Genomic DNA, 169433 nt, shown 5'->3' with positions numbered 1-169433 from the left:
ACGATATCGTAGAATCTTACATGAAATTATTAGAACTGTCAAATTGGTTTTCCTGACAAAAAAAGAAAATATTGGCTAAAAAAGAAGCCAATATCTTCATCAAGGAGTGAAAACTGTCAAACTTAGGATAGAGAACCATGTCAAAAAAAAAGGAGTAGTAGAGGATAAGATATTTTAAAAATAATCAATTTCTGAAATATAAGAATACAGATCAAACGACACAAAAACAGGTCTTTATCGGACAGCGTATCAAAAAGTAAAGGTTTAGTTTAAGACATTCTGGAGAAATGCTCTACTGCCTTAGCAAACTCAGCTATAGTCTTATCCGCGTCTCCGTGCTCTATCCCTTCGCGGACACAATGATTCAGGTGGCCTTCAAGAACTATTTGGCCTACTTTGTGCAATGCACTTTTTGCTGCATTTATTTGAATTAAAATATCTTCACAGGGGACATCTTCATCCAAAACCTTATCTATCGCGTTTAGCTGCCCGATTATTTTTTTTATTCGAATATGCAAGCTAGTATCATCCATACATTTGCGCACGGTTTAATCACTTCTCCTTTGAATTCTATTTTACATATGAGGATATAAGTATAGAATTGTTATCCTAAATATGATGCAACTATGAAACTATTGTATACACTTTCAGTCCATTGCTAGAAATATCAATAATGGAGAGAATAACTAAAGGTAATTCGAGGTTACTAATGAAAGAAGGAGTTCTCAAAGGCAATACATGCAAAATCTGTAGAAGGACATAACAGCAGATAGAGAGACTTTCGGGCAAGATTAAGAAGAAGGTCAAGTGTTATACTAAGAGTATTAAAATGCTGAAGTACTTTGTTCTTCTTTTAATGAAATACAGAAATACATGGCTTTATCTTCAGAAAATCCATTTCACTATCGCAAAACAAGGACCTGTAACCATTGATGAGGGCAAGTTTAGACTTGATACGTTTGTCATGTTTGTTGAAGAATGGCTTAGAAGAAAGTTAAGGCTTAAGTTAGTTATACAATGTTTGAGGTAATTCAATGGTAGTAAGAACAAAACTGAGGAAAATTTAGCTAAGTACTGAAATTGGTAGTTGCAATGGACATCACAGATGATACGTCTCTTATCTCTCCCTGCGGAATGAATTGCAGCATTTGTCTGGCATACCTGCGGAAAAAGAACAGATGCCCGGGTTGCAGAGGATCGGACACCGACAAACCAGTTACCCGCTGGAAGTGCAAGATCAAGAACTGTCCGACCTTTCAAAGAGAGATCCCGCAATTTTGTTTTTATTGCAGGGACTTTCCTTGTGATAAGATAAAGCATCTAGATAAGAGATACCGGACAAAATACAACATGAGCATGATCGAGAATCTGGAGTTCATCTGGAAGTCTGGTATCACAGAATTCTTAGCAAACGAAAGGACAAGGTGGACTTGTTTCAGGTGTGGTGGCACTATTTGCGTCCATAAAGGATATTGTTATACCTGCGGTGAAAGAAATATAAATATGTGATCTAAACCCAATTGTAACAGTTCATGGAGTTAATCTGATCCATAGAACATCCTGGGATTGAACATTAAAAAACGATCGAAAAAGGTATTATAACAGCCCTGCTATTTTCATTATGAGTGACATTGAGATTTTAGACCTGACCCCAGAGAACATCGCTGAATATGGAGTATGCGGATATAAAGACGCAAAGAAGCATGTTGAGTTGAGGAGAAAGATAGACTGGTTCAAAGAGTACTATCCTAAAGGTCTTAGGATAAAAGCCATTATTTCGGAAAAAGGCGGTTATCAGGGTATGCTGGAGTACATTCCGGGCAAATATGCCCACAGACCTGTGGAAGCTGAACGATACATGTTCATCCACTGTATTTTTGTCGGGCTCAAAAAAGAATTCAAAGGAAAAGGTTACGGTTCCTCTTTGATAGATGAATGTATCAAAGAAGCACAATCCAAGAACATGGAAGGAGTTGCCGTGGTGACAAGAAAAGGGTCATTTATGGCAGGCAGGGATATTTTTGTCAAGAAAGGTTTTGTCCAGGTTGATAGGGCAAAGCCTGATTTCGAATTGCTGGTCCTTAAATTCGATCCGGGTGCAGCAAGCCCGAAATTCAAAGATATGGAACGCAGCCTTGAGAACTATAAACAAGGTCTGTTCGTCATGCGCTCGGTCCAGTGTCCATATACGGAAAAGAATGTGAACGCTATTATTGGATCTGCAAAGGAGGAATTCGGGCTGGATGCCGTTTTGATCGATCTTGAAGATTCGGATGCTGTTCAGAATTCCCCCTGTGCTTTCGGTACTTTTTGCATCATTTATGATGGTGAGATCATAAGCCATCATCCGGTAAGCGACACCAGATTCCTCAATATCATGAATAAAAGATCTCTCCAAAAAAAGTGATAATCCTTTAACTTCTAATTATTGACTAATATTGCCTTATTTAATAATAGCCCACTCAACACTACTGTTAGTGCAATGGATTCAATGATTACAAATACAGTACTTCGCTAAGTGCGAGTTATATTGTTCAATCACATTCCCTATTCTGCCATCGCCTCACAATTTAATCCTCAGTATCCAATGATATTAAATTATAATCTCCGCCCAGCTACCCTTTTCTTCAATAACCGCTGCGGGTAGATCAATAATCTTCTCAACTGCATCGATGATCACTCCGTCTGCAGTTGCGATCACATATTCAGAACCTGCGTTCTTAAGGTCAAAGTCTGCATGTGCAGAAGTTGACACTTCACCTTGCAAAGATGCCATAGCCATCTCCTGTCGTATTATAGCAGCAAGTTCTCCGCTCTGGCTCATCTGTGAATCCAACAGCACCTTCACATATGGAACACTGCATTTTGAAAGTGTGGAACACATATGTTTCACAGCTTCTACTGTAATATCTGTGTTATTATGGGATCTGAAAACTCCTCTTGTATCACGGACAAAACCATCATCACATAACCATAACGTATGACATTCCAGCATGCTCTCTATTGCTATCAGCACATTATATCCATCAACAAGGATTTTCTTCCCTGTCACTTCTTTGCAGGTAAGCCTTTTTTTATTACGTGCAATAGCTGTGCTTGGTGGTATTATCACTCTGGTAAGAACATTTCTTTCATCTTTTTCAAGGCGATAGTGATCACCGACAAATCTTATTGCTGATGATTTAGGGTATCCCCTCTCCAGCAGATACCTGATATCTCTGGCAGGAAAGGATAATTTAATGATCAGAGGGTTTGTGTTTTCTGTTAAACCTGTTTGCATAACAGGTTTTTAGGATCAGTTATTATAAGAATCTGGCCAGGTGAGAATACACAAATAAATATAAATAGCTTAAAATATAAATTAGTCTGACGCATAATTTCATTTTTGAAAACCTTCAAAAGATATAGATTATATACTAAAAATTACACAGATGTAGTTGAATTGAATACTAACAAAAATACATGATCATCTGGTGCTTGACAAGGGATATAATGGAAAGCAAAAACAAAGATACGATCCTCATCGTGGATGATGAGGAAATGAACATAAATCTGCTTGAAGCATATCTGATAAATGATTATCAGATCATTCCGGCATACACAGGTACCCAAGCTCTGGAAATAGTTAAAGAAAAAAAGCCAGATCTGGTTCTCCTTGATGTTATGATGCCGGATATGAACGGATATGCCATATGTGAAAAACTAAAAAGTTCACCTGAAACACAATTCATCCCGATTGTTATGGTAACTTCTTTATCTGGCAGAGAAGACCGTATTCAGGGTATCAGTGCAGGAGCAGATGATTTTCTTACAAAACCACTTGACAGGCTAGAACTAAAGACCCGTGTGAGTTCACTTTTGAGAATAAAACATCTTCATGATAGCCTTCTAGAAGAAAAAAAGCAGTTAAGAAAGGCAAATGAATATCTGGATAATCTTATGAGAGCTTCTCCTATAGCTACTCTTACAATAGATTCAAAGCAGAACATACTAACTTTGAACCTGAGTGCTATCCAGCTTTTGGGATATGAAGTGGATGAACTTGTCGGACTGCCCATTACAAGCATCACGGGTGGTAAGTGGCTTGAGTTTGCAGATAAAAAGGACTATGAGACCTTCTTCATCAAAAAGAATAAAGAATATACTCCAATGAACGTGTCAACTTCAGTTGTCGAAGGGAATGAAAAGAAGATAATGATCATAAGCCTGCAGGACCGTTCGGAACTTAGAGGACTTTTCATAACTCCTGTTAAAGAAGAGGTTTCTGAAAAGCAAGACTTTGATGGAATCTCTCTGGAAAGAGGTTCTATTTACCTTGTGCCAAACCACGACTCTGCAGAAGGATACAAAATATTCGCAAAACTTGTAAAAAGTGGTACTCAGGGATTATGTATTACCCGTCAAAATCCTGAGAAGATCAGAACCAAATATAATCTGACAAAAACACCTATGATCTGGCTGACAAAGAACAGAATTCAAGGTCAGCAAGTAATAGATCCATCGGAGTTATTTAAGATATTCCCAACAGTCTTTGATTTTATAAACAAGGCTCAGGATGGTATTGTCCTTTTAGATGGACTAGAATTTTTATCTTTGTTCAACGACGTACGTTCTGTAGTAAAACTCATGGAACAAACCAATGATACTATTATGGCATCTTCGTCCAGAATGATACTACAGCTTGATCCGGAGGTTTTTGACAAAAAGGAATATCATTTGCTTAAAAGATGGATGAAACTGGTTTCTTCTGATAATGAAGAGACTGAACAGACAGCATGAAATATATAAAACATAGCGTGTATTATATAGAATAGTTTATTCCGATCACAATGCTCTGGGTTTGATGCTAATATGAGGTTCATAGACACCATAGATGGTCTTAATGAAGTATTTGAAACCGATATACCAAAGGATTTTGTGATCCTTGTAAAGGGAGCAGCAGGCACTCTTAAATCAGGTTTCACTTTTCAGATGCTCACAAAATATCTAGACAGCGCAGACGAATATGGCCTCTACATTACGCTTGAGCAAAGCAGAGATAACCACATTAAGAACATGGAAAGTATGGGAATTCCTGTATCCAAGCGATTGCACATAAGCGATTTTAGTGATTACAGGGTCCAATATGATGATTTTTCAGAGGATCTTATTAATCTTCTGCAGGATAACATCATTGAATTCAAAAGGAAACTGGGAGACAAATGTACCTGCGTAGCTATTGACTCCCTTGGTGCCTTGTATTCTTTGCTCAATATAGAGCAAAAAGACCTGAGAAAACGCCTGTACAGGTTCCTTGAGATCCTGCGCAGAGAAAATATGAATATCTTTCTAATTCTTGAGACTGAAACTGATTATAATATGGAACAATCCGTAACAGGTACCGAAGGTTTTCTTGCAGATGGAATCATTGAACTTGGCCTGCATTTTCAGGGCAATACCGCCAACCGTTATCTGCGTGTGAGAAAAATGAGGGCAACTGCCCATAGTATGGAACCTTGGATCCTTATTGTGTCTGATACTGGTTTAAAAGTCTACAAAGGCACTTTCAGCATGCCGCTAAACTTGACTTGAAAGTGTTAAGAAAGTTTATATTCCTGTAATAGTAAAAGACTTTATACAGGAGTGGCTTAATAGTGGATGTTAACGGGATTTTTAGAAATATTGGACTGCAGTTATTGATTCTGCTATTGCTTGCATTATCTTCATACATGGCTCACTCAAAAAAAGTGAAGCCCCATTGCAGTTTGATGGGTGTAGCTCTTTTTCTGCAGCTCCTAACCATTGTTTTCGTAATGTCCCCTTCTTTATCATCCGTTTCTGGGATACAGATTAGTGACCAATTACTCCTCGAATTGTGGGTACATCACATAGCAGGGCTTTTGGTGATGCTGTTAGTAATGTACATAAATCTCGCGGTAAAAAGTTCTATACGTTTTCTTGGAGATCCATACAGACTTATGAGACCTGCAGCATTGCTATGGTTCGTAGTTTTTCTTGGCGGGATGCATATTTATTTAAGCCTGTACTCACCTCTGTAAGAGGTTCCGGTATTCTAATTATAAGACAATAGGAACCAATAGCTATTCCATCAAGAGTATATCTTATCTACGATCTACCAGCCGTTTTGGTCTGCCTTTTATCTGATATAGTTCCAACCCGCCAGGAGCTGTATAGTTGAATATGACCTTAAAAGTGCCATCATGATAAGCGTTCTCAAGTCTTTTCTTGTATCTAAGGAAAGCACGCAGGAAATTTTCTTCCACAAACCGTTTATCACATGCTGAAGGGTCAAGGCATTCCAGACTTACTCTCATGACAGTTTCACCCTCATCATCTCCACCATAGAGGAAAGCCTCGTATTCTCCGGTAAGATATTCCATGTTCTCCCGCTGGAAAACACCCTTTTCCACATCCACGCGGTTAAAGGGTGTTTCTGCAACCCAGAATGTTTCAGCTTCACGCTGTGGGTTCATAATTTTCATGTGCGTCCTTCCACAGGCACATTGCTTACGGGTCAGAACGACAGTAGTATCTTCAGTGTCATAGTTAAGAAGAAGTGTACCGCATTTGGCACCCACTGGAAGCAGGGTAGTGAGCACTATCCTGCCACATTCGCCATCCTTGACGAATTTATCCATACCCGGATCATATACATCCAGATGCACCATGTCCTCTGATACATGCAGGCCACTGAACTCTGCACATTCTCCACACATAGTGCCTTCCGTACTGCCATAGTTGTTGTACACATCACAATCCCATAATTCAGAAAGGTAGCTACGTGCTTCTTCAGCAAAGCTTTCCCCTCCTACCACCAGACGCTCAATGCTTGATTCAGAAGGTTCCAGTCCTTGTTCTTTCATGTTATTGCCAAGCCTTAACAGCTTGAAAACACTGCCTACAATGCCAGTGGGTTTGTAGGAGGTAACGATCCTTGTGGGAAAAGTGCATTTACCTGTAGGAATAATGGTCATTCCGATATGATGAGCTGCAAGTGTCATAGTGTTAGCACCTACATTCATGCCATAGGAAGCGCATATCACCACTTTATCTCCTGGTCCGAATCCCTGTGATACAAAATAGCGGGCATATTTCTCTGCATAACGCTCCCAGTCTTCCCATGTGAGAAAGAACGCTTTTGGGGTACCGCTGGTTCCGCTTGTTTCATGGATGGTAAAGATATCGTTCCATTCTCCAGTCTTGAACTCAAAATCCTTTGTGACGGGAGACTGATGTTCTCTTATTGTACTGCCGTTGATAATGGGTAGTTCCAGCAGATCTTCATGACACTGGATATTGGAAGGTGATATCCCATGTTCTTTGAACCATTTTCTGTAAAATGAAGAGTTATCAGCAGCGTATTTGACGGTGTAGCGAATACGCTCATCTATCAGAGCATCCAGTTCTCCCCTATCCATAGTCTCTATGGATGGATTATGATAAGGTCCTGGTGACATGTATTTATCTCCCCACTATAATATGACAAAACATTAATTTTATAGACTACTCTCTGTTTTCACGGACTTTAAGCATTTTCATCATCTTGCTAATGTCTGTTGTAGGTATATTACAACTGAAACCTTGGCAAACATAGGCTGTGGCTAGTCCATCTGTTGTTACCATGTCTTTAGTATATGGAGCAAGTTTTTCTATGCTGTAATCTTCTTTCAATAAAAATACCATGTTGGGAAGGAATGATCTGCCAATAATTGATAACATCTCTTTGGTATCCTGATCTTCCTTATTCCCTGCAATGACCACTTCGAAAGTGGGTCCCAAGGCAAAGTCAAGAGCTTGCAGGAACTGGCAATATGCCATAGGCATTGCATCTATCTGACCGGAGAATGCTTTCATTGAGGTATAGGCTTTTTCTTCAAGGGCTGTACTGCCCGTTATCCGGGAGAGTCTTAGAAGGTTCATCACACTAACAGAGTTACCTGAAGGAATTGCCCCGTCATATACTTCTTTGCTGCGGAACAACAGAGTTTCAGAGTCTTTTGAGGTATGGAAAAATCCTCCGTTATCATCCATAAAATCCTGCATCTGCAGGAAATTAAGCCTCAATGCTTGTTCAAGATGCACTTTATCCATAGTAGCCTGATATAATTCAATGAGGCCCCATACCATAAATGCATAATCTTCCAGAAAACCAGCGATAGAAACTTCACCTTTCCGGTAACGATGTAGCAGCTTACCATCTGTGGATGACATCTCTCTAAAGATGAAGTTTGCAGCCCTGGATGCAGTTTGTACATATTCCGGTCTGTCAAAGGCCCGGGAAGCTTTGCTAAGAGCAGCTATCATCAGACCATTCCAGTCCGTAAGAACTTTGTCATCCTTGGAAGGATGAACTCTTTTTTCCCGGCTGGAAAAGAGCACCTGCCTTGATTTCTCAAGCTTTGCCTTTAATTCGCTTAACGGAAGTCCAAGTTCATATGCTACTTCTTCCAGTGGTCTTACCATATGCAGGATATTCTGCTTAGTGGCAATGCCTGATATTTCCTCTTTGTAATTCCCCTCGTATGACACACCATATACTTTACATATCAGATCTGCTTCTTCTGCGGGAAGGAGCTCATAAATTTCTTCCTGTTTCCAGAGATAGAACTTACCTTCCACCCCTTCGCTATCTGCATCCTCTGCACAGTAGAAGGCTCCTTCTGCAGAGCAAAGGTCGCGAAGTAGATAATCTATTATTTCTTCTGTTGCCTCTCTATAATCCTCAATGCCTGTCACCTGGAAAGCTTCTGTGTAAGCTATGATGAGCATTGCCTGATCGTAGAGCATTTTCTCAAAATGGGGCACCAGCCAATTACGATCCGTGGAATAGCGGTGAAATCCAAACCCTATATGATCATATAGACCTCCCATGTGCATGGAATTCAGGGTTTTTGTCACCATCGTCAATGCATCAATGTTTCCAGTACGATACCAGTATCTAAGAAGAAAAGTCAGGTTATGTGGAGAAGGAAACTTAGGAGCCTTCCCAAAACCTCCCGCTTCATGGTCGAAAGAGGAAAATAACCGTGCATAGCCTTTGTGCAGGGTTTTTTCGTTCAATTCAGTGCCACGACTCTTGGTAAGACTTTGTGACACATCAGAAGAAACTGCAGCTTTCAGTTCCCTGGCGCTCTGCAAGATCTCTCCTTGTTGCTGTGACCATAGGTTCGCTATGTGAGGAATAATGTCAAGCATTCCCACACTACCAAACCTGCTTTTCTTTGGAATATAGGTTGCTGCAAAGAATGGCTCTTTTGAGGGTGTCATGAATATTGTAAGTGGCCAGCCTCCTCTTCCTGTAATAGCCTGACAGACAGCCATGTAGACGCTATCTATATCCGGTCTTTCTTCGCGATCGACTTTTATGCAGATGAAGGCCTCATTCATGAGCTTGGCCACATCAGGATCTTCAAAGGATTCTTTCTCCATTACATGGCACCAGTGACAGGTAGAATATCCAATGGAAAGAAATATCGGCTTATTCTCTGCTTTTGCCCTTTCAAAAGCTGTTTCATCCCAGGGATACCACCGCACAGGATTGTATGCATGCTGAAGCAGGTAAGGACTTTTTTCACTTATCAGAAAATTAGGTGTCTTGTGCCCTTTTTCAGGATCGCGGTCCCAGTTATTATTATGGCTTATATTGCTCATTTATTTTCCTTCCCCCCATCTTTAAAAATAAGAATGAACATTTCTGATAATTATTCTATTTCTTGCTTATCATTTATTTCTGTTTACAATTCATACCTCATCATTATGTTAAGCATCATATAGAACACTGTAGATATATTAATATACTTGAATCTGAAACTTCAGTATTGTCCTTTGCGAAAAAGACATAGAAAAACGAAACCGGTCTTATCAACCATGCAAAGGAGGTAAATATATGGAATTTGTAGCTGTAACCTGTCAAAAGTGTGGTAAAAAGATGTATGTTAGACGTAATTGTGTCCGAAATGTTATGTACTGTACTATCCACTGCCTTGAATCAGGCATTCCATCAAAGAATTGAGTGCTTCGCTCTGAACACTCACACCTCACTAGAAAAAACTTATATTTCACTTTTTGTTTTTGAGCTTTTCAATCAAAGAGGATATTCTTTCTTTAGTCTGTTCTGCTTCCTGAACGTCTTTTGTAATGTTGATATTCAGAATATCTCCTTCCTTACTCCCTTCAGGCAATAAAGAAACTGGGATATTGATCTTAGTAGTTTCTTCTGGCCTGACGAGTAATACAGCTATCGTATTTTCAATCCTGTCAAGTGTGGTTTTGATGGTCAAGTTTATCCCCTCAATGAATCTATAAGATTTCCTCCACTGTCGTAGAGGAAGGCAGTATCTCCATCATTGTTCCAGAAAGGACTGCCACTTCCCCAATATAACTCAGTTCCACTATCTGATCCTTCACCAGTGTAGAGAGTAACTGTTGAACCTGCTTCCAGCTGGAATGAAGGGAAATTATATGTGTGTTTATTTTCCTCGTCTTTGACCTCCCAACCTGTGAGGTCCACCGAAGACGAACCTGAATTCTTGATCATTACATACTCTTCCTTAAGGTTTAGATATGTAATAGACACGCCTTCATCTGAGGTGCTTGATTGAGTTGGTGCAACTACCGTGTTGTCTGGACTGGAAGTAGCTAGCGTTTTTTCAGATGCAGTTGCTGTATCCTTGGTGGTTAACGAACTTGTAGTGCTGGTTTTGATTGGAGCTACCTTTTTAGTTTTCACTGTGTAAGTAGAACCATCTGTTGTAATGGTTATTGTACCATCGTAATCTGTTCTATAAACCGTAGATATACTTTGCAGCCTTTGCAGAATCTCATCATGGGGATGTCCATAGTCATTATCGGCACCGACTTCGATAATACTGACCTCTGGACTAACATCTGAAATGAAGTTTTGTCCTGAACCGGAAGTACTTGCATGATGCCCTACTTTAAGGATATCTGCATCCACGTCGTAGCCAGCAGCCATGATACTTGCTTCTGCTTCAAGTCCAGCATCACCCATGAGTAGGAATGATACGTCTTTATCTAAGATTTTAAGAACCACAGAATTCTCATTGAGATCTTCAGATTGTTCTTTTCCTGGGTTAAGAACCTGAATCTTTATTCCTGGAGCAAGATCAATGGTTTCACCTCTTTGTGCTACATGGAAAGGAATGTTCTTTGTGTCGATTGCTGTCAACATGTTCTCGTATGTTTGCGATGTATGTGCATATCCAGAGTCAATGAACTGACCTACAGGATATTTACTTAGTATTTTCAGAATTCCTCCTATGTGGTCCGCATGTGGATGGGTTGCAACCACATAATCAAGAGATGATACCCCCTGTTCCTTGAGAAATGCTGAGACTATAGAACCCATGTTAGCCTCACCAGCATCGATAAGCATGGTTTTTCCTGCATATTCGATGAAAATGGAGTCACCTTGACCTACATCTATGAAATGAACAGTCAAGTTACCGTTTTGAGCAGGTGCCGAGGATGTTTGTTCAGGTAAAGCATATTGTTTATCAGTTGTATCTTCATTTATAGAATTGCTTTCTGATGCCTCTTTCACAGGCTCAGAAGTTTGTTGCACGGTAGTATTTACATTCTCTTGCTGTTGTGGATCTGCAGGCTTAGTTTGTTGATCGGAGGGTTGTCCAAATATTCCGAGAAACACAAACACAGCAAAAATAATCAGTATCCATTTTATCATTTTGTTCATATTTTTCCATCCAACAGAGGTATCAATAAAAGTGAATGTACATTTAACATATACTTTTTGAAATGCTTCTTGTATAATTAAAAAGGTGCATTTCCGGTGGAGTATTTGAGTTTGGAAAAACGAGGTAAAATCAATTTCATCTTAATCATTCACTTTCAATGGGACAGATAATTTTATTCGATCTATCTAATCTTCTTCTCTTATGACGTATAAAATAAGTTATAACTCATAATATTAGTCATGACTAATTATTATAGCAGAGACAAGCTTATATACTTACAATTCCTAGATAGAAGTGTCAAATCAAATTAGGCATACCTAATAGATTGGGCAGCACATGCATTTGGACCTTTAAGGCTCCAACGTGCGCTGAGCAAGAACCGCAGTTGACAAAAAAACTAACAAATTGTCGAAGAGGTATGAATTATGGCCCCACCAATTCCCCTTGCAATGGTTTCCGAAGGTACTGAAACCAAAGTTGCAGGGATCAACGCAAGTAAATCTCTTGCAGAGCGCCTGAAAGCTATGGGTTTCATAGAGAACTGCCCTCTGAAAGTAACCAGAGATAACATGGGTTCTCTTATTGTAGAAGTAAGCGGTTGTAAATATGCTCTTGGAAAAGGTATGGCTTCAAAGATACTGGTAAGACCTGAATAAATCCATCTGCTTTTCTTTTTTTCATTAATTCTTAAGGGGTTTAATGACTCCTGTCGATTTTTTCTTCATCAGGTCATTTAAGTGTCATATCATCCGAATATAATCGACAGGCACATAAGGTATAAAGTACAGGCTTATATCCATAAATATGTAGGAAGATCAGGCGTGATTCAATCTATACTGGACAATGACCTGTACAAGCTGAGCATGCAGATGGCTGTACTGGAGCTGTTCCCTGAAGCAAATGTCGAATATCGTTTTATCAACAGGGGTGGGCAGCGTTTTAATGATGATTTTATAAAAGAGCTTCGCAACATACTTGATGTGCACTTTCCTAAGATCACACTGACCGAAGAGGAGCATAAATGGTTGAAATCTGCCTGCCCTTTCTTTAAACCCATGTATCTGGAATATCTGAAAAACTATCGTTTTGATCCATCTGAGGTAATTGTGGGGCTTACCGGGAATAATAACCTTGACATGAGGATAAAGGGACCCTGGCATAGTGCCATTCTCTGGGAAGTGGTACTCATGGCTACGGTCTCCGAACTTTTTTTCAGCACAATGGAAAAAAGCTGGAAAGATATGTCATTTTCAGAAGGTTCCGGAGAGGAGATACTTCTTAAGAAGTATGCAGAGAAAATAAGATCCATTGGAAAACAATTGGATGGCTGTGGTTGTCTTTTCACCGAATTTGGTACACGCAGAAGAAGAAGCTTTAGAGTGCAGGATAAAGCCGTAGAAGTTTTGTGTGGTCTGCCCCGTTTTACAGGGACAAGCAATGTCCATCTTGCTCGAAAATATGGAATAAAACCTGTGGGTACCATAGGACATGAATGGATCATGGGCAATTCTGCCCTTATGAGTCTGCGAAGGGCTAACTTTTTTGCATTTGATAACTGGACAAAAGTATATTCTGGCGACCTTGGAATAGCTCTTTCGGATACATTTGGCACTGATGCTTTTTTTGCAGATTTTGATCTCAGGCTGTCGAAACTGTATGATGGTGTAAGGCATGACAGTGGGGATCCATTCGGTTTTACCGATAAAGTCATCGAGCATTATAAATTAAAAGGCATAGATCCTATGAAAAAACTACTGGTTTTCAGTGATTCCCTACATGCTGCAGATGCCATAAGGCTTAAAGAGCACTGCGCTGGCAGGATTAACTGCAGTTTTGGTATTGGTACAAGCCTTACAAATAATCAGGAATTCTTCAGGGAAAGCCCCCCTCTAAATATCGTGATCAAAATGCATAGCATTAATGGCATACCTGTAGTAAAATTAAGCGATTCATGTGAGAAGGAAACGGGAGACAGGGATGCTCTAAGAGTGGCTAATTACGTATTTGGCAGAAAAGGGCTTGATGAATGAAAGCCCCCTTTTTAGCCACACTATATTGTGCAATTTGCAGCCGGTCCCTTCAACGCTCAGGGAGAGAATATTGATGTGGAACAGAAAAGAATATCATAGAAGTGGTTCTATAACTCATCTCTCACATCAACTGAATTAAAAATGCAATACTAAAATTAAAATAATTTGAGTGCTTTTTTAAAAAGGGATAGGTGAATTAAATGGGTTCAGACGATCAGGATAATCAAGATCATATATTCAAAAGTCAAAGGTTGGCCGTATTCGCAGATGTGCAGAATATGTTCTACTCGGCCAGAAATTATTATGAAAAAAAATTGGATTTCGGAAAATTATTAAGTGCTGTAGTGAGGGAAAGGCAGCTTATCCGTGCAGTGGCTTATGTTGTGGAAACAAAGGAAATAGATCAGTCTGGTTTTAAGTCAGTAATAGAACACATTGGGTGGGAAGTAAAGACAAAACAATTAAAATCAAGACCTGACGGCTCAACTAAAGGGGACTGGGATATGGGAATAGCCATTGATGCCATATCCATATCTACTAAAGTTGATACCGTTGTGCTGGTCACAGGTGATGGGGATTTTACTGCTCTTGTAAATCACCTCAAGGCTGCAGGTGTGAGAGTAGAAGTGCATGCTTTCCCTAAAAACACTGCTGTAGAACTAATTGATGCAGCTACGGCCTATTATCCAATCGATGAACGGCTATTGCTCAAGAAATAATAGAGTGAAGGGCTGGATTTGTTAGAGAACCAGCCCGTATTAATGAGATTAATTCTGTTATCTAACATTATTTTGAGGTTTTACTTGATTAAATTTTTGACCTTTACTATCGAAAATCAAAAAATTAGATTCCCTCTGTGTTTCACTTATAACAAGATCTGTTTGTCCTGCACAACAACACTCACTACTATCCATATCCTTGCCCAGAGGACAACGCCTATCATAGCCCATGAACAACCGACACAATATTCATGCAGTTGGCTTCACTAGTTAAGTAATTTGATGTCACTTTTGTTTATCTTCCATTCTTAGCATTACATCTTTGAAACAATCATACCGAAGATTTGTGATACTTCTTTTGAATGTAATCTCCATTTTATACTGGGCAAAATTAAAATACAATTAATATATTTATACGTGCGCTAATTATTTGAGGTGTATCAAAATGAAAAACATTTGTACAGAATGCAGCACTGAGATCACAGAAGCAGAATACAACTATTCTCTTAACAGGTTTGAGCGTCCTCTTTGCAGAGAACACCAGAGACTTCAGGACAACTTGGATAATGATGTTTCTGAGAACACCTGTTCAAATCATGAAAATGATGTCAATAAAAGTACCATTTCTGAGAAAGAAAGTATCTTCATTGAAAATATGATCAAAGGAAGGATTGCCGAAACTCTCGTTGACGAACTGTTCACGTACTTAGGATACAGTGTCTTCAGATACAATATGATGAACACTGTTCCTGGAGCGATGCAACTTCTAAAAGGTGTCCGTGGTGATGTTGCAGCAAATATCAAAAAGATGCCTGATCTCGTGATACAGGACCAAAACAGTGGGAAAGTTTATTTTACTGATGTCAAATTCAGGAAAAATGAGAGTTTTAAACTCGATGACGTTGGTTCGGATTATCCGTATGAGAACTGCTACTTTATTGTGATATCGAAGAAACATATTAAATGCATAACTTACCAGGAACTGAAAGAGGGTAAGGAGATCACTCCATCTTCCCGTAACTATCTTGGTAACAGGAAGGAGTTTGAGCTGGACAAAGATGTTATCATCAAGTTCTGTGACTTTGCAGTCAAGTTCTTTGATGCAGTATAATTTTCCGGCTTAAATAAGTTAAATAAAAATAGGATAGGCTGCCATCGCTGTAAAACTGAGATGCAGTTCGTTTTCACTTATAGACCGACGGGAATTCTAAATGCAACCTATCCTTCATACCTTTCTTTTTTCTATCTATTAATCCTCATAAAGAACTTGAGAGTATCCACTTGGAAACTGCCCGACTTATATGATAGTATATCCAATATACTAGTATCAAAAGGATACCAAATAAGGCAAGGTGAAAATATGTTTTGTTACCAGTGCGAAGAAACTCTTAATGGAACAGGCTGTACTAAGAACGGCGTCTGTGGAAAGAAAGAAGATGTTGCTGATCTTCAGGATGACTTGATGTACGTTCTGAAGAGCATCGCATTCTATAACTCAAAAGCCAGGGCAAATAAACTCAATGATGAGAAGACCGATGAGTTCATGCTTGACGCACTTTTTGCAACTGTTACAAATACCAACTTCTGTAAGGCTGACATTGAATCCTTCATCAATGAAGGCTTTGAAATAAAGGATGGAATAAAAAAGAAACTCCTTAGTGCAAAGGTCATTGACGAGAAATCTGGTTCATCCTTCCCAAGATGGATTAAAGAGAAGTTACTGGGTGCCAGTCCGAAAGCCGGAGAGCCATTGCCCCTTGTGGCAAAAGTCACTGCTGACAGCCTGGTCAATATAAATACAGGCATACTTGCAACAGAGAATGAGGACATACGCTCCCTCAGGGAATTGCTAATCTATGGTCTTAAAGGCATGGCAGCCTATGCCCACCATGCAAACGTTCTCGGATATAAAGATGATAATATATCCGCATTTATAGAGAAGGCCCTGCTGGCAACAATGGACGATAACATGGGTGTAGCGGAACTTGTTCCTCTGGTGCTGGAATGTGGATCAATGGGTGTTACTACCCTTGCTTTGCTTGACAAAGCAAACACAACCACCTATGGAAACCCTGAGCCAACAGCTGTGAACATAGGAGTGCATGATAAGCCGGGAATACTTATCAGTGGGCATGATCTACGTGACCTGGAGCAGCTCCTCAAACAAACCCAGGGTACTGGTGTAGATGTATATACTCATGGAGAGATGCTGCCTGCAAACTCATATCCGGCTTTCAAGAAATATGACAACTTTGTTGGAAATTATGGCGGTTCCTGGTGGAAACAGAAAGAAGAGTTCGAGAAATTCAATGGTCCTATACTCATGACCACGAACTGTATCGTGCCTCCAAAGGAGTCTTACCTTGATCGCATCTACACAACAGGTATTGTAGGATTCGATGGTGTCAAACATATAACTGCAAATAAAGATGGAACAAAGGATTTCTCTGTGATCATTGAACAGGCAAAGCAGTGTAAATCGCCCACACAGCTTGAAGAAGGCACTATCATGGGAGGATTTGCACATGTATCAGCCCTCTCAGTTGCTGATAAGATTATAGAGGCAGTGAAAGCAGGACAGATCAAGAAGTTCGTCGTAATGGCCGGATGTGATGGCAGGCATAAGGAAAGGGACTACTACACCGAATTTGCAACGGCTCTGCCAAAGGATACTGTGATCCTGACAGCGGGTTGTGCAAAGTACCGCTACAACAAACTGGATCTGGGAGATATAGGCGGTATCCCACGAGTAATTGATGCCGGACAATGTAACGATTGCTACTCACTGGTTGTCATTGCCCAGAAACTTGCGGAGGCGTTTGGACTGAAGGACATAAACGACCTGCCAGTAGCTTACAATATCGCATGGTATGAACAGAAAGCTGTGCTTGTACTGCTTGCACTGCTAAGCCTGGGAGTAAAGAACATTATGCTTGGACCAAAGCTGCCGGCATTTGTATCACCAAATGTGCTTAATGTACTGGTGCAAAACTTTAACATCATGCCAAACACAACTGTTGGAGAGGACATGAAAGTCCTTCTCTAAACCTTTTAGGGTGATAGATCATGAAAATAATTGACGTAAAGAAGGCCAGCAAACATGAGAATCCTCATGGTGTTTCTGTGAACAAATTATACGATACGGAACACGCCCAGATAATGCACATGGAGCTTAAACCGGGAGAAAGCCTGAAGAAGCACTCCACACCAACAGATGTATGTTTTTACATCCTTGAAGGAGAAGGTATCGTGGAGATTGGAGAGGAGCAGGAAAAAGTGTCAAAGGACATGCTTATCGAAAGTCCTGCAAAGATACCACACAGGCTGATGAACGAAGGTACAGATAACTTCCGTTTCCTTGTGATCAAGGCTCCACGCCAGACAGAGACTACAAAGATGGTGTGAATAATTTCCATTGTACCTAATTTTAATTTTGGAATTTTTTGTTCCTATTTTCTTTTTGCTTTTCTTTATTTTCATGTTGCTGTTCGAAGATATTTAGAGCAAAACGAGTTGGTGTTACTTTTACATAGTATTGTAACATAATTAGTGATAATGCATATATACTGAAACGGACATATAGTAACATCAAGTATTACATGCATTAACTTGAACTAAGTATTTTCACAGAGGCGGTTGAATGAACATATTGACAGAGCCGGAGGTATTGCTTTCCGACATGAATTTCATACTAATTCTCTCAGCTTTTTTGCTGGGAGCATTGCACGCACTTGAACCTGGTCATGGCAAGTCTGTAATGGCAGTATTCGTAATGGGTACAGATGCAAACCTGAAGGATGCTTTAACACTGGGACTTACGGTAGTGTTCTCTCATGTGATCGTAGTAATAGCCTTAGGAGTAGCATCTATTTACCTTGTAAATACACTGAATGTGGATATCACTCATGATATTATGAGCCTTATTGGAGGAGCCATACTTATTGCTGTAGGAGCCTGGATATTGCGCAGGTACTATCACCATCATGACCATAGTCACTCACACAACATTGATACCAGAAAAGGCGTGATTGCCATTGGCCTCTCCACTGGTCTTATTCCCTGCCCTGCAGCCTTGGCTATGCTCCTATTGGGTATTACCACTAACCAAGTGTACAATAGTTTGATCTACGTACTGATATTCAGCATTGGACTGGCTCTATCAATAGTATGTCTATCAGTGCTGTTCGTAAAAGGTCGTGGATTCCTGCAGAGCTATGTAGGCAGTAGCAAACTGGAGAAACTGCCTCTTGCAAGTGGCTCAATAATCATTATTGTTGGCCTTTTTACTCTACTACATCCCCTGATAGAACACTTTGGAGTATGATCTGATCGTGACCTCAGTATTCAGTAAGCATACATGAGGTCACAGAGGTTACATTAAACCCTTCTGTAACAGTTTCTATTTCTAAGATGTCTGTTTTTGTAAGGTTAGTATTATTGATATCTGCTGCGCCGTATATCTCTATGGCAGATCCTGGCTGAAGTATCTTATTAACAGGGATTTTTAAGTCATCACTAGTTAATATCTGCCCTATATCCTCATTAAAAATGGGTTCAACATTAACTATATGCATTTCCTGGGTTCCACTGTTGTACAAAAATAGTTTATATGTGATATTTTCACCGATACTTTCTGTCATGTGAGGAATGGATAAGGCAGGTTCTTGAGGTGTATTTGTAGGATCATGCCATGTAATGAGCATACCACTTGCTATCCCTGCTAAGAACAGCAACATACCGTAGATATGTGTTTTATTCATAATTGTCCCCTTTTTGAGAATTAGGTTAAAGAAATATTATCTATTGAATCAACTCGTTTATCTGAATAAATGCGCAATGTTATATTAATGCGTCGAAGTATAAATTTTATCAGACACAATAGATGTTGATTCTTATAACTGCTTCTAAAAATACTGAAACCTGAAAACTTCTAATAAAAGAGGCTACCAAAAGATACATATTCTGGATTCACTCCCATCAAGCTATGAATGGAAAAAACACCATCCTTTTCAGAGAAGAGCAGCGTTTCAACCAATGGTGGCTCTGGTTACTGATCCTTGTGCCTACAAGCATGATGTGGTATGGTGCCATACAGCAGTTGATATTTGACAAGCCATATGGAACTAATCCCACTTCTGATACAGGGATATCCATACTACTCGTTCTTTTTGGCATATTACTACCTCTTTTCATGTATTCACTCAGACTCATCACTGAAGTAAGGCAGGATGCATTATATGTCCGCTTCTATCCTTTTCACCTTTCATTCAGGCACTACCCATACGAAAGTATAAGCATTTATCAAGTGCGGGAATACTCTCCGCTGAAAGAATATGGAGGATGGGGGATACGCTATGGTAAGAAAGGTATGGCATACAATGTAAGTGGTAACCGTGGTGTACAACTGGAATTCAAAAATGGAAAAAGATTACTGATCGGCTCACTGCGACCAGAGGAACTTGTAAGCCAGATGCAGATTGCCATAAATAGATATCAATAAATAACAGAAATTGTAATTTTGATATATATTTAAAAAATATTATCAGTATTAAATCAGATGAGTATTAATGTAGTCGACTACAAGATATAGAAACATATATTTATAGTTCATATGAACAAAATACTTTTATATTTATATAGCAGCTTATAATGTAGACTGTTAGATAAGAAATTACAAAAATTATCTTTTGTATTTTAAAAATTCTCAAAAACTATAAATGAGGAAATGCATGAAAGATATCAGAGAGGATACTACAAAAATAAGCAATATCACACATGCAAGCTTTCCCATTCGTAAGTTTGTAGCTCCAGAGATTATATTAGGTGATGGTTCCAGGAACCTCATCAACCAGTACGTTCTCAGCCTCTCTGGTCAAAATATATTTTTGGTCACTGATCCCGGTGTAATTAAAGCTGGCTGGGCTGGAGAGATAACAGATAATCTCACATCTGCAGGTTTAGATGTGATTATATATGACAAGGTTTCTCCGAACCCTCGGTCAGAAGAAGTAATGCAAGGAGCGCAGCTTTATGTTGAAAGCGACTGCGATCTGGTAGTGGCCGTAGGTGGTGGCAGTCCAATGGACTGCGGGAAAGCGATTGGCGCAGTGGTATCAAACCATTGCAGCGTTCTGGAACTAGAAGGAGTGGACGAAGTAGCTATGCCTGCTCCACCTATAATATGTGTCCCTACAACAGCTGGTTCCTCTGCTGACGTATCTCAATTCTCTATAATTAATGATGAACAGAAGAAAAGCAAATTTTCCATAATTAGCAAGACAATGTTACCGGACCTTGCAATTATTGATCCTGAGACAATCATTACAATGAGCCCAAAACTGACTGCTGCGACGGGAATAGATGCTCTTTGTCACGCTTTTGAATCATACGTTTCTAATGCTTCCTCTGTTATAACTGATATGTATGCTCTAGAGGCTACCAGATTATTAGCCGAGTATCTGCCAAAAGCATATGCAGATCCTGATAACATCATGTATAGGGATAAAGTCATGCTGGGGAGCATGTACGCAGGTTTGGCATTTTCTAACGCCAGCTTAGGCTTAGTGCATTCTATGGCTCACAGCCTTGGAGGTTATCTGGACTATCCACACGGAGAATGCAACGCTCAGCTCCTGGAACATGTTGTCGCCTTTAATTATCCCAATGCAGCTCAAAAATATAAGGAGCTTGAAGCTGCTATGTCTGGAAAAAAGACATCAAATGAAGGCGATCCTGCGGGCCTTATACACGAACTGCGCAGTATCACCAACCAGTTAGGAATAAAGATCGGGTTATCAAGTATGGGACTAAAAGAGGATGACATAAAATTCCTCAGTGAAAATGCATTCGTAGACCCTTGTTTAGCCACCAATCCCCGCCCTGCGACCAGAGAAGATATCGAGAGACTTTATTATGGCGCACTCTGAAGAAGACAGCAGGCTTGATGATCTGCGGAAAAGGATCATCGGATTGGGTGATACATCCCATCGGAAGAGTTATTACCCTCAGCTAAAAGAGCAAATCAACGAGTTAAGCCAAGCTATGCGTGCATTGCAGGAAAGTGAAGAAAAGTACAGAACATACGTAAACATATCTCCCTCTCCTATTTTTGTAATGGATTTCGGTGGGAATTTTGTTGATGTAAACCCTGCAGCATGCAAAATTACTGGCTATTCCAGAAAGGAAATGCTCAAAATGAACTATTCTGATATAGTGGATTCATTAAATAGAGAGTACTATGATGAAATATTCAAGGTGTTGCAAGACGAAGGAAAAATATCAGGAGAGTTTCCTTGTATAAATAAGGAAGGAAAGGAGTTCTACCTGGAAGTTAATGCCGTAATGACCCCTAGCAACAGGTTCCTTGTAATAGGTATGGATATTACTGAGAAGAAAAAAACCGAAGATGAGATGTTAAGGGCAAAAGCAGCTGCAGAAAATGCAAACCGTATCAAAAGCGAGTTCCTTGCAAATATGAGCCATGAGCTGCGAACTCCTTTGAACTCAATAATAGGATTTTCTGATATGCTACTTGATGAAATCCCTGGAGAAATTAACGATAAGCAATCCCAATACATATATAACATATCTCAGAGCGGAAAACATTTACTTAATATTATTAACGAGATATTGGATATTTCCAAAATCGAGTCTGGAAAAATGAAGTTGTATAAAGAAAAAGTGGCTCTTGATGAAGTATATAAGGAGCTCTACTCTACTATAAAACACCTTGCAGATAAAAAGGAGATACATATCAAAATATCTCTAGATTCTGAAGAAAACTACGTGTTTGCTGATAGAGCAAAGCTAAAACAAATTCTGTTCAATCTTACAAGCAATGCCATCAAATTTACAGAAAAAGATGGAAATGTAATAATTAACACAAGTACCAATGAGAAATTTGTCCATATCTCCGTAATTGATACAGGCATTGGTATTCCCAAGGAAGGATTAAAAAGACTTTTCACACCGTTCATGCAGCTGGATTCTTCAGAAGCAAGAAAATACGAAGGCACCGGTCTTGGGCTTGCTCTTTCAAAAGAGCTTGTTGAACTTCATGGTGGAAGTATATGGGCCGAAAGCGAACCCGGAAAAGGGAGTAATTTTACTTTTACCCTGCCTTTGTACAAATAGATTCATCTTCAAATGATAATGTCAAATACATTATTACTATTGTATATTTTTTCTGTTACTTTGCAATAAAGTGAATGACTTAAATTGTTACTTATTGAATCTATAAAATGTTGTGCAACATAATACTTTTATATTAATATAGCTGAATATAAAAAGGGGATATAAAGTAATGCACAGGGGATGCATCGTGCATTGAAAAACATATATAGATACTCATAGGGAGAGGTATCAAAATGACCACAGGGGATAATAAAGCAATAAGCAATATCTTATATGAGGGACTCCCCATCCGTAAGTTCGTAGCACCGGAGATTATATTGGGTGATGGTTCCAGAAGCCTCATAAACCAACACATTCTCAGTTTATCTGGTCAAAATATATTTTTGGTCACTGATCCCGGTGTAATTAAAGCTGGCTGGGCAGGAGAAATAATTGATAACCTAATGGCTGCAGGTTTAGAAGTAGTGATCTATGACAAAGTTTCCCAAAACCCGCGATCACAAGAGGTCATGCAAGGGGCAGAGTTTTATGTAGAGAACAAATGTGACCTCATAGTAGCTGTAGGGGGTGGCAGCCCGATGGACTGTGGCAAAGCAATTGGTGCAGTAGTATCAAACCGCTGCAACGTTCTGGAACTGGAAGGAGTGGACGAGGTAGTTGTTCCAGGGCCACCGCTTATATGTATACCAACAACAGCAGGGTCTTCTGCTGATGTATCTCAGTTTGCCATAATAACTGATGAAAGAAAAAGGCGCAAGTTTGCCATCATCAGCAAGACTATGGTACCAGACTTAGCGTTAATTGATCCGGAAGTTACACTTTCGATGAGTCCAGAATTGACAGCAGCTACGGGTATGGATGCTCTATGCCACGCTTTTGAATCATATGTTTCAAATGCCTCTTCTGTCATGACCGATATGTATGCTTTAGAGGCTACCAGACTATTAGCCGAATATCTGCCAAAAGCATATGCAGATCCGGATAACATCATGTACAGGGATAAAGTCATGCTGGGAAGTATGTATGCAGGTCTGGCATTTTCTAACGCCAGCCTGGGTTTAGTGCATGCAATGGCTCATAGTCTCGGAGGGTATCTTGACTCTCCACACGGCGAATGCAATGCTCAGCTTCTGGAACATGTTGCTGCCTTTAATTATTCCTCGGCGGCTGACAAATATAGGGATCTTGAGGCTGCTATGTCTGGAAAGGAGATACCTGAGAACAAAGGAATTGAGGGCCTTATACGCGAACTGCGTAGTATGACCAGCCAGCTGGGAATAGAACCAGGTTTGTCAAACATGGGAGTAAAAGAGGAGGAGATTAAATATCTCAGCGAGAATGCATTCCTGGACCCCTGTTTAGCCACAAATCCCCGTCCTGCGACCAGAGAAGATATTGAGAGACTTTATTATGGAGCACTCTGAAGAAGACCACAGGCTGGACAGTCTGCGAAAAAAGATCATTGGGCTGGGAGAGACTTCTCATAGGAAAAGCTATTACCCTCAGCTACAGGAACAGCTCGGGCAGTTAAGCTTAGCTATGCATGCATTGCAGGAAAGTGAGGAAAAGTACCGCACACTGATTGAGAATGTCAATATTGGCATTCTCAGGAGTGAACCATGGGAAGGCGGCCATTTTATTCAGACGAACCCGGCATTATGCAGGATGCTGGGATTCGATGATGAAAAAGAACTTATGGAAATACCTGTGGAACAAGTCTATCTTCATCCTGAGGAACGTTCTGAGCTACTGAGAGAGCTGAAACAATCAGGCAAAATTAAGGACCGCAAGGTAATGTTCAAGCGCAGGGATGGATCACCAGTGCTGTGTTCGATTACTTTTTCAGCACAGTATGATTCTAATGGTAACGTAATTTACTTAGACGGCGTGGCTGAGGATATAACAGAAAAGGAGAAGAAGGAAGCTGCTTTAAGAGAGAGCGAGGAAAAGTATCGCACACTGGTTGAAAATGTCAATATCGGTATTGTCAGAAGTGAACCCTGGAAAGGAGGCCATATAATTCAGGCGAACCCCACAGCATACAAGATGCTGGGATTCAATGATGAAAAAGAGTTACTGGACAGACCTGTGGAAGAAATCTATCGTTATCCTGAGGAACGCTCTGAGCTATTGAGAGAGCTGAAGCAGACAGGTAAGATAAAGGACCGAAAGATAATTTTCAAGCGCAGGGATGGAATCAATATCATGGCTTCTGTTTCATTTTCAGCAAACTATGATTCTAGTGGTAACTTGAGTTATTTGGATGGTGTAATTGAAGATATAACCGAGAAAGAGAAGATGTACGAAGCTCTAAGACAGATCAACAGCAAGCTTAACCTCCTAAGTTCCATCACACGCCACGATATAATTAATCAGGTAATGATCATGGAAGGATACCTATACCTGGTGATGGAACGAATAGATAACCCTGAAGTACTCAGGATGTTGGAGAGGATGAAGGCGAGTGTGAGGTCTATTGATAGGCATATTATGTTCACCAAAGATTATGAGGATGTTGGAATTCATGCTCCTCAGTGGGTCAATCTCCGAGAAGTTGTTATCAGTGCTATGGTTCCAGTGGACAAGGCATTGATAAATATGCATATGGACGTAAAAGATTATTTGATCTTCACGGACCCGATGATAAAGAAAGTGTTCTATAATCTGGCCAACAATGTAATAAAACACAGCAAGGCCAGTAATCTCACAATCACCACTGTGGAGGAAAAAGATAAATTATTGGTAGTATTCCAAGACGATGGCATTGGTATCAAGGACAAAAGTAAATTGTTCAAGAAAGGGAATTCTACTTCTGGATACGGACTTTTTTTATCAAAAGAGATACTGTCTATAACCGGCATCGGAATAAGAGAAACGGGCTTACCGGGAGAAGGAGCACGATTTGAGCTTATATTCTCCCCTGGTCAATACAAAGCTTCCTCAGATAAAACAGCACAATAAAAGAATAGCTAAAGGTTCAATATGAGACTACACAGATCTGTTATTACCTTAACTAGAGCCTAATTTTTTAATGTATGCTGACATATACAGTATGGAGATATTCAATGACCGATAATACACAGATTGTCCTTGAAGCGATGAAGAACGCTGGCAAGCCACTAAGACCTGGAGATGTTGCAAAGATGACAGGGATTGACAGCAAAGAAGTGAGCAAGATAATCAGCTCTTTGAAAGAAGAAGGAAAAGTCATCTCACCAAAGAGATGTTATTATTCTGCTGAATAAGCAGTAAACTTTTTTTTACTTTTACGTTTATTTGATCATTGCGCAACCTGGGTGTGCTTACTACTGTAATTCTATGTATACACTTAGGCATCGTATTGTTGCACATAATAGCAACTTCCCATTTATAGCCACTAGAGTGATTCAGAGGTTACAACGAGATTACCCCACGAGAATCCCCCGTACCTTGGGACTGATTTACAGAGTTATTGATACTATAAGCTTTTATTTAATGAATGCAAGGTAAATAGTAAATATGAGTAATAATCTTAATAAAAAGTTATCAATTCCGAATAAATATTTAATTTTAATTGCAGGCATCGTTTGGATATTTGCTGGATTAATGGTAATAAAAATAGGATTCCCATATTTTGTGATCAAAGGTCAGTTTACTTTTAAAATACTGCTAGCTGCTTCAGTATTTTTAGTTTTTTATGTGTCTATCTTTTCTAGATTAGTTGACAAGCACACTAATAGAATAAATAGCGATAGTAGAACAAGAATGTTTTTTTTGGAATTCTTTGATAAAAAATCATACCTAATTATGTTGATAATGATATTAGGTGGTATTACTATCCGGAAACTTAGTCTTTTGCCGGGTTATTTTATAGGATTCTTTTATGTTGGGATTGGTTTAGCACTGTTCTCCTGTGGAGTGAAGTTCGTATATAATTTTATGACTTTACCCATATAATAACATGACCTTATCGTACAATTTACAGTAAATTGAGATGAAGTTATAAAATGGTTAATGTCCTTCCAAATCCTGCCCTTTCAACATCCTACCTTAGGAAATTACCCTACATTTTTAACTAATGTAATGTGCACCTTTCTCTGACGCGGTCCATCAAGTTCAACGAAGAATATTCTTTGCCATGTGCCCAATACGAGTTTTCCGTCTACTATAGGTACTGTTTCACTGGACCCTAAAAGCATGGCTCGAAGGTGAGAATCAGCATTATTGTCTATAGGATCATGATTGTATCCTGCACCGGGGGGTACTAGCTTGTTGAGCAGATTGAACATGTCGGAAAGCAAACCTGGCTCATTCTCATTGATTATTATAGCTGTGGTTGTGTGGGTTGTGCTTACTAAGCATATTCCATTCTGTATTGAGCTTTTATATACTTCTGCTAAAACATCATCTGTAATATCTATAAGCTCGACTGCACGATTAGTATCGATCCTCATCTGACCACTCTTCTGTTAGGTATCTATATCAGTTTATGAATATACTCTTATTTACAGAGTCTCAAAGGCGAAACATGTTTATTGTAGTGGGGTATGTATTATTATAGGGGTGTACAGCACTTACACTTGTAAAGGCACGTCTGAAAGTATACCTTTATATATGACTTGTTCGTATAGCACAGAACGAATGGGGAAAGTGGGCAAAAAGCTGATTTGCTAAGAGCCTACATAGGAGAAATTATATGGACGACAAGAAAAAGCATTCTTTCGATGAGGATTTTGATAAAAGCCCGATAATGGACATCGAACAGCTTATTCAGCACCTGCTGTCCATGTTCTCTAAAGATGCTGATGAACTTGGTGAGTCCTTTATTTATGGATATACCATATTCCAAAAGGTCGGCGAGAAGCCAGATATACAGGGTTTTAAGATAGCTCATTCCTCTTTCACTGATGAAGATGAGGAAGAAGAAGGAGATATATATATCAACAGTGCAGAGCCTGTGGTAGAAGTATTTGAAACCGATGATGCTGTATATGTTACCGCAGAACTGTCTGTGGATGAAGAATATGTCGAATTCTCTCCATCAAAAGATGAATTGGAACTGGTTGTCATAGCTCCAAACTTTGGATTTTCAAAACTTGTAGAACTACCCGTGCCAGTTGATCCTGACACTGCAGTATCCACTTGCAAAAACGGTGTTTTTGAGATCTGCCTCAAAAAGACAGTAGTGGAAGAAGATCACTAATAATATTCTTTAGCATCTTATAGATGCAAATTTTCTATTTTTCATTTGAATATTTATCTCCTTACTTGCAGTTGGCCTTCTAATTATAACCTGAGTATTGCAAAGTTGAAAGACTACATCTGATGGTTATAAGTAAATATTATTTTGTGGCAAAATAGTATATAGACATCCTCTATAGTCTATAGACAAACTCTATTTTTGACTCCGCGTTGATATTATATTGTGCAGATAAAATGACATATCAAAAATTATAAATAGAATAACATAGGAATACGGCTACACACTGTAGATTACAGTAAAAAACAGACACATTGAAAGGAGAACGGATATGGAATCGATAACTTTGAAAAAAACAATGCTATTCAGCCACCAAATACAGAGGTGCAACTAGAATGCCAATAGACGCAGGGGACACGGCTTTTATAATTATTTGTACAGCCATGGTAATGTTAATGACACCTGGAGTTGGGCTATTCTATGGCGGAATGGTTAGAAAAAAGAACTTAATTTCAATGATGGCATTGTCTTTCATTGCATTCGCTATTGTAACTATTCAATGGGTAGTGGTTGGTTATTCACTTGCCTTCGGGTCCGATATTTCAGGATTTATAGGAAGCCTTCAATATATAGGACTAAATGGTGTAGGCCTGGATGCAACAGGCACAGTAAATATACCTGACATACTATTCATGGCATTTCAGTTGGTTTTCGCTGCAGTGACTCTCGCTATTCTGACATCACCCACTGCTGAAAGAATTAAGTTCAGCTCATTTATAGTACTGGGAATTTTGTGGACTACCCTTGTATACGACCCACTTGCTCACTGGGCATGGGGTGGAGGCTGGGCTCATAAGCTTGGTGCTCTTGACTTTGCAGGAGGTACTGTAGTACACATAAGTTCAGGATTTGGAGCCCTTGCACTGGCCATGGTAATTGGTAAGAGATCAGGGTTTGGGAAGTTCAGCATGGAAGCAGAGAATATCACGCTCACTTTGATTGGTGCAGCTCTGCTGTGGTTCGGATGGTTCGCTTTCAACGGCGGTAGTGCTCTTGCAGCAAACGGCATTGCAGCAAATGCTTTTGTAGTAACCAACATTTCTGCAGCCTCTGGTGCTATAACATGGATGCTTGCCTCCTGGGCAAAGGGAAAGCCAAGTTCTCTGGGAATTGTAAGTGGTGCCGTAGCAGGACTCGTGGCAATAACTCCAGCATCCGGATTTGTCGGACCAATGTCAGCTATAGCAATTGGTGGTATCGCAGGAGTACTCTGTTACAAGATGTTACTGTTCCGTGTAAAGAAGGGATTGGATGAAAGCCTTGATGCCTGGGCTGTCCACGGCATGGGCGGTTTATGGGGTGCCCTCGCTACAGGAATATTTGCAAGTGCTTCCGTAGGAGGTGTTGACGGTCTGATATATGGTAATGTACATCAATTCCTTATCCAGGCCCTGGATGCAGGTGTGGCCATAACGTATGCATTCGTAGTAACTTATATCCTTGCACAGATAGTAGACAAAACTATGGGACTGCGCGTTACCGAAGCAGAAGAATATGTGGGATTAGACATCTCACAGCATGGCGAGTCCGTGAATGCATAAGGTGATTTAAATGAAGAAGATCAATGCAATCATACGCCCCGAAATGCTTAACGATGTCAAGGCTGCCCTTGCAGAGAAGGGGTATTTTGCCATGACTGTATACGAAGTAAAGGGTAGAGGTGCTCAGAAGGGCATTTGTCTGCAATACAGAGGTAAGAAGATAGAAGTGGATATGATACCCAAGATAGAGATCGATATGGTGGTGAAGGATGCAGATGTCCGACCCATTATAGATATCATCCGTAAGTCAGCCCGCACCGGCAAGTTCGGTGATGGTCGAATCTTCGTCTCACCTGTGGAGCTGGTCGCAGCCATTAGGACAGACGATGAGATAACTGAAGACTAATTAATGACCGGATAATTCCGGTCACCATCTGTTTTAACTGAAATGTTACTACTACTCACATCATTTCCTTTTCCAAATACTTGAAGACTTCTTCAAGGTCTGAATATCTCAGATAAGCATACTCATCAAGAGGCGTAGGCATATTATTGATTATGACCAGCCTGCCACCATGTTTTGCGGTGTTCAAAGGCAGAGACGCTGCCGGATGCACAACAAGAGATGAACCGATGACTACCATAAGGTCAGCTTTCGAGCTTTCGGAAAATGCCTGCAGAAGCGCGTTCTGATCCAGCATTTCACCGAAAAAGATAATATCTGGTTTTACCAGGCCGCCACAGCCACTGCATTTTGGAACAACCTGCTGTCCGTGTACAATTGGAGAAATAAGCTCATAGGGGAATTTCCTGCCACAATGCAGGCAGGTGTGCTGTGCAGGTGAACCATGGATCTCTATGACTCGCTTTGAACCTGCCTTCTGATGCAGCATATCTATGTTCTGAGTGATGATGGACTTTACAACACCTTCCTCTTCCAGCTTTGCCAGAACCTTGTGAATTAGATTCGGCTCCTTATTTTCCAGGTTATAAATGAATTCCCGCCCGTGAGTATAGAAATATGCAGGGTCTTTGCGGAAGTAATCAATATCAAAAATCTTGTCCGCATCGAACTCCTTGTATATGCCCTTACTTCCTCGAAAGTCCGGTATACCTGATAGTGTAGAAATGCCTGCACCACTGAGGAAAATACAGTGAGTGGAGTTGCGCAGTAGGTCGAGAAGTTGATACATAAAGAGAAATTGTTGCTGAGAAGTATATATTTGTTTGTCAGGAGTCACTTCTGATACATTTGTAATGTAAGTTGGATAACAAGAAGTACTTTTAACTACAGTGAATTGCAATAATGGATTCTCTGGTAGTAAGTATAGGTATAGAAAACAGCCATTTCAGGGAATATATGATGCCTTTCACTGAAAATTATCCAGCACAATATGAAAGCAACCTTACCCTTAAAGACAGAAGTGTGGTCATCCTTAGGCCTATAAAAGTGACCGATGGAGATCTGATCATTGATTTAATAGAGAAACTATCCTCAAATTCTAAATACTTACGTTTTTTAAGATCCCTTGATTCCTTGCCCGAAAAACTACTTTACCAACTTACACACGTTAATTACATCAGTGGATTTGCATTGGTTGCAACAATCAATGAAGATGGTAACGAAAAGATTATCGCAGTAGCTCGTTACGCATATTCAGCTGAAGACAACAATACAGAACTTGCCGTTATTGTCCGTGATGACTGGCAGCATCGCGGACTTGGTAAATCGTTATTGGAAAAAATAGTTGATATCGGCAAAGAGCACGGCATTTCTCGATATATTGCCCTAATAGCCCCACAGAATAAGATTATAATAAATACGCTAATAAATCTCGGCTATAAGGTGAATTGCTCTATGAAAAGTGGAATATTTCATGTGGAAATCCTTGTTTGACTATGAATTTCCACATTAAATATGAAGACTTCTGAAAAATACCGCATCCATAATATAGTACGGTATTTTCATTCCTGATCGTATTATACGTCCAATTCGTTCTTCACAACATTCTTGAATAACACTCTGAGGTCCCACAGAAGCTTCTTATTGGCTTTGAAAAGAGCATACAACAAGTCAATAAGGCTCATCTTGTTGAAGTTTACGCCTTTGAGGGAATGAGCCAGAGAATTCAGCTCTTCATCAGTGACTTTAACAAACGTATCTTTGACAATAAGACTATTGTCTATTGCCTTTCCGATAGTTTCTCTCCATCTATCCTCATATTCCTGAAGCTTTTTCACGGAAACATCGCCTGAACTTATTGCGTTATAAGCCACTTCTCCTGCAATTTCACCTGCGTCCATTGCATTGATGATTCCTCCACCGGTTAAAGGATCAGATTGCCTTGCTGCATCACCAACCAGCATGAACCCATTAGCAATAGTCCTTTCAATGGACCCTCTCACAGGTACACCGCCATAATCAATTTCTATGATAGAAGCATTTGGAAGCTTATTTTTCACAAAATTATTAAGGTAATCAACGGCTCTCTTTTGACCGGATTCGCTGCCAAGTATGCCGATGCCGACATTAGCCATATTCCCACCTTTGGGGAATATCCAGATGTATCCACAAGGTGCTATCTCTTTACCTACATAGAACTGACAGTATTCCTGATCGATATTAACACCGCTCATAAGATACTGCACACATGTTTCCATATCTGAAGGCTTTAAAGAAGTATCAATCCCTGCCCATCTGCCCACCTTAGACTCCATGCCATCTGCACCAATCACGATCTTTGATCTGATATAATATTCTTGTCCAAGATGCATGGCCTTTATACCGCACACATACCCATTTTCAATTATGAGTTCTGTAGCTCTGGTCTTGACCATAACCTCAGCCCCTGCCTTGGCACTTTCATAGGCAAGCACCCTGTCAAATACCTTCCTTTCCAGAACATACCCTACCTCTCCTCCGGAGATCTCTTCAGACATCTGAATACTAGTACCGTCGGGAGAGAATATCCTGGATCCCTTCATGTCAGAACATATCCATCGAGGATCAGGTTCAATGTGCTTTTTCAGAGCTAGTTTGCTCACTCCCTCTGCACATCTTACTGGATCACCAATCTCTTGACGTTTTTCTATTAATAATACACTAAGCCCTTTCGTAGCTGCAACCTTTGCTGCTATGGACCCACCCGGTCCGGCACCGACGACGATTACATCATAATAATCTTTCATCTTACCACCCTGATAGCTCCCACGGGGCAAATCTTAGCGCATATACCACAACTGGAACAGTTCTTATCTACTTCTATCCATGTCTCCACAAGCTCCAGGGCCCCTGCCGGACACACACCCACACATGCACCACAATATCCACATTTATACCTGTTCACTTCAATGGACACAATTATCACCTGTAAATTTGAGATAGCATAACTTAACGTATCCTAATAGTGTATTCAGTTTTATATTTATCGCATATAGCTGAAGCTACTTCATGTTCATTGAATACTGGCAAGCTTTACACGTGCTCTGCCACTTTCCAACTCGAACTTCTCTTTTGCATATTCAAGAGAAAGTCCATGTCCGTGAAGAAGAATCTCAACAATATCATGTGGCTCATCGATATCTGTGCTCAGCAGGAAGGAATCGTATATCTTCAACGACTGATGCATATCTTTAGCTATTGCACAATGATTACAGAAACTCATGCCATAATAGCGGACATGGAACTTGGAGGGGTTCTTCACGAAAAGCACATTGGTACCCCCGCCTTTTCCAGGTACGATTACCACATCTTCTTTGGAAGAGATTATACTTTTAACTTGCTCCGGTCTGGCAAGAGGAAGATCTGCCATTATTATAAGCACTGGCTGATCTATTTTTTCAAGATATTTATTTATCGATTCGTTCAGATCATTTGAATCGATCACAAAATTAACATTAAGGCCAGCAAGTGAGCCATATTCAGATGTTGTAAGGATATCTATATCATTCAAACCGGCCTCTCGCAGGGAACATACTACATCCCTTAACATCAACTCTACAAATTGCTCCCTTTCCATCCGGGTAAGAATAGGAGAAAGCCGGGATTTTGCATTCTCTTTTTTGTACGGAATAAGAGCACGCATTTATACTCCTTCATAAAGTGCATTTCTCTGTTGAGGAATTCTGCCGGAAGATCTTATGATCCATTCGATCTCTGCAGGTGGAACATATTCCCCGTTAGTGCTTCCGGAAGCAGTGGAGATCTTATCTTCCATAAGTGTGCCGCCAAGATCATTGGCACCGCAATGCAAAGCTACCTGACAAAGCTTCTTTCCGAGCTTGACCCAGCTTGCCTGAATATTATTGATATGACCATTGAGGATTATCCGTGCCATGGCGTAAAAACGCATGTCTTCAATACCCATTGTCATGAACTTGCCTTTTGATAGCATATCCTCACCAACAGGATTGTTATAAGGCATAAAAGACATTGGTACCAATTCAGTGAAACCTTTGGTTTTTTGCTGGATGGAACGAAGAATAAAAAGATGGTTCATCCGTTCCTCAAATGTTTCCACATGACCATACATGATAGTTGAATTTGTCCTCAGTCCCACCTGATGAGCAGCCATTATGGTATTTATCCATTGATCTGTGCTCAGTTTTCCAGGGCAAATTATCTTACGCACTCTGTCAGACAGTATCTCTGCAGAGGTTCCTGTAAGGGTATCAAGACCGGCTGCTTTAAGCCTTACAAATGCTTCTTCAACTGGAATTCCTGTAGTTTGACATGCATAGAAGATCTCCATGGGGGAAAAACCGTGTATACTCATCTTTGGGAATGCTTCTTTGATGTCCTCTACAACAGAAACATAGTAATCAACATCAAGCTGTGGGAGAAAACCTCCCTGGATGCACACTTCCACTGCACCGGCATCACTTGCCTCTGCTACTTGTTCAAGGATTTCGTTCATATCAAGGATGAATCCTTTTTCAGAACGATAAGCGCAAAATCCGCAATCTCCTTTGCACATGTTAGTGATATAGATGTTCCGGTTCACTACATAGGTTACAACATCGCCTACTGTGTTTGAACGAAGCTCATCTGCAAAATTAAAAAGTGCCATAGGAGACACTTCCATAAGTTCCAGGGCATCCTCTGGAGTAATTTCTCCCTGATAAGCCCTTTCCTTAATATCTTCAGGAATAAATGACAGCATCGCCAGCCTCACGGGGACCATTGCCAAATGACTCTTTTTTAATATTATCTATCTCGTAGAGAGTGGTTCTCTGTTTTGGAATTCTGCTTGCCCCTTTGATCATCCATTCAAGTTCCTGTGGGGAAATGGAAGAACCATTATTTGCACCTGCTGCAGTAGAGATACTTTCTTCCATGAGTGTACCTCCCAGGTCATTTGCACCGCAATACAAAGCTACTTGAGCCAATTTTTTCCCTAGTTTGACCCAGCTTGCCTGAATATTATTAATGTGTTTATTGAAGATTATGCGGGATAATGCATACACTTTGAGATCATCGATACCTGTAGTGGCATAACGACCTTGTTCGATCATCTTTTTTCCGATAGGGTTATTATAAGGCATGAAAGGCAGAGGTACAAATTCAGTGATACCCTTTGTTTCTTTCTGTACATCTCTCACAACCATCATATGTTCGATTCTATCCTGCCAGGATTCGATATGTCCGTACATCATAGTAGCGGTTGTACGGATGCCTGTTTTATGAGCAGATGTAACCACATCCACCCATTCTGCAGTTAAAAGTTTACCCGGACAAAGTTCTTTTCTCACGTGGTCACAAAGAATCTCAGCGGCAGTACCGGGCATGGTTCCAAGACCTGATTTTTTTAGTTCACGCAATACATGCTTGACACTCAGGTCACTGGTCCTTGCGGCATGATAAACTTCCATGGGGGAAAATGCATGGATATGAATAGATGGATATTCTTCTTTAACTGCTTCTAAGATGCCGGTGTATAAGTCAAGACCAGCTTTTGGCAAAAGACCACCCTGGATACAGACCTCAGTTGCACCAGCCTTGTAGGCTTCTTCCACTTTGGCAAGTATTTCTTCTGTTTTCAGGATATATCCTTCGTCCTGTTTGAATGCACAAAAACCACATCTGCCTATGCAACGATTAGTAAAGTTAATGTTCCGGTTCACTACATAGGTAGTGATATCACCAACCGCTTCGTAGCGCAAATTGTCAGCGAACCTGAAAAGTTCAAAAGGTTCAGCATCCAGAAGCAAGAGCGCATCTTCGCTGCTGGTTTTTCCGTTGTACGCTCTTTCCACCAGCTCTTCATCAATTTTTGACATCATAATATGACCAAACTAGTCTGTTGGAATAGTATGCTCAATTAGTTCAAAATATAAAGCATTATCTAAATCAGGTACGTTAGACCTTACAGTCTTCTGTAACCTTCATTATCAATCATTGATTTTATAAGTGACTTTAAGTTCCGACTATACCAGCCTTTTTTAATATAAGCTGGATAAATAGGCAACCGCTCTCTCAAAGATATATCTTTGAGCATCTCTTGCAACTTTTCCACTGAAGGCCACTCTGTTTCAGGGTTGATCCAATCAATGGTTGTGGGAGAGATGCCACCTAGATCTGTAGCGCCGTATTTGACAAGTATATATGGATCTATTAAGTTAGGTGCAACCTGTATAGCTACATCAGCAGGTAATATTTCCCTTGCAATAGAAACTATCTGCATCATATCTTCTATGGAAGGAGATGAATTATTTTCCATGAAGGTTCCAGGTTTTGGAACGAAGTTCTGGATAATGACTTCCTGGATATGACCATATTTGTTATGCAGATTAGAAATGCATTGTAATGAGTCTATCCGATCGTCTAAAGTCTCACCAATGCCAACAAGAATACCAGTTGTGAAAGGTATTTGCAGTTCCCCCGCATATTTAATGGTCTTGGTCCTGACATCAGGATGTTTCCCAGGACAATTAAGGTGAGCTGCTACATTGCCCGTGGTTTCCAGCATAAGTCCCATGCTGACATTCCAGGGCTTTAAGGCTTCAAGTTCCGTGTAATTAAGGACACCAGCATTCGTGTGAGGCAAAAGGCCGATATTTATTGCCATTTTGCAGAGGTGTATCACATATTCGACGTTGGAAGAAAAACCTAGCTCTTCAAGCCATTTCTTATATTCAGGTACTTCATCGGCATATTCGCCAAATGTAAAAAGCACTTCAGTACAACCTGCTTTTTTCCCTTCTTTGAGTATAGGGATTACATCCTCCGGCGACATGAAGCATGACCCTGGCTCATCCGGCTCGCGTCTGAATGTGCAATACCCACACCTGTTTCTGCAGGCGTTGGTCACAGGTACAAATACATTACGGGAAAAGGTAACAAAATCTATCATGTGTTTTCACTTAACTATATAGAATATAATAAATTTAATCTATCGATTACGTACTGGAATTTAGGATGTCTGTTATGGCATTTCTAACACCCAATGCAATACCATCAACTTCTATGCCACCTTTGCCTTTTGCGCCGTCTCCCACTATATAGAGACCTTTGATGGGAGTCTTATTGTTAAGATCAGTACCAGAAGATGAACGATTCACAGGCCATTCTCCGGAATATGACTGTATGAGAAGTACTTCATACTCCTTACCTGCAAATATCTCAGAAAGATCGCGCAGACCAAGATCGATTTCTTCCTCAAGCCTGCCAATATTTTCCCATTGTACACACTGATGAGCCATAATAAGATGTTTACCGGCAGGGGCCAGGGAAGGATCAACATTTGTTACCTCATCAATACCATTTATCCTCCGGGCGTACGGCGTGAGAAGCACACCTGTATGTTCTATAAGAGGTTCTTTCGATGCAAGGCATATCTTGACACCTGCAGAGGGTCTGAGTTTTCGAATGGCTGCAAGATAGTTCGCTGCACTTGCATCCAGAGCAATGGTATCGTATAGCCTGCTTGTTTCCATGTGACCTATATCACTTATCACAAGATCGGCTCGATGCTCCTTTCCATCCGCCACCACTCCCACAGCCTTGTTATTCTCCACAAGAATCTGTGTGACCTCACTGGAAGTATGTATCTTGCCCCCATGAGAGCTGATTATATTAATAAGGGAGTCTGTTACTGCCTTACATCCTCCGACGGGGATCCCAGGACCACTATACCTATACATATTTTCGATTATTTCAAAGACTTCTGTAGCTGGCACATTTTCAGCTTTGAGGCTTAGTGCCCAGCCACAAAAAGAATCAGCTAGCTTTAGAGCCCAGTCTTGATTTAGGTTCTTTGAGCACCATTGGGCCATAGAACCACTTTTTGGAGGGAACGTACGTGTGGTGGTTATAAGAATTGCAAGTTTAATTCTGTTAAACAGAGAAAAGCGTTTTCTGAAATCATGGAACTCTATGTCCTGAAAACCATGTGTGTAATCCGTAGCATCTTTTTCTGTTGGAATACGAATAGTGGTCATGGGACGGGACCTTACTATCCTGACATCGGCTTCAAGATCCTTTAGCAGGGTGCCCAGTGGTCCGGTCGGACCATGAGGGATCATATGTAAAGCGCCGGTAGATAGCTGAAATCCTTTGTAATCTATATTGGTGAATCTTCCGCCTATAATGGGAAGCCTCTCTAAAACATCAACTTCATGACCTTCCCGTGAGAGCCAGGCAGCACTGAGAAGGCCACCAAGTCCTGAACCAATCACTAAAACTTTCATGCACTTTCCTCGATAGCTTTCATCGGACAGTAGGCCATACATATTTTGCACTGGATACAATCATCAGTTATCCGTGCAATCCCTTTCACAATTATAGCATTTTTTGGACAAAAGGCAGTACATTGGCCACATCCAACACATTTTTTATCAATTATCATTGGCTATCCACCGTTTATGCACTATAAAAGCATTCAATAAACAAAAACATTATTGTCTTTATTAGTATTCTCATCATCTAATTTTTTCACATATTTTTACTAATAATATCAAATTGACCATAATTAGTAAAATGAAAGAAAAATATCATATACTATGAATATATAAATATAATAATATGGATGATATAGACTTTGCTATCTTAGAACACCTCACCCAAAATTCCAGGATACATAGCACTGAGATCGCAAATGATCTTGGGCTTGCTACATCTACTGTTCATAAAAGGATTGAAAAGCTTCAGAGTAACGGGATCGTCAAGCAATTCACTGTTTTAGTAGACCCTGTTAGCGTTGGGTTGAATATAACTACCTATATAGGCCTTCGCATAGAGCAGAATAAAAGAATAAACGTGATCAATAAGCTGAAGAATATAAATGATGTGTTGGAGATATACGAACTTCTGGAACCTTATGATCTTCTGTTAAAAGTGAGAACCTATGATATACATTCATTGAAAGAGAATGTCCTTCATGTACTCAATAATATAGATGGGGTAGTTGAATCTAACAGTCTGCTGACCACTAAATGCCATAAAGAGAAAACATGTTTCCTGGTAAGGAAATGAGAATTTCGGCTCTGTAGAAAACCTGCACATTAAGTTTGAACCACTGAGTTCACAGAGAACACAGAGACTTAAAATAGCAATCCTTCTCCGTGAACTCTGTGTCCTCTGTGGTTGTATCTGCCCACAGTCGAGATTGTAGCATGATGATTTCTACAGAGCCAGAATTTCTATTAATCATCCACAACCAGCCCACATTTGATAAAATATGATTATCAGCCAAATAATTGCCTTTCCGCAGATGTCTAGAAAAACAAAGATCTTTTTCTTCCTACATTCGGTATACGTGGACAAAATATAAATCATACTAAATAATATTACTTAGTTAAATTATGCTATTATTGATTGAAAAATAGCTGCAACCAGGTAATTCATAAATTTTAGGACATCTGCAGAAGGTCGATTATATGATTTTATATTTTTATCGAATAATACTATTCTATTATATTATGTAATCCATATATGTATATTCTAAATTTAACACTAACACCAAATAAAATATATACTTTTATTACTATAATAACTATCTATAAACAATTGGAGGCTTGTACGTGAACTACAAAAAAAATTACAAATTAATGTTGTTCATTCTTGCAATAATTACTATTTTAGGAGTGGCAACTGTTTATGGACTTTCTGAATCTAGAAAAACAGTAGTAATCGATCCCCGATCAGAATATGGAAAAGAACTAACTGATATTTCAGAGAAAGCTATTAGGGAAGCAGAGATTGACAGTAGTTATATTTCTCTTCAAAGCATTGTCCAAGACTCTCCAGATTCTATTATGCTAACTTTCCATAGTACAAATAGTTTTAAAAATGGAATAATTTATTCTAACGACAATCTTAATGAAGGAATACCAATCTCATTTTTTGCTGCTGATCTCGATCGTTATGATGTAAATACTTATCTAACTGACAAAGGTATCCAAGATAAAAATGCAGTATGCTTAGATGAAATATTTGGGTATGGTCAAAATTGCCTATATTCAACTAATGGTAATTCAGTCGAATTGATTGATCCTGAGACTAACAAAACGGTGTTTACCTTATTGGATTATACAATGATTAAAGATTCTAAGAAAACAAATGCATTAGCTGATGAAATCAATTCAAAATATGATATGGTAAAGCAACCACTTCCGATTGACAAAGATAAATCTTACATTATAATAGATGTAAAGGGTGGAGATGTAGGTACCGAATCATTGATTAATGTCGCTTTCTATAAAGGGCAGCTTTTCTCAATGCACATAGAAGAGACTACCAAAGAAGATTCTAAAACGACAATAACTCATAGTGTAAAGTACTATAATGATAGTAGATAAAGTAAGATGGGAAATGCTCCCATCTTATACAAAAGATAAAGTTCCGTATTGGACGCCACCAGTACCTGTCATGTCCCACACTGTATAGTATGTTTTGGAAGATGATAAACTATTAATTGCTGCATTGTAATCAGAACGTGTAGTCCAAGTTCTTATCACTTTATCTGGAGCAAGTGGAACATCTTCATATACAGTTGTAATCATTTGATGGTTGCTAACTAAACCAGAAGCTCCATCAACATCCATAATTACGCTATATGATGTTTTACCTGTAAGATGAGCACTTGTTACGTAAGTATTGTCATTGAACACTACATATGTCGACCATGCACTAACTAGTGTAGCTGATATAACCACTGTTATAAAAAATGCCAGCATTACTTTTTTATTTAAGATTCTATTGCAATTCATTCTTCACTCACCATTTTTACTTTAGAGCTTTTTAAAATTACATGTTAGTAAAGACTAGTTCGATATAAATGACTATTTGGAGCCATTAAACATGGGCCATGTTTCATAGCTTTCGATAAATACAAATATAATAGCTAACTTAACCAAATTATCAACAGCATAAAAAACATTTGAGGCACTACTTTTTAGTCATAAACCATTTATAAAAAATAGCAAAAGCCATTAAATCTAAATATCAGTAGATGCTATGAAAAATATTGTAATGTATGTTGGGTAATCATTAAAAATGGTTTGCTGATATTATGTGGTTGATTTAAAGAAAAATAGAAAAACTATTGATTTATTTGATAGCGAATATATTCCCGATAAATGCCCACATCGAGATGAAGTTATTAAAAATTTGTTGACGAAGTTTACGTTAAACACTGAAAAAATGCCTGGCAAATTATTTTTAGTTGGGCCAGAAGGATCAGGCAAGACCATGGTTGCTCGTAAAATTTGTTCAATTTTGCGAAATGAGAATAAAAACAATAACTATTCCATATACGTAAATTGTTCTATATATCGAACTGAACACATGGTGCTTGAACAGATCATTCGTTCAATAAAGACGAGTTATCGATGTAAAGGCATGTCATCTCAAAGTATTATAAAATCACTTATTAATCTTCTATTTGAGAATAATATTCATTTGACTATAGTACTTGATGATGTACATGAATTTCCTGATGTAAAGAATTTATTAGGAGATTTATGTCAAATAAATGATTTCGGGATTAAAAATGCTTCTTCAAAGATTTCATTTATCGCTACATCATTAAACATAAATATTCTTTCAAAATTAAATTCTAAATCAAAAAGAATTTTGGAATTATGTACTTACAACTTAGAAGCTTATTCTACAAATGAGATTTATGATATATTGTACGAAACTGTAAAGAGTAATTTGTCTGATGATTACACGATTTCTAATGATGTATTATATCTAATTGCTGAAACAGCCGGAGAAAGAAATGATGTAAAATATGCAATTGATTTATTAAAAGAATCAATATTGTGTACACAATTTGCCCAATCTGATAATACTATATTACAGCATATATTAAATAAAAAAATCGAAATACATAATAAAACTCGAGATGAAAAAATAGAAACCTTGTCAAAACATGAACTACTATGCCTTCTAGGTATATGTAAAGAAATTAAAGAAAACAATTTTACACATACTGGAAGTTCATATAAAAGTTACATTGAATTGTGTAAGGAACATGGTGAAACAATGAGATCAAGATGTCAGTTCTGGAGATATCTTGATATGTTATCAAAGCACCAGATTGTTTCAACTGTCCCTACTAAAGGAGGAGATAAATATGGGAATACAACTTTAATAAAACTAAAAGACAACAACGTTAACTTTGTCGAAGGTAAAGTAGAAAGTCTCATATTTAAATAAATATGTTGTTTAATTAATTTTAAAGATGAATCTGATAAATTTCTTCTAATTAGCTTGTCCTCAAGCAATATAACGATTATTAATGATGTTTTCCTCGAAACCTATGTGTACTAGTATAGACCAACTATTTGTGGTGATGAAATGAAGCAGGAAATAGTTCAGGTCGTTTCCCGAGAAAACGGTGACCTTAAATGTAAGACAATAAAAGCTGCGACATATGAATTCACGATTGCCACGCGGGCAAAATGGGAAATGGTAATAGCTGCCGAAGATATGGAAATGCGGGCAGGTGAATTCAAGAAGTTGCGTGTGAAAGAAATCAACATAGAGCCGGATACAATTGCTATTCCTTGCACCTTCACACATCATGCAATAGTTTCCCTGATCAAAGTAGGTACTGAGGGCGGTACTAAACCTGTAGATAACGAACGTATCATCACACATGCCTATGTACTAGGGCAAGAATCCGGAAAAGTACATAGCGGAGATCTCATTGCAGTGCTGAACATATTTCCCATAATGTTCACGCGGGAAGCTATGAAACCTATATCAATCGATTGAACAATTTGAGATAAGGGGATGAAATATTGGACACATGCGACATCTGCGGTGGAGAGCAGGATTCCCGTTATTTCAAGGACTATAATATCTGCACTTCGTGCGCAGATATAATGGAAGATGTGATGGGAGAATACTTCATACGCACTATCTGGAAAAGAGAACCTAAGGCGCACAAAGCTTATCTGCAATACATTGACCATACGATAAAATATATATCTGACTACAAAAAACTCACAGATAAATCCGAAAGCCACATTAAGAAAGTAGCAAACCGCGTCCAAGACGCACTTGAGACAAATTCATCTCCCCTGAAGCAAAAATACTTTGAGCATATGCAGATGGTACTTAAATGGCTTGAAACAACGCCCCATTTTTACCATTACTACTTTAAAGATTACTATGTTTGTCCTCATTGCGGGGCTTCTATATTCGATAAATATGTTCGGACAGATCTGGGCGACTGGATGGTTGTCTCTTGCTCCGAATGTAATACTGTCATTAAGAAGTATTATTCGCCCCAATTACAATGAGATAAATTCTCCTTTTTTACAAGGATTTTTGTGCGTCAAAAAGCCTAATCTGTAATTATTAAACGATATCAATAGACGTTATTTATCATTATTAAACAATATAATATTATCAAATTTCTTTAATATAATTATATGGTGGCTCTGCGGAAGCTATCCACAACAAAAAATTAATAACCCATCACGTATTCTGGAATTACATTCTTTAAAACTGGGTTACAGTATACTAGTAATCATTAAAAGTAATGTATACAAGTAATCTTTATGGTCAAATTCTTCAGGTGAATCACTATGTCAGGAATAATCGATACTAGCAACATAATATACAGTTATATTCCGGTTGCGATAATTCTTGTAGTGGCGCTTTTGATGCCTCCCACGACTATGCTTCTTGTAAAGCAGTTAAGTCCAAGGAGTAAATCGCTTGCTAAATATGAGACATATGAAGCGGGTTCTGTTCCTACAGGAAATGCAAGGATCCAGTTCAATGTCGAGTATTATTTATATGCCATTGCATTTGTCTTGTTTGATATTGAGGTTCTTTTCTTATACCCTTGGGCTACCATTTTCAGAGAACCCAGTATAACAACCATAGCAACCATTGAGATGTTGATTTTCATTTTTGTAGTGCTTTTCGGATACCTATATCTCATTAAAAAGGAGGCTCTCAAATGGCAGAAATAAAAGCAACTGTTTCTGATAATACAGAAAATCTGCCTGAAGAGATCCCTGGTGTAATGACAACAAGCAGTAGTGCTATCAGCGATTTTTTAAAGAAGACAAAAGCTCAGGACTTAATTAACTGGGGACGTAAGAACTCGCTATGGTTCACAGTAAACGCCATGGGATGTTGTGGTGTGGAATTGCTTTCAACGGGTATGGCACACTACGACACAGACCGTTTTGGAATAATTCCAAGAAACTCTCCAAGGCATGCTGATGTTCTTATAATCAGCGGATATGTGACAAAAAAATATCTGCCTGCACTACAGAGGATATGGGACCAAATGCCAGCCCCAAAATGGGTTATTTGTTTTGGCGATTGTGCCATTAGTGGCGGCCCGTTCTATGAATCTTACAGCACAGCTCAGAACATAGATGAGATATTTCCGGTAGATGTTTATGTTCCTGGATGTCCACCAAGATGTGAGGGCCTGATCCAGGCATTTGTTGAGTTGCAACAGAAGATAGCTGCAAAGAAGGACAAAGGTACTGAATATTGAGGTGACGCTATGGATGCTAAAACTATGATAGATTCACTTTCCAGTCAGTTCACAGGCACTATCTATGATGCAAGTGTTGAATCTGATATAAGGATCATTGCTAAAGTGAAGCAGGAAAATGTAAAGGATATATGCAGATATCTTAAGGACAAACTTTCTTTTGGACACCTCTGTTGTGAATTCGGTGTTGATTACCCTAACAGGAATGAGATCGAAGTCGTCTATGTGATTGGTTCTTACGAACATCCTGTAGTCCTTACACTGAAAGCAATATTACCAAGGGACAATCCTGAAATTGAGTCTGTTGTCCCTGTATACTGGAATGCTAACTGGTACGAAAGAGAAACATATGAGCTGTTTGGTGTTAAGTACCTTAATCACCCAGATCTGAAGCCTCTTGTGCTTCCTCAGGAATTGCTTGGCGAATGGCCACTTAGAAAAGATTACAAAGGCTTCCCCAACAAAACAGCCAAAAATCTGGTATGAGGTTTTACTATGGATAATACAGTTGGACCTTCTGAAATGATAGTTCACCTTGGGCCACAACATCCTATGATGCCAGGTCCCTTCAGACTCAATGCAAAATTGAGAGGAGAGACCGTAGTGGATTCCGAGGTAGAGATGGGATTTATCCACAAAGGGATAGAAAAAATACTTGAAAGCAAGACATACCTTCAAGGAATAACTATTGTCGACAGGATATGCTACCTTGCAGCGCTGACCAATGAAGAAGCATATGTTGGCTGCGTGGAAAAGCTTGGAGGCATAGAAGTGCCAGAGAGAGCACAGTACATTCGTGTGATAATGGAAGAACTTTCCAGGATACAGAGCCATTTGCTGGGTATGGGAGAATATGCCTCCTTTGTTGGCTTTGTGAGCATGTTCATGTACACCATCAAGGAAAGAGAAGATGTGATGAGCCTTATGGACTCTGTTACCGGAGCACGCATCACACACAGTTTCCTGCGCTTTGGAGGTGTGAAGGACGATCTTCCTGAAGGATTCAAAGAAGATGCAAAGTATGTCTTTGGAAATCTGAGAAAGGCTATTGCCACTTACGAGAATCTGTTCAGCACAGATTCCATTTACAAAGGAAGGACTGTAGGCATTGGTGTGCTTACAGCTGAAGTTGCAAAAGATATCGGTGTATCCGGTCCGCCGCTTCGTGCAACAGGAGTTGCTTTTGACATCCGTAAGGCTGAACCTTATCTCGCCTATAAGGATCTCGACTTCAAAGTATGTACTCAGACCGCAGGTGACGTGTTTGCAAGAGTTCAGGTGCGTCTTGATGAGATGCGTGAAAGCATGTATATAATAGAGCAATGTCTTGATCAGATACCCAGCGGCCCCCTGTTCCCAGAAAATACTGCCTATGGCCGCAGGTCACCTGTTATGAGAATACCAGCCGGAGAAGTATTCCACCGTGTGGAAGACCCAAGAGGTGAAATGGGATTCTACATGGTCTCTGACGGTTCCGATAAACCATACCGTGTAAAGATAAGAGGACCAGTATATCCCACATTGCAGACTTTACCTCCGCTTCTTAAAGGAGTCAATGTTGCAGATATTGTGGCAATAGCCGGAAGCATGGACACATGTACAAGTGAGGTTGACAGGTGATCATGATGGAACTAACAGATATTCTTTTCAACCCCTGGCTACGTGGTATTCTGGGACTTTGCCTTATGGGTGCCATATTCATGGGTGCAATGTTGGTTGTCTGGTTTGAGCGTAAACTCGCAGCTGACGTCCAGCAGCGTCATGGTCCTAACAGAGTTGGTCCTCATGGAATATTCCAGCTGGTCGCAGACGCGATAAAACTCTTCACAAAAGAAGACATCATACCTGCCAACGCTGACAAATTGCTGTTTGTCTTTGGACCTATAGTCCTTATGGGATCTATTTTTCTGATGCTTGTCGCCATTCCTTTTGGTGCAATAATCATAAATGGCAGCATATATCCAATAGCTGCAACCGACATGGATATAAGTATTCTTTATATTGAAGCGGTCTCAGCTGTTTCTGTCATTGGTATTTTCATGATAGCCTATAGTTCTAACAACAAGTATTCCCTGCTAGGAGCATTCAGGAACTTCGCACGTATGATCGGGTATGAAGTTCCTCTGGGCATCTGTGTTGTAAGTGTGGCTATAATGGCAGGATCTTTGAATATAATAGATATTGCTCATGCTCAGAACCCTCTATGGTTCATTATCAAGCAGCCCATAGGATTTGTAGTGTTCTTTATAGCCCTGATGGCTGATATGGGACGTCTTCCTTTTGACCAGAACGAATCTGAGGAAGAACTCATTGCAGGATGGATCACAGAGTATACTGGTATGAGATTTGGTCTCGGTTTCTTTGCTGAATATATTCACATGATGCTCGGGTCCATGCTTGTGGTCTTGCTGTTCCTGGGAGGATGGAACCTACCTACAATGCTCACTTCTAACATGCTGCTTGGAATAGTTCTCCCCACTGCTTTCTTCCTTGGAAAGGTAACGCTTGTGATATTGACTATAATAATGATCCGCTGGGCTGTTCCAAGGTTCAGGATCGACCAGGTCGTAGACCTAAGCTGGAAGAAACTACTACCCCTATCTTTGCTGAATCTGGGATGGGTTATTGCACTAGCTCTGATGGGAGTGTGATAAATATGGTTCTAAAAAATATCAAAAAGGCATTAAAGCACATCTATTTCGCACCTCCTGTAACCAGAATGTGTCCGGAAGAACCCACCAAACTATCGGATAGGTTCAGAGGGTTACAGAAACTGGATAAAAGCAAGTGCATAGGTTGTGGGATATGTGCCAATACCTGTCCCAACAATGCAATAAAGATAGTTAAGGCCCGGACCGGTCCAAAGAGCGACAAGAAAAGATGGTTCCCCTCAATTGACGTGGGTCACTGCCTTTTCTGTGGGCTGTGCATAGACCAGTGTCCTAAGGGAGCTCTCTCAAGTTCTAAAGTGTACCTGACAGGTGTCATTAGATGGGAACACAATGACCTACTCTTCACGCCGGACATGCTGGCAAGAGAGGTTGAAATAAATGCTGAAAAAGAAGCTGGTAAGGAGGTAAGCAGATGGACACCTCAATAATTGCAGATGTTCTGGAAATACTGGTCTTTGCTGTTATGGCTCTACTTTCCATATCCTGCGCTTTGTTCGTAGTAACAGCGAAGGATATCGTCAGATCTGCATTATCATTAATAGTGGTAATGTTCGTTGTGGCAGGTTTGTATATTATGTTGAATGCCCAGTTCCTTGGAGTAATTCAGGTACTGGTGTACGTTGGAGCTATCGGCGTATTGATAATGTTCGCGGTCATGCTCACGAAGAAGGATTTCGGAAGTGATAAAGATGCTGAATAAGAATTTTACCATAATGCAGATCTTGACTTCTGTATATGATTTCTTCAGGCCACGTATAGCAGGCATGATAATTGCCTTCCTGTTCCTTGCAATAGTAATAATATCCACAGGTTTTACCCAATGGACCACTGTGGAACAGATCCCACAGAACATGATGGACCAAAGTAATATTCAGGGAATAGGCAAACTGATCTTCACGGATTTCGTAGTGCCTTTTGAAATACTGTCTATTGTTTTGCTGGCATCTCTTATGGGGGCTATCTATATGGCAAAAGGAGATGGTACTGAATGATACCATTATTCTATTACCTTGCACTCTCAGCCATCATATTCTCAATAGGCCTTTTTGGATTCATGACCCAGAAAAGCGGAATCAGAATGCTCATGTGCGTGGAACTTATGCTTAACGCTGCAAATATCAACCTTGTGGCTTTCTCAAGCTATAACGGGGACCTTACAGGGCAAGTATTTGCTTTGTATTCCATTGCTCTTGCAGCAGCTGAGGCAGCCATTGGTTTTGCTATCCTGATGTCCATCTACAGGGTCAGGGACATGATCAACCTTGACAAACTCAACATATTGAGGTGGTAAAAATGGCAATAGAAAACATGGCATTTTTAATACCTGTACTGCCTGCACTTGCTTTTGTGCTGACGTTCTTCCTGGGTAAGAAGTTACCAAATGGCGGAGCCATCATCCCCATAATTGCTATCTTTACCTCTTTCGTCATCTCATTGATGATCACGCTGAACCTGTTGCAGAACCCTGAGGAAGTCATTTCCCAGTCCTACAGCTGGTTTGCAATACTGAATGTAGGTATTCTCATAGACCCTCTGGCTGCAGTTATGCTGTCAATGGTAACATTCGTGAGCCTTCTTATCCACATATACGCTGTTGGCTACATGTCCCATGATAAAGGACAGCCCAGATACTTCGCAGAAACCGCACTCTTTACAGCTGCAATGCTCGGTGTGATCTTATCTGATAACATTCTTCAGTTCTTCATTTGCTGGGAACTTGTGGGACTGTGTTCTTACCTGCTCATTGGCTTCTGGTTCCAGAAACCATCTGCAGCTTCCGCAGCAAAGAAGGCTTTCCTGACTACTCGTGTTGGTGACGTGATGTTCCTTGCAGGTATCATCCTGCTCTTCTCAGATATATTCAGAATATTCAACGGCGCCATCCCTGAAGGCGTATATGTCCTCAGGTTTGACGAGATCTTCAGCTACATACCACAAATTGCTGCTCTCAATACACAGATATTCGGATATGAGGTCAGCCATCTGACTATTATCACACTGCTCTTCTTTGGTGGTGCAGTTGGTAAATCCGGTCAGTTCCCTCTGCATGTGTGGCTTCCTGATGCAATGGAAGGTCCAACTACCGTTTCTGCACTCATACATGCAGCAACGATGGTTACAGCCGGTGTATACCTGGTAGCAAGGACATTCCCCATGTTCATCGCAGCTCCTTACTCTTTGATCATAGTTGCATACCTTGGAGCCTTTACAGCACTCTTCGCTGCAACCATGGGACTTGTAATGAACGATATAAAACGTGTTCTGGCATTTTCCACTATCAGTCAGCTTGGATACATGATGCTGGGACTTGGAATGGGTGCAGTCATCGGAGTAACAGCAGTAGGTGACTCATTATTCCACCTCATTAACCACGCATTCTTCAAGGCACTCCTCTTCCTGTGTGCCGGAAGTGTGATCCATGCAGTCGGAACCCAGGATATCAGGCAGATGGGCGGTGTAAGAAAGGTTATGCCTATAACGTTTGCAACAATGCTCATCGCTTCCCTTGCTCTGGCAGGTTTCGGTATACCTGGAACTCCCATAGGTACCAGCGGTTTCTTCAGTAAGGACCCAATAATTGAAGCTGCCTATCTTTTCGGCGAGTCTACACAGAACTGGATTCCATATGCTTTTGCAATAGTAGCTGCCTTGCTAACATCCATCTATATATTTAGATTGATCTTCATGACCTTCACAGGTAAGCCAAGGACCGACTATGGAGGGCACGAATCTCCATCTGTGATGACCATCCCTCTAATGATATTGGGTATTCTGGCACTCATATTTGGTGCGATAACAAAGACAGGCTTCGGAACATTCCTGGAAGAAACTTTCAGTAACAGTTTCGTCAATCTTGATATCCATGCTCTTGCAGAGATCGGAAAATATCACTTGGCTGCACACGGTGGCGAAGGTGAACCATTGTTGATACTATGGATGCCTGTGATCGTGGCTATTGCAGGTCTGCTGATATCATACCTTATCTATGGCATGCGTGTGATCGACATGTCAAGAATTGTTTCCAGAAAGAATCCCATATACAAACTGCTTTACAACAGGTACTACCAGAATGCGATCTATACGCAGTTCCTGGCAGTAAAGGTTGTATATGAAGGTCTTGCACTCGCTGGAAGAGCTGTCGACAGAGGCTTTGATTGGTTGATCAATTTGATCGGCAATATATTCACTGATGCCTCAGATGGACTAAGACAACTTCAGACCGGCGTGGTACAGAACTATGCCACTTCGGTAGTAACTGGTGTCAGTTTGCTGATCATTCTTGTCAAGCTGATCCTGGAGGTATTCTAAATGGCAATACCCATTCTATCTTCAATAGTACTGATCCCGCTTTTATTCGCAGTACTCACTATATTCACAAAGACAAGAGAACAAGCAAGGGCTTCTGCCCTGTTATCTTCCGTGCTGGTACTGGTGCTGACCCTGTTCATGTACTTCAACTTTGATAGTACTGCAACTGAGATGCAGTTCCAGGAATTAGCCAATTGGGTCCCAAGCCTGGGAATACATTATCAGCTGGGTATAGATGGCATATCCATGCCACTGGTCCTGCTGAACGCCATAGTGATCCCATTCCTGATACTCTTCACATGGAATGATAACAAGCAACAGGCCAACAAATTCTATGCGCTGATCCTTGCAACCCAGGGAGCCGTCATAGGTGTTTTCTTAGCACTTGATTTCTTCCTGTTCTACGTGTTCTGGGAACTTACTCTTGTGCCACTCTTCTTCATGGTAAGTATGTGGGGAGGGCCTGAAAAGCACAAGGCATCCATCAAGTTCTTCATTTACACGCACGTAGGTTCACTTGTAATGTTGCTGGGCATTTTTGCTCTCTACTTCGCAGCATGGAAACAGACTGGTACTCCCAACATGGGCATCGAGCATCTGCTCTCGCAGTTCCAGTTCATAGGTGATAGTCTCTCCCGTGATCTCATATTCGCGGCGCTGTTGTTCGGGTTCCTTGTCAAGATCCCCTCATTCCCATTCCATTCCTGGCTACCGGATGCATACGTTGAAGCACCAACTGCAGGCAGTGTGCTCTTTGTTCTGCTTAAGATCGGTGGTTATGGATTGTTCAGAGTTACGCTACCCTTACTGCCCTTCACGCCATCTATGAATCTTATGATCACTATCATGGCACTGCTGGGTTCAGTAAGCGTTCTGTACGGTGCTTTCCTTGCACTGGCCCAGAAGGATCTGAAGCGTATGGTAGCATACTCTAGTGTGAGCCACATGGGTTATGTGACATTGGGAGCTGCAGGCCTTGTATCCCTTTCCGTATCCGGAGCTATGTTCCAGCAGTTCTCACATGGACTTATCATGAGCATTATGTTCATGGCATGCGGAGTTATCAACAATGCCACAGGCACAAGGATCATCAATGAACTTGGAGGACTTGCCAGAAAGATGCCAAAGCTTACTGTTATCATGATGGTGGCTTTCATGGCCTCACTGGGTCTCCCAGGACTAACAGGATTCATAGCTGAGTTCCTGGTGCTGACATTCACCTACATCAACCAGCCCACTTATGTGGTTATAGCCATACTGGCAATAATCATCACGGCAGCATATCATCTGTGGGCAATGCAGAGGGCGATGTTCGGTGTATACAATGAGAAGTTCGGTGCTTTGAAAGATATTTCTGCATCCAAGACATTCTCAATGGCTGTCCTCGCAATACTCATAATTTACTTTGGACTGAATCCCAGTCCGGTGCTGGATATGATGATAGCTAACTCAGAAAAACTGGTCAGCCTCATGGCTGTTGCGGGGGTGTGATAAATGGCAGATATGACCTTACTCACACCTGAACTTACTCTGGTGGGAACGGGACTTGCAGTCCTGCTCATCGGATTATTCCTTAGTGTGAAAACAAAAAAGATACTGGGTTACCTTGCGTCTCTGGGAATACTTGCATCCCTTGTGCTTGTAGTGACAAGTCTCGGGACAGAAGGCATGCTTTTCAATGATACTCTTTCCTTTGATGCATTATCCCAGTTCTTCAAGATAGTGTTCCTTTCAGTTGCTTTACTGGTATCTATTGCATCTATAAAGTACACTGAAGGCAATACACACACAGAGGAGTTCTACTCCCTGATGATCTTTGCAACAGCAGGTATGATGTTCGTAGCATCGGCCAATGACCTTATGGTTTTGTTCGTTGCTTTTGAGCTGGCAAGTCTTGCAACATATGCTTTGGCAGGTTTCGAGAAGAAGAATCCAGTTTCATTGGAAGCTTCAATGAAGTACTTCATGATAGGATCATTATCTGCAGCTTTGATGCTCTTTGGTATATCATTCATATATGGTGCGACAGGTACTACCAGCATCCCGGGTATTGCAGAAAACATAAGTTTACTACTCGGAAGCCCAATGGGTTTACTGGCTGTAGTTTTGATGATAGCAGGCCTTGGATTTAAGATCGCTCTCGTACCATTCCATATGTGGGCACCAGACACTTACCAGGGTTCTCCTTCGGTCGTGTCCTCACTGCTTGCAGCAGGCTCCAAGAAAATGGGCTTTGTAGCAGCTTTCAAGGTCTTCATGATAGCTCTGGTTGCTTTGCAGGCCGAGTGGACTACTGCATTTGCCATACTTGCAGTCATTACGATGACATTGGGTAATGTCGTGGCACTCTCACAGACCAGTGTCAAGAGAATGCTTGCATACTCATCCGTTGCCCAGGCAGGCTATATTACCATGGCCTTTGTAGTTATGACCAAGACAGCTCTTGCAGGCGCAATATTATATGCTCTGTCTCATGGTTTCATGAAAGCAGGTGCATTTATTGCAACTGCAGCGGTCACATACATGGTACTTTCCGAGAAAAAGGATGCAGAAGTGCCTGACCACATCGATAACTTCCGGGGCCTTGGCAAACGTATGCCGGTCACTGCTCTCTGTATGACCATTTTCCTCTTTGCTCTTGCAGGTATACCCCTTACAGCCGGTTATATGAGTAAGTTCGTGCTGTTCGCATCAACCATAGAAGCCGGACTTGTGTGGTTGGCAGTTATCGCGATCCTCAACAGTGCAATCTCACTGTTCTATTATGCCAGAGTTGTGAAATACATGTATTTCCTGCCTTCTGATGGAGTAAAGATCGCAGAGCCAAAGTCATACACATTTGCAATGGTTATTGCAGCAATATTTGTATTGGCAATTGGTTTCTGGTCAGAACCATTCATCTACTGGGCAATGGAAGCCGCAAAGGTGTTAATCTAAGGAGGTAAAGAAAATGGCAGATTGCGATCTATGTGGCGTTTCAATACCCACTGTTGTTCCTGTAAGGGCTTTTGCTCCTCGCTTTGAGCATTCATATCCGGAGGGCATCTGGAAAGGACTATGTGAACAATGTCTTAAGGCGGCAAAAGAGACCGCTGACATGACAGCAACATCCAGTTCATGCGGAACTGCCGGAAAGTGCGACCTGTGTGGAGCTATTGCACAATTGCAGCCTGTACAGATATCCAGGCCTTCTTTTTCAAAAGGTGAAGAAGAGGATACTGTGATGCTCTGCAAAAAGTGTCTTGCTTCTGTGCAGGAAGCAGATAAAAACTGGCAAAAGCAGAAAGCAGAAGAACACCATGACCACCACTAAGACCGGATAATTATCCTGGTCTTTTCTTTTTTCTTTTTTGCCCGTTTATCTTGGTATTTTTAAAATGCTATTATGTATCCGCACCCAAGGAGCAGCAAGCCTGTAAACCCCATCAGGATGCCGCCGAAGGTATATTCTCTAAGGGCTTCTTTGGTTTCCATTTCTGACAGATCTCTAAAAATCCAGAAGAATGGATCGTTTACGTGAGAGAAGAGAAAAGTACCACATGCCATTGATAATAGACTTATCTCCGCTGGAAGTCCAAGCTGGGGGAGGATGGGCATTATTAGGGAGGGTACTACCAGCATCGTGACAACACGCGAACCTTGCACCGTCTGCACTGCCACAGCTACCAGGAAAGGTATCAACAAAGCAGGAAGAGCCAAATTTATGAATAAATTGCCCAATGCTTCACCTGCTCCTGTCATTGCGAATGTGGCTCCGAGTGCTCCACCCCCACACAGGTCCAACAGCACTATACCACTGCGTCTGATGGCCTTCTCTACCCATTCATGCAGTTCTTTACCATATGATCGTGACCACCCCAGGCAGAGCATCACACCAATTAGTAATGCCACATCAGGCTCTCCTATGAACCTGATCACGGGATTAGATGCAAAAACACCCGCAAGTATCAGCAGAATGGGTAGGCAGATAGGCAAGTATGCTGAAGCTCTACTGACCTGTTTTTCCTCAAAGGAAATTGCCTTTATGAGATCGAGATATGCATTGATCTTTACTGATCGGGATGCATACAAGTATCCTACAAATGTCATCGGTAGGGATATCATTAATCCCATAAAGAATATTTTAGCAACATCAACGTTCAGTTCACTTGCAGCACTGAGTATGACAGGTGAAGGGTATACCATATCAAAGGAGGCCAGTGTTCCAAGTACAAGTGAAGTTGCAGCTACTCCGGTTGGAATATTTAATTTCCGGCTCACATCTTTTGCCAGAGGAGAAAATACTACATAAGCAAGGATAGAACACATAAAAGGCACAGCAAACAGAAAACCCAGAATATTTAAGGCCAGCAGAGGCTTTCTGGATAGCCGGATAAGATCATTGGCAATGACATCCATACGTCCTGTTCTTTCCAGAACCAGCCCAATGATGCTACCGGCAGTGATAATTATAGCAAACTGTGAGAACACCTTGCCCATGCCTGAAGATATGGTAGTTAGTGCATCTTCAGGTCTGCCAGCCATTATTCCTACAAATAGTGAGGTTATCACAAGACTGAGGAACGGATGTAGGCGCACATAGGTCGTCAGTATAAGCACAACAACCAGAGAAAGTAAAAAGATCAGCAAAGGCCCCATGAAGAAAATACTTCTATTCAGACCTATTAAACATTTATGTTCGAATAAAAAACAGAAAGGAAAACAGGTCAGTAATCGACCTGTTCCGTCTCTTTGATCTTTTCCTTGAACAGGGTATATACCCACAGCTGGTAGATGATGACTATGGGTACGAACACCAGTGCTCCTCCAAGCATGATACTCAAGGTCATCTGGCTCGATGCAGCCTCAAAGACATCTATTCCGTATTCAAGAGCAACAGATGACTTCAGCATGTATGGATATATGCTTGCAAGTCCGCTCTCGACAATGAACAATATCGTTCCAAGGTTACAGCAAAAAGCCAAGAATGCCTTTTCCTGCTTTGCAAAAACCACAGCAAGTATTGCAGCTATAACTGCGAGAGCTGGCAGTGCATACAGAGCAGGTGTGGCCGAATAGTTTGCTGTAAAGCCTTCGATGCCTGCAAAGGAATATGCAAGGTAGACCAAAGAAAGCACCAGCACAACAATACTGGTCTTCTTTGCAATGTCTCCTGCTTTTGTAGCCAGGGCACCTTCTGTCTTGACCTTGATCCACAGAGCACCTGAAGTAACACTGATAAGCACGAACAAGACACCGCCTATCAATGCATATGGACCGAACAGTCCAAGAAGGGTGCCTTCATAAACTCCTCCGGCAGCTATTTCAAGACCCTTGAAGAAGTTTGCAAATGCAACCCCCAGAACCAAAGAGACCAGAAGGCTTCCAACGAACCATCCCCACATGAGCACATTCTGTATCTTGGAACTGTCATCCTTGTGAAGATATTCCACTGAAATGCCCCTTGCTATCAGACCGATGAGCAGTAACATCATCGGGAGGTACAGGAATGTAAACATCTTGGAGAATACCAGCGGAAATGCAGCGAAAGTTCCTCCGGCAGCCAGGATGAGCCAGACCTCATTCCCACCCCAGAAAGGACCCACAGATCTCTGGACCTGTATCCTCTGCACCTTATCTTTGGCAATAAAGGGCGTTAAAAGACCTGCACCCAGGGAAAATGAGTCTACAATGAAGTAGACTCCCCATATTACACACCACAGGAAAAACCAGATTACTGCAAGAATGTCGCGAGTTAGGAAATCCAACATATTCACTCAACTCCTATGGCATTAACCACGGTTTTCTTTATAAGGTATATTTCAAAGACTATCAATGCAAGATAAAATCCACTGATCAGAAGAATACTTAACAATACATCTGATAGCGGAACTGAGGATATACCATTAGCTGTCTTCAATAGCCCGTATACTATCCAGGGCTGCCTTCCTACTTCAGCTACGATCCAGCCAGCAGTTATGGCAATATATGGAAGAGGAATCGACCACATCAGCAGCTTCAGATATTTATCTGACATGTACAGTTTTCCTGACTTTTGCAGATATAAGCCTGCAAGAGCCTCTGCAATGAAAATAAAGCCTAGTATTGTCATCAACTTGAAACTCCAGAATACCATTCCAACAGGCGGCAATTCGTCCTGAGGTAGCTGGTTAAGTCCTGTAATTGTTCCACTGAAACTTCCAGTATACAGGAAGCTTGCAAAACCCGGAATTCCCAGTAATTCGATACTGTTAGAACCAGTACTTGCATCCGGTACCTGTATCAGATACATGGGTACTGAGGATCCTGTTTCCCATACTGCATCCATTGCTGCCCCCTTTGCAGGCTGGACCTCAACAACGTATTGTGCATAACCATGACCAAGAACCGGAAGCAAGACTGCAGTAACTAGTGCTACGATAACCGCTATGCTGAAAGACTTCCTGAATACGTCATTGTTGTTCTTTTTAAGGAAATGGTATGCACAGATCCCCATTATCAGGAACGCAGTCAGCAGATATGCTGAAAGCAAAGTATGCACCAGCATGTACCATACATAACTGTTTGTAAGGAGAGCAATGAAATCTGTCATTATAACCTTGCTTCCATCAGCTGCCATCTCATAGCCTACGGGATTTTGCATAAACCCATTTGCTGTGATGATCCACAATGCAGATATGTTAGTACCCAGAGCGACCATCCACATGGAAAAGGCCTTTAGTTTCTGACGGTTGCGGTCAAGGAATATCCATGCACCAAAGAAAGTGCCTTCAAGGAAGAAAGCCAATAATGCTTCCACTGCCAAAGGTGGTCCAAAGACATCACCCATGAACTCAGAATAAGCACCCCAGTTCGTTCCAAACTGGAAAGTCATTGCAAGTCCTGTAACAAGACCTATTGCAAAGTTAATCTTGAATATCCGGCCCCAGAAATCGGCCATCTTCCGCCAGGTTTCATCTTTATTCTTGTAGTATACCGTCTCCATGGTGGCTACTAACAATGCAAGTCCCAGTGTTAATGGAACGAACAGGAAATGAAATGCAACTGTTAGAGCGAACTGAAGCCGGCTTAATAAAAGCAACTCAACCAATCTTATCCCTCATTTGTTAATTAATTTGTCAATAATCACAATCCAGATAACCAGATTGTAACTCCACATCTATTCCACCCAAATTATATTGTGTCATATTGTAATTTTTAAACCATGTTTTCAACTAGAGTGACATAAAGCTTATAACAACAATAAAGGAAAGGTTCTGACCTTTAATGGTCAGGAGCCTTTATACTATCAATCTCTGCGCTGCAATAGCTCGATATCTTCCATCACTGCCTGCAGGTCATCCTCATGCTCAATCTCATCTGTAAGGATCTGGAGCACTATGTTGTAGGTCACAGGATCTTTATCCTTGACCATCTGAAGGATGCCATTGTATACCTGGATAGCGCACTGCTCACCCTTGATGTTCTGTTCAAGTATCTTTTTCACAAAGGGGTCTTTGGGAGCGTCATAACCACAGTGTGAAAGCTTGTCCCAGTCTGCAGGGGACAGCACTGGTGTTCCACCAAGCTGAATGATCCTGGTGGCAAGCATGTCGGCATGCCTTAGCTCATCAGCTGCGTGCTGGATAAGTTCCGCAGCTGCTTCCTCCTTCATGGGGCCTTTGATTACTTTTGCCCCTACCCAGTACTGATAGTAGGCATACCATTCATCAGCTAATGCCCTGTTCAGTTTAGCTACAAGTTCATCAACATTTATCCCAAGGATCTCTATTCCTTTAGTTCCCATTTTTTATCAACTCCACTTTACAAAGGAAACATTCACTTAGATTCTTTCTTAAAGCAGATGAACCAATCCAGGCAATACTTACCTTCTTCCTTCTTCTCAACACGCTCTTTTGCAACGCCGCATGACCCCGGTGGCGGGATTATGACATCTTCTCCAGGCTGCCAGTTTGCAGGAGTTGCAATTCCTTCAGCATCTGATTTCTGCATAGCCAGGAGCAATCTCTTGATCTCGGCCATGTTCCTGCCGTTAGACAGTGGATAGTAAAGAACGGCTCTTACCTTTGCTTTTGGGTCAATGATGAAAACTGCTCTTACTGCCTGTGTGTTAGAAGCATTTGGTTGCACCATTCCGAATTTCTTGGCAACGTCCATCCTCAGGTCTTCGATAACCGGGAAAGTGACCTCTACATTCTTCATGCCCCTGAACTCGATCTTCTCTTTGATGGTACGGAGCCATGCAATGTGCGCATATACACTGTCGATGGAAAGACCAATAAGCTCTGTGTTGAGTTTCTTGAATTCATCCTGCATAGAAGCAAAGGTCATGAATTCAGTAGTACAAACCGGTGTGAAATCAGCAGGGTGACTGAACAGGATTACCCATTTGCCTTTGTAATCTTCCGGGAACTTGATCTCGCCCATTGTGGTCTTTGCTGTGAACTTCGGTGCATCGTCGCCTATTAAAGGCATAGTTACTCTTTCTTCATCCATTTCTATTCTCCTCCTTGCATTGTTTACATGTCCCATAGAAATTAGTACTCATTGAATCAATACTGAATCCTTCTATATCCTCGGCTATTTTCATTGAATAGTCGAACAATTTTTCTGACTGAAAGTCATCCATCTTTCCACACTTTCTGCAGATCAGATGATGATGTGGTACAAAATTTGCTTCAAACCTTGTGACCCCTTTTACATTCACCTCCTCAAGTAACCCTTTCTGAGAAAGGAACTTCAGGTTTTTATAAACCGTAGCCTTGCTGATGCGAGTCAGTTTTTTCCTGACACCATCATAAACTTCATCAACAGTAGGATGACCTTTGTGTTCACGCAGGAAAGCGATTATCTCCACACGCTGGTTAGTGTATTTCATATCTGCTTCCCCTATGGTATCCATTACAATTACACCTGTACCTGCCTTGAAGGCATTTTTGTCTGGATATAGATGATATCCAATTCTAAATGATATTCATTATTATTTAAGAATTTCGTTCAATTGATAGTTCGTATTAGATAAAACTGATTTTCACTTCAAACATTGAACTTTAGGTCGTAAGTACTTGACCTTGACAGCAAATATCTTCTTACATTACCTATGAAATTTAGCAGATCATGAATAAAACATTTTTACTTAGCTCTCTGGAATAGTAATAACAAAAATTGCTTTCAAAGGTTCAGTTTATATATCCACCTGTACAATGGAACCTGGATAAAAGATGAGCCGCATCAAGATACTTTCATGGAATGTCAATGGCCTTCGTGCTGCGTACAAAAAGGGATTTATGGACATTTTCACAACACATCAACCAGATATCCTCTGTCTCCAGGAAACAAAAGCACAGGAAGACCAGTTACCTTCAAACCTAAGACATGTGGATGGATATAAAGCGTATTTCTCTTCTGCAGAAAAGAAAGGATATAGCGGAGTGGGCCTCTACACCAGACAAGAGCCAAAAGAGATCAGCCATGAAGTAGGAATTGAAAAGTTTGATACAGAAGGGAGAATCTTAACCTCGGATTATGGGGAGTTCATGCTTTTTAATGTGTACTTCCCTAATGGTAAAGCCTCCAGGGAGAGGCTTGATTTTAAAATGGAATTTTATGACATGTTCCTGGAACGTCTGGATGCTCTTAAAGCACAGGGCAAGAAGCTCATAATTTGTGGAGATGTGAATACAGCACATAAAGAAATAGACCTGGCACGCCCCAAGGAGAATGAGAAAGTTTCCGGATTCCTGCCTCAGGAAAGAGCCTGGATAGATAAATTGATAGATCATGGCTACCTGGACACTTTGCGCATGTTCAACGACCAGTCCGGCAAGTATACCTGGTGGGATATGAAAACAAAGGCCAGAGAAAGAAATGTTGGCTGGAGAATAGATTACTTCTTTGCCAGTGATAACTTGAAGGATAACATAAAGTCTTCTTTTATCCTGTCGGAAATCATGGGTTCAGATCATTGCCCTATTGGGATAGAACTTGAAATATGAATTGGATAGCAGAAAAATGGTTAAGAACTGCTTTTTTTTATGGAATTGCATTCAATGCAAAATCTACAGCCTCTTGGGGATCAGTGGCCTTGATGGTTCCCTCAATACCCCATTTGCTTTCAATAACAACAACCGTCTTTCCCATTTTAAGGGCTATGGCAATTTCTGAAAGAGTACCGTACTCACCACCAACAGCGATCAAAACATCAGAAGATGCAGCAATAATGGCATTGCGTGCATGCCCCATATTAGTGACTATTTGGAAGTCAATGTACCTGTTGGCGTCTTCTCGGCTATTACCTGGGAGGATGCCTATGGTAGTTCCCCCTTGACGTTTTGCCCCACGAGCAGAGGCCTCCATGACACCGCCCAATCCTCCGCATATCAGAGTCACACCACGCAAAGCCAGTTCACGGCCTATTTCTTCAGCTATCATCTCTGTTTTATTGTCACAGACCCCGCCGCCTATTACTCCTACCTGCATTTTTACCATATGTTACCCTCCCCCCAGTAGTGATTACTTTTATATATATTCGGACTGGATGTTAAGTATTTCCATACTGTCTTTGGCCATGGAGTATTCTTCCAGAGGTTCGTGGTTAAGCTCCAGAAACGTATGTCCCCAGTTGAACTTGGAAAGTATAGAAGCAGCTTGCTCTTTATATCCAAGTATGTATAAAGAAGCGGCAAAAGCTTCCACGGATGTAAGTTTGAAAGGGCGGCCAAAGTTAACCGGATTACCCGCAACAAGATATGGTAAAGCACGGTGCTGCAGGTCAAGCATGAGTAACTGGGGAAAAACAGATTCCACATGTTCCCAGGAACAGTCAAGTACAGTAAGCCCTTTTTTGACGTTATCAGCCGGAGAGAGAGCTTTTTCAGCCATCGGATCAAGAAGGATAGAACCTCTGGGAATAGCATTTACTTTCTCAACCAAGCGAGCGAGATTGAAGCGTACCATTTTCCTACCAGTGCATTTTTTGGGATCACACTGTCCTGCATGATAAAGATATAAACGAACCTCTCTTGACTTGCTTTGTTCCATACGTTGTTGATGGAATTTCCTATATATAGCTTGAGCGTAATTCAATAGCCTTTATTTTATAGTTATCTTTTTATATTTATATTGCCTAATTCTTTGTATAAAGTTTGAACTGAAAGTAAGAATAGATGATCAAAGTTGTGAATAAGATGGCTGCCAAAATATACACAATAACTTCCGGAAAAGGAGGAACTGGTAAAAGCATGTTTGCTGTCAATCTGGCAGCAGCACTTGCCGGTCTTGCAAAAAAGACTCTTTTGATTGATGCTGACCTTGGCATGGCAAATATAGGTCTTATGCTGGGATTGGAGAATAATAAGATCACACTACATGAAGTATTGGCTGATGAAGCCAATGTCACCGATACACTGTGCGACGGACCTAACGGCCTTAAAATCCTTCCCTGTGGCATATCCTTGCAGGGATTCAAAAAGGCAGATCCATCCAAGCTCAAAGATGTTATATCTGAAATGGCACCAAATTTTGAATTTATTATTATTGACACTCCTACGGGAATGAACCACATAACTGCCACTTGCATAGAACTATGTAATGAAGTTCTACTGGTACTTACACCTGAAATGACCGCCATTGCAGATGGCTCTAAGATGAAAACAATTGCAGCATTACTAGGAAAAGAAGTCACGGGTATGGTACTTAACAGAACTGTGCCAGTACACGATGAACAATACAGAGAAAAGCTGGCAAAATCACTTGATATGAAAATACTTGAAGTGCTGCCTGAGGATGTTAGTGTACCCAATAGTATAACAGGCAAAAGTCCGGTGGTTACAAAATATCCATACTCAGAGATCTCTATAGCAATGAACAGGCTTGGAGCCGCACTCTGTGGGATAAAAATACCTGAACTTGAAGAGGGAAAAGGCCAAAAAAAGCAAAAAACTGAAAAAGCACGTCTTTCAGGTGCTAAGTTGCCTTTCTCCCAGTCTAAAAAATAAGAGGTCATAGCATGGATCTTGCCGATGGAGTCCAACATGGTGGGAATGCAGAAGAAGTACCACTTCCTGCAATTCCAGGAACCAATAAACATAATAAGAATTCAAAATCTGAAGAGGCTATTGATCTACTCCTTTCAGATATAGATAATTATTCTGATTCTTATGAGACTGCAGATGATCTGAAATCTCATCTGGCAGAGGATCATAACAAATTGATTACAAACCACAGTATTGATTTTGACAAGAGCTCCGAATGGGAGCAGAAAGTAAAAAGCGTTATTAATAGCAAGGAATTTGCTGTTGAGTATGGGGGAAAGACAGAAGAGGAAAAAGAAGTTCCTCTACACCAGCGATTGATAGATATTATTTCTAATAAACAGGAACTTGAAGAGGCATACAACATTGCAATACATGGTCCTATCGTTGACTTTGCTGTTCCTGAAGGAAGCAATTTCAAAGAAATAGAGATGTATCCGGTTAATGCTCCATATGCCTACATTAGAATTGCATATAATCCTGTCACGCATGAATATCAATATCAGGTTCTTGAACCCCTGCTTTCCGAAGAGGAAAAGAAACTGCTGGAAAATATGAAACAGCAGTTGATAGAGACGCTTGAGCTCAACTTAAAGGAAACCGATCACAAGAGTGCTGAAAAATATCTAAGGGAATATAGTACCAAATATTTAAGAGAATATAAGATAGATATTTCAGTCCGTAAAAGGGAAAGAGTGATGTATCACTTGATCAGGGACTTCCTCGGTTTTGGAAGAATAGATCCACTCATGCGCGATATGAGACTTGAGGATGTATCATGTGATGGGCCCAACACTCCTATCTATGTATTCCACAAATCCTATAACTCAGTGCCCACGAATGTGATCTTCTCTGATGATGATGAGCTCGATGCTTTCGCCATAAGGATTGCTCAGTTATGCGGAAGACACATATCCATAGCAAACCCGCTTCTCGATGCGACAATGCCAGATGGGTCACGTATCCAGCTTACTCTTGGAAGAGAGGTTACCACCCGTGGAAGCACGTTTACCATAAGACGGTTCAACGAGAATCCCATAACACCGGCAAATCTCGTCAATTACCATACATTCTCCACAGCCATGATGGCATACCTGTGGATGGCCGTGGATTCGAGTAAAAGCATAGTATTCGTTGGAGGTACAGCATCAGGTAAAACAACTGCAATGAATGCAGTATCTCTTTTCATCCAGCCTGAGATGAAGATAGTATCCATTGAAGATACAAGGGAACTAAACCTTTCACATCCCAACTGGATACCAGGTGTCACCAGGGAATCCTTTGCAGGTGAAGAGAGAGGTTCTATTCAGATGTATGAGCTTTTAAGAGCAGCTCTTAGACAAAGGCCTGAATACATTCTTGTGGGTGAAGTGCGTGGAGCAGAAGCGTATGTACTTTTCCAGGCAATGTCAACAGGTCATACTACATTCTCTACTATGCATGCAGATTCGGTACAATCTGTTGTACACAGACTTGAGAACCCGCCTATCAACGTTCCAAGGATAATGATCCAGGCTCTTGACATTGTTTCTATTCAGGCACAAGTAAAAGTGAATGAAGAGAGAGTAAGGAGATGCAAATCCCTTACGGAAATTGTAGGTGTTGATCCAAGAACTGGAGAATTGCTCACGAATGAGGTTTTCATCTGGGATGCAGCAAAGGATGCTTTCCAATATTCAGGTCGTTCATACGTTCTGGAAAACATTATGGAGAGCAGAGGATGGACTGAAGAAAAACTCAAAGATGAACTTAAGAAAAGACAAGATATTCTTGAATGGGCGCGTCTGAAAAAGATCAGTCACTTCAAAGACTTTGCTAAACTTGTTGTGACTTACGGCAGGGAACCTGAGACTATAATGAAGCAGGTAAGGCAGGATATGAATGACTAACATATTTTTTAGTCTGGCCCATGAGATATTCGGAAAATATTATGATAACCGAAGGCATGAGTATTACAGTCTTCGACTGAACATGCTCAGGAACAGAATGAGCATAGGCTATGACATGTACATGTCCGGTGCTTTGCTCACTTCGTTTTTATGTGCGGTCTTTGCTCTCATTGCCGTCAATCTGCTTTTCTATTTAGTAGGAGTTCCTGATTTTACAGGATCAAGAATAACTGCTCCCCAATGGATGCTTCAGTTCAGCCATTACAAAGAAATCGCTGAATGGTTAGTTCTGAACATAATTACCGGGATCTTTGTATTCAGTGCTGTATACAAAACATTCGTGTTATATCCAGCTGTCATGGCCGGAGAAAGGAAGCGAGGAATAGAGCGTATGCTTCCTTATGCAATTAACTATATGTCCTCCATGGCAGGAGCAGGAGTACTTCCATTAGAACTTTTTCGTTCTCTTGCATCTAATGACATATATAAAGATGTGGCAGTTGAAGCCAGATATCTCGTAAGGGATATCGAAGTACTGGGACTTAACCTTGTCTCAGGCATGAGGAATCTGGCTCTTACGACTCCTTCGCCCTCATTGCAGGATTTTCTGCAAGGGGCGATCACAGTCATAACATCCGGAGGAGAACTGGAGCCTTATTTTAAGATAAAGACAGAGCAATATCTGATAGAGAACAGACAAAAGCAAAAAGAATTCCTGGAAACTCTGGGCCTTCTAGGTGAAACCTATGTTACAGCTTTTGTTGCAGGACCTTTGTTCATGATAGTTGTCATATCGATCATGGCAATAATGGGAGGAGCTGAAATGGTCTTCCTGTATCTGATAATTTATGCAATCATACCCTTTGGAAGCGCAATGTTCATTCTACTAATCAGCAGCATGACACCGGAGGCCTAAGAATGGAATGGAAAAAACTCTTTAGGAATGAGTTTCCTCTGGACCCAAACCTTGATGAGGAAACGCTTTGTCAGATCGAAGAAACTACGGTACGTGTTGGATTGGAGAATTCCCGTAAGAACGTGATCTTAAAGCAGTTCATAAAAAATCCCTACGCAACACTGTGCATCTATCCGGATTACACCTTCATTTTGAGTGCACCTCTGGCAATTATATTCCTTATATCCGGCCTTATACGCAATTGGCCTAATCCGATAGTAGATGATGTGATTTTCTTTAGTGTTCTGATAGCAATAGCCCCTGCTTCCCTTATGTACCAGAAGAAAATGAAGCATGTTAGCAAAATAGAGGAATATTTGCCTACTTTTCTTAGGGACATTTCTGAGATGAGCCGTGCAGGACTTACTCTTCCAAGAGCGGTGGCAACAGTGGCAAAAGGAGAATACGGAGAGCTTTCTAATGAGATAAAGAAGATGAACACTCGTATGTCCTGGGGAGTTTCCTTCGAAGAGGCACTGCTTACTTTTGCCAGAAAGATGAACACAGCTCTTATAGGCAGATCTGTTGCTCTGATCACTCAGGCAAGCAAAGCCGGAGGAAAAGTCTCACAGGTATTGGAAGCTGCAGCAAGGGATGCTACAGAAGTAAAACAGCTTGAAAGGGAGCGAAAAGGTAACATGATGGTATATCTGGTGATCATCTACATGTCGTTCTTCGTGTTCCTTTTTGTCATAGCTATGCTTGCAACGACCTTCGTGCCTACCATGGCAACAGCAGGCCAGGCTGCCACAGATGCAGGTGCAGGAAGTCAGTTCATGGGTGCATTCAACCCGGACCTTTTTATAAGAATAATGTTCCACGCATCTCTTATACAGGGATTTTTCAGCGGGCTTGTAGCCGGACAGATGGGAGAAGGCGCAGCAACCGCTGGCCTGAAACATTCCATTATTCTGTCAATGATAGCGTGGATTACATTCACCTTCCTTATCTGAGCTGACAGAAAGCCGTGAGGGCTTTTTCCCTCACTTTTTCAAAAAGATCGTTACCATGAGCATCTATACCAACTATAAGGGGACCAAAGCGTTCGACTTCAAGTTCCCATACAGCTTCAGGCATTCCTAATTGCAGCCAATGTACCGATCTGACCTTTTTTATTGAACCTGCTGCTAGGGCGGCGCATCCTCCCGTATAGGCTAGATACACACACCTATCCTTAAGTGTCTCAGTCACCCCTTGCATGCCTCCTTTACCAATAAGCGCACGCACATTGTGTTTTTCAAGCAGTTTTGGCGTCATCTTAGCCATTCTGGCACTTGTAGTAGGACCGGAAGCAACTGCTTTCCACTGATCGTTTTCCTGGACCATCAGGGGGCCACAATGATAAATTACAGCACCTTCAAGGTCAATGGGCAGTTTTTCACCTGCTTCATCCAATTCCAGTATGTGAGCATGTGCTTCATCTCTTGCAGTGTACACAATGCCACTAATGTATACGACATCACCCACTGAGAGTTGTGTTATATCTTCAGCTTTAAGAGGCGTAACTAGCTCGTAGGTGCTCATTGTTCACCTCCCAGGACCACAGTAGCATGTCTGTTTGCCCAGCACTGGATATTGACTGCCACTGGCAATGATGCAGTATGACAGTGTGCCTGTTTAACATGCACAGCAAGAGCAGTGATGTTACCCCCCATTCCCATGGTACCTATCCCCAACTTATTGATGTCATTGAGCAGCTCAAGTTCAAAAGCATCCATGTCGCCCATGTTCATTAGAAGAGCTTGCTTTGCAAGCCTTGCTGATTTATCAAAAGAACCTCCGATGCCAACACCCACAACAATAGGAGGGCATGGCATGCCACCGGCTTTGAGCACTGTCTCCAGCACGAATTCTCTTATCTTTGAGGTTTCTGTAGGATTTAGCATGCGTAAGGCGCTCATGTTCTCAGAGCCTGCACCTTTTGGAGCTACCGTGATGCTAAGCTTGTTGCCTTCTACAAAACTGTAGTTAATGTCCGGCAGGCCTGCGCCTGTATTGTCCCCGCTGTTTTTTCTGGAAAGAGGGGATACGGCATTGGGCCTAAGTGGCACTTGTACTGTTGCACGGCGCACACCTTCAATAATAGCACCTTCAAGATCAAAATCAATTATCAAAGAGCGGCCAATTTCTACAAAGAATACCATGATACCCGTGTCCTGGCACATGGGTATTAACTGCTTTTTGGATAGTTCAATGTTCTTCAGGATGGCTGCAAGCTGTGCTTTTGCAATTTCAGATCCTTCTTTATTATATGCATTTTCAATCGCACAGACTACATCATAAGAAAGGGAAGTCTCAGCTTCCCTTATAATGTCTACTGTTGCTATAGCTACGTCCTCATAAGTTATCTTCCCTGTCAAAGAAACACCCCAAAAAGTGAATTGAATACCAACACATTACTATTTGTTATTGAATTGAGCATAGATTACTGCCGCAACAATTATGCAGCAACATAGCCCGAGTTTAATTGTTTTTCTTATCGTTATACCACCCACACAATAAAGTTTATTTTGATAGATCTCCATTGCAACAAGTACCGTTTATTTGCAACGGGAACCATTATTTACCCTTACAGCTGGGCCTTCTCTTTGAGGCTTAACTATATAAATATTCCCAGACCACAATAAGAACAAATTAGCGCAACAAATGCACTGTAAAGATAGAAGAGATTACAAAATAAAGACGAAAGAAGTATCACAAACAAAACAAGAAATAAGAAATATGAGTGCGGGAGAAGGGATTCGAACCCCCGAACGCCTGCGCGAGTAGATCTTGAGTCTACCACCGTTGGCCGCTTGGTTACTCCCGCATTCAGGATTAAGATAGCAGTAATAACGGTATCAATTATAAATCTAACTGTCCACAAAGTATCTAGCAGAACATATTCAACGGAAGATTCATATCTTACAGATACTAAGTTCATCATTATTTTGTATTACAATAGCAAGAGGAAAATAGATGAAAACAAGTGCAAATGGGCTTTTTTTCTTATGCATATACGTAATGCATTTTGTATCTCTTGCAAGTGCTGCTCAAGATGTCAGTTATTATGAGTTGGACATCTGGCATTATGATTGGTTGATTCTTTTTTTCTTATTTTTGTCTTTAGTTTTGATTAGTACTTATAAAAAGGGATTCATACGCGCTTTAGCTAACATGCTATATGGGAAGAAATATTCATTTCATGAATTGAAAAGCGCTCTTGAAGATATTGATATGGGGATTTGGGAACTGGATATGAACAAAGGCACTCTTAACGTTAACAAACGTTGGGCATGTATGCTTGGATACGATCCTGAAGAAATAAAGCCTCATATATCGTTCTGGAATAAATTGACTCACCCAGACGATTGGAAAAATCTTTTTTTTAATAATTCTCATGAAAATCAAGGCATACATAATAATTTCAGAAATGAGATCCGTATGCTGGCTAAGCATGGGGTCTGGAAATGGATTGTTGTAAATGGCACTGTTGTTAGCCGTGATGCGCGAGGAAGCCCTGTTAAGATAATTGGTACTCAGGTTGATATAGATCATATAAAGAAAGCTGAAAAAGAAATTGCACATTCTGAACATAAATTCAGAACTTTATTCCATAGCGCCAACGATTCTATTTTTATCCAGGATATGCACATGAACATACTGGATCTGAACGATGCTGCCTGCAAATGCCTGGGATACAGTAGAGAGAAACTGCTTGGAAAAAAGCTACTTGAAATCACGTCTCAAGAATTCCTTTTAAAAGAGCAGGAAATGCAAAGCAAATTGTTAAAGAACAGGTATTCATTCTACGAAACATGCTATATCTGCAATGATGGGGCTATACTTCCTGTTGAAGTTAGCAGTCGTATTATATATTATGAGAACTCCCAGGCGATCTTAAGCATTGCAAAGGACATAAGCCGCCGCAAAAGAGTTGAATCTGCACTGAATGAATCCGAAAACAAATTCAGGTACATTTTCGATAATGTAAATGATGAGATTTTCATGCAGGATATGAAATATAACTTTCTTGAAGTCAATAGTGTCGCCTGTCAAAGACTCGGATACACAAAAGAAGAACTATTGAAACTTAGACCTGAGGATATTGAAACCCCTGACAATTCTCCTCTGATAAAATCCAGGATGACAGCAATAAACCATTTCAAACACGGAATATTCGAATCAGAGCACCTGCGAAGAGATGGCACCACATATCCAGTAGAACTTAGCATAAGTATTGTAAAACTTGACGGAAAGAAACGGATACTAACAATTGCAAGAGATATCACTGAAAGGAAAGAAGCAGAGGCAGCTGTTCGCAAACATGAGATCGAAAAAGAGATGATACTCGATGGAATGGAAGAACACGTCGTGTACCATGACACTGATATGAAGATATTATGGGCAAACCAGGCAGCATGCTCTTTCTTCAGTAAAGACCGCAGTACAGTAATAGGTAATCAGTGCCATGAGATATGGACCCTTGGAATCGATAGCAATGGAAAAGATTCCATCATGCAGGCTAACATCCACGGCATTTCCAGAGAAATAGAAAGGACTACTCCGGATGGAAGGATATGGAGTGTGAAAGGTTATCCTTTGAAAGGACCGCGTGGAGATATCAATGGTGGAATCATAGTCACTCTTGATATCACTGAAAGGAAAAAAGCCCAGGAGCAAATACAGAAATTCAACCGGGAGCTACTGAAGATCAATGAGGAACTCCAATCTGTGGACAGAATAAAAAATGAATTCCTGGCAAATCTTGGACACGAACTTAGAACTCCACTTAGCTCTATAATAGGATACAGTGAACTTCTGGATTCATTGACACTTGGAGAACTCAATGAGGTACAGAAAAAGGCTTCTGAATCTATATACAGGAATGCAGAGAGATTACGCAGTTTGATAGACTCCTTACTTTACCTAAGTTATGTTAATTCAGGAAAGATAGAATATAATTTTGAGCTTATGCACATTGGCAGTGCCATTGATGAAGCTATTGCCAGAGTTGCAGGAGAACTGGAAGATAAAGGTATAACAGTGGATAAAAAGATTTCACACGAGATATCCTTCATGAAAGCTGAACCTGCAAAGATCCAGGAATTGCTGCATAATATACTGGACAATGCCATAAAGTTCTCAAACAAAAATGGAAAAATCGAGATCGATGCCCACTTAGAAGAAGAAGAAAATACGCTAAAAATAGAAATATCTGATTATGGAATTGGCATACCCTATGACAAAGTGAACAATCTTTTTACGCTTTTCCATCAAGTAGATGGTTCCATGAGCCGCAGACACGGCGGAACTGGAGTCGGACTATATATATGTAAAAATATAGTTGCGGCGCATAATGGTTCAATATGGATTGTAAGCAAAGAAGGCAAAGGCACTACAGTACACGTGTCCCTTCCTTTGAAGTGGAAAGCCGCAGACAGAAAAGAGTATATAGACCTCACTGACAATTAAACTGACAATTAGAAGAACATAGTGCTATGCTTTTTTGCAGCATTATGATCCATAAAATAGGTTATAAAGAAAAAGGCAATGATGTTATAATATCAGTGCCTAATTGGAGAGTTTATTTGAACTGGACGACCGTTGGAATTGCATTATTTCTCCTGTACTGGATGTTAATATCTCATCTTAACAGGAAGGGTATCCTTGAAAGACACAACATCACAAGCTATGGCCCTTTGTTAATGATCAGGACTACTAAGGGACTGAAACTACTTGACAAACTGGCAGTACCCAAAAAGGCCTGGAGATTATTTGCTGATGTCGGCATAAGGATGATGTTTATAGGCATGTTCGCAATGCTACTTGTTGTGATAGCTTCAGATATTGGCATGTTGGCATCTGTAGCCAACAATACAATGCCTGAACCCAGTAAGTTTAATGAAGCACGTAACATATTCCTTATTCCGGGTGTTAATGAGTTCATACCCTTTACATGGGGATTAATAGCACTTGTTGTAACTCTTGTAGTGCATGAGTTCTCCCATGCAATCCTGTGCAGGGTGGAAAATATACGTGTCAAGTCCATGGGTATATTGTTAGCACTTATACCGGTCGGAGGATTTGCTGAACCAGACGAAAAAGAACTCTTTGGCACAGAAGATTCAAGCAAAATTGATGAAAATACTGAAGTAACAAATCCTAAAACAGCCACAAGACAGCAAAGAGCACGTATTCTTGCAGCCGGCGTCATGGCAAATTTTGTCGTTGCACTTATTGCTTTATCTCTGCTCTTTGGGCCAGTGCTCGGTGCTATTGTACCCATTGGAAATGTAATGATAACCGATGTGCAAGGGGAGGCTGCGAGTGCGGGACTCGAGTCGCAGATGATCATCACTCAAATAAATGACAAGCCGGTTGACAACGTATTGGGGATGCTTGAATATCTTGATACAATACCAGCCGGAGAAACGGTCAGAGTACAGGCTTCAAAGGAGATGGTTAGCTCCACCTATGAGATCAAAGCAGGATCTGCTGAAGAAACTGTTAATGGCGTTCTTATACAGGGCATAGTGTCTGATTCTCCGGCAGAGGCAGCAGGCTTACAGAAAGGCATGAGAATCATGCAAATGGACGATGTTCCTATGAGAACTGTCTATGACTTCAGGTCATTTATGAATACCACATCTACTGACCAATCTGTAAAACTCTTGCTTGCTGATAATACATCAAAAACATTTGAGGCAACAGTTCAGCTTGCATCTCATCCGGATGAAGGTGGACAGAAAGGGTTCTTGGGAGTGTATACTGGCCAGGATGAAGATGTGATGACAAGCCTTGGGATCACAGTGGGAGAATTCCCTGCTACATCATACCTTTCTTTGCTTAAGGGTATCCCGGAAATGCTCAAGGGAACAGTTGGATGGATAATCCTGCTTGGATTGCCGATTGTAGGATTTGCAGGAGAGGGGTTCCCAGGATTTAGCGGGATGCTTGCTAATTTCTATGCACCTGCCGGATGGGCAGAACCGCTGGGAATAGGACTATTCTGGATCGCTAATTCCCTGCTATGGATTGGATGGCTCAATTTCTATGTGGGGTTATTCAATTGCCTGCCCGCAGTACCTCTTGATGGAGGGCATATATTCAAAGATTACACAAAGGCCTTTATTTACTGGCTGACAAAGAACGAAGAACAGTCGCTTCGTTTGTCTTCAGCCGTAACTGCAACATTTGCAATACTGATATTCATGTCCTTTGCGTTCATGGTATTCGGACCTTATATAGTACATGGATTCTGAAAAAGGCATCAGGATGTGGTGACACATGAAACATACGTATTTCTGGCGCATGACTATAGCGAAATACGTTGTTTCTTTAGTCGTTGTATTCACCGCATACATTTTTACCTTTATATGGATAATGCGTACTGAAGGACAGCTGGCGTTTGCAAATATACCTAATGCTATATATTGGACAGCTGCCACTGTCACTACAGTTGGATATGGAGATATTGTATTCAAATCTACTATAGGAAAACTATTTTCAGTATTTGTGCAATTCTCAGGAATCCCACTTGTTTTTGGTTTGTTATTTACGTGGCTGCTTATTCCCTGGATGGAAAAAACAGTAAGACCAGCTATTCCGTTAAAAGTTTCCGAAAAATTGAACGATCATATAATAATATGTGGCTATAATAAAATTGTTGAAACACTCATAGAAGAGCTACAAGAAAAAAATATCCCATATATCATCATAGAGGATGATGATAAACTTGTAAGGACACTTATAAAGAGGAACATAGCCTGCATTTTTGGCAGTTCATCTGATGAAACTACGCTTAAAAATGCCCATATAGATACCGCACGTTTTTTCATTGCCAATAAATCAGATGAAATGAATGCTACTATTGTCCTCACTGCAAGAGCGATATGTGATGTAAATATCATAGCCATCGTAGAGAATGTGTCAAATGCCAAATACCTGAAATATGCAGGAGCTACTCGCGTACTGTCACCTAAACAGCTTTTTGGAGATTTTATTGGCAGAAAGGCAGCTGATCCGTTTGTAGGAAAACTGACTGGTACAACAGAATTCTTTGAAGGCGTAAGCATAGTAGAGTTCCCGATATATCCTAAAAGCCTACTGATGGGTAAAACACTTCGCAGTGCTTCAATCAGGGAAAGAACTGGTGCCAATGTGGTAGGTATATGGAGTGGGGGCAAGCTTACATACGACATATCCCCAAATGAAAGGATAAGAGAGAATTCGGTATTACTTGCCATTGGCACTATGGAACAGCTCGCCAAACTTAAAAAACTGACCCAGGGTAATCAGGAAAACAATCACGGTGAATCAATATGAACAACGATAAAGGTCATCTTATCGTGCTGGGATATGGTGATGTAGGGAAAAGAGTTACTGAGATATTAAAGCGGAATAATTTGAATTTCCTTGTGGTCGATGCTCACCCAGAGGTATTTGAAAAAGCTGATTTTGATTTTGTAGTGGGGAATGCTACTTCAGAAGATACACTTAAAGAGGCAAATGTTGAAAATGCTTCTACGATAATAATTTCTCTTAACGATGACAACGATGTTATATTCGCAACGCTCATAGCCAGGAACCTAAATCCTTCAGTGACAATAATGGCAAGGTCTAATTCCTACAAATCTATTGATAAAATATACAAAGCAGGTGCAGATTATGTTCCATCTATCTCCATAGTCGCCGGGCAAATGCTTGCAAGAATGACATCTGAATGCTCTAAAGATGCATGTTCCCTTATAGATGAGGATATCAGGCTATACGAAGGAATAGATATTGAAAAACATCGTGTAAGAGATGGCGACCCACTTGCTGGGAAGTCTATAAAGGAGTTGGATATTCGGGCAAAGATAGGATGTACAATAATAGGAATAGAAAGGAATAACAATGTTATCACAGATATCACGCCGTCACTTGTAATTCAATTAGGAGACGTGGTAGCTGTTGTCGGCGGTAAGACAGAGATAGCTATGTTCAAGAAAAAGTACCTGAAGAATTAGGTCAATGATATCATGGATCCGCTGGTATTTGCAGTACTGGTATTCTTCTTGTCTGCCCTGTTCTCCATGATCGGCCTGGGAGGTGCGATAGTATATGTTCCTCTTTTTTATTGGTCAGGAATAGACTTGCTTAGTGCTATACCTATGGGCTTGTTGCTGAATACTGCCACATCTGCATCTGCTGCCTTTACATATTTACGTAAAGGACTTGTAGAACTTAGGGTAGCTACCCCATTCCTTATTATATCTATGATAGCTGCACCCATAGGTGCCTATTGTACAAACATAGTTCCCACCGATATACTGCTAGCGATATTCAGTATCATTATGGTAGTTGTAGGAATAGAGATGTTGAAACCTCAAAAAGAGATTTTGATAGGCAGCCATGACCATCCTTTTTCTCTTCCCCTTATTTTGACCAGTGGGTTTATAGTGGGTTTTATCGGAGGGCTGCTGGGAATAGGCGGTGGTTCTCTGATAATGCCACTGCTTTTGTATTTCGGATACGCAGTAAAGAAATCTGCTGCTACCTCCGGAATTATTGTATTGTTCACTTCGCTTTCAGGGCTTATAGCGCACCTGAGTTCATGGAAACCTGATATTCAGCTTCTAATCTATATCACAATTGCAGCTATTCTGGGAGCACAGGTAGGCTCTTATCTTATGCATGCAAGAATGAAGTCCGAAACTCTCAGGAAAATGGTTGGGTTAGTACTATGGGGAATGGCTCTCAAAATATTCTCTGGGCTTATCTGAGATCATCCGGATGGAAACCTTTAAGAATTTTATCGTTATCAGATGTTCCATAAACAAGAAGTGGGCTCGTAGGGTAGCCAGGATATCCTAATGGGCTTCGAAACAATCGTGAAGATACCCATTGACTCGCGTTCGAATCGCGGCGGGCCCGCCTAACTTTTCCTTAACTTGCTGCAAAGAGGCAATTTTCTGCAAAAGAATACCTGGCCGTAGTCGTCCTTTTTCTCAAACGTAAAAACCAGAGGATGTATCTGTACTCCTTCTTCGATGGCATGGAGAAAAGCAGCGGCAAAATCCGGATCTATTTTCTCATGAGCCCAAAAACACTTTGCTTCCTGGCGGAAGATCAATACCATCATTATAGCATTATCCCCTGCCTGTAAGGCTTTTATAAGTTCTTCAACGTGCCTTTTTCCACGGGCAGTGGGAGCATCGGGAAACATAGCTTTGCCATCTTCAGCAAGCGTACAACCTTTGACCTCAACCCATGTCCTACGCCCTGCTCCTTCAAGCAGGTAATCCAGCCTGCTTTCGCCAAATACTTGCTCCGGAGTGATATGTTCAATATCTCCCAGGCCTGATATTATTTGGTTCTCCAGAACCCAGTTGGAAATTTGCCTATGATATCCCGAATGAGTAAGAACAAAATTGTCTCCTACCTTTCCTCCAATAAGATCCCAAAGCGTTTTTCTGCCTTTCCCATCAGCCTTTTTCAGAATCACACGGTTTCCTGGATAGAGTATGTCCTCAAGCCTTCCAGGATCATGGATATGCACTTTTTCAGCTTTTGATCCCTGGGGAGTTATAATATCCACTATTCCCAGAAAACGGTTTGGTCTGCAAACCAAAATCCCTTCTGCGTCAAGAGGGATATCAAGCACATGCCTTTTATCGCTTATCGCGTTCATTTTGATATAAAAATAGAGAAAAGGTGGTTATGAGTTCAAATATACCCTTTGCCTATGAGCTGAATGCATCTTTTACTTTTTCAAATATGCCTGAATGCTTACTATTTTTGGCGCTCTTTCTGTCAAGCTCATCGAACTTCCGGAGTAATTCTTTCTGCTCTGAATTAAGGTTCTTCGGTGTTTGCACGATGACTCTGACAAGCTGATCGCCTTCACCACTTCCATGCAGATGTGGCATTCCCTTGCCTTTGAGCCTTAGAACGGAATGCGTCTGTGTCCCTGGTTTAATGTTCATTTTTACATTTCCATAAAGAGTCGGCACAAGCACCTCATCACCTAAAGTCGCCTGCACAAATGAAATCGGCAATTCGTATAGTATATCGTCGCCCACGCGCTCGAAGGTCTTGTGAGGCTGTACATGCACCATAACATAAAGGTCACCTGCCGGAGCACCTGGACTTCCTGCTTCACCTTCTCCCCGGATCTTCAAACGCAGGCCATTATCAGCTCCCTTTGGTAACTTTACAGAAAGTTTCTTTACTTTCTTGATCTTACCCGTACCTTTACATGCAGGACAGGGATCCTCTATTATCTGACCGTTCCCATGACATGTGTTACAGACAGTTGTACTCATAAAGCGGCCAAATGGTGTATTGCGTGCACTGGTTATCTGTCCACTGCCATGACATGTGGGACAGGTTTTAGGAGTCGTACCTGCTTTTGCACCGGTACCTCCACAAGTCTCACAATTTTCCGCCCGTGGGACATTGATAGTAGTTTCCACACCTGTAGCTGCTTCTTCAAGAGATATGGACAGATCATAACGCAGGTCAGAACCCCTCATTGGGGCATTGCGTCTTCCTCTTCCACCACCGAAGATATCACCGGCAAATCCTCCAAAACCGCCTCCGAAGATTCCGGAAAGTATATCTCCCAGATCTTCAAAGCCTCTGAAGTCAGCACCACGGAAAATATCTTCCTGAGAATAGCGCCCATCTATACCAGCGTGACCGAACTTATCATACTGGGCTCTTTTTTCCTCATCAGAGAGCACGGCATAAGCTTCAGAGATCTCCTTGAATTTTTCCTCGGCATCCGGAGCCTTATTTTTATCCGGATGGTATTGCATTGCAAGCTTCCTGTAGGCCTTTTTAATCTCGGCTTCAGTAGATTCCTTGGAAACCCCAAGGATCTCATAATAATCACGTGTAGTGGACATGAAAAACCCTGCGTGTCAGTATAAAATAAATAAAGTACGTTCAGATAGAACGTACCTTTGTACCTGAAACTGTTTAATTCTTGCCGTCATCAACGATTTCATAGTCAGCATCTACTACTTCATCACCAGAATCTGATTTTGCAGATGCACCTGCAGAAGCTCCTGATCCTGAAGCAGCTTCTTGTTGTGCTTTCTGGTACATAGCAGCTGAAACATCGTAGATTGCAGTCTGAAGAGCTTCTGTCTTGGACTTGATTTCCTCAACATCATCCTTCTGAAGAGCATCTTTCAGAGCAGAGATAGCACTTTCCACTTTTGACTTCTGGTCTGCAGTTACAGAATCACCTGCTTCCTTGAGGGTCTTCTCTGCTGCGTTGACAAGAGATTCACCGGTGTTCTTTACCTCAACCTGCTCCTTACGCTTGTGATCCTCATCAGCATGGAGTTCTGCATCCTTTACCATCTTGTCGATCTCTTCATCAGAAAGACCGCCTGGTTTCTGGATGGATATGGACTGTTCCTTACCAGTACCCAGATCCTTTGCCCTCACGTGGAGGATACCATTTGCATCTATGTCAAATGTAACCTCTATCTGTGGAATTCCTCTTGGAGCAGGTGGAATCCCATCGAGGATGAAACGTCCCAGTGTCTTGTTAGCAGAAGCTATACCCCTTTCACCCTGCAAGACATGGATCTCCACAGATGGCTGGCTGTCAGCAGCCGTGGAGAATACCTGGCTCTTCCTTACAGGTATGGTGGTGTTACGCTCGATGAGCGGAGTTGCTACACCACCCAAAGTTTCAATACCAAGTGTAAGAGGTGTTACATCCAGGAGCAATACATCATGGACCTCTCCTCCAAGGACACCACCCTGAATTGCTGCACCTACTGCAACGGCTTCATCTGGATTGATGTTCTTATACGGGTCCTTACCAGTCACCTTTTTGATAAGCTCAGTGACTGCAGGCATCCTTGTAGAACCTCCTACAAGAAGTACCCTGTCGATGTCCTTTGCTGTGAGCTTTGCATCTTTCATTGCCTGATTGACAGACACCAGAGTCTTATCTACCAGGTCAGCAGTCATCTTCTCGAACTGCGCCCTTGTAAGGTCGATATCAATGTGCTTTGGCTGCCCGTTGGCATCTGCGGTGATGAACGGAAGGTTGATGTTGGTGGAAGGTATACCAGAAAGCTCAATCTTTGCTTTCTCAGCTGCATCCCTCAGACGCTGCAATGCTGCCCTATCCTTTGAGAGATCGATACCTTCGTTTTTCTTGAACTGTTCAACAAGATAATCTACTATCCTCTGGTCGAAGTCATCTCCACCAAGATGAGTGTCTCCACTGGTTGAAAGTACCTCGAATACTCCTCCTCCAAGCTCTAGGATGGATACATCAAAGGTACCACCTCCAAGGTCGTAGATAAGGATCTTGTGATCTTCAGCCTCTTTATCAAGACCATAGGCAAGAGCTGCTGCAGTAGGCTCATTGATAATCCTCATTACTTCCAAACCTGCAATAGCACCTGCATCTTTGGTAGCCTGCCTCTGTGCATCATTGAAATAAGCGGGAACTGTAATGACAGCCTGTGTAATAGTTTCTCCAAGGTATGCTTCAGCATCTTCCTTCATTTTACGCAGGATCATGGCAGATATTTCCTGCGGAGTGTAGTCCTTTGCGCTGAGGGTTACCTTATATGATGCCTCTCCCATGTGCCTTTTGATAGAGTACACAGTATTATCTGCATTTGTGATCATCTGCCTCTTGGCAACCTGACCAACAAGTTTCTCACCCTTCTTGGAAAAACCTACGACAGAAGGTGTTGTTCTGCCCCCTTCTGCATTAGGGATGACAGTTGGCTCTCCACCTTCGATAACAGCCATACAGGAATTTGTGGTTCCAAGGTCAATACCCAATATCTTTGCCATAATATTACCTCTCAGATCATTATAAGATCATTATGTTGGAATTAAATATTTATGAGTTTGTTTATATAGTCGTCACGCAACACGGTGCAGCTTTACCTGCAACCCTTAATCTTTACCTGATGCTTCTGGAAGCCTTGACACAGTCACAGCGGCGGGCCTGAGAACCTTGGAGTGTAAATAAAATCCAGGTTTGCATACTCCAATAATGGTATTCTCTTCGTGGTCGGGATGCTCAACATGCAGCATCGCCTCATGCTCATGGGGATTAAATTCTGCACCCATACATTCCATTTTCTGAAGACCTTCTTTTTCCAAAATGGAAACAAACTGCTTGAAAACCATCTCAACACCCTTTACCACGGAACCAACATCTTCTGTATTTTTAGCAGATTCCATAGCACGTTCAAAGTTATCATAAACTTCTATGAGTTCAAGCAGAAGGTTCTCTGATGCGAACTTACGAAACTCTTCCTTTTCCCTGACGGTACGCTTCCTGAAGTTATCAAACTCTGCGGTCAGACGTAAGAGCCTGTCCTTTAATTGTCCTATCTCTTCGTCTTTCATGCAAAGCTGCTCCTCCAGAGATGGCGCGCCATTTGTGACTGACACATCATCCTTCACATCATTCTCAGTTTTGGGTTTCATTTTATCAATATTTCCCAATCCTTCATCCATCTATACATTCCTCTTGTCTGTGTTCGGTTGTGTGTCTTCAAACCTCATGATTGTTTGAGGTTCTATAAATACATTTTGGTCAAGAAGATACAACCTAAAAAAGGTGTTTAGAAGTGCTGTACATGCATCTTATGCTGCACAGCCTTTATAATGAGCATGCTTGAGATCATGCAGATAGCAAGGGCTGATATCATCGTATCCCACCCAATATCACCGACTCCCTTGAAACCAAGATTCATAATAATATAAGAAACGCCGGTGAAAAAAGCAGTTACTGCAAAGGTCACAGCGAATGCAGCTATACTTCCACCTACAAGCGAACCCATATGATCAGCACCCCTGTTTTCAAAGAATACAGAAGCTGCAATGAATATAACAGCAAAGATCAGCAACATCACCGCAAAAGGAAGAGGAGTGTTTTTTGTACCGAGTATTGTCATGATGCCCATAGCAATGCCTATCATGAACAGTGCCATGGAGGTAGATATTGCTATAGCCTGCGCAAATGGATTTTCAGATAATATTCCCATATTCGTCCCTTGGATAGCCAAGATGTGAATGATAGTATTTATTGATTATCGAATAATTATACTATTGTTCTTTCCTGCTCGTTAGTAATAAATCTAATAAAACGATTTTCATCCTTCATGAAGATACTACTTGCAGAATATGCAATGGGTACAGGTATGGGTGGCACTTTCCTGCTTGAAGGCAAATCCATGCTCAAGACCCTTGTCAGCAGTTTCGCAAGACTTGGTCATGAAGTCACTTATTTGACTTCGGGTACTTTGTTGCCTGCAGGAAATGCAAAAATCTCAACAGAAGAAGATTTCAGAAACATCCTTGAAGAAGAAGCAAAAAAAAGTGATGCTGGGCTTGTAATAGGCCCCGATGAAATCTTATCTGAACTTACCTCATTCATTGAAGACAATACACTTAATCTGGGTTCCACGCCTGAAGCAGTTGCTTTGTGTGCAGATAAGGTAAAGTGTACTGAAGTGCTTCTGCGGCACAATATAGCTGCTCCTCGCATCTTAAATGATACGAAAAGCATAAAATGCGTGGTAAAACCCAGATTCGGATGTGCTTCTGAAGATACATACCTCACCATAAACACTGAAGTGCCTTCCGGATCCATTGCAACAGAGTTCATAAATGGAGAACATCTGAGCGTGAGCCTCATAGCAGGAGAAAAAACGTTGCCATTATGTGTTAATAAACAGCAGATCGAATTTATGGATGTAAAGGACCCTTCCGGGCTTCACGTCGAATATAAAGGTAACACAGTATCTTTTTCACCATCTTATAAAGAAGAACTGTTCCAGGCAGCCATGGAAGCTGCAAGAGTTCTTGGATGCAGAGGCTATACTGGTGTGGATATAGTGTATAACGGGACACCTTACATCGTAGATGTAAACCCCAGGCCAACAACTTCGATATATGGGATAGCTAAAGTAATGGATGTCGAGATAGCGGACCTGCTGCTTAAGAACCTATTGGGAGGATTACCGCAATCTGTTAGTATGAATGCAGAGTGCACCTTTACAAAGGAGGATTTCAAATGAGATTCCTTGGTATTGACATCGGAGGAGCAAATACAAAAATAGCTACTTCTGATAGGGCTATCGTAGAGCTTCACTATCTGCCGCTATGGAAAGATACCACTTTGCCGCAGACACTTAAAGACATAGCCAAGCGGCTCAATCCTGACATGGTCGCAGTGGTCATTACAGGAGAACTTGCCGACTGCTTTGAAGATAAGATGCATGGGCTAAAGTTCATAATGCAGGCAGTAGAGAATGCATTTGGATGTGAGGTGCGTTACATCGGAACCAACGGAGAAGTGCATGAACATGGTGAAGAACTGCGAAATCTCGCTGCAGCAAATTGGGCAGCTTCTTCAAGATTGATCGGTGAAGAAATAGGCGATTGCATCTTTGTGGATGTAGGAAGCACTACTACTGACATAATACCTATAGTAGATGCAAAACATGTAGCATCAACTACCGACTTTAAGAGGTTGCTTGCAAGCGAACTTGTGTATATGGGCACATTGCGTACCAATGTTGCTACCCTGCTGGACAAAGTTGAACTGGAACAGGGAACATGCAGGGTTTCCTCGGAGCTTTTTACAACAACAGGTGATGTTTACCTGTTGCTTGAAGATATCAGGCCGGAAACTTACACCTGTACTACTGCCGATGGAGCGGGCAAAAGCAGGATTGAAGCCATGAGAAGACTTGCAAGGCTTGTGTGCGCGGACCTGGAAGAAATATCAGAAGATGATGTAATGGATATTGCAAAGCAGGTCAGGGAAAAACAGATAAGTCTGTTGACTGAGGCAATTACCACAGTATCCCAAAAATACGGTACAAGCAGAATTGTTGCTGCAGGTATCGGGGAATTTATGATAATCGAAGCAGCAGAGAGACTGGGCATGGAGTACATTTCTGTGGCTGAGAAGTGGGGAAAAGAGATATCCGATGTTTTTCCTGCCTACGCTGCAGCCTGGCTGATAGAGAAAGCTGAGAATCGCCAATAATGTGAGAACAATATATGAGCATTGTAAAAAATCACGTTGTTCTTAAACTTGGAGGGAGCCTTATGGAAAATGCTCCCCAACTTCTCATTTATTTGAAGGATAATCTAAATTTGATTTCTTATACTGCCCCTGCAGTGCTGATAGTACCTGGTGGCGGTGTTTTTGCAGATAGCATAAGAGAAGTTCACCGAAAAGAAGGCATCGGCGATTATGCAGCCCATTGGATGGCAATCCTGGGGATGGAACAATATGCATATTACCTTGCCGACAAGAGCGGGATCAGAACAACGGATGATTTAGACAAGATCGTTCCGGGAATTACTATTCTAATGCCTTATAGACTGCTGTATAGCATGGATCCCTTGCCTCATTCTTGGGATGTGACATCTGACTGCATTGCTGCATGGGTGGCATCAATGTTGAGTGCCAGGCTGGTAAAGGCTACTGATGTGGACGGAGTACTGGTCTATGGAAAGACTGTTGCAACCATAGATGCAGTAAAACTTAATGAGATGGGTGAAAGCTGCGTGGATAGAATGCTGCCGGAACTATTGATGAAAGATGGTAGAGATTGCATGATAGTCAATGGAAATTACCCTGAAAGAGTGCTGGCCGCTCTTGAGGAGAAAGCTGTAATAGGCACTCTTATCAAGGGGAATATTTAAATCGTATACTGATTATGTACACAAATCATCTTATGCTGATGAACATAGTATTTATTTCTATTATAACTAATGAAGGAGAATTTGAATGGTAAACAAGGTCACAAACTGTACTTCATGCGGTATTAACTTAGAGGAACGTGGTTTTGCCCGGTTCCCATGCCCAGTATGTGGTTCAGATATAGGAAGATGCGTGAGCTGCAGACAGCAGAGCAACCCTTACACCTGCCCAAAATGCGGTTTTGTAGGTCCATGAGGTGTAATAATGGGTGATGTAGCAGCAACAATGAAGATAATGCCAGAAAGTGTGGAAACCGATCTGGAAGACCTCAAAAGTAAACTTGAAGCCGTAATCCCTGAGGGAGCAAGCTTATTTGGTTCAAAGATCGAACCTGTTGCTTTTGGTCTTAAGGCACTTGTCATGGTTATAATGGTAGGCGACATCGAAGGGGGCACAGAGCAGGTAGAAGCTGCCTTTGCTGCTGTTCCTGGTGTCGAAAGCGTACAGGTCACAGAAGTGGGCAGACCACTCTAAGACCCTTCTTTTTTATCTTCTTTTTTCGGGCTTGTAGATCAGGGGTAGATCGTTACGTTCGCAACGTAGAGGCCGCGGGTTCAAATCCCGCCGAGTCCATAAAAGAAGTTTAGACAGTTCTGTGCTGTTACTGCTTTTTAGGCTCTGTAGAAATAATCTATTTTAGAGGAGCTAATCAAGTTGACATTTTTACGAAATGTGTCTGTATATATCGTTCCATAACAGACATTTCAGGCGAATGATATTGATTTTAACAGGGTTTCTACAGAGCCCAAATGAGCATTTCTACAAAGCCTATATTCGATAGATGTTTTATGCCGTTGGTATTCATTCTCCCTTAGCAGTTGTTCGAGGTATTCAATGTATTCATCTTTACTCAATCCCTGAATACGTGCTTCGTAAAGGGAACGTTTGGTTTGAATATACTTAGATCCGTTGTTTTCACTTCTATCTTTATAGTATTCCTCGAGATCGTCTATCGCATGGATTACAGCGTATCTTGCTAACTCCCTTGGTGACATATTCTCGAGATCTTTTGATTTCTTCTTCAAGACAATAACCCACATGATGCAATGAACTGGGGATTAGTAAATCTATTCCTTTAGAGTGTATCAGAAAAATGTAGATGTAAACGTATGGTTTAATAATATACGATTGCGCAAAACAAAATCAAAAAGTATATATCCAACATTCCTACTATTTTTACGGGATAGAAATGAACATAATCCTCAAATTAGGTATTGGAGCACTTTGTGTGCTCGGATTACTTGTGGTGGTTACAGCATTGTTTGCCCCTAACGACAATGTTTCTACTGCAGTCACCACAGAAAAAACGAATTTGCCTTCAGAAGATGTTGCAACTGAACAGACAACACAGGCAAACACAACCGAAACAGCCGCGGAAACACAGCCAGAATCATCTAATACAGCCACACCTACTACTTACAAAGTGGGAGATGTTGTTACAGATGGTAAAACCAACTTCGTTGTGAATGGTATGAAGACTGCTTCAAAGATTGATGAAAAGAATAATGAGTTTTCAGTTGCAGAGGCACAACCTGGTTATGAATACATGATTCTGGATGTGACTATTGAGAACATAGGATCTGAAACAGTTTCATATTCGCCTACCATTAACTTCAAAGTATTGGATTCATCTGGATACTCTTATACCGAAGATTTCACTGCAGAAACCGCACTTGCCAAGCCACTGGATGGTAACAATGTAGTTCCAGGCGGTAAATGTAGAGGAGAAGTGCCTTACTTGGTTCCGGGTGATGCACAGGGATTACAACTGCAGTTCTCTTTCGAGGCATTTGGTAACAACGTAGCGACTATAAATCTTGAATGATTTGTGTGGATAACTTTTCTCCATACGTCCTTATTTTTTCGTAAAAACCCTGTTTTGAAGATCGAGATAAGTCTGTATAGAGTGTGAGTAATATGATTAAGAGAATAAGAAGGGAGTACTAAAGTTGGATTCAAATATCCTAGTAACAACTGTTGATACCATGGTTATAGTATGTGTCACCGGATTTTGGGTATACAGTCTTCACAAAAAGATGGACAAGATCATTGGATTGTTGGAGAAAAAATAAATCCAGAATGATGGTGTGGTTAACTTCTCCCACACCCCATTATCCGCTAATTTTTGTTATAGCATTTATGTACAATGCTCACATGAAAAATAAGTCGCATGAAAGACTCATTGAGGAAAACTGCACAGAGACTAAAAAGAGACATAAAGGCATTATATCTTGTCAGTAGAAGATCTGATGTACCTCTGTACACAAAATTATTCGTAATCATAATTGTAGGATATGCTCTAAGCCCAATTGATCTGATTCCTGATTTTATTCCAATATTGGGTTATGTCGATGACCTTATTATTATTCCTTTGGGAATTTGGCTAGCCTTAAGGTTAATTCCTGAGTCAATCATGGAAGAGTGTAGATTAGAAGCAGAGCAGACGATCGCCAGTACAAAAATGTCTACCTGGGTAGCCGGTGGACTTATCATATTACTATGGATAATCATAGTTTATATTTTATTGAAAAGAATAGTAGCATAGTAATCACATCGTGTGCAGTAGCATTAACAATATGACTCTATTGCAAACATTTCAGCCACGAGAACTTCACCTTGAGCCGTCCCATCTATGAACTTTAGCTTTTCTCCAACCGCTTAACACTGTCATATAAGGCTTCAGCCTATTAGATAATTCAATCATTTTTTTGACTTGGGCCTCGACTTGGGCCTTAGGATATTTTTAAACATGACAACATTTATACACAGGCAAGAACCAATATAGACATTGATACTTGTATAATTTCAAGAGTATAATTACAATACGGAGGCAGTGGCGATGGCAAAACCAATAGAGCTGGGACTGGTCCTAGAAGGTGAAGACGCCCGGGAATTCTGGGAGAACGAAAAGAAACCAGCCACAAAACAGCAGGTAGAGATGTTCAAGAGAGCAAGGAAACTTGCAAGCACAATAAGGTTGTAATCTTGACGTCAAAGATAGATGATTCTGAATTTGTTACTTTTTCACTTTCTAAAAGAACAGATGTTTCATCTTTTCACTGCACGAACAGTGATTTAAACGATTTCTTGAAAAATGATGCTCTTCGAAATCAAGAGCAACTTATCAATAAGACATACGTCTGCTATTATCAAAACCATTTAGTGGGATATTTCACTTTAACTACTAATACAATCCAAGTTAAATCAATAGATTCTTCTGACTGTGTAGATGATTTTCCATATTCAAGATATCCAGCCCTAAAACTTGCAAGGTTAGCAACGGATGAAAAGTTCCAACATATGGGTGTGGGATCATACATGCTACATATTGCAATATACCTAACTCAAAAGGTGTCGGAAATTGCAGGATGTAGATATATTACAGTCGACTCAAAACCACAGTCTGTGGGATTTTACACTAAACATGGTTTCAAGCTTGTAGAAGAGTCTAGGAAAAAGGAGTATCCAGTCCTATACTTGAACATGCAACCAATTATAGAAGAACTGGAGCCGACAGAATCTTTGGAACCATATATTAAGGATGGACATGACACAGAATAAAAGTAAAGATGATAAGGAAACATGGGCCTCTTCACTTACTCGGATGACCGCAGGATCTTAGAAGAGTCCATTAAAGAAAATAGGAACCTTTTAAAATGGCTCTCTGAACTTTAACTTTTCTCCACATTACTCAGCATTGCCCTGGCCTTCTCAGATCTCATTACAAGCTGCAGGATCTCAGGTAACCTGTCCTCATACTGCTTGATCTCATCCAATGCCTGCCTATCCAGCACAAGAGAACATTGAGAACAGAACTTGTCAGATGGCCTTAACACATTGCTACAGCGTGGACATTTCTTAAGGGTTACATGCCTCTTATCCTCTGTCTTTAATCCACATTTCTCAAAGATCCTATCATTGATTTCCTGGTCTGTGAAATTAGCATATATCTTGAACATCTGGTTACTGCCTTTAGACCACCCTGCCCGGTGCTTAATCTCCTGCTCATTGTACCCGTCCAGAATCCAATGTGTAATAGCAAGATGTCTGAAGCTATGGGGATTTACAGGTTTCTTAATTCCGGCACGCTCAGCTATCTTTTTGATTGTTATTCTGACAGATTTGTAACTCAAAGGTTCCATGTTCCGGTCACGTGTTACCCACAGAGCAGCCTCCGGATCATCTCTTAAGGGGTGTACGGCCAACCATTGATTGAGATATCCAGTTGACCAGGTCAAAGGAATACCTTTAGCAGGGGTAGTCTTTTTAGACTGGCTGGTTTGAGATATGTACAATATAGCTCCATACTGATTGAACTCTGCATGCTTTATCCTGCATGATGCCAAAGCACCAATACGCATACCAGAATCAGCCAGTACAGCAATAATGGCCTTATCTCTGGGATGTGTGCAAGCTTCCATAAGGCGATCAAATTCCGCCTGTGTAAGAAGATCTGATGGCTGTACTGGAGAATCTTCCTTGATCAATTTCAGATCTCTTACCCATTTCGGAGGTTCACCATCGTGCATCCATCCCAGGAGTTTTTTAACCAGCTTTTTTATAATTCCAGATGCTACCGGGAGATAGTTTCTTATCGTCCTCGAAGAAGAATAGCAACCTTTCAAAATCTTCGTGGTCAAATTCTTCCAAAGATTTATTATACCCTAGTTTTTTGAGAGCCTGATACATCCGCGTGATGTAATTAACATACCATGCAAGTGTACTCTTTGCCAAGCCTTCCCTTCGCAGAGATCTAAAGAAAGCATCAAGTTTCTCTCTGTCAGCAGGCTCTATATTTGCACGGTTGAACCTTTCCATCGCATTCGTAAAAGCGTTATCCATGCCATGGATATCATCAACGGTTTTGGTCATTATATTCTATAACTATGGTTAAGTCCATATACTTTTGGAGCATAGACCCGCCGAGTCCATTGAAAAAGGAACATGTTTTTTTTAATTGAAAGCTTATTTTGAACATTAATAGGAGATGAACATTGTGTGGATTAAAAGAGCCATAGTTCTGATTCTGGTAATTATTGCGATATTCTTTGCCGGATGTACCGAAAAACCCATTGAGAATGAAACTTTGGGAGCAGAAGAGGTCTCTTCTGAAGGACCACTTAACTCTACTGAATGGAATAATAAAGGTGTTGACCTTTTTGTCTCAGGCAGAGCTGAAGAATCACTGGAAGCCTATGATAAATCCACAGAAATTGATCCACAGAATGTATATGCATGGTATAACAAAGGCATTGCATATTCTTATCTGGGCCGATATGAGGAAGCATTACAAGCATACAATAAAACCATAGAGATCGATCCACAGGATGCAAATGCATGGCTCACCAAAGCTGATGCCCTTAATAATCTGGGCCGATATGAAGAAGCTATAGAAGCATTAGATAAAGCTTTAGAGCTTGATCCTCAGTTTGCATATGCATGGTATAACAAAGGTATCGCCCTCGATAAACTTGGGAAAAGCGATGAAGCACAAGTATCCTATGATAAAGCAAAGGAATTGGGATATAGTGCATAATATCCCTATTCCATTTTAGACATTACTCATTAATTCGGCTGCTCTATTCATATGATATATAGCAGAAGCTGAATATGAGAACCACTTTTCAGTATTTTCAGGATTATTAATACCAGCTTTAAAGTCATTTGAAATCAGGATTGTGTACTGTCCAACATAATTGTAGTCAGTTAGACAGAACACCCACTCTGACTGTGCTTCCTGAAACATAGGAGATACAGTATATCTGCTGTTATCCTCCAGTGCTTTCTGTGTATCATCTATTATTTTTTGCCCAACTATGGCTAAAGAAGTATAATCAGCCTTATTCATAGCCACGGATATCTCATCAAAATCATTATCCAGCAATGTTGAATAATAAGCAACACTTCCAATCCACGCATGATCAGCATTCCAGGTTCCAACAACTTGAGTCACACCATTCCACCCAAGTCCTAAGACATCAAATCCGGAATTATTCTGGAGAAGGAAATTGTTACCTCCGTTATTGTATATGCCAAGCTCTGCAGATCCATCTAAGTCCCAATCACCTACTGTCGGTTCACTGCCTGCCCAGCCGAATCCTACTATGTCAGCAGAGTTGCTAGTGGTGTTCCACAAAGCCCAGGTACCTTCATTATTGTACACACCCACATCATCTTTACCATCACCATTCCAATCTCCTGCTACAGGAGTAACACCCGGCCACCCTAATCCAATTACATCAACTCCTGAATCAGTCAAGAGATGGAAATTATTACCCTGGATGTTGTATATGCCTAACTCAGTGATTCCATCACCATCCCAATCGCCTACTATAGGCTCAGTACCTGCCCAGCCGAATCCCACAATATCTGCCGAATTAGTACTGGTATTCCATAGGGCCCAGGTACCTTCGTTGTCGTATACACCAACCTCGTCAGCACCATCGCCATTCCAGTCACCTACAACCGGCGTAACACCCGGCCATCCAAGACCTATAATTATAAAACCCGCATCATTCTGAATCAAGAAATTGTTACCCGCAGTATTGCATATGCCTAATTCAGTTACTCCATCGGAGTCCCAGTCACCTACTATCGGTTGAGTGCCTGCCCAACCGAACCCCACAATATCTGCCGAATTAGTACTGGTATTCCATAGAGCCCAAGTGCCTTCATTGTTGTATACGCCTACAGATTCAGCTGAGCCTAGATCTGCAATTATCAGCATAAAACACAACATTATCCCAAAATAGATTAGTTTACTTAACTTGATTTGCATTTATACCACCCATTATACAAACAATAGTAGATTAGAGCCCACGTACCCACCATCCATAGTCCTGTTCCATGAATGAAATTATGATAGCTTAGACAGAATATCCAGAAACTTCGATCCTTTTATACTATACTTAATTAAACATGGGACACAGTCCCTATATAAAAACATCGAAAAGATTAGAATTACCGGCTTTGTACAAAAGTTTCAAGCTGTAAAATTTACATAAGCCATGCAATACCAGCATTGATTTAAACTATTCTTGAAACTTAAGATTATGAGACAAATTATACTCGCCTCTGCATCTCCTCGTAGAAAAGAATTGCTCAGGCAATTGATAGGAGACAACTTTAAGGTGGTAGAGAGCTCATATCATGAAAAGCCACAACCTGAGATGAAGCCTCTTGAATTTGTAATCTACAATTCCGGAGAAAAAGCAAGAGAAGTCGCTTCTGTGACAAGTCATGGAATAGTTATCGGAGCTGATACGGTAGTACTTTGTGATGGGGAGATCCTTGGGAAACCTCATACTGAAGATAAAGCACGGGAAATGCTCCTGCAGATCAGCGGTAAAAGAGTAAAGGTCATCACCGGTTTAACTGTAATCGATATCGATTCTAAGATTCAGAGTAGTGCGTCGGAAACTACGAGCGTGACAATTAAAAAAATGTCAGGTGCTGAAATAGAGGCTTATGTAAAAACTAAAGAACCCATTGACAAAGCAGGAGCTTTTGCTATACAGGGAAAGGGAGCAATAATTGTAGAAAAAATAGACGGAGATTATTTCAATGTAGTGGGACTGCCCCTGTTTGAACTAAACAAGATGCTCTATGAATTCGGTATCGACGTGCTGGAGATCGTCTGAATATATAATTGAAACAGAAAGCTTAAAAGGGATAAAGGTTTGTCCAAAGAATATGGAAAAACCACAGGAACCCCTTTTTAGTTCTCAGGCCATTGCATTCTTGATCGCAGGATTTGCCATATCCGCTTTTCTATTTTATGAGATGATGAAATTTGCAGAGGCCGGTAATCTGACACTTGTGATACTCACTTCTATTTCAATATCAATAGTAGCCGTAGTTATCCTAAAGTACATTAAGCATCTGCAGAGAAAGAATTTCTGAGCGGCTGCAGGTCACTGCAGTCTCTTTTTTGATTCCTCGACCTCATCAAAGATACCGGGGTATTCCTTGAACATTGATAGTATGTCAAGGGCTGCAACCAGGTCAACTACACCCACAGCTCCAATGGCGTTTCCATCCGAGGTGCATATGGGTGCTACTACAACTGCCTTCCCTTTATACGGCCCATCTATGGGGACTGTGTGAGTTATCTTATTTGTCTTTAGCACTTCTTCGAGTATAGGACCCGTATAATCCCGATCCATGACTATTCCCCTTTCCATACGAATGCCTCTTTTATTGCGGCTTCGGATAGTGATAGGGATACCCAGCAAAGCATGCACAGCCTCTGCTATAGGTTGCAGATCATCAGCGGTAGAGTCCTCACATATCTGCAGACAGGACTTACCATCTGTATCATTATTACATTTCATCTGTTGCTCCCCCTTAACGTTATTTCGTATAATCTATCTTACCGTCAAATCTTAAGACCTAAGATGTACTCATGTGCAAACACCGCAGCCACTGCACCATCTGCAACTGCAGTAACAACCTGCCAGATAGGAGTGTTCCTGCAATCACCTGCTGCATAAATGCCTGCTACAGATGTTTCTAATTTTTCATTTGTTACTATAAAACCTGAACCGTTCTTATTAACGTTTACAAACTCTGTATTGGGGCGGATACCTACGTATATAAAAACTCCATCTACAGGCATACTGGATACTGTATCAGTTTTCAGGTTCCGTAGTATTACATTCTCAACTTTGGCCTTTCCTTCTATTTTCTCAGGGATGGTATCCCATATTATCTCGATGTTGTCTCTCTTCGATGCTCTTTGTTGCAGTATTGTGCAAGCGCGTAATTTATCCCTTCTATGTACGACATACACCTTTTTGGCTATATTTGAAAGAATAAGAGCATCTGTAAGTGCAGACTCACCTCCTCCAACAACCATCACTGTTTTCCCTTTATAGAAGGGAGCGTCACATGTAGCACAATAGGAGACGCCTTTGCTTAAAAACTCATCTTCTCCTGGAATACCCAGTTTTTTAGGATTTGCACCGGTAGCGATGATAACAGCTTTGGCCTCAAAGTCACCATTGTCTGTTACTACAACTTTCTTCTCATTTTCTGACCTTACTAAGGAGACATGTGCGAATTCGATTTTCACTCCCGCACTCTCTGCATGTTCTTTGAACTTTTGCATTAGTTCTGGACCTGATATGGCTGTGAAACCGGTATAATTTTCAATCAGATCTGTTGCTGCAATCTGACCTGGCAGTACTTCCTTTTCAAGTACTATGGTGTTAAGTCCATACCTTACAGCATATATCCCTGCAGTTAGTCCCGCAGGCCCTGCTCCCACTATGATCAAGTCATACATGTCAATAACCCGGCACGTATTAGTTAAACTGGTTTTTCTAGAGTTTTGCTAGCTTGTGCTTTGTCCGGAACTCCAACAAAAACAATTTGATCATCGATAATAGTTGTGGGAACCGATACTATGGAAAACTTCTCTATAAGTTTTTCGCCTTCTGGAGACTCATAATCTATCTCCTCATATTCAAAATTAAACTTTTCTTTAAGGTCTCTCCAGACTTTTTTTGCAGTGGGGCAATAGTGACACCACTGGGCAGTAACAAGTGTAACTTTCACCATGATTCATCACTCCACGTCAATACGAGTAGTATTTTATTATGCTATCACTATATTAGATTAGTGTTCATTATTAATATTTGTATACGATACAATCAATATCATATAAAAATAGCAATGTGAAAAGCCAAATAGTAAGGATAAGTGGTAACGTGGGAAGATATTCAGTAGATCAATTTGCAGAGAGCACAGGACAAAAAGACCTAGGTGAAGGTAAGTTCGAATTAGAACGTGATAGATTGCTTGAGGTTAACCTGGGTGGTAGAGTATGGATAAAAAAGGGCACCATGGTAGCCTATAACGGGGATATTAAGTTCACAAGAGAAGGAGTCTTGGAACATGGCCTTGGTAAACTGGTAAAGAGAGCTGTCACAGGTGAGGGACTAAGTCTTACCAAAGCAGAAGGAAAGGGTAAATTATACCTTGCTGATACCGGAAAAAAGGTCACTATACTGGAACTGGATGGACAATCCATTTATGTTAATGGCAATGACCTGCTGGCTTTTGAAGAAACAATTCAGTGGGACATAAGAATGATGAAAAAAGTAGCAGGCTTCCTTTCAGGTGGTCTTTTCAACGTACTGCTTGAAGGAAAAGGTATGGTTGCAATCACTACACATTATGATCCGCTAACACTGCAAGTTACAAAAGAACGACCGGTATTCACAGATCCAAATGCTACCGTTGCATGGTCAGGGAATCTGCAACCGGACCTACGTACTGATATATCTCTAAAGACTTTTGTTGGCAGGTCAAGTGGGGAAAGCTTCCAAATGGCATTCACAGGGGAAGGATTTGTGGTAATACAACCATATGAGGAAGTCTACCTAGCTACAGTCCAAACATAACATTAGCCTTTAGTGATACAGTCATAACTTACATCAGCTCTGACCATTTCCGGGATGACACCCCACATCCCAATATATTCTCCCTGTATCACAATCGCTCCTTTTATACCCGAAACGGGCTTCACAACATCAAAGGCTTTTTCCACTGCTTCTTTACCGATAGATGTAGCATTCCCCAATGCAGTGGCTGCAGCATCTGCCAAAGCGACATCATCTGAGAAAATAATAGCAGCATCAGCCATTCCAAAACTAATGGATGGCCCCACAGTACCAGAAGAAGTGCAGATACCGGTAATACGATCATGGCATGGCAACCTGAAGGCCAGGTCCTTGATGGGAGAAGCGCCTGCGTAGACACCAATGGTAACTGGCCTATCATTAATGAGAGCGATGTCCCCCCCATTATCAACAATGGCAAAAGTGGCTCCTGCATCTGCCATAGCTTCGACGGCTAGTGAAGCAATGGTACCTGCAACAGCACTCATGGGACCAATACCCATAGTATTGCCTGCAATAATCATTCTTTTCACCACTTCCGGTGCATTTTCCGGGCAATCGTAAGGTTCCAGGGTTGATCTGAAAAAAGGATCATATGATATGAAACGCTCCAGAGCTGCACGGTGGTAATGAATGGATTCTTTTGCTTTTGTTATGTGCAATTCCTGGTCTGCCACTATAGTTACTATTGTCTCTTTAAGCTGGAAATGCTCCTTCATTTGATCCCTTTCAGATAAACTAAGCCAGGATTTTATACATCTAAAGAAAGTGCATCATGAGGACACATTTCTATACATGTGCCGCACTGGATACATTTCGTATTGTCCACTTTAAGGTTCCAGTCTTTATCCATTGAAAACACTTTTGTCGGACATACTGAAATACAGCCGCCACATTCCACGCACTCCTCTTCATCCCAGTTAATAGGAGTATCCAGTCGGATCACTTCAGCTCCTCTGGAAACCAGTGCATTCTTGATAGCCCTGTATTCTGTATCTGTTATATCTGCTATGACCTCACCTGTAGCGGAATCAAAATGCGCCTGTGCAATGTTCAGAGGAATGCCAGTTTCAATTATAGCCTCAGCCAATATTGGTTTAGTAACAATGTCCCTGTTTATGATGATCCTTATCTTCATTTCAGTTCCTCCTGGCAAAAAGCATACTGATATCATCGCTGGTAATAATACCTATAACATGATGGTGCTCATCCACCACAGGCATTGCAGATACACCATGTTGCTCAAGCCTTCTGGCTGCAATGGTTACCTGTTCAGTATCCGTAGCAGTGATGACTTTCCTTGTCATGATATTCTCTACCAGATCAAATGTATTCTGAGCAACTGCTTTTGAAATGTCCCATGCTGTCACTATACCTACAAGGATATTGTTCTCAGTGACCACAGGCAGATGGTTAAAAGAAACATCCATGATCTTTTTGGCTGCGTCATAGACGCTGGCATTCTTGTGAATAGTCACCACATCTTTGGCCATAATATCTTTGACCAGGGCTGTTCCACGTGTTTGTTTCATTGGCTTGGAGACAGTATCAGCTGGTAATCTCTCTGCAGGTTGTGACAGGAAGAACTCCCCATGAGAAATCCAGTCTTTCAAAATACCCGCTATCTGCCTGGAACGCTTAAAACTTGAAAGTGATGAAGTTGTAACCTCACGCCCTTTGATCTCAATGGAACCAGACCTGAGCTCTTCATAAGTGACATCTCTGACAACAGGCCTGTCACGGCTGGGTATTCCGTAATCAATAACCTTCGTAGTAATATCAGCATCTGACACTGCAGTGGCAAGTGCAACCTTTTCATCAAGTATTGGTATAGGGATGCCCATTCCCACATATAAAGACACGCCATATCCTGTGAAAGTAGAAGCACGCACGAATTCGGCATCCATTTCCTTGAGATCTCCCTGAACCATCAATGTACCAAATCCGCTCTTTGAAGAATGCTGAGTACCCTCACCTACTATGTACCCTTGTGCTCCTCCAAGAAAAATACGCGTACCTGTCCCAATGGTCCGGTATTCAGGGTCATTGGAAAGAGGAGATAATACACCTGCACCGGAATATGTAACATTGCCGTAATTAGGCATCAAAGATCCCATGTAAGTGTATAGTTTTTGAGAAGTACTGTTAGTAGCTGCATTGTACTTTTGGTATGCATTACGGGGATTGAGCATTATAGCCTGGTTCATATCATTAATATCGAGTGTTGTATCGAGGATCTTTCGGGGATAACAATCGGTTCCCGGAGAGATAGCATGCAAATCAACTGAATTTCCTCGGATAAGATCTTCTATGACGTGAGCCCCTCCATATTCCATTCCCAGGGTTTCCGATACCTGAGTGGCTCCAATATAGGCATCTACTGCAGCTACACCAGTATATGCTTCAACATCGTTAAGCCATACCTTCTGCATCTTGATAGGAGGTTCCGCATGACCAAAATTTAGAAAAACACCTGAAGAGCACATTGCACCGAAAGTGCCTGTAGTTACCACATCCACTTCTCTTGCTGCTCCTTCTGCACCAAGCTCTGCTACAATCCCAACCATCTCTTCAGCAGTCACTACGTTGACGCTTCCATCTTTAATTCTGTTATTGATCTCAGTGATAGATTTGTTGACCATGCTACCTACCTTTGCAACTGGAACGTAATTAGTTAAAACAACTATATATTACATGTGGTAATTTATTCCACTACATATTATGTATTAGTGTATATGAACTTTCTTTAATATAACAATGTTATTTCTTATGTTCTCTACTTTAGGTTCTCAAGAGACCTGCTTTCGATTTAATATCACCTAAAATGAGAATAAGCTCACTTAGAATTATCTCCTATCGAAAATACAAAGGAGATGAGGCTGTTTTTCCAGATTGAAAAACTGAAACTCTCATTAAAGATTTGAGTTAATGGCATGTTGAATAAGTACTTAAAGTTTGTTGATACAACTTTAAGTTATCAGAGACCTTTTCTACACAACATTATTAAAGGTAGTATCCTTCTACCTCATACAATTCCAGGTGATATGATTGATAAGGGTCTTAGCAACAGGAACTTTTGATCTGTTACATCCAGGGCATCTGGCATACCTGAGAGAATGTAAAGCATTAGGAAATGAGCTATATGTTATCGTTGCAAGGGATTCCATGATAAGGCATAAACCAAAACCAGTAATACCTGAAGACCAGAGGGTAGAGATGATCAATGCCCTCAAGATGGTGGATAAAGCAATACTTGGAAGTGAAGAGGACATATTCCTACCCATAATGGAAATAAAACCTGATATCATTGCTTTAGGATATGATCAGCATTTTAATGAAGATGAACTTGAAAACGAACTGCACAAAAGAGGATTCTATGTCCGTGTTGTAAGAATCGAAAAATCCGAACAATGTCCCCTGTGCAGCAGTGCAAAAATCGTCAAGAAAATAATGGAAAGGTGCAATTGAAGATCAGCAAAGAAGATCTTCAATGCGTTCTAGTCCTTCATGTATACGTTGCTGAGAAGTAGCATAAGAGAGCCTGACAAAGTTCTTTCCGCTTTCACCGAAAGAGGAACCTTGGGTCACTGATACATGTGCCTCATTGAGAAGCCTGTCTGTTATCTGGTCTCCGCCTCCATACTCACTTACATCAGCAAAGACATAGAATGCTCCTTCTGGCTTGTGGCAGTCTATACCAATGGAATTCAACCCATCCACCAGAATGTCCCTTCTTGCATGGAACTCCTTTACCATATCATATACAGGCTCCTGAGTCCCCTCTAAAGCAGCTACACCACCAAATTGAACAAAAGTAGTGGCACCGCTTACAGAGTTTGACTGTATCTTCAGGATACCTTTGAAAATATCTGGTGCAGCAGATACATATCCAAGCCTCCAGCCCGTCATGGCATAAGCCTTGGAAAAACCGTTAACAGTAATTGTACGATCCTGCATTCCATCCATAGAACCTATGCTAATATGCTCTTTTCCATAGGTTATTTTTTCATAAATCTCATCGGAAAGAACAAGCAAGTCATTATCAATAGCATGGTCAGCAATGCATTTGAGAGTCTTTTTGTCATATACACTGCCTGTAGGATTACAAGGACTGTTTATCACAATCATCCTTGTCTTATCTGTGATGTATTCTCCAACATCATATGGTTCAAAGCCATTTTCAGGATCTGTAGATACCCATACAGGTTCTGCACCTGCAAAATGGATACAGGCTTCGTATGAGACCCATGCGGGATCGAAAAGAATGGCTTCCTCTCTATCTCCAAGTACTGACATCATAATAGAGAATATCGCCTGTTTTGCTCCTGGAGTAACGATGACATTTGATGCTTTTGTCTCCAGGCCATTCTCAACTCTGAGCTTCTCAGCTATGGCTTCCCTTAATTCTGGAATACCTGCAGCAGGAGTGTAATGTGTTTCCCCCCTGTACATAGCATCTGCAGCAGCATCACATATGTGCTTGGGAGTATCGAAATCCGGCTCTCCAAGATTAAAATTTATGACATCTATCCCTTGTTTTAACATCTCGCTTGCCTTGTTGGCAGCTTTGATAGTAGCAGATTCCTGCATCCTTGCAAGTCTTATGGAAGCCATAAGTATCCCTTAAATCATTCTTTTCAGAGCCGTCTTACTAATTTTACGGCTGCCTCTACGGCACGCTTGGCATAGTCTACACGTTCGTGTGCTTCAAGCCTTGACATACCCGGACCTGCAATACCAAGAGTGACGGGTTTTTCATATTCCAGAGAAAGATCAGTGATCTTTCTTGCAGCATGCTGGACCACGATCTCATCGTGCTTTGTAGCCCCTTCAATTACTGAGCCAATGGTTACAACGGCATCTATATCTTCCCTCTTACAAAGCTTCTTGATCGCAAGAGGCATATCATATACTCCGGGAACCAGTATTTTTTCCTTAACTGTGGCTCCGAGGAACTTAGCATGTTCCTCACCTAGCAATTCCATCTGATAAGTAAGGTCCCTGTTGAATTCTGCAATGACAAATCCGAGATTAATGGTCATGTAACATTCACCCTGAAATACATATAATATATACATTCTTTATTATATAACTGTCTTTACGTACGCACCGCTCCAACATCTTCAAAGCCCTGCCTTTGACCGGTGCCTGCTTCCTTAATAAGAGCCTCAGGTTTGAACAACAGCTTTACTGCATTTACCGCATGCTCTCTTGACCTTTGCTCCATGAGAAAAGCAAGTTCTCTTTCATCCTTTGCTTCATCTTCATGCACAAACACCTCAATGATATGAGTATTTGTCATCAACTGTGCCTGTATAAGGCCCATGGAAGCCTGGTTCGCACACATCTTGTCCTTTTCCATTTTCCCGGGCATACCCAGAGCAATGACAAGATCACAGGGCTCTTTCTTGTCCTCTATAAGTCGTTTGGCAGCTACAGGCAAATCTTTGATACCAGGTACAGTAACTCTTTTGATCTTTACTGAGACGTGCCTTTTTACCTCGTCAATAGCTGCACTTCCCATATCAAAACGTGCAAATGTGGTATCAGCGATGCCTATTGTAGCCATGTAGAATCACTTGTTCACAATGTATCAAGTACGTCGCTTGCAGCCTCTATACCTGGTCCTACACTTGAGACTATACCGCGTTTCTTAAGCACGATCTCAAGTTCTGCAACTGTAAGCAGGATATCTTTTGGCTGCACATTACCCATGTTGCCTATCCTGAAGATCTTGCCGCTGAGCCTGTCCTGGCCACCTGCGATCACAATACCTCTTGCCTGCATATCCTTCTTGATATCATTACCAGTAACACCTTCTGGTGCCTTCATTGCACTTACGGTATTGGAATAATGACTGTATTCATTGAGGTTGGGCAGCATTTCAATTCCCATTGCATCTACAGCAGCCCTTACTGCAGCAGCTTCTGTGCAATGACGTTTTATCCTGGCTTCCATGCCTTCTTCCTTAATGATGTGTAAAGCTTCCTGAAGAGCATAGAACAGAGGTATGGCCGGAGTATATGGAGTCTCCCGCTGGCTTTTTTCTGTGCTCTTTTTGTAAGCCTTCAAATCCAGATAGTAGGGCATGCGCTCTACACCATTCATAGCCTCTACTGCCTTCTCGCTTACTGACACCACTGAAAGTCCCGGAGGAGTAGCCAAGCATTTCTGTGATCCTACAAGAGCAATATCCACGTTCCATTCATCCACTTTAACGAGATCCCCGCCAAGTGATGTGACACCATCCATGATAAAAAGGGCACCGTATTCTTTAGTAAGCTTACCTATCTCTTTTGCAGGATTAAGGATACCCGTAGAGGTTTCATTATGAACAAGAGTAACGGCTTTTGCTCCTTCTTTCAGTTTCTCTTCGAGTTGCTCAAGGTCCACAGAATCTCCCCACTCAAATGCAAGGGGATCTACTTTTCCATATCTTTTTGCGATATTCTTGAACCTTTCACCAAATTTACCGTTTTCAATGGTGATGATCCTGTCATTAGGATTTGTGGTACAGCCCACTGCAGCTTCCATGGCTGCGGTGCCTGAACCACTGATTATAAAAATGTCGTTCTTAGTGTTAAAAATACCAGATAATATCTGCCTGCAGTCGTCGTACATGTCTGAGAACGCACCACTCCTATGATTGATCATAGGTTTTGACATCGCCCTCAATACTCTGGGTGCAACGGGCACAGGCCCCGGCATCATAAGCAAAGTGTCTTCTAAATTCATGTATATCGCCTGAAACCTTGGATAAAATGATTGTGCTGTAAGATATGCTTTTCGATTTGTCGGAGATTTCGACCTGTTAAATGTAGACCTTATATATAATATAGTCGAGTGCAGTGATCTTCAGCCGCGCAATAATTTCATAAGATCATGCTTTGTGACAACACCTGCAATCTGCCCTTTTTCCAGAACTATCACAGCAGGCATGGTTTCGAGAAGATGGGAAACCATTTTAACATGAGTTCCCGGGGAAACCACAGGAAAAGTATCCCCCATTAGGGTTCTTATCTTCATTTTTGAGACTTCCATGGCTTTTTTTCCTGCCATAGAACGTACGATAGTTTCTTCAGAGATGCTTCCGATAGGCACACCATTTTCAACTACCGGTATCTGAGAAATATCATTTTCTTCCATGATCTTAACTGCAGCATCCACCGGCTCGTCAGCACTTATGGATATGACACTTGTGTTCATAATATTCTTTGCCAGCACGTGGCTTTCCTTTTCACTATCATCAAAAGCATCAAAAATACGTTTCAGAGTAGAAAGACGAGGATCTACATCACCAGCTTCAATGCGAGCTATTAATGGCTGGCTGACACCTGCCCTTTTTGCCAGTTCACTCTGGGTAAGCCCAAGCTCAGTCCTTTTCTGCCGGATACTTTCTGGTGTAGGAAGGTGCATGATTATTACTGTTAGTAATTATATTATATATAGGTAAGCATATCCTACAAAAAAAGAAAAAAGAAATTTATTGACTAGACTGGAATTCGGTAACCTGACCACTTTCATCCTCTATGGTTGTCTTCCCGTCTTTAGTCTCCATTTTGTATACTACATCACCAGTAGCATTATAATAAATCCACGACACCCTCTCATTATCCTCTGACCACATCCACTCCATCTTAACTACATCATCATCTGGATTATTGGTATTGTACTCTGCCTTGCACATTTCCACACCATCAATTACCTCTGAACCAGTAATTTGCCAAGAAGCTTCTTGTCCTGTTTTTGGATCGCTCATTTTCCATGAAGTCCCTACAGCACACCAATCGTCTTGATTGTCTTGATCTGTGGTTACCTCAACTGTTTGTCCTTCATCTGTTTCAATGGTGGTAGTATCTTTATCGCCACACCCTGAAGCGGCCACCGCTATCAGCAATATTGCAACAATCAGCCATTTTATATTCATATTAATCCCAAAAGGTGTCGCAAGTTATACAATTTAAGTCTGTCGATTATTAAAAATGGTAACTACATTTGCAATTACCATATTAATTTAAGAACTTATGGAAAAAAAGGAAATCCCAGAGCGCAATTTCTGGAGCAACGTAACTTATTAGGTTTAATGTTCAAGCCCAAGAGATGTCACGGCAATGACAATAACTATTCCAAGACCCACCATACGGGCAGAGTGCTTGATCAGATTTTGTTTTGCAAGTTTCCCGGAGTACAGACCAAGGACAGAAAGAACCAGAATACTTAGGATAATAGATACCTCAAGCATGTGCTCTTTCAGTATTACAAATGGCAGTATAGGGACCATTGAGCCCAAGAAGCTTGCACCCCCGTGAAAAATGGAATCACTCCAAATCTTCCTTTTAGTCTGCCTTTCAATCGAAGTACATGCCAGGCTTCGAAGCAGGGGCTTTTCAAGCTCCGCAAGCTTTCCGTACTCAACAGCACTTTCAGCAAGATATGATCCCACACCATTGGTAAGAGCAAGTGCGAGGGCTCCTCCAAAAGCTGCATTAATAATTATAGAAGGATCATTAGCCACATGAGATGTTCCAATTACTACACCCAATACTGCAAGTATCCCATCGATACTACCCAGTATGACATATCTTCCATGTTCGACATTAAGTTTCATTACAATCAGGTTTTAGCCAATAATAAGATAAACACTACTTTCAATTGTTTTATAATATAAAAACTTTTTATCTATAGGCTTACATCAAACAACAAGCTTATTTTGGATATATCCGATTACTACGAAAGCTTTACGCAGGAAATCACCATGAAAGTCGATCCACAATGCTCATACTGCCTGCTTTCGAGGGTTCACTATGAATCAAAGTTATCTACCAATGATGAAGTGTTAATAGATAAAATCATGAAGGAATGCATCCTGATACTCAATAACACGTATGCCCCGGGAGTGCCTGCAGCATTAGTCTCTACATCAATGCATAGAAAAGCATATGAGATGCTGGATGACGAAGATCCTTACAGGGATATGAAAGAAGTATGCAACATAACTGCTGAAAAAGTATTCCCGATCGCACGATCAATGGTCTATGATGGCAATCCATCAGATTCAGAACTTTTCAGGAGGGCTGTGCTTGCAGCTGTGATTGGCAATTTCTTTGATTTTGGAGTAATGGGACTTGAAGTGCCAATAAATGTATTTGACGAAACATTCAGAAAGCATTTTATCAGAGGGCTTGACATTGATGATACACCCAGAATGACCGAAATGCTGGAGAACGTAGTATATATTGCAGACAACTGCGGAGAGATTCTGCTTGATACTTTGGTTTTTGACGTTATCAAAAAGCTTGGGGGACATGTAACCCTGGTGGTAAGAGGAAAGCCCATACTGACCGACGTTACAATGAAAGATGTAAAGGAACTGGGGATCGACGCAAAAGTCGATAAAGTACTTACCACGGGCTGTGGCTCTATTGGAGTTGATATGGAACAAGCTCCACAGGAGCTTATTGATGCTTTTAAATCAGCATCGCTGATAATCAGCAAAGGTATGGCAAACTACGAAACTCTTACAGAACATGAAATCGGACCTATCGCTTATTTACTTAAAGCAAAATGCAAACCTGTAGCAAGGCACATTGGAGTTGATTTGGAACATTCTGTAGCAAGGTTGTTTGAATAAGGAGAGGTATCTTTATGTGTGAATTAGATGTAATACTTTTAAAGGATAATACCAGACAGCTTGTAATGGAATCGGTCACTAAAGTGATGGTGGATGAGGATACAATACAGCTTATAGGTATACTTGGTGACAGAAAAACATTGAATGGCTTTATTAAGACAATAGACTTCTCAAAGGGAGAAATTGTTATACACAGTAAATAAGTATTATTTATGTGAAGACATATAATCCATAATCAAAATAGATAATTTTATCGATGTTTAAATGAACGGTCTTTTGGGAGCGTCATTACTATAATGTATCAAAAGAGGAGAGGAATAAATAAATGACAAAAGTAAAAGTAGCAATCAATGGCTTCGGAACAATAGGTAAACGTGTTGCTGATGCTGTGCAAATGCAGAAGGACATGGAAATAGTGGGTGTTTCTAAAACTAAACCCAATTTCGAGGCATTTACTGCCCTTGATAAGGGTTACTCCTTATATGCACCTTCTGAAAAGATAAAAGATATGGAAAAAGGCGGAATTCAGGCTGCTGGCACTATAGAAGACATGATAGCTGCTGCAGATATAGTAGTTGACTGCACTCCCGGAGGACTGGGCGACCAGAACAAGGAAATGTACAAGAAAGCGGGTGTCAAAGCTATCTGGCAGGGGGGCGAAGAGCACGAGCTTGCAGGTTGTTCATTCAATGCTGTTGCAAATTATGAGGAAGCCCTAGGCAAAGACTTTGTAAGAGTTGTTTCATGCAACACAACCGGACTTTGCAGAGTAATATATCCAATTGACCAGGAATTTGGAATAAAGAAGGTACGTGTGACACTGATGCGCAGAGCTGCCGATCCCAATGATGTGAAGAAAGGACCAATAAATGCCATTGTCCCAAGTCCTATCAAGCTACCATCACACCACGGCCCTGATGTAAAATCTGTAATACCTCACATAAATATCACCTCTACAGCAGTTATTGTTTCTAGTACTCTTATGCACCTGCACAGCCTTAACATTGAAATGAACAAGCAGTGCACTACTGATGACATAGTAGACCTGTTAGCTGCACAGTCCCGCATAAGATTTGTGGGGCAGGGAATAACTTCCACTGCGGAGATCATGGAGCTTGGAAAAGACATAGGCAGACCCCGCGGCGACATGTGGGAGAACTGCATATGGGATAAATCCATAATAGTAGATGAAGGAGAATTATACTTCTTCCAGGCCATCCACCAGGAATCAGATGTTATCCCCGAAAATGTGGATGCTATCCGGGCAATGATGGAACTGGAAAGCAATGGTGCAAGATCCATAGAAAAAACAAACAAAGCAATGGGTATCTAAACCCATTCTTTTATGCAAATCGATACCAAGCTGCTGGGACTTTGTGAGAGGGTATCTGCAGCCTCATACAACGCCATAAAGAATCTTGTGGGAACGCCTGAAGCAGATACTACTTTGTATATAGGCGCTGATGGTACACCCACTAAACTCATTGATGAAGTTTCTGAGAGTGCAATATTCCAGGAATTACAGAATGATGGTCGCTCCATGCGCGTAATTAGCGAAGAGTTTGGAGAAAAACAGATAGGAAGTAATCCTGAAATGACTATTGTAATGGATCCACTTGATGGAACCCACAATGCTTTGGCAGGAATACCTTTCTATAGCATTTCAATAGCAATTGCTAATCCTTGTCATGATGGTATCAATTTTGGATATGTCAAGGACCTTGTGACAGGAGATGTGTATTGTGCAGAACTTGGAAAAGGAGCATACCTAAATGGACAAAGAATACATACATCAGAGAATTCAAATCTAATGGAGTCTTCTATCAGTGTATATGGCTATCGTCATAATGTAACCAAGACAGCCAATATCAGTCAGGCCATAAGGAGGATACGCATACTTGGATGTATATCTCTTGAACTGTGTTATGTTGCCTGTGGAAAGCTAGATGCATATATAGATGTGAGGGGCTCTTTACGCCTCACAGATGTTGCAGCAGGCAAACTGATCATAGAAGAAGCAGGAGGTATGGTGACTGATGAAAAAGGTTGTAAGCTGTTACTTCAGGATAATTTTATAAATCAAGTTTATATGGTAGCCACAAACGGTATATTCCACCAGAGTATCCTTGAAATTGCAGGGAGATGATGAGATGCTCAAGAAAATAGGAATCGTATCAAGATATGACAGACCTGAAGCACTTGAGATGGTAGAGACAATTATTGCCCGTTTCAGGGATCAAGTTGATATATTCCTCGCTCCCAGGACAGCCCAGCATCTGAAGAATAAGCACCCTTGCATGGCAATAGATTCTATGCGAAAAGCAGGAGTGGAGCTTATAATAGTAATTGGAGGAGATGGAACTGTGCTTCGAACTATCTCCAAAATGGATGATCCTCTGCCTTTGCTCGGTATAAATATGGGTACATTGGGATTTTTGGTAGATGTGAAACCTGAGGATGCCATTGAAACCATCGAAAATGTACTTAAAGGTTTTACCTACATAGAGCTTTCAAGGCTTGCTGTAAAGCTTAATAATGAAAATCTTCCATGTGCCACAAATGAACTGGTACTCATAACTTCAAGAGCTGCAAAAATGCTCTCTTTTAGTATTTGCGTAGATGACTCTCAGATAGATGAGCTTCGGGCTGACGGCGTAGTAATAGCAACGCCTACGGGCTCTACTGCTTACGCCATGAGTGCGGGAGGGCCTATTATTGATCCTAGGGTAGATGCGACATTAATAGTACCTCTTGCTCCATTTAAGCTTTCAGCAAGGCCCTGGATCGTACCCGGCAGCAGTAAGATCAAGCTTACAATGACAATTCCTGAAAAAGAGGCTGCTGTTGTACTAGATGGGCAACACACATACCATGTACATGAACATGATGTAATAACTCTCACAAGAGCTGAGAATCCTGCACGTTTTGTGAAAATGCCACTCGATGGTTTCTACGAGAAAGTGAAAAGTAAGCTTTCCTGAGATTTTCCTTCATTTTCTTTCAAATGGTAGCAGCATACCGGTCATTTGGATTATAATAGTATCGCTTGATTGCGAAAATTATATTTAATATCCTTGCGAATTTGCAGCTATAGAAACATTAAGACCTTTTTGAATGTGATAGATATATGAATATACATAAAGATTACTCACAGAATGAATTGATGCAGTTCCTTAATCTAAAACCCCTTGATATCGAAATATGCGATGTGACATTGCGTGATGGAGAGCAGACTCCAGGAGTGGTTTTTACAAGGGAAGAAAAAATGGATATTGCAACCGAACTGGATGCAATCGGTGTAGATATAATAGAATCTGGCTTCCCTGTGGTCTCAAATACCGAAAAAGAAATTGTCAAAGATATTGCTAATATGGGACTCAATGCCAAGACATGTTGTCTGGCACGTTCCAAGGTGAGTGATGTAGAAACTGCCATTGATTGTGACGTAGATTTTGTGAGTATATTCATTGCAATGTCAGAGCTTCATCTGAAGTACAAATACCACAAAAGCTATGAAGAAATGTTCGCTCTTGCCATGGAAGCAGTGCAATATGCAAAGGATCATGGATTGGGAGTAAGGTTTGCTGCTGAAGATGGTAGCAGAACTGATATAGAAACTCTAAAACGAGCTTTTCTTGCTGCAGAGGAATATAAGGTCAACTATGTCAGCATCGCGGATACGATCGGTATTCTCAACCCAAGCAGTACATATTATCTTGTGAAAGAGATAAAAAAGGTTGTCAAGACTCCATTATGCATGCATTGCCATGACGATCTTGGCATGGCCACAGCCAATACGCTTGCAGCTGCAGAAGCTGGTGCTAAACAGTTGCATACTACTGTCAATGGTATAGGAGAAAGAGCAGGTAACGCTTCTCTTGAAGAAATACTGGTAGCTCTGCGAGTACAATACAATATAGATAGATATGACACAAGAAGGATTACAAACCTATCTAAAAAAGTAGAGAGATACTCTGGTATCAAACCCGGTGTAACAAAAGCAGTCATAGGCGAACATGCATTTTCCCATGAGTCTGGCATCCACGTTTGTGCAATACTCGAAGAACCAAGAACATATGAACTGTTTAGCCCTGAAATGGTAGGTGGACAACGCCGCCTTATTGTTGGTAAACATACCGGGATGAAGGCATTAAGAGGAATTGTTAAGAGCATGGGTTATGATCTAAGCAGGGAAGCATTATGCACCCTTATCGAAAAAGTGAAGAATAGTGCCGAAACAAAATACGGTATTTCCAGTGAAAGATTGGAAGAAATGATAAATGAGGTCAAGAACACTTGACCTATCTTTATTCTGATACAACATCTAATTCTTTAACACGCTGTGACTTTTCAGGAGCACATGTATAAAAATCATCATCATAGAAATTCATTTCGTTGTTCTCAAGGATGATCACATAATCTGCCGAGTTCCTGAGAGCCGCAGAGAAACCCGGTTCAACCCCGAACAAAATGGTTTCTTTCCCGTTCTCATTAGCCTTACTTAACAACGGCTTAAAGTCGGCATCTCTGGTCACAAGAGCAAGAGTATCAATGGTAGGGTTATACACTAACTCCATACCTTCCACCGCAAGGCGTACATCGACATCACTTGAACATATGATAGGCTCAAACCCATTGTTCTCAATGGCTTCAACAAGTTTATCCGATGCGTACTGGTTGAGGAAAACTTTGCCTACCTTTACATTACCGTACTCTTTTAATACATCCCGTATCTCTTCAAGATTTACATTGAACTCTTTGCGAAGAACATTTGGTCCGTCTACGAGAAGACCTATCCTGCGCCTTCCTACCTCTTTTTTAGTGCTTAGGTATCTGACAATGGAATTCAATCCGGTCTTTACGTTCTGCATATTGTCACTCACTATAGTGTAGTAATACTAATTTTCTTATAATAAGCAGCATCTAATAAGTATTATGCGTAGCTGAGTTTTATAGTTTTGTGTATAAAGGTCAGTATTTATGATAATAGCGCCTACACATCTCAGCCAATAAGTTTTTCCATAGATGTGCATTTTACATCCGCCTGCTGTAGCTCCGGTTCTGCAAGCCTGAAATAATTTATCATCCATTGCCCCTGCATTTTGCGGGTATAAAGTATCTCTCCCCCTTTTTCAGCGAACTGATCAAGGATTTCCTTGAATTGATCAAGCTCCATCTCGGAAAGCTCTATGAAGCTTATGCCGTCAAGCAACCAGTTATACACTTCAAGAAGAATCACTTCACGAACTCTTTTAAGACCTGAAGTTGCCATGAAATCATTTTTATAGACCGTTCTTTTCAGTTCAGGTGACCAGCCTGCAAACACTTCACGCATGTCAATGAAAGTTATAGGTACCTCTTCACCTTCCAAAGGTCTTGGATAGCTCGTTTTAAGACGGGAAGGACTCTCCAGGTCACCACCTTCGATAATAACTATCATAGGCATTGTTATATTTTTTCATGCTCTTTTTAAGATGAAAACCCATGAACAATCCAACAAGCGTTCCGCTTAGATGTGCTGTATGAGCCACCATATCATTAGATCCCATCAGAGCAAAGTCAAGAACTGCAAAGAGCAGCAATGCATACTTTATTTGCATAGGTATGAAATATACATAAACTCTGAGATCCGGAGCAAGAACTGTAAGGGCAGCAAAAACCCCCATTATCGCACCACTGGCACCTACCACAGCTGCAGAAGTATCTGAAACTGTCAAACAATATCCCAGAGCAGCTACAATTCCAGAGATAAAGTATACTTTTAAAAATGTACTGTTGCCGACACGATTTTCCAGTTCGCGCCCGAAGAAAAATAAGACAAGCATATTGAAGAACAAATGACCAAGGTCCACATGCAAAAACATGTGGGTAATTATTGTCCATGGCCGTACCAGTATCAGTTCAGGCGTCAGCTTAAAAAAATTAAAGAAAGGGGCTCCCAAAAAAATATTCCCAATAAAGAATGATACCAGACAAATATAGATTATACTCATTGACGGGCTATTTTTCATTGAACTCATAATGTTACCCCAAATGCTTCGGACTACACTCTTTGCAGCTTTCCTGGTCGTAGTACGTAGCATATCCTTGAATAGATCATCATGATCTTTGTTACTGGTGCTGCCGGCATATCCTGAATGCCTCTTAGCAAATTCCAACCCCTGGCATGCATGCTGTTCCGGCAACCTGTGAGACATACAGAAGTTATTCCCACAAAACCTGCATCTAAAAGGCAAAAGCTCTTTTTTACCACATATCCAGCAGCTATCATCTGTGTCTTTTGCCAAATTATCCTCTATGCCTAGTTATAGGCACATAAAATAAAACAGTTTCTGACAGAAAAGAATACAAAAACGAGTAAACTTGGCTGGCAATACGGGTTTTATCTGGCCGTTCATGATACCGAGCTACTTGGATCAAACTTATGCAACAGTTTTCTGTAAGAGTCTTTGATGAATATCTAATGGAGTTTATTTATCACGAATTTACATATATGAATCTATCATGAAAAATCATGATAAGGTAGCTTTATATGTTACTACTACACATCTGGATTTTGACTCATTGTAATTACTTGTTTTGTAAACACATATTAGTTTATACTATGCACCGATTCATCACGAACAATCGTGATAAATACGGGAAATGCTTTTATACAGGATTGTTCATTAGGGTGCTAACGAATACTTGTATAAAGGTATTACGGTTGAATTGTTTTGTAACATAATTTGCTATGGAAGATCTTAGAAGTATGCAGTGGATTTAAAGGAGGGCAAAACACATGAGCAAAATAACAACAGGTAAGTTCTCCATCGAAGACCTGGAGAATGTCCAGATCACGATCAACAACATAGTGGGCGCTATAGAAACAAAAGCCAAAAATGAAGGCGTTGAGATGGGCCCAACTCCCAAACCAGGTGTTTCCGGCCTAAGGGACTGGGACTACAAATTGTTGTCTCGTTATCAGCCAGTATACACCCCTGTTTGTGACCAGTGTTGCTATTGTACATATGGTAAATGTGATTTGGGTGGAAACAAGGAAGGAGCTTGTGGTATCGACCTAGGAACTCACCAATCAAGGGAATTCCTTTTGAGAGTAATTACTGGTGCTGCAGCCCACTCTGCCCACGGGCGCCATCTGCTGCATCATTTGATAGATCTGTATGGAAAAGACCATCTAATCGACGTAGGACCTTCAAACCTGTTTGCACCTAACATTCAGATGGTTACAGGTATTACACCAAAAACACTGGGAGACCTCGAGGAAGTAGTAGAATACGTTGAAGAGCAACTAATGCAACTTCTCTCAACTATCCATGCAGGGCAGGAAGGATCAGCCCTTGATTTTGAATCAAAGGCAATGCATGGAGGAATGCTTGACCATGTGGGTATGGAAGTATCAGATATTGCTCAGATTTCATGCCTTGGAATGCCAAAATCTGATCCGGAAGCGCCGCTCGCAGAAATAGGTATGGGATGTATTGATTCAACAAAACCTGTACTTCTGGTCATAGGACACAATGTAGCAGGCGTAACCTACATAATGGACTATATGGAAGAACACGGACTTAATGATAAAATAGAACTTGCCGGACTCTGCTGTACAGCTATTGATATGACCCGTTATAAGACGGAAGATCGCAGCCAACCACGAGCAAAGGTAATAGGTTCTATGGCAAAAGAACTCAAGATGATACGTTCCGCTGCCCCTGATGTTATAGTGGTGGATGAGCAGTGTGTCAGACCAGATGTCCTTGATGAAGCAAAGAAGCTTTTCATACCCGTTATCACCACCAATGAGAAGATAATGTATGGTTTGCCCAACAGGTCAAAGAATACTGCTGATCAGATCATCGAAGACCTCTCTAGTGGGAAAGAACCCGGAGCTCTTATACTGGACTTCGATCTGCTAGGAGAAGTAGCTCCCCGCCTTGCAATGAAGATGGCACCAATAAGAGAGGCAAAAGGTATCAAGTCCCTGCCTTCAGAAGAAGAGCTGAAAACATTGACTGCCTCATGTGTACAATGCGGTGCCTGTGAACTGGTATGCCCCAATAATCTGCCCATAATGAACGCAATGACAGCAGCTGCCGTGGGGGACATCACCAAATTCGAGAAACTGCATGACCATTGTATAGCTTGCGGACGTTGTGATCCTGTGTGCCCCAAGGATATCCCAATTCTCAACGTGATAGAAAAATCTGCACAGAAAGCCATCCGTGAGGAAAAGGGAAAAATGCGGGCTGGCAGAGGACAGATCAGCGACCCCGAGATCCGTGAGGAAGGCGTTAACCTGGTCATGGGTACTACACCGGGTATTGTTGCAATGGTTGGTTGCTCCAACTACCCCGAAGGTACCAAGGATCTATATACTGTTGCAAATGAGATGCTGCAGAGGAATTACATCGTAGTCATGTCAGGATGTTCTGCCATGGACCTTGGAATGTATAAAGATGAAGAAGGAAAGACACTCTATGAGAAATATCCTTCCAAGTTCCTTGCAGGCAACCTCATAAACGTGGGTTCCTGTGTTTCCAACTCTCACATAACGGGTACTGCCATCAAGGTTGCCGCAATATTTGCTCAGAGGAACATCACAGGTAACTTTGAGGAAATAGCAGACTACATCATGAACCGTATCGGTGCCGTAGGTGTGGCATGGGGAGCATACTCTCAGAAAGCTGCAGCAATAGGCACAGGATGTAACAGGCTTGGCATCCCAGTCATAGTCGGACCGCATGGTTCAAAGTACAGGCGCGCACTCATCGGTAAGCCTTACAACGAAGAGGACTGGAAAGTGTACGATGCCCGCAATGGAGAAGAAATGCCCATTCCTTCTTCACCGGAATTCCTGCTTACAACCGCAGAGACCATTGAAGAACTCATGCCCATGATCGCAAAGAACTGCATCAGACCAAGTGATAACAATATGGGACGTATGATCAAGCTCACTCACTATATTGAACTGAGCCAGAAGTATCTGGGTCATCTACCCGAAGATTGGTACAAGTTCGTCAGAGTAGAGACTGACCTTCCGATCACAAGGCGTGAGGAACTGCTGAAGATCCTGGAAAAAGAGCATGGATGGGAAATAGACTGGAAGAGAAAGAAGATCATCTCCGGCCCCACTATGAAGCTGGACGTGTCTGCACAACCTACCAACGTAAAGAGACTCTGCAAGGAGAGTGTGTGCTGATGGTGGACACTACAAAGAACACAATGATATATACCACCTGGGGATCCAGGAATGCAAAACCAGTGCAGCCCTTGGTGGCTGCTAAACTTATTTCCAAAGCCAAAAGACCATTGCTGGTAGTTGGTGCAGAAGCCCTTGAGAGTGATGTGATCAGCAAGGCTATAGATATCGGAAAGAAAGGTATACAGATAGCTGCAACTGGTCATTCCATGCAGGGATTCAAGGATCAGGATGTAAGTGCAAAATATGTCAATATCCATTACCTTGCACACTATCTTGGAGATAAGAACTGGAATGGACTGGATGGACAAGGATCCTATGATCTTGTGATCTTCCTTGGACATAAGAAATACTACGTCAACCAGGTACTATCAGGACTTAAGAACTTTACTGATATCAAAACGCTGGCTATTGACAGACATTATTTACAGAATGCAGATATGTCCTTCGGAAACCTTAAACCTGAAGACCATCTTGAGGCACTCGATGAACTTATATCTAATCTTTAAATCATGATAAATAAATCGCGGAGAAAGTAAAATGGCAGATGAATTCCCTTTTGAGATATCTCCTATGTTCGAAGGAGAAAGGATTAGAAAGGACAATATGCATGTTGAGCTTGCAGGTCCGAAATCCATTGGTTTCGAGCTGGTAAGGGCAACGGATATGAAAGATGTGGAAGATGGCAAATTCACACTTATAGGTCCTGATCTTTCGGAAATGGCTGAAGGTTCCAGATACCCAATTGCTATGATATATAAGATAGCAGGTGAACTTGTGGAAACTGATCTGGAATCAATTGTAGAAAGAAGGAACCACGAATTCCAGAACTATATCCAGGGTTTTATGCACCTTAACCAGAGAGACGATGTATGGTTAAGAGTAAGTAAAGATGCAATAAAAAAAGGCCTCACTTCCTTTGAACATGTAGCAAAAGCCATAATGATGCTTTTCAAGAACGAGCTTCCATTTATAGAGAAAGTTGAAGCTGTATATATTACAGACCAGGCAGAGATCGAGAAAGAGATCGAAAACGCCAGAGCTGTCTATAAAGCAAGGGATGAAAGGACAAAAGGTCTGCATGATGAAGATGTTGATACATTCTATGGCTGTACCCTTTGTGCCTCATTTGCACCAACCAATGTGTGTGTAATCACACCCGACAGGATTTCCCTTTGTGGTGCAATTAACTGGTTCGATGGCAGAGCAGCTGCAAAAGTAGACCCAGAAGGACCACAATTTGCTATTGAGAAAGGAGAACTTCTTGATGCAGCATCCGGAGAATACTCCGGAGTTAACGACCTTGCAAAACGCTTGTCCAGCGGTGAGTATGATAGGATAAAGCTACACTCTTTCTTTGAATATCCCCATACTTCCTGCGGTTGCTTTGAAGTAGTAGGTTTCTACATACCAGAAGTTGATGGTATTGGCTGGGTGGACAGAGACTTTGCAGGTACTGCACCTAATGGTCTGCAATTCTCTACCATGGCCGGACAGACCGGAGGAGGTAAACAGGTTGTTGGTTTCCTTGGTATTGGTGTTAATTACTTCCGTTCCCCCAAGTTCATCAGTGGCGATGGCGGCTGGGACCGTGTAGTATGGATGCCAAACATGCTGAAACAGAAGATACTGGATAGCATACCTGAAGACATCAGGGACAAGATCGCAACCGATGAGAACATAAAAGATATTGAATCCTTGAAGAACTTCATTAAGGAAAAAGATCATCCTGTGATCAAGAGATGGGTCGTCGAAGAAGAGGAAGAGACCACAGAAGAAGAGGAAGAAAGCCAGCCTGCTGAAGCACAATATTATCAGCCGATGCAGTATGTACCACAACAGATGCCAGCGGGTTTTATGCCTTCCATGGCAATGATGGGCGGTTCTGGAAGTGGCGGTGTGAAGATCATACTGAAGAACGCAAAGGTGACAGTAGACAAGATCATCGTTAAGAAAATAGAGTAATAGGGGCCTATTGTGACCAGAATAATAGCAGTGACCGGGAAAGGTGGTACTGGCAAGACAGCCATCACCACTTTACTTATTCGACACCTCACCAGAGGCAATAAAGTGGTTTTGGCGGTTGATGCTGACCCAGACACAAATCTTCCTGAAACGTTGGGCTGTGAGATCCACAGGACCATTGGTGATGTGAAAGAGTTCATGCATGATGAGAGGGACAATCTCCCTCCTGACATCAACAAAGAATCCATTCTTGAATCCAAGCTCTATGAGGTGCTGGAAGAGATGCCAGGATATGATCTGCTGGTCATGGGCCGTCCGGAAGGGGCTGGATGTTACTGCTATGTGAACAATCTGCTAAGAGGCATAATGAATAAGCTTGTGGGCAACTATGATGTGCTTATCATTGATGCTGAAGCAGGGCTTGAACATTTCAGCCGAAAAATATTCAAACAGGTTGATGACCTCATAGTAGTAACTGATGGATCACGCAGGGGTCTTGGAACTGCTGAGCGTATCCGTGAGCTGGTAGGAGAACTGGAAACTGATGTGAATCACATATATGTGATCGCGAACAAGGTTACTGACAGTACCCGGGAAACGATTGCTAAGACCGCTGCACAACTGGGACTAGAACTTATAGGGATGGTCCCAATGGATGAAATGATAGTACAAAAAGACCTTGCAGGGCAGCCACTTATGGAGCTATCTGACGACTCTCCTGCTGTTAAGGAAGTAGAGAATATTTCCCGGAAATTAAATTTGTAAAGCTCTTTGATTTATGGTGGAATGAATATGGCAAAGAAAACCAAACTTACTGATATAGCGAGCATATTCAAAGATTTGAATATCGAATCTCTTGATGGCGTAACCATCGAGGGAGATATCGAACTGAATATTACAGGCAGTGGCGGGCTTAATCCTGCATTGGCCTATGCGCTTGGACAAGAGATATCACAGATATCTCTGCACATGGCTAACATTGGAAGGATACTTGGATATCCGGTAGACCAATTATTCGCCCAGGGTGCTGGCATGGGAATTCCCGGTGTTCCGACACCTACCTCAAAGGCAACAATGCAAGAGTTATTGTCTGCTAAATTCGAAGTGTCAAAAGTAAAGAACTGGACCAATCCTATACAGGAAGTAACACTTGGTGCAACCTCCGCTGACGGTGGCTCAAGGAAGAGCACTGTCACACTCGGAGGAGAAAATGCCCTTCCATATTACTTTGATGCAGAAATGCCCCATCGTAACTACATCACTATGGATGTCTTTGACATGCCCATAGGTATGGCCAAGGCTGTAAAATCTAATTATGAAGATGTCATCAACGACCCGGCAGAGTGGGCAAAGAAAGTTGTCAGAGACTTCAATGCAGATATGGTTACAATACACCTGATTTCTACTGATCCGCTTATAAAGGACACATCAGCCCGCGATGCAGCTAAGGTAGTGGAAGATGTGCTGCAGGCTGTGGACGTACCCATAGTAATCGGTGGTTCCGGTAACCCACAGAAGGACCCCGAAGTACTGGAAAAAGCTGCAGAGGCTGCGTCAGGTGAACGTGTATTGCTTGCATCCGCAAGTCTGAACCTGGATTATGAGAGAATTGCAAAAGCAGCTGTAGATAACGGTCATGTCGTGTTGTCCTGGACACAGCTTGAAATCAATGCACAGAAAGAGCTTAACAGAAAGCTTATGAAGCAGTGTAATGTCCCAAGAGACAGCATTATAATGGACCCAACAACAGCAGCCCTTGGTTATGGCCTGGATTATGCTTACACCAACATGGAACGTATAAGGCTCGCTGGTCTGATGGGCGACGACGAACTCACATTCCCAATGTCCTCAGGCACTACCAATGCATGGGGTGCCCGTGAAGCATGGATGGTTTCATCACCACTGCCACAGGACTCTGAATGGGGTCCCAGGGAATACCGTGGTCCAATATGGGAGATCATTACCGGTTTGGCCTTGTCCCTTGCAGGCAATGATCTGTTCATGATGATGCACCCAACTTCCGTACAGGTGCTCAAGGAAATCACACAGACACTTTACGGTTCCATAGAATCAAAACCTGTGGATATAAGCAACTGGATAGGAGCGGAGGTGTAAAACATGAAGATCAACAGTCCGCTTGAAGCATATAAGTATCTCCCAGCTACAAACTGTGGTGAGTGCGGTGAACAGACATGTATGGCTTTTGCTGCACACCTGATCGATAGATCCAAGAAACTCACAGAATGCAAGCCAATCCTTGAAGAAAAGTTTGCCAAGAAGTTCAAAGAACTGCAGACACTTCTTGCTCCAGAGATCCGTGAAGTGGAAGTAGGCGTTGGTGAGAAGGCAGTGAAGATAGGTGGAGACGATGTATTGTATCGTCACAGACTTACATTCTTTAACCAAAATGCACTCGCCTATGATGTATGGGACACCATGCCTGAAAAGGAGTTTGTGGAAAGAGTCAAGAAGATCGATGACTTTAAGAAGTTCTACGTGGGCAGCTTCCTTACCCTGAACATGGTAGCTGTCAGATGTGTATCAAAGGACCCTAAGAAGTTTGCTGATGCGGTGAAAAAGGTCATTGAAAATACAGACTTGCCAATGATTTTGTGTTCTTTTGATCCGGCAGTACTGAAAGCTGGTCTTGAAGTTGCAAAAGACAAGAACCCACTGTTATATGCTGCAAACAAGGATAACTGGCAGCAGGTTGCAGACCTTGCAATTGAATACAATGTTCCGGTGACATTGTTCTCACCTGATGACCTGGATACTCTTAAGTCCCTTGCAGTGACATTTGCAAAGATGGGTACTGAAAAGCTCGTGCTTGACCCGGGAACATTCCCCACAGGCAAGGATCTGAAGAAGACATTCACCAACTTCTTGAAGATAAGAAGAGCCGGAATCGAGGGTGACAAGGACATTGCTTATCCGATCATGGCAGTTCCGCTTACTGCATGGATGGCACAGGATGATGCGGTCAGTGCCTCATATTGGGAAACTGTCGTTGCATCTATATTTACCATAAAGTATGGGGATATAATGATAATGCACAGCCTCGAGCCCTATGCTCTGCTGCCACAGCTGCACATAAGGGACACCATCTACACAGACCCCAGAAAGCCCGTAAGCGTACAGCCAGGAATGAACAAGATAGGCAATCCTGACAAGGACTCGCCTGTGCTGGTAACAACCAACTTTGCTCTTACATACTACACCGTGGAAAGCGACCTTGCTTCCAGTAAGATCAATTGTTACCTTTGGGCCATAGATACTGACGGTCTGGGTGTGGAAGCTGCAGTAGCCGGTGGTCAGCTTACAGCAGCCAAGATCAAGAAAGGTATCGAAGATTCCGGCTTTGACCTTAAGAACGATACAACCCATAACAGCATAGTCCTTCCGGGTCTTGCAGCACGTCTGCAGGGTGACCTGGAAGATGAAACCGGTGCAAGAATATTGATTGGGCCTGCAGACTCCGGAAGGCTCCCTGGCTGGATGGAAAAGAACTGGCCTCCAAAACCAAAGTAAAAATATAGTGTCCGTGTTTTACGGACCCTATTACCTATTTTTCTTTTTAGTTTATTGATTTATACAAATCTGCCTGTTTCCACCCAATCCTGTTTGATCATTGACCAGAAATCCATCGCTTCTTCTTCCAGTACATACTTGTATGGAAGCCAGCCATAACCTTTATCGCCCCATTCTTCACTCCAGGAGTTTCTGATAAGAAGAGCACCTTTACACCCTTCATCAGATATAGCGTTCTCTATCACTATGTCGTCATCATACCCGACTGCAACGATCGCATGTCCTCCAAGCACTCTTTCATTTGAAGACGGGAAAGGTATTTTACCAGATTCGTTTGCCTGCCTTATTGAATCAAATACCGTAAAGCCGAACATAGACGGTATGCCTAATGCAAGGGATTTCTTTACGCTTGCAAGGACATCTTCCGGCGAGGTGTGCGCAGGATCATGTCTGAAATACTTCAGAGCCTTATAGTTTCCCGCGAAAGAGTAACAGAAAGGATTTGGGTCCATATCAAATTCAGGATCATAATCTGTATAAGGCCAGTACTCCTCAGGAGGAGCCCCGAAAAGGACAAGTGCCCCCATGGTAGTTCTCAATTCTGCTCCACTGTCCCCTACCCATCCACCAAGGGTTCTTGTGGTCTTATAAATAAACAGTCTGGAAGCATCAAGATATTTTCCATAAGCTCTTTTCTCGAAATATTCCATGATCCCTGTTGCCGCATTTGCTGTACATGAACCCAGATTCTGCTGGTCTTCAATTTCTGAACACCATTTTCTGAGATCTACAGTTTCTGGAAGGTCAATTTTCGCTTTTGTCTTCAAACTGATAGCAGACAGGAACTTCTGCATCTCTTTAGATTCGTCCTTGTGTATTTCCTTATGTTCGATCGTGTAATCCCGGAAACTGGGTCTGTCCGGGATCCATCCCATTCTGCCATATTTCTTTGCTAATGCCATTTTCTTAACCCCCTTTGACATTTTTAAATAATGGTGAATCGGTAACTACCTTTTTTGTAGACCTGCGCACCATAAAAACAAACAAACAAACAAACAAACGAATATCATCTAAGTATTCCATGCTAATGTATCATCAGGATCTGGTGACTTTGGTACCCTCTTGCAGACGAAAGCCAGTACTGCAACTCCATCCATATTGTAAGCCTCTGTTATCAGATCATTGTTAGAAGGCCCTGAATGTTCGACAGATATCGGAAGGGCCGGAGAGAATGGTGTTTTTATTGTCATTCCAACATATTTTTCTGAAATATAGCTCTTTTTTTCTTTTAACTTAATATTAAGTGTAGCCTGTGAGTCAACTGGTTGAGCCAAAGGTTGCTTGAAGCTACTTATCAAAAGAGACGACTTAAAAGAAGAAGAAACAGGTCTACCCCTTATTGAGGTCGTCGCTGCCATTGTTCTGAAAGATCTAGGCGCCGCTTCGGCAACTGAAAATCTCGAGACTGCCTTTGGACTGATCTCAACTCCGGTCCTTACCGGTGTGATATCAGATACAAGACGACTTTCTATTGTCACAGGTGTTCTGCTCATCTTCAGTGTCTGTATCGGAGTTATACTGAAAATTGGTAATACAAGTAGTTCAGATCCTGCTTTTTTCTTTCTTGTAACTATAACATTTCTTACGACAACCATACTTGTTATATAGGCAGGTATCTTTCCTTTGCGAGGTAAATTACCATCAGAAATTACCACATCTTCTGACAACTTCCAGCATCTGGATGCAAAAAATTCCGGCTTGTACCATGGACGTATTACAACGACATTGTTGTACTCCAGAGAGCATGATTCAATATCATTACTTCCCTGGCTGGTATTAAAAAGGTTCTTCAATTCAACAGATGCATTTTGAACAAGGTTTGCAATTTCCTCTTTTGTTAAAGTCAGCTTAGTCCAGGGTAAATTTGTATCGAAAGCATCAATGGGACTAAAAAACGTTGTGCAAAAACCTATTCCTAGACCATTAAGATCAGGTATTTCTGAAATATCAATTTCATCCAAATATGCCTGCCGATATAGATCAAGGTATTTTCGGAGTTCCAGAGTATTTTTTATTGCCTGGTTGTTTTCCACCTCTACTTTAAATCCTAAATTCTTCCAATCTGCATCTGCCCTATTTTTAATATCCACCAGTTCTTTTTCTCTATAGGCAGCCCATTGCTGTTTTAGTTTGTCGCCCTCTGGTCCAGTTGAGTTCTCGACAGTTATTTTTTCGTTAAGATAAGTATTTACCGCGTTTTCATAAACTGTTTTGTACTCATAATATTTTGTTACCGCTACGGAATTAACAGGAATTTCAGTACCATCTTCTTCTGTCTTTAGATCGGTCAGGAAATCAATTGCCTGATCGAGTGATTTATTTTCCGCTTCGGATAATCCACTTACAGCAAAGAGGGATTTTTTCAGAACGGCTTTTAGCTCGTCCCAGAGCAAACTGGATGCATCCGCTGAAAATGCTGCACTGTCCTCTGGAATGATATTCAATAGTCTTGCAAAATCCCCTTTATTGTTCAGTTGTTCCTGCAGAGTCAATCCACTGACAGATGGATCTTTCATAAAATTTAAATACCTGTAAGGGAACCCGATCCCTAAAGGAAATGTAAGGAACTTATCCTCTTTTTCAAAGATCATTCTCAGCTTGGTAGCAAGCGCCAGCGATATTTTTGATTCCATAGATTTCCCACCATGATCTTAAAGAAAAAATAGGAGAAACATAGTTTCTCCAGTACAGATTATTACTCCTCACCCCCAACAAATTGCTCAGGCTTGATCTCGGGGTTGGGATTCGGAGACTTTGGAATAATGTTATTTATAAACCCAACCAATTGCATACCGTCTATTACGATGCTTCCGCCTTCGTTATGATAACTTCCGTTCCTCGTTTCACTGCCATGAGAATAGGAACCGCCGATAAAGAAAGGTCCCCAGCCAACAGCACCGCCTCCGCTAATCTGTTTATTGATATACTGGCTCTGGCTGTCCCATTCACTGAGGCTGAAGCGGACATTTCTGACAAACAATGCAGTTATCGGATAAGCAACCAGCCTGCCAATGGGTTTCTCCGCCCCATCTGAAACTTTTTTATCAAAATTCAGATCCCATATTTTATCTAAGGTCCATGCCCTCATAGAGAAGAAACCGGGATCGAACCATGGCCTAACTATGGGGATCTGCGTGAATTCCAATGATGCACTAAATCCCGTGGCTTTGGCACTGGTATTCACTTCAACTTTTGAACCTGAAGCTCGGCCCCCAATTGAGAATAATCCAAAGCTAAGCCCGCCTCCTGCACTCCATTGACTTGTATTCTTGTTAAAGTGAGTTTCATAATCACCTTCATAGAAGGAGAATCTGGTCCATCCCGGACTGGTTGCAAAATTTCCGGGTATCAAGGTGGTATAGTAGAAATCTCCGGCTGTCCCTTCCATAGTACTTGTTAACAAGCCATTTTTGTACTTATTAAGCAGATCCTGTTTGTACAAAACCATGCTCTTTTGCGTGACCTGATCTATGTAGGCATTTATTTGCTCATATTCATTTTTATATCCCTGCGATACCCATGCCATGTACGCAGCTTCCATTTTGCTGCGGATGAACTTGGATTTATTTGTCCATGCAGCAACTCTTCGTATTGCTTCTTGATCGCTGCCTTTTGCACTCTGAGCATCGATCAATAAGTTCATGTACTCATCTGCAGCGTCTATATAATCATTCATTTTAGCAATATAGGCCAAGGTCATCGGACCGGGTTCAGTGACTGTTTTCTGTTCATCTGTAATAATATCTGTCACTTCTTTTGTTACAGACAACAGATCCCTGAACTTTTTAATCTTCTCTTTTTCTTTATCACTGAGTTCATTGTCCAATACCCTGCTATATTTCAATACATCCCTGTATACCGAACTGATCGTATCCTGAGTAGTCGTAAATATTGTCTGCTGCATTGTAGTATCTACAAACTGATTATTTACATCAGGAATGTAATCGAACATCTTGGATAATACAAAGGCTTGATGCTGTAGATCCCTGGTTGCTTCTGCACTGTCACCAATAAGTCCTTTGGAACAGAACAAGAAATCTGCTGGTGTAAAAGGAATTCCCGGAAGCATCCAAGTTACAAATTTGTTCCTCGGCATCTGGATATTGCCATCATTGCCTGTAATCGTTGAATAGAGTTTAGCTGTTAAAGCCTGCATTAAATCTGCAGATACATCTTTTGCCATATTATACCCTCCTTGTGAAACTAGTTCAGGAGGTTGGATATTAAAGACCATTACAAAAATAACAAAGTTTAAACATCGGTTTATATGCCTGTTATAAGAAACTGACTGAAACTAGATGTTTACCAAAACCCTCTATAGTAATCCCTATAGTAAGATATGAAATGGTACGATCCCAATCCCACTAGTTTGTCACCCCATTAGAAGTTAAACATCATGAAATATATACTTTGTGATATAATTTTAGATATCCTGATTTCTTATATTGAGCCTAAAAATAATTTAAATACGCAGCCGTAAAACATCTAATTAAGTCAACTGGAAAAATAGAATTTTACCCATTATTTTTGGATATCTGTAGATTGAATGCTGAAGTCTATGAATTTCTTCTTAATACTAATAAGCCATTCGCTTGGAACACATCAACAAGCTCATGAAATATATACTTTGTGATATAATTTTAGATATCCTGATTTCTTATATTGAGCCTAAAAATAATTTAAATACGCAGCCGTAAAACATCTAATTAAGTCAACTGGAAAAATAGAATTTTACCCATTATTTTTGGATATCTGTAGATTGAATGCTGAAGTCTATGAATTTCTTCTTAATACTAATAAGCCATTCGCTTGGAACACATCAACAAGCTAATGTAAAGGCAAGAGAACAATCAGTGAGATTTAAATGACCTCTATTAACACCGACCAATCCCAAATGTTTGCATAGAATAACTTTATACTGGCATGCATAAACAAAACATAATTATAGTACTTCTTTATTGTCTTATTTGGTTTATCATGTCAGAGATAGTTCGCCAAAAAAACAGTATAGAGTTAACAAAAGACTGCAAGCACTGTGTCATCCTCGGTAAAGTAGAGGATGTAGCAGATGAATACATCTTAAAGCTTGCACAATGGGCCACATCTCTATGGGACTATGAAAAGATTAAAATGTGGAAAAAATCCGATACTTTGAGCCCAGGTTACTACATTAGAATGGCTGAGAAAGGGGCATACAAAGTACATGTACTTGATGAAAACATGATGAAGGACCTTTTCGACAATGCGAGAAAAGATAGCCCTGCAAGATTAAAAGATTGGGATAAGAAAGAACTTATCGTCTATGTGGATTGGTATGTAGATGATATCTGTTGAATCAGAAATTTACATCATCCACACATGTGAAATACTCAACTGCTTCCAACCATTTTTCCCTGTTTTTCCTTAATTCAACGACCCCATCGCCATTTGCCCCTTCGTACATCAGTGTCAGGCTTTGCTTACTCTTCAAAGTATTTTCTAGCAATATTGTCTCTGCATTCGCTTTCATTAGTTTGCTACCTCCACAAGGTTCTTTCCATGACAAAGATCCTGGTTTGTTTCACATGCCCTGAGATATTGACAATTACCTGTCATTTTGTAGATGATACAATCAGGGCAATAGTGGAATTTGTTTTCCTGTGAAAAACCCATTACTTCTATCATACACATGCTTGAACCCCATCCCGTTGAACAGGAGAATAAATGGTCTCCTGTACTGAAGTGATTCTCCCACATTTTCTGCAATAAGAGAAGAGATTTGAGCCTAACTGCTGTCTCTTCAACTCTGATGAACAGAAGTTACATATTTGCTGCATACTTACCCCCTTATTTCACTGTACTTTACTTGCCAATGATTCCACCGATCATAAATCGGTAGATATCCAGTTCTTCGGTGGTGAAAGGACTCTCAATACGACCATTAGTAATTGAGTGAAACACATTTTTTTCACCACGCTCAAATTCTTCAGTATTCATTCTCTTTTTCATTTGTTTGCTCCATTTCTCTTTGTACATGCTATAGTAAGTAATTAGACCTTATATATGTTATCGAAATATTCTATATTTATTTTTGAGAAATATAGATATCATATAGACTTCTGCGCGAAATAACAATACATAGCAAGATCAGTGAATTATTTAGGATTAACCAATGAGCGTTTATAAAAAGAATAAGATAATATAATGTAATATAATATGAAATATATCCTCATTTTCAATCAATATCATGAGTTACAGAAAACATTTGGAAAAGCCATTGTAATTCATGATATTGTTGAATATGATTTACCATCAATTCGAATGCTAGAGGAAGACATGTATTTACCAAATGCGAATGTTCAAGATATCTGCAATACCATAAAGGAACTCAGAATCAATTACAATGAAACTGCAATTATATTGCTCTCTCAGAACCAGCTTCCAAATATTGACTCTTTAATATCTGAACTGAACACAATAGAAATTAATTTTATTGGAGGTATCTTCCCGGGACTAATATACGATTCTAAAGTATACCACACAGGAGCTATAATCCTGATTATGCCTACAATGCAACCTCCTGTTCTTATAAAAAGTATCAGCAAGTCATCAAACGATCTGGAAAACCTGATAGATTCATTTGAACCTATGAGCAGAGATAACACAACTGCATTTATAATCGTTGACTGCATGTCTTCTAATATATCTTCGTTTCTTTCTTCACTATATAATAGACTTGCTGATTCTGTTAAATATATCGGATGCGGTGCAGGGTTTTTGGACTTTGAGCAGAAACCGTGTATTTTTACTCCCGATGGTTTCTTTGAAGATGCAGCCACAATATGTTTCCTTGACACAAAATGTAAATTAGGTGTACATCACGGATGGGAAAGGTATAGTGGCCCAATAATTGTAACAAAAAGCGAAGGAAATGTGATCAAAGAACTAAACTGGAAAAATGCTCTATCAGTGTACGAAAGTGCAATTGAAGATGATGCTAAAAAAGAACTAAAAATGAATAATTTTTATCAAATCTCCAGTCATTATCCATTTGGAATATATATAGAGGGACATGAAGATATTATAAGAGAAATATTCAGAACAAATGAGAAAGGAGAACTTTTCTGTGCTGGGGAAGTACCTGAAAATACAATACTAAACATAATGAAGAGCAACAAATATTTACTTATAAACTCTGCAGAGCAAGCTTTAGAAGATTGCTTAGTTCAAGAAAACATGGAAATTCAACACTGTTTTGTTATAGATTGCATTGGAAGAGCCATATTCCTTCAAAATTATTTTGATGAGGAACTTAGAGCTATTAAGAATATATTAGGACTTAAAGGAATTAATATTACAACAGAAGGAGTGCTATCTGGAGGAGAGATTGCTTCAATGAATGGAGATATGCTTGAATATTTGAGTAAGACTATTGTGGTAGGAGTATTTCATGAATCAACAGATAGATGCATGTAGTTCATAGACAAGGAAATTTGAAAGTAGCCATTTTTTTGAAGACTCGTGACCATAAATAAAATTAATCAAAAAGTAATTAGATAAAGTATTTCTAGCATCGATTACTACATTAATATTATACCACATAAAGATATATAAATGTGCAAGAATAACATCGTTAAATAAAGGGCTCTTGGATACAATTCCCAAAAGGAAATACAAACTTAGTTGACATTACTTTAAAATATGATCATAATCAGAGGTTTTGATGTATATCCCGACTTCGAATGTAGAAGAAATAGTCAATGGCATAGAGCAACTAAATGTTCTGAAGAACAAAACAGTTCTCATATTGCTTGCCGGGCAAGAACCCCCAGAAGTCTTACATTTGATATCTGAACTCAACAAAAAGAAAATTGATTTCTTTGGTGGAATATTTCCGGGGCTTATATATGGTGCTGAAAAATATCACACTGGAGCAATAATTCATGCCTTTCCTGTGATACAGCGACCAATATTAATACAGAACATCAGTGAACCCTCTAAAGATTTAAGTAGTTACTACACACCACTAGATAAATCGTATAAATATAAACCAACTGCATTTATTATTGCAGATGGACTGTCCCCTAAAATATATTCATTCCTATCTTCAGTTTATAATGTATATGCTGATTCTGTCCACTACTTTGGAGGAGGTGCAGGTACTCCCTCTTTCAAGGAACAGCCATGTATCTTTAATTCTGATGGTTTTTTCCAGGATAGTGCAATAATAGCTTTTGTTGATGCAAAATGTGGACTTGGAGTGCAGCATGGCTGGCATAGGATCATGGGTCCGATAATTGTAACTAAAAGCGAGGGAAATGTCATCAAGGAGCTTAATTGGAAAAATGCATTTGAAGTGTATCAAGAAGCAATAGAAACAGATTCTGGAAGAAAGATCGATCCAGCTAATTTTTTTGAAATTTCACTGAATTATGCTTTTGGAATCTATTGCGAAGGTGCTGAGGACATTGTACGAGATCCCCTTAAGGTAAATGAGAAGGGAGAATTAATCTGTGCCGGAGAGGTTCCTGAAAACGCAATTATTAACATCCTGAAAGGGGAGAAATTATCACTAATCAAATCCGCAGAAACTGCGTTAGAAGATTCTTTATCTGCTGGTGACATGGATGTAAATCATTGTCTTGTGATGGATTGCATAGCCAGATCAATGTTTCTGGAAGATGATTTTAAAGAAGAGATAAGAACAATAATGAAAGGTTTTGAATCGAGGAATATTCATGTAGTTCCTGAAGGTGTTCTATCTTTGGGAGAGATCGCCTCAAGAGAAGAAGGCGTCCTGGAATTATTCAATAAAACTATTGTAATCGGAGTATTCCATGAATCAACAGATACAGCACACTGAAATCTTTAACCAAATGTCTCTTCTCTATGAACTCTCTCTTTCTATAGGGAATTCACTTGATATAGTCGATAATTGTGATGCCTTTCTAAAAAAACTGATGTCAAGAAAAAGACTCACTTACGTTTCTGTCTGGATAAAGGATGAATATCTCTCTTTTACTGAGACAGAGACTGCCAGTCTGGTATATGCGAATCCTGAGTACTATATTATACGACGGACAATTCCACTTTCACACCCAATATTTTCCGATATCTTAAATGAAAGCGTCCTTCACATAAATTCACAGGATAAGAGGTTCAAGGATTTTATTGCAGAAAAGAAATTCACAACAGGTTCATGTATTATTTATCCCCTTAAAAATTATGGTAGATTGAAACTCTATTGGACAAAAGAACTTGAAGATCCCGAATACACAGTTAACCAACTGAATAATGTCATATCCAAATTTGCGTTTTCACTTGAAGCCTGCCTTCTGCACAAAAGATCTTTGTGGGAAATGGAAGAAAAGAGAAAAGCACTTGAAGATAAAATCCTTGCAGAATCTTTGAATCGTGCCAAAAGTGAATTTCTTGCAAATATGAGCCATGAATTGCGTACACCCCTTAATTCAATAATTGGATTCTCAGATCTGCTTCTTACCGGAAGCTCTGGTGAACTAAATGATAAGCAGACACGATATGCAAGAAATATATCAAATAGTGGAAAAGATCTGCTGAACATAATCAATGATATTCTAGACCTTTCAAAAATAGAAGCACATAAGATGAGCCTAAATTATGAGGAAGTATCTGTAAAACAGATTGTTGATGAAGTTGTGACGAGTCTTAAACCTTTGGCCGATAAAAATAAGATACTACTTGAAATATCTCATCTCGAAGAAGAGATCATAATAGCTGATAAGAGTAAAGTTAAACAAATATTAGTAAATCTAACTGGAAACGCTATTAAATTCACACCTCCTGAGGGATATATAACTATTTCTTCATTTATCAAAGATAAAAATATTAATATCCAGGTAAAGGATACAGGAATTGGCATTTCTCCTCAGGACCAAAAAAAATTGTTTCAGCCATTTAAACAAATTGATTCTACCCTCAGCCGAAAATATGTTGGAACGGGGTTGGGGCTTTCCCTTGTAAAAAAAATGGTGGAAATGCACAATGGTACAATATCACTGGAAAGTGAGGTTGGAAAAGGCAGTACATTTACAGTATCATTGCCAACAAAGGCATCTCAGAGCATACCTATACAATAAGTGTAATATAAATCTCTACACTTTTTCACTCTTAGAAAGTAAAATATTCATATTGAAACACATCATCAACATTAGCATACACCAATCACATATGCTTTTATATCGTTATGTTCCAAAATGACTTTGATAAGATGTTGCCGGAGGAAACAATATGAGTGAAGTATTTTTTAGATCAGCTGCAGAGATAGGACCAACAAATACACAGATAGATCAGATAAAAGAGCTTTTCCAAAAAATACCAGTGGTGGAAGAAGGCGATCTGGTAGCCATCAAGATACATCCCGGAGAATATGGTAATACGACCTATGTGCGCCCAGTCATAGTGCGTACTCTAGTTGATCTTGTAAAAGAAGCCGGAGGAATACCATTCATAACTGATACCACAGTGCTGTACGGTGGAAAGCGCTTCAATGGTGCTGAACTCCTCTGGACAGCAGCTGTAAATGGATTCACAGATGGAAGCATGAATGCTCCTTTCATTCCTGCAGATGGCCTTCTTGGGGATGACAGTGTTACAGTACCCATAGGAGGAGAATATATAGACGAGATAACAGTAGCTTCCGCCATTGCAAAAGCTGATGCCATGATCATGATCTCGCATTGCAAAGGCCATCCTGCATCTGGTTTTGGTGGTGCTGTCAAGAACCTTGGCATGGGATGTTTAGACAAGACAGGGAAAGCAAAAGTGCATGCTCCTGGAAAGCCGGATGTTGACCTGGAAAGCTGCGTCGGATGTGGTAAATGCTTGCAGGCATGCCCCTGGGATGCCATATCCCTGGTAAATTGTAAAGCGAATATCGATAAAAACACTTGTAGAGGAGAACAATCATGCTTGGGATCATGCAGATTTGAAGCCATAGTACCATCTGAAGGGCATACCACAGAAATACAAGCCCGCCTGGGAGAAGCTGCTCTTGGACCACTCAAACTGCTTCCCGGAAAGATAGGATATATCAACTGGATATTTGATCTGACTCCCGGATGCGATTGTTTCAATTTCTCCGCACCGGTTTTCGCCGGAAATGTGGGTATGCTTGCTTCAATGGATCCGGTCTCCATAGACAAGGCAAGCCTTGACCTTATCAACAAAAAAATAGTTGAAGAGGGGTGTATGCATTCGATAACCGATGTATGGGGTATCGATCCGAGAATACATCTTGAATATGCTGCAAAGATGGGAGCAGGCAATATGGAGTATTCCTTAAATATTTGAAATTCTGCTTCTTTTTATTAAGAAGGGGTTATTTTTTATATTATCTGCTCCCATTTTTAAAAGGGTGTTAGCAATCCTATGGGGAGCAGATCTTGGATTTGTTGATATTCGAATTTAAAGTTAGTTTATCTGGCCGTGAATTGCCATTTTGCGTTCCTATTTAGTGGAACGGATACCCATTGATTGCAACAGCTATCCAAAAAGTGGGGTTTGTATATGAAAGAACTATACGATAAAATGGCTATAGAAGCCATGGCTGCACAAAGAGCTGTAGTCAATACAATAAATGCGAAACGTGGAACCAAGTTCAAGGTAAAGGATGCACAGCCTTATGTTGATGCTGTTAATAAAATGAAACCGATGGGAGAACAAGCCAAGTCTGTTTTTGCCCTTCACATGGATTCCGTTAATACACATTTCAATGTGCTGACAGGACTTACAGATACCGTCAGGCCTGAAGATGATCCTTTTGTGGAGCATTACCAGACACCTCCCATAATGGAGATCCTGTATGAGGAAGACCCGGCTTTCAAGAGATCCGTAGAAAAGTTCGTGGATGAGATAGGCAGGTCTGAAGCTTTGATCGGCAGAGAGTCTGTGCGCAGGTATGGAGGTTTCTACGGGCCCACCTGTGTAGTAGACTTTGCATTTGTACCTGGAAGTACCAGTAATGTGGTCAACAGGATCCTGCAGAAAATGGACATACCACTGGACCACAAACGCGCTATCCTCTCCTCTAAATCATGGGGCATGAACACTTCCTATGGAGTGGGAGCGAAGTTCCAGATGGCTATAGAGGATGGCAAAACGTTGTCCGAAGCTATGAAAGAAGAGATATCAATGCTGAAGATGGTCTATGATACGCCTGTGGATGCTCAGGCTAAGCTCATGGATGAAGCGGGACATACCTCATTTGATGTGCGTAAATATATGGCACAGTATAAGGACAAGATGAAAAAGACAGTAAAGAATGCAATTGACGATGAAGTGTTCTATGGCAATATAGTCACTGTACCTGCCTACGGAGTAGGTGATGTGGCACATCACATATCACAGTCCATGTTCAACATGACCAAGGACGACGTGGTGATGGCTGTGATCAACGCTGTTACTGAGGTAATGGAAGCTACAATGGAGAAAGCCAGGGGAAAATTCAAGAATGAATATTCTCCGCTCACAATTGCCACAGATGCAGCAGCTGCAGCGGCTACAAAGATACTATGGATGGATGGCTTCACCACCATGATGGTGCTGGATCTTTTGGTCAAAAGATTCCATAACCTTGTGCTCAATAATCCAAAAAGAGGTGCTGCTGCAGAATTGCATAATGTTGATTTCATTGACCTTATAGAGAAAGGAGAAAGGATCATAGATCACAAACCCAGAGGTGCAGGTTGTGTAGTTCAGGGGATAACTATTGACCTGAGTCCCATAGAAAGAAATACGGTACTCAATAACCCGCAGTGGTACACTTATCCGGCATGTGCCATCACAGTCAGGTTCTCTGCTCTTATGAGACTTGCAGATTTCCCGTGCCTGCTTACTAGTGAACCGGTAACTGCGACCATGATGACGAACATAATAGCCCTGCACAAGAAAGAACCACATTCGCCTGCTAGGGTATGCAAATTCTGCGCAGCCAACTATTTCGATTACAAATGCAAATACTGCAACTGGACGGAAGCCGTCTGATCGGTGTGCCCTTTAAGGGTACACATTTTTCAAACAAAAAAAGCTACCGACCGAAAGTCCTATTTAATCACACACATTATGAATTGCAATGACTTCTACCATTTGCCCTAAATGCGGGAATAATACTTCTATATTGCTCAGCGGTATTTGCAAGGAATGCTTTTTTGAGAATTTTGTGCTGGCCCAGCTACCTCAGGTACTACAGGCAAAGATATGTGCAACTTGTGGAGCACGTTTTACCCGTGGCAGGTGGACAGATGAATATGATGTTGAAAGTGTTGTATTGAAAACAATTGAAGATTCCCTTTCAATCCATGAAGCAGCAGAAGATATTGAGATTTGCATAAATCCCCGCCAATTAACCCCGCATATGTACAAGGCGGAAGTAGAAGTAGTTGCAAGAATTCAGGGGGAACCAGTAAGTTCTGAACTTTCTACTGAAATCAGGATCTTACGAGAATCATGTGAGATGTGCAGCCGAATGTCTGGGGGTTATTTCGAAGGAATCATTCAGATAAGAGCCGCCGAGAGAATTCCCAGTGAAGATGAATTAGATGCATGCATGCGAATTGTGAACCTGACAATTGACAGGATGCGCGACAAAGGTGACAGGCTTGCATTCATAACTGACACGATCAAATCAAAAGAAGGCTTAGACCTTTACATCGGATCTGTTAATTCCGGCAGACATATTTGTAAAGCCATAACAGAAGAAATAGGCGGTACGTTTTCTGAATCTCCGTCATTGTTCGGCCAAAAAGATGGCAAGGAGATATACAGGATAACTTTTTCCATGAGGCTTCCACGCTTTACACCCGGAGATATCATTGCTATCGGAAACAGGAAAATTGTTGTAAAACACATGGGAAAGAAGCTAACTGGCACTAACCTTATGGATAGCTCTCGCTTTATTGCCACAGAAGAGGAAACCGTACAGGCAAAACAGGTAGGGCATATAAGGGATACAGTAGATGCAGTTGTTGTTTCTGAAGAAGAAAACGAACTTATGATATTAGACCCGTTCACGTTCAGGACTGTGAATGTAAAGAAACCCATAGGTTTTTCACCAGTTGAAGATGGTGAGATCCCGGTTATAAGAATAGAAGAAACGCTATTCATCTTACCTCCCGAATGGAGAACTAACAAGATATAAAAGGATTGATCTTTTGAACATCCTTGTAATTGGTTTCAGTACCCGCAATATTGTATGTTCCGGCAGCAGAGCAGGTTACAATATGTATGCAATAGATGCCTTTTGCGACCAGGATACTGTAGGATGCTGCATTGCCACAAAGGAGTTGCCCAAAGACCTGGACATCAGAAGCAAAGATGCAGAAGATACTATATTTAACATGATAAAGGGATTCGAAGTCGATTTTGATGCATTGATCCCATGTTCCGGATTTGAGTCAATGAACTTCAGTTCGTTGCCATACCCCGTCTTGGCCAGTGAACCAGAGCATATCCAAATGGTACAGGATAAATTCACTCTTTCACATTGGCTTGCAGAGTCCGGATATCCTCATCCGCATGTTTATGAGAATATAAACTGCAAGCCGGATAGATTCCCTGTGATCATAAAACCCCGCAAAGGAGGGGGAGGAATATTTAACCGGATAGCCAGGAGCGAGCAGGAGCTTGTAGCAGCTGTGACAGATATTATGGAAGATGAACCCTCTTTTTGCCATAGTGACCTTATGATGCAGGAGTTTATCGAAGGCATTCCTTCAAGCGTTTCACTGATCGCCAGTAAGGACAAAGTAGTAGCTGTAGCTGTCAATGAACAGATGATAGGAGTTCCCTGGCTGACAAGGATGCAATTTGCTTATTGTGGCAATATCACACCATATGAAGGTAACTATACCGAAGAAATGTGCAACATTTCCGAAAAGCTTGTAAGAGAACTTGGACTTATGGGATCTGTCGGCATAGATTTTATTGTGAAAGAAGACGGACCTGAAATAATAGAAATAAACCCCAGGTTTCAGGGAAGTCTGGATACAGTAGAACTGGCTACTGGAATTAACCTTTTTGAAGCACATATAAAAGCATTTGAAGGAGAGGTACCCGAAAGAAGAGAGGAGATTAAGAAATATGCAGGAAGATGTATAATATATGCAAGTAAAGAACTTATACTAAATACACAAGTTTTAGATCTGATGCATCAGCAAAATATAGCAGATATACCTCAACCGGGTTACATTGCGTATGAAGACTATCCTGTAACCTCTCTCCTGTGTACAGCTGCAAATCGGAAAGAAGTGTTCGATTCACTAAGACGAGATTCTGGAAAGATAAAGGTACTATTAGATAATTGACCAATTGCCTTTAAATAGAAAGCAACTTGCACATGATGTGCAAATATTAATATGACAATAAGACAGATTAGCAACCTATTCTTGAGGTGAGTTTTTTGATAGATATGAATGATCCTGTTATCCGAGGATACCTAATTCGGCTCGTGGGCGAAGAAGGACTGTTGATGATCGAAAAAATGCCCGAAGGTGAAGTCACTGATGAGCAAATAGCCCAGGCCACAGGCATACTTCTCAATATAGTAAGGAGAACCCTATTCATATTGAATGAAAACAAGCTTGCTATTTGCAGAAGGGAAAGAGATGCCAGTAGCGGGTGGCTTACATATCTCTGGACTCTTGATATGTCCGATATTGAGAAGCAGCTTGTCAAAGAGAAAAAAAGGCTCGTGAAGAACCTGAAAGTGCGTAAGGAATTCGAAGAATCCAATGTGTTTTATGTGTGTCCGGAAGGCTGCGTAAGAATGGACTTTAAACAGGCTTCAGAATGCATGTTCATGTGCCCGGATTGTGGCGAAGATATGATACACCAAGACAATGCACCTTTTATGCAGACGATACAGGAAAGGATCAAAAACCTGGAAAGCAGATGATATGATCTCACCGGACAGAGCACTGCAAATCCTCAGAGATGAAGGCTGCTCTGAGAAGGTAATCGTCCATTGTAGAGCTGTTTCTGAATATGCTTCAGAAATCGCTGAAAAACTGGCAGCTTCTGGAAAAACGGTGGATATAGAACTGGTAATAATAGGCGGCTTGCTTCATGACCTTGGAAGATCCAGAAGCCATGGTATAGATCATGCTGTGATAGGTGCCGATATAGCTATGCAACTAGGTCTTGACCCATTGATAGTCAATATAATAAAAAAGCATATAGGTGCGGGTATTACCAGAGAGGAAGCAAAAGAACTTGGTCTGCCAGATGATGATTACATGCCATCAACCCTCGAAGAGAAGATCGTGGCACATGCCGATAACTTCATTTCAGGCAATGAAAAGATAAGCATGGTGCAGCTGAGGCAAAAGATGAAGCAGAAGCGTTTTAGTGATGAAAGTACAGCACGTATCATCTTGCTGGCAGAAGAAATAGGCGTATATTGAAATTACATTGCCTGCTGAACTGTTTTTGCTGACCTGATGCTGCATCCATGGAAAGGCTTATATATAATCTAACTAATCAATACTGTGTCTGGGTTACAGATATTATCTTTTTGTCAAAATTTTCTCATTTTGCGACGATGAGGTATACTGATGGTCGATGATAAATATTTAAAAGGTACAACTACTGTAGGCATAGTTTGTGATAAAGGCGTGGTACTTGCTACGGAAAGACGTGCAACTATGGGAAATTTCATAGCCAGCAAGACAGCCAAAAAAATTTATCAGATAGATGATCTTGTAGGTATGACCACTGCAGGATCCGTAGGAGATGCTCAACAGATAGTGCGCATAATGAGTGTTGAGTCTCATCTTTATAAAATGAGGCGTAAAGAGCCTATGACTATTAAAGGTATTACTACACTTCTGTCAAACATCTTAAGCGGGCAGCGCTACTATCCCCTTATGGTCCAGCTGCTTGTAGGCGGTGTGGATAAGAATGGTCCCTCCATATTTTCTCTTGATGCTCTTGGAGGTACAATCGAAGAGACCAAAGCTGTAGCAACTGGATCTGGTTCACCAATGGCTTATGGAGTATTAGAGGATCGGTTCATGGACGGGATGTCCGTTGAGGAAGGAGTAGAGCTGGCAATACGCGCGTTACATAATGCAATGAAGCGTGATTCAGCATCAGGTAATGGAATTGATGTTGTAGTAATAACTGCCGACAAATTCAATCGATTGGAAGAAGAGGAAGTTCAACAGTACAGGGATAAATTAAATTGAGATTGTTCTGAAATTCTGTTGACTTTGTGTTGATATCTGTTCTATCTTGCATAGATCAAAATTTTATATTTTTTTATTTTTCTCAAAGGAAGGCTTTTAATGGCAATAGATGAAGTATTAGCTGATCTAAAACAAAAAATAGACGAAAAATTGCCGAAAGGCACTACTATTTCTAGTGTAGAGTTCGAAGGTCCGCAACTCGTGATGTATACTGAAAACCCATGGAGTTTTGCTGACAATGGTAACATAGTACGAAACCTTGCAAAGACTCTAAGGACACGCATAGTCGTACGTCCAGACCCAAAGGTTTTGCTGCCACCTGAAGAATCTGTCAAAAAAATCGTTGAAACTGTACCTGAAGACTCAGCTATAGCCAATTATCACTTTGATCCGGATGTTGGAGAAGTCATAATTGAAGCCGAAAAACCAGGCCTTGTAATTGGGAAACACGGGGAGACTTTAAGAGAGATCACAAAAAAGATAGGATGGACACCAAAAGTTGTGCGTGCTCCACCCATATCATCAAGGACAGTAAAGAATATCCGCGAATTCATGAAAACGAACCACAAAGAAAGGAAAGAAATTCTCAAAACCGTGGGTCGTAAAATACACAGAGAATGCACTTCCAAAGATCAATGGGTTAGAGTCACAGCACTAGGGGGATGTAAAGAGGTCGGAAGAAGTTGTTTCCTGCTTTCTACTCCTGAATCCTGCGTAATGATAGATTGTGGTGTTAATGTTGGTTCTGAAGAAAACATGACTCCTTACCTATACGTTCCAGAAGTTTCACCTTTGAGTAAACTCGATGCAGTAGTTATTACACATGCTCACCTGGATCATCAGGGTCTTTTGCCACTATTATATAGATATGGATTTGAGGGACCTGTGTATTGCACACCCCCTACAAGGGATCTGACAGCATTGTTAGAGCTTGATTTTATAGATGTAGCTTCCAAGGAAGGTAAAAGGCCTCCATATTCTTCAGCAGATGTGCGTGAAGTTCTTAAACATACCATTGTCCTGGATTATGAAGAGGTTACAGACATTGCGCCTGATATTAAACTCACATTCCACAATGCAGGACACATTCTTGGTTCTGCAATCTCCCATTTCCATATAGGAGATGGATTGCATAATGTCGTCTTTACCGGCGACTTCAAATACGAGAAAACCAGGCTTTTTGACCCTGCCGTTAACAAGTTCCCACGTGTGGAAAGTGTGATAATGGAGTCAACTTACGGAGGCTCAAATGCGATCCAGCCATCTCTGCAGGATGCAGAGAGTCATCTGCAACAGGTAATAAAAAACACTCTTCAGAATAAGGGAATAGTATTGATACCAGCTTTCGCCGTAGGAAGAAGTCAGGAAGTTATGATAGTACTGGAAGATGCCATACGCAAAGGACTGATAGATAACGTTCCTGTGTACCTTGATGGTATGATATGGGAAGCTACAGCTATTCACGCTACATATCCAGAATATCTTAACAACGATCTTAGAAAACTTATTTTCCAGAAGGGAGAGAATCCATTCCTTTCTGAATGTTTCAAGCCTGTAGATTCCAATGAGCTCAGGCATGAAATCATAGAAAAGCGTGAGCCTTGTGTCATTCTATCTACATCAGGTATGATGAATGCAGGTCCTGTAATGGATTATTTCAAAGCCTTTGCCGAAGATGAAAGGAATACTCTTGTATTTGTTGGTTATCAGGCAGATGGGACCCTGGGTCGCAGGATCCAGAAGGGCTGGAAAGAGATACCTCTTAACACCGGAAAGGGCACAGAGGTGATACACATGAACATGAACGTGGAAATCGTTGATGGGTTCTCTGGCCATTCAGATCGCAGGCAGCTTATGGAATATGTGCGAAAGATGAAACCAAGACCTGAACGCATATTTACAGAACATGGAGACGAAAGGTCATGTATCGATCTTGCAACTTCCATCCATAAAAAGAACAAGATGGAAACAAGAGCGCTCACAAACCTCGAGACCATTCGTCTTGTATAATCAGATAAGTTTATACAGATAAGCTATAAGTTCGGCATGGTCCCTAACTACCATGTCGGCACCTATTAATTTTTCTTCTGGAAGATAAGTAGGGACTGCCACACAATAGATTCCTGCTGTTTTTGCAGACTTTACTCCCAATGGAGCATTTTCTATCACCATGCATTCTTCAGGTACAAGCCCAAGTTTCCTAGCTGCTGTGAGGTAAGGCTCAGGATCGGGTTTTCCACGAGTAACATCTTCACCTGAAACTATCGTATTAAAGATACCAGAATAGAACCTATCCATTAGTGTATTTACTATTGTCCGGTCAGCTCCCGACGCTACAGCCAGTTTATACTTCTTTTTCAGCGCCTTCAGGCATGCCTGCATACCCTTGAAAGGTTCTGCCCTGTTGTTACGTAGGAAATGTTCCCTTTTCTTTTTTAGAAATATTTCATAATCAGATGTGCTGGGTTTCAATCCAGCCTTATGGAAAATGAGATCTACAACACCTTTGTGATTGGAGCCTTCGATCTCATATATATCCATATTCGTGATATGGATGCCTGCCTCCTCGAAAGTCTGCACCCAGGCATCAGCATGATAGGGCATAGAATCCATGAGCACACCATCAACGTCAAAGATCAGACCTTTTAACATGCACTTTCATCTTTGGGTATCGGATAAATATTTGTGCATCTTATGAAGAGGATTCAGGTTTGGAGCAATAAGGAAAGGAATAGGATATACCGTGTATTCCACATAACATCAAGCATATATATTTCGAGTAGTCATATTATGTTATAATGTCCACAATCGGGGGTTGAATGTGGGGATATCAATCCGTTTTAGGTATTGGAGGCCTATAGATGAGTGGGGAAATTGATTCACAAACAAAAAAAGTGGTAGAAATCCAAACCGAAATTCGCCAAGATTTCTGGTATAGCATTATAATGTATGTGCTTTTGAAAATTGGAATCAAGGATAATCCATCCAATAAGTCTAGAGTAAAAAGATACATTTTTTTGGCTAAACAAACTGTACTCTTATTAATTCCATTTTTATGTAGTTTGGGAGTGATAGCATCGGTGGTAAAGTACAATAATCTGAAGTTTACTAATCCACTGTTGATTATAAAAGCCCTATTTGTTATAATAGCTAGCATCTTACCGGCAACTATGTACAGTGCATTCATATCCAGAGGCATATACAGTACATTAGATGATTTTATCATTAAAATGGATAGACTTTGCCTTTTGAAACAGAAAGATGCAAATAGTCACTTGAACATAAGACCTATAAGATTTTATCTTCAGCGTTTTGAGGATCTTTATGGGTATATACCCGGAACAATTAAGGAAAAATATGAAAATGGCACATCAAAAGTTGATATTAGTGTTCGCATATACGAAGAAATTTCATTATTTGATACCATACTTGTCTCTTTAGCTACAATATTTATAACAATAGGATGGTTACTGATATTATTCCCATCGCAACCTCTGCAAGAAAACGTGATAGGAAATTCTACAAGTTTACAGCTTATAGGAACACCAGTAGTCAACTTTGCTTTTCTGGGAGCATATCTCTTTTCAATAGAAGTGTTGTGCAGACGGTATACATCCAAGGACTTGCGTGCAATTGCTTTTGCAATAGTATCAAAGAGGATACTTGTGGCTGTCATACTTGTATCGATCATAAGTCTTATACTAACAGAAGAAACTACCACAGCATCCCTATATAATTATTCTATAAATAATATTAGCAACCAAAGCTTTAATATATCAATCACGGTGCCTTCAGAAACGAATACATTCCCTTACTTCCTTTATCTTATAGCTTTTGTGATTGGATTTTTCCCAGAAGTGGCATGGGAATATATTAAGAAAAGAGTAACACCTGTAGTGATACCCAGTTTGAAGAAAGACTTACCACTAAGTGACTTGGACGGTATAACTTTTTGGGATGAATCCAGATTACAGGAAGAGGATATTGAGGATATGCCTCAGATGGCCACAGCAGATATTGTAGATCTATTCCTTGATACAAAAATACCATCTGATAGAATCATTGACTGGGTAGACCAGGCAATTCTCTATAAATGTTTGGCAACTGAAGATGCTAGTAATTCGTTAAAGGCAAAATTACAGGTCAAAGGCATACGCACAGCTTCTTCTTTTATTAAAAACTATAGAGAACTATTGAAAGATCAGAATTTCGATAAACAATCCATAAAATATATTATGAGATCACTAGCTACTTATTCGAACTTAAAACTTGTATTGAATTGGAAGAAGATGGGGGGCATATGTGAGGAATTATGTAAGGAATTAAAAAAAGATGTTCCGTATTAACAAAATCCAAACAGTAGAATACTAAATGTGATACATTTAAACAATGAACCTGCAAAAAGAGGGCGTCTAATTGCACCCATCTTTCTGCCGCGCTCAACGTTTTTTCATTTTTTCCAGTTTTTTCTTTATTAAAGATGCCTCTTTTTTGTATTTGGCAGACATTGCACTGTGAACATCTTCACCTATGATCTTTTCCTTTAGATCCGAATCAATTGTGGAAAGGACTTTCTGTATTGCGGCGTACCTGTATTCCAGCTCCCGGTTGTCCACATTTTTATGCGTATTTTTGTTCTTTTTATTCACATAGATAGCTCCACCAAGAGCGAGCAGACCGGCAATGAAGAACAAAGCCGAAAAGTACATGAAATTATTCGATCCCCTTTGCTCTTTTGTGGACACGCTGATATCATTGAAGGAAGGATGGGAAAAAGAGAAGGTTGTTATGTTACCTTCTTTTTGGGAATTTGACGACAATAAAATCCCATTTTCATCAAATACCACTGGGTCAACATTTTGATTCGTTTTTACGTTAAGAACAAGAGAGTGAATGGAAGATGGTTGATATCCTGGCACAGTTAGTACTTTGGTGAACTGTCCATTAGATTTTTCAGGCAAAAGGTATACCAAACTATACAACTGTGGCGATTCTGAAGATATAGAAGGGACATTGTCACTAAAGGAGAAAAGGTCACCTGTCCGGTTATATTCTAAGTCTACGGCAGAAGTGACATTGGACATATCTTGTTTTTGAAAACGCATAATAACAGCATCTTGTGGTACTGAAAGACCTATTGTGGTGATATTTCCTTCACCGGATAAAGTCCATGTTTCCTGAGCAAGTATCTCGTCTGCAAAGCTCATATCCAGATCAATTATGTACTGCTGGAAAGATATTCCTGCAATATCACTATAATTTCCGGCATCGAGAACGGTGATGTCATCTGCCGCAATGGCAGAAGGCATTAAAAAGAGGAATAGAATTACAAAAAACAATTGCTTTAACCATACAATGGCCATTCTATGATCCTGCTTTCTATGCTTTGAACGAAGATTCATAAACACATCCCTTATATTGCATTCATGTATGACAATTGTTATATGTTTTTGCTTTCAGTGACTATCGTGAACTATTATAAATCCAGCCTACATTTTTTTGGCGGAACATGAAAATGGCTTCGACAAACACATATATATATATCTATCTGTAAAGTATAGCTCTGGTTAAGTTGTGCATGAAGATGATAGATGCCAGAAGATGGTGGTAATTGGGTCGCCGTTAGTCTGGAAACTGTCTGACATCTGCAGACTTCCACAATTATACTACAAGAGAGAAAGGGAAGAGGCAAGCTGTCCTGCACCATAGCATTGAGCTTACCTCTAGCTTTAAATATAAACGCATAAGTATAATAACAAGTAAATGTATATAGTCACTCTAGCGTAATGATACAATTCCGCATATAAGGAATTCATGGAAACCCACATATTACAGCTTATGGGGTCATTCACATGTTCATTACACAAGTGTACTCAGTAATCCAATGAGGGGATGAACGTGCAATCCATAGTACAGGAAGCATTAAAACACACAGAGAAGGATAGAGAGTATAGAAAAACAGTAGCAGTGGATGATCAGCTTGACGGTTTTGGAATGCCGCGTATCACGATCGTGGGTTGTGGTGGCGCAGGAAACAATACTGTAAACAGACTCTACAACATCGGCATAGATGGTGCAGAAACCATTGCTATTAACACAGACAAACAGCATCTCGATAATATACGAGCTGACAAGAAGATCCTCGTCGGTAAAACGCTTACCCGCGGACTTGGTGCAGGTGGATATCCGGAAGTTGGTGCAAAAGCTGCAGAACTGGCCCGCGGCACTCTTGAAGATATTTTTAAGGAAAGTGACCTTGTATTTATCACTGCAGGAATGGGTGGAGGTACTGGTACCGGTGTAGCACCTGTTGTGGCAGAGATCGCAAAAGAACAGGGAGCCATAGTAGTAGGCATGGTTTCCAGTCCATTCAGAGTAGAAAGAGCAAGGACCGTCAAGGCAGAAGAAGGACTTGAGGACCTGCGCAAAGCTGCAGACACTGTGATCGTGCTTGACAATAACAGATTGCTGGAATACGTACCAAACTTGCCCATAGAACAGGCATTTTCAGTCATGGACCAGCTCATTGCAGAAACAGTAAAAGGTATCACTGAGACCATCACACAGCCATCTCTTATTAACCTTGACTACGCAGACATTAGAGCGATCATGGGCTGTGGTGGCGTTGCTGTCATGCTCGTAGGAGAGAGCAAGAACCAGGACAAGAGCAATGATGTAGTACGTATTGCATTGAACCATCCATTACTCGATGTAGACTACAGAGGAGCAACCGGTAGCCTTGTACACATTACAGGAGGGCCTGACCTCAGCCTGAAGGAAGCAGAAGAGATCGCTTCATCCCTTACCTATGAACTATCACCTAACGCTAATGTCATATGGGGTGCAAGGATCAGGGAAGACTATGAAGGCAAGGTACGTGTTATGGCAATTATGACAGGTGTTCAGTCTGCACAAGTACTGGGTCCGAAAAATCTAGCAAGTAGCATGCCACAGACAGCAAGCAACAGTTCACCTGCTTCTTATGGCAGAACACGCCAGTCCGTTGTTGAGCCAGTTGGCCAGAGAAGGAATGGCGGATCAATAATCGACATAATAGGCTGAACGCAATAAATCCAGGTCACATTGTTGTACCTGGCTCCTTTCTTTTTTAGCAGTAGATATTCTTTTTAACTATCTGTACAATTAGGTTACATGGATATCCTGGTTGCTACGGGAAAACTTGCACAAGATACTGTAAGGAAAGCTGTAGGTACAAAAGCACATATTATTGTACTAGATATTGATATAGCAGCATTCATAACCCCACGAAGACTGCTAGAAGCTGTTAAAGGTCAGCTTCCGCAAAAGCATTATGACATCATTTTCGTGCCAGGCATGGTATCTGGAGATTTTTCCAAAACTGCTCAAGAGCTTGGCAGTAAGATATACCTTGGCCCAAAACATGCTTATGACCTTGGATATGTTCTGGATTTTGTAGGTAAGATAGAGTTTTCCACCGAAGTTCCAGCCTGTGAACTGCTTGCAGATGTCAGAAGAAAACTGGCCCTGGAAAAAATAGAACAGATAGAAACTGACTGCAAGCCATTAATGCATATCAAAGATCTTAAGATTGGAGGAAACAGCCGTATGAAAGTACTGGCTGAGATCGTAGACGCTACAGGCATGGATTCAATTACTCTTGAAAACAAAGTACTTGCCTTTGTTAGCCGAGGCGCGGACATGATAGACCTTGGAGCATCCCTTAATGCTTCCCCAGAAGATGTGGAGCGTGCTATCCGAATAGCAAGGAAAGTAACCACCCTGCCGATAAGCATCGATACACTTGATCCTGCACTTCTTACCCGCGCAATAGAAACAGGTATTGACCTTTTGTTAAGTCTTGATAATAGCAATCTTGAAGAAATCGGTCCCTTGACAGCGTCTGCGGGGATTGCTGCTGTAATAATACCCGATAGCTGTGAAGGTCTTGACAGCCTTGTGAAAAACATAAGAAAAGCAAAAGAGATAGGCATTCGGAAGATAATTGCAGACCCGGTACTTGATCCAATCGGCCATGGAATCGCCACATCAATAGTACGTTACCATGAGTTTCATAAATTGTTCCCTGAGATTCCTGTTTTCTTTGGAGCAGGAAACGTAACCGAGCTAGTTGATGTTGATTCTCTGGGAGTGAACGCTACACTTTGCGGCATAGCAGCAGACATGGGAGCTAGCATACTTTTCACCCCAGAGTACAGTAATAAGACACAGGGATCTATAAGAGAACTGAAAGTCGCATCACAAATGATGATACTTGCCACAGAAAGACAGAGTTCCCCAAAGGACCTGGGCATAGACCTTATGGTACTCAAAGAAAAAAGACGCCGTACAGATGCAATAGTTCCTGCCAGATATATTGGGGCTAAAGAGCGGAAAATGTGGAAAACAGATCCAGCTGGAAGTGTGCGAATCGGAATAATCCCTGATGAGAAAAGAACATGTAAAGGCTTAATTGTCGCTGAGCACGATACCTCGGCCATTGTGGGTACGACTGCACGAGCAATACTGGATACACTTATTGATATGGAACTTGTATCTACCCTGGAACATGCTGGTTATCTTGGACGGGAGCTTAAGAAAGCAGAGATTGCCATAAAATATAATCGAAGTTATGCACAGGATGATGAATTTTAGGTGTTAATTATGATACTTCAACAGGAAGATAAGGATGCTATAGTTGCAATAGTTGCTGCGCGCCATTTCTCTGAACAGAAATGGAAATGGATTAATTTGAAAAAGGATTTACAAAAGATATTCAAATCTTTTGAGGAAATCAGAGAACAATATAATAAGTATCCATATATGAGTAAGGATTGGTACGTGGAAAATTCAGCCACTAAAGGAATACATATGTGTGATACCTGGGAAGAGCTCCAACTTCTTGCGGAATTTCTGAGGGATTATGCTCATTACTTTGATTTTATGGTGAGGTATGAAGGAGGTAAAAAGATGTTCTGCATTGCCAGCAATGATGGAAAACTCACACATGAGCAGGAAAATGCCATCACAGTTGCGAGGCGATTACGATGCAACGTTATTGTATTTTCTGTGGAAGTGCCAGATTCTATCGAATTTGATATGATGCAGATGGGAGGAGGCACATAAAGCAACTTTAATTTTATTCATACTGGTTATTCAATATAGTTCAATCAAGTTTATATACAGTATTGATGAATATTAGCCCGAACCAGTCTCATTTATGCATGAGCTGTGAATGCAGCTTATCTAAAATATAATACTTATACGTAAATCAGAAACATAGACAAATAGAGGAGTTACATAATGGATGTTTTATATTACCTGGCACCTCTTGCCGGTCTTGTCAGTCTGATATTTGCTGGCTTCTTTGCAAGCAGTGTTCTTAAAGAAGGCACTGGATCAAAAGAGATGCAGAAAATATCAGCTGCAATACAAGAAGGTGCAATGGCTTATTTGAATCGGCAGTACAAAACAATAGCTATTGTGGCAATCATTCTGGCAGTCCTAATATTCGTACTGTTGCCAGATGGAGATAAGATCGCCATCGGCTTCCTGGTGGGTGCCATAAGTTCTGCTATTGCAGGGTACATAGGAATGAACGTATCAGTCAGAGCAAACGTAAGGACAGCACATGCTGCTTCCGGTGGTCTGCAAAAGGCAATGCATGTGGCATTCCGCGGTGGCGCTGTCACAGGTCTTGCAGTAGTAGGACTTGCCTTGCTGGGTACCAGCGGATTCTACATACTATATGGTGATGTAGACCTTGTAGTAGGTTTCGGTTTTGGTGCCAGTCTTATCAGTCTGTTCGCAAGGGTGGGCGGCGGTATTTTCACAAAGGCTGCTGATGTAGGTGCAGACCTTGTAGGTAAGATCGAAGCAGGCATCCCTGAAGACGATCCACGTAATGCTGCAGTTATCGCTGACAACGTAGGAGACAACGTAGGAGATTGTGCAGGAATGGGTGCTGACCTGTTTGAGACATACGTGGTCACTGTACTCGCTTCAATGCTGCTGGGTTCACTTATAATTGATAAATTCCCCAATGCTGTCCTATACCCATTGATGCTGGGTTCGTCAGCAATTATTGCTTCTATCATATCTGTATTCTTCGTAAAGATAGGATCTGACAACAAAATAATGAAAGCACTGTACAAAGGTGTTGCAGGCTCTGCTATCATCAGTCTGGTGTTCTTCTACTTCATTACAGATATGCTGATGAATGACATGAGGATCTACCTCGCTGCTGTCATTGGTATAATAATAATGGTTCTCATGGTGGTTTTCACTGAGTACTATACTTCTACAAGTTTCCGCCCTGTTAAGACAATAGCAGCTGCATCAAAGACTGGTGCAGGAACCAACGTTATCTCTGGTCTTGCCATTGGTTTTGAGAGTACTGCTCTGCCTCTTTTGGCAATTGTAGCAGGTATCCTTGCCTCATACTTAGTTGTAGGCGGTGCAGCTGACCCATCTGTTGGTTTATACGGCATCGCTGTTGCAGCAGCTGCAATGCTTTCCACAACAGGTATGATCGTGGCGCTTGACTCTTATGGGCCAATCACCGATAACGCCGGCGGTATAGCTGAAATGGCAGGCATGCCTTCAAAAGTACGTGAAGTCACTGATGCTCTGGATGCTGTAGGTAACACCACCAAAGCAGTTACAAAAGGTTATGCGATTGGTTCTGCTGCTCTGGGTGCTCTGGCCTTGTTCGCAGATTACAAGAGCAAAGTTTCTCCCAACGGAGTTGCCCTTAATCTGAGTCTGGACCAGCCAGTCGTGCTTGTCGGTCTTTTGATCGGAGGACTTCTGCCATTCCTCTTCACAGCTGTAACAATGCAGGCTGTAGGTAAGGCGGCTGTCAAGATCGTTGATGAAGTGCGCAGACAGTTCAAGGAGATCCCCGGCATCATGGAAGGAACAGCAAAACCCGAATATGGGAAATGTGTGGACATTGTAACTGTCGCAGCTATCCATGAAATGGTCATTCCTGGTTTCCTTGCAATAGTAGTTCCATTAATAGTTGGTCTTTTACTGGGCCCATCTGCCCTTGGAGGACTGCTCATAGGACTTATTGTCGCAGGTTTACTGCTCGCCCTTACAATGGACAATGGCGGTGGAGCCTGGGATAATGCAAAGAAGTTCATAGAGAACGGAGAATATGGCGGCAAAGGCTCAGATGCACACAAGGCTGCAGTAGTAGGCGACACTGTTGGTGATCCATTTAAGGATACATCCGGTCCTGCTCTTAATGCTCTGATCAAAGTGGTAAACATGATCGCTATCCTGTTCTCAGCTTTGTTCATCGGCAAGGGACTTATCTAAATAAATTAAAACATATGAGGCCATTTGGCCTCACTCTTTTTTTTAATTCGTTGGAACACTATTTATATTAAAATGTATAAGGTAGCTACTGGAGCAGAAGCATGCATGAAGATCTGGGCACTTTACTGAACAAAGGCTATGGAACATGGAAAAGGAACATGATAATAGCAGTTCCTTTTATTCTTGATCTGATGGCAACTATCCTGTTTTCCATATTCGCGATCACCCTTTTTGTAATGGTCTTTGTACTGCCTGAAATTGCTTCATCTACCGTGGCCGATAATGTACCACCGGAAGTATATCTAGGAATACTTAGTTCACTCTTAAAAGAAAATCTTCTGCTTTTCATAATCGGCACAGTGTTCATATTAATGCTATTCTTACTAATTGGATCATTTTTTGAAGCTGGTGCTATCGGCATGTGCCGCCTTGCACTTATTAGCGGTGATACTTCCATAGGGCAAATGTGGTCCTCTGCCCGCCACCATGCATTGAACCTTCTTTTTGCCAAAACACTAGTGGGTCTTATTATAGTGGCAGGTGTGATCTTCATAGTACCTGGCGTAGTAATTTCCGGAGGACTTGAAACATTAGAATCTAATCCAACTTCCACAGGAAGCATACTGATAGGCTTAGGCACATTGTTTTGGTTCCTCTATGCCATGATCGTTGGAATATTGCTGTTCTTTGTAGAGTATGCTTTGGTAGTCGATGATCTGGACCCCATCTCAGCATTGGAGAAAAGCATTGAGTTCTTCAAAAATAATATAGGTGGCGTAATTGCGATCATCGGAATTATAGTATTTATTTCTTTGACACTGGAAATAGTGGGAAGTGCTATTAGTTCGGTCGAAGCACTTGCAGACATATGGAGCTTAGCTTACCTTTTTGTTTCTTTATTTGTGGTCAGACCTCTAACAACAATATGGATCACACGCATGTATATGGATCGCACAGGGAAGAAGCTCTACTCCTTCGATATGTATGCCTTTGAATAATAAATTTTTATTGTTTTCCAAGTAACTTACAGGCCTGACAGAGCTCGCCACTGCACGCCTGCCCGCAAATCCGGCAATTTGCGAGCTTTGCAATGGGCATTTCCCTTGAGAGAACATCTGCTATCTTATCAAACCCGCTCAGAAGGGCATATTTTGTTCCGGGGTGCTTGTCCTCAAAATCATCAAGCATTTCCCTGACTTCACCACGCATAGCCTCATGCGAATAGGGACAGGCACCGGCACTAAGAGGAAGACCACTTAAATAAGCATACATAGCAATCTCTTTTTCAGGAACAAAACGCAGAGGTTTTATCCTGAGAACCAGACCTTCCAGCTCGCATGGAGGAACAAGGCGTACCATACGTGCTACATCTCCTTTAAGATGATTGAGCATTATGGTCTGTGCTTCATCATCCAGATTGTGGCCAATTGCAAGTTTAGTGGCACCTAATTCCAGAGCCTTGCGGTTAAGAATAGATTTACGCAGGACACCACAATAACTGCACGTTCCTTTTTCACGGTCCCACGCAGCTATCTCATCCATTGTCCTGTCATATTCTTCCTTAAAAGAAAGAATAATATGTTCCACACCAAGCCTGTCGGCAAGGCCTCTTGCTTGTTCCAGAGTCTTGTGGCGATACCCTTCTATGCCTTCGTCTACTGAAAGGGCAACGAGCCGGATATCAGGGCGCTCTCCAAGAACCTTATGCAACATATAGAGCAGCACACTACTATCCTTGCCACCGCTTATAGCTACAGCTATAGTTTCATTCTTTTTTACGGGATAATGTTTGCGTATCGTGAGCTTTATCTTTCGCTCCACATCTTCCACGAAGTGTTTCTTACAAAGATGCATGCCAGAGTATCTCTGGAATATAATAGAATCGTGTTTACACTTATCACACTTGATGCTCATATGTTTATTCCTGAAGCAGAAAAGGCATCTTACTATTTAATTTTGTGGTGAACGGAATAAAGGGTTTTGAAATCTTATTAGAAGTTCTAACAACCCAGTAAATTTATAAGTATGCAAACCCTCGTACAACTATAATTTTATGAATATAAAAATAAGCGGACGATGAGATGCCCATAATTACTGAAGACCTATCATTGATCCTTTTTTTGCTCTCCATACTTGCTGGTTGTCTTATGGGTGTAGTATCAGGACTAATACCTGGGTTGCATAGCAATAATTTTGCTCTTTTGCTGGTAACTGTGTCACCTTTACTTATTGAAAGCGGCATACCACCTATATACATAATCTGCATGATCCTGGCAAACTGTATCACGCACACTTTTCATGACATAATACCTTCTATCTATCTGGGAGTTCCTAACTCGGATATGGTATTGGCAGTACTTCCAGGTCATCAGTTACTGCTTGATGGCAGAGGACCTGAAGCTATACGTCTTTCAGCCCTCGGGAGTGCAGGTTCTGTAATTGTATCCATCATCCTGCTTTTGCCTTTTGGCTTACTTTTATACACCATATATCCGCTTATACAGGACTACATTGGCTGGATACTGCTATTCATAGCTTTCCTGATGATAGTAACTGAAAAAGGAGAATATGTACCTGGACAGGGGTCCTTAGCTCATTACAGATACATATTTTATGCGTTTCTGGTATTCCTGCTGAGTGGTCTGCTTGGCATCTTTGCGTTCGGGAAAGAGAACATGGCTAACTCATTGTTCGAATCAGACAGTCCATCGATACTCCTTCCTCTGTTAAGTGGCCTGTTTGGAGCTTCCCAGCTGATAATAAGTCTGACAACCAGTTCGGTGATTCCTCCACAGCGCACTTCCATCGTCAGTCTGCCTGCCAATAGAATAATAAAAGCTATTTCCTCTGGAAGCGTTGCGGGTTCTTTTGTAGCCTGGCTTCCAGGAGTTTCATCTTCTGTCGCTACATTGCTGGCAGAACAGTTCGGCAGGCTACGTGGGAAACGAAAGTCTAGTAATACCAAATCTGACGATCCGCTAGATGAAGCAAGAGAGTTCATTATCTCGGTCTCTGGTGTAAATACTGCAAATGCTGTTTTTGGTCTATTTGTTTTTTTCTTCATTGGCAGAGCCCGTAACGGAGCAATAGTGGCAATATCATCTTTTATAGAGCCGTCAGCAATCGACATACCAATCATTCTTATTCTACTATGCGTGGTCATCCTCGCATCGATATTTTCCTATTATTCCACCATAAGAATAGGAAATACCATCCACTTGTTCATGGAAAAAATTGACTATAGAAAATTGAATATCACAGTGCTGACAGGTCTGGTATTAATGGTAGCAGTATTCACAGGTGTGTTTGGAATTGTGATTTTCCTCATGGCAACATCTATAGGATTGCTGCCTTCTTTCATGAATGTGAGAAAAAGTAATGCAATGGGAGTTATCTTACTCCCGGTTATTCTGTATTTTTTGTGATGTTGACTATAAGTTCAGATATTTTCGGCTTTCCACATACTGAATTTTCATGTATCAACACTCCTATTATGATAATGCCCTACTCAAAAAGAAAACATCATTTATTCTTCTTCGTCATCCCTTGTTTTGACTAATGTAACTATTTTATCGGTAGGATGATAATTTATGGAAACGAACCTCATTATACACAATACTAATAGCAATGCAGCAAAGACTAGCAATACGTAAATCTCAAAGTTATGACTGTATACCATGACAGTGATCTCACGCATGAGTATCAAAATGGTGGCATCGGTCACGTAAGTAATTCGGATTCTTTCTTGAACACGATAATCAGAGAAGGTCTTGAAAAGGTCAATTAAAACGAAGACTGTCAGAACATTGTACACTACCTCGTTAATATTACTCGTTTTCAACAATACAGCCCACATCGTCTGGAAAATATCGAACACTGCTAGGATAATTAACAGTAAAAGTGTGTAGAGGACGACAACTGTCAAATTAACTATTATCTTTTTAAATATTTTGTCATGTAGTTCCATTTGGATTCTCCAAAGCAACTTTATATTTTAAATGTGAGAATAACAGTACCTATAAGTACTAATTACAAAGACGGATATTCTTGTTTAGTAGAAAATCATAATTTGAACTTGCAGTAGAACCTGCGTGTTCAAAACCGCATTTTACCAGAAAAACATTCAATGATTTCATACAATATCCTCTTTTAAAATAATATATTGCTAGTTATATATAATTCTTGGCTTAATACATAATCCCAGATATTCAAAGGACGATCGTATTTGTTACAAATAAGAAATCTTGAGCTGCCACTGGATCTTTGATTTAATGGGAGGTTAAAAATATGATAAAAGTTTCTTGATACATATCTAGCTGTATCGGAGAAATCTCACCTTTCAGGACATAGCTGCAAATAATCCAGAAAACTCATAAAACCCATATATTGAAGCGGTTTTGGTTAAAAGATTATTAAAGTAAACATTGAGAAAAATAAAAATACATTTCTTATCGAGCTATATTTTCCAGAAGAGAAGTATCTTCGTGAGAATAAGCAGGTGCACAGCAGCAGAGTATCACCAGTTCCATATCAGAGATGTTCTCCACTTTATGTGCCGTACCAGGCGGTATGCAGACAGTGTCTCCGCAGTTTACTTCAAATTGCTCTTTTGCAAGAGTCATGATCCCACAGCCTGCAGTAATATGATATACCTCCTCTGTAGACTCATGCAAGTGTAACAAAGTTGCACCGCCTGGAGGGACCCTTGCTTCTGCGAGGCTCAAGTGCAAGTTGCCATGTACCGTAGGGTGCATAAGTTCCCTGATTGTAGAGCTATCCTTGGTAACATAAGGTTCCACTTGTGCATAGGTTGTTTTCAGGATATTATTCCTACTTTTCATTATACCTCCTGAAAACCATTGATCATCTGCATCATATTATCCTTGATCTGTTCCACTGCATTCACCCATTTTCCCCCAATATCAATGGGTGCAACTCCTTCAAGGTCTGCACGGACAAGGTCCTCATCATAGGGTATCTCACCAAGCACAGATATCCCTAAAGCTTCAAGCTGAGGTGTAAGGTTCACGGATTTACCCTTATTGATGACTGCTGCCAGATGTTTGATTCCTATATCCTCAGAAAGATGTTTTATCCTTTCAGCGGTTTCCAGTGACCTCTTACCTGGCTCAACAACTACTATCATAAGATCTATGCCTTTTGTAGTCCCCCTACCCAGATGTTCAATGCCTGCTTCCATATCAAGTATCACTGCACTTTTATCCTTCAGCACTACATGCCTGAGAAATGCTTTAAGGAAAGAGGATGCGGGACACATGCAACCACTACCGCCAGTATCAATGGTGCCCATCACAAGCATCTTTACATTATCCGGACCTACAACCCCGAATCTCTCCACGATGTCATCAACTTTGGGGTTGAACTTGAACATGCCTCCTTTTTCCCCCGCACGTTCTTCTATCATATCCTGATAGTCCGTAAGAGGATTTGGAGGATTAATTATGCCAATGGATGATGCAAGGTTCATGTCCGCATCGGCATCTATGGCTACTACGTCAAAACCATCCCTTGCAAGCATTCGTGCAAGAGTACCTGAAAGTGTGGTCTTACCTACACCGCCTTTACCCGTGACAGCAATTTTCACCATACATTGAACAGCATCATCATGTAAATTATAGATTCCGGTATCCTTTATGGTAGATATTGTAAGTACATGCAAAAGTAGCCATCAGAAATAAATGTAGCCTCAGCTTTATATCTTCGATTTAAAAATCATATCAATTTATATAATACTGTAATAATCTCTTCTGAGATACAGATGGATGCACGCTATAAAAAGATCCGAAATATAATGATCTTGATCTTGGTACTCAACCTGGCAGTTTCTGTTGTTAAGATCATTTATGGTAAGATAACAAATACTTTGAGTATGCAATCCGACGGTTATCATTCCATGTTTGATGGAATATCCAATGTTGTTGGACTTATAGGAATTCAAGCAGCTTCAAAACCACCAGATACAGAGCATCCTTATGGTCATCGTAAATTCGAGACAATGGCATCTGTTTTCATCGCTGTATTGCTGATGTTTGTAGGCTTCAAGATAGTGAGTGAGGCTTTTGGAAGATTTGGTAATGGATCATTGCCGGAAGTGACTGCTATTAGCTTTATGGTCATGATCGGTACAATGACAGTTAATTACCTTGTAACAACTTATGAACATCGTAACGGTGTGAAATTGCAAAGTGAAGTGCTCATTGCTGACTCCATGCACACTAAAAGTGACATTTATGTATCCCTTTCTGTCATCCTAGGACTCATTGCTATAAAAGCGGGTTTCCCTATACTGGACCCCATCATAGCGATCGTAATTTCAGTAATCATATTCTATGCAGCAATCTCCATCATTATTAAAAGCGCTTCTATTCTGTGTGACACATCCCAACTTGATGTAAAAGAAGTATACGATGTTGTGTGCGAAGTGGATGGCGTAATGGGATGCCACAACATAAGAACAAGAGGCGTTGCAGGCCACATATACATCGATTTGCACATGGAAGTGCATCCTAACATGCCTACCCATGAATCACATAGTATTGCCGATACTGTAGAATATCGGCTAAAACAACGTTTTGAAGGTGTCCAGGACGTAGTCATCCATATTGAACCTGCTCCACTTGAACCAGCATCATGAATTGAAGAGAGCGGGATAAACTATAAGAGAAGTAAGGATGATTTACTAACGATGTCTGGCAACACTTTTGGAACTGTTTTTAAAGTTACCACCTGGGGGGAATCACATGGCAATGCCCTGGGAGTAGTAGTAGATGGCACACCTGCAGGACTGTCCCTTGAAGCCTCGGTGATACAGAAAGAACTAGACAGGCGCAGACCTGGGCAAAGCAGTGCCTCTACACCCCGTAACGAATCCGATATAGTGGAGATATTGTCAGGTATATTTGAAGGAAAGACCACTGGCATGCCAATTTCCATGATGGTTCGCAACAAGGATGCAAATTCAAATGCTTATGAATATCTGCGGACAATTCCCAGACCTGGACATGCAGACCTGTTATACCAGGATAAATATGGTATGCGTGACCATAGGGGTGGAGGCAGATCATCAGGACGGGAAACCCTTGGCAGAGTAGCTGCAGGCGCCATTGCGAAACATTTGCTTTCTCTATACGGCATCACAGTTTTTGCACATGTCATCGAATTGGGTGGAATTGCAGCTTCTGAGATGACCTTTACCGAAGTGATGGAGAATGTGGAAAAGACGCCCATACGTTGTGCTGATCCTAAAGCAGCTGCAAAGATGATGGAAGCAATCGAAGATGCACGCAGAGAAGGAGACAGCCTTGGAGGCATCGTGGAAGTAGTTGCCACAGGAGTTCCCAGAGGTCTTGGAGAGCCAGTATTTGATAAACTGGATGCCGACATTGCAAAGGCATTAATGAGTATAGGGGCTGTCAAAGGACTTGAGATCGGTGCAGGCTTTGCAAGTGCACGCATGAAGGGCAGCCAAATGAACGATCCGTTCATTGTAAAAGACGAACAGATCACATGCCAGACCAACAATGCAGGAGGAATAATTGGTGGTATATCCACAGGACTTCCTATTATATGCAGGGTTGCGATCAAACCAACTCCATCCATCTCAAAGAAGCAGAAAACAGTGGATATGAAAAAGGTTCAGGAATGTGAAGTACAGGTACATGGAAGACACGACCCCACTATACCACCCAGACTTGTGCCGGTGGCCGAGTCTATGGTTGCAATAGTGATTGCAGATCACATGCTGCGTAGCGGTTTCATTAACCCTGCCTCGATTTGACGTACAACAGATATTTTTATTTTTCTGATATTCAAACCTACCTTCTCTTTTTGAAAGGTCATTTTGCTTTACTTGTAATTTTAGATATAACTTTTAGATAAGAATATAGATACACCCCTAATTCCTAATTAGGAAAAGTAACTATAGTTTAATATATAGTTGATTCACTACCTTTATGTATTCATAGGAAGTATATGTTGATAGATTAAATTACAGGGCGTGTTGTTATAGATTATGAACAAAGGAAAATACAGCTGACAGGCGGCTCCACATATATTGTCTCTTTGCCTATTAAATGGGTAAGGGACTGCGGCCTAGATGCAGGGGATGCCTTAACATTAATACCGCAAAGTGATTGTACTCTTTTGTTATCTGCTGACTCGAAGATCGAGAATAAAAAACATGAATCAGTGATCGAGATCACCCAGGAAGATTCGCCAGAGGATAATTTCAGAATACTTGTATCACATTATCTGGCTGGCTACGATCTGATCCGGCTTGTATCAAGCAAAGGTTTCCATGCACATGACCGTAAGTTCTTCAAAGATGTGACACGCCAACGCCTCATTGGTATCGAAGTAATTGAGGAATCACGTAACGAAATACTGTTGCAAAGCCTGATGAACTACCAGGAATTGCCACTGGAAAAGGCATTGCAGAACATGTTGCGTCTGATTAGTTCAATGCTTGAGGATGTAATGCTTGCCCTCAAGAACCACGATCTGGAACTTGCCCGAGACATAGTGAACAGAGATAATGAAGTGGATAGATTCTACCTTCTTACTGTAAGGCAATTAAAAGTGGCAGTTGAAGACCCAAAACTTGCAGAGAGGATAGGTATAGAAAGACCACGCCAGTGCCTGGGATACAGACTTGTTACCAAGATCATCGAACGCATAGGGGACCATGTGGAAAAAATTGCAAGGCAGACCATCCTTATGGACTCAGAAGTTCCTGAAAGAGATGAGGTCTTTGCCATGGGTGCTTTAGCGCAAAGAGTGTTTAAAGATTCCTTAAAAGCCCTTGAAGATAAAGATATTGGATATTCGAATAAAGTTGTTAATCTTGCGAGAAAATTCGAAGATTATACTATCATGCGCAATGAGCAAGAAGCACAACGCTGCAGATCAGAACAAATGGCATCCATAATCCATAGCCTCCAAAGGATATCTGAATATAGCGCCGATATTGCCGAAATGTCCATAAATATGGGAGTGGAAAGAAGAAGAGGATAATAAAGGCTCTGCAATTCCCTCTTCTTGCGGCATTACAGATTGAGCTTTTCCATTCTGGAAACAGCTTCATTGATCCTTTCAACAGACTGCGTAAGAGCGAATCTTATATAGCCCTCCCCATACTGCCCGAACCCTACTCCAGGAGTGGCAACTATTCCGGCCTTTTCGAGTAAAAGCTGTGAGAATCCCATTGAATCATAACCACTTGGAACAGGAGCCCACATATAGAAAGTCGCTTTGGGAGTTTTCATATCAAGACCTATGCCACGCAAACCTTTTAAGAGCACATCTCTTCTCTTTTCATATATGCGGTTCATATCGCTTACACATTGCTGGGAACCGGTAAGTGCGGTAATACCAGCCTTTTGGATGGCATCAAAAGCCCCAGAGTCAATGTTGGATTTAACCTTTCCAAGACCTTTAACGAGTTTCTCGTTACCAACCGCAAAAGCCAGACGCCATCCGGTCATGTTATATGTTTTTGAAAGGGAATAAAGTTCAATGCCAACATCCATGGCACCGTCCACGCTCAGGAAACTTGGTGCCTGATATCCATCGTACACCATTTCAGAATATGCGTTATCATGAACTACAATAATATTGTTTTCCTTTGCGAACTCTACTACCTCTTCGAAGAATGACCTGTCAGCAGTTGCTGATGTCGGATTGTTAGGATAATTGATGAACATCAGTTTTGCCCTTGCCAGCATATCTGGAGGGATAGCTTCAAGGTCAGGCAGGAAATCATTTTCTTCCAGAAGCGGCATTATGAAAGGTTCTCCACCTGCAAACTGAGTACCGATCTTGTATACCGGATAAGCCGGGTCAGGGCATAATACTACATCATTTGGATTAATGAAAGCCAAAGGAATATGAGCAACGCCTTCTTTAGAGCCTATAAGAGTAAGGGTCTGGCTTGCAGGATCGATATCAATATTCTTTGTTTCCTTGCACCATCTGGCTGCGGCTTTCCTGAAATCTAACATGCCAGTGTATGATGGATACCTGTGTGTGGATGGGTCCCTAACAGCCTGGCACATGGATTCCACTATATGAGAAGGTGTGGGCTGATCCGGATCACCGATGCCAAGGTCTATCACATCCACTCCTTTTGCCAGCATTCTGGCCTTGGATTCATCGATCGCTGCAAAGAGGTAAGGTGGTAGAGCATTGATTCTGTCTGCGTACATCTTTTCACCTGTGGAAGGTTCCTCAGAAGGACCTGCACCCTATAGTTTGCGCATGTTTAATAAATATGGCTATTGGTTGTCGAATGATAAATATCTGTGGAAATCCTTTTATACAAATATTATATTTAAATTAATATAATAAAATGCCATTAATTAACGATACCTGCGTCTTGGAGGAGTGCACTTCTAGCACCCGAGAGAGTGCTATAAGTAACCAATTTGCATTGTTGAAGATAATTAGTTTCTTCAACTCTAGCCTGCCGGTGCATTCTCTCACAAGTATGCTTGTAAGGTCGTTACCTGAAACAATGTTACCCCTTCAGGTGTACGGCATCATTGCAAAAATAGATGGGAAAATCTATGGAGCTCAGGACAACGGACAGTATCCATCCATATCTGTAGATATAGTAGTCCATGGAAGAATACGTGGATACATATCTGCCCTTTACAATAAAGACCGGCAAAATTCCGAACAATGGGCACAAGCACATGAGATATTAAACGTGGTTTGTGGCTTGCTTGGAAACATGATCGAAAAGAGAGAGCTTGAAAAAATATCTCTGGAAAACGCCAGACGCTATAGTGCTCTTTTTCATAATTGTCCTGTAGGGCTTTTCATAGACAAGAAAGGAATTATTGTCAACTGCAATCACAAGCTCACACAGATACTTAACACGCCTGAAAGCAAGATAGTAGGACTTCAGGTTACTGCTCTTATAGATAATGAAAAGCTAAGGAAAACATTGTCCTCCCCTAAGGCATCATTAACTCCTCTTGAAGCAGAGTTTGATATGGAGCTGAAAAAAAGACCTATAAAACTTCATTCTATATACTTGCCTGAACTGACAGCAGAGGGGGAACTGAAAGGTGGCCTAGGCATCATAGAGGACGTTACCAAGATAGAAGAAGCAGAACAAGCCCAACAGCAACAAAAGAAGCTCCTTTTCAACACTTTCAACGCAATAAATGATCTGATACTGGTACTTGACAGAGACCTTAGAATTGTGACAAGCAACTGGAAAGGTTATGAGTACTTATCTGAAGAAGAAAAACAAAAACATCCCCATCGTTATGAAATCCTTGGGCACAGTAATAATTCATCTGAAAGCTGTCATGTACTGGAATCCTTTGCAAGTGGCCTTCCTAAAGAAGCAATATGGAACAATCCTGCAGATGGTAGCATCAAAGAGATGAAAGCTTATCCGATATTTGATGACGAAGGAAAGGCGATAATGGTTGTGGAACATTTGCGGGATATAACCGGGATCAAACGCTCGGAAGAAAATCTAAGAAAAGCAAATGAGGAGCTTGCAAAAGCTTACGAAGAACTGAAATCCCTAGACAAACTCAAAAATGAATTACTTTCAAATCTGCAGCATGAGATCAATACACCTCTTACGAGTATAAAAGGATTCAGTGAACTTGTGTATGATGAAAATCTGGGACCTCTTAACCCTGATCAGAAAAAAGCCATGCATAGAGTTGTTGAAAAAACAAAGCAACTACAGATGGTACTGGATTCACTGCTTTTTGTCAGTACTGCAACTCATGGTGCTATCAAATACAATTTTGATAGATTGCCATTATCCAATATGATATATGTGTCTTTAGACATAGTAAATGAAAAACTTAAGTCTAAAGAACTAACATTGGAAACAAATCTACCTTCAGAGCTTCCAGAAATAGTGGGTGATGCTGAATATTTGCCACGCGTTTTTGTCCATATTTTGGATAATGCAATAAAGTTTACTAATAATGGCGGAACGGTCACAATATCGGCATTGATGGAAAATGACTTTGTACATTTGACCATCACAGATACAGGTATTGGAATGTCAAAAGAGGATCTGAAAAAGGTATTCCAGATGTTTGTCCAGTTAGATGGATCATCTACACGCAATTACGGGGGTAATGGATTGGGACTCTTTATGTGTAAGATCATAATCGAAGAACATAAAGGGAAGATCTGGATCGATAGCGAGGAAGGCAAGGGGACAACAGTGAACATATTGCTTCCAAAATGTGCCAATCCATCCAGAATAAATAAGTAAATATTCAATTTTTTCCTTTTTCGACTTGTGTAAGTTCTTGTGTTCTTTCTTCACTGAAGTTACCGCTTAAGAATTCCTCTGTTGCAGGAAGCTGCATGAAGAAATCGTCTGAAATATCGATACTGACATTTCCTGATCTTATAGTACATTCCAGAATATGTCCCCCGGCACTACCATCAGCTGTGAGGAAATGAAGGTGATACCCTGGAACATTTACTTTTTCAACATAATCCGGAAGCCAGAAACCTACGATCGTTCCTGAGACATTTTCAAATTCAAAAGTAGTCTGGTTCTTAGTGACATCTGCAAGTCTTGGATATGGCTTTTTCTGAGCAGGAACACTACGGGTCTTCATGTAACTAAAATTGCCTTCTATTTTTATGGTATACATAAGGTTCCTGCTAGGCATCAGAGTTTCCATATATGCATTAAGTTGTGTATTGTTCATTTCCTGTTCTAATGCCTTGTTGATATCGCTTTCAAACATTGTGACAGCGGCAAAAGGCGTTTTTATAGAATCATTTACCCTGTATGCCACTCCATCAGCCTTGACCTGATAGACAATACCATCAAGTACTACCATTTCTCCGTCAAGCCCATTGAAAGTTCCAAGTCCCAAGTCCCCATGTTCTCTTAAATCACTTACAGTTACATCACCTTCATACATACCTTCAAGCAATGCGCCAATAGTCGATGTCTGGTATATCACATCAGTAGAGAGGTTTTCCGTTCCAGATTCTTTTTTGACGTCAACACATCCTGAAAAAGATACAGATATGAAAAGTAAGCAACAGATCAATAGAATAAATGTTTCTTTCATAAAAATCACCTTATAACCTATATTTTATTTTTCTTTAAATAGTATTATTATTCCCCTTCATGACTAAAAAGATATTTAAAACATAAAAAGCCACAAAATCATGTGGATAATATTTGCACGCGTATTCTTGCAAGCGCCTGGAGAGGAGTCTGGGCGGTTGACCGTGATAATAGGTTCATTTTTTTCAATAAAGGTATGGAAGATATTTCCGGCCTAAAAGCAGATGATCTGATGGGCAAGGACCTGATGTTATTGCTACCCGATCAGAAGATCATGAATGAAGTGCATTTCCGGGAATTATTCCATAAGGCTAAGGAGACTCTGACACAAGTTCACTATTCATTATTGCCTATTATCACAACTGCGGGAGAACTGAAAGAACAAAGTGGACAACTATTACCCCTACTTGATGAGAAAGGATCTTATGCCGGAATGGTTGCCACTGTGGAACGTCTGAGTACAACGAAAATAGGTACAACATCTGGAGACCATGAATCAGCAGAAAACAAACTGGATGTGATATACAGGAATAGTCCTGTTGTTGCTTTTCTCTGGAAACCCCTTGCGGGCTGGCCAGTGGTCTTCGTATCGGAAAATATATCCAGGTTTGGCTACCAGGCTGAGGAGTTTACATCTGGAAAATTACTATATAGTGATATTGTATATCCTGAAGATCTTAGCGGTCTTAATGCCGACGTGTCAGATTTTGAACAAGAGAGACAAATTTATTTTACGAAAGAATATCGCATTGTTACGAGCTTGGGAGAAATAAGGTGGGTCACTGAAAGGTCCATGCTGGCAAGGGATGAAAAGGGAGGACCGAGCTATTACCAGGGAATAATCATTGATATCACACACATAAAAGAGGTGGAGAGCGCTCTTAAAGAATCTGAAAAAAAGTACAGGATGATATTTGAAAATTCTCCCCTGGGCATCTTTGATTTTGATAAAGATGGCATAGTTACGCACTGTAACGACAAGATAGCAGAGATACTGGGCATACCTAAAGAACGGATAATAGGTTTTAACATGAACAGATCTCTGAAAGATGAAAAGATGAAAACTGCTTTCAGAGAGGTACTTTCCTTGCGCTTGGGCCATTTTGAGGGAGAATACACAGCAGAAGGAAATGGCAAGAAAGCTTTCATAAAAGTGGATTACAGCCCAAATGTATCTGACGACGGTACCTTGCTTGGTGGAGTAGGTATTGTTGAGGATATCGGTGAACGCAAAATCGCCGAAGAGAAGTTGAGGAAATATACCGCTGAACTTAGTAAGGCGAACAAAGAATTAGAGTCACTGGACAGGATGAAGAACGAATTGCTGTCAAACGTTAGCCATGAACTAAGAACACCTCTTACTTCCATCAAAGGATATAGTGACCTTCTTATGGAAGACACACTCGGAGAAATGAACTATCAGCAGCTTAAAGTAGTTAACACAATTATCCGCAATACAGAAAGGCTTAGAAGACTTATTGATTCCCTATTGTACGTAAGCATGGCAGAGGCTGAGACTATAAAGTATGATTTTAGCAAAACAGATACCAATGAGCTCATTGATAACGCTGTAACAGATATGGCAATGCCTATCGCTGAGAAGAATATAGAAGTCCTTCGCCATGTACAGGAAGATTTACCTCAAATAGAAGGGGATGCAGAAAAAATCACAGACATGCTAACTAACATTCTGGACAATGCTATTAAGTTCACGCCTCTTGGTGGTAAGATAAGTATCTTTGCCGCAAAGGAAGAAGAAAAGATCCACATCAGCATTCAGGATAACGGAATAGGCATACCTCCAGAACTGTTACCAAATCTATTCCAGAAATTCTACCAGATTGATCCCTCAATAAGGCGCAAATACGGAGGTACGGGCCTTGGATTGTTCATCTGTAAAAAAATAGTGGATGCACATAAAGGAAAAATATGGATAGAAAGTGAGCAAAGGAAAGGCACTACTGTGCATATCCTGCTTCCTATTCTGCAAGGTGATATATAATTAATACCGATTCTTTTTTAAGTGTACAGACCGTAACCACGCTACAACCTGATTCTCAATGAAATAAAAGAGGTAACAGATGAGTAATATTCTGCGCAGAGGGCGTTTGGCCAGCACGCCCGATGAGGACATAATGGAGTTCACTTCTTCAATGAAGTCGGACAAGTGGATATTCGATGCAGACATAATGGTGGACTTTGCCCACACCATCATGTTAAAGGAACAGGGAATAATAAAGGAACAGGATTGTTCCAGTATCCTCAATGGACTATTACACATCAGGGAAGAAGGCATCGAGAAACTGGATCATACTTACGAAGACATTCATATTTCGTTGGAATCAAGACTTATCGATATGGTTGGCGAGGATGTGGGAGGCAGGATGCACTCAGGAAGATCCCGCAATGACGAGGTTGCAACATGCATTCGTTTAACCCTGCGCGAAGAGATGCTTGCGCTCATGGAGGAATTACAACTTCTACGCCGTACCTTAGGTTCACTTGCAGCCAAAAATATTGAGACGTTAATGCCTGGTTTTACACATCTGCAGCATGCACAGCCCACTACACTGGCTCACCATCTTATCGCCCATATGGATGCTTTGGGCAGGGATGTGGAACGTCTTAAGAGTGCATATTCACGAGTTAACCTCTGCCCTCTGGGAGCTGCTGCATTTGCTTCCACAGGCTTCAACATCAACAGGGAACGCACCCAGCAACTGCTGGGTTTTGGCGGCCTTGTGGAGAATTCCATGGATGCTGTCAGCAGCAGGGATTTTCTAATAGAAAGTACCGCTGTGCTCACAAATCTCATCATAAACTTAAGTAAAATGGCAGAAGAGCTTGTGATCTGGTCTACCTCAGAATTCGCTTTCATAGAGCTGGATGACCGCTATGCATCCACATCATCCATAATGCCACAGAAAAAGAATCCCGACACTGCAGAACTGCTGAGAGGAAAAAGCGGTGTGGTGGTTGGGTCACTGATGGCTCTTGTTACCACATGCAAAGCCCTTCCTTTGAGCTACAACCGTGACCTGCAGGAAGCAACACCTAACATGTGGAAAGCTCTGGAAACTACCAGAAGCTCGGTACGTATGATGGAGGGTATGGTAAGGACTATGAAAGTCAACAACGAAGTCATGGCTTCAAAGTCCGTGATGGGATTTACCACCGCTACCGAGCTTGCAGATACGCTGGTGAGAGTGACAGGAATACCCTTCAGGACAGCTCATCAAGTCGTAGGCGTACTTGCAAGAGGAGAAGGAGAAATCCATCTGCAACAGATAGATGCTGTGACAGACAAGGTCCTGGGGATAAAACTCAGTACCAAGGGACTTACAGAAGAGATGGTATGTGAAGCCCTTGATCCTATTTCAAATATAAAGAAAAGAAAGGTCATCGGTGGCCCTGCATTTGAAGAAATGGAAAAGGCCATCATCAGAAGAAAAGAAACTATGAAGCAGACAGAAGAAGAGATAACTACATTGAAAAACGCTTCTGAAGCTTCCTTAAATACGCTCGTAGAACTTGTGAAACAAAATATTACCAAAGCGTGATCAATGTAATCAGCAGATGTGATCTTCATGGAATTCCAACAGGGTGACAAGATAAGGATAGAAAAGGACGGTGTAGGATACGAGGGCATAGTGATGCCGAGCACTACACATCATATTGTCCTCAAGATGTCAAATGGTTATAATGCAGGTATCTCTCCTGATAACACAAAGATAACCTTGCTTCAGAAAGCTGCAAAGACTCAGGAGATTGGCTCTGCCAGCACCTCTGAGGCAAAAAAGACAACTAAGGGAAAATTGCCAAAGGTTTCCATTCTTTCTACCGGCGGTACTATTGCAAGCAAGATAGATTACAGAACAGGTGCAGTTACTGCGAGGTTCTCTGCGGATGATATCTTAAAAGCCATCCCAGAGCTTACAGAAATTGCTGATTTCTCCGGAAGGGCGATATATAATATCCTTTCCGAGAACATGAGGACGGAATACTGGGAAGAGCTTGCCAGAGCTGTGGTGGAAGAGATAAAAGGCGGCGCAGATGGGATTATCATCGCACATGGTACGGACACTATGATGTATACGGCTGCTGCACTTTCTTTTATGGTCCAGACACCAGTTCCCATTGTGTTTGTGGGCTCCCAGCGCAGTGCCGACAGGCCAAGCAGCGACAACGCGATGAATGCAATATGTGCAGCTAAGGTAGCTGTTAGTGACATCTCGGAAGTGTGTGTGGTTATGCATGGCAGTGAATCCGATGATATCTGTGATATACATCGAGCCACCAAAGTAAGGAAAATGCATACATCAAGAAGAGATGCATTCAGGTCAATTAATTCAGAACCTATAGGTTTTGTGGACTATCATACCGGCGAGATACACACTCATCTGGACTATAATAAGAGAAACTCGCATGAACTCGAACTTCGAGGAAGTTTTGAGCCTAAATGTGCACTGGTAAAGTTTACACCAGGAGCAAATCCCGACATAATATCATATTATCTTGATGCAGGATACAAAGGCATTGTAATAGAGGGTACTGGACTAGGACATGTATCCTCCGAATGGGTACCTATGATAGAGCGTGCAACTTCTATGAAAGTGCCAGTTATAATAACCTCTCAATGCCTGCACGGGCGTGTGTGTGACCGTGTGTATGATACCGGCAGGGATATACTAAAAGCAGGAGCTATTGAAGGAGAGGACATGCTGCCTGAAGTTGCTCTTGTAAAGCTCATGTGGGTGCTGAGCCAGTCTTCTGATCTCAAAACAGTGGAAAAAATGATGATTGAAAACGTTTCATTTGAGATCAATGAAAAAAGTCTTGAATAAATATTGTTTATATAAAAGTAATTGCTTTTATAATGCAAAGATCGTACTTATGTAAAAATTACTACTAATAAGGTGAATATATGTCATTGAACTTAAGGACACATTATACGTCCCAGATAGATCCTGCAGCTATGAATGGTTCAGAAGTGACTTTAGCTGGCTGGGTGTACGAAGTAAGAGACCTTGGAGGCATTTGTTTTGTCGTACTGCGTGACAGAGAAGGCCGTGCACAGGTAACCCTTGTCAAAAAGAAGACTGACGCCGAACTTCTTGAAACTGCCAGAAAGCTTGTAAGGGAATCTGTGATCACTGTCACTGCTACCGTGAAAGCTGAAGCAAAAGCCCCCGGAGGATATGAGCTCATCCCTAAAGAGATTAAGTTGTTAAATGAAGCTGAGTCTCCTCTGCCCATGGATACTACAGGAAAAGTTGAGGCCGAGCTGGACACTCGCCTGGATTCCCGGTTCATGGACCTGAGAAGAGACAGGACCACAGCTATCTTTAAAATACGCCATGAAACTCTTCAGGCAGTCAGAAAATATCTTAGTGACAATGGATTTGTCGATGTTACAAGCCCAAAGGTAGTAGCTACTGCAACTGAAGGTGGAACATCCCTATTCCCAATAACATACTTTGACAGAGAAGCTTTCCTTAACCAGAGCCCTCAGCTTTTCAAGCAGATCCTTATGTCAGGAGGACTTGACAGGGTCTTTGAGATAGGCCCCATATTCAGAGCAGAGGAACACGATACCAGAAAACACCTCAATGAGGCAACTTCTATTGATATAGAAGCAAGTTTCTGCGACCACTTCGATGTTATGGCAATCCTTGAGAACATGATCGCTTATGTTTATGCTCACGTGAAGGAAAATGCTGCAAAGTCACTTGAAGTGCTTGGCATAGATCTGCAGGTCCCGGCAGTGCCATTCCCGAAGCTCACCTACGATGAAGTACTGGAAATAGTAAATACTCATGGTGAAGAGACACTCAAATGGGGAGATGACCTCAGCACCCTTTCTGAACATACTATTGGTGCCCATGTATTCAAAGAAATGGGAGTTTCTCACTATTTCATCATTGACTGGCCTACAGAGATTAAACCATTCTATGCAATGCCATACGAGGACAGGCCACAGTTCAGCAAGTCATTTGATATGATGCACAGGACAATGGAACTATCATCCGGTGCACAGCGTATACACATTCATGATATGCTAAAGAACAGGATCGAATCCCAGGGACTCAATCCCGAAGGATTCGATTTCTATCTGAAAGCTTTCAGATATGGAATGCCTCCGCATGCCGGATGGGGTGTCGGATGCGAACGTCTGGTAATGACAATGCTGGGAGTTGAGAACATACGTGATGTAGTATTGTTCCCAAGAGACAGACGAAGACTATCCCCATAAGGTAAGTGAGAACATGCAGGAAAGGAACGCTACATCTGGTAGCACAGGAAAGCAGGCAGCTGGAGAAGCTGCTGCTTGTTTAGTAGATGATGGAACTGTGGTAGGACTCGGTACTGGCTCTACTACGGCTTATGCAATTAAAGCAATAGGCAGAAGGGTAGCAGATGGTCTGGACGTGTTGGCTGTTGTCACATCCTATCAGTCTGAAATGCTGGCTATTGAAGCAGGCATACCCCTTACAACGTTGGCTGAATATCCTGATCTTGACATTGCGATAGATGGCGCTGATCAGGTAGATGCTGATCTGAATGTGATCAAAGGTGGGGGAGCTGCACATACCAGGGAGAAGGTTGTTGCATATTCTGCGGATCAATTCGTGGTTGTGGTCGATGAGTCGAAAATGAAGGAACAACTTGACCATTTCGTACCAATAGAAGTGCTACCTTATGCAAAGGAACTGGTCATGAGATACGTACGGGAACTTGAAGGAGAACCACAGCTTCGCCTTGCATCACGGAAGGATGGGCCTGTAATCACTGATAATGGGAACTTCGTGATAGATGCATCTTTTGGAACCATAGATAACGTGGAAGCTCTCTCTATTGCCTTATCTATGTGCCCTGGAGTTGTTGAACACGGAATCTTCAATGACGTTGCAGATATGGTGTTCGTCGGGAATAAGGATGGTTCTGTAAAAAGAATAGATACCCTTAGATAAGGGTATCATTTATTTCCTTCACCCAAAGGGCAGGCACACATTTCTATTAGCGCTTCTTCTCCTGTGTGTGACCCACGGGCTATAAGAACGTCCCCCACCTGTATCTGAGTGTTCTTTTTAGGGCTGTAGATCCATTTGTCGCCTCTTTTTACAGCCATTACATAGACCCCGGTCTCGGTTTCAAGCTTAAGCTGCCCGAATGTCTTTCCAACTATCGGAGAGCAGCTAGCCACAGTAAGACGGGTTATGACCTCATCAGATTGACGTACTGCAATGGTTACAATTGGATGCAGCTCAATATCACGCAGCACAATATCTGCAATTGCATATGCTGCATCTGAAATGGATTCGGAGGCATTTGCAAGGTGCAAGAGTCCTCGCAGCTGATTTACATCAGAAACATGCTTGGCAGTTTCCAGGACCCAGTGCTGCAATTCATGCTTCATGCAGTCCATTTTATACTCGATGGCCTTTACTTCCTCAGCGATGTCCTCATTATCAAAAAGCAGTGCGGAATATGCAAGACCTACTGACATTTCAGCCATATCTTTCATATCCACAATTATGTCCACAGCTTTTTCGAGGTCATGCAACACTTTTTCATGCTTTACTTCTTTTGCAATGTACTTTTCATTTGCTACAAGTTCTACGAAAAGAGGAACACCTTCGTCATGCCCTCTTGCAAAGAGCACATCGTCAGCCCTGATCTTTGTTTCATGGTCGGGATTATAGATCCAGTCATTCTGCCTGCGAATAGCAATGACCCACATACCTGTCTCGGTGTCCATTTCCACGTCGCCAAGAGCATGGCCTGCTATTTTGGAGTCTGGATGAACAGTAGCCCTGATTATGGTCTCAGCAGCTTCCCTCAGAGCAAGCTTCAGCTCCATAGGTATACCCATTTCCATAAGTACGATCTTTGCAATATCTCCTGCAGCATCGGCAATTCCTTCTGAGGCTTGTGCAACCTGCAGGACACCTGACATCTCTGCGGCTTCTTCCACACGCCTGGTGCTCAGGAGGGCAGATATTTTCATGTGATAATAAAGAGTGTCCATTTTATCTTCAAGGCGCACTACCTCTTCAGCAATGTCCACATTGTCATAGATCATTGCAGAATATGCCAGATCTACCATAAGTTCAGAGGTGTCTTTCATCTCAATGAGCATGTCCTTGAGGTTTCTTGGAGTATATCGTATCTCTTTTGGACTCATAATGTCTTATCAGCTCGGGTTAACTTTCAATGTGAAGATATGTTTTCTTGATTAATAACTATAGCATGTTCATCATGCGCAGAGTTACAAAGATACCTGCAACACCAACAAGGTCTCCCAGTGTTGCAATAATAGGGATCACTGTGTCATCGGGGTCCAGTCCGAATCGGTGGGACATAAAGGAAATGAACACAGTGGTAGAGAATACTGATATAAGTTCAATACTCCCTGCCATCATACAGATCTGGAAAAGTATGAAAAAACCAATTCCGATTCCTAACAAGTGACCAGTGATCCAGATCAGGATACTCAACACGGCACTTGCACTTAATCCCACTATCAGCGCTGCCAGTACGCTATTCCTGACAACCGGATCTTTTGTGATATGTCCTCCAAAACCCATGTGCAGGGCAGAGGAAATCCTGGCTCCCAGCATACTTCCGGTATCGCCTCCTATCTTGATAAGAGAAGGAATTAGTAGCAGAATAATAGGCATAGATACAAGCTGGTCAAGCCGGTAATTCAGGATCTGCCCGGTGATCAGACCAACAAGGGAAGTTGTCACCAGAATAGGAAAACCTCGTGCAACAATTCCCTTTACTGTATAATAGGTCATAGGAAAAGCACCACCTTGGCGGCCAAGAAAAGCATAAGCATGGAAACTATATCCCCGATGGTAGCAATGGCGGGGGTAACGACATTATCCGGATCAAAACCAAACCTGAACATTCCAAGAGCAAGGAAAACAGCCACTACTACGAGTATGAGCCCTGATGATACCCCTGCCAGCACAGCTATGAACATGAGTTTCAGCGCACCGGCACTTTCAAGGCCAAAAGCAATTGTCACGAAGTGACCCATTAGCCCAAGAATTGCTGAAATGACAAAACTCAATAACAATGAGCCGCCAATGTTATTGGTAAGCTCAGGATTGTTCTCTATCTTCGTGATAAGACCCATGTGTATCGCACTGCCAAGGCGTGAACCTAGTGTACAGGAAATATTGCCGCGCATGCCAAGCACTGCGGGCGCGATAACTATCAAGCCGGGGATCAGTTGCAGTTCTTTAGTCATACCGGAGAAAATGATACCTGCAATGACTCCTCCCATTGTTGCTATGATCTCAAATGGAAGGGCCTCACGTACTATGGATCGGACACTTCCGTAATCTCCAATGTACTCCTCTACTACCTCTATTTCCTTTTCTTCACTTGCATCACGAGGCATTACCAAGCTATATTACTTCGTTATTATTTAAATACTGGCTCTGTGCAGCATCTGTGTTAAAAGTATTAATGATAACGAAAATATAGATAGACCATCCTCAATGCGACAATGGCATGGCTGAATTTCCTCTTCCACCAAAAAGGGTTAAATACAACTAGTTACATTAAGGGGTTGCTCGAAGACGAAACCGTCAACGAATAATCTACTTGAAAACTTTATGGGCCCGTGGTCTAGCCGGTTATGACATCGCCTTTACACGGCGGGGATCCTGAGTTCGAATCTCAGCGGGCCCATCTTTAAATTCTGATTCTATAGATATTGATTCTAGTAAGAGCTTGAGCTGTTATTCAAAGGATTCTACTCTTGCTTCGAGTGGTTTGCTGTTTGGCGGTTGTGCAACCCTAAGCTTTGCCAGCCCAATCAAAGGAGATAAAATCATTAATGTAATGCAATTCGATGGCGGCGCGGTCCCTAATCCAGGTGCACGCGATAGAAGCCATAATCATTGAAAATGGTATAGTCATCAGGCCGAATATTCAGCGCTTATCGAAGGACTAAAGCAAGCAATTGACCTTATATGGACAGATATAGTCGTTCAAGGTGATAGCCAATTGGTGGTGAATCAGGTTGCAGGTTCATGGAAAATGAATAAACCTAAGTTTGACAGTTTTCACTCCTTGATGAAGATATTGGCTTCTTTTTTAGCCAATATTTTCTTTTTTTGTCAGGAAAACCAATTTGACAGTTCTAATAATTTCATGTAAGATTCTACGATA

The 169433-nt window shown here is 41.1% G+C and carries 176 protein-coding genes, 4 tRNA genes and 1 pseudogene; 110 read left to right on the top strand and 71 right to left on the bottom strand.

What is annotated here, in order from left to right; genetic code table 11:
• Window positions 1–269 precede the first annotated feature (269 nt).
• Entirely contained in the window at window positions 270–533 is a 264-nt protein-coding gene (locus ACC612_RS06110; protein ID WP_371853609.1) for a metal-sensing transcriptional repressor, read from the bottom strand.
• A 559-nt stretch (window positions 534–1092) separates the two neighbouring features.
• On the opposite strand from ACC612_RS06110, the gene ACC612_RS06105 reads away from it, so the two are divergent.
• On the top strand, window positions 1093–1509 hold the full coding sequence (locus ACC612_RS06105; RefSeq protein ID WP_371853608.1) for a DUF3795 domain-containing protein: 417 nt from the start codon (window positions 1093–1095) through the stop codon (window positions 1507–1509).
• A 112-nt stretch (window positions 1510–1621) separates the two neighbouring features.
• A complete protein-coding gene (locus ACC612_RS06100) occupies window positions 1622–2407 on the top strand; it encodes a GNAT family N-acetyltransferase (protein WP_371853607.1) in 786 nt (261 codons plus the stop codon).
• A 186-nt stretch (window positions 2408–2593) separates the two neighbouring features.
• On the opposite strand, the gene ACC612_RS06095 is transcribed toward ACC612_RS06100, so the two are convergent.
• Window positions 2594–3280: a DUF434 domain-containing protein gene (locus tag ACC612_RS06095; RefSeq protein ID WP_371853606.1), complete on the bottom strand. Its 687-nt coding sequence runs from the start codon at window positions 3278–3280 to the stop codon at window positions 2594–2596.
• Window positions 3281–3492: 212 nt separating this feature from the next.
• On the opposite strand from ACC612_RS06095, the gene ACC612_RS06090 reads away from it, so the two are divergent.
• From ACC612_RS06090 to ACC612_RS06080, 3 genes are all read left to right on the top strand, one after another.
• Window positions 3493–4779 (top strand): DUF835 domain-containing protein, encoded by a 1287-nt coding sequence (locus ACC612_RS06090; RefSeq protein WP_371853605.1) that lies wholly within the window; start codon window positions 3493–3495, stop codon window positions 4777–4779.
• Between the two features lie 72 nt (window positions 4780–4851).
• A complete protein-coding gene (locus tag ACC612_RS06085) occupies window positions 4852–5571 on the top strand; it encodes an RAD55 family ATPase (protein ID WP_371853604.1) in 720 nt (239 codons plus the stop codon).
• Between the two features lie 137 nt (window positions 5572–5708).
• On the top strand, window positions 5709–6038 hold the full coding sequence (locus ACC612_RS06080) for a hypothetical protein (protein WP_371853603.1): 330 nt from the start codon (window positions 5709–5711) through the stop codon (window positions 6036–6038).
• A gap of 63 nt (window positions 6039–6101) precedes the next feature.
• Here ACC612_RS06080 and ftsA read toward each other — a convergent pair whose 3' ends face one another.
• Complete coding sequence (ftsA, locus tag ACC612_RS06075) at window positions 6102–7457, bottom strand: coenzyme F390 synthetase (protein ID WP_371853602.1); 1356 nt, start codon at window positions 7455–7457, stop codon at window positions 6102–6104.
• A 46-nt stretch (window positions 7458–7503) separates the two neighbouring features.
• Window positions 7504–9651, bottom strand: coding sequence for a thioredoxin domain-containing protein (locus ACC612_RS06070; RefSeq protein ID WP_371853601.1), 2148 nt, complete (start codon window positions 9649–9651; stop codon window positions 7504–7506).
• A 235-nt stretch (window positions 9652–9886) separates the two neighbouring features.
• Here ACC612_RS06070 and ACC612_RS06065 point away from each other — a divergent pair, with 235 nt between their 5' ends.
• The gene (locus tag ACC612_RS06065; protein ID WP_371853599.1) at window positions 9887–10012 is read left to right on the top strand and encodes a hypothetical protein; all 126 of its coding nucleotides are present in this window, start codon (window positions 9887–9889) and stop codon (window positions 10010–10012) included.
• A 46-nt stretch (window positions 10013–10058) separates the two neighbouring features.
• On the opposite strand, the gene ACC612_RS06060 is transcribed toward ACC612_RS06065, so the two are convergent.
• Both ACC612_RS06060 and ACC612_RS06055 read right to left on the bottom strand, forming a co-directional pair.
• Window positions 10059–10280 carry a DUF3006 domain-containing protein gene (locus tag ACC612_RS06060; protein ID WP_371853598.1) on the bottom strand — a complete coding sequence of 74 codons (222 nt, stop codon included), beginning with the start codon at window positions 10278–10280 and terminating at the stop codon, window positions 10059–10061.
• A 2-nt stretch (window positions 10281–10282) separates the two neighbouring features.
• Window positions 10283–11713, bottom strand: coding sequence for a lamin tail domain-containing protein (locus ACC612_RS06055; protein WP_371853597.1), 1431 nt, complete (start codon window positions 11711–11713; stop codon window positions 10283–10285).
• Window positions 11714–12139: 426 nt separating this feature from the next.
• Here ACC612_RS06055 and ACC612_RS06050 point away from each other — a divergent pair, with 426 nt between their 5' ends.
• The 7 genes from ACC612_RS06050 to ACC612_RS06020 all read left to right on the top strand — a co-directional run bounded on the left by ACC612_RS06050 (window position 12140) and on the right by ACC612_RS06020 (window position 18787).
• Complete coding sequence (locus tag ACC612_RS06050; protein WP_371853596.1) at window positions 12140–12370, top strand: ferrous iron transport protein A; 231 nt, start codon at window positions 12140–12142, stop codon at window positions 12368–12370.
• Between the two features lie 165 nt (window positions 12371–12535).
• Entirely contained in the window at window positions 12536–13744 is a 1209-nt protein-coding gene (pncB, locus tag ACC612_RS06045) for a nicotinate phosphoribosyltransferase (RefSeq protein WP_371853595.1), read from the top strand.
• A gap of 200 nt (window positions 13745–13944) precedes the next feature.
• Window positions 13945–14463: an NYN domain-containing protein gene (locus tag ACC612_RS06040; RefSeq protein WP_371853593.1), complete on the top strand. Its 519-nt coding sequence runs from the start codon at window positions 13945–13947 to the stop codon at window positions 14461–14463.
• A gap of 445 nt (window positions 14464–14908) precedes the next feature.
• Window positions 14909–15574, top strand: coding sequence for a hypothetical protein (locus ACC612_RS06035; protein ID WP_371853592.1), 666 nt, complete (start codon window positions 14909–14911; stop codon window positions 15572–15574).
• A gap of 249 nt (window positions 15575–15823) precedes the next feature.
• Entirely contained in the window at window positions 15824–17509 is a 1686-nt protein-coding gene (gene hcp, locus ACC612_RS06030; protein WP_371853591.1) for a hydroxylamine reductase, read from the top strand.
• Between the two features lie 20 nt (window positions 17510–17529).
• Window positions 17530–17868 carry a cupin domain-containing protein gene (locus tag ACC612_RS06025; protein ID WP_371853590.1) on the top strand — a complete coding sequence of 113 codons (339 nt, stop codon included), beginning with the start codon at window positions 17530–17532 and terminating at the stop codon, window positions 17866–17868.
• Between the two features lie 235 nt (window positions 17869–18103).
• Entirely contained in the window at window positions 18104–18787 is a 684-nt protein-coding gene (locus tag ACC612_RS06020; protein WP_371853589.1) for a sulfite exporter TauE/SafE family protein, read from the top strand.
• A gap of 13 nt (window positions 18788–18800) precedes the next feature.
• Here ACC612_RS06020 and ACC612_RS06015 read toward each other — a convergent pair whose 3' ends face one another.
• Entirely contained in the window at window positions 18801–19223 is a 423-nt protein-coding gene (locus tag ACC612_RS06015; protein ID WP_371853588.1) for a hypothetical protein, read from the bottom strand.
• 224 nt (window positions 19224–19447) lie between these two features.
• On the opposite strand from ACC612_RS06015, the gene ACC612_RS06010 reads away from it, so the two are divergent.
• The 7 genes from ACC612_RS06010 to ACC612_RS05980 all read left to right on the top strand — a co-directional run bounded on the left by ACC612_RS06010 (window position 19448) and on the right by ACC612_RS05980 (window position 26532).
• Window positions 19448–19963, top strand: coding sequence for a DUF6141 family protein (locus tag ACC612_RS06010; protein WP_371853587.1), 516 nt, complete (start codon window positions 19448–19450; stop codon window positions 19961–19963).
• 229 nt (window positions 19964–20192) lie between these two features.
• Window positions 20193–21389, top strand: a complete 1197-nt coding sequence (locus ACC612_RS06005) for an iron-containing alcohol dehydrogenase (protein ID WP_371853586.1) — start codon at window positions 20193–20195, stop codon at window positions 21387–21389.
• A complete protein-coding gene (locus tag ACC612_RS06000) occupies window positions 21376–22596 on the top strand; it encodes a PAS domain-containing sensor histidine kinase (protein WP_371853585.1) in 1221 nt (406 codons plus the stop codon). Before ACC612_RS06005 ends, ACC612_RS06000 begins: the two co-directional genes overlap by 14 nt.
• A gap of 233 nt (window positions 22597–22829) precedes the next feature.
• Window positions 22830–24020 (top strand): alcohol dehydrogenase-like regulatory protein ErcA, encoded by a 1191-nt coding sequence (gene ercA, locus ACC612_RS05995; RefSeq protein ID WP_371853584.1) that lies wholly within the window; start codon window positions 22830–22832, stop codon window positions 24018–24020.
• Window positions 24007–25557 carry a PAS domain S-box protein gene (locus ACC612_RS05990; RefSeq protein ID WP_371853583.1) on the top strand — a complete coding sequence of 517 codons (1551 nt, stop codon included), beginning with the start codon at window positions 24007–24009 and terminating at the stop codon, window positions 25555–25557. Before ercA ends, ACC612_RS05990 begins: the two co-directional genes overlap by 14 nt.
• Before the next feature lie 104 nt (window positions 25558–25661).
• Window positions 25662–25841 carry a transcriptional regulator gene (locus tag ACC612_RS05985; RefSeq protein ID WP_370572576.1) on the top strand — a complete coding sequence of 60 codons (180 nt, stop codon included), beginning with the start codon at window positions 25662–25664 and terminating at the stop codon, window positions 25839–25841.
• A 253-nt stretch (window positions 25842–26094) separates the two neighbouring features.
• Window positions 26095–26532 (top strand): hypothetical protein, encoded by a 438-nt coding sequence (locus ACC612_RS05980; RefSeq protein WP_371853582.1) that lies wholly within the window; start codon window positions 26095–26097, stop codon window positions 26530–26532.
• A gap of 101 nt (window positions 26533–26633) precedes the next feature.
• On the opposite strand, the gene ACC612_RS05975 is transcribed toward ACC612_RS05980, so the two are convergent.
• Window positions 26634–27029: a secondary thiamine-phosphate synthase enzyme YjbQ gene (locus ACC612_RS05975; RefSeq protein ID WP_371853581.1), complete on the bottom strand. Its 396-nt coding sequence runs from the start codon at window positions 27027–27029 to the stop codon at window positions 26634–26636.
• 242 nt (window positions 27030–27271) lie between these two features.
• Between ACC612_RS05975 and ACC612_RS05970 the strand changes: the two genes are divergently transcribed.
• From ACC612_RS05970 to ACC612_RS05960, 3 genes are all read left to right on the top strand, one after another.
• A complete protein-coding gene (locus ACC612_RS05970) occupies window positions 27272–27778 on the top strand; it encodes an Hsp20/alpha crystallin family protein (RefSeq protein WP_371853580.1) in 507 nt (168 codons plus the stop codon).
• 392 nt (window positions 27779–28170) lie between these two features.
• Window positions 28171–29376 carry an ammonium transporter gene (locus ACC612_RS05965; protein WP_371853579.1) on the top strand — a complete coding sequence of 402 codons (1206 nt, stop codon included), beginning with the start codon at window positions 28171–28173 and terminating at the stop codon, window positions 29374–29376.
• A 10-nt stretch (window positions 29377–29386) separates the two neighbouring features.
• A complete protein-coding gene (locus ACC612_RS05960; protein WP_371853578.1) occupies window positions 29387–29722 on the top strand; it encodes a P-II family nitrogen regulator in 336 nt (111 codons plus the stop codon).
• A 55-nt stretch (window positions 29723–29777) separates the two neighbouring features.
• Here the strand turns inward: ACC612_RS05960 and ACC612_RS05955 are convergent, their stop codons facing one another.
• Entirely contained in the window at window positions 29778–30509 is a 732-nt protein-coding gene (locus tag ACC612_RS05955) for an NAD-dependent deacetylase (RefSeq protein WP_371853577.1), read from the bottom strand.
• 113 nt (window positions 30510–30622) lie between these two features.
• On the opposite strand from ACC612_RS05955, the gene ACC612_RS05950 reads away from it, so the two are divergent.
• The gene (locus ACC612_RS05950) at window positions 30623–31213 is read left to right on the top strand and encodes an N-acetyltransferase family protein (protein WP_371853576.1); all 591 of its coding nucleotides are present in this window, start codon (window positions 30623–30625) and stop codon (window positions 31211–31213) included.
• An 83-nt stretch (window positions 31214–31296) separates the two neighbouring features.
• Here the strand turns inward: ACC612_RS05950 and ACC612_RS05945 are convergent, their stop codons facing one another.
• From ACC612_RS05945 to ACC612_RS05910, 8 genes are all read right to left on the bottom strand, one after another.
• The gene (locus tag ACC612_RS05945) at window positions 31297–32505 is read right to left on the bottom strand and encodes an NAD(P)/FAD-dependent oxidoreductase (RefSeq protein ID WP_371853575.1); all 1209 of its coding nucleotides are present in this window, start codon (window positions 32503–32505) and stop codon (window positions 31297–31299) included.
• On the bottom strand, window positions 32502–32675 hold the full coding sequence (locus ACC612_RS05940; RefSeq protein ID WP_371853574.1) for a 4Fe-4S binding protein: 174 nt from the start codon (window positions 32673–32675) through the stop codon (window positions 32502–32504). The genes ACC612_RS05945 and ACC612_RS05940 overlap by 4 nt, the downstream gene beginning before the upstream one ends.
• A gap of 96 nt (window positions 32676–32771) precedes the next feature.
• Entirely contained in the window at window positions 32772–33401 is a 630-nt protein-coding gene (cofC, locus tag ACC612_RS05935; RefSeq protein WP_371853573.1) for a 2-phospho-L-lactate guanylyltransferase, read from the bottom strand.
• Window positions 33402–34478, bottom strand: coding sequence for a 5-amino-6-(D-ribitylamino)uracil--L-tyrosine 4-hydroxyphenyl transferase CofH (gene cofH, locus ACC612_RS05930; protein ID WP_371853572.1), 1077 nt, complete (start codon window positions 34476–34478; stop codon window positions 33402–33404). It abuts the gene before it with no gap.
• Window positions 34459–35598, bottom strand: coding sequence for a 5-amino-6-(D-ribitylamino)uracil--L-tyrosine 4-hydroxyphenyl transferase CofH (gene cofH / locus ACC612_RS05925; RefSeq protein ID WP_371853571.1), 1140 nt, complete (start codon window positions 35596–35598; stop codon window positions 34459–34461). The genes cofH (ACC612_RS05930) and cofH (ACC612_RS05925) overlap by 20 nt, the downstream gene beginning before the upstream one ends.
• An 83-nt stretch (window positions 35599–35681) precedes the next feature.
• Window positions 35682–36668 carry a 7,8-didemethyl-8-hydroxy-5-deazariboflavin synthase subunit CofG gene (cofG, locus tag ACC612_RS05920; RefSeq protein ID WP_371853570.1) on the bottom strand — a complete coding sequence of 329 codons (987 nt, stop codon included), beginning with the start codon at window positions 36666–36668 and terminating at the stop codon, window positions 35682–35684.
• A gap of 46 nt (window positions 36669–36714) precedes the next feature.
• Window positions 36715–38004: a phytoene desaturase family protein gene (locus ACC612_RS05915; protein ID WP_371853569.1), complete on the bottom strand. Its 1290-nt coding sequence runs from the start codon at window positions 38002–38004 to the stop codon at window positions 36715–36717.
• On the bottom strand, window positions 38001–38162 hold the full coding sequence (locus tag ACC612_RS05910; protein ID WP_371853568.1) for a 4Fe-4S binding protein: 162 nt from the start codon (window positions 38160–38162) through the stop codon (window positions 38001–38003). Before ACC612_RS05910 ends, ACC612_RS05915 begins: the two co-directional genes overlap by 4 nt.
• 176 nt (window positions 38163–38338) lie before the next feature.
• On the opposite strand from ACC612_RS05910, the gene ACC612_RS05905 reads away from it, so the two are divergent.
• Both ACC612_RS05905 and ACC612_RS05900 read left to right on the top strand, forming a co-directional pair.
• Window positions 38339–38788 (top strand): Lrp/AsnC family transcriptional regulator, encoded by a 450-nt coding sequence (locus ACC612_RS05905; RefSeq protein WP_371853567.1) that lies wholly within the window; start codon window positions 38339–38341, stop codon window positions 38786–38788.
• Window positions 38789–39336: 548 nt separating this feature from the next.
• Window positions 39337–40113, top strand: coding sequence for a hypothetical protein (locus ACC612_RS05900; protein WP_371853566.1), 777 nt, complete (start codon window positions 39337–39339; stop codon window positions 40111–40113).
• A 24-nt stretch (window positions 40114–40137) separates the two neighbouring features.
• Here ACC612_RS05900 and ACC612_RS05895 read toward each other — a convergent pair whose 3' ends face one another.
• Complete coding sequence (locus ACC612_RS05895; RefSeq protein WP_371853565.1) at window positions 40138–40524, bottom strand: hypothetical protein; 387 nt, start codon at window positions 40522–40524, stop codon at window positions 40138–40140.
• Between the two features lie 304 nt (window positions 40525–40828).
• On the opposite strand from ACC612_RS05895, the gene ACC612_RS05890 reads away from it, so the two are divergent.
• The 16 genes from ACC612_RS05890 to ACC612_RS05815 all read left to right on the top strand — a co-directional run bounded on the left by ACC612_RS05890 (window position 40829) and on the right by ACC612_RS05815 (window position 53582).
• A complete protein-coding gene (locus tag ACC612_RS05890; protein ID WP_371853564.1) occupies window positions 40829–41977 on the top strand; it encodes a Cdc6/Cdc18 family protein in 1149 nt (382 codons plus the stop codon).
• A 141-nt stretch (window positions 41978–42118) separates the two neighbouring features.
• Window positions 42119–42538, top strand: coding sequence for a DUF22 domain-containing protein (locus ACC612_RS05885; protein ID WP_371853563.1), 420 nt, complete (start codon window positions 42119–42121; stop codon window positions 42536–42538).
• 26 nt (window positions 42539–42564) lie between these two features.
• On the top strand, window positions 42565–43068 hold the full coding sequence (locus ACC612_RS05880; protein WP_371853562.1) for a hypothetical protein: 504 nt from the start codon (window positions 42565–42567) through the stop codon (window positions 43066–43068).
• Window positions 43069–43356: 288 nt separating this feature from the next.
• Window positions 43357–43749 (top strand): F420H2 dehydrogenase subunit FpoA, encoded by a 393-nt coding sequence (gene fpoA / locus ACC612_RS05875; RefSeq protein ID WP_371853561.1) that lies wholly within the window; start codon window positions 43357–43359, stop codon window positions 43747–43749.
• Window positions 43737–44288 carry a F(420)H(2) dehydrogenase subunit B gene (fpoB, locus tag ACC612_RS05870; RefSeq protein WP_371853560.1) on the top strand — a complete coding sequence of 184 codons (552 nt, stop codon included), beginning with the start codon at window positions 43737–43739 and terminating at the stop codon, window positions 44286–44288. The genes fpoA and fpoB overlap by 13 nt, the downstream gene beginning before the upstream one ends.
• A gap of 9 nt (window positions 44289–44297) precedes the next feature.
• On the top strand, window positions 44298–44774 hold the full coding sequence (gene fpoC, locus ACC612_RS05865; protein WP_371853559.1) for a F420H2 dehydrogenase subunit FpoC: 477 nt from the start codon (window positions 44298–44300) through the stop codon (window positions 44772–44774).
• Window positions 44775–44783: 9 nt separating this feature from the next.
• Window positions 44784–45908, top strand: coding sequence for a F420H2 dehydrogenase subunit FpoD (gene fpoD, locus ACC612_RS05860; protein WP_371853558.1), 1125 nt, complete (start codon window positions 44784–44786; stop codon window positions 45906–45908).
• A gap of 5 nt (window positions 45909–45913) precedes the next feature.
• Window positions 45914–46939 (top strand): F420H2 dehydrogenase subunit FpoH, encoded by a 1026-nt coding sequence (gene fpoH, locus ACC612_RS05855; RefSeq protein ID WP_371853557.1) that lies wholly within the window; start codon window positions 45914–45916, stop codon window positions 46937–46939.
• Window positions 46940–46944: 5 nt separating this feature from the next.
• On the top strand, window positions 46945–47388 hold the full coding sequence (gene fpoI, locus ACC612_RS05850; protein ID WP_371853556.1) for a F420H2 dehydrogenase subunit FpoI: 444 nt from the start codon (window positions 46945–46947) through the stop codon (window positions 47386–47388).
• Window positions 47373–47660 (top strand): NADH-quinone oxidoreductase subunit J, encoded by a 288-nt coding sequence (locus ACC612_RS05845; protein WP_371853555.1) that lies wholly within the window; start codon window positions 47373–47375, stop codon window positions 47658–47660. The genes fpoI and ACC612_RS05845 overlap by 16 nt, the downstream gene beginning before the upstream one ends.
• 13 nt (window positions 47661–47673) lie before the next feature.
• A complete protein-coding gene (fpoJ, locus tag ACC612_RS05840; protein ID WP_371853554.1) occupies window positions 47674–47952 on the top strand; it encodes a F420H2 dehydrogenase subunit FpoJ in 279 nt (92 codons plus the stop codon).
• Window positions 47949–48251, top strand: a complete 303-nt coding sequence (gene fpoK, locus ACC612_RS05835; RefSeq protein WP_371853553.1) for a F420H2 dehydrogenase subunit FpoK — start codon at window positions 47949–47951, stop codon at window positions 48249–48251. The genes fpoJ and fpoK overlap by 4 nt, the downstream gene beginning before the upstream one ends.
• A 2-nt stretch (window positions 48252–48253) precedes the next feature.
• Window positions 48254–50269, top strand: a complete 2016-nt coding sequence (fpoL, locus tag ACC612_RS05830; RefSeq protein WP_371853552.1) for a F420H2 dehydrogenase subunit FpoL — start codon at window positions 48254–48256, stop codon at window positions 50267–50269.
• On the top strand, window positions 50270–51760 hold the full coding sequence (fpoM, locus tag ACC612_RS05825; protein WP_371853551.1) for a F(420)H(2) dehydrogenase subunit M: 1491 nt from the start codon (window positions 50270–50272) through the stop codon (window positions 51758–51760).
• Window positions 51761–51763: 3 nt separating this feature from the next.
• Window positions 51764–53206 carry a F(420)H(2) dehydrogenase subunit N gene (gene fpoN, locus ACC612_RS05820; protein WP_371853550.1) on the top strand — a complete coding sequence of 481 codons (1443 nt, stop codon included), beginning with the start codon at window positions 51764–51766 and terminating at the stop codon, window positions 53204–53206.
• Window positions 53207–53219: 13 nt separating this feature from the next.
• Window positions 53220–53582: a F420H2 dehydrogenase subunit FpoO gene (locus ACC612_RS05815; RefSeq protein WP_371853548.1), complete on the top strand. Its 363-nt coding sequence runs from the start codon at window positions 53220–53222 to the stop codon at window positions 53580–53582.
• 59 nt (window positions 53583–53641) lie between these two features.
• Here ACC612_RS05815 and ACC612_RS05810 read toward each other — a convergent pair whose 3' ends face one another.
• The 6 genes from ACC612_RS05810 to ACC612_RS05785 all read right to left on the bottom strand — a co-directional run bounded on the left by ACC612_RS05810 (window position 53642) and on the right by ACC612_RS05785 (window position 59150).
• Window positions 53642–54907 carry a GntP family permease gene (locus ACC612_RS05810; protein WP_371853546.1) on the bottom strand — a complete coding sequence of 422 codons (1266 nt, stop codon included), beginning with the start codon at window positions 54905–54907 and terminating at the stop codon, window positions 53642–53644.
• Between the two features lie 68 nt (window positions 54908–54975).
• Complete coding sequence (cydB, locus tag ACC612_RS05805; RefSeq protein ID WP_371853545.1) at window positions 54976–56019, bottom strand: cytochrome d ubiquinol oxidase subunit II; 1044 nt, start codon at window positions 56017–56019, stop codon at window positions 54976–54978.
• Between the two features lie 2 nt (window positions 56020–56021).
• Entirely contained in the window at window positions 56022–57338 is a 1317-nt protein-coding gene (locus ACC612_RS05800; protein WP_371853544.1) for a cytochrome ubiquinol oxidase subunit I, read from the bottom strand.
• A gap of 198 nt (window positions 57339–57536) precedes the next feature.
• Complete coding sequence (locus tag ACC612_RS05795; RefSeq protein ID WP_371853543.1) at window positions 57537–58034, bottom strand: ferritin-like domain-containing protein; 498 nt, start codon at window positions 58032–58034, stop codon at window positions 57537–57539.
• Between the two features lie 32 nt (window positions 58035–58066).
• Complete coding sequence (locus ACC612_RS05790) at window positions 58067–58723, bottom strand: peroxiredoxin (RefSeq protein WP_371853611.1); 657 nt, start codon at window positions 58721–58723, stop codon at window positions 58067–58069.
• Window positions 58724–58736: 13 nt separating this feature from the next.
• A complete protein-coding gene (locus ACC612_RS05785) occupies window positions 58737–59150 on the bottom strand; it encodes a Fur family transcriptional regulator (protein ID WP_371853542.1) in 414 nt (137 codons plus the stop codon).
• A gap of 319 nt (window positions 59151–59469) precedes the next feature.
• Between ACC612_RS05785 and ACC612_RS05780 the strand changes: the two genes are divergently transcribed.
• Complete coding sequence (locus ACC612_RS05780; protein ID WP_371853541.1) at window positions 59470–60243, top strand: exodeoxyribonuclease III; 774 nt, start codon at window positions 59470–59472, stop codon at window positions 60241–60243.
• Between the two features lie 37 nt (window positions 60244–60280).
• Here the strand turns inward: ACC612_RS05780 and ACC612_RS05775 are convergent, their stop codons facing one another.
• Window positions 60281–60736, bottom strand: a complete 456-nt coding sequence (locus tag ACC612_RS05775; protein WP_371853540.1) for a TIGR00725 family protein — start codon at window positions 60734–60736, stop codon at window positions 60281–60283.
• A gap of 30 nt (window positions 60737–60766) precedes the next feature.
• The gene (locus ACC612_RS05770) at window positions 60767–61288 is read right to left on the bottom strand and encodes a DUF367 family protein (protein ID WP_371853610.1); all 522 of its coding nucleotides are present in this window, start codon (window positions 61286–61288) and stop codon (window positions 60767–60769) included.
• 146 nt (window positions 61289–61434) lie between these two features.
• Here ACC612_RS05770 and minD point away from each other — a divergent pair, with 146 nt between their 5' ends.
• From minD to ACC612_RS05750, 4 genes are read left to right on the top strand one after another with little or no spacing between them, the layout of a single operon-like run.
• A complete protein-coding gene (minD, locus tag ACC612_RS05765; RefSeq protein ID WP_371853539.1) occupies window positions 61435–62244 on the top strand; it encodes a cell division ATPase MinD in 810 nt (269 codons plus the stop codon).
• 11 nt (window positions 62245–62255) lie between these two features.
• Window positions 62256–64169 (top strand): type II/IV secretion system ATPase subunit, encoded by a 1914-nt coding sequence (locus ACC612_RS05760; protein ID WP_371853538.1) that lies wholly within the window; start codon window positions 62256–62258, stop codon window positions 64167–64169.
• Window positions 64162–65085, top strand: a complete 924-nt coding sequence (locus tag ACC612_RS05755) for a type II secretion system F family protein (protein WP_371853537.1) — start codon at window positions 64162–64164, stop codon at window positions 65083–65085. Before ACC612_RS05760 ends, ACC612_RS05755 begins: the two co-directional genes overlap by 8 nt.
• Window positions 65086–65087: 2 nt before the next feature.
• A complete protein-coding gene (locus ACC612_RS05750) occupies window positions 65088–66077 on the top strand; it encodes a type II secretion system F family protein (protein WP_371853536.1) in 990 nt (329 codons plus the stop codon).
• On the opposite strand, the gene ACC612_RS05745 is transcribed toward ACC612_RS05750, so the two are convergent.
• From ACC612_RS05745 to ACC612_RS05735, 3 genes are all read right to left on the bottom strand, one after another.
• Window positions 66070–66648, bottom strand: a complete 579-nt coding sequence (locus tag ACC612_RS05745; protein ID WP_371853535.1) for a FumA C-terminus/TtdB family hydratase beta subunit — start codon at window positions 66646–66648, stop codon at window positions 66070–66072. The two genes, ACC612_RS05750 and ACC612_RS05745, sit on opposite strands and share 8 nt — an antisense overlap.
• On the bottom strand, window positions 66645–67484 hold the full coding sequence (locus ACC612_RS05740; RefSeq protein ID WP_371853534.1) for a fumarate hydratase: 840 nt from the start codon (window positions 67482–67484) through the stop codon (window positions 66645–66647). The genes ACC612_RS05745 and ACC612_RS05740 overlap by 4 nt, the downstream gene beginning before the upstream one ends.
• Before the next feature lie 366 nt (window positions 67485–67850).
• Window positions 67851–67933, bottom strand: a tRNA-Leu gene (locus ACC612_RS05735).
• A 149-nt stretch (window positions 67934–68082) separates the two neighbouring features.
• Between ACC612_RS05735 and ACC612_RS05730 the strand changes: the two genes are divergently transcribed.
• The 6 genes from ACC612_RS05730 to ACC612_RS05705 all read left to right on the top strand — a co-directional run bounded on the left by ACC612_RS05730 (window position 68083) and on the right by ACC612_RS05705 (window position 75021).
• Complete coding sequence (locus ACC612_RS05730) at window positions 68083–70578, top strand: PAS domain S-box protein (RefSeq protein WP_371853533.1); 2496 nt, start codon at window positions 68083–68085, stop codon at window positions 70576–70578.
• Between the two features lie 116 nt (window positions 70579–70694).
• The gene (locus ACC612_RS05725) at window positions 70695–72368 is read left to right on the top strand and encodes a site-2 protease family protein (protein ID WP_371853532.1); all 1674 of its coding nucleotides are present in this window, start codon (window positions 70695–70697) and stop codon (window positions 72366–72368) included.
• 25 nt (window positions 72369–72393) lie between these two features.
• Entirely contained in the window at window positions 72394–73431 is a 1038-nt protein-coding gene (locus tag ACC612_RS05720; protein ID WP_371853531.1) for a TrkA family potassium uptake protein, read from the top strand.
• Window positions 73428–74114, top strand: a complete 687-nt coding sequence (locus ACC612_RS05715; RefSeq protein WP_371853530.1) for a TrkA family potassium uptake protein — start codon at window positions 73428–73430, stop codon at window positions 74112–74114. The genes ACC612_RS05720 and ACC612_RS05715 overlap by 4 nt, the downstream gene beginning before the upstream one ends.
• A 12-nt stretch (window positions 74115–74126) precedes the next feature.
• Window positions 74127–74870: a sulfite exporter TauE/SafE family protein gene (locus tag ACC612_RS05710; protein WP_371853529.1), complete on the top strand. Its 744-nt coding sequence runs from the start codon at window positions 74127–74129 to the stop codon at window positions 74868–74870.
• Window positions 74871–74932: 62 nt separating this feature from the next.
• Window positions 74933–75021 (top strand) — tRNA-Arg (locus ACC612_RS05705).
• Between the two features lies 1 nt (window position 75022).
• Here the strand turns inward: ACC612_RS05705 and sfsA are convergent.
• The 5 genes from sfsA to ACC612_RS05680 all read right to left on the bottom strand — a co-directional run bounded on the left by sfsA (window position 75023) and on the right by ACC612_RS05680 (window position 80129).
• Complete coding sequence (gene sfsA / locus ACC612_RS05700) at window positions 75023–75778, bottom strand: DNA/RNA nuclease SfsA (RefSeq protein WP_371853528.1); 756 nt, start codon at window positions 75776–75778, stop codon at window positions 75023–75025.
• A 52-nt stretch (window positions 75779–75830) separates the two neighbouring features.
• The gene (dnaJ, locus tag ACC612_RS05695) at window positions 75831–76997 is read right to left on the bottom strand and encodes a molecular chaperone DnaJ (protein ID WP_371853527.1); all 1167 of its coding nucleotides are present in this window, start codon (window positions 76995–76997) and stop codon (window positions 75831–75833) included.
• Between the two features lie 73 nt (window positions 76998–77070).
• A complete protein-coding gene (dnaK, locus tag ACC612_RS05690; protein ID WP_371853526.1) occupies window positions 77071–78924 on the bottom strand; it encodes a molecular chaperone DnaK in 1854 nt (617 codons plus the stop codon).
• 105 nt (window positions 78925–79029) lie between these two features.
• Window positions 79030–79599, bottom strand: a complete 570-nt coding sequence (gene grpE / locus ACC612_RS05685; RefSeq protein ID WP_371853525.1) for a nucleotide exchange factor GrpE — start codon at window positions 79597–79599, stop codon at window positions 79030–79032.
• Between the two features lie 107 nt (window positions 79600–79706).
• The gene (locus tag ACC612_RS05680; protein WP_371853524.1) at window positions 79707–80129 is read right to left on the bottom strand and encodes a heat-shock protein; all 423 of its coding nucleotides are present in this window, start codon (window positions 80127–80129) and stop codon (window positions 79707–79709) included.
• 117 nt (window positions 80130–80246) lie between these two features.
• Here ACC612_RS05680 and ACC612_RS05675 point away from each other — a divergent pair, with 117 nt between their 5' ends.
• The 6 genes from ACC612_RS05675 to ACC612_RS05650 all read left to right on the top strand — a co-directional run bounded on the left by ACC612_RS05675 (window position 80247) and on the right by ACC612_RS05650 (window position 83437).
• A complete protein-coding gene (locus tag ACC612_RS05675) occupies window positions 80247–81164 on the top strand; it encodes an ATP-grasp domain-containing protein (RefSeq protein ID WP_371853523.1) in 918 nt (305 codons plus the stop codon).
• The gene (locus ACC612_RS05670) at window positions 81161–82141 is read left to right on the top strand and encodes a hydantoinase/oxoprolinase family protein (protein ID WP_371853522.1); all 981 of its coding nucleotides are present in this window, start codon (window positions 81161–81163) and stop codon (window positions 82139–82141) included. The genes ACC612_RS05675 and ACC612_RS05670 overlap by 4 nt, the downstream gene beginning before the upstream one ends.
• A 14-nt stretch (window positions 82142–82155) precedes the next feature.
• Window positions 82156–82806 (top strand): amino acid kinase, encoded by a 651-nt coding sequence (locus ACC612_RS05665; RefSeq protein ID WP_371853521.1) that lies wholly within the window; start codon window positions 82156–82158, stop codon window positions 82804–82806.
• An 85-nt stretch (window positions 82807–82891) separates the two neighbouring features.
• Window positions 82892–83059: an HVO_2753 family zinc finger protein gene (locus tag ACC612_RS05660; protein WP_371853520.1), complete on the top strand. Its 168-nt coding sequence runs from the start codon at window positions 82892–82894 to the stop codon at window positions 83057–83059.
• Window positions 83060–83068: 9 nt separating this feature from the next.
• Window positions 83069–83338, top strand: a complete 270-nt coding sequence (locus ACC612_RS05655; RefSeq protein WP_371853519.1) for an elongation factor 1-beta — start codon at window positions 83069–83071, stop codon at window positions 83336–83338.
• A gap of 27 nt (window positions 83339–83365) precedes the next feature.
• Window positions 83366–83437, top strand: a tRNA-Ala gene (locus tag ACC612_RS05650).
• Between the two features lie 131 nt (window positions 83438–83568).
• Here ACC612_RS05650 and ACC612_RS05645 read toward each other — a convergent pair.
• A complete protein-coding gene (locus tag ACC612_RS05645) occupies window positions 83569–83889 on the bottom strand; it encodes a hypothetical protein (RefSeq protein ID WP_371853518.1) in 321 nt (106 codons plus the stop codon).
• 164 nt (window positions 83890–84053) lie between these two features.
• Between ACC612_RS05645 and ACC612_RS05640 the strand changes: the two genes are divergently transcribed.
• From ACC612_RS05640 to ACC612_RS05625, 4 genes are all read left to right on the top strand, one after another.
• On the top strand, window positions 84054–84689 hold the full coding sequence (locus ACC612_RS05640; protein ID WP_371853517.1) for a DUF4352 domain-containing protein: 636 nt from the start codon (window positions 84054–84056) through the stop codon (window positions 84687–84689).
• 345 nt (window positions 84690–85034) lie between these two features.
• Window positions 85035–85409: a YkvA family protein gene (locus ACC612_RS05635; RefSeq protein ID WP_371853516.1), complete on the top strand. Its 375-nt coding sequence runs from the start codon at window positions 85035–85037 to the stop codon at window positions 85407–85409.
• Window positions 85410–85703: 294 nt separating this feature from the next.
• Complete coding sequence (locus ACC612_RS05630; RefSeq protein ID WP_371853515.1) at window positions 85704–85847, top strand: hypothetical protein; 144 nt, start codon at window positions 85704–85706, stop codon at window positions 85845–85847.
• Window positions 85848–85849: 2 nt separating this feature from the next.
• Window positions 85850–86425, top strand: coding sequence for a GNAT family N-acetyltransferase (locus ACC612_RS05625; RefSeq protein ID WP_371853514.1), 576 nt, complete (start codon window positions 85850–85852; stop codon window positions 86423–86425).
• A gap of 110 nt (window positions 86426–86535) precedes the next feature.
• Here ACC612_RS05625 and ACC612_RS05620 read toward each other — a convergent pair whose 3' ends face one another.
• Both ACC612_RS05620 and ACC612_RS05615 read right to left on the bottom strand, forming a co-directional pair.
• The gene (locus ACC612_RS05620) at window positions 86536–87393 is read right to left on the bottom strand and encodes a tyrosine-type recombinase/integrase (RefSeq protein WP_371853513.1); all 858 of its coding nucleotides are present in this window, start codon (window positions 87391–87393) and stop codon (window positions 86536–86538) included.
• Between the two features lie 16 nt (window positions 87394–87409).
• Window positions 87410–87736, bottom strand: a complete 327-nt coding sequence (locus ACC612_RS05615) for a phage integrase N-terminal SAM-like domain-containing protein (protein ID WP_371853512.1) — start codon at window positions 87734–87736, stop codon at window positions 87410–87412.
• Between the two features lie 124 nt (window positions 87737–87860).
• On the opposite strand from ACC612_RS05615, the gene ACC612_RS05610 reads away from it, so the two are divergent.
• Complete coding sequence (locus ACC612_RS05610) at window positions 87861–88400, top strand: tetratricopeptide repeat protein (RefSeq protein WP_371853511.1); 540 nt, start codon at window positions 87861–87863, stop codon at window positions 88398–88400.
• A 15-nt stretch (window positions 88401–88415) separates the two neighbouring features.
• Here the strand turns inward: ACC612_RS05610 and ACC612_RS05605 are convergent, their stop codons facing one another.
• Window positions 88416–89642, bottom strand: a complete 1227-nt coding sequence (locus tag ACC612_RS05605; protein WP_371853510.1) for an FG-GAP repeat domain-containing protein — start codon at window positions 89640–89642, stop codon at window positions 88416–88418.
• 274 nt (window positions 89643–89916) lie between these two features.
• On the opposite strand from ACC612_RS05605, the gene ACC612_RS05600 reads away from it, so the two are divergent.
• Both ACC612_RS05600 and ACC612_RS05595 read left to right on the top strand, forming a co-directional pair.
• Window positions 89917–90504, top strand: a complete 588-nt coding sequence (locus ACC612_RS05600; protein ID WP_371853509.1) for a Maf family nucleotide pyrophosphatase — start codon at window positions 89917–89919, stop codon at window positions 90502–90504.
• 52 nt (window positions 90505–90556) lie between these two features.
• The gene (locus ACC612_RS05595) at window positions 90557–90766 is read left to right on the top strand and encodes a hypothetical protein (RefSeq protein ID WP_371853508.1); all 210 of its coding nucleotides are present in this window, start codon (window positions 90557–90559) and stop codon (window positions 90764–90766) included.
• 11 nt (window positions 90767–90777) lie between these two features.
• Here the strand turns inward: ACC612_RS05595 and ACC612_RS05590 are convergent, their stop codons facing one another.
• From ACC612_RS05590 to ACC612_RS05580, 3 genes are read right to left on the bottom strand one after another with little or no spacing between them, the layout of a single operon-like run.
• Window positions 90778–91197, bottom strand: coding sequence for a DUF2111 domain-containing protein (locus ACC612_RS05590; protein WP_371853507.1), 420 nt, complete (start codon window positions 91195–91197; stop codon window positions 90778–90780).
• A gap of 44 nt (window positions 91198–91241) precedes the next feature.
• Complete coding sequence (gene trxB, locus ACC612_RS05585) at window positions 91242–92150, bottom strand: thioredoxin-disulfide reductase (protein ID WP_371853506.1); 909 nt, start codon at window positions 92148–92150, stop codon at window positions 91242–91244.
• Between the two features lie 23 nt (window positions 92151–92173).
• Window positions 92174–92425: a glutaredoxin family protein gene (locus tag ACC612_RS05580; RefSeq protein WP_371853505.1), complete on the bottom strand. Its 252-nt coding sequence runs from the start codon at window positions 92423–92425 to the stop codon at window positions 92174–92176.
• 149 nt (window positions 92426–92574) lie between these two features.
• Between ACC612_RS05580 and ACC612_RS05575 the strand changes: the two genes are divergently transcribed.
• A complete protein-coding gene (locus tag ACC612_RS05575; protein WP_371853503.1) occupies window positions 92575–93270 on the top strand; it encodes an AIM24 family protein in 696 nt (231 codons plus the stop codon).
• Window positions 93271–93272: 2 nt separating this feature from the next.
• Here the strand turns inward: ACC612_RS05575 and ACC612_RS05570 are convergent, their stop codons facing one another.
• The 3 genes from ACC612_RS05570 to ACC612_RS05560 are packed head-to-tail and all read right to left on the bottom strand — an operon-like array spanning window position 93273 to window position 95909.
• On the bottom strand, window positions 93273–93986 hold the full coding sequence (locus ACC612_RS05570; protein WP_371853502.1) for a UPF0280 family protein: 714 nt from the start codon (window positions 93984–93986) through the stop codon (window positions 93273–93275).
• A gap of 32 nt (window positions 93987–94018) precedes the next feature.
• Window positions 94019–94405 (bottom strand): 4Fe-4S binding protein, encoded by a 387-nt coding sequence (locus ACC612_RS05565; protein WP_371853501.1) that lies wholly within the window; start codon window positions 94403–94405, stop codon window positions 94019–94021.
• 1 nt (window position 94406) lies between these two features.
• Complete coding sequence (locus ACC612_RS05560; RefSeq protein WP_371853500.1) at window positions 94407–95909, bottom strand: homocysteine biosynthesis protein; 1503 nt, start codon at window positions 95907–95909, stop codon at window positions 94407–94409.
• Window positions 95910–96315: 406 nt separating this feature from the next.
• On the opposite strand from ACC612_RS05560, the gene ACC612_RS05555 reads away from it, so the two are divergent.
• Complete coding sequence (locus tag ACC612_RS05555; protein ID WP_371853499.1) at window positions 96316–96735, top strand: adenylyltransferase/cytidyltransferase family protein; 420 nt, start codon at window positions 96316–96318, stop codon at window positions 96733–96735.
• 3 nt (window positions 96736–96738) lie between these two features.
• Here ACC612_RS05555 and ACC612_RS05550 read toward each other — a convergent pair whose 3' ends face one another.
• The 7 genes from ACC612_RS05550 to ACC612_RS05520 all read right to left on the bottom strand — a co-directional run bounded on the left by ACC612_RS05550 (window position 96739) and on the right by ACC612_RS05520 (window position 101875).
• Window positions 96739–97881: a pyridoxal phosphate-dependent aminotransferase gene (locus tag ACC612_RS05550; protein WP_371853498.1), complete on the bottom strand. Its 1143-nt coding sequence runs from the start codon at window positions 97879–97881 to the stop codon at window positions 96739–96741.
• A gap of 23 nt (window positions 97882–97904) precedes the next feature.
• Window positions 97905–98309, bottom strand: coding sequence for a 6,7-dimethyl-8-ribityllumazine synthase (gene ribH / locus ACC612_RS05545; protein WP_370571956.1), 405 nt, complete (start codon window positions 98307–98309; stop codon window positions 97905–97907).
• A 56-nt stretch (window positions 98310–98365) separates the two neighbouring features.
• Window positions 98366–98836, bottom strand: coding sequence for a riboflavin synthase (gene ribC, locus ACC612_RS05540; protein WP_371853497.1), 471 nt, complete (start codon window positions 98834–98836; stop codon window positions 98366–98368).
• Window positions 98837–98850: 14 nt separating this feature from the next.
• On the bottom strand, window positions 98851–100002 hold the full coding sequence (locus tag ACC612_RS05535) for an alanine--glyoxylate aminotransferase family protein (protein ID WP_371853496.1): 1152 nt from the start codon (window positions 100000–100002) through the stop codon (window positions 98851–98853).
• A gap of 120 nt (window positions 100003–100122) precedes the next feature.
• Window positions 100123–100683 carry a CBS domain-containing protein gene (locus ACC612_RS05530; protein ID WP_371853495.1) on the bottom strand — a complete coding sequence of 187 codons (561 nt, stop codon included), beginning with the start codon at window positions 100681–100683 and terminating at the stop codon, window positions 100123–100125.
• A 67-nt stretch (window positions 100684–100750) separates the two neighbouring features.
• Window positions 100751–101194: a membrane-binding protein gene (locus ACC612_RS05525; protein WP_371853494.1), complete on the bottom strand. Its 444-nt coding sequence runs from the start codon at window positions 101192–101194 to the stop codon at window positions 100751–100753.
• 153 nt (window positions 101195–101347) lie between these two features.
• The gene (locus ACC612_RS05520) at window positions 101348–101875 is read right to left on the bottom strand and encodes a VIT1/CCC1 transporter family protein (RefSeq protein ID WP_371853493.1); all 528 of its coding nucleotides are present in this window, start codon (window positions 101873–101875) and stop codon (window positions 101348–101350) included.
• Between the two features lie 147 nt (window positions 101876–102022).
• On the opposite strand from ACC612_RS05520, the gene ACC612_RS05515 reads away from it, so the two are divergent.
• From ACC612_RS05515 to ACC612_RS05490, 6 genes are all read left to right on the top strand, one after another.
• On the top strand, window positions 102023–102898 hold the full coding sequence (locus ACC612_RS05515) for a DUF89 domain-containing protein (protein WP_371853492.1): 876 nt from the start codon (window positions 102023–102025) through the stop codon (window positions 102896–102898).
• A gap of 14 nt (window positions 102899–102912) precedes the next feature.
• Window positions 102913–103101 (top strand): CooT family nickel-binding protein, encoded by a 189-nt coding sequence (locus tag ACC612_RS05510; RefSeq protein WP_371853491.1) that lies wholly within the window; start codon window positions 102913–102915, stop codon window positions 103099–103101.
• A gap of 122 nt (window positions 103102–103223) precedes the next feature.
• A complete protein-coding gene (locus ACC612_RS05505) occupies window positions 103224–104231 on the top strand; it encodes a type II glyceraldehyde-3-phosphate dehydrogenase (protein WP_371853490.1) in 1008 nt (335 codons plus the stop codon).
• 12 nt (window positions 104232–104243) lie between these two features.
• Window positions 104244–105044, top strand: coding sequence for a bifunctional fructose-bisphosphatase/inositol-phosphate phosphatase (locus ACC612_RS05500; protein WP_371853489.1), 801 nt, complete (start codon window positions 104244–104246; stop codon window positions 105042–105044).
• A 4-nt stretch (window positions 105045–105048) separates the two neighbouring features.
• A complete protein-coding gene (locus ACC612_RS05495) occupies window positions 105049–105879 on the top strand; it encodes an NAD(+)/NADH kinase (protein WP_371853488.1) in 831 nt (276 codons plus the stop codon).
• Window positions 105880–106025: 146 nt separating this feature from the next.
• Complete coding sequence (locus ACC612_RS05490) at window positions 106026–107198, top strand: homocitrate synthase family protein (RefSeq protein WP_371853487.1); 1173 nt, start codon at window positions 106026–106028, stop codon at window positions 107196–107198.
• Window positions 107199–107205: 7 nt separating this feature from the next.
• On the opposite strand, the gene ACC612_RS05485 is transcribed toward ACC612_RS05490, so the two are convergent.
• From ACC612_RS05485 to ACC612_RS05475, 3 genes are all read right to left on the bottom strand, one after another.
• On the bottom strand, window positions 107206–107769 hold the full coding sequence (locus ACC612_RS05485) for a TIGR00288 family NYN domain-containing protein (protein ID WP_371853486.1): 564 nt from the start codon (window positions 107767–107769) through the stop codon (window positions 107206–107208).
• Window positions 107770–107900: 131 nt separating this feature from the next.
• On the bottom strand, window positions 107901–108344 hold the full coding sequence (locus ACC612_RS05480) for a hypothetical protein (protein ID WP_371853485.1): 444 nt from the start codon (window positions 108342–108344) through the stop codon (window positions 107901–107903).
• A complete protein-coding gene (locus ACC612_RS05475; RefSeq protein ID WP_371853484.1) occupies window positions 108313–109185 on the bottom strand; it encodes a rhomboid family intramembrane serine protease in 873 nt (290 codons plus the stop codon). Before ACC612_RS05475 ends, ACC612_RS05480 begins: the two co-directional genes overlap by 32 nt.
• A 494-nt stretch (window positions 109186–109679) precedes the next feature.
• Here ACC612_RS05475 and cdhA point away from each other — a divergent pair, with 494 nt between their 5' ends.
• The 6 genes from cdhA to acsC are packed head-to-tail and all read left to right on the top strand — an operon-like array spanning window position 109680 to window position 117587.
• On the top strand, window positions 109680–112094 hold the full coding sequence (gene cdhA, locus ACC612_RS05470; protein WP_371853483.1) for a CO dehydrogenase/acetyl-CoA synthase complex subunit alpha: 2415 nt from the start codon (window positions 109680–109682) through the stop codon (window positions 112092–112094).
• Entirely contained in the window at window positions 112094–112603 is a 510-nt protein-coding gene (gene cdhB / locus ACC612_RS05465; RefSeq protein WP_371853482.1) for a CO dehydrogenase/acetyl-CoA synthase complex subunit epsilon, read from the top strand. The genes cdhA and cdhB overlap by 1 nt, the downstream gene beginning before the upstream one ends.
• 31 nt (window positions 112604–112634) lie before the next feature.
• Window positions 112635–114059: a CO dehydrogenase/CO-methylating acetyl-CoA synthase complex subunit beta gene (cdhC, locus tag ACC612_RS05460; protein WP_371853481.1), complete on the top strand. Its 1425-nt coding sequence runs from the start codon at window positions 112635–112637 to the stop codon at window positions 114057–114059.
• A 12-nt stretch (window positions 114060–114071) separates the two neighbouring features.
• Window positions 114072–114824, top strand: coding sequence for an AAA family ATPase (locus ACC612_RS05455; RefSeq protein WP_371853480.1), 753 nt, complete (start codon window positions 114072–114074; stop codon window positions 114822–114824).
• 27 nt (window positions 114825–114851) lie between these two features.
• Window positions 114852–116174, top strand: coding sequence for a CO dehydrogenase/acetyl-CoA synthase subunit delta (cdhD, locus tag ACC612_RS05450; protein WP_371853479.1), 1323 nt, complete (start codon window positions 114852–114854; stop codon window positions 116172–116174).
• 3 nt (window positions 116175–116177) lie between these two features.
• Window positions 116178–117587, top strand: coding sequence for an acetyl-CoA decarbonylase/synthase complex subunit gamma (gene acsC, locus ACC612_RS05445; RefSeq protein WP_371853478.1), 1410 nt, complete (start codon window positions 116178–116180; stop codon window positions 117585–117587).
• A 59-nt stretch (window positions 117588–117646) separates the two neighbouring features.
• Here acsC and ACC612_RS05440 read toward each other — a convergent pair whose 3' ends face one another.
• The 3 genes from ACC612_RS05440 to ACC612_RS05430 all read right to left on the bottom strand — a co-directional run bounded on the left by ACC612_RS05440 (window position 117647) and on the right by ACC612_RS05430 (window position 121830).
• The gene (locus ACC612_RS05440) at window positions 117647–118549 is read right to left on the bottom strand and encodes a C1 family peptidase (RefSeq protein ID WP_371853477.1); all 903 of its coding nucleotides are present in this window, start codon (window positions 118547–118549) and stop codon (window positions 117647–117649) included.
• 108 nt (window positions 118550–118657) lie between these two features.
• The gene (locus tag ACC612_RS05435) at window positions 118658–120280 is read right to left on the bottom strand and encodes a hypothetical protein (protein ID WP_371853476.1); all 1623 of its coding nucleotides are present in this window, start codon (window positions 120278–120280) and stop codon (window positions 118658–118660) included.
• A gap of 62 nt (window positions 120281–120342) precedes the next feature.
• Window positions 120343–121830: a hypothetical protein gene (locus ACC612_RS05430; protein ID WP_371853475.1), complete on the bottom strand. Its 1488-nt coding sequence runs from the start codon at window positions 121828–121830 to the stop codon at window positions 120343–120345.
• A 794-nt stretch (window positions 121831–122624) separates the two neighbouring features.
• On the opposite strand from ACC612_RS05430, the gene ACC612_RS05425 reads away from it, so the two are divergent.
• Window positions 122625–122981: a hypothetical protein gene (locus ACC612_RS05425; RefSeq protein WP_371853474.1), complete on the top strand. Its 357-nt coding sequence runs from the start codon at window positions 122625–122627 to the stop codon at window positions 122979–122981.
• A gap of 1 nt (window position 122982) precedes the next feature.
• On the opposite strand, the gene ACC612_RS05420 is transcribed toward ACC612_RS05425, so the two are convergent.
• The 3 genes from ACC612_RS05420 to ACC612_RS05410 form a co-directional block, all read right to left on the bottom strand.
• Window positions 122983–123156, bottom strand: a complete 174-nt coding sequence (locus ACC612_RS05420) for a hypothetical protein (RefSeq protein ID WP_371853473.1) — start codon at window positions 123154–123156, stop codon at window positions 122983–122985.
• Window positions 123156–123317, bottom strand: a complete 162-nt coding sequence (locus ACC612_RS05415; protein WP_371853472.1) for a hypothetical protein — start codon at window positions 123315–123317, stop codon at window positions 123156–123158. The genes ACC612_RS05420 and ACC612_RS05415 overlap by 1 nt, the downstream gene beginning before the upstream one ends.
• 171 nt (window positions 123318–123488) lie before the next feature.
• Complete coding sequence (locus ACC612_RS05410; RefSeq protein WP_371853471.1) at window positions 123489–123662, bottom strand: hypothetical protein; 174 nt, start codon at window positions 123660–123662, stop codon at window positions 123489–123491.
• Window positions 123663–123842: 180 nt separating this feature from the next.
• On the opposite strand from ACC612_RS05410, the gene ACC612_RS05405 reads away from it, so the two are divergent.
• From ACC612_RS05405 to ACC612_RS05355, 11 genes are all read left to right on the top strand, one after another.
• A complete protein-coding gene (locus ACC612_RS05405; protein ID WP_371853470.1) occupies window positions 123843–125102 on the top strand; it encodes an FIST signal transduction protein in 1260 nt (419 codons plus the stop codon).
• A 331-nt stretch (window positions 125103–125433) separates the two neighbouring features.
• Entirely contained in the window at window positions 125434–126489 is a 1056-nt protein-coding gene (locus ACC612_RS05400) for an FIST signal transduction protein (RefSeq protein ID WP_371853469.1), read from the top strand.
• The gene (locus ACC612_RS05395) at window positions 126464–127744 is read left to right on the top strand and encodes a sensor histidine kinase (protein WP_371853468.1); all 1281 of its coding nucleotides are present in this window, start codon (window positions 126464–126466) and stop codon (window positions 127742–127744) included. Before ACC612_RS05400 ends, ACC612_RS05395 begins: the two co-directional genes overlap by 26 nt.
• Before the next feature lie 151 nt (window positions 127745–127895).
• Window positions 127896–128957, top strand: coding sequence for a DUF362 domain-containing protein (locus tag ACC612_RS05390; RefSeq protein WP_371853467.1), 1062 nt, complete (start codon window positions 127896–127898; stop codon window positions 128955–128957).
• A 216-nt stretch (window positions 128958–129173) separates the two neighbouring features.
• The gene (locus ACC612_RS05385; RefSeq protein ID WP_371853465.1) at window positions 129174–130649 is read left to right on the top strand and encodes a DUF2193 domain-containing protein; all 1476 of its coding nucleotides are present in this window, start codon (window positions 129174–129176) and stop codon (window positions 130647–130649) included.
• 88 nt (window positions 130650–130737) lie between these two features.
• Entirely contained in the window at window positions 130738–131802 is a 1065-nt protein-coding gene (locus ACC612_RS05380; RefSeq protein ID WP_371853464.1) for a 60S ribosomal export protein NMD3, read from the top strand.
• 13 nt (window positions 131803–131815) lie between these two features.
• A complete protein-coding gene (locus ACC612_RS05375; protein ID WP_371853463.1) occupies window positions 131816–132967 on the top strand; it encodes an ATP-grasp domain-containing protein in 1152 nt (383 codons plus the stop codon).
• A gap of 95 nt (window positions 132968–133062) precedes the next feature.
• Window positions 133063–133557 (top strand): transcription factor, encoded by a 495-nt coding sequence (locus ACC612_RS05370; RefSeq protein ID WP_371853462.1) that lies wholly within the window; start codon window positions 133063–133065, stop codon window positions 133555–133557.
• A 1-nt stretch (window position 133558) separates the two neighbouring features.
• Entirely contained in the window at window positions 133559–134065 is a 507-nt protein-coding gene (locus tag ACC612_RS05365) for a TIGR00295 family protein (RefSeq protein ID WP_371853461.1), read from the top strand.
• A gap of 150 nt (window positions 134066–134215) precedes the next feature.
• Window positions 134216–134848, top strand: a complete 633-nt coding sequence (gene psmB, locus ACC612_RS05360) for an archaeal proteasome endopeptidase complex subunit beta (protein WP_371853460.1) — start codon at window positions 134216–134218, stop codon at window positions 134846–134848.
• Window positions 134849–134947: 99 nt separating this feature from the next.
• Window positions 134948–136858 (top strand): beta-CASP ribonuclease aCPSF1, encoded by a 1911-nt coding sequence (locus ACC612_RS05355; protein ID WP_371853459.1) that lies wholly within the window; start codon window positions 134948–134950, stop codon window positions 136856–136858.
• On the opposite strand, the gene ACC612_RS05350 is transcribed toward ACC612_RS05355, so the two are convergent.
• Window positions 136859–137500 carry an HAD family hydrolase gene (locus ACC612_RS05350; protein WP_371853458.1) on the bottom strand — a complete coding sequence of 214 codons (642 nt, stop codon included), beginning with the start codon at window positions 137498–137500 and terminating at the stop codon, window positions 136859–136861.
• 578 nt (window positions 137501–138078) lie between these two features.
• Between ACC612_RS05350 and ACC612_RS05345 the strand changes: the two genes are divergently transcribed.
• Window positions 138079–139194, top strand: coding sequence for a hypothetical protein (locus tag ACC612_RS05345; protein WP_371853456.1), 1116 nt, complete (start codon window positions 138079–138081; stop codon window positions 139192–139194).
• A 93-nt stretch (window positions 139195–139287) separates the two neighbouring features.
• On the opposite strand, the gene ACC612_RS05340 is transcribed toward ACC612_RS05345, so the two are convergent.
• Window positions 139288–140250, bottom strand: coding sequence for a hypothetical protein (locus tag ACC612_RS05340; RefSeq protein ID WP_371853455.1), 963 nt, complete (start codon window positions 140248–140250; stop codon window positions 139288–139290).
• 496 nt (window positions 140251–140746) lie between these two features.
• Between ACC612_RS05340 and ftsZ the strand changes: the two genes are divergently transcribed.
• From ftsZ to ACC612_RS05315, 5 genes are all read left to right on the top strand, one after another.
• The gene (gene ftsZ, locus ACC612_RS05335) at window positions 140747–141910 is read left to right on the top strand and encodes a cell division protein FtsZ (protein WP_371853454.1); all 1164 of its coding nucleotides are present in this window, start codon (window positions 140747–140749) and stop codon (window positions 141908–141910) included.
• 90 nt (window positions 141911–142000) lie between these two features.
• The gene (locus ACC612_RS05330; protein ID WP_371853452.1) at window positions 142001–143482 is read left to right on the top strand and encodes a dihydropteroate synthase-like protein; all 1482 of its coding nucleotides are present in this window, start codon (window positions 142001–142003) and stop codon (window positions 143480–143482) included.
• Window positions 143483–143491: 9 nt separating this feature from the next.
• Window positions 143492–143953, top strand: a complete 462-nt coding sequence (locus tag ACC612_RS05325; RefSeq protein WP_371853450.1) for a hypothetical protein — start codon at window positions 143492–143494, stop codon at window positions 143951–143953.
• Between the two features lie 177 nt (window positions 143954–144130).
• Window positions 144131–146152, top strand: a complete 2022-nt coding sequence (locus ACC612_RS05320) for a sodium-translocating pyrophosphatase (protein WP_371853449.1) — start codon at window positions 144131–144133, stop codon at window positions 146150–146152.
• 101 nt (window positions 146153–146253) lie between these two features.
• Window positions 146254–147150 (top strand): hypothetical protein, encoded by an 897-nt coding sequence (locus tag ACC612_RS05315; RefSeq protein WP_371853448.1) that lies wholly within the window; start codon window positions 146254–146256, stop codon window positions 147148–147150.
• Window positions 147151–147157: 7 nt separating this feature from the next.
• Here ACC612_RS05315 and ACC612_RS05310 read toward each other — a convergent pair whose 3' ends face one another.
• Window positions 147158–148066, bottom strand: coding sequence for a TIGR00269 family protein (locus ACC612_RS05310; protein WP_371853447.1), 909 nt, complete (start codon window positions 148064–148066; stop codon window positions 147158–147160).
• Window positions 148067–148233: 167 nt separating this feature from the next.
• Here ACC612_RS05310 and ACC612_RS05305 point away from each other — a divergent pair, with 167 nt between their 5' ends.
• A complete protein-coding gene (locus ACC612_RS05305) occupies window positions 148234–149577 on the top strand; it encodes a tripartite tricarboxylate transporter permease (RefSeq protein WP_371853446.1) in 1344 nt (447 codons plus the stop codon).
• Window positions 149578–149678: 101 nt separating this feature from the next.
• Here ACC612_RS05305 and ACC612_RS05300 read toward each other — a convergent pair whose 3' ends face one another.
• From ACC612_RS05300 to ACC612_RS05290, 3 genes are all read right to left on the bottom strand, one after another.
• Window positions 149679–150119, bottom strand: a complete 441-nt coding sequence (locus tag ACC612_RS05300; protein ID WP_371853445.1) for a phosphate-starvation-inducible PsiE family protein — start codon at window positions 150117–150119, stop codon at window positions 149679–149681.
• A 481-nt stretch (window positions 150120–150600) separates the two neighbouring features.
• Complete coding sequence (locus ACC612_RS05295; RefSeq protein ID WP_371853444.1) at window positions 150601–150993, bottom strand: cupin domain-containing protein; 393 nt, start codon at window positions 150991–150993, stop codon at window positions 150601–150603.
• Entirely contained in the window at window positions 150993–151760 is a 768-nt protein-coding gene (locus ACC612_RS05290; RefSeq protein ID WP_371853443.1) for an AAA family ATPase, read from the bottom strand. The genes ACC612_RS05295 and ACC612_RS05290 overlap by 1 nt, the downstream gene beginning before the upstream one ends.
• 171 nt (window positions 151761–151931) lie before the next feature.
• Here ACC612_RS05290 and ACC612_RS05285 point away from each other — a divergent pair, with 171 nt between their 5' ends.
• The 3 genes from ACC612_RS05285 (at window position 151932) to ACC612_RS05275 (ending at window position 155185) form a co-directional block, all read left to right on the top strand.
• Window positions 151932–152807: a cation diffusion facilitator family transporter gene (locus ACC612_RS05285; protein WP_371853442.1), complete on the top strand. Its 876-nt coding sequence runs from the start codon at window positions 151932–151934 to the stop codon at window positions 152805–152807.
• A 51-nt stretch (window positions 152808–152858) separates the two neighbouring features.
• Complete coding sequence (aroC, locus tag ACC612_RS05280; RefSeq protein ID WP_371853441.1) at window positions 152859–153950, top strand: chorismate synthase; 1092 nt, start codon at window positions 152859–152861, stop codon at window positions 153948–153950.
• A gap of 284 nt (window positions 153951–154234) precedes the next feature.
• Complete coding sequence (locus tag ACC612_RS05275) at window positions 154235–155185, top strand: phosphate uptake regulator PhoU (RefSeq protein ID WP_371853440.1); 951 nt, start codon at window positions 154235–154237, stop codon at window positions 155183–155185.
• Window positions 155186–155217: 32 nt separating this feature from the next.
• Here ACC612_RS05275 and ACC612_RS05270 read toward each other — a convergent pair whose 3' ends face one another.
• The gene (locus tag ACC612_RS05270) at window positions 155218–156375 is read right to left on the bottom strand and encodes an LL-diaminopimelate aminotransferase (RefSeq protein ID WP_371853439.1); all 1158 of its coding nucleotides are present in this window, start codon (window positions 156373–156375) and stop codon (window positions 155218–155220) included.
• Between the two features lie 281 nt (window positions 156376–156656).
• Here ACC612_RS05270 and ACC612_RS05265 point away from each other — a divergent pair, with 281 nt between their 5' ends.
• A complete protein-coding gene (locus tag ACC612_RS05265) occupies window positions 156657–158426 on the top strand; it encodes an ATP-binding protein (RefSeq protein ID WP_371853438.1) in 1770 nt (589 codons plus the stop codon).
• A gap of 4 nt (window positions 158427–158430) precedes the next feature.
• Here the strand turns inward: ACC612_RS05265 and budA are convergent, their stop codons facing one another.
• The gene (gene budA / locus ACC612_RS05260; protein WP_371853437.1) at window positions 158431–159246 is read right to left on the bottom strand and encodes an acetolactate decarboxylase; all 816 of its coding nucleotides are present in this window, start codon (window positions 159244–159246) and stop codon (window positions 158431–158433) included.
• A gap of 102 nt (window positions 159247–159348) precedes the next feature.
• On the opposite strand from budA, the gene ACC612_RS05255 reads away from it, so the two are divergent.
• From ACC612_RS05255 to rpiA, 5 genes are all read left to right on the top strand, one after another.
• On the top strand, window positions 159349–161247 hold the full coding sequence (locus ACC612_RS05255) for a PAS domain S-box protein (RefSeq protein ID WP_371853436.1): 1899 nt from the start codon (window positions 159349–159351) through the stop codon (window positions 161245–161247).
• 79 nt (window positions 161248–161326) lie between these two features.
• Window positions 161327–162805, top strand: coding sequence for an argininosuccinate lyase (gene argH, locus ACC612_RS05250; RefSeq protein ID WP_371853435.1), 1479 nt, complete (start codon window positions 161327–161329; stop codon window positions 162803–162805).
• 27 nt (window positions 162806–162832) lie between these two features.
• Window positions 162833–164089, top strand: a complete 1257-nt coding sequence (gene gatD / locus ACC612_RS05245) for a Glu-tRNA(Gln) amidotransferase subunit GatD (RefSeq protein ID WP_371853434.1) — start codon at window positions 162833–162835, stop codon at window positions 164087–164089.
• An 80-nt stretch (window positions 164090–164169) separates the two neighbouring features.
• The gene (aspS, locus tag ACC612_RS05240; protein WP_371853433.1) at window positions 164170–165498 is read left to right on the top strand and encodes an aspartate--tRNA(Asn) ligase; all 1329 of its coding nucleotides are present in this window, start codon (window positions 164170–164172) and stop codon (window positions 165496–165498) included.
• A 13-nt stretch (window positions 165499–165511) separates the two neighbouring features.
• Window positions 165512–166216 (top strand): ribose 5-phosphate isomerase A, encoded by a 705-nt coding sequence (gene rpiA / locus ACC612_RS05235; RefSeq protein WP_371853432.1) that lies wholly within the window; start codon window positions 165512–165514, stop codon window positions 166214–166216.
• A 5-nt stretch (window positions 166217–166221) separates the two neighbouring features.
• Here rpiA and ACC612_RS05230 read toward each other — a convergent pair whose 3' ends face one another.
• From ACC612_RS05230 to ACC612_RS05220, 3 genes are read right to left on the bottom strand one after another with little or no spacing between them, the layout of a single operon-like run.
• A complete protein-coding gene (locus ACC612_RS05230) occupies window positions 166222–167430 on the bottom strand; it encodes a potassium channel family protein (protein WP_371853431.1) in 1209 nt (402 codons plus the stop codon).
• 58 nt (window positions 167431–167488) lie between these two features.
• Window positions 167489–168046 carry a magnesium transporter gene (locus ACC612_RS05225; RefSeq protein WP_371853430.1) on the bottom strand — a complete coding sequence of 186 codons (558 nt, stop codon included), beginning with the start codon at window positions 168044–168046 and terminating at the stop codon, window positions 167489–167491.
• Entirely contained in the window at window positions 168043–168657 is a 615-nt protein-coding gene (locus tag ACC612_RS05220; RefSeq protein ID WP_371853429.1) for a magnesium transporter, read from the bottom strand. The genes ACC612_RS05225 and ACC612_RS05220 overlap by 4 nt, the downstream gene beginning before the upstream one ends.
• A gap of 219 nt (window positions 168658–168876) precedes the next feature.
• Here ACC612_RS05220 and ACC612_RS05215 point away from each other — a divergent pair.
• Both ACC612_RS05215 and ACC612_RS05210 read left to right on the top strand, forming a co-directional pair.
• Window positions 168877–168950: transfer RNA gene (locus ACC612_RS05215), tRNA-Val, on the top strand.
• A gap of 240 nt (window positions 168951–169190) precedes the next feature.
• Window positions 169191–169421, top strand: a pseudogene (locus ACC612_RS05210) (reverse transcriptase-like protein); the annotation flags it as partial.
• Between the last annotated feature and the right edge of the window lie 12 nt (window positions 169422–169433).

The sequence above is a fragment of the Methanomethylovorans sp. genome (assembly GCF_041447285.1).
Lineage (GTDB): Archaea > Halobacteriota > Methanosarcinia > Methanosarcinales > Methanosarcinaceae > Methanomethylovorans.
The sequence above is the reverse complement of the archived record's forward strand: the minus strand, read 5'-3'. Positions and strand labels throughout refer to the sequence as shown.

Excerpts from the sequence above, each read along its gene's own strand:
- ACC612_RS06110 (WP_371853609.1), bottom strand. The coding sequence starts at position 533 with ATGGATGATACTAGCTTGCATATTCGAATAAAAAAAATAATCGGGCAG.
- ACC612_RS06105 (WP_371853608.1), top strand. The coding sequence starts at position 1,093 with ATGGACATCACAGATGATACGTCTCTTATCTCTCCCTGCGGAATGAAT.
- ACC612_RS06100 (WP_371853607.1), top strand. The coding sequence starts at position 1,622 with ATGAGTGACATTGAGATTTTAGACCTGACCCCAGAGAACATCGCTGAA.
- ACC612_RS06095 (WP_371853606.1), bottom strand. The coding sequence starts at position 3,280 with ATGCAAACAGGTTTAACAGAAAACACAAACCCTCTGATCATTAAATTA.
- ACC612_RS06090 (WP_371853605.1), top strand. The coding sequence starts at position 3,493 with ATGGAAAGCAAAAACAAAGATACGATCCTCATCGTGGATGATGAGGAA.
- ACC612_RS06085 (WP_371853604.1), top strand. The coding sequence starts at position 4,852 with ATGAGGTTCATAGACACCATAGATGGTCTTAATGAAGTATTTGAAACC.
- ACC612_RS06080 (WP_371853603.1), top strand. The coding sequence starts at position 5,709 with ATGGCTCACTCAAAAAAAGTGAAGCCCCATTGCAGTTTGATGGGTGTA.
- ftsA (WP_371853602.1), bottom strand. The coding sequence starts at position 7,457 with ATGTCACCAGGACCTTATCATAATCCATCCATAGAGACTATGGATAGG.
- ACC612_RS06070 (WP_371853601.1), bottom strand. The coding sequence starts at position 9,651 with ATGAGCAATATAAGCCATAATAATAACTGGGACCGCGATCCTGAAAAA.
- ACC612_RS06065 (WP_371853599.1), top strand. The coding sequence starts at position 9,887 with ATGGAATTTGTAGCTGTAACCTGTCAAAAGTGTGGTAAAAAGATGTAT.
- ACC612_RS06055 (WP_371853597.1), bottom strand. The coding sequence starts at position 11,713 with ATGAACAAAATGATAAAATGGATACTGATTATTTTTGCTGTGTTTGTG.
- ACC612_RS06050 (WP_371853596.1), top strand. The coding sequence starts at position 12,140 with ATGGCCCCACCAATTCCCCTTGCAATGGTTTCCGAAGGTACTGAAACC.
- ACC612_RS06040 (WP_371853593.1), top strand. The coding sequence starts at position 13,945 with ATGGGTTCAGACGATCAGGATAATCAAGATCATATATTCAAAAGTCAA.
- ACC612_RS06035 (WP_371853592.1), top strand. The coding sequence starts at position 14,909 with ATGAAAAACATTTGTACAGAATGCAGCACTGAGATCACAGAAGCAGAA.
- hcp (WP_371853591.1), top strand. The coding sequence starts at position 15,824 with ATGTTTTGTTACCAGTGCGAAGAAACTCTTAATGGAACAGGCTGTACT.
- ACC612_RS06025 (WP_371853590.1), top strand. The coding sequence starts at position 17,530 with ATGAAAATAATTGACGTAAAGAAGGCCAGCAAACATGAGAATCCTCAT.
- ACC612_RS06020 (WP_371853589.1), top strand. The coding sequence starts at position 18,104 with ATGAACATATTGACAGAGCCGGAGGTATTGCTTTCCGACATGAATTTC.
- ACC612_RS06015 (WP_371853588.1), bottom strand. The coding sequence starts at position 19,223 with ATGAATAAAACACATATCTACGGTATGTTGCTGTTCTTAGCAGGGATA.
- ACC612_RS06010 (WP_371853587.1), top strand. The coding sequence starts at position 19,448 with ATGAATGGAAAAAACACCATCCTTTTCAGAGAAGAGCAGCGTTTCAAC.
- ACC612_RS06005 (WP_371853586.1), top strand. The coding sequence starts at position 20,193 with ATGAAAGATATCAGAGAGGATACTACAAAAATAAGCAATATCACACAT.
- ACC612_RS06000 (WP_371853585.1), top strand. The coding sequence starts at position 21,376 with ATGGCGCACTCTGAAGAAGACAGCAGGCTTGATGATCTGCGGAAAAGG.
- ercA (WP_371853584.1), top strand. The coding sequence starts at position 22,830 with ATGACCACAGGGGATAATAAAGCAATAAGCAATATCTTATATGAGGGA.
- ACC612_RS05990 (WP_371853583.1), top strand. The coding sequence starts at position 24,007 with ATGGAGCACTCTGAAGAAGACCACAGGCTGGACAGTCTGCGAAAAAAG.
- ACC612_RS05985 (WP_370572576.1), top strand. The coding sequence starts at position 25,662 with ATGACCGATAATACACAGATTGTCCTTGAAGCGATGAAGAACGCTGGC.
- ACC612_RS05980 (WP_371853582.1), top strand. The coding sequence starts at position 26,095 with ATGAGTAATAATCTTAATAAAAAGTTATCAATTCCGAATAAATATTTA.
- ACC612_RS05975 (WP_371853581.1), bottom strand. The coding sequence starts at position 27,029 with ATGAGGATCGATACTAATCGTGCAGTCGAGCTTATAGATATTACAGAT.
- ACC612_RS05970 (WP_371853580.1), top strand. The coding sequence starts at position 27,272 with ATGGACGACAAGAAAAAGCATTCTTTCGATGAGGATTTTGATAAAAGC.
- ACC612_RS05965 (WP_371853579.1), top strand. The coding sequence starts at position 28,171 with ATGCCAATAGACGCAGGGGACACGGCTTTTATAATTATTTGTACAGCC.
- ACC612_RS05960 (WP_371853578.1), top strand. The coding sequence starts at position 29,387 with ATGAAGAAGATCAATGCAATCATACGCCCCGAAATGCTTAACGATGTC.
- ACC612_RS05955 (WP_371853577.1), bottom strand. The coding sequence starts at position 30,509 with ATGTATCAACTTCTCGACCTACTGCGCAACTCCACTCACTGTATTTTC.
- ACC612_RS05950 (WP_371853576.1), top strand. The coding sequence starts at position 30,623 with ATGGATTCTCTGGTAGTAAGTATAGGTATAGAAAACAGCCATTTCAGG.
- ACC612_RS05945 (WP_371853575.1), bottom strand. The coding sequence starts at position 32,505 with ATGAAAGATTATTATGATGTAATCGTCGTCGGTGCCGGACCGGGTGGG.
- cofC (WP_371853573.1), bottom strand. The coding sequence starts at position 33,401 with ATGCGTGCTCTTATTCCGTACAAAAAAGAGAATGCAAAATCCCGGCTT.
- cofH (WP_371853572.1), bottom strand. The coding sequence starts at position 34,478 with ATGCTGTCATTTATTCCTGAAGATATTAAGGAAAGGGCTTATCAGGGA.
- cofH (WP_371853571.1), bottom strand. The coding sequence starts at position 35,598 with ATGATGTCAAAAATTGATGAAGAGCTGGTGGAAAGAGCGTACAACGGA.
- cofG (WP_371853570.1), bottom strand. The coding sequence starts at position 36,668 with ATGATAGATTTTGTTACCTTTTCCCGTAATGTATTTGTACCTGTGACC.
- ACC612_RS05915 (WP_371853569.1), bottom strand. The coding sequence starts at position 38,004 with ATGAAAGTTTTAGTGATTGGTTCAGGACTTGGTGGCCTTCTCAGTGCT.
- ACC612_RS05910 (WP_371853568.1), bottom strand. The coding sequence starts at position 38,162 with ATGATAATTGATAAAAAATGTGTTGGATGTGGCCAATGTACTGCCTTT.
- ACC612_RS05905 (WP_371853567.1), top strand. The coding sequence starts at position 38,339 with ATGGATGATATAGACTTTGCTATCTTAGAACACCTCACCCAAAATTCC.
- ACC612_RS05895 (WP_371853565.1), bottom strand. The coding sequence starts at position 40,524 with ATGAATTGCAATAGAATCTTAAATAAAAAAGTAATGCTGGCATTTTTT.
- ACC612_RS05885 (WP_371853563.1), top strand. The coding sequence starts at position 42,119 with ATGAAGCAGGAAATAGTTCAGGTCGTTTCCCGAGAAAACGGTGACCTT.
- fpoA (WP_371853561.1), top strand. The coding sequence starts at position 43,357 with ATGTCAGGAATAATCGATACTAGCAACATAATATACAGTTATATTCCG.
- fpoB (WP_371853560.1), top strand. The coding sequence starts at position 43,737 with ATGGCAGAAATAAAAGCAACTGTTTCTGATAATACAGAAAATCTGCCT.
- fpoC (WP_371853559.1), top strand. The coding sequence starts at position 44,298 with ATGGATGCTAAAACTATGATAGATTCACTTTCCAGTCAGTTCACAGGC.
- fpoD (WP_371853558.1), top strand. The coding sequence starts at position 44,784 with ATGGATAATACAGTTGGACCTTCTGAAATGATAGTTCACCTTGGGCCA.
- fpoH (WP_371853557.1), top strand. The coding sequence starts at position 45,914 with ATGGAACTAACAGATATTCTTTTCAACCCCTGGCTACGTGGTATTCTG.
- fpoI (WP_371853556.1), top strand. The coding sequence starts at position 46,945 with ATGGTTCTAAAAAATATCAAAAAGGCATTAAAGCACATCTATTTCGCA.
- ACC612_RS05845 (WP_371853555.1), top strand. The coding sequence starts at position 47,373 with ATGGACACCTCAATAATTGCAGATGTTCTGGAAATACTGGTCTTTGCT.
- fpoJ (WP_371853554.1), top strand. The coding sequence starts at position 47,674 with ATGCAGATCTTGACTTCTGTATATGATTTCTTCAGGCCACGTATAGCA.
- fpoK (WP_371853553.1), top strand. The coding sequence starts at position 47,949 with ATGATACCATTATTCTATTACCTTGCACTCTCAGCCATCATATTCTCA.
- fpoL (WP_371853552.1), top strand. The coding sequence starts at position 48,254 with ATGGCAATAGAAAACATGGCATTTTTAATACCTGTACTGCCTGCACTT.
- fpoM (WP_371853551.1), top strand. The coding sequence starts at position 50,270 with ATGGCAATACCCATTCTATCTTCAATAGTACTGATCCCGCTTTTATTC.
- fpoN (WP_371853550.1), top strand. The coding sequence starts at position 51,764 with ATGGCAGATATGACCTTACTCACACCTGAACTTACTCTGGTGGGAACG.
- ACC612_RS05815 (WP_371853548.1), top strand. The coding sequence starts at position 53,220 with ATGGCAGATTGCGATCTATGTGGCGTTTCAATACCCACTGTTGTTCCT.
- ACC612_RS05810 (WP_371853546.1), bottom strand. The coding sequence starts at position 54,907 with ATGGGGCCTTTGCTGATCTTTTTACTTTCTCTGGTTGTTGTGCTTATA.
- cydB (WP_371853545.1), bottom strand. The coding sequence starts at position 56,019 with ATGTTGGATTTCCTAACTCGCGACATTCTTGCAGTAATCTGGTTTTTC.
- ACC612_RS05795 (WP_371853543.1), bottom strand. The coding sequence starts at position 58,034 with ATGGGAACTAAAGGAATAGAGATCCTTGGGATAAATGTTGATGAACTT.
- ACC612_RS05790 (WP_371853611.1), bottom strand. The coding sequence starts at position 58,723 with ATGCCTTTAATAGGCGACGATGCACCGAAGTTCACAGCAAAGACCACA.
- ACC612_RS05785 (WP_371853542.1), bottom strand. The coding sequence starts at position 59,150 with ATGGATACCATAGGGGAAGCAGATATGAAATACACTAACCAGCGTGTG.
- ACC612_RS05780 (WP_371853541.1), top strand. The coding sequence starts at position 59,470 with ATGAGCCGCATCAAGATACTTTCATGGAATGTCAATGGCCTTCGTGCT.
- ACC612_RS05775 (WP_371853540.1), bottom strand. The coding sequence starts at position 60,736 with ATGGTAAAAATGCAGGTAGGAGTAATAGGCGGCGGGGTCTGTGACAAT.
- ACC612_RS05770 (WP_371853610.1), bottom strand. The coding sequence starts at position 61,288 with ATGGAACAAAGCAAGTCAAGAGAGGTTCGTTTATATCTTTATCATGCA.
- minD (WP_371853539.1), top strand. The coding sequence starts at position 61,435 with ATGGCTGCCAAAATATACACAATAACTTCCGGAAAAGGAGGAACTGGT.
- ACC612_RS05760 (WP_371853538.1), top strand. The coding sequence starts at position 62,256 with ATGGATCTTGCCGATGGAGTCCAACATGGTGGGAATGCAGAAGAAGTA.
- ACC612_RS05755 (WP_371853537.1), top strand. The coding sequence starts at position 64,162 with ATGACTAACATATTTTTTAGTCTGGCCCATGAGATATTCGGAAAATAT.
- ACC612_RS05750 (WP_371853536.1), top strand. The coding sequence starts at position 65,088 with ATGGAATGGAAAAAACTCTTTAGGAATGAGTTTCCTCTGGACCCAAAC.
- ACC612_RS05745 (WP_371853535.1), bottom strand. The coding sequence starts at position 66,648 with ATGAGCACCTACGAGCTAGTTACGCCTCTTAAAGCTGAAGATATAACA.
- ACC612_RS05730 (WP_371853533.1), top strand. The coding sequence starts at position 68,083 with ATGAAAACAAGTGCAAATGGGCTTTTTTTCTTATGCATATACGTAATG.
- ACC612_RS05720 (WP_371853531.1), top strand. The coding sequence starts at position 72,394 with ATGAAACATACGTATTTCTGGCGCATGACTATAGCGAAATACGTTGTT.
- ACC612_RS05715 (WP_371853530.1), top strand. The coding sequence starts at position 73,428 with ATGAACAACGATAAAGGTCATCTTATCGTGCTGGGATATGGTGATGTA.
- ACC612_RS05710 (WP_371853529.1), top strand. The coding sequence starts at position 74,127 with ATGGATCCGCTGGTATTTGCAGTACTGGTATTCTTCTTGTCTGCCCTG.
- sfsA (WP_371853528.1), bottom strand. The coding sequence starts at position 75,778 with ATGAACGCGATAAGCGATAAAAGGCATGTGCTTGATATCCCTCTTGAC.
- dnaJ (WP_371853527.1), bottom strand. The coding sequence starts at position 76,997 with ATGTCCACTACACGTGATTATTATGAGATCCTTGGGGTTTCCAAGGAA.
- dnaK (WP_371853526.1), bottom strand. The coding sequence starts at position 78,924 with ATGGCAAAGATATTGGGTATTGACCTTGGAACCACAAATTCCTGTATG.
- grpE (WP_371853525.1), bottom strand. The coding sequence starts at position 79,599 with ATGGATGAAGGATTGGGAAATATTGATAAAATGAAACCCAAAACTGAG.
- ACC612_RS05680 (WP_371853524.1), bottom strand. The coding sequence starts at position 80,129 with ATGGGAATATTATCTGAAAATCCATTTGCGCAGGCTATAGCAATATCT.
- ACC612_RS05675 (WP_371853523.1), top strand. The coding sequence starts at position 80,247 with ATGAAGATACTACTTGCAGAATATGCAATGGGTACAGGTATGGGTGGC.
- ACC612_RS05670 (WP_371853522.1), top strand. The coding sequence starts at position 81,161 with ATGAGATTCCTTGGTATTGACATCGGAGGAGCAAATACAAAAATAGCT.
- ACC612_RS05665 (WP_371853521.1), top strand. The coding sequence starts at position 82,156 with ATGAGCATTGTAAAAAATCACGTTGTTCTTAAACTTGGAGGGAGCCTT.
- ACC612_RS05660 (WP_371853520.1), top strand. The coding sequence starts at position 82,892 with ATGGTAAACAAGGTCACAAACTGTACTTCATGCGGTATTAACTTAGAG.
- ACC612_RS05655 (WP_371853519.1), top strand. The coding sequence starts at position 83,069 with ATGGGTGATGTAGCAGCAACAATGAAGATAATGCCAGAAAGTGTGGAA.
- ACC612_RS05640 (WP_371853517.1), top strand. The coding sequence starts at position 84,054 with ATGAACATAATCCTCAAATTAGGTATTGGAGCACTTTGTGTGCTCGGA.
- ACC612_RS05635 (WP_371853516.1), top strand. The coding sequence starts at position 85,035 with ATGAAAGACTCATTGAGGAAAACTGCACAGAGACTAAAAAGAGACATA.
- ACC612_RS05630 (WP_371853515.1), top strand. The coding sequence starts at position 85,704 with ATGGCAAAACCAATAGAGCTGGGACTGGTCCTAGAAGGTGAAGACGCC.
- ACC612_RS05620 (WP_371853513.1), bottom strand. The coding sequence starts at position 87,393 with ATGCACGATGGTGAACCTCCGAAATGGGTAAGAGATCTGAAATTGATC.
- ACC612_RS05615 (WP_371853512.1), bottom strand. The coding sequence starts at position 87,736 with ATGACCAAAACCGTTGATGATATCCATGGCATGGATAACGCTTTTACG.
- ACC612_RS05605 (WP_371853510.1), bottom strand. The coding sequence starts at position 89,642 with ATGCAAATCAAGTTAAGTAAACTAATCTATTTTGGGATAATGTTGTGT.
- ACC612_RS05600 (WP_371853509.1), top strand. The coding sequence starts at position 89,917 with ATGAGACAAATTATACTCGCCTCTGCATCTCCTCGTAGAAAAGAATTG.
- ACC612_RS05595 (WP_371853508.1), top strand. The coding sequence starts at position 90,557 with ATGGAAAAACCACAGGAACCCCTTTTTAGTTCTCAGGCCATTGCATTC.
- ACC612_RS05590 (WP_371853507.1), bottom strand. The coding sequence starts at position 91,197 with ATGAAATGTAATAATGATACAGATGGTAAGTCCTGTCTGCAGATATGT.
- trxB (WP_371853506.1), bottom strand. The coding sequence starts at position 92,150 with ATGTATGACTTGATCATAGTGGGAGCAGGGCCTGCGGGACTAACTGCA.
- ACC612_RS05580 (WP_371853505.1), bottom strand. The coding sequence starts at position 92,425 with ATGGTGAAAGTTACACTTGTTACTGCCCAGTGGTGTCACTATTGCCCC.
- ACC612_RS05570 (WP_371853502.1), bottom strand. The coding sequence starts at position 93,986 with ATGAAGGAGCATTTCCAGCTTAAAGAGACAATAGTAACTATAGTGGCA.
- ACC612_RS05565 (WP_371853501.1), bottom strand. The coding sequence starts at position 94,405 with ATGAAGATAAGGATCATCATAAACAGGGACATTGTTACTAAACCAATA.
- ACC612_RS05560 (WP_371853500.1), bottom strand. The coding sequence starts at position 95,909 with ATGGTCAACAAATCTATCACTGAGATCAATAACAGAATTAAAGATGGA.
- ACC612_RS05550 (WP_371853498.1), bottom strand. The coding sequence starts at position 97,881 with ATGGCTTCCATAAGACTTGCAAGGATGCAGGAATCTGCTACTATCAAA.
- ribH (WP_370571956.1), bottom strand. The coding sequence starts at position 98,309 with ATGACCATTAATCTCGGATTTGTCATTGCAGAATTCAACAGGGACCTT.
- ribC (WP_371853497.1), bottom strand. The coding sequence starts at position 98,836 with ATGGCTACAATAGGCATCGCTGATACCACATTTGCACGTTTTGATATG.
- ACC612_RS05535 (WP_371853496.1), bottom strand. The coding sequence starts at position 100,002 with ATGAATTTAGAAGACACTTTGCTTATGATGCCGGGGCCTGTGCCCGTT.
- ACC612_RS05530 (WP_371853495.1), bottom strand. The coding sequence starts at position 100,683 with ATGCACCTTCCTACACCAGAAAGTATCCGGCAGAAAAGGACTGAGCTT.
- ACC612_RS05525 (WP_371853494.1), bottom strand. The coding sequence starts at position 101,194 with ATGAATATAAAATGGCTGATTGTTGCAATATTGCTGATAGCGGTGGCC.
- ACC612_RS05520 (WP_371853493.1), bottom strand. The coding sequence starts at position 101,875 with ATGAAACTTAATGTCGAACATGGAAGATATGTCATACTGGGTAGTATC.
- ACC612_RS05515 (WP_371853492.1), top strand. The coding sequence starts at position 102,023 with ATGAAAGTCGATCCACAATGCTCATACTGCCTGCTTTCGAGGGTTCAC.
- ACC612_RS05510 (WP_371853491.1), top strand. The coding sequence starts at position 102,913 with ATGTGTGAATTAGATGTAATACTTTTAAAGGATAATACCAGACAGCTT.
- ACC612_RS05505 (WP_371853490.1), top strand. The coding sequence starts at position 103,224 with ATGACAAAAGTAAAAGTAGCAATCAATGGCTTCGGAACAATAGGTAAA.
- ACC612_RS05500 (WP_371853489.1), top strand. The coding sequence starts at position 104,244 with ATGCAAATCGATACCAAGCTGCTGGGACTTTGTGAGAGGGTATCTGCA.
- ACC612_RS05495 (WP_371853488.1), top strand. The coding sequence starts at position 105,049 with ATGCTCAAGAAAATAGGAATCGTATCAAGATATGACAGACCTGAAGCA.
- ACC612_RS05490 (WP_371853487.1), top strand. The coding sequence starts at position 106,026 with ATGAATATACATAAAGATTACTCACAGAATGAATTGATGCAGTTCCTT.
- ACC612_RS05485 (WP_371853486.1), bottom strand. The coding sequence starts at position 107,769 with ATGCAGAACGTAAAGACCGGATTGAATTCCATTGTCAGATACCTAAGC.
- ACC612_RS05480 (WP_371853485.1), bottom strand. The coding sequence starts at position 108,344 with ATGCCTATGATAGTTATTATCGAAGGTGGTGACCTGGAGAGTCCTTCC.
- cdhA (WP_371853483.1), top strand. The coding sequence starts at position 109,680 with ATGAGCAAAATAACAACAGGTAAGTTCTCCATCGAAGACCTGGAGAAT.
- cdhB (WP_371853482.1), top strand. The coding sequence starts at position 112,094 with ATGGTGGACACTACAAAGAACACAATGATATATACCACCTGGGGATCC.
- cdhC (WP_371853481.1), top strand. The coding sequence starts at position 112,635 with ATGGCAGATGAATTCCCTTTTGAGATATCTCCTATGTTCGAAGGAGAA.
- cdhD (WP_371853479.1), top strand. The coding sequence starts at position 114,852 with ATGGCAAAGAAAACCAAACTTACTGATATAGCGAGCATATTCAAAGAT.
- acsC (WP_371853478.1), top strand. The coding sequence starts at position 116,178 with ATGAAGATCAACAGTCCGCTTGAAGCATATAAGTATCTCCCAGCTACA.
- ACC612_RS05440 (WP_371853477.1), bottom strand. The coding sequence starts at position 118,549 with ATGGCATTAGCAAAGAAATATGGCAGAATGGGATGGATCCCGGACAGA.
- ACC612_RS05435 (WP_371853476.1), bottom strand. The coding sequence starts at position 120,280 with ATGGAATCAAAAATATCGCTGGCGCTTGCTACCAAGCTGAGAATGATC.
- ACC612_RS05430 (WP_371853475.1), bottom strand. The coding sequence starts at position 121,830 with ATGGCAAAAGATGTATCTGCAGATTTAATGCAGGCTTTAACAGCTAAA.
- ACC612_RS05425 (WP_371853474.1), top strand. The coding sequence starts at position 122,625 with ATGTCAGAGATAGTTCGCCAAAAAAACAGTATAGAGTTAACAAAAGAC.
- ACC612_RS05420 (WP_371853473.1), bottom strand. The coding sequence starts at position 123,156 with ATGAAAGCGAATGCAGAGACAATATTGCTAGAAAATACTTTGAAGAGT.
- ACC612_RS05415 (WP_371853472.1), bottom strand. The coding sequence starts at position 123,317 with ATGTGTATGATAGAAGTAATGGGTTTTTCACAGGAAAACAAATTCCAC.
- ACC612_RS05410 (WP_371853471.1), bottom strand. The coding sequence starts at position 123,662 with ATGTACAAAGAGAAATGGAGCAAACAAATGAAAAAGAGAATGAATACT.
- ACC612_RS05405 (WP_371853470.1), top strand. The coding sequence starts at position 123,843 with ATGAAATATATCCTCATTTTCAATCAATATCATGAGTTACAGAAAACA.
- ACC612_RS05395 (WP_371853468.1), top strand. The coding sequence starts at position 126,464 with ATGAATCAACAGATACAGCACACTGAAATCTTTAACCAAATGTCTCTT.
- ACC612_RS05390 (WP_371853467.1), top strand. The coding sequence starts at position 127,896 with ATGAGTGAAGTATTTTTTAGATCAGCTGCAGAGATAGGACCAACAAAT.
- ACC612_RS05385 (WP_371853465.1), top strand. The coding sequence starts at position 129,174 with ATGAAAGAACTATACGATAAAATGGCTATAGAAGCCATGGCTGCACAA.
- ACC612_RS05380 (WP_371853464.1), top strand. The coding sequence starts at position 130,738 with ATGACTTCTACCATTTGCCCTAAATGCGGGAATAATACTTCTATATTG.
- ACC612_RS05365 (WP_371853461.1), top strand. The coding sequence starts at position 133,559 with ATGATCTCACCGGACAGAGCACTGCAAATCCTCAGAGATGAAGGCTGC.
- psmB (WP_371853460.1), top strand. The coding sequence starts at position 134,216 with ATGGTCGATGATAAATATTTAAAAGGTACAACTACTGTAGGCATAGTT.
- ACC612_RS05355 (WP_371853459.1), top strand. The coding sequence starts at position 134,948 with ATGGCAATAGATGAAGTATTAGCTGATCTAAAACAAAAAATAGACGAA.
- ACC612_RS05350 (WP_371853458.1), bottom strand. The coding sequence starts at position 137,500 with ATGTTAAAAGGTCTGATCTTTGACGTTGATGGTGTGCTCATGGATTCT.
- ACC612_RS05345 (WP_371853456.1), top strand. The coding sequence starts at position 138,079 with ATGGATAGACTTTGCCTTTTGAAACAGAAAGATGCAAATAGTCACTTG.
- ACC612_RS05340 (WP_371853455.1), bottom strand. The coding sequence starts at position 140,250 with ATGAATCTTCGTTCAAAGCATAGAAAGCAGGATCATAGAATGGCCATT.
- ACC612_RS05330 (WP_371853452.1), top strand. The coding sequence starts at position 142,001 with ATGGATATCCTGGTTGCTACGGGAAAACTTGCACAAGATACTGTAAGG.
- ACC612_RS05325 (WP_371853450.1), top strand. The coding sequence starts at position 143,492 with ATGATACTTCAACAGGAAGATAAGGATGCTATAGTTGCAATAGTTGCT.
- ACC612_RS05320 (WP_371853449.1), top strand. The coding sequence starts at position 144,131 with ATGGATGTTTTATATTACCTGGCACCTCTTGCCGGTCTTGTCAGTCTG.
- ACC612_RS05315 (WP_371853448.1), top strand. The coding sequence starts at position 146,254 with ATGCATGAAGATCTGGGCACTTTACTGAACAAAGGCTATGGAACATGG.
- ACC612_RS05310 (WP_371853447.1), bottom strand. The coding sequence starts at position 148,066 with ATGAGCATCAAGTGTGATAAGTGTAAACACGATTCTATTATATTCCAG.
- ACC612_RS05305 (WP_371853446.1), top strand. The coding sequence starts at position 148,234 with ATGCCCATAATTACTGAAGACCTATCATTGATCCTTTTTTTGCTCTCC.
- ACC612_RS05300 (WP_371853445.1), bottom strand. The coding sequence starts at position 150,119 with ATGGAACTACATGACAAAATATTTAAAAAGATAATAGTTAATTTGACA.
- ACC612_RS05295 (WP_371853444.1), bottom strand. The coding sequence starts at position 150,993 with ATGAAAAGTAGGAATAATATCCTGAAAACAACCTATGCACAAGTGGAA.
- ACC612_RS05290 (WP_371853443.1), bottom strand. The coding sequence starts at position 151,760 with ATGGTGAAAATTGCTGTCACGGGTAAAGGCGGTGTAGGTAAGACCACA.
- ACC612_RS05285 (WP_371853442.1), top strand. The coding sequence starts at position 151,932 with ATGGATGCACGCTATAAAAAGATCCGAAATATAATGATCTTGATCTTG.
- aroC (WP_371853441.1), top strand. The coding sequence starts at position 152,859 with ATGTCTGGCAACACTTTTGGAACTGTTTTTAAAGTTACCACCTGGGGG.
- ACC612_RS05270 (WP_371853439.1), bottom strand. The coding sequence starts at position 156,375 with ATGTACGCAGACAGAATCAATGCTCTACCACCTTACCTCTTTGCAGCG.
- ACC612_RS05265 (WP_371853438.1), top strand. The coding sequence starts at position 156,657 with ATGCTTGTAAGGTCGTTACCTGAAACAATGTTACCCCTTCAGGTGTAC.
- budA (WP_371853437.1), bottom strand. The coding sequence starts at position 159,246 with ATGAAAGAAACATTTATTCTATTGATCTGTTGCTTACTTTTCATATCT.
- argH (WP_371853435.1), top strand. The coding sequence starts at position 161,327 with ATGAGTAATATTCTGCGCAGAGGGCGTTTGGCCAGCACGCCCGATGAG.
- gatD (WP_371853434.1), top strand. The coding sequence starts at position 162,833 with ATGGAATTCCAACAGGGTGACAAGATAAGGATAGAAAAGGACGGTGTA.
- aspS (WP_371853433.1), top strand. The coding sequence starts at position 164,170 with ATGTCATTGAACTTAAGGACACATTATACGTCCCAGATAGATCCTGCA.
- rpiA (WP_371853432.1), top strand. The coding sequence starts at position 165,512 with ATGCAGGAAAGGAACGCTACATCTGGTAGCACAGGAAAGCAGGCAGCT.
- ACC612_RS05230 (WP_371853431.1), bottom strand. The coding sequence starts at position 167,430 with ATGAGTCCAAAAGAGATACGATATACTCCAAGAAACCTCAAGGACATG.
- ACC612_RS05225 (WP_371853430.1), bottom strand. The coding sequence starts at position 168,046 with ATGACCTATTATACAGTAAAGGGAATTGTTGCACGAGGTTTTCCTATT.
- ACC612_RS05220 (WP_371853429.1), bottom strand. The coding sequence starts at position 168,657 with ATGCCTCGTGATGCAAGTGAAGAAAAGGAAATAGAGGTAGTAGAGGAG.